The organism is Acidovorax sp. Root402 (assembly GCF_001425125.1).
GTDB classification, from domain to species: Bacteria; Pseudomonadota; Gammaproteobacteria; order Burkholderiales; family Burkholderiaceae_C; genus Acidovorax; species Acidovorax delafieldii.
Window position 1 is genome coordinate 1,064,825 of record NZ_LMDQ01000014.1, and the last position, 188,011, is coordinate 1,252,835.

General features: G+C 64.3%; 185 protein-coding genes and 1 tRNA gene (1 of these 186 only partly in view). 94 read left to right on the forward strand and 92 right to left on the reverse strand.

What is annotated here, in order from left to right:
- From ASC83_RS16035 to ASC83_RS23640, 3 genes are all read left to right on the forward strand, one after another.
- Positions 1-2,025, forward strand: the 3' portion of a protein-coding gene (locus tag ASC83_RS16035; protein ID WP_056064541.1) for a Lon protease family protein. 468 nt of this gene lie to the left of the window's left edge; the window shows 2,025 of its 2,493 coding nt (coding positions 469-2,493); the start codon falls outside the window, past its left edge; it ends in the stop codon at positions 2,023-2,025.
- A gap of 65 nt (positions 2,026-2,090) precedes the next feature.
- Positions 2,091-2,714, forward strand: a complete 624-nt coding sequence (locus ASC83_RS23990; RefSeq protein WP_156379520.1) for a hypothetical protein — start codon at positions 2,091-2,093, stop codon at positions 2,712-2,714.
- On the forward strand, positions 2,711-4,204 hold the full coding sequence (locus ASC83_RS23640; RefSeq protein WP_162245498.1) for a P-loop NTPase fold protein: 1,494 nt from the start codon (positions 2,711-2,713) through the stop codon (positions 4,202-4,204). Before ASC83_RS23990 ends, ASC83_RS23640 begins: the two co-directional genes overlap by 4 nt.
- A 91-nt stretch (positions 4,205-4,295) precedes the next feature.
- Here the strand turns inward: ASC83_RS23640 and ASC83_RS16040 are convergent, their stop codons facing one another.
- From ASC83_RS16040 to ASC83_RS16055, 4 genes are all read right to left on the reverse strand, one after another.
- Positions 4,296-5,201 (reverse strand): alpha/beta hydrolase, encoded by a 906-nt coding sequence (locus ASC83_RS16040; RefSeq protein WP_056064544.1) that lies wholly within the window; start codon positions 5,199-5,201, stop codon positions 4,296-4,298.
- Between the two features lie 71 nt (positions 5,202-5,272).
- Positions 5,273-6,073: an alpha/beta fold hydrolase gene (locus ASC83_RS16045; RefSeq protein ID WP_056064547.1), complete on the reverse strand. Its 801-nt coding sequence runs from the start codon at positions 6,071-6,073 to the stop codon at positions 5,273-5,275.
- 174 nt (positions 6,074-6,247) lie between these two features.
- Complete coding sequence (locus tag ASC83_RS16050; protein WP_056064550.1) at positions 6,248-6,673, reverse strand: hypothetical protein; 426 nt, start codon at positions 6,671-6,673, stop codon at positions 6,248-6,250.
- A gap of 216 nt (positions 6,674-6,889) precedes the next feature.
- On the reverse strand, positions 6,890-7,588 hold the full coding sequence (locus tag ASC83_RS16055; RefSeq protein ID WP_056064553.1) for a class I SAM-dependent methyltransferase: 699 nt from the start codon (positions 7,586-7,588) through the stop codon (positions 6,890-6,892).
- 144 nt (positions 7,589-7,732) lie between these two features.
- Between ASC83_RS16055 and ASC83_RS16060 the strand changes: the two genes are divergently transcribed.
- The 3 genes from ASC83_RS16060 to ASC83_RS23995 all read left to right on the forward strand — a co-directional run bounded on the left by ASC83_RS16060 (position 7,733) and on the right by ASC83_RS23995 (position 9,272).
- Positions 7,733-8,614, forward strand: coding sequence for a LysR family transcriptional regulator (locus tag ASC83_RS16060; RefSeq protein WP_056064557.1), 882 nt, complete (start codon positions 7,733-7,735; stop codon positions 8,612-8,614).
- A gap of 113 nt (positions 8,615-8,727) precedes the next feature.
- Positions 8,728-8,976 carry a DUF2805 domain-containing protein gene (locus ASC83_RS23645; RefSeq protein ID WP_056747101.1) on the forward strand — a complete coding sequence of 83 codons (249 nt, stop codon included), beginning with the start codon at positions 8,728-8,730 and terminating at the stop codon, positions 8,974-8,976.
- 128 nt (positions 8,977-9,104) lie between these two features.
- Positions 9,105-9,272 carry a hypothetical protein gene (locus tag ASC83_RS23995; protein WP_156379521.1) on the forward strand — a complete coding sequence of 56 codons (168 nt, stop codon included), beginning with the start codon at positions 9,105-9,107 and terminating at the stop codon, positions 9,270-9,272.
- A gap of 43 nt (positions 9,273-9,315) precedes the next feature.
- Here the strand turns inward: ASC83_RS23995 and ASC83_RS16070 are convergent, their stop codons facing one another.
- The 8 genes from ASC83_RS16070 to ASC83_RS16100 all read right to left on the reverse strand — a co-directional run bounded on the left by ASC83_RS16070 (position 9,316) and on the right by ASC83_RS16100 (position 17,490).
- The gene (locus ASC83_RS16070; RefSeq protein ID WP_056064564.1) at positions 9,316-10,341 is read right to left on the reverse strand and encodes a phosphotransferase enzyme family protein; all 1,026 of its coding nucleotides are present in this window, start codon (positions 10,339-10,341) and stop codon (positions 9,316-9,318) included.
- A gap of 134 nt (positions 10,342-10,475) precedes the next feature.
- On the reverse strand, positions 10,476-11,213 hold the full coding sequence (locus ASC83_RS16075) for an SDR family NAD(P)-dependent oxidoreductase (protein WP_056064566.1): 738 nt from the start codon (positions 11,211-11,213) through the stop codon (positions 10,476-10,478).
- 47 nt (positions 11,214-11,260) lie between these two features.
- Positions 11,261-12,823 carry a cryptochrome/photolyase family protein gene (locus ASC83_RS16080; protein WP_056065156.1) on the reverse strand — a complete coding sequence of 521 codons (1,563 nt, stop codon included), beginning with the start codon at positions 12,821-12,823 and terminating at the stop codon, positions 11,261-11,263.
- On the reverse strand, positions 12,820-14,136 hold the full coding sequence (locus ASC83_RS16085; RefSeq protein ID WP_056064569.1) for a DASH family cryptochrome: 1,317 nt from the start codon (positions 14,134-14,136) through the stop codon (positions 12,820-12,822). Before ASC83_RS16085 ends, ASC83_RS16080 begins: the two co-directional genes overlap by 4 nt.
- Positions 14,133-14,306, reverse strand: a complete 174-nt coding sequence (locus tag ASC83_RS23650) for a DUF2256 domain-containing protein (RefSeq protein WP_082522482.1) — start codon at positions 14,304-14,306, stop codon at positions 14,133-14,135. The genes ASC83_RS16085 and ASC83_RS23650 overlap by 4 nt, the downstream gene beginning before the upstream one ends.
- A 3-nt stretch (positions 14,307-14,309) precedes the next feature.
- Complete coding sequence (locus ASC83_RS16090) at positions 14,310-15,881, reverse strand: cryptochrome/deoxyribodipyrimidine photo-lyase family protein (protein WP_056064570.1); 1,572 nt, start codon at positions 15,879-15,881, stop codon at positions 14,310-14,312.
- 23 nt (positions 15,882-15,904) lie between these two features.
- Positions 15,905-16,912 carry an NAD(P)/FAD-dependent oxidoreductase gene (locus ASC83_RS16095; protein ID WP_056064573.1) on the reverse strand — a complete coding sequence of 336 codons (1,008 nt, stop codon included), beginning with the start codon at positions 16,910-16,912 and terminating at the stop codon, positions 15,905-15,907.
- Positions 16,913-16,923: 11 nt separating this feature from the next.
- The gene (locus ASC83_RS16100) at positions 16,924-17,490 is read right to left on the reverse strand and encodes a lipocalin family protein (protein WP_082522483.1); all 567 of its coding nucleotides are present in this window, start codon (positions 17,488-17,490) and stop codon (positions 16,924-16,926) included.
- Between the two features lie 116 nt (positions 17,491-17,606).
- On the opposite strand from ASC83_RS16100, the gene ASC83_RS16105 reads away from it, so the two are divergent.
- Entirely contained in the window at positions 17,607-17,849 is a 243-nt protein-coding gene (locus ASC83_RS16105; protein ID WP_056064575.1) for a glutaredoxin, read from the forward strand.
- Between the two features lie 169 nt (positions 17,850-18,018).
- On the opposite strand, the gene ASC83_RS16110 is transcribed toward ASC83_RS16105, so the two are convergent.
- The 15 genes from ASC83_RS16110 to ASC83_RS16180 all read right to left on the reverse strand — a co-directional run bounded on the left by ASC83_RS16110 (position 18,019) and on the right by ASC83_RS16180 (position 35,348).
- Positions 18,019-18,486 carry a DM13 domain-containing protein gene (locus tag ASC83_RS16110; RefSeq protein WP_056064579.1) on the reverse strand — a complete coding sequence of 156 codons (468 nt, stop codon included), beginning with the start codon at positions 18,484-18,486 and terminating at the stop codon, positions 18,019-18,021.
- Between the two features lie 45 nt (positions 18,487-18,531).
- Positions 18,532-19,398 (reverse strand): alpha/beta fold hydrolase, encoded by an 867-nt coding sequence (locus ASC83_RS16115; RefSeq protein ID WP_056064581.1) that lies wholly within the window; start codon positions 19,396-19,398, stop codon positions 18,532-18,534.
- Between the two features lie 48 nt (positions 19,399-19,446).
- A complete protein-coding gene (locus ASC83_RS16120; protein WP_056064584.1) occupies positions 19,447-20,613 on the reverse strand; it encodes an ABC transporter substrate-binding protein in 1,167 nt (388 codons plus the stop codon).
- Between the two features lie 100 nt (positions 20,614-20,713).
- Entirely contained in the window at positions 20,714-22,870 is a 2,157-nt protein-coding gene (locus ASC83_RS16125; RefSeq protein WP_056064587.1) for a D-(-)-3-hydroxybutyrate oligomer hydrolase, read from the reverse strand.
- A 92-nt stretch (positions 22,871-22,962) separates the two neighbouring features.
- On the reverse strand, positions 22,963-24,036 hold the full coding sequence (locus tag ASC83_RS16130) for a branched-chain amino acid ABC transporter permease (protein WP_015014946.1): 1,074 nt from the start codon (positions 24,034-24,036) through the stop codon (positions 22,963-22,965).
- Between the two features lie 16 nt (positions 24,037-24,052).
- The gene (locus ASC83_RS16135; RefSeq protein ID WP_056064590.1) at positions 24,053-25,039 is read right to left on the reverse strand and encodes a branched-chain amino acid ABC transporter permease; all 987 of its coding nucleotides are present in this window, start codon (positions 25,037-25,039) and stop codon (positions 24,053-24,055) included.
- A gap of 115 nt (positions 25,040-25,154) precedes the next feature.
- Positions 25,155-25,892 carry an ABC transporter ATP-binding protein gene (locus ASC83_RS16140; RefSeq protein WP_056064594.1) on the reverse strand — a complete coding sequence of 246 codons (738 nt, stop codon included), beginning with the start codon at positions 25,890-25,892 and terminating at the stop codon, positions 25,155-25,157.
- Positions 25,889-26,671 (reverse strand): ABC transporter ATP-binding protein, encoded by a 783-nt coding sequence (locus tag ASC83_RS16145; protein WP_056064596.1) that lies wholly within the window; start codon positions 26,669-26,671, stop codon positions 25,889-25,891. Before ASC83_RS16145 ends, ASC83_RS16140 begins: the two co-directional genes overlap by 4 nt.
- Before the next feature lie 82 nt (positions 26,672-26,753).
- The gene (locus ASC83_RS16150) at positions 26,754-28,238 is read right to left on the reverse strand and encodes a PHB depolymerase family esterase (RefSeq protein ID WP_056064600.1); all 1,485 of its coding nucleotides are present in this window, start codon (positions 28,236-28,238) and stop codon (positions 26,754-26,756) included.
- Between the two features lie 193 nt (positions 28,239-28,431).
- A complete protein-coding gene (locus ASC83_RS16155; protein ID WP_056064604.1) occupies positions 28,432-29,625 on the reverse strand; it encodes a substrate-binding domain-containing protein in 1,194 nt (397 codons plus the stop codon).
- Positions 29,626-29,776: 151 nt separating this feature from the next.
- The gene (locus ASC83_RS16160) at positions 29,777-31,288 is read right to left on the reverse strand and encodes a sigma-54-dependent Fis family transcriptional regulator (protein ID WP_056064607.1); all 1,512 of its coding nucleotides are present in this window, start codon (positions 31,286-31,288) and stop codon (positions 29,777-29,779) included.
- A 118-nt stretch (positions 31,289-31,406) separates the two neighbouring features.
- On the reverse strand, positions 31,407-32,045 hold the full coding sequence (locus ASC83_RS16165; protein ID WP_056064611.1) for a DUF2325 domain-containing protein: 639 nt from the start codon (positions 32,043-32,045) through the stop codon (positions 31,407-31,409).
- 223 nt (positions 32,046-32,268) lie between these two features.
- Positions 32,269-33,774 carry a tripartite tricarboxylate transporter permease gene (locus tag ASC83_RS16170; protein ID WP_056064614.1) on the reverse strand — a complete coding sequence of 502 codons (1,506 nt, stop codon included), beginning with the start codon at positions 33,772-33,774 and terminating at the stop codon, positions 32,269-32,271.
- Positions 33,775-33,786: 12 nt separating this feature from the next.
- Positions 33,787-34,305, reverse strand: coding sequence for a tripartite tricarboxylate transporter TctB family protein (locus ASC83_RS16175; protein WP_056064616.1), 519 nt, complete (start codon positions 34,303-34,305; stop codon positions 33,787-33,789).
- A gap of 83 nt (positions 34,306-34,388) precedes the next feature.
- A complete protein-coding gene (locus tag ASC83_RS16180; RefSeq protein ID WP_056064618.1) occupies positions 34,389-35,348 on the reverse strand; it encodes a tripartite tricarboxylate transporter substrate binding protein in 960 nt (319 codons plus the stop codon).
- Positions 35,349-35,477: 129 nt separating this feature from the next.
- Here ASC83_RS16180 and ASC83_RS16185 point away from each other — a divergent pair, with 129 nt between their 5' ends.
- The 11 genes from ASC83_RS16185 (at position 35,478) to ASC83_RS16230 (ending at position 41,367) form a co-directional block, all read left to right on the forward strand.
- Complete coding sequence (locus tag ASC83_RS16185) at positions 35,478-36,161, forward strand: response regulator transcription factor (RefSeq protein ID WP_056065161.1); 684 nt, start codon at positions 35,478-35,480, stop codon at positions 36,159-36,161.
- Positions 36,158-37,597 carry a sensor histidine kinase gene (locus ASC83_RS16190; RefSeq protein ID WP_056064621.1) on the forward strand — a complete coding sequence of 480 codons (1,440 nt, stop codon included), beginning with the start codon at positions 36,158-36,160 and terminating at the stop codon, positions 37,595-37,597. Before ASC83_RS16185 ends, ASC83_RS16190 begins: the two co-directional genes overlap by 4 nt.
- Before the next feature lie 17 nt (positions 37,598-37,614).
- On the forward strand, positions 37,615-38,046 hold the full coding sequence (locus ASC83_RS16195) for an RNA-binding S4 domain-containing protein (RefSeq protein ID WP_056064624.1): 432 nt from the start codon (positions 37,615-37,617) through the stop codon (positions 38,044-38,046).
- Between the two features lie 241 nt (positions 38,047-38,287).
- Positions 38,288-38,542, forward strand: coding sequence for a hypothetical protein (locus tag ASC83_RS16200; RefSeq protein WP_156379522.1), 255 nt, complete (start codon positions 38,288-38,290; stop codon positions 38,540-38,542).
- Entirely contained in the window at positions 38,536-38,745 is a 210-nt protein-coding gene (locus ASC83_RS16205; protein ID WP_056064630.1) for a hypothetical protein, read from the forward strand. The genes ASC83_RS16200 and ASC83_RS16205 overlap by 7 nt, the downstream gene beginning before the upstream one ends.
- A gap of 239 nt (positions 38,746-38,984) precedes the next feature.
- On the forward strand, positions 38,985-39,659 hold the full coding sequence (locus ASC83_RS24000) for a hypothetical protein (protein ID WP_156379523.1): 675 nt from the start codon (positions 38,985-38,987) through the stop codon (positions 39,657-39,659).
- Positions 39,660-39,838: 179 nt separating this feature from the next.
- Positions 39,839-40,114 (forward strand): hypothetical protein, encoded by a 276-nt coding sequence (locus tag ASC83_RS24160; protein WP_200938943.1) that lies wholly within the window; start codon positions 39,839-39,841, stop codon positions 40,112-40,114.
- Positions 40,115-40,179: 65 nt separating this feature from the next.
- Positions 40,180-40,449, forward strand: a complete 270-nt coding sequence (locus ASC83_RS24165) for a hypothetical protein (RefSeq protein ID WP_200938944.1) — start codon at positions 40,180-40,182, stop codon at positions 40,447-40,449.
- Positions 40,450-40,654: 205 nt separating this feature from the next.
- Positions 40,655-40,870: a hypothetical protein gene (locus tag ASC83_RS24005; RefSeq protein ID WP_156379524.1), complete on the forward strand. Its 216-nt coding sequence runs from the start codon at positions 40,655-40,657 to the stop codon at positions 40,868-40,870.
- Between the two features lie 11 nt (positions 40,871-40,881).
- Positions 40,882-41,172 carry a DUF4406 domain-containing protein gene (locus ASC83_RS16225; RefSeq protein WP_056064642.1) on the forward strand — a complete coding sequence of 97 codons (291 nt, stop codon included), beginning with the start codon at positions 40,882-40,884 and terminating at the stop codon, positions 41,170-41,172.
- 3 nt (positions 41,173-41,175) lie between these two features.
- On the forward strand, positions 41,176-41,367 hold the full coding sequence (locus tag ASC83_RS16230; RefSeq protein WP_056064647.1) for an AlpA family transcriptional regulator: 192 nt from the start codon (positions 41,176-41,178) through the stop codon (positions 41,365-41,367).
- Between the two features lie 24 nt (positions 41,368-41,391).
- Here ASC83_RS16230 and ASC83_RS24010 read toward each other — a convergent pair whose 3' ends face one another.
- From ASC83_RS24010 to cysS, 9 genes are all read right to left on the reverse strand, one after another.
- Entirely contained in the window at positions 41,392-42,153 is a 762-nt protein-coding gene (locus ASC83_RS24010; protein WP_156379525.1) for a hypothetical protein, read from the reverse strand.
- Between the two features lie 104 nt (positions 42,154-42,257).
- Positions 42,258-42,815 (reverse strand): tyrosine-type recombinase/integrase, encoded by a 558-nt coding sequence (locus ASC83_RS24550; protein ID WP_369816982.1) that lies wholly within the window; start codon positions 42,813-42,815, stop codon positions 42,258-42,260.
- A 117-nt stretch (positions 42,816-42,932) separates the two neighbouring features.
- Positions 42,933-43,478 (reverse strand): tyrosine-type recombinase/integrase, encoded by a 546-nt coding sequence (locus ASC83_RS24555; protein WP_369816983.1) that lies wholly within the window; start codon positions 43,476-43,478, stop codon positions 42,933-42,935.
- A gap of 190 nt (positions 43,479-43,668) precedes the next feature.
- Positions 43,669-43,761: transfer RNA gene (locus ASC83_RS16240), tRNA-Ser, on the reverse strand.
- Positions 43,762-44,103: 342 nt separating this feature from the next.
- On the reverse strand, positions 44,104-45,054 hold the full coding sequence (tilS, locus tag ASC83_RS16245; protein WP_056064649.1) for a tRNA lysidine(34) synthetase TilS: 951 nt from the start codon (positions 45,052-45,054) through the stop codon (positions 44,104-44,106).
- Positions 45,055-45,219: 165 nt separating this feature from the next.
- Positions 45,220-47,070 carry a methyl-accepting chemotaxis protein gene (locus tag ASC83_RS16250; protein WP_056065163.1) on the reverse strand — a complete coding sequence of 617 codons (1,851 nt, stop codon included), beginning with the start codon at positions 47,068-47,070 and terminating at the stop codon, positions 45,220-45,222.
- A 200-nt stretch (positions 47,071-47,270) separates the two neighbouring features.
- Positions 47,271-48,248 (reverse strand): acetyl-CoA carboxylase carboxyltransferase subunit alpha, encoded by a 978-nt coding sequence (locus tag ASC83_RS16255; protein WP_056064651.1) that lies wholly within the window; start codon positions 48,246-48,248, stop codon positions 47,271-47,273.
- A 78-nt stretch (positions 48,249-48,326) separates the two neighbouring features.
- The gene (locus tag ASC83_RS16260) at positions 48,327-49,001 is read right to left on the reverse strand and encodes a DNA-3-methyladenine glycosylase (protein ID WP_056064654.1); all 675 of its coding nucleotides are present in this window, start codon (positions 48,999-49,001) and stop codon (positions 48,327-48,329) included.
- A 47-nt stretch (positions 49,002-49,048) separates the two neighbouring features.
- On the reverse strand, positions 49,049-50,434 hold the full coding sequence (cysS, locus tag ASC83_RS16265) for a cysteine--tRNA ligase (protein WP_056064657.1): 1,386 nt from the start codon (positions 50,432-50,434) through the stop codon (positions 49,049-49,051).
- Between the two features lie 218 nt (positions 50,435-50,652).
- Here cysS and ASC83_RS16270 point away from each other — a divergent pair, with 218 nt between their 5' ends.
- The 6 genes from ASC83_RS16270 (at position 50,653) to ASC83_RS16295 (ending at position 55,976) form a co-directional block, all read left to right on the forward strand.
- Positions 50,653-51,729, forward strand: a complete 1,077-nt coding sequence (locus tag ASC83_RS16270) for a tetratricopeptide repeat protein (RefSeq protein ID WP_056064660.1) — start codon at positions 50,653-50,655, stop codon at positions 51,727-51,729.
- Between the two features lie 70 nt (positions 51,730-51,799).
- Complete coding sequence (locus tag ASC83_RS16275; protein ID WP_156379526.1) at positions 51,800-53,107, forward strand: L,D-transpeptidase family protein; 1,308 nt, start codon at positions 51,800-51,802, stop codon at positions 53,105-53,107.
- On the forward strand, positions 53,104-53,685 hold the full coding sequence (locus ASC83_RS16280; RefSeq protein ID WP_056064665.1) for a peptidylprolyl isomerase: 582 nt from the start codon (positions 53,104-53,106) through the stop codon (positions 53,683-53,685). The genes ASC83_RS16275 and ASC83_RS16280 overlap by 4 nt, the downstream gene beginning before the upstream one ends.
- A gap of 30 nt (positions 53,686-53,715) precedes the next feature.
- The gene (locus tag ASC83_RS16285) at positions 53,716-54,222 is read left to right on the forward strand and encodes a peptidylprolyl isomerase (protein WP_056064668.1); all 507 of its coding nucleotides are present in this window, start codon (positions 53,716-53,718) and stop codon (positions 54,220-54,222) included.
- 82 nt (positions 54,223-54,304) lie between these two features.
- On the forward strand, positions 54,305-55,105 hold the full coding sequence (locus ASC83_RS16290) for a UDP-2,3-diacylglucosamine diphosphatase (RefSeq protein ID WP_200938945.1): 801 nt from the start codon (positions 54,305-54,307) through the stop codon (positions 55,103-55,105).
- Between the two features lie 46 nt (positions 55,106-55,151).
- The gene (locus ASC83_RS16295; protein ID WP_056064671.1) at positions 55,152-55,976 is read left to right on the forward strand and encodes a zinc-dependent peptidase; all 825 of its coding nucleotides are present in this window, start codon (positions 55,152-55,154) and stop codon (positions 55,974-55,976) included.
- Positions 55,977-56,085: 109 nt separating this feature from the next.
- Here ASC83_RS16295 and ASC83_RS16300 read toward each other — a convergent pair whose 3' ends face one another.
- Positions 56,086-56,319: a hypothetical protein gene (locus ASC83_RS16300; RefSeq protein ID WP_056064674.1), complete on the reverse strand. Its 234-nt coding sequence runs from the start codon at positions 56,317-56,319 to the stop codon at positions 56,086-56,088.
- Between the two features lie 145 nt (positions 56,320-56,464).
- Positions 56,465-59,131, reverse strand: a complete 2,667-nt coding sequence (gene mdeB / locus ASC83_RS16305; protein ID WP_056064677.1) for an alpha-ketoglutarate dehydrogenase — start codon at positions 59,129-59,131, stop codon at positions 56,465-56,467.
- A 102-nt stretch (positions 59,132-59,233) separates the two neighbouring features.
- On the opposite strand from mdeB, the gene ASC83_RS16310 reads away from it, so the two are divergent.
- Positions 59,234-59,701, forward strand: a complete 468-nt coding sequence (locus ASC83_RS16310; protein ID WP_056064679.1) for an Lrp/AsnC family transcriptional regulator — start codon at positions 59,234-59,236, stop codon at positions 59,699-59,701.
- Between the two features lie 14 nt (positions 59,702-59,715).
- Here the strand turns inward: ASC83_RS16310 and ASC83_RS16315 are convergent, their stop codons facing one another.
- From ASC83_RS16315 to ASC83_RS16340, 6 genes are all read right to left on the reverse strand, one after another.
- Positions 59,716-60,606: a DUF3014 domain-containing protein gene (locus ASC83_RS16315; protein WP_056064683.1), complete on the reverse strand. Its 891-nt coding sequence runs from the start codon at positions 60,604-60,606 to the stop codon at positions 59,716-59,718.
- Positions 60,607-60,767: 161 nt separating this feature from the next.
- Complete coding sequence (locus ASC83_RS16320; RefSeq protein ID WP_056064687.1) at positions 60,768-61,439, reverse strand: alpha/beta hydrolase; 672 nt, start codon at positions 61,437-61,439, stop codon at positions 60,768-60,770.
- Between the two features lie 58 nt (positions 61,440-61,497).
- Positions 61,498-62,328: a class III extradiol ring-cleavage dioxygenase gene (locus tag ASC83_RS16325; protein ID WP_056064692.1), complete on the reverse strand. Its 831-nt coding sequence runs from the start codon at positions 62,326-62,328 to the stop codon at positions 61,498-61,500.
- Positions 62,329-62,498: 170 nt separating this feature from the next.
- A complete protein-coding gene (gene arfB, locus ASC83_RS16330; RefSeq protein ID WP_056064695.1) occupies positions 62,499-62,912 on the reverse strand; it encodes an alternative ribosome rescue aminoacyl-tRNA hydrolase ArfB in 414 nt (137 codons plus the stop codon).
- A gap of 27 nt (positions 62,913-62,939) precedes the next feature.
- Positions 62,940-63,413: a type II 3-dehydroquinate dehydratase gene (gene aroQ / locus ASC83_RS16335; RefSeq protein WP_056064698.1), complete on the reverse strand. Its 474-nt coding sequence runs from the start codon at positions 63,411-63,413 to the stop codon at positions 62,940-62,942.
- Positions 63,414-63,604: 191 nt separating this feature from the next.
- Positions 63,605-63,940 (reverse strand): hypothetical protein, encoded by a 336-nt coding sequence (locus ASC83_RS16340; RefSeq protein WP_056064701.1) that lies wholly within the window; start codon positions 63,938-63,940, stop codon positions 63,605-63,607.
- Positions 63,941-64,111: 171 nt separating this feature from the next.
- On the opposite strand from ASC83_RS16340, the gene ASC83_RS16345 reads away from it, so the two are divergent.
- Entirely contained in the window at positions 64,112-65,947 is a 1,836-nt protein-coding gene (locus ASC83_RS16345) for a glutamine--tRNA ligase/YqeY domain fusion protein (protein ID WP_056064704.1), read from the forward strand.
- A 199-nt stretch (positions 65,948-66,146) separates the two neighbouring features.
- Here the strand turns inward: ASC83_RS16345 and ASC83_RS16350 are convergent, their stop codons facing one another.
- Both ASC83_RS16350 and ASC83_RS16355 read right to left on the reverse strand, forming a co-directional pair.
- Complete coding sequence (locus ASC83_RS16350) at positions 66,147-66,878, reverse strand: hypothetical protein (protein ID WP_156379527.1); 732 nt, start codon at positions 66,876-66,878, stop codon at positions 66,147-66,149.
- Between the two features lie 199 nt (positions 66,879-67,077).
- The gene (locus tag ASC83_RS16355; RefSeq protein WP_235509390.1) at positions 67,078-67,827 is read right to left on the reverse strand and encodes an NYN domain-containing protein; all 750 of its coding nucleotides are present in this window, start codon (positions 67,825-67,827) and stop codon (positions 67,078-67,080) included.
- A 46-nt stretch (positions 67,828-67,873) separates the two neighbouring features.
- Between ASC83_RS16355 and ASC83_RS16360 the strand changes: the two genes are divergently transcribed.
- Together ASC83_RS16360 and ASC83_RS16365 are read left to right on the forward strand one after the other, a co-directional pair.
- Positions 67,874-68,413: a DUF924 family protein gene (locus ASC83_RS16360; protein WP_056064712.1), complete on the forward strand. Its 540-nt coding sequence runs from the start codon at positions 67,874-67,876 to the stop codon at positions 68,411-68,413.
- Positions 68,414-68,528: 115 nt separating this feature from the next.
- Complete coding sequence (locus ASC83_RS16365) at positions 68,529-68,828, forward strand: hypothetical protein (RefSeq protein ID WP_056064715.1); 300 nt, start codon at positions 68,529-68,531, stop codon at positions 68,826-68,828.
- 55 nt (positions 68,829-68,883) lie between these two features.
- Here ASC83_RS16365 and ASC83_RS16370 read toward each other — a convergent pair whose 3' ends face one another.
- Positions 68,884-69,825 carry a M14 family metallocarboxypeptidase gene (locus ASC83_RS16370; protein WP_056064718.1) on the reverse strand — a complete coding sequence of 314 codons (942 nt, stop codon included), beginning with the start codon at positions 69,823-69,825 and terminating at the stop codon, positions 68,884-68,886.
- A gap of 99 nt (positions 69,826-69,924) precedes the next feature.
- Between ASC83_RS16370 and ASC83_RS16375 the strand changes: the two genes are divergently transcribed.
- From ASC83_RS16375 to ASC83_RS16395, 5 genes are all read left to right on the forward strand, one after another.
- On the forward strand, positions 69,925-71,340 hold the full coding sequence (locus tag ASC83_RS16375) for a serine protease (protein ID WP_056064721.1): 1,416 nt from the start codon (positions 69,925-69,927) through the stop codon (positions 71,338-71,340).
- Positions 71,337-72,338: an FHA domain-containing protein gene (locus tag ASC83_RS16380; protein ID WP_056064724.1), complete on the forward strand. Its 1,002-nt coding sequence runs from the start codon at positions 71,337-71,339 to the stop codon at positions 72,336-72,338. Before ASC83_RS16375 ends, ASC83_RS16380 begins: the two co-directional genes overlap by 4 nt.
- A gap of 37 nt (positions 72,339-72,375) precedes the next feature.
- Positions 72,376-72,705, forward strand: coding sequence for a hypothetical protein (locus ASC83_RS16385; RefSeq protein WP_015014990.1), 330 nt, complete (start codon positions 72,376-72,378; stop codon positions 72,703-72,705).
- Positions 72,706-72,858: 153 nt separating this feature from the next.
- Positions 72,859-73,176: a DUF2322 family protein gene (locus ASC83_RS16390; RefSeq protein WP_056064727.1), complete on the forward strand. Its 318-nt coding sequence runs from the start codon at positions 72,859-72,861 to the stop codon at positions 73,174-73,176.
- A 166-nt stretch (positions 73,177-73,342) separates the two neighbouring features.
- Positions 73,343-73,825 (forward strand): SRPBCC family protein, encoded by a 483-nt coding sequence (locus tag ASC83_RS16395; RefSeq protein WP_056064731.1) that lies wholly within the window; start codon positions 73,343-73,345, stop codon positions 73,823-73,825.
- A gap of 42 nt (positions 73,826-73,867) precedes the next feature.
- Here the strand turns inward: ASC83_RS16395 and ASC83_RS16400 are convergent, their stop codons facing one another.
- The gene (locus tag ASC83_RS16400) at positions 73,868-74,653 is read right to left on the reverse strand and encodes a transporter substrate-binding domain-containing protein (RefSeq protein WP_200938946.1); all 786 of its coding nucleotides are present in this window, start codon (positions 74,651-74,653) and stop codon (positions 73,868-73,870) included.
- Between the two features lie 353 nt (positions 74,654-75,006).
- Between ASC83_RS16400 and ASC83_RS16405 the strand changes: the two genes are divergently transcribed.
- Positions 75,007-75,255 carry a hypothetical protein gene (locus tag ASC83_RS16405; RefSeq protein WP_056064732.1) on the forward strand — a complete coding sequence of 83 codons (249 nt, stop codon included), beginning with the start codon at positions 75,007-75,009 and terminating at the stop codon, positions 75,253-75,255.
- A 151-nt stretch (positions 75,256-75,406) separates the two neighbouring features.
- On the opposite strand, the gene ASC83_RS16410 is transcribed toward ASC83_RS16405, so the two are convergent.
- Positions 75,407-76,669 carry a phosphatidylserine/phosphatidylglycerophosphate/cardiolipin synthase family protein gene (locus ASC83_RS16410; RefSeq protein ID WP_056064737.1) on the reverse strand — a complete coding sequence of 421 codons (1,263 nt, stop codon included), beginning with the start codon at positions 76,667-76,669 and terminating at the stop codon, positions 75,407-75,409.
- Between the two features lie 174 nt (positions 76,670-76,843).
- On the opposite strand from ASC83_RS16410, the gene ASC83_RS16415 reads away from it, so the two are divergent.
- Together ASC83_RS16415 and ASC83_RS16420 are read left to right on the forward strand one after the other, a co-directional pair.
- Positions 76,844-77,785 carry a M23 family metallopeptidase gene (locus ASC83_RS16415; RefSeq protein WP_056065170.1) on the forward strand — a complete coding sequence of 314 codons (942 nt, stop codon included), beginning with the start codon at positions 76,844-76,846 and terminating at the stop codon, positions 77,783-77,785.
- Between the two features lie 88 nt (positions 77,786-77,873).
- Complete coding sequence (locus ASC83_RS16420) at positions 77,874-78,410, forward strand: pseudouridine synthase (RefSeq protein WP_156379528.1); 537 nt, start codon at positions 77,874-77,876, stop codon at positions 78,408-78,410.
- Positions 78,411-78,429: 19 nt separating this feature from the next.
- Here ASC83_RS16420 and ASC83_RS16425 read toward each other — a convergent pair whose 3' ends face one another.
- Both ASC83_RS16425 and gstA read right to left on the reverse strand, forming a co-directional pair.
- Complete coding sequence (locus ASC83_RS16425) at positions 78,430-79,140, reverse strand: glutathione S-transferase family protein (RefSeq protein ID WP_056064743.1); 711 nt, start codon at positions 79,138-79,140, stop codon at positions 78,430-78,432.
- Complete coding sequence (gene gstA, locus ASC83_RS16430) at positions 79,140-79,748, reverse strand: glutathione transferase GstA (RefSeq protein WP_056064746.1); 609 nt, start codon at positions 79,746-79,748, stop codon at positions 79,140-79,142. Before gstA ends, ASC83_RS16425 begins: the two co-directional genes overlap by 1 nt.
- A gap of 132 nt (positions 79,749-79,880) precedes the next feature.
- On the opposite strand from gstA, the gene ASC83_RS16435 reads away from it, so the two are divergent.
- Positions 79,881-80,771 (forward strand): LysR family transcriptional regulator, encoded by an 891-nt coding sequence (locus ASC83_RS16435; RefSeq protein WP_056064749.1) that lies wholly within the window; start codon positions 79,881-79,883, stop codon positions 80,769-80,771.
- 13 nt (positions 80,772-80,784) lie between these two features.
- Here ASC83_RS16435 and ASC83_RS16440 read toward each other — a convergent pair whose 3' ends face one another.
- Positions 80,785-81,810, reverse strand: coding sequence for a trans-acting enoyl reductase family protein (locus ASC83_RS16440; RefSeq protein ID WP_156379529.1), 1,026 nt, complete (start codon positions 81,808-81,810; stop codon positions 80,785-80,787).
- Positions 81,811-81,902: 92 nt separating this feature from the next.
- Between ASC83_RS16440 and ASC83_RS16445 the strand changes: the two genes are divergently transcribed.
- Positions 81,903-82,541: a TetR/AcrR family transcriptional regulator gene (locus tag ASC83_RS16445; RefSeq protein ID WP_082522484.1), complete on the forward strand. Its 639-nt coding sequence runs from the start codon at positions 81,903-81,905 to the stop codon at positions 82,539-82,541.
- Between the two features lie 126 nt (positions 82,542-82,667).
- Positions 82,668-83,237 carry a dihydrofolate reductase family protein gene (locus tag ASC83_RS16450; RefSeq protein ID WP_056064757.1) on the forward strand — a complete coding sequence of 190 codons (570 nt, stop codon included), beginning with the start codon at positions 82,668-82,670 and terminating at the stop codon, positions 83,235-83,237.
- Positions 83,238-83,285: 48 nt separating this feature from the next.
- Here ASC83_RS16450 and ASC83_RS16455 read toward each other — a convergent pair whose 3' ends face one another.
- On the reverse strand, positions 83,286-83,723 hold the full coding sequence (locus ASC83_RS16455; protein WP_056064760.1) for an Lrp/AsnC family transcriptional regulator: 438 nt from the start codon (positions 83,721-83,723) through the stop codon (positions 83,286-83,288).
- 140 nt (positions 83,724-83,863) lie between these two features.
- Here ASC83_RS16455 and ASC83_RS16460 point away from each other — a divergent pair, with 140 nt between their 5' ends.
- Positions 83,864-84,409, forward strand: coding sequence for an alpha/beta hydrolase (locus tag ASC83_RS16460; RefSeq protein WP_056064763.1), 546 nt, complete (start codon positions 83,864-83,866; stop codon positions 84,407-84,409).
- Positions 84,410-84,471: 62 nt separating this feature from the next.
- Here the strand turns inward: ASC83_RS16460 and ASC83_RS16465 are convergent, their stop codons facing one another.
- Complete coding sequence (locus tag ASC83_RS16465) at positions 84,472-84,966, reverse strand: DUF2242 domain-containing protein (RefSeq protein ID WP_082522506.1); 495 nt, start codon at positions 84,964-84,966, stop codon at positions 84,472-84,474.
- Positions 84,967-85,455: 489 nt separating this feature from the next.
- Here ASC83_RS16465 and ASC83_RS16470 point away from each other — a divergent pair, with 489 nt between their 5' ends.
- On the forward strand, positions 85,456-85,890 hold the full coding sequence (locus ASC83_RS16470) for a thermonuclease family protein (protein WP_056064766.1): 435 nt from the start codon (positions 85,456-85,458) through the stop codon (positions 85,888-85,890).
- 57 nt (positions 85,891-85,947) lie between these two features.
- Here ASC83_RS16470 and ASC83_RS16475 read toward each other — a convergent pair whose 3' ends face one another.
- Positions 85,948-87,651 carry a flagellinolysin gene (locus ASC83_RS16475; protein ID WP_056064769.1) on the reverse strand — a complete coding sequence of 568 codons (1,704 nt, stop codon included), beginning with the start codon at positions 87,649-87,651 and terminating at the stop codon, positions 85,948-85,950.
- Between the two features lie 248 nt (positions 87,652-87,899).
- On the opposite strand from ASC83_RS16475, the gene ASC83_RS16480 reads away from it, so the two are divergent.
- From ASC83_RS16480 to ASC83_RS16490, 3 genes are all read left to right on the forward strand, one after another.
- Entirely contained in the window at positions 87,900-89,183 is a 1,284-nt protein-coding gene (locus ASC83_RS16480; protein WP_056064773.1) for an MFS transporter, read from the forward strand.
- 169 nt (positions 89,184-89,352) lie between these two features.
- Entirely contained in the window at positions 89,353-90,963 is a 1,611-nt protein-coding gene (locus tag ASC83_RS16485; protein ID WP_056064777.1) for a DUF1800 domain-containing protein, read from the forward strand.
- A gap of 200 nt (positions 90,964-91,163) precedes the next feature.
- Positions 91,164-92,390, forward strand: a complete 1,227-nt coding sequence (locus tag ASC83_RS16490) for a DUF1501 domain-containing protein (protein ID WP_056064780.1) — start codon at positions 91,164-91,166, stop codon at positions 92,388-92,390.
- Between the two features lie 98 nt (positions 92,391-92,488).
- Here ASC83_RS16490 and ASC83_RS16495 read toward each other — a convergent pair whose 3' ends face one another.
- Positions 92,489-93,406: a DHH family phosphoesterase gene (locus ASC83_RS16495; RefSeq protein ID WP_056064781.1), complete on the reverse strand. Its 918-nt coding sequence runs from the start codon at positions 93,404-93,406 to the stop codon at positions 92,489-92,491.
- A gap of 124 nt (positions 93,407-93,530) precedes the next feature.
- On the opposite strand from ASC83_RS16495, the gene ASC83_RS16500 reads away from it, so the two are divergent.
- Positions 93,531-94,010 (forward strand): TerB family tellurite resistance protein, encoded by a 480-nt coding sequence (locus tag ASC83_RS16500; RefSeq protein ID WP_056064786.1) that lies wholly within the window; start codon positions 93,531-93,533, stop codon positions 94,008-94,010.
- An 81-nt stretch (positions 94,011-94,091) separates the two neighbouring features.
- Here the strand turns inward: ASC83_RS16500 and ASC83_RS16505 are convergent, their stop codons facing one another.
- Complete coding sequence (locus ASC83_RS16505) at positions 94,092-94,427, reverse strand: ankyrin repeat domain-containing protein (protein ID WP_056064787.1); 336 nt, start codon at positions 94,425-94,427, stop codon at positions 94,092-94,094.
- 270 nt (positions 94,428-94,697) lie between these two features.
- On the opposite strand from ASC83_RS16505, the gene ASC83_RS16510 reads away from it, so the two are divergent.
- Complete coding sequence (locus ASC83_RS16510; RefSeq protein ID WP_156379531.1) at positions 94,698-95,486, forward strand: pseudouridine synthase; 789 nt, start codon at positions 94,698-94,700, stop codon at positions 95,484-95,486.
- 70 nt (positions 95,487-95,556) lie between these two features.
- A complete protein-coding gene (locus ASC83_RS16515) occupies positions 95,557-96,507 on the forward strand; it encodes a nitronate monooxygenase family protein (protein ID WP_056064793.1) in 951 nt (316 codons plus the stop codon).
- Between the two features lie 34 nt (positions 96,508-96,541).
- Here ASC83_RS16515 and ASC83_RS16520 read toward each other — a convergent pair whose 3' ends face one another.
- Complete coding sequence (locus ASC83_RS16520; protein ID WP_056064796.1) at positions 96,542-97,132, reverse strand: NAD(P)H-dependent oxidoreductase; 591 nt, start codon at positions 97,130-97,132, stop codon at positions 96,542-96,544.
- Between the two features lie 96 nt (positions 97,133-97,228).
- On the opposite strand from ASC83_RS16520, the gene ASC83_RS16525 reads away from it, so the two are divergent.
- From ASC83_RS16525 to ASC83_RS16535, 3 genes are all read left to right on the forward strand, one after another.
- The gene (locus ASC83_RS16525; RefSeq protein ID WP_156379532.1) at positions 97,229-97,852 is read left to right on the forward strand and encodes a hypothetical protein; all 624 of its coding nucleotides are present in this window, start codon (positions 97,229-97,231) and stop codon (positions 97,850-97,852) included.
- Between the two features lie 212 nt (positions 97,853-98,064).
- Positions 98,065-98,994 (forward strand): DMT family transporter, encoded by a 930-nt coding sequence (locus ASC83_RS16530; RefSeq protein ID WP_082522485.1) that lies wholly within the window; start codon positions 98,065-98,067, stop codon positions 98,992-98,994.
- Between the two features lie 128 nt (positions 98,995-99,122).
- On the forward strand, positions 99,123-99,338 hold the full coding sequence (locus ASC83_RS16535) for a hypothetical protein (protein ID WP_056064801.1): 216 nt from the start codon (positions 99,123-99,125) through the stop codon (positions 99,336-99,338).
- A 42-nt stretch (positions 99,339-99,380) separates the two neighbouring features.
- Here ASC83_RS16535 and ASC83_RS16540 read toward each other — a convergent pair whose 3' ends face one another.
- Positions 99,381-100,316 carry a succinylglutamate desuccinylase/aspartoacylase family protein gene (locus ASC83_RS16540; RefSeq protein WP_056064804.1) on the reverse strand — a complete coding sequence of 312 codons (936 nt, stop codon included), beginning with the start codon at positions 100,314-100,316 and terminating at the stop codon, positions 99,381-99,383.
- A gap of 105 nt (positions 100,317-100,421) precedes the next feature.
- On the opposite strand from ASC83_RS16540, the gene ASC83_RS16545 reads away from it, so the two are divergent.
- Positions 100,422-103,550, forward strand: a complete 3,129-nt coding sequence (locus ASC83_RS16545) for a polymer-forming cytoskeletal protein (RefSeq protein ID WP_056064806.1) — start codon at positions 100,422-100,424, stop codon at positions 103,548-103,550.
- Between the two features lie 384 nt (positions 103,551-103,934).
- Here ASC83_RS16545 and ASC83_RS16550 read toward each other — a convergent pair whose 3' ends face one another.
- Entirely contained in the window at positions 103,935-104,957 is a 1,023-nt protein-coding gene (locus ASC83_RS16550) for an OmpA family protein (RefSeq protein WP_099730758.1), read from the reverse strand.
- Between the two features lie 307 nt (positions 104,958-105,264).
- Between ASC83_RS16550 and ASC83_RS16555 the strand changes: the two genes are divergently transcribed.
- Positions 105,265-106,554 (forward strand): MFS transporter, encoded by a 1,290-nt coding sequence (locus ASC83_RS16555; protein WP_056064809.1) that lies wholly within the window; start codon positions 105,265-105,267, stop codon positions 106,552-106,554.
- Between the two features lie 80 nt (positions 106,555-106,634).
- Positions 106,635-106,778, forward strand: coding sequence for a hypothetical protein (locus ASC83_RS24170; RefSeq protein ID WP_167514358.1), 144 nt, complete (start codon positions 106,635-106,637; stop codon positions 106,776-106,778).
- A gap of 142 nt (positions 106,779-106,920) precedes the next feature.
- On the opposite strand, the gene ASC83_RS16560 is transcribed toward ASC83_RS24170, so the two are convergent.
- Entirely contained in the window at positions 106,921-109,197 is a 2,277-nt protein-coding gene (locus ASC83_RS16560) for a bifunctional diguanylate cyclase/phosphodiesterase (RefSeq protein ID WP_056064812.1), read from the reverse strand.
- Positions 109,198-109,387: 190 nt separating this feature from the next.
- Positions 109,388-110,359, reverse strand: coding sequence for a ribosome biogenesis GTPase YlqF (gene ylqF / locus ASC83_RS16565; protein WP_056064815.1), 972 nt, complete (start codon positions 110,357-110,359; stop codon positions 109,388-109,390).
- A gap of 94 nt (positions 110,360-110,453) precedes the next feature.
- On the opposite strand from ylqF, the gene ASC83_RS16570 reads away from it, so the two are divergent.
- Together ASC83_RS16570 and ASC83_RS16575 are read left to right on the forward strand one after the other, a co-directional pair.
- Complete coding sequence (locus tag ASC83_RS16570) at positions 110,454-110,705, forward strand: hypothetical protein (RefSeq protein WP_056064818.1); 252 nt, start codon at positions 110,454-110,456, stop codon at positions 110,703-110,705.
- Between the two features lie 56 nt (positions 110,706-110,761).
- The gene (locus ASC83_RS16575) at positions 110,762-110,932 is read left to right on the forward strand and encodes an oxidoreductase-like domain-containing protein (RefSeq protein ID WP_056065177.1); all 171 of its coding nucleotides are present in this window, start codon (positions 110,762-110,764) and stop codon (positions 110,930-110,932) included.
- A gap of 94 nt (positions 110,933-111,026) precedes the next feature.
- On the opposite strand, the gene gshA is transcribed toward ASC83_RS16575, so the two are convergent.
- Both gshA and ASC83_RS16585 read right to left on the reverse strand, forming a co-directional pair.
- Positions 111,027-112,553, reverse strand: a complete 1,527-nt coding sequence (gshA, locus tag ASC83_RS16580; protein ID WP_056064821.1) for a glutamate--cysteine ligase — start codon at positions 112,551-112,553, stop codon at positions 111,027-111,029.
- Positions 112,554-112,624: 71 nt separating this feature from the next.
- Positions 112,625-113,533 carry an SDR family oxidoreductase gene (locus ASC83_RS16585; protein ID WP_056064824.1) on the reverse strand — a complete coding sequence of 303 codons (909 nt, stop codon included), beginning with the start codon at positions 113,531-113,533 and terminating at the stop codon, positions 112,625-112,627.
- Positions 113,534-113,850: 317 nt separating this feature from the next.
- On the opposite strand from ASC83_RS16585, the gene ASC83_RS16590 reads away from it, so the two are divergent.
- The 11 genes from ASC83_RS16590 to tolA all read left to right on the forward strand — a co-directional run bounded on the left by ASC83_RS16590 (position 113,851) and on the right by tolA (position 121,896).
- Positions 113,851-114,132 carry a DUF427 domain-containing protein gene (locus ASC83_RS16590; RefSeq protein ID WP_056064826.1) on the forward strand — a complete coding sequence of 94 codons (282 nt, stop codon included), beginning with the start codon at positions 113,851-113,853 and terminating at the stop codon, positions 114,130-114,132.
- Positions 114,133-114,698: 566 nt separating this feature from the next.
- Positions 114,699-115,337, forward strand: coding sequence for a DUF938 domain-containing protein (locus ASC83_RS16595; RefSeq protein ID WP_056064829.1), 639 nt, complete (start codon positions 114,699-114,701; stop codon positions 115,335-115,337).
- A gap of 12 nt (positions 115,338-115,349) precedes the next feature.
- Positions 115,350-115,646: a 2Fe-2S iron-sulfur cluster-binding protein gene (locus ASC83_RS16600; protein ID WP_056064834.1), complete on the forward strand. Its 297-nt coding sequence runs from the start codon at positions 115,350-115,352 to the stop codon at positions 115,644-115,646.
- Positions 115,647-115,871: 225 nt separating this feature from the next.
- A complete protein-coding gene (gene ribBA, locus ASC83_RS16605; RefSeq protein ID WP_056064837.1) occupies positions 115,872-116,993 on the forward strand; it encodes a bifunctional 3,4-dihydroxy-2-butanone-4-phosphate synthase/GTP cyclohydrolase II in 1,122 nt (373 codons plus the stop codon).
- A gap of 19 nt (positions 116,994-117,012) precedes the next feature.
- Entirely contained in the window at positions 117,013-117,477 is a 465-nt protein-coding gene (ribH, locus tag ASC83_RS16610; RefSeq protein ID WP_056064840.1) for a 6,7-dimethyl-8-ribityllumazine synthase, read from the forward strand.
- Positions 117,474-118,013: a transcription antitermination factor NusB gene (nusB, locus tag ASC83_RS16615; RefSeq protein WP_056064843.1), complete on the forward strand. Its 540-nt coding sequence runs from the start codon at positions 117,474-117,476 to the stop codon at positions 118,011-118,013. The genes ribH and nusB overlap by 4 nt, the downstream gene beginning before the upstream one ends.
- 119 nt (positions 118,014-118,132) lie before the next feature.
- On the forward strand, positions 118,133-119,317 hold the full coding sequence (locus tag ASC83_RS16620) for a pyridoxal phosphate-dependent aminotransferase (protein WP_056064845.1): 1,185 nt from the start codon (positions 118,133-118,135) through the stop codon (positions 119,315-119,317).
- A 20-nt stretch (positions 119,318-119,337) separates the two neighbouring features.
- Positions 119,338-119,757 carry a tol-pal system-associated acyl-CoA thioesterase gene (gene ybgC, locus ASC83_RS16625; RefSeq protein WP_056065182.1) on the forward strand — a complete coding sequence of 140 codons (420 nt, stop codon included), beginning with the start codon at positions 119,338-119,340 and terminating at the stop codon, positions 119,755-119,757.
- Positions 119,754-120,467, forward strand: a complete 714-nt coding sequence (gene tolQ / locus ASC83_RS16630) for a protein TolQ (protein WP_015015035.1) — start codon at positions 119,754-119,756, stop codon at positions 120,465-120,467. The genes ybgC and tolQ overlap by 4 nt, the downstream gene beginning before the upstream one ends.
- A gap of 15 nt (positions 120,468-120,482) precedes the next feature.
- Entirely contained in the window at positions 120,483-120,905 is a 423-nt protein-coding gene (locus tag ASC83_RS16635; RefSeq protein WP_056064849.1) for an ExbD/TolR family protein, read from the forward strand.
- A gap of 31 nt (positions 120,906-120,936) precedes the next feature.
- Positions 120,937-121,896 carry a cell envelope integrity protein TolA gene (gene tolA, locus ASC83_RS16640; RefSeq protein WP_056064853.1) on the forward strand — a complete coding sequence of 320 codons (960 nt, stop codon included), beginning with the start codon at positions 120,937-120,939 and terminating at the stop codon, positions 121,894-121,896.
- Positions 121,897-122,014: 118 nt separating this feature from the next.
- Here the strand turns inward: tolA and ASC83_RS16645 are convergent, their stop codons facing one another.
- Positions 122,015-123,355, reverse strand: coding sequence for an MFS transporter (locus ASC83_RS16645; protein ID WP_056065185.1), 1,341 nt, complete (start codon positions 123,353-123,355; stop codon positions 122,015-122,017).
- A 260-nt stretch (positions 123,356-123,615) separates the two neighbouring features.
- Here ASC83_RS16645 and cyoA point away from each other — a divergent pair, with 260 nt between their 5' ends.
- The 7 genes from cyoA to ASC83_RS16680 are packed head-to-tail and all read left to right on the forward strand — an operon-like array spanning position 123,616 to position 130,426.
- Positions 123,616-124,674 carry a ubiquinol oxidase subunit II gene (gene cyoA, locus ASC83_RS16650; RefSeq protein ID WP_056064856.1) on the forward strand — a complete coding sequence of 353 codons (1,059 nt, stop codon included), beginning with the start codon at positions 123,616-123,618 and terminating at the stop codon, positions 124,672-124,674.
- Between the two features lie 8 nt (positions 124,675-124,682).
- Positions 124,683-126,686, forward strand: coding sequence for a cytochrome o ubiquinol oxidase subunit I (gene cyoB, locus ASC83_RS16655; protein WP_056064859.1), 2,004 nt, complete (start codon positions 124,683-124,685; stop codon positions 126,684-126,686).
- Positions 126,679-127,314: a cytochrome o ubiquinol oxidase subunit III gene (cyoC, locus tag ASC83_RS16660; RefSeq protein WP_015015041.1), complete on the forward strand. Its 636-nt coding sequence runs from the start codon at positions 126,679-126,681 to the stop codon at positions 127,312-127,314. The genes cyoB and cyoC overlap by 8 nt, the downstream gene beginning before the upstream one ends.
- Complete coding sequence (cyoD, locus tag ASC83_RS16665) at positions 127,315-127,737, forward strand: cytochrome o ubiquinol oxidase subunit IV (protein ID WP_056064862.1); 423 nt, start codon at positions 127,315-127,317, stop codon at positions 127,735-127,737.
- Complete coding sequence (locus ASC83_RS16670; protein ID WP_056064865.1) at positions 127,737-128,555, forward strand: SURF1 family protein; 819 nt, start codon at positions 127,737-127,739, stop codon at positions 128,553-128,555. The genes cyoD and ASC83_RS16670 overlap by 1 nt, the downstream gene beginning before the upstream one ends.
- Positions 128,530-129,861 (forward strand): ATP-binding protein, encoded by a 1,332-nt coding sequence (locus ASC83_RS16675; protein WP_056064868.1) that lies wholly within the window; start codon positions 128,530-128,532, stop codon positions 129,859-129,861. The genes ASC83_RS16670 and ASC83_RS16675 overlap by 26 nt, the downstream gene beginning before the upstream one ends.
- Positions 129,862-129,880: 19 nt before the next feature.
- Positions 129,881-130,426, forward strand: coding sequence for a response regulator transcription factor (locus ASC83_RS16680; protein WP_056064872.1), 546 nt, complete (start codon positions 129,881-129,883; stop codon positions 130,424-130,426).
- Between the two features lie 103 nt (positions 130,427-130,529).
- On the opposite strand, the gene sbmA is transcribed toward ASC83_RS16680, so the two are convergent.
- From sbmA to ASC83_RS16710, 6 genes are all read right to left on the reverse strand, one after another.
- The gene (sbmA, locus tag ASC83_RS16685; protein ID WP_056064875.1) at positions 130,530-131,519 is read right to left on the reverse strand and encodes a peptide antibiotic transporter SbmA; all 990 of its coding nucleotides are present in this window, start codon (positions 131,517-131,519) and stop codon (positions 130,530-130,532) included.
- 150 nt (positions 131,520-131,669) lie between these two features.
- Complete coding sequence (locus ASC83_RS16690) at positions 131,670-134,225, reverse strand: ankyrin repeat domain-containing protein (protein ID WP_056064878.1); 2,556 nt, start codon at positions 134,223-134,225, stop codon at positions 131,670-131,672.
- Positions 134,226-134,369: 144 nt separating this feature from the next.
- Complete coding sequence (acnB, locus tag ASC83_RS16695) at positions 134,370-136,961, reverse strand: bifunctional aconitate hydratase 2/2-methylisocitrate dehydratase (RefSeq protein WP_056064880.1); 2,592 nt, start codon at positions 136,959-136,961, stop codon at positions 134,370-134,372.
- Between the two features lie 88 nt (positions 136,962-137,049).
- On the reverse strand, positions 137,050-137,691 hold the full coding sequence (locus tag ASC83_RS16700; protein ID WP_056064883.1) for a hypothetical protein: 642 nt from the start codon (positions 137,689-137,691) through the stop codon (positions 137,050-137,052).
- 32 nt (positions 137,692-137,723) lie between these two features.
- Positions 137,724-138,791 carry a CoA ester lyase gene (locus ASC83_RS16705; protein ID WP_056064885.1) on the reverse strand — a complete coding sequence of 356 codons (1,068 nt, stop codon included), beginning with the start codon at positions 138,789-138,791 and terminating at the stop codon, positions 137,724-137,726.
- Between the two features lie 20 nt (positions 138,792-138,811).
- On the reverse strand, positions 138,812-139,798 hold the full coding sequence (locus ASC83_RS16710) for a malate dehydrogenase (RefSeq protein ID WP_056064888.1): 987 nt from the start codon (positions 139,796-139,798) through the stop codon (positions 138,812-138,814).
- 236 nt (positions 139,799-140,034) lie between these two features.
- Here ASC83_RS16710 and ASC83_RS16715 point away from each other — a divergent pair, with 236 nt between their 5' ends.
- From ASC83_RS16715 to ASC83_RS16765, 11 genes are all read left to right on the forward strand, one after another.
- Positions 140,035-140,823: a GntR family transcriptional regulator gene (locus ASC83_RS16715; RefSeq protein WP_056064891.1), complete on the forward strand. Its 789-nt coding sequence runs from the start codon at positions 140,035-140,037 to the stop codon at positions 140,821-140,823.
- 133 nt (positions 140,824-140,956) lie between these two features.
- Positions 140,957-141,391: a succinate dehydrogenase, cytochrome b556 subunit gene (gene sdhC / locus ASC83_RS16720; RefSeq protein ID WP_056064896.1), complete on the forward strand. Its 435-nt coding sequence runs from the start codon at positions 140,957-140,959 to the stop codon at positions 141,389-141,391.
- A gap of 63 nt (positions 141,392-141,454) precedes the next feature.
- Positions 141,455-141,820, forward strand: a complete 366-nt coding sequence (gene sdhD, locus ASC83_RS16725) for a succinate dehydrogenase, hydrophobic membrane anchor protein (protein ID WP_015015055.1) — start codon at positions 141,455-141,457, stop codon at positions 141,818-141,820.
- A gap of 22 nt (positions 141,821-141,842) precedes the next feature.
- Entirely contained in the window at positions 141,843-143,651 is a 1,809-nt protein-coding gene (gene sdhA, locus ASC83_RS16730; protein WP_008906046.1) for a succinate dehydrogenase flavoprotein subunit, read from the forward strand.
- A 21-nt stretch (positions 143,652-143,672) separates the two neighbouring features.
- Complete coding sequence (locus ASC83_RS16735) at positions 143,673-144,377, forward strand: succinate dehydrogenase iron-sulfur subunit (RefSeq protein ID WP_015015057.1); 705 nt, start codon at positions 143,673-143,675, stop codon at positions 144,375-144,377.
- Positions 144,378-144,410: 33 nt separating this feature from the next.
- On the forward strand, positions 144,411-144,737 hold the full coding sequence (locus tag ASC83_RS16740; protein WP_056064900.1) for a succinate dehydrogenase assembly factor 2: 327 nt from the start codon (positions 144,411-144,413) through the stop codon (positions 144,735-144,737).
- A 59-nt stretch (positions 144,738-144,796) separates the two neighbouring features.
- Positions 144,797-146,107, forward strand: coding sequence for a citrate synthase (locus ASC83_RS16745; RefSeq protein ID WP_056064903.1), 1,311 nt, complete (start codon positions 144,797-144,799; stop codon positions 146,105-146,107).
- Between the two features lie 218 nt (positions 146,108-146,325).
- Positions 146,326-146,592 (forward strand): metal/formaldehyde-sensitive transcriptional repressor, encoded by a 267-nt coding sequence (locus tag ASC83_RS16750; protein WP_056064906.1) that lies wholly within the window; start codon positions 146,326-146,328, stop codon positions 146,590-146,592.
- A 46-nt stretch (positions 146,593-146,638) separates the two neighbouring features.
- The gene (locus ASC83_RS16755) at positions 146,639-147,754 is read left to right on the forward strand and encodes an S-(hydroxymethyl)glutathione dehydrogenase/class III alcohol dehydrogenase (protein ID WP_015015063.1); all 1,116 of its coding nucleotides are present in this window, start codon (positions 146,639-146,641) and stop codon (positions 147,752-147,754) included.
- Between the two features lie 173 nt (positions 147,755-147,927).
- On the forward strand, positions 147,928-148,800 hold the full coding sequence (gene fghA / locus ASC83_RS16760) for an S-formylglutathione hydrolase (protein WP_056064910.1): 873 nt from the start codon (positions 147,928-147,930) through the stop codon (positions 148,798-148,800).
- 36 nt (positions 148,801-148,836) lie between these two features.
- Complete coding sequence (locus ASC83_RS16765; RefSeq protein WP_056064913.1) at positions 148,837-150,555, forward strand: phosphoethanolamine transferase; 1,719 nt, start codon at positions 148,837-148,839, stop codon at positions 150,553-150,555.
- 76 nt (positions 150,556-150,631) lie between these two features.
- Here the strand turns inward: ASC83_RS16765 and ASC83_RS16770 are convergent, their stop codons facing one another.
- Positions 150,632-151,666, reverse strand: coding sequence for an NAD(P)H-quinone oxidoreductase (locus ASC83_RS16770; protein WP_056064915.1), 1,035 nt, complete (start codon positions 151,664-151,666; stop codon positions 150,632-150,634).
- A gap of 137 nt (positions 151,667-151,803) precedes the next feature.
- Between ASC83_RS16770 and ASC83_RS16775 the strand changes: the two genes are divergently transcribed.
- From ASC83_RS16775 to ASC83_RS16785, 3 genes are all read left to right on the forward strand, one after another.
- A complete protein-coding gene (locus tag ASC83_RS16775) occupies positions 151,804-152,673 on the forward strand; it encodes a LysR family transcriptional regulator (protein ID WP_056064917.1) in 870 nt (289 codons plus the stop codon).
- 100 nt (positions 152,674-152,773) lie between these two features.
- Entirely contained in the window at positions 152,774-153,061 is a 288-nt protein-coding gene (locus ASC83_RS16780) for a GNAT family N-acetyltransferase (protein WP_056065186.1), read from the forward strand.
- A gap of 185 nt (positions 153,062-153,246) precedes the next feature.
- Positions 153,247-154,287 carry a DMT family transporter gene (locus ASC83_RS16785; RefSeq protein ID WP_056064918.1) on the forward strand — a complete coding sequence of 347 codons (1,041 nt, stop codon included), beginning with the start codon at positions 153,247-153,249 and terminating at the stop codon, positions 154,285-154,287.
- Positions 154,288-154,403: 116 nt separating this feature from the next.
- Here the strand turns inward: ASC83_RS16785 and ASC83_RS16790 are convergent, their stop codons facing one another.
- Complete coding sequence (locus ASC83_RS16790) at positions 154,404-155,303, reverse strand: LysR family transcriptional regulator (protein ID WP_056064920.1); 900 nt, start codon at positions 155,301-155,303, stop codon at positions 154,404-154,406.
- Between the two features lie 89 nt (positions 155,304-155,392).
- Between ASC83_RS16790 and ASC83_RS16795 the strand changes: the two genes are divergently transcribed.
- A complete protein-coding gene (locus ASC83_RS16795; RefSeq protein WP_056065187.1) occupies positions 155,393-156,475 on the forward strand; it encodes a sodium-dependent bicarbonate transport family permease in 1,083 nt (360 codons plus the stop codon).
- A gap of 61 nt (positions 156,476-156,536) precedes the next feature.
- On the opposite strand, the gene ASC83_RS16800 is transcribed toward ASC83_RS16795, so the two are convergent.
- Entirely contained in the window at positions 156,537-157,796 is a 1,260-nt protein-coding gene (locus tag ASC83_RS16800) for a PA0069 family radical SAM protein (RefSeq protein WP_056065188.1), read from the reverse strand.
- A gap of 211 nt (positions 157,797-158,007) precedes the next feature.
- Here ASC83_RS16800 and ASC83_RS16805 point away from each other — a divergent pair, with 211 nt between their 5' ends.
- Together ASC83_RS16805 and ASC83_RS16810 are read left to right on the forward strand one after the other, a co-directional pair.
- Positions 158,008-159,210: an ammonium transporter gene (locus tag ASC83_RS16805; protein WP_056064922.1), complete on the forward strand. Its 1,203-nt coding sequence runs from the start codon at positions 158,008-158,010 to the stop codon at positions 159,208-159,210.
- Between the two features lie 148 nt (positions 159,211-159,358).
- Positions 159,359-161,296, forward strand: a complete 1,938-nt coding sequence (locus ASC83_RS16810) for a phospholipase D family protein (protein WP_056064924.1) — start codon at positions 159,359-159,361, stop codon at positions 161,294-161,296.
- Between the two features lie 20 nt (positions 161,297-161,316).
- On the opposite strand, the gene ASC83_RS16815 is transcribed toward ASC83_RS16810, so the two are convergent.
- Positions 161,317-162,294, reverse strand: coding sequence for a tRNA-dihydrouridine synthase (locus tag ASC83_RS16815; protein ID WP_056064926.1), 978 nt, complete (start codon positions 162,292-162,294; stop codon positions 161,317-161,319).
- Between the two features lie 270 nt (positions 162,295-162,564).
- On the opposite strand from ASC83_RS16815, the gene ASC83_RS16820 reads away from it, so the two are divergent.
- Positions 162,565-163,098: a hypothetical protein gene (locus ASC83_RS16820; protein ID WP_056064929.1), complete on the forward strand. Its 534-nt coding sequence runs from the start codon at positions 162,565-162,567 to the stop codon at positions 163,096-163,098.
- 16 nt (positions 163,099-163,114) lie between these two features.
- Here the strand turns inward: ASC83_RS16820 and ASC83_RS16825 are convergent, their stop codons facing one another.
- The 3 genes from ASC83_RS16825 to ASC83_RS16835 all read right to left on the reverse strand — a co-directional run bounded on the left by ASC83_RS16825 (position 163,115) and on the right by ASC83_RS16835 (position 165,750).
- Entirely contained in the window at positions 163,115-164,281 is a 1,167-nt protein-coding gene (locus tag ASC83_RS16825) for a class I SAM-dependent methyltransferase (protein ID WP_056064931.1), read from the reverse strand.
- Positions 164,282-164,455: 174 nt separating this feature from the next.
- Positions 164,456-164,977: a GNAT family N-acetyltransferase gene (locus tag ASC83_RS16830; RefSeq protein ID WP_056065189.1), complete on the reverse strand. Its 522-nt coding sequence runs from the start codon at positions 164,975-164,977 to the stop codon at positions 164,456-164,458.
- Between the two features lie 167 nt (positions 164,978-165,144).
- The gene (locus ASC83_RS16835) at positions 165,145-165,750 is read right to left on the reverse strand and encodes a hypothetical protein (protein ID WP_056064932.1); all 606 of its coding nucleotides are present in this window, start codon (positions 165,748-165,750) and stop codon (positions 165,145-165,147) included.
- A gap of 163 nt (positions 165,751-165,913) precedes the next feature.
- On the opposite strand from ASC83_RS16835, the gene ASC83_RS16840 reads away from it, so the two are divergent.
- Together ASC83_RS16840 and ASC83_RS16845 are read left to right on the forward strand one after the other, a co-directional pair.
- Positions 165,914-166,549, forward strand: coding sequence for a response regulator transcription factor (locus tag ASC83_RS16840; protein ID WP_056064934.1), 636 nt, complete (start codon positions 165,914-165,916; stop codon positions 166,547-166,549).
- A complete protein-coding gene (locus ASC83_RS16845) occupies positions 166,536-168,434 on the forward strand; it encodes a hybrid sensor histidine kinase/response regulator (protein WP_056064936.1) in 1,899 nt (632 codons plus the stop codon). The genes ASC83_RS16840 and ASC83_RS16845 overlap by 14 nt, the downstream gene beginning before the upstream one ends.
- On the opposite strand, the gene ASC83_RS16850 is transcribed toward ASC83_RS16845, so the two are convergent.
- From ASC83_RS16850 to pilV, 9 genes are all read right to left on the reverse strand, one after another.
- Complete coding sequence (locus tag ASC83_RS16850; RefSeq protein WP_056064937.1) at positions 168,406-169,845, reverse strand: coniferyl aldehyde dehydrogenase; 1,440 nt, start codon at positions 169,843-169,845, stop codon at positions 168,406-168,408. The genes ASC83_RS16845 and ASC83_RS16850 overlap by 29 nt on opposite strands.
- A gap of 147 nt (positions 169,846-169,992) precedes the next feature.
- Positions 169,993-170,346 carry a hypothetical protein gene (locus ASC83_RS16855; RefSeq protein ID WP_056064939.1) on the reverse strand — a complete coding sequence of 118 codons (354 nt, stop codon included), beginning with the start codon at positions 170,344-170,346 and terminating at the stop codon, positions 169,993-169,995.
- Positions 170,347-170,421: 75 nt separating this feature from the next.
- Positions 170,422-173,028, reverse strand: coding sequence for an ATP-dependent chaperone ClpB (gene clpB / locus ASC83_RS16860; protein ID WP_056064941.1), 2,607 nt, complete (start codon positions 173,026-173,028; stop codon positions 170,422-170,424).
- A 220-nt stretch (positions 173,029-173,248) separates the two neighbouring features.
- Positions 173,249-173,827 carry a GspH/FimT family pseudopilin gene (locus tag ASC83_RS16865; protein WP_156379533.1) on the reverse strand — a complete coding sequence of 193 codons (579 nt, stop codon included), beginning with the start codon at positions 173,825-173,827 and terminating at the stop codon, positions 173,249-173,251.
- Positions 173,815-174,330: a type IV pilin protein gene (locus ASC83_RS16870; protein WP_056064943.1), complete on the reverse strand. Its 516-nt coding sequence runs from the start codon at positions 174,328-174,330 to the stop codon at positions 173,815-173,817. Before ASC83_RS16870 ends, ASC83_RS16865 begins: the two co-directional genes overlap by 13 nt.
- Positions 174,327-178,757 carry a pilus assembly protein gene (locus ASC83_RS16875; RefSeq protein ID WP_056065192.1) on the reverse strand — a complete coding sequence of 1,477 codons (4,431 nt, stop codon included), beginning with the start codon at positions 178,755-178,757 and terminating at the stop codon, positions 174,327-174,329. The genes ASC83_RS16870 and ASC83_RS16875 overlap by 4 nt, the downstream gene beginning before the upstream one ends.
- A gap of 14 nt (positions 178,758-178,771) precedes the next feature.
- Positions 178,772-179,416 carry a PilX N-terminal domain-containing pilus assembly protein gene (locus ASC83_RS16880; RefSeq protein ID WP_082522486.1) on the reverse strand — a complete coding sequence of 215 codons (645 nt, stop codon included), beginning with the start codon at positions 179,414-179,416 and terminating at the stop codon, positions 178,772-178,774.
- 1 nt (position 179,417) lies between these two features.
- Complete coding sequence (locus ASC83_RS16885) at positions 179,418-180,422, reverse strand: PilW family protein (protein WP_255356918.1); 1,005 nt, start codon at positions 180,420-180,422, stop codon at positions 179,418-179,420.
- A gap of 44 nt (positions 180,423-180,466) precedes the next feature.
- Complete coding sequence (pilV, locus tag ASC83_RS23660) at positions 180,467-181,117, reverse strand: type IV pilus modification protein PilV (protein ID WP_082522507.1); 651 nt, start codon at positions 181,115-181,117, stop codon at positions 180,467-180,469.
- Positions 181,118-181,530: 413 nt separating this feature from the next.
- Here pilV and ASC83_RS16890 point away from each other — a divergent pair, with 413 nt between their 5' ends.
- The gene (locus ASC83_RS16890; RefSeq protein ID WP_056065194.1) at positions 181,531-181,911 is read left to right on the forward strand and encodes a hypothetical protein; all 381 of its coding nucleotides are present in this window, start codon (positions 181,531-181,533) and stop codon (positions 181,909-181,911) included.
- Positions 181,912-181,989: 78 nt separating this feature from the next.
- On the opposite strand, the gene ASC83_RS16895 is transcribed toward ASC83_RS16890, so the two are convergent.
- From ASC83_RS16895 to ASC83_RS16915, 5 genes are all read right to left on the reverse strand, one after another.
- Positions 181,990-183,108: an acyltransferase gene (locus ASC83_RS16895; protein ID WP_056064949.1), complete on the reverse strand. Its 1,119-nt coding sequence runs from the start codon at positions 183,106-183,108 to the stop codon at positions 181,990-181,992.
- A 240-nt stretch (positions 183,109-183,348) separates the two neighbouring features.
- Positions 183,349-184,479 carry an ABC transporter substrate-binding protein gene (locus ASC83_RS16900; protein WP_056065196.1) on the reverse strand — a complete coding sequence of 377 codons (1,131 nt, stop codon included), beginning with the start codon at positions 184,477-184,479 and terminating at the stop codon, positions 183,349-183,351.
- 282 nt (positions 184,480-184,761) lie between these two features.
- Positions 184,762-185,715 (reverse strand): nitronate monooxygenase family protein, encoded by a 954-nt coding sequence (locus ASC83_RS16905; protein WP_056064951.1) that lies wholly within the window; start codon positions 185,713-185,715, stop codon positions 184,762-184,764.
- A gap of 134 nt (positions 185,716-185,849) precedes the next feature.
- Positions 185,850-187,640, reverse strand: a complete 1,791-nt coding sequence (locus ASC83_RS16910; RefSeq protein WP_056064952.1) for an acyl-CoA dehydrogenase — start codon at positions 187,638-187,640, stop codon at positions 185,850-185,852.
- A gap of 76 nt (positions 187,641-187,716) precedes the next feature.
- Positions 187,717-188,011 (reverse strand): electron transfer flavoprotein subunit alpha/FixB family protein (locus ASC83_RS16915; protein ID WP_056064955.1); only part of this gene is annotated, 295 nt, incomplete at its 5' end.

Genomic DNA, 188,011 nt, shown 5'->3' on the forward strand with positions numbered 1-188,011 from the left:
TTTGCAACGCTGGACGCTTTTGCCGAGGCCCGCCAGTTCCGCCTGAGCCGCGAGGCCGGGCACATGGTGTTCACCCTCACCGGCCCCAAGGGCCAGCCGCTGACCGAAGGCGAGGCGCGCGCCCTGCCCCGCGAGCGCCGCACCGAGATCGACGCCGCCGAGCAGGAGCTGCGCGCAGAGATCGCCAAGTTTCTCGAAACCACCCGCCCACTGGAACGCACGCGCGACGACACCCTGGCCGCCCTGCGCCGCCAGACCATCAAGCCCCTGGTGGAGCACGCGCTGCACGGCATCCGCCAGGGCCTGCGCAAGCAGATCAAAGACGCCGTCAAGCTCACGCAGTGGCTGGACCAGGTGGAGCGCGCCGTGCTGGACCACATCGACCTGTTCGAGCCCGGCGACACCGACCAAGGCCAGGACGCCGAAGACGACCGCAAGGACGCGCTGGACGACCTGCTGGCCCGCTGCCAGGTGAACGTGGTGGTGGACAACCACGGCCGCACCAGCGCCCCGGTGGTGGTGGAAGACAACCCCACGGCCCGCACCCTGTTCGGCAGCATCGAACACGGCGCAGATGCCGACACCGTGCAGGCCGACCACGCCAGCATCCACGCGGGCAGCCTGCTCAAGGCGCATGGCGGCTTCATCCTGCTGCACCTGCACGACCTGGCCGCCGAAGAAGGCCTGTGGCCGCGCCTGCGCCGCTTTCTGCGCTGTGGGCGCCTGCAGATCGAAGACGGCAGCGGTGGCGGCGGCCCCGCCCATGCGCCCGGCGGGGCCGTGGCACTGCAGCCCGAGCCGGTGGACGTGGATGTGAAGATTGTGCTGATCGGATCGGTGGAGGAGTACTACGCGCTGCAAGAGGCCGACCCCGACGCCGCGCGCCGCTTTCGCGTCAAGGTGGACTTCTCAGACCGGTTCATCGCCACCCCCGGCACCCACCAGTCCTCAGCCATCCTGGTCGCGCAAGTCTGCAAAAAGCGCGGCCTGCCCCACTTTGCCGCCGACGCCGTGGCCCTGCTGCTGGAGCAATCACACCGCGAGGCCGACGACCAAGGCCGCCAAAGCGCGCGCTTTGCCCACACCGAAGCACTCGCCATCGAAAGCGCCGCCCTGTGCCAGGCCCGCGCAGGTACCCTGGTACAAGCCGCCGACGTGCAAGCTGCCCTGGCCGCCCGCACCCTGCGACACAACCAGCCCGAAGAAGAACTGCACGAATCCATCACCGAGGGCGAGCGCCTGATCACCTTGCAGGGCTCCATCACCGGCCAGATCAACGCCATGACGCAGATCGACCTGGGCGACTACCGCTTCGGCTTTCCGGTGCGCATCACCGCGCGCACCTTTGCCGGGCAAGAGGGCCTGCTCAACATCGAGCGCGAGGTCGATATGTCCGGCCCCATCCACGACAAAGGCGTGCTCATCCTGCACAGCTACCTCACCGCGTTGTTCAGCCATGTAGCGCCCTTGGCGCTCAATGCATCCATCGTGTTCGAGCAGGAATACAGCGGCGTGGAAGGCGACTCGGCCTCGTGCGCCGAGCTGTACGCGCTGCTGTCCAGCCTGTCAGGCCTGCCCCTGCGCCAGGGCATCGCCGTGACCGGCGCATTGAACCAGCACGGCGAGGTGCTGCCCGTGGGCGGTATCAACGAAAAGATCGAAGGCTGGTTCCGCGCCTGCGCGACGGCCGGGCTGGACGGCACCCACGGCGTGCTGATCCCCGCCCGCAACCAGCGCCACCTGATGCTGGACCGCAGCGTGCTGGATGCCGTGGAGCGCGGGCTGTTCCATGTCTACACCATGGGGCATGTGAGCGAGGGGATTGCACTGCTGACGGGCGAGGCGTCGGGCATGAGCCCAGCGGAGTTGCTGCAGGCGCAGGCGGATGAATTGGCCGGAGGTGCTGCCACGGTGGAGGACACGGTGATGCAGCGGGCGGAAGTGACGCTGCGGGCGTATCGGAGGGCTTGTCAGGTGGCGGGGGGCGCGCGGAGGGGGAGATGGGGGCGGGGGCGGGGGCGGTAGTGATACCGATTTTGTTTCCTAACTGAAACCAAACAGGCCGCGTTATACGCGGGGGGATGCAGTCGATGAACAACTACGAAGCATTTCAGGACGGTCTGCAAAAGGGGCTTCAGTCCCTGTGGAGAACCGAGTTTATGAGTGGACTACGCAATGGAGGGTTTGAACAGACATTACGGAATGTCTGTACGCCCTACCTTGAAAAAACCACAGGCAGGATGGCTTTTACTGAGTCTAGACGCCGGGCAGACCTACTTCTTTGCGATGTTGAAAAAAACACATGCACCCGCTGCGAATTCAAAGTGAACTTCGCGCTCCAGACCTCAGAAATACGCAGGCGCAAAGGAGACGCATTAGCTCAAATTAAACATGACGCTGGATTTCAAGCCCAAGACGGCATCATCGTTTACGCAATTGTCGAACTTATCTACAAAGCTTCGCGCCCCAGTAGACTGGCCGAACTTCACAACAATCATGTAGGACGGGACTCTTACAAGCGATTTCTCGCGGATGATGTTTCGGGCAAGCGAATGAATACTGTCCGAAATTACATGGAAACATGGGGAGAACGAGACCCCGCATTCTTCGATGCCATCTTCCCCGCACAAGGTATCAGCAGCAGAGTTTGGGAAGATGACGACGCAAGCTTTGCGCGACTTCACGCATGGACTTACCACAATCGAAACAGATGAACTCATCGACTACTCAAGCTTGGCCGGATGATGTGATGGGGCGACACCTAGTGGCCGACTTCATCTACAACGTCATTCAAAAGCGCTATCTCTCCGCAAAGGCCACTGGTTCGATTTGCATGGCATTGGATGGTGATTGGGGAAGCGGTAAAAGCTTCTTCATCGAGAGATGGGTAGAAGATCTAAAGAGAGATGGTCACGCAGTCATCAGGTTTGACTCTTGGAAAAATGATCTTTCAGATGACCCGTTGGTTGGCCTTCTTGCAACTCTTCAGAGCGAAGCAAGAAAAATATTTAGCACCTTGGATGTAGAAACAAAAGTCACCCGAAAAATAGAGCAACAAGGCAACAAAGTCTTCAAAAAAGCAAAATCTGTTTTAGCCCCGGCTAGCATAGAAATTGCAAAGGGGGTAGCAGCGAAATTTATTACCCGGGCAGCCGTAGATGCTGTGGGAGAAATTCTTGCCCAAGACGAGGATAGCTCCAAAGACGAAGGCAGTTTGGTTTCAGAAAAATCCTTGGAGAAGGTTTTCGAAAAGGTACTCGACAACCATATAAAAAAGCAAAATGCAATTGCAGACTTCACCAAAGAGCTCGCTCAGCTTGCACTTGATCTTGAGACGCTCGGCAAAAAAAGAATGCCTATCTACATCTGCATTGACGAGCTGGATCGCTGTCGACCGACATATGCAATCAGCCTACTTGAAGGGGTAAAACACCTATTCAACGCAAAAGGGGTCTGCTTTGTCTTCAGCACAAACCTGGGGCAACTTTCAGAGTCAGTCAGAGCAGTCTATGGTCCAGGTTTCAATGGACACATGTACTTAAAGAGATTTTTCGAATTTGACTACCAACTGCCTCCACCAAACAACGAGGCATTTGCCAAATTACTTTTAAAAGACAGCCTTTTAGAACACAGACCTTATTACGGCGGCTTTCCTTCAGATGGTTTGCATGTGAGTCAATCCGTCGTGACACAAACAACTTGCTTTAGCAATATCTCAAAAATATTTGGACTTGATCTTAGAAGTCAACAACAAGTTTTTATCAAAAGCGAGGCAGTCGCCGGCTCGCTTCCGACACCCCATCAAATCCATCTATTATATCTCTTCGCGCTTGCAGCTATACAGCACAAAAGCCCGACAACCTACACATCAATTCAAATCGATGGGGGTAAAACATTCTCAGAGAAAATTGCGCATTTGATAACGCAAGACATCACATTCAGCTTTACATATCACGATCAGAATGGGTCTTTACAATCTGGAAACTCATCCATTCTAGCCACACTGGAAAAATATCATTCACTCAGAAAACGCACCCAACCCGAACTAAATAACTCCCTAACGAGAGCCACAGCAAATAGTCACCCAGGGCAGATCGCAGGATTTATTTTCAACTCTCTATCCCATGAAATAACAAACTTAGACTACTACAATGAACTAATTCAACTAGCAGCAAACATTAATAATTCACAGCGCACGGTCTAGCAGATCAACGGAAATAGAGGGGGCGAACGGCAAGAATGATCAATTGATAGCCGGTGCGGCGATGAGCGTCAGCAAAGCCTGCCCATTTTGGCTAACCCACTTGGAGCCTTGCCTTCATAACGCCAACACTTGCGGCCAGCCAGTTCATAACATCCCCAGTCACCTCCTCCCGATTCGTCTCATTCAAGATTTCATGCCGCGCCATCGGGTACAGCTTGACCGTGACATCGGCCACACCGGCATCGCGATACCGCTGCCCCAGTTGCTCCAACAAGACGCCGCCTGCGGCCAGCGGGTCAGCGTCGCCGGATGCGATCAGGATGGGCAGGTCGCTGCGGAGGCGTGCGAGTTGTGCGGGGTCGGCTAGCCGTTGCGCGGGAGCGAAGAGTGAGGGGATCACATCGGGTGGCACGTCCCAGCCGCACCACGGGTCGGCCACGTAGGCATCGACCTCCGTAGCGTCGCGCGACAGCCATTCGTAGCCGGTGCGGTGTTCAAAGCCTGCGTTGAACGCCGCGAGCCCTGCGGGCGCGTCAGCGGGCGCATTGGCCATGGCGGCGGCGAGCAGGTCAAGGGCGGTGGAGCCTGACAGGATGACGCCGGACCAGGTGGAGGAATGGTCCAGGATGGCCGCCTGCGCTGCGAACGAGCCCATGGAGTGGCCGAAAAGGAATACGGGCAGTTGCGGCCCGTGCTGCGCACGCAGCAGCGCGCCGAACTGGGCCACGTCGGCAATGAGGCCGCTAAAGCCTGCGCTGCCAAAGTCACCCAGCTTGCCACCTGCCGTGCGCCCGTGGCCGCGATGGTCCACGGCGTGGACGATGAAGCCTGCGGCGTTCAGGGCCCGCGCAAAGCGGTCATAGCGCTCGCCATGCTCGGCAAGGCCGTGGGAGATTTGAACGACGCCCACTGGTTGACCCGGGGTTTGGGCCCAGGTGTAGGTGGTGACCTGGGTGCCGTCTGCGTTGGACTGGAAGGAGGAGGTGGTGGTGCTCATCGTTTCATTCTGGCACGGGGTTTGGTTGCCACGCCACGATGAAATTGCCACTAGCGTGGCCGCCACCGCTTTCAGCGTGGCGCGCGGGCCGCCTGCAATGCTGCGCGAATTGCGCTGACCACGGCCTCGGGCTTCTCCAGCGGGATGCCGTGCCCGCTGTCCACCCACACCTGGGTGGAGCCGGGGTAGAGGTGGGCAAAGTCGGCGCGTTTTTGGTGCACCTCTTCGGCTAGCGCAGATGAAGCCCCGGGGGTTTGCAGTGCGCTCAGCACAAACACGGGCAGGGTTGGGTCCACCGGCAGGCTGACAACGCGCTGCCCCGTGGCATCCAGCGCTGCCAGCTCTTGTTTGACGACATCAGAGGTGCCCAGGCGGAAGGCCACTTTCAGCCATGTCGGCCACAGGTCGGGGTTGCCAGCCCCGCGCATCTGCTCGGGGTGTGTGGAGTCCACCAGCACCAGTGCCGCCACCTCTGCGGGGTATTGGCGCGCATACAGCTGCATATACAGGCCTCCCAGCGAGTGGCCGACCAGCACATAGGGGGGCGGTAGCTGGCGGGCCCTGAGCAAGGCGCGCAGCTCTTGCACCACCTGCGCCCCATCGCGCGGCTGGGGGGAAGCATCGCTGCGGCCGTAGCCCGCGCGGTTGTAGGCCAGCGCGCGGGTTTCTGCCACCGTGTCGGGCCAGACCTTGGACCACCAGTCCAGCCGGGCGCCCAGCCCGTTCTCGAACACCACCACCGGGGTGCCCTGCCCCGCCTGCACGTATTCCACCGTGCGCCCGTCCGCCGTGTCGGTGGTGGCGCCGGGCAAGCTGGCGCAACCGCTCAAGCAGACTGCCAGCAGCAGGCTGGCCCAGTGCCATCGGTTCATGGTCTCAAGTCCTTTGCATACAGGTTCATGGCCCGCAGGCCAAAGCAGCGCGGCGCCATTGAGAGCGGCTAACAGAACTCAGCGAAGCGGTTCTGGCCAGGCGCTGTGTCGCAGGCAGTACGAGCAGTACGACAAGACACAGCAACGACGCCAGAAGATTTTTGTGGGCCGCTCTTAGCAGCGGCCCGCCGTGCGCAGCAGAGCATTGCATTCCTTGGGCGCAGCGCGGCCCTGTGGCTGAGCGGCTGCTGCCGGAGCCTGGGCGCCACCATTGCCCGCGCCGCCCACCATGGCGGTGCAGACGGCGTCGGAATGGGGTGTCTGGCCGAAGCTCATGACTTTCTGAAAGCCCGTTGCGCCGTACAGGTAGCACCGGTAGCTGGCGCCGTCACGGGTGTTGACGGTGTAGTTGATGCGGCCACCGGTTTCCTCCTGCCGGTCGGTGATGGTGAACTGGCCTGCCGTGCGGCCAATGGCTTGCGCAGTGCGCTGCTCCAGCCCCGCCTGGTCGAGGGTGGACGCGCAGCCGGTGAGGAATGCCACGGCTGCGACGAGGCCAGCGACGAGCGTGAGAGACAGGGGGTGGTTGCGATGGTTCATGGTGTGAGTGGCGGTGATGAGAGGTTGTGGGTGACCGGGCGAAGCCGTGTGGGCAGAGAGGTGTGTGATGACGGCAGGGCCGCAGCAAAGCGAATGTGAGTGAGCCCTTCTGCAGTCCATGGGATGAACACAGAGGACCGGTAGCGCATGCGTGGGCAAAGCTCCGCCCGGCGGCCTTGTAAAGCCGCCAGCCTGTGTGAAGTGGGTGGGTAAAACTCAGCCCGGTTTGCGGGCCACGATGAAGGCGCGGATGTCCTTGCCGCGCGTGCCGTGCCGCTCGGTGCAGACGATTTGCAGGCCCTGCTGCACCATGGCTGAGCGGAGCCGCTGTTCGTCAAAGGACAGCACCGGCGGGGCCTTGCCGATGGCGCGCATCAGGGGCACGGCTAGGTAGGGGATCAGCGGGTTCATCTCTGCGATGCAGGCGGTCTTGGAGATCAGGAGCCCACCCGGGCGCAGCACCTTCACCAGTTGCCTGAGCGCGTCGTCCAGGTCGGTCATCAGGTGCAGCACATTGAAAGCCAGCACCGCGTCGTACACCTCAGGCCCTGGGGCCATGGCCTCTGCGTCGGCCACGGCGAAGCGTAAGGCTGCTGACGGTTGCGCGGCCAGCCGTTGGTGGGCGATGGCGATCATCTGCGACGACACATCGGTGGCCAGCAGGCTGCGGGTGAATGGCGCCAGGCGCAGCGCCGTGCTGCCGGTGCCGCAGCCAATCTCCAGCACGTCATGCTGGGGCGACAGCAGGCCCTGCACGCGCTGCAAGGTGGCTTCATACCCTGCCAGGTCGGCAATGGGGTCGGCGGCGTACTTGGGTGCAATGCGGTCCCAGAAGCGCGCTTTGGCTGACGCAGCCGGCGGGGTGGCGGCGGAGGGCAATGCGCGAGTGGCGGGAGCAATGGCAGAAGACGACATGGTGTGCAGACCGGGTGAAGTGCTGAAGCGGCGAGGTAAAGAGGCAGTTTGTGGAGGCAAGTGCAATGAGCAACACCCAGATGCTATCCATGCATTGAAGCTCAGGAAACTGCGGTAAATTGCAGTGAACATATACGTTTACGCATGGATAACCTCGACTGGAACCAACTGAAGGCGTTTTTGCAAACGGCGCAGACCGGCTCGCTGTCTGCCGCCGCGCGCAAGCTGGGCCTGACCCAGCCCACCCTGAGCCGGCAGGTGGCGGCCATTGAGCAGCAGATGGGCGTGACGCTGTTTGAGCGCGTGGGCAAATCCATGGTGCTCACGCCCACCGGGCTGGACCTGCTGGAACACGCCCGTGCCATGGGCACTGCTGCAGAGGCCCTGGGCCTGGCCGCCAGCGGGCGGTCACAGGCGGTGGGGGGCGTGGTGTCGGTGTCAGCCACCGATGTAGTAGCGACGCACTTGCTGCCCCCCATCCTGCAACGCCTGCGGGCACAGGAGCCAGGCATTGCCGTGGAAGTCATCGCCTCCAACGCGCTGAGCGACCTGCTGCGCCGCGAGGCCGACATTGCCATCCGCCATGTTCAGCCCGAGCAGCCCGAGCTGATCGCGCGCCTGGTGCGCGAGGCCCGGGCCTGCTTTTACGCGTCGGAGAGCTGGGTGCAGGCCCACGGCCACCCGCGCAGCGCGGAGGACGCTGTGAACGCGGAGTTTGTGGGGTCAGACCGCAACGGCCAGTACCTTGCGTATCTGCGTCAGTACGGTTTGAGCCTGAGCGAAGACAACTTCACCTGCTACGCCGACCACACCGCGGCCCACTGGGCGCTGGTGCGCCAGGGCATGGGCATTGGCGCCATGATGGACGAGATCGCCCGCGAAACGCCGGGCATCGTCCGCGTGCTGGACGATGTGGCGCCTGTGCGCTTTCCCGTCTGGCTGGTGTCGCACCGCGAGCTGCGCACATCACGGCGGATTCGGGTGGTGTTTGAGGCGCTGGCCGAGGGGCTGTCGTTAGATTGCTGAACGCCCGCGCCAAGGGGTCGGGGAGGGCTTGCATGGTAAGGGTGAAAGGGCCACCGCAGCGCAAGGTGAAAGCAGGCGCACTACCCTCGCGCCACCACCTGAACACTCTGACCATGACCACACCGCGCGCCGCCGACTTGCCGAGCACCCACCCGAGCGCACCGCTGGACGCCGCCACCGTGGGCGAGATCATCCAGATGGCGCTGAGCGACCACGTGAGCTTTGCGCAAATCCGCGCCGTCCATGGTCTGCACCATGATCAAGTCAAGGTGCTGATGCGTACGCACCTGGCGCCGGGCAGCTACAGGGCGTGGCGCAAGCGGGTGAGGGAGTTTGGGGAGCGCCGGGAGAACTACAAGTAGGCGGTGGGCAGGCGCTGCTCAGCACCTGTTCAGCACCCGTTCAGCCTGGTACCGGCAACATGGCGGCAAGGGTCAAGGCGGCATCTGACCCCGACCCTTCTCCACCTCTAGCCGCTGCAGGAACCACTATGAACACCGACCTCAAGAACTTTGTGCTCCCCATCGCCCGGGCCGTGTCCGCCACGCTGTTTTTTGTGTTCAGCGTGGCCTTTCTCTCGGTCCCGTACAGCCTGGAGCAAGACCCCAGCGATGCGCAGCAACTGACGCATCCAGTGGCCCCACGCCACATGACCTGAGCCTGGGTGCCAGCGCAACCCATCGGGGCTCGGCCAAGGCCCATCAAGCGGGCAAATCCAGGCGGGCCCAGGCGGCCATCACATCCGGCTGCTTCTTGATCCAGTCGGCCGACATCATGTTGGCACCCCAGTGGTGGATACGCGCCACGCCCTCCCCCATGTTCCACAGGTGCCGTAATTGCACGAAGAGCGGCAGGGCGGCGAGGTCAGCATCGGTGACATGGCCGCCGCCTGCGCGGTAGCCAGCCAGGTACTGCTGCCAACGCTTGAGCAAGGCTTCGTCGGGCTCCATGGGGGCCTTGCGCGGCAGGTTCGACCACAGCCACACACACAGGTCATAAGCCAGGAACCCCGGCCCGGCATCATCAAAGTCGAAGAAGGCGGCGTGGCGCACTCCCTCGGCATCGGTGTACACATGGTTGTTGAAGCCATGGGTGTCGCCGTGGCACATCACACGGGTCAAGGTGCTTTCAACATCCGCCAGCTCACCCAGAAGGCGGTGGATCAGTTCGCGGTAGGTATCCAGCACGGTGGGGGCCACCTCAGGATGGGCGGCAAGGTACTCCAGCGTGCGGCCCGCCAGGTGGTGGCCGTCCAGCACGTAGAGGCTTGCGGGGCCGGTGTAGCTTTGCGCGGCGCTGTGAATCTGGGCCAGCGTGGCGCCGGTCAGGTGCAGGTCTTCGGGGGTGTCGGGCACAGCGCCTTCGCAGTGACGGAAGAGGACCAGCACACGAGGGCCCTCCGGGAACGACAGGGTCACGCTGGTCGTGCCGTTCGCCGCCAACACCGGAGAGGCCACACCCACGCCCTGCGCCTCCAGGTGAGCCAACAACGCCAGCTCAAAATCCACGTTGAACGGACCGCGCGGTCGGATGGCGCAGAGCCTTGCCACGTAGCGGCTGCCGTCCGCTGTTCGCACAGCGTAGTTGTCATTGAGGTTGCGGCGGATCAGGTAGCACTGCTGCACGGGCAGGCCGTAGTGGCGCTCTACCCACTGCGCTACAGACGCGGCTGAGGCCGTGGTGTGGGAGGCAACCAGTGTTGTGTCGGGCGATGGGGTTGAATGCATGCGGCATTCTGCATGCAAGCCATACGACGGTCGCGCACGGACAGTGGCACATGGCGTGCCTTTGAGCAAATGGCCCGCCAGCGCTTACTGCTGGTACGCAAGCAGTATCAAAACCATAGCACCGCGCGCCACGCTTACCAGGGGAGTGGCGCGCCACTGTAGGCGTAGAAGCTGCCCGTCTCCTCGGGCGCGAGCCCATCCAGCACCCGCAGCATGTCGCCCGCCGCATCCGCCGCCGGGCGGCCTATTTCTGCGCCATTGAAAGGGGCCGACAACGCCGAGCTGACGGTGCCCGGGTGCAGCGCCACCAGCACGGCCTGCGGGTGGGTGCGGGCCATTTCGATGGACGCCGTTTTGACCAGCATGTTGAGCGCGGCCTTGCTGGCGCGGTAGCTGTACCAGCCGCCCAGGCGGTTGTCGCCAATGCTGCCCACCTTGGCCGAGAGCACAGCCAACAGGCCGCGCCCCTGCTTGGGCAGCAGCGGGGCGAAGTGGGCCAGCACGAGAGCGGGGCCAAAAGTGTTGGAGCGGAAGGTGGCTTCCATCTGCGCGTAGTTCATCTGGCCCAGGCGCTTTTCGGGCATGCCGTGGGGACCATGCAGCAGACCTGCGGCGTGGATGATGCAGTGCCATGGCCCCTGGGCCTTGAGCTGCTGGGCGGCGTGGGCGATGGTGGCTTCATCGTCCAAATCGACCGCCGGGTGGGTGTGGCGGCCCAGGCCCACGGCCAAGGCGCAGCGCGGATCGGCCTGCAGGTGGGCGAGGAAGGCACTGCCGATGGCACCGGTGGAGCCGATGGCCAGGGCGCGGTAGCCATCAGGCAGCGACTGCAAAGAGGTGAACGGCGTTACGGTGGGTTGTGCTTGAGACATGGCGCGGTCCTGCGGTGAGGGTGTCGTGGGGTGGTTCGGCAAGCGGGCTACAGCGCATCCAGCCGCGTGCGCAGGCTGGCCGCATGCTCGCGCAGCGCATCCAGTTGCGGGCCCTGCATCTTCTGCAACTGGCGGTACACCATGCCCAAGCGGAAGTTGTTGCCCAGCGTGCCCTCGTTGCGTGCGAAGAAGTCCCAGTACAGCGCGTTGTACGGGCAGGCCCGCTCACCCACTTTTTGCTTCTTGTCGTAGTGACAGCCGCTGCAGTAGTCGCTCATGCGATCGATGTAGGCAGCGCTGCTCACATAGGGTTTGGTAGCGAGCAGGCCGCCGTCGGCAAACTGGCTCATGCCCACGGTGTTGGGCACTTCCACCCATTCAAAGGCATCGATATACACGCCCAGGTACCAGCGGTGCACGGCAGCGGGGTCGAGCCCCGCCAGCAGCGCAAAGTTGCCAATGACCATGAGGCGCTGGATGTGGTGGGCATACGCCTGCTCCAGCGACTGGCCCACGGCGTGCTGCATGCAGCGCATGCGGGTGTTGCCCGTCCAGAACCACTCCGGCAGCGGCGTGCTGTGGCCCAGGGCGTTGCGCTCGTCGTAACCGGGCATGTGGGCCCAGTAGATGCCGCGCACATATTCGCGCCAGCCAAGAATCTGGCGGACAAAGCCCTCCACCGCAGGCAGGGGCGCAGCGCCTGCGTGGTACGCAGCAGCGGCGCGTTGCACCACCTCTTGCGGGCGCAGCATTTTGGTGTTGAGGGCAAAGGACAGCAGGGAGTGAAAGAGCCTGCTGCTCTTTGTGCTCATGGCGTCTTCATACGCGCCAAAGTGCGGCAGCGTGGTGGTGATGAAGTGCTCCAGCCACGCCAATGCCTCGGCCCTGTTGAGGGGCCAGCGCAGTGCATGGGCCTGCGGGTTGCCAAAGCTTTGCACGCCTGCGGCCTGGATGGTGGCCCACAGGGCGCTGTGGTCGTGCGTGGGGCGCGCGTCGGGCGGCAATTCGGGCGTGCCGGGCCAAGGCTTGCGGTTGTCGTGGTCGTAGTTCCATTGGCCGCCTTCAGGCTCTCCGGCTTCATCGATCAGCACGCTGTGGCGCTGGCGCATGCGGCGGTAGAAGTGCTCCATGAGCCATTGCTTACGGCCTTGGAACACCTCAGCCATTTCGGTGCGGGTGGTGTAGAAGTGCTCGCTGCTGACGGCCTGCACGGCAAAGGCTTGCTCTGCGCCCCAGGTGCGCAGCTGCTCGTCCAGCCGCCATTCGTCGGGGTGCTGGTATTGCAGCGTACGCGCGCCGTAGTGGGCCATGAGGGCGGCCAGGTTGTCGGGCATCGACTGGCGGTTGCTGGCGTCATCAATCGCCACGTAGCGCACACGGTGCCCGGCCTCGCGCAGGTGGCGGGCCAGGTCGCGCATGGCGGCAAAAATGGCGAGTATCTTTTGCGCGTGGTGCAGCACATAGTCGGTCTCTTGCCGCACTTCCATCAGCACGTAGACCACGCCGTCGTCCAGCGTGGCAAACCATGAATGCGCGGGGTTGAGCTGATCGCCCAGCAGCAGGCGCAGGGTGTGGGCACGCTGTGGGGTGGAGGGTTGTGGCGTGGTCATGCCGTGCCCCACATGCGGCGGTAGCTGCCGTCGGCGTCGTGGTCTTGCGCCTGCTTGATGGGGTTGAAGCGACGCCCCCCGCGCGGGTCGGTGCCGCGCCCCGCAATGTAGAGCCAGTTGGCCTGGTTGCTGTACACGTCGTAGTCCACCAGTTGCGATTCAAACCACGCCGCGCCCGCGCGCCAGTCGCCGCGCAGGTCGTAGATGAGGTAGCTGGCCACCACCTGGCGCAGGCGGTTGCTGAGGTAGCCGGTGGCAGCCAGCTCGCGCATGGCGGCATCGACCAGGGGCTGGCCCGTATCGCCCTGGCACCAGCGATCAAAACCGCGCGGGTTGTGTGGGGCGGGCGGCAGTTCTGACAGGCCACGCGCCCGGTACAGCGCTGCACCGTATTGCAGGTGCAGCAGCCGGAAGTAATCGCGCCACAGCAGCTCAAACCACAGCCAGTAGGTGCCGTCATTGGCGCCGTGGTCGCACTCGAAATTTTTCAGATCGGCATAGATCTGGCGCGGAGACAGCGCGCCCGTAGCCAACCAGGGAGAGAACTTGCTGGAGTAATCCAGCCCCGTGAGCCCGTTGCGCGTGGCCTTGTAGCTGTGGGGCAGCTTGCGGGCCAGGTACTGCGCCAGGTGGGCCAGTGCGGCGGCCTCGCTGCCATCACAGGCAGGCGTGCCGTAGGGGAAGGAAGAGCGGGCATCGCTGCCCTGCGGCGGCGCGGGTTGCAGGATGGCTGCGGTGCCCTGCTCTGCCCCCACGGCCTGCAGCACATGCGCGGGCAAATCGGGTGGCGGGGGCAGTTTGGTCGGTAGCGGCAATGGTGCGGCGGGGGTAATGCCCGCACGCTCTACCTTCTGGCGAAAGCTGGTGAACACGCCGGGCAACTGGTCCACCGGCCAGGGCATGCGCGCCGGAGGCAGCAAGCTGCTGTGCCACACGGTACGCACCTGCAAGCCAGCGGCGCGCAGTGCGGCCACCTCGGCCTGTTCGTAGGGGGCGGCAATGTCTTCGCACACCGCGGTGGTGGCACCCACGGCCTGGGCGAGTTGGGGCAAGGCGGTGGCAGGCGGGGCCTGGCAAATGAGCAGTGGGTTGCCCAGAGCGCTCGTTTGTTGATGCAGCCCGCGCAGCGCAGCGGCGGTGAAGGCGCGGCGGTGCGCCCCCACGCGGGCAAAGCCCCACGGCGTGGATTCATCAGGCGCAGGCAAGCACACCACGGGTAGCAGGTGCGTGGCACCGCTGGTGAGGGCTGAACGCAGCGCGGGTTGGTCGTGCAGGCGCAAGTCGTTACGAAACCAGAACAGCGCGGTGCTCATGCAGCGCCCTCCCCTGCGGCCTTGTCGGTGCGTTTGCGTTCGCTGCGGCAGCGGTCGGAGCAGTACTTCACCTCATCCCACACCTTCTCCCACTTCTTGCGCCAGGTGAAGGGCAGGCCGCAGTGTTGGCAGGTCTTTTGCGGCAGGTCGGCTTTTTTGCGCATGCGCATGGTTCAAAAGTCCAGGGTTTGCTGCTGGGGATGCTGGGCGGCGTTGAGTGCGCGAGCCCGGGCGCGTGCCTGGGGGCTGCCGCCATCGCGAAACTGGCGGGAGCCGTGCTTTTCCACAATCGCAGCCTGGGCGGCGCGCACGGCGGGCTGGGCGCGCAGGCCGTGCACGCGGGCCTTGGCGGTGCGGGTGGCGGTGTCCAACTCCACTAGCGGCACGGCAATGTCGTGGCCTACACGCACGCCGCAGCGGGCCTGCACATCGGGCGGCATGCGCCAGGGCTCCAGCAGCCAGGCATCGGGCACGCGGCGCAAGGCGGGCAGCCACTGGCGCACAAAGTGGCCGTGGGGGTCGTGGTCTTGCGCCTGCTTGATGGGGTTGTAGACGCGGGTGGTGTTGATGCCGGTGGTGCCCGCCTGCATTTGCATCTGACTCCAGTGGATGCCGGGCTCATAGTCCAGAAACTGGCGGGCCAGCCATTCGCCCACGGGCCGCCAGTGCAGCCACAGCGGGTACGAAGCCACCGACACCAGCATGGCGCGCATGCGGAAGTTGACCCATCCCGTCTCGCGCAGCATCGCCACGCAGGCATCCACCATGGGCCAGCCGGTGCGCCCGGCCACCAGGGCCTCGAAGTGAGCGGGGTTCCATTCCGCTTCGCGCAGGCCGTTATAGCCCCGGTGCAGGTTGTGGTGCTCCAGCGCGGGTTCCGATTCAAGCTTCTGGATGAAATGGCAATGCCAGTGCAGGCGGCTCATAAAGGCCGTCAAGCCTTTGCGCTGCCACGCAGCTCCAAAGTCGGTGCTGGCCTTGAGTTGCTGCTCGCGCCGCTGGGTGGCCTTCACCACCTCGCGCATGCCCAGGCAACCCAATGCCAGGTAGGGCGACAGGCGCGAGCAGGCGCTGGGCGCTGTCAGCGGCGACGAGATGCCGCCCCGGTAGCCCTGGCTGCGCTCCGCCAAAAAGTCTTGCAGCACGCGCAGGCCTTCTTTGCGCCCCCCGCGCTGGCGCTGGGCTGGGTCATGCGCGGGCAGGCCCAGTTCAGCCCCGCTGGGCCAGGGCTGTGCAGGCCACGGCAACGTACGGGCCTGCAAGAGATCAGGCCCGGGGGCGAGCACCACCGGTGCGTGCATGTGGGCCTGCCAGTGTCCCTGCCAATCATCGCGTGAGCGCAGGCGGCGCACCACGCCGTGCTGCGGCCATTCGCGCCATGCCACGCCCTGCGTGCGGCACCACCGGCCCACGGCCAAGTCGCGGGAATAGGTGTGGGCATTGCCGGTTTCTTCGTGCGCCTCAAGAGTGTGGAACGGGGCCAGTGCATGCAGGCGGGTCAGCACGTCCACCATCTCGCCCACGGCCACCTGCAGCGTGGCGCCGCGCCGTTGCAGGGCCTGGGCCAGGTCGTGCACGCTTTCTTGCAGAAAGTGGTAGTGCTGCAGGGCCGCATCAGGCTGCGCCCAGAGGCTGGGCTCGACGACATACAGACACAGCACCGGGCCCTGGGCGGCGGCGTGCTGCAGCGGGGCGTGGTCGTGCACGCGCAAGTCGCGCTTGAACCAGACCACGGTGTAGCTCATGGCACAAGCCCTGTGCGCACAGATCAGGCGGCTGCGACCTGTCGCGCCAGCGCCAGGCCGCTGAGCCAGGCGCCCTCGACCTTCCCGCCATTCAGCCAGTCACCACACAGCCCCAGGCGGGCATTGGCGTCCCACCAGCAGCCCAAGGTCAGTGCGGGTTCGGTATCCGCATAGCGCCAGCGGTGCGCCGTGGCAGCCAGGGGTGTGGGGCCGCCCAGGGCCGCAAAGGCGGCGAGCAAGGCAGCTGTGACGCCGTCCGCGCTGTCTTCAATATGCGCCTCGCTCCACTCGGCACTGGCGTGCAAAAGCCACGTTTCTGGCCCCGTACGGCCGGGCTTGCTGCTATCGCGTGCCACCCAGCGCAGCGGGCCGGTGTTGACGAAGGCGCCGTCCCACGGCAAGGCCACAGGCGAGGCATAACGCAACATGACGGCCCAGCTGCCCCGCATGCGGGCGCTGCCTGCTACCGCAGCGCCAGCGGGTGCCACCTGGGTCAACAGCGGCGCCACCTGAGGCGCGGGCACAGCCAACAGCACAGCGCGGTAGCGCGGCGCATGCAGCCCCTGCTCTGCGCAAGTGATAGTCCATCCTTCGGGGTGCCGCTCCAGCCGCTGCACGGTGGTCTGCCACTGGGTGTGGGCGCGCTCAGCGGCCTGCGCCAGGCCCTGCACCAGCCAAGCAGCGGGCGATGTCATGCGCGGTGTCCCCACAAAACGCTCAAGGGGCGTGTGCGGGGTGGTCCAGCCAGTGCCATCAAAACTTGCCAGGCGTGCACCCCATGTGGCTGCCACACCGGCCTGCTGCCACCGGGCCACTTCGGAGCGAAAAGCGGCGTCACGTGCGGTGAAATACTGCGCGCCGTGGTCGCACTGCCAGGGTCCGTTGTCGTCCTCCGCGCGCCGGGTGCTCATGCGGCCCGACGGCCCCCGACTCTTGTCGAAAACATGCACCGTGTGCCCCGCCTGCAGCAGTGCCTGTGCACACGACAGGCCCGCCAGACCTGCACCGATGACGGCGATGGGTTGTGACATCGTCAAAACACTCATGGCTGCGGGTCGGTGCGTTCTTGGGCTACCCAGATCAGCGCCTGGGTATCGATGCCCAATGCCTGTGCGCGGGCCAAAAGTTGCTCGCGCACAGCAGGCTGCAGCTGCTTCGTCCGTGACAGGATCCAGCAGTAGCTGCGGTCCGGCCCCACCACCAGCGCCCATTGGTAATCGGCATCCAGCGCGGCCACGTGGTAGCCGCCGTAGAACGGGCCAAAGAACGAGACCTTGAGCGAGGCGGTGTTGGTATCGCCGGTGAACTTGGCTCTACCTTCCGCCTGACGCCAATCGCCCTTGCCCGTATCAAAACCGCGATTGAGCACACGCACGCTGCCATCTGCCTGGCGCTGGTAGGTGGCGCTCACGTCCGTCATGCCGCGCTCGAAAGAATGGTCGAGCCGCGCCACCTCGTACCAGCGGCCTTCGTACTGGGCCAGATCGAACGGGGTGACGGGGGTGACACCGGGAGGCGGCGTGGTGGATGAGCAGCCTACCAAGGCCACAACAAAAGCCGCCGCTAAAAGCAGCACCGAACGGCGGACCCAAGGAAATAGCAGAGCCATAAATTACCAATCAGTCACAAAACGAACCGAATAGTAAACCACTCTGCCACAGCAACGGTACAAGCCTGAGGTCGGCGCGGTCTCATGACCCACTCCACGCCCCGTAAACTCACACCATGACCCTTCAAATCACCGTGTATTCCAAGTCTGCCTGCCCGCAGTGCGAGTCGGCCAAGATGCTCCTCAAATCCCGCTCCCTGCCCTACGAGGAAATCAAGATCGATGACGAAGCCGAGCGCCTGGCGTTCTATGCCAAGTGCGGGCCATCGGTGCGGCAGATGCCACAAATTTTCATCAATGACCAGCGTGTGGGCGGACTCGCCGGGTTGCAAGCCGCGCTGGCGCAGCTGGGCGCCTGAACGCCTTTTCCGACATCAGCGGGCAGTGCAATCGGGGTGCGTGGATACCTTGGACGCACAGCATGGGCTGATGCATATGCCAACAGCCGGGGCGCCCAGTCCCCCTTGGTGGCTCCACACCTTCCGGCAGAGCGCTTGCACACACCTGGCATGACCTTGAACAGTCGTTCTACCGGTACTGCGCGGCCGTGATGAACTGGCCGAAGGTCTCACACCACACGATCACGGTGTTGAACCGTGCGGGGTCCACGCCCTGCGGCACCGGAACGATGAAGTTGTTAAACGTCTTCACATCCCCCACCCGCAGCATTTGTGGCTTGAGGCGCTGAAAGTCCGCCTCTGTCTCCACAAACGCAGGCGACAGGTACAGCTTGTAGTCAGGCCCCGGTGCCAGCTTGCCTGCCAGGCTGATGGCTTGCGGGCCAATCGACACCACGCCCTCGCCCCAGTGCAGGGCGTCGCTGTCCTTCAGGTCGCGGCGAAAGGTGGTTTTCCATGCTGCCGTGGGCAGGCTTGCCTGCACCTCCTGCAGCGTAGGGGCTGCGGGCGCGATCAGGATCGGCAACCAGTACACACCTGCAGCGAACCCCACAGCCAGGGTGAGCAAATGCGAGGCGATCAACAAGAACGGTTTCATGGCGGTAGGCAACAAACAGTTGGAGCCAATGTACCGCCAGTCGCGTCACCCCGCCCGAGCCAAAAACCCGTCTACCAGTGCGAAATGCTCGGGCATGTTCAGTGCTGGCGCATGGCCGCAACCGGGCACCTCGACCACCTGGGCCAGCCCCCGGGCACCCGGGCCGCGGGTGAGCATTTCGGCGGTGACATCCGGGAGCACCAGGTCAGACTCCGCCCCGCGCAGGCACAGCACCGGAATGCTGAGCGCGTCGTAGTGGTCCCAGATCAGGTAATCATTGGCATGGTGCGTGAACTGCTGCACCATGGCGGGGTCGTAGTGCGGCGTCACACGTCCGTCGGCAAGGCGGCGCGTGCTGCTCTCGGTCAGCAGACGCCACTGCGCGTCGCTCAGCCAGCCGTAAGGCTTGTAGACCTGCCTGAAGAACGCCTCCAGCTCCATCACCGTATCGAACGCGGGTGGGTGGCCCGCATAGGCCTTGATGCGCTCCAGCGCGGCATCGGCCAGGCGCGGTGCGTTGTCGTTGAGCAGCAGGCTGGTGATGCGGCCCTTGAGCTGCGGCTCGAACAGACCCGATGCGCACACCGTGCCGATGGCTCCACCCATCGACGTGCCCACCCAGTGCGCTTTCTCGATCCCCAACTGGTCAAACAGGCCGGCCGCAATGCGCGCGTAGAACGACAGGCGGTACTCGTCCTGCGGCGCGCGCGCCCACTGGCTCAGGCCCCGGCCCAGGGTGTCGGGGCAGATCACGCGGTAGCGCGGTGCCAGGTGCGCGGCCAGCTCGTCCATGTCGCGCCCGGTGCGCGCAAGGCCATGCCATGCAATCACCACGGGCGCGTCACGCGCACCCCACTCCATGTAGTGGATTTCATAGCCAGCACAGGCGGCGTAGTGCGAGGTGGGGGACATGATGGCGACCTTGTGGAACAGAGAAGAAAAAAGTGAAGCGTCGGCGGCTCACTTCATGAGGCGGCCGTTGCTGCCGATGACGGTAACCTCGACATAGCGCGAGCCGATGCGGTTGGTGGGCGAATAGCCCAGCGTGATGCCGCCGAGGTCATAGCTTTGCAATGACTCCAGCGCCTTCACCACCTTGGCGCGTGTGGGCGCAGGCCCGGCGCGGCGCAGGGCTTCGACCAGCACCTTGGCGCCCAAAAACTGCTCGAAGCTGGTGTAGTTGACCTCGGCCTCAGGCGCGTACTTCTTCAGCAACGTCTGGTACTCGCGCACCACGGGCAGTTGCGGGCGGTAGGGGTACGGCACCACCTGACTGATGCCCAGGCCGTGGGCGTTCTTCAGGCCCGCGAGCTTCACCAGCTCCGTCGGGTCCACCACCGAGATGTTGTACAGCTGCGCGCCGCCGCCCTGCTCGCGGTAGCGCTGGATGAAGGCCGCCGCAGGCTTGTTCACCGCAATCATGATGACCGCATGCACATCGGCGGCCTTGATGGCCTTGACGGCGTCATCCACCTTGTCGGTATTGCGCTCGTAGCCTGCTGACACCACGAGCTTGAGGCCACGCTTGGCCAGTGCGGCCTCCACGCCCGCGAGGCCCGCCTTGCCGAATCCGTCATCCTGGTACATCACGGCCACGCGGTTCATGCCCAGGGTGGTGAGCTGCTGCACCATGTGCTCGGTTTCGTCCACATAACCCGCACGCACATGAAAGATCCAGGGGTTGAACGGGCTGCGCAACGACTCGCCACCGGTGTACGGCGCCACCAGCGCGGCGCCGCCCTGCTCCAGCACGCCATCGGACAGCAGCTGGGTGATGTTGGCCGTGCCTGCAAAGCCGTAGAGCGCCACCACCTCGGGCTTGGCCAGCAGCTCGCGGGTGCGGGCCACCGTGTCTGCCACCTTGTAGCCATCGTCGGCCACCGCCTGGCGAATGCTGGCGCCGTGCACGCCACCCTGTGCATTGACCCAGTCAAAATAAATCTTGCCGCCCAGCACCATCTGCGCGCCGGTGCTGGCCAGCACGCCAGACAGCGGGGCCACCTGCCCCACCACCACATCGGCAGCCCTCGCGGGCACCGAAACGCCTGCGGCCAGTGCCACCATCAGCGCGCCACTCCACCTCAGGGCGGCCGACGCGCGGCGTGCCCAACTCTTCACAGTGTTCATTGGTTCCATCCTTGTGATGACTGCGCCTTCAATGGCCCGGGCGGCATGCACCGGCAGTGCACGAGTCCCGGGCTTCCACATAGGTCGTTCAGCGTCCCGGTCAGTCGGGGATGGAAATGGCGCCCGCCGTGATGACAATGGCGTTGGCGGCAGCGGGCGTGGCGGCCAGCGGCGGCACGTTGGCGGCGGTGATGGCCGGGGCGCTGCCCGGTGTGCCGCCACGTGGCACCGTGCGCACCACCTGGCTGGCGGGCAGCGCCTTGCCGTTGGCGAGGTGGTCGTACACGGCGTCGAGCGCGTGGTTCAGGTACACGTGCAGCGGCACGTAGCGGCTGTCATAACCCGGCAGCACGGTGGGCAAGCCGATGAAGCTGTCGAAGTGCTGGGCATTGGCCACTTCCACATAGCTGAGCTTGCTGGCGGCGCCTTCGACCTTCTTGTTCAGCGCAGCGTAGGGGCGCGACGTATGGCTCACCGGCAGCAGTGCGTCGGCACGGCCATGCACGATCACAGCGGGCTTGCCGCGCAGGTTGCCGTTGCGGCGGGTTTCGTCCACACCGGCCTGCAGCTTCTTGGCAGCAGCGTCGTTGCCGGTGACGAGGTTGCGCAGGCACTGCGCACCGCTCAGGTTCCAGTCGGCCACGCCAGCGTCCGACACCGACAGGAAGTCGCGCGCCGGGCCCAGCTTGCCCAGGTTGTTGACCAGGTTGATGCCGCCCGATGGAGGCACGCCATTGCCCGTGGCAAACATGCCAGCCAGGGCTGCGGGTGCCAGTGATGTCACCGCGCCCGCAGCCGCTGTGGCCGCGTAGCTGAAGCCGCACAGGTGGTCCTTGACACTGGCACGCGACAGGCTGTTGGCGAACGTGACGGCCACCGCCGGAGCGACTTCAAAAGCAGCCAGCGATGCATGCAGGTCGTTGGACTCCGGCTCCCAGCCGTAGGCGCGCAGCTTTTGCAAAGCCTCTTCGGCCTGCGTGGCCGTGGTGGAGGCCGTGAGCAGGCCCGCTGTCTTGAGCGAAGCGCACCGATTGGGCGCAATGGGCAGGGCCGCACTGCCGAAGCCCGCTGCAAAAGCGGCTGCGTAGGGGCTGGTGCTGACCGATGGCGCGAGCGATGCGCAGGCCTGGTAGAGGTTGGCGTAGGTCGTGAAATCCACCAGCGTCTTGCCGGTGACGGCCACATCGGCGCTGCCACGGCGCACCGTGACGCCGGGGTTGGCGGGCATCTCGATGGCAGGCTCGGACACGGCCACGCCGCTGATGAGGCCCTGGGTGTCCAGCTCGGCCGCAGCAATCGCGGAGCCACCACCGTTGGAGATGCTGGATGCAATCACGATGGTGTTGGCCGGGGTCAGCGTCTTCAAGCGCTGGCCCGCCGCATCGGTGGCGCCGTAGCGCTGGTTGAGCACGTAGTAGCCAAACTCCACCGCCTGCAGGGTGGTGGTGCCCCAGTCCTTCTCGGCGTTCTGGCCCGAGTGCGCGTGTTTGAAGGCAAAGCGGTTGGGTGTGGCGGTGTTGAAGGCCGCCAGCTCGGTGGCGGTGAGCCCTGCATTAAAGGCCGCGGCCTTGCCCGCTGCCGTGGCCGTGGTGCGGGTGCCGTCGAGCAGCGGCACGGTGTCGTTCATGAGGTCGTGCGGCGCGCCGCCCGTGCCCTTGTCAGAGTACGCCACGGCGCAGCCCTTCTTCAGGCCCCACTCGCCCGTGGAGATACCGCCGTAAACACCGCGCGACCCCGAAGCCGTGGCGGTGATCATGCAGGGTTTCTTGGGGTCGAAGCTGGCAGGCACCTGCACCATGAGGGTGACGTTCTTGCGGCCCGTGCCGTCGTCGGCAAACGCGATGTATTCGGTGCCCGCCACCTTGCCCTCGCCCGTGGTGACCTTGCCCTGCGCATCCACATTGGGGCCATACAGCGTGCCGTAGCCGCCGGCCGCCGTCATGTCGAGCATGGCGCGGTAGTTGGTGTGGATGGCGGTGCGGCGCAGCTCGGCTGCGGTGGGCTTGAGCGGGTCGGCATAGGCCGGTGGCACGGCCGCCGCTAGCCCCGTGGCGCCCAGGCCAGCCGTCAGCAGGTCGTTGCTGGTGCCGTCGTACGTGATCTCGCTGATAGCGCCCAGGTAGGTGGGCTTGGTGTTGAGTGCGGCGCTGTCGCCATCACTGCCGCCGCAGGCGGCCAGCACGGCTGCAGCCAGCACGGCGGGAACGAACGGACGAGAAAAGGGACGAAAACGCGGGTTCTTCATGCTCATCTTCATGTGCTTGTCTCCTGGAGTTTTTTCTTTGCGTCTTGTTGCACAGCTCATCCACACACCCAGGCCACGCCAGTCACCCGGCGCGGCTGGGCCACTCACCCCACCTTGCGCGCAGCTGCCGCGCGCAGGCGCCCCACCACACCGGTGGGGAAGTAGTAAACGGACAGAACGAACAGCACGCCCAGCCACAGCAGCCAGCGGTCGGGCGACAGCAGCGCAGACAGCCAGGGCAGGCCTGAGGCTGCCTCGCTGCCCAGGCGCAGCAGATCCTGCAGGTAGCTTTGCGCCACCAGAAAGAGCACGGCGCCAATGGCCGAACCGTAGATCGTGCCCATGCCGCCGATCACCACGATGAGCAGGCAGTCCATCATGATTTCGAAGCTCAGGGACGTATCCGGCCCGTTGTAGCGCAGCCAGAGCGCCAACATGGCGCCCGCCATAGTGGCAAACAGCGCCGACAGCACGCTGGACGTGGTGCGATACACCACCACGCGGTAGCCAATGGCCTCGGCGCGGAACTCGTTCTCGCGGATGGCCTGCAGAACGCGGCCGAAGGGCGAGTTGACGATGCGCAGCAGCGCCAGCACCAGCGCCACGGCCGTGACGAAGAGCAGGTAGTAGCAGATCAGCCGCCCATCGATGCTCACGCCCAGGAAGGGGTCGTCAAACGGCTCGAAACTGGGCGACAGGAACTCGGGCACCTTGAAGGTCAGGCCGTCCTCGCCGCCGGTGATGTCCGACAGCTGCGAGGCCAGCGTCTGGAACGCCGCCGCCACGGCCAGCGTAATCATCGCAAAGAAGATGGCCCGCACACGCAGCGAGAAGAGCCCCACCGCCAGCGACAGCAGCAGCGAGAGCACCAGCGCCCCGGCCAGCCCCACCAGCAGCGCAGACCAGGTGGGCCCCATGCGCGTGGTGGCCACGGCGATGCCATAGGCCCCGATGCCAAAGAACATGGTGTGCGCAAAGCTCACGATGCCGGTGTAGCCCAGCAGCAGGTCAAAGCTCGCGACCAGCACCACAAAGATCAGCACCTTGGCCGCCACGGACAGCGCCTTGACCCCGGGGAAGAGGAAAGGTGCAAAAGCAAGGCCCACAAAGATGGCCACCAGAATCACCGCCAGCACCTTGCTGCGCGGGTAGTCGCCGGAGAGAAGTCGGTTCAGCATGTCAGTCGGCTCCTCATCAGCGGTTGGCCACGGGATAGACGCCCTGCGGGCGCCACAAGAGAATGGCCACCATCAACGCGATGTTGGAGAACAGCGCCACCTTGGGCACCAGGAAGCCGGTGTAGTTGGCCATCAGCCCCACCAGCAGCGCACCGATGAGCGCGCCGCCGGTGCTGCCCAGGCCGCCGATGATGATCACGATGAAGATCAGCACGTTGACCTGCGCGCCCATCTGGGGCACCACGTTCTGCTGGTACAGGCCCCACATCACGCCGCCCAGGCCCGCCAGGGCCGAGCCCACCACGAACACGCCCACAAACAGGCGGCGGATGCGGTAGCCCAGGCTTTCGACCATCTCGCGGTCCTGCACGCCGGCGCGGATCAGCAGGCCGACCTTGGTGCGCGACAGCGTCCAGGCCAGCACGCCAAACACCAGCAGGCCCACGGCCACCGCGACGAGGCGGTATTTTTCGATGGCAGCATCGCCCACCAGCAGCGAGCCGCGCATGCCCTCGGGCAATGGCAGCGGGATCTGCGCGGGGCCCCAGATGACCTTGATGAGCTCTTCACCAATGATCATGCCGCCCATGGTGATGAGAATCTGCTTCAGGTGCTGTCCATACACCGGCCGCACGATGAAGCGCTCGAACGCCAGTCCCACGGCCCCGGCCACTGCCATGGCCACCACCATGGCGGGGAGCACGGCCATCAGGTTGCGCCACAGCTCGGCACTCTGGGTGTAGTCGCCCATGGCGCCCAGCACGCTGGTGGCCACAAACGCACCCAGCGCAATGAACACGCCATGACCAAAGTTCAGCACATCCATCAGACCAAACACCAGCGTGAGGCCCGAGGCAATGATGAAGATGATCATGCCCATGGCCAGCCCCGCCACCGTGAGCGTGAGCCAGGTGCTGGGCGAGCCGATGAAGGGCAGCACCAGCAGCGCCAGCGCCGGCACCAGTGCCAGGGGCTTCCAGTCGAAATCGCGGGTGACGCTCATGCCCGACCTCCAGCGGCGGTCGCCGCACCACGTACATCAGCTACACATTTGATAGCTACCAGGGCAATAAATACCTGCGCTACCGCCCGAGAACATCTGAAATTACTCACACGACTCATAGCGCCAACCCCAGCAGCGAGCGCTGCAGTTCTTCGTCTTGCGCCAGCGCGGCCATGCTGCCCGCATGCACCACCTGGCCGTTGTCCATCACGGCCACGGTGTCACCCAGCCGCTTGGCAAAGTTGATGTTCTGCTCGACGAGCAGGATGGTCACACCGCTCTTCTTGAGCTGGTCGAACGCATCGATCATGTTGTTGATGATGGCGGGTGCGAGGCCCTTGCTGGGCTCATCCACGATGAGCAGATCGCGCGGCTCAACGATGGCGCGGCTCACGGCCACCATCTGCTTTTGGCCGCCGCTGAGCTTGCCGGCGGGGTGGTTCCAGAACTTCTCCACGGCGGGGAAGAGCTTGAAGATCCACTGCAAGCGCGCCTCATCCATCTGCGCGGCGTTGCGGGCACTGCGTGCGGCCAGCAGCATGTTTTCCTTCACCGTGAGGTCGGCAAAGATGCCCATGTTCTCGGGCACATAGGCGATGTTCAGGCCCGCGATGGCCGGCGTATTCATCGCGGTGATGTCTTTGCCACCAAAGTGGATGGAGCCCTGCGACGCATGCCACAGGCCCATGATGGTGCGCAGCGTGGTCGTCTTGCCTGCGCCGTTGCGGCCCAGCAGCATGGTGAGCTGCCCTTTGGGCACGGCGAGATGAACGCCGTGCAGGATGTGGTACGCGCCGATGTGCGTGTGCACACCCTTGAGTTCGAGCAGGTTGGTCGTTGGTGTCGTGCTCATGCGGCCTCCTTCTCTGCGTCCTTGGAGACGCCCAGGTAAGCCTCTTGCACCACGGGCGATGCGATCACCTCGGCTGGCGGTCCATCGGCCACCAGCGTGCCGTTGGTCAGCACGATGATGCGGTCGGCCAGTTCGCGCACCACGTCCATCTTGTGCTCCACCAGCAGGATGATCTTGGTCTTGTCCTTCTTCAGCTCGCGGATCAGGTTCAGGATCACGGGCGCCTCGTCGTGGCTCATGCCGGCCGTGGGCTCGTCGAACATGTAGACCTGCGGCTCCAGCGCCATGAGCAGCGCCACTTCCAGCTTGCGCTGGTCGCCGTGCGGCAGGCTGGCCACGGGCGTATCGGCCCGGTCGGTCATGGCCACGGCCTGCAGGATCACGCGGGCGCGCTGGGTCAGCGCGCTGTGGTCGCTCCAGATGCTCCACAGGTTCATGCCCCGGCGGTGCTTGCCCTCTTGCGTGGCCTGCACGGCCAGGCGCACGTTCTCCAGCACGCTGAGGTTGGGGAACAGGTTGGTGAGCTGGAACGCCCGGCCCAGGCCCGCGTGGGTGCGTGCCGAGACGGACTGGCCCGTGAGGTCCTGCCCGCCCAGCGTAACGCTGCCGCTGGTGGCCTTGAGTTGCCCCGAGATCAGGTTGAAGTAGGTGGTCTTGCCCGCGCCGTTGGGGCCCACGATGGCGGTCAGCGTGCCGGGCTCGAACGAGCAGGTCACGCCGTTGACCGCCACGTGGCCGCCAAAGCGGATGGTCAAGTCCTTGGTGGCCAAGGTGCTCATGGGTGGGTGTTCACTTTCACGGTCTGAGTCAATCGATGAAATGGGTGGGGCGCCCTGCCCTGCGGCAGCGCGCCCCGGCACTTTAGGGGCAGGTGCCGATCACGTAGTAGTTGGTGCTGGTCTGCTTCAGGGTGTTGGTGACGAACACGTTCCACAGGCCCATGCTCTGGTTGGAGCCCAGCGCATAGGTGTAGCCCCCGGCGGCGTACGCGCGCCCGGCCAGCGTGTGTGCATAGTTGCTGGCGGTGGTGCAGGTGGCCGTGCCGCCGCCCGATGCGGCCAGCGTGGTGCCCGAAGCTGCGGCCGATGTGGCGCCCTCGGCCCCATTGGCATCGGCCGCGCGCACCGTCCAGCTGTAGGTGGTGGACGCGGCCAGGCCGGTGTCGGTGTAGCTGGTGGCAGTCACAGGCAGCGCGTTGACCTTGTTGGCGTTGCGGTACACGTTGTAGCTGGCCGCGCCCGTGACGGCGGCCCAGCCGATGGCCATGCTGCTGGCCGTGGCGCCCGACGTGCTCACGCCCGTGGGGGCTGGCAGGGCCACAGGGTCGGGAGGCGTGGTGCCGCCCGTGCCGCTGGAGACGCGGTCCACCATGGCCTTGACGGCCGCCATTTGCGGGCCCGACTTCTTGGAATAGTTGGCGCTGTCATAGCCCCACCAGTCCCAGCAGCTGTTGGTGGCTGCGGTGCTGGTCTGCGGGTACAGCATCACGATGTTGTTGGTGTCAGCCCAGCGGTTGTAGCCGGTGTTGCGCACGTACTGCTGCTGCACATCGCTGATGTTCTGCTTGCAGCCATGCAGCACCACATGCAGCTTGCAGGTGGCCGTGCCGCCCGCCTGGCAAGCCTGGGGCACATAGGCCCAGCCCGTGGTGGCCATGCCATGGTTGGTGATGAATTCGCTCTGGTTGAACTCGATGTAATTGCCGGTGGGCAGGGTGGCGTTGTTGCGGGCGTTCAACGTGCCGTACAGGTGCTGCAGCATGGCACCGGCGAGGTCGAAGTTGCAGTCGCTGATGTAGGGCGCGCCCTTGGTGGAGCAGGCGTTGCCGTAGTCGTCCGTCACCATGGCGTGTTCGGCAGCAATGTCCTTCTTGTAGACCACATTGGCGGCGGGCACGAAGCTGTTGTAGTAGGTGCGCAGCGCGTCCATCACCCCGGTCTTGACCACACTGTCGAGCGAGCCCGAGAACAGGTAGACCTTGGAGTTCTGCAGGTTGGCCACGGGGTCGATCACGCCCTGGCTGGCCCAGGTGTTGGTGGTGCTGACCAGCGTGCTGGTGGGGATGCCTGCCGGGCTGGCCATGCAGCGCCCGGTGGCGTTGACGACCGATCCCTCGGCGCAATAGAACGGGCCGCCCGCCACCACGCCCGCGCCCTTGGCAAACGTTGCCGAATACGCCACGTGCAGCTGCACGGCCATGAAGCCGCCCGAGGACAGGCCCGATACCGTGGTCTGTGTCTTGTCGATCTTGAGTGCTGGCAGGTTGACGGCAGCGTGAACACTGCCCACGCCACACAGTGCCATCGCAGCCCCTGCTGCTGCCGCCCGGATGAAATTGAAAGCCATGTTGTCTTGTCTCCAAATAATTTTTGAGAAAAACCGACCCAGCCCCCGTGTAGACCCGGGGGTTCATGCATCAATTCACTGGAAAAAGAGGGGCGGCCGCCCCTGCGGGATGGACCCCGAAGGAGCAGGACGGTGGTCCTGTCCGACGGGCCTCGCTAACTCGCTAACTCGCTAACGGAACCGAAAAACCGGCTTATCGCTTGTTGCGAATCGGCACGTTCATTTCTTCAGGCTTGATCTCGCGCACCAGCTCGGGCACGCCCCAGGCAAAGGCCGGGTCCACCTTGATCTTGAAGTGGTACATGCTCTGCATGGCCTGGTGGTCTTCCTTGCGGAAGGTCATCTTGCCCTTGGGCGTCTCGAAGCTCATGCCCTCCATGGTCTTGATGAGCTTGTTGGTGTTGGTGTCGCCGTTCGTGGCCTTGAGGGCCGTGACCAGCGCCATGGCAGAGCTGAAGCCGCCGGCCGTGAAGAAGTCCGGCGGGGTCTTGAACTCCTTGTAGTGCGCAGCCACCATGGCTTCGTTCACGGGGTTCTTGGGGATGCCGAAGTAGTAGTACGTGGCGCCTTCCATGCCGGGGAAGTTCTTGTAGGCAGCCATGGCGGGCAGGATATTGCCGCCGGTGGCGATCTCGATGCCATAGCGCTTGAGGTCCATGTCAGCGATCTTGAACGGGTTGCCCGCACCGGCCCAGATGATGAAGATGACCTTGCGGCCCGGCACGTCCTTGAGCTTGTCGATCAGGCGCTGGGCACCGGCGGTGAAGTCGGTGGTGGTGGTGGGCAGGTATTCCTCGTGCACCAGCTTGGCGTTCTTCAACGCGTCCTTGAAGGCCTTCACGCCATCGCGGCCGAAGGCATAGTCCTGCGCCAGCGTCGCCACCGTCACGCCCGCCTTGTCGATGGCCACGGCGTTGGAGATGGCGTCCTGGCTGCTGTTGCGGCCGGTGCGGAAGATGTACTTGTTCCACTTGTCACCGGTGATGGCGTCGGCCACTGCGGGCTCCACCAGCAGGATCTTCTTGTATTCCTCAGCCACCGGCAGCAGGGCCAGGGCAACGCCGCTGGAGGTGGGGCCGACGGCGATGTCGGCCTTGTCGTCCGAGTAGGCCGAGGCCAGCAGGCTCTTGCCCAGGTCAGGCTTGCCCTGGTCGTCCTTCTCGATCACGACGAGCTTCTTGCCATTGACGGTCATGCTGCCGCCGGTGGCGTAGTTCAGGCCCATCATCAGGCCGGTCTGGGTCTGCTTGCCGTAGGCCTCCAGCGGACCCGTCTTGCTGTACACGTGGGCAATGCGGATTTCACCGGTCTGCGCGAACGCGGGGGCAGAAAGTGCGGCAGCGGTAACGGCTGCGGAAGCGAGGGCGACCAGAGTGCGACGGTGCATGGCGATGTCTCCTGTTGTGATGCTTCTTTATTGCACAGTCTGTGCCAGCAGCCAAGTGCTTGATTTCAAAGATACTTTTGCTGACACCCTGGCGACACTGCCTGATTTCAATACACATTGAATGTCTAATTTTTAGACATTTGCCTGATTTTTATTCAGGGTTTTCCAGACGTCCATAGAGTGTGGCGCGCGAGATGCCCAGCTGGCGAGCAGTGGCCAGCTTGTTGCCGCCATGGGCTTTGAGCGCAGCCGCGATGGCCTTGCGCTCCAGCTCCGCCACCTGCTCGGCCAGCGGGCGCAGGTATCGGCTTTCGTCCTCCGTGTCGGCGGCGTGGCCCGGGTCCTGCACCGGGGCGGGGGCGGCGGGCTCCACGCCCGCTTCGCGCAGGATGCGTTCGAGCTGCGCGGCGTCGATGGACTGCGAGTCGCTGCGCATCACCGCCTGCTCCAGCACATTGCGCAGCTCACGGATGTTGCCGCGCCAGGGCTGACCCGCCAGCAGGGCCATTGCATCGGGCAGCAACTCGGGCGGCGCGGTGCCGTTGCGCAGGGCCAGGTCTTCGCCCAAAGCTTCGACCAACGCAGGGATGTCGCTGCGCCGCACCCGCAGCGGCGGCACGCGCACGGGCAGCACATGCAGGCGGTAGAACAAGTCCTCGCGGAACTTGCCTTCGCGCACCAGCGCGGCCAAATCGCGCGACGTCGCGGCCAGGATGCGCACATTGAAGGGCACGAGCTTGTTGCTGCCCAGCGGCTCGATTTCGCCCTCTTGCAGCGCCCGCAGCAGCTTGGCCTGCAGGCTTTGGGGCATGTCGCCGATTTCGTCGAGGAACAGCGTGCCGCCATCGGCCAGCTTGAACTTGCCGTCGCGGCCCTTGCGGTCGGCGCCGGTGTAGGCGCCAGGCGCCACGCCGAAGAACTCGGCCTCGAGCAGCGTGTCGGGCACGGCGGCGATGTTGACGCTGACGAACGGGCCACTGGCGCGGCTGGACGCTGCGTGGATCGCGTGGGCCAGAAGCTCCTTGCCGGTACCCGTCTCGCCCAGCAGCAGCACGGGGCTGCTCGACTGCGCTGCACGGCGCGCCTGGCGCTTGACCTCGGCCGCCGCGGGGCTGGAACCGATGAAGCTGGCAAAGGTGTACTTGGACCGCCGCTCGCCGTCGCCCGCCACCGCCAGGCTGCGGCGGCGCTGGCTGGCCAGCTCGCGCCGGGCGTCGTCCAGGTCGCGCTGCAGCAGCGCAAACTTGCTGATGAGCGGCTGCAGCGTGGTTTCGGGATGGTCGAACAGCACGATTCCAATAGCGCCGATCACGCGGTCTGCGTCGTCGCGCAGCGGAATGCGGCTGACCACAAAGGTGCCCGCCTTGTTGGTCAGCAGGTCGATCAGCACAGGCTGGCCCGTTTCGAGCACGCGGCGCATCTGGGTGTTGGGGATGACCTCTTCCACCGTGCGGCCCACGAACTGGTCCACCGACGAAAAACCCAGGTCCGGCAGAAAGCGCTGGTAGCCCTCATTCACCCACACGATGCGCCCACTGCGATCCACCAGGAACATGCCCTGGCTGACGCTGGAGAACAGCTGGAACATGGAGCGTGCCGCCAGTTCCAGAATGCCCTGGGCATCCAGCGGCAGTGCGGGGGCGTCATCAGCGAGCAAAGGCATCTGCGGATGGTAGCGCGCTGGCGGGGCGCAGGATCTGCCCCCACAGGCAGCAGACGCCCGGCATAGAGCCATGACGCTACAAGTTGGATAGCTACCTAGGCAAATGGCACTAGCGCTGTCAGGCGTTTTTATCCAAAACAGGAGTCAAAGAGGTGTACAGGGATGCCTCACATGCTGCCAGCGGCTGGTCCACCAAGATGCAGGGCTTGCCCGTGCGACGGCACTGGTCCTGCACCCGCCAGTAGGCGTCATGGCTGATGCAGCCCGTCTGGCAAATCACCAAGTCAGCGGCGGCCAGGCTGGCGTCGAAGGCCGCACCCGCGTCTGCGCCCGGCTGGGCCTCGACCACCACAGGCACGCGCACCCTGCGGGGGTGTGCCGAAGCATCCGGGGGCGCGGCGCTGGTTGCCCCACCCTGCTCCGGGTGGCTCACTGCCCTGGTGTCTGACTGCGCCGCCAGTCGCCAGCGCAGGCATTCCCGCGACAAGGTGGCAATGCGCTCCGCCAGCACAGCGATGTGGCGTGCCATGGTCTGACGGCGGGAGAGTCCCGGCACAGCAGCCCGTAGCTGCACCAACTCGTCGTACGCCATGGCCAGCCGCGTATCGCGCACCACCAGCGCCCCACGCAGCCGCACCACCTCGGCCTGCAGCGTCTGGATCTCGGCGGCCTGCGCCGTCAGGGCCGCGCTGCAACGCCGCTGGGCTTCGCCCCACTGACGACAAAGCACCAGAAACTCCTGCGGAAATGAAGACATGCGTCATCCTGCAAATAAGAACTATTCGCATTTTATGGTACGATTCAGCCTGAGTTCACAGCAAGCCACCTGGTGGGGAGGGCTCCGGGAGCACAGCGACTGGGGGTCTGGCTTGCCAAGAAAATCGTCGGCACGGATCTGCCCGCGCCGTCTGGACGAAAAAAAAACCGCGCCCGATGGCGCGGTTTTTTTACGGGTGCGAGCCTGGGGCCTCGCCACGGCTTCAGGCCTCTGCCAGCGCCATCTTGCGGGCAGCCCAACGGCGCAGCAGGCGCGGAACGATCAGCACGGCCAGCACGATGACGATCAGGGTCACCGAACCGGGGCGCTCCAGGAAAATCGTCCACTTGCCTTCGCCAATCGACACCGCATTGCGCATCTGTGCCTCAGCCAAGGGGCCCAGGATCATGCCCACCACCACCGGCGCAGCGGGGAAGTCAAAGCGGCGCATCACCACACCCAGCAGGCCGATCGCGTACAGCAGCACCAGGTCGAATGCGCTCTGGCGCATGCCATACACACCCAGGGTGGAGAAGACCAGAATGCCCGCGTACAGGTACGACTTGGGGATGTTCAGCAGTTTCACCCACAGGCCCACCAGCGGCAGGTTCAGGATCAGCAGCATCACGTTGCCGATGTACATCGACGCGATCAGCGCCCACACCAGCGCGCCGTTGGTGTCAAACAGCTGCGGGCCGGGCTGGATGCCATAGTTCTGGAACGCACCCAGCAAAATGGCCGTGGTGTTCGACGTGGGGATGCCCAGCGTCAGCAGCGGGATCAGCGTGGCCGTGATGGCCGCGTTGTTGGCGGCCTCGGGGCCTGCCACGCCTTCGATGGCGCCCGTGGTGCCAAACTCTTCCTTGTGCTTGCTCAGTTTCTTCTCGGCGGCATAGCTCAGGAAGGTTGGAATCTCGCTGCCACCTGCAGGCACGGTGCCAAACGGAAACCCGATGGCCGTGGCGCGCAACCATGCGGGCCAGGAGCGCTTCCACTCTTCCTTGGTCATGTGGGTGCTGGTCAGGCGGTTCTGGGTTTCGTCGGACTTGCCTTCGTACATCACGTTGTACAGCGCCTCGCCCACCGCAAACAGGCCCACGGCGATCAGCACCACTTCGATGCCATCCATCAGCTCAGGCACACCCCCGGTGTAGCGCGCCTGGCCCGTGATCTGGTCAATGCCGATCAAGCCCATGGCCAGGCCCACAAACAGCGCCACCATGCCACGCAGCGTGCTCTTGCCCAGCACTGCACTCACGGTGGTGAAGGCCAGCACCATCAGCATGAAATACTCTGGCGGGCCCAGGCGGATGGCGTATTCGGCCACCAGCGGCGCGCAGAAGGTCACCAGCACCGTGGCGATGGTGCCCGCCACAAACGAACCGATGGCGGCCGTGGCCAGGGCCGCACCGGCGCGGCCATGCTTGGCCATCTTGTTGCCCTCCATGGCCGTGACCATGGACCCGGCCTCACCCGGGGTGTTGAGCAGGATGGACGTGGTGGAGCCGCCATACATGGCGCCGTAGTAGATGCCTGCAAAGAAGATCATCGAGGCCGTGGCCTCGACCTTGACGGTGATGGGCAGCAGCATGGCCACAGCCACTGCGGGGCCGATGCCTGGCAACACGCCCACGGCGGTGCCGATCATGCAGCCCACAAAGGCCCACATCAGGTTGATGGGTGTTGCCGCGGTGGCAAAACCCTGCATCAAAAGGTTTAAGGTTTCCATGGCGTGCAGGCTTTACAGCCACCCCGTGTTGGTCAGGCCGGGCAGGTTGATGGCCAGCAGTTGCGTAAACATCCAGTACACCGGGGCCGCTACCGCGATACCGATGAAGGAATCCTTGATCCAGGCCTGCAGGCGCAGGTCGAGTTCACCTTCCGAGCTCTTGAAACCCCGTACCGACAGCACGAAGCACAACGCACAACTCAGGATGAAGCCCAGCGTGGTGATGAGCAGGGCGTTGAGCAGCAGCCCTGCCGACACCCAGATGAAGCCCTTCCAGTGGGCGCGCTCGTCGCCGGAGCCCTCTTCCAGCTCCCGAAACCCCCCGCTCAGCGCATGTGCCACGCACAGCACGCCGCATATCAGGATGGCAATGCTGACCACCCAGGGAAAGAAGTTGGGGCCCACGCCACCGTAGCCCGCTTCTGAACTGACCGAGCTGGCCCCCCAGGCCAGACCCAGCGCGAGCACCACCAGCCCGACCCCGATCAGGGTCTGCAAGGGCTTGGAGCGCGATGAATGTTGTTGTGTCATGTTTTTTCCTTCGCACCAACCAATGCACGGCCAGGCCGCCTGCCCAGAGGCAGAAATGACGGCTGCCGCGCCTTGCTTCGGGATCAGATCATTCCGGACTTGGCCATCGTGGCGCGCATGCTGGCGAACTCGGCATCCACGAAATTGCCGAACTCGTCGCCGGCCATCCATGCGGGGGTCCAGCCGTTCTTTTCCATCGCGTCCTGCCAGGCCTTGTGCTTGAAGGTCTTGGCCAGCGCATCGATCAAGGCCTTGCGCTGTTCGGGCGTGATGCCAGGCGCGCCGTACACGCCGCGCCAATTGCCGATTTCCACGTTGATGCCCTGCTCCTTGAGCGTGGGCACGTTCACGCCCTTGAGGCGGGTGCCCGAGGTCACGCCCACTGCGCGCATCTTGCCGGCAGAGATGTACTCGGAGAACTCGCTGTAGCCGCTGCCGCCCACCGTCACGTTGCCACCCAGGATGGCGGCAGTGGCCTCACCGCCCCCACGGAACGCCACGTAGTTGATCTTGGCGGGGTCCACGCCCACTTCGCGGGCGATCATGGCGGCGGCAATGTGCTCGGTAGAGCCGCGCGAGCCGCCACCCCACTTCACGCTGCCGGGGTCCTTCTTGAGCTGTTCCACCACATCCTTCATGGTCTTGAAAGGCGAGTTGGCGGGCAGCACAAACACGTTGTATTCGCTGGTCAGGCGCGCCAGGGGCGTGACCTTGTCCAGGCCCACCGGTGGTTTGCCGGTGATGATGCCGCCCAGCATCACGGCGCCCATCACCATCAGCGCGTTCGGATCGCCCTTGCTGGCGTTGACGAACTGGGCCAGGCCAATCGCGCCCGCTGCGCCGCCCTTGTTGTCGTAGGACACCGACGATGCGGCGCCCGCATCCTGCATCGCCTTGCCCAGCGCGCGACCGGTGGAATCCCAACCGCCCCCAGGGTTGGCGGGAATCATCATCTTGAGGGCCGCTGCCGTCTGGGCCGACACGGGCAACGCACCCGCAGCGGCCAGAGCGGCCAGTGATTTCAGAAAGGTATCGCGACGCATGGTGTCTGTCTCCTGATAAGGTTTGCGAACCGCCCGATGATGCGCGCGCTGCCTGTCAAACGGCTGTCCTCAGACTCAGGGAAAACACTCATGCACCCGGCCCAATGAGACGGTGCTATGGTGCCGCGCATGCAATTGCTCCTTGTAGAAGACGACCCCACCATGCAGGCCACGCTGCACCGCGCACTGACCCGGCGTGGCATGGAAGTGACCGCTGTGGGCGACGGACGCGCAGCGCTGAGCCAATGGACCGCCCTGCAGCCCGACGCCGTCATCCTGGACCTCACCCTGCCGGGCCTGGACGGCTTGCAGGTGCTGCAGCAGGCGCGATCACGTGGCCTGCGCACCCCCGTACTGATCCTGACGGCACGTGGCACCGTGGGCGACCGCGTAGTGGGGCTGAACGCTGGCGCCGACGACTACCTGCCCAAACCGTTCGATCTGGACGAGCTGGAGGCACGCCTGCGCGCACTGGTGCGCCGCAGTGCAGATCCCGCCGTAGCGCCGCTGGCACCCAGCACCGTGCAGATCGGAGCCATCCGCTACGACAAGGACAGTGGCGCGCTGTATCTGAACGGCGAGGTGATGGAGCTGACCCCGCGCGAGCTGGCACTGATGCACGCCCTGCTCGCCCAGCCCGGGCATGCCGTGACCAAGGAGCGACTGTATGAGCTGGTGTTTCCGGGCCAGCTCGACGTGCAGTACGAAGCCATCGAGGTCGTGGTGTACCGGCTGCGCAAGAAGCTGGCGGGCACAGGCCTGACCCTGATGACACTGCGCGGCCTGGGCTACCTGCTGCGGGCCGACGCATGAGCGAGGATGGAGTGCGCCACCACTCGCTGCGGCGGCGCCTGCTACTGGGCATCTTGCTGCCTGTAGCCCTGTTCATCGGTTTCAACACCTGGAGCCTGTACCACCAGACGCTGGCATCGCTCAACACCGCGTATGACCGCACCCTGCTGGCATCCGCCAAAAGCATCAGCGAACAGCTCGATGTGAAAGGCTTTGACGACGCAGCGCAGCTGCGCGCCATCGTTCCTTATTCGGCCCTAGAGGCCTTTGAGGCCGACAACCAGAGCCAGATGTTCTACCGCGTTTCGACCCTTAAGGGCGAGATCGTGTCGGGCTTTGAGGAACTGCCGGTGTGGCACGGCAGCATCCCTGCCCGCCCTCCCTATGCGGCTCTGGTGGACTTTTACGATGACCGATTTCGTGACCGCGATGTGCGCGTGGCGGTGCTGCTGCAACCGGTGGCCAGCTCCGAAGGCCGGGCGATGGCCGTGATCCAGGTGGCGGAGACGCTGGAGGTGCGCGAAACCCTGGCACTGCAGATCCTGTGGAACACCCTGTTGCGACAGGCGCTGTTGATCGCCGTGGTGGCCTTTACCGTGGTGTTGGTGGTGCAGCGCGCCACCCAGCCCGTGCGGCAGCTCAGCCAGCAGCTGCAGGCCCGGCGCGAGGGCGATCTGAGCCCCATCGCGGCCCCGCTCGCCCCACGCGAGCTGCAGCCGCTGGTGGACGCCACCAATGAGGTCATGCAGCGCCTGCGTCACCTGCTGCGGCACCAAAAGCGCTTTGTGCGCGATGCCTCCCACCAGCTGCGCACACCGCTGGCCGTGCTCAAGACCCAGGTGCAATCGGCCCTGCGCGGCGACGTGGAGCCGCAACAAGCCCTGCACGAGATCAGCGACACCGTGGACCGCGCCACCCAGCTCGCCAACCAGATGCTGGCCCTGGCCAAGGTGGAGCAGCTGCGCCAACAAAGCGCTCCACCAGCCACCCGCTTTGATGACATTCTGCGTGCCGTGGCGCTGGAGATTTCGCCACTAATTGCTCAGCGCGATCTGGACTTTGGCATCCACACCGAGCCAACCCTGGTGCAATCGCATGAATGGATGCTGCGCGAACTGAGCCGCAACCTGCTGCACAACGCCGTGCGCCACGCACCGCCCGGCAGTGAGTTGACCGTGGACTTGCGCAGCGACGGGCGGCATGCGGCGCTGACGATCAGCGACCACGGCCCCGGCATTGATGACGAGCTGGCGGCACGCCTGTTCCAGCCCTTTTCTGCAGGAGACGTGCGCACCGGCAGCGGCCTGGGCCTGGCCATTTGCCATGAGATCGTGCAGGCCCTGGAAGGCAACATCACACTGACAAACCAGGTGCAAGGCCACAAGGTGACAGGGCTGGACGCCGTGGTTCGCCTGCCACTGCCTGCGCCCTTGACCGACAGCACACCCGTGGCCTAGACGGCACAATCTCGCCCATGAATACCTTGGAGACGATGCGCCTGGACAAGTGGCTCTGGTGCGCCCGCTTTTACAAGACCCGCAGCCTCGCCACCGAAGAGATCGGCAAGGGCCGGGTCACTGTCAATGGCCAGCTGGCCAAACCTGCACGCGACCTGCGCTGCGGCGACACCGTAGCGCTGCGCCAGGGCCCCGTGGCACGCACCGTGCTCGTACGGGGCCTGAGCGGTGCCCGGGGCCCCGCGCCAGTGGCCCAGCAACTGTACGAAGAAACCCCTGACAGCATCGCCGCCCGCGAAAAGGCCGCAGAACTGCGCCGCTTGGCCCCCGAGCCAGCCGCGACATTGCAAGAAGGTCGCCCAACCAAACGCGACCGCCGCGAGATCGACAAGGTGAGCAACAAGGGAAGCGATTGGGGCAGCCGGTGGAGTGCTTCGATCGACGAGTGACTGTGCGAGGAATGCTTTACGTCCCTGTGAAGCTCACCGACAGCACCGACCTCTGGAATGCATTGCTGGCGACGGTCAAGCATCAAGTTCAAGTGGTTGCCACCCTTCTGGCACGGCCCCGAGGCGTTGCCATCCATCAGCGCGAAAGCGGGCGGTGGCGGGCTTATCTTCAACGCCGCCAGCACGGGCGTTACTGCAGCCCATCGCTTTGAAACCAACCCCGACGCAGAGGAGGTGTACCTTGCCGTTTATGTACGACTCGCACGGGTGGTTTGTGGGCGGCGTGCCTGACGCCGAGCTACGCACCGTGCCCATGGCCCCGCCATCGCAGACCACCACCGAGGGCCAGCCACGCGCGAACTGGAACGGTCTGACCTGGGTGATGCGGCCCTACGCGGCCGCCGAGCCACTGCCCGAGCCAGAATCGCCCCATGTGCCCCGCGACGTGTCGCGCAAGGCCTTCCTGTCGGGCTTCACGGCCCAGAGGCGGTGCTGATTGACCTGGCATCCATCGGCCCCACGGTGGAAGCCGCGCAAGTGCGCCGTTCTCTGTCCAAGGTCAAAGCTGCCCAGCACATCGACCTGAACGCCCCGGAAACTCGCGAAGGCGTGCACGCCCTGGAATCGGTTGGCCTGATCGAGCTAGGCCGCGCGCTGGAAATTCTCGACACCCCCATCCATCCGAAGGAGCTGCCGTGAACCTGCTTTTGTGGCGGCCAATCCTTGCCTTTGCATGCGCGATCAGTTGCTCTTTCCCGGCTCGTGTCACTTCGTAAAAGAGGTATCTGCAGTCATCCGATAGCAAGAATTTCACACCTCGCGTGACATGATGTTTTGGCACCGAGAGGGGGAACCGACTCTTAGCCAAACCCGTCGCATAGCCCGAGTCTGTCTGCCAGAGCGTGCATTTCCATCAATCACTCTTTGAAGATCTTTTTATGACTATTCAACGTCGCAAGGTTCTGCAATCCGCAACTCTGCTGCCCCTGATGGCCGCAGTTCCTGGTCTAGTACAAGCCCAGAGCGCCGGGCTCGCCGTGGGAGCTCACAAGGTCATCACTGCATCCCCCACGTATGTGGGCGCACCACAGAACAAATCCTTCAACGTAGGGGTGGACTATCTCCAAACGAATGGTGCACGGGGCGTTTTCTTTGACATAGTGCCGGAGGCTACCAACGGCGGCCATGCGGGCATCTGCTTTAACGCGGCGCCAAACACTTATGGAGCTTGGCAAGAGCTAGGACAAGGCCCTAGCCACAGCTTCCCAGTGACCCAGCTGCTTTGGTTTCGAGGGGTCGGTGTGTTCTTCGAATCAAACGGCATCATCAAATCTGAGCAATGGATAGTAAATGCTGACGGCACACCAGGTGCTACCAACATCAACACCATTGGTAGCTTTCCACCCAACACCATACTGCGCGTTGCAACATCGATGGACAGTGCAACTCGCCAGATGCTGTTGATCGTCTATTCCGTGAATAGCGCAACGGGGGCGGCAGTTGCGGAACTGGGGCGCGTCACGCTGCAAGCTGAGGTGCTTACCAACCTTGCAGGGGTGTTCGTCATCGGTGGCGGCAGCGTTCAAGTTCAGCCCTACGCGCTCTACCCCTGAACATAGGCCAAGCGGCACGAGCCGCACCAATCTATACACAGCCCGCCTGGCTAAGCCTGGCGGGCTTTCTTGTCTTTGGCGCAGCCACAGCTCCACCCGCTGGCAATTGAGCATGCGGAAAAGCACCATGGGAGCTCGCGCGCGCTGCGCCGCTCCACAGCTTTCCAAAGGACTCAATCATGACAATTGCAGACTATCATCACGGCGTGCGCGTTACTGAATTGACCGAGGGCACCAACAGCATCCGCGTGGTGTCCACGGCCATCATTGGCCTGATAGCCACGGCCAGCGACGCCGACCCCGACGCCTTCCCCCTCAACAAGCCCGTGCTGTCCACCAGCATTGCTAAGGCGCAGGCCAAGGCCGGCACATTGGGCTCCCTTGCCACGGCGCTGGCCTGCATCGCAGAACAGTCGCAGCCCGTACTGGTGATCGTGCGCGTACCTGCGGCGTAGGCGACGACGATGAAGACAAGGCCACCGACGAAACCAGCAACGTGCTGGGCACCTTCCAGAATAGCGTGCGCACCGGAATTCAGGCGCTCCTGGATGCAGAAAGCGAGCTGGGCGTGAAACCCCGCATCCTGGGCGCCCCCGGCCTGGACACCCGGCCTGTGGCCGAAGCGTTGCGAGCCACGGCCTACGTGCACGCCAACGGCGCCAGCGATGTGAGCGAAGCGCTGGCATATGTCGATGGATTCGGCAAGCGTGGAACGATGGCTATCTGGCCCAACTTCAACAAATGGAGCACCACCGCCAATGCAGTGGTGCAAGTGCCCGCCGTGGCATAAGCCCTGGGCATGCGCGCGGGCATCGACCAGACAGAGGGCTGGCACAAGACCATTTCCAACGTGCCGGTGAACGGCCTCACGGGCATCAGCAAGATGCGTTTTCTTTGATCTGCAGAACCCCGCCTGCGACGCGGTGCTGCTCAACGATGGCAACGTGACCACGCCGATCCGCAAGCAGGGTTTCCGCCTCTGGGAGACCTGAACCATGGCAAAGCCGAATAACGCACCGGCACTGGCGCACCCCGTTGAGCCATCGCGCTGGGCTCGGATCAGGCAGGCGGAACGCATGGACTACAGCACCGCACAGCCCATCAGCATGAGCTGGAAGACTGGCAAGCCGTACACCTGCCCCGAACTGCAGCACCGCAGCGCGGGAAATCAACCGCCCAGCCTGGTGATGGGCCGGCGAGTGAGCCGATAAGGAGGGCCGCCATGCGTATCTACGTTGCAGGCCCGATGACGGGCTACCCCGACCTGAACTTTCCCGCCTTCCACGCAGCGGCGGCGGCGCTGCGTGCCCAGGGCCACCACATGGAGAACCCCGCCGAGATCAACGCAGACCCCAAGGCCCAGTGGCTGGACTGCATGCGCATGGACATTGCGCGGCTGGTGACTTGCGATACGGTGTACCTGCTGCCCGGCTGGGAGAAGTCGCGCGGGGCGAAGGTGGAGCACGGGCTGGCGGTTGGCCCGGGCTTTCAGATCATCAACCCGGAGGGCTGACACATGGGCCAGATCATCATGAACAAGGCCCAGCTCCTGGAAGAGCTGGGCATTGTGGAGAACACGCTGCGGGCGTTAATTGAGCAGCGCGGATTTCCGCCGCCCCGGAAGATGGGGGCGAAGCTGTTTTGGCTGGTCGCAGAAGTCTTGGCTTGGCTACAACAGTGCCCACAAGGATGGACGAGGGCTGAATAGGCCAGGACGCTATCGACCGTCAACTCATTTGGAGAAACGGATAGATGTGTACTCGTACGTTCTTGTAGAGCGTGGCGAATATTCAAACCGGAGCGGCAAGAACCGACCAGATTGGGGCAAATAAACGTGCTCAGACGCAGTTGGCCGCTGCGCCTTTCCTTGAGCGACGTGTGTGCACTTTGCGATGAGGGTGGCGCCAACTGATTTCAGGTAGCTGAGGTTCTCAGGCACAGGCTCGGTAGTGCATGTGGCTTCGTCCATGTAAGGGGCGTTGAGACGCATTGTTCCCACGAGGCCCGGCGTTACGGTTTCGGCTTGACCAGCAACCTTGTAATGAAGTTCTTTGCCCAATACAGGCGAGCAAACCTCTGGGGTGCGTGATTCAAAGGTTGTTGCCACCTTGAGCGCAGATGGAGAAGCTATCGCGTCCACATTAACGGGAACAAGTGCGCCTGCCATTGGAAAAAAGGCCATAGTTTCGGAGGTCGAAACGCGTCGAACAGCTTGTTCAAGCGTGGAGAGGCCACAAAGCGTCGAACTTTTATATTCCGTGACATGCGCCGGACCCTTGATGCCAGTCTCGGTAGCGACGTCACGGGTCAGGCCGTCTGCATCCCTGGTGGAGCTCAGCACAGATTTGAACCTCCACAAGATACCGAAATTGCCCCAATTGTCGTCTTCGGTAACGGCCTCAGCTGACATCGCTGAAAACTCAGGAGCCGTCTTACCGCCTAGTGCAGATGCGGAGGAGCGCGCCTGTTGAGTTGTGGCAGTGTCCACTGTCATAGCGGTGCAGCCTGTGAGAAAAACGGATACCAGTCCAAGGATAAAAAACAGACGCATATACCTTCGGTAGCTCAAAAAAGAAGGCACAAATGTAGCGGATTGTTTCAGTCATTCATGCGTGGTGTTACGCCTTCTGAGGTAGCAAAATCCGCCCAGTCCTGCATGATCACAAAGCGCTTTTCGAGCATGTCGGCGCGACGATAGGCAGCTTCCGTTTTGGTATCGATGGTGTGCGCCAAGCAGAGCTCCACAGCATCTCTCGGGTGATTGGTTGTCTCCCCCGCCCAGTCCCTGAAGGTGGAGCGGAATCCATGGGGCACAGCGGCCATTTGGTGACGGCGCATAAGGGCGTTGAATGCCATATCCGAGAGTGGCCCTTTGCGGTTGCTGGGAAATACGTGCTCCACCAGCTCCTCGCGCTCAGTCTCTTGAATGCGCCGCAGCGCAACTGCCTGCCGCGAAAGTGGCACGCGGTGTTCCCGATTTGCCTTCATGCGCTCAGCTGGAATGATCCATATAGCAGCTTCCAGATCGACCTCGCTCCAGACCATGCCGCGCACCTCGCCCGAGCGCACTGCGGTCAAAATCAAGAAGCTCAGCGCGCGGGCACTTTGGCCGCTCACCGCGGCAATTTGCTGGTACACGGCCGGCAGATCGGCCACGGGCACAGCTGGGCGATGTTTGACTGGCGCGACCTTTTCCGGATTGGCCAGGATGTGCTCCAGCTGCCCGCGCCAGCGCGCTGGATTGGGGCCCGCACGGTGGCCGTGGGCTGTGGCCTAATCCAGCACCTGTTCAATACGCCCTCGCACTCGCGTAGCGGTTTCAGTTTTGGTCTTCCAGATGGGTGCGAGTGCGCGCAGGACGTGTGACTGTTCAATCTCGGAGACAGACAGCCTGCCAAAGTGCGGCGATGCGTAGGTGGTGAGGGTGTTGCGCCACTGCTGCGCGTGCTTGGCGTTGCGCCAGGTACTCTCGTGTTCAGTGATGAAGGCATCGGCAGCCTTGTCGAACTCCAGCCGCTGGGCTGCTGCCAATCGGGCGGCCTCCCGCTCGTCCTGGCGCGACTTAATGGGATCGATGCCTGCAGCACGCTGCCCCAGCGCTGAGCACGCTGCCTCGCGTGCTGAAGCCAGCGTCACACCGGGATAGCTGCCCAGGCCCATGCGCCTGCGCTGGCGCATGTGCACATACCGCAGCACCCAGGCGCGCGACCCGCCTTCAATCCGCAGATACAAGCCGCTGACCCCGCCCACAGCGTGCGAGCCTTCCACGCGCAACCTGGAAACCTCCAGCGCCGTCATCTCAAGGATTCGCTTCGGCATGGCTCAATTTCTGTAGGCCATCATGTAGGCCCAAAAAATTTGAATTGAGCGCGGGAACTGGTTGATTACGCGCTGCGAAAGCACTGTATAAAACTCCATGAAATGGAGCGTACCACGTTGTTTTATATGGGGTCAACGCAGAGCACAGACGTAAAAAAACCCGCTGGTTTAGGGCGGGTTTTTTTAGCTCTGGCGGAAACGGAGGGATTCGAACCCTCGATGAGGCTCTACACCCCATACTCCCTTAGCAGGGGAGCACCTTCGGCCACTCGGTCACGTTTCCAATCCCGCTATTATGCCTCATTTCAGGGGCTGTTCCGCTGGTTGCAACAGCATAGGTGGGCTGGTCCAAAGTCCTCGTGCACGCCGGGCGCTGATAGCAGGCGTCACTTTTTTGCCGATTGCCGCCCAAGTTTTGATGTCGCATATGGAGGCCATTCGAGCGCGGATGGCTTGTGTGTTGAGCCTGTTGGACAGGGGGCAAGGACGGACTCGGGCTTTCTATTGGACGCACCAAGCTCATAGAGCTGGCAATCTTCGCGATTGGCCAACGTGCCGGATGCGGCGGTTTACTCCCGTATTTGTGGGTGTCGCCCCGTGACGCGGGCAAAAAGACACCAGAGAGCTACGGCCTGAGCCATTCCAGCGTGAGACCAGACCGCACGACAAAGCCGCTTCCTACCTTGATGCGGATGTGGTGACCCCGTGTGGTACAGGCCTGGATCTGATCCAGCAGCTCGCCCAATTGCGCGGCTCCCGGGGTGGTTTGGTGGGCATGGCGCAGCCAGTGGCGCACCACGTTGGCCTGGCGGGCGCGGGTGAGCCTCTGCAGCGCCTTGATACCGGGGGGCACGCCCACCAAGGACAGGTCCTGCTGTGCCATCTCGTGCAGCAGCTCGGCAGCCTGGGCAGCATTGGCGGCCGACCGTGCAAAGGTATCGCGAAAGGACGGGAATGCGGCATGCAGCGCAGGCAGCAGTTGCGCCCGAATGCGGTTGCGCGTGAAGCGCTCATCGGAATTGGTGGGGTCTTCCACCCACGCCTGGCCTTGTGCCTTCAACCAATCGCGTACGTCCGCCGATGACACCTGCAACAAGGGGCGGTGCCAGACCAGACCAGCACGCGTCCAATGGGCGGGCATGGCGGCCAGGCCGGCCACGCCCGCTCCGCGCGACAGGGCGAGCAAAAGGGTTTCGGCCTGATCGTCGGCGTGCTGTGCAATTGCTATGGATTGAATAGCACCCAAGGCATGATCTTCTAGCGCTACTGCCGTCAAAGCCTGGTATCTGGCTTGCCGAGCGGCATCCTCGGGGCTCTGGCCGGGCGCGGGGCGCGCGTCCAGCCGCAGCACACGCAAGGGCACGCCCAGCTTGCTACACAAGGCCACGCAATGCTGCTCAAACCCATCGGCAGCCGCCTGCAGCCCATGGTGCACATGGATGGCCAGCACCTGCCCGGGCCAGCGGCGTGCACAGCCCAACAGCAATGCGGTCGAGTCTGCGCCCCCGCTCAACGCCACGGCCATCGGCAACGCGGGCGCAAAGGCCCGCAGGGCGGCGTCCATTGATTGCGTCATCGCATCCGCCCTTCAGGCCCTGCACCTGGACCCGTCGCAACCGCCGGACGTGCCCGGAGGGCGTAGAGAACGAGGGAGAAATGGCGGCGCATGGGCGCCGATTATCACGGTGCCCTGCACTCCGGCAGTAAGGTGCATGGGGGGCGCCGCCCCGCCCCTGGCAACTTAACCGCCCGGCGATGACAGCCGCGGCGCAGCGTGGGCAGGGTCGGTGGACAGGCGGAAGGTGCCCACCACCTCCGACAGCCGCACCGACTGGTCCTTGAGGCTCTGTGCCGCAGCAGCGCTCTCCTCCACCAGCGCTGCGTTCTGCTGGGTCATCTGGTCGAGTTGGGCCACGGCCTGGCCGACCTCGTTGATGCTGGTGCTTTGCTCATTGGTGGACGCCGTGATCTCGGCCATGATGTCCGTCACACGCTGCACCGAGGTCACGATCTCGGTCATGGTAGTGCCCGCGTCGTGCACCAGCCGCGAGCCGTTTTCCACCTGCTCGACCGAGGTATTGATCAGGGTCTTGATCTCGCGTGCAGCCTCGGCGCTGCGCTGGGCGAGGCTGCGCACCTCGCCTGCCACCACCGCAAAGCCCCTGCCCTGCTCGCCCGCGCGGGCGGCTTCCACCGCAGCATTGAGCGCAAGGATGTTGGTCTGGAAGGCAATGCCGTCGATGACGCCAATGATGTCGTTGATCTTGCGCGAGGCCGCATTGATCTGGTCCATGGTGGTCACCACATTGCCCACCACCTGCCCACCATGTTGCGCCACGCTGGACGCCTGGGCTACCAGCTGGTTGGCTTGGCGTGCCGAGTCTGCGTTGTGCCGGACGGTCTCGGTCAGCTGCTGCATGGAGGCTGACGTCTGTTGCAGGCTGGATGCCGTGAGTTCGGTGCGCCCGCTCAGGTCATGGTTGCCGGTGGCAATCTCTTCGGCGGCCACGCGTACCGAGCTGCTGGCGTCACGGATCTGCGAGAGCACACCGGAGAGCTTGCCCGCAAAGCTATTGAAGCTACCAGCGATCTGGGCCAGCTCGTCCTCACCGTGGGCGTCGATGCGGCGCGACAGGTCGCCATCACCGGCGCCGATTTCATGCATCGCGTCACGCACCAGCGTGAGCTGGCGCAGGCGCCGCGTCAGAACCACGCCCAGCAGCCCTACGGCCACCACCAACACCAAAACGCTGGAGATCAGCGATGTGGCCAGCATGGCCCGGATCGGTGCCATGGCCTCGCTTTCATCCAGGGCCACCACCAGCATCCATGAGGTGCCCGCGATCGGCACCACGCTGAGTAACCGGCTGCGCGACGCAATGTCCGCCTGCAGCAAGCTTTTGTCCTTGGATGCAGCGAGCAGCTTGTCGATCACGAGGTCCTTGGACAAATCTGCGATGGGCTTGAGGGTCAGCGCCTGGTCGCGGTGGGCGATGATCTTGCCGTCGGCAGACACCAGAAACCCGAAACTCTGTGGCGTGGGCTGGATGGAAGCCACATTGGCAACCACTGACTCCATGTAAACATCACCAGCCGCCACGCCTTTGAGCGCTGCGCCGGCGCCCACCGGGGTCGCAAAAGTCACCACCAGCTTTTGGTCGGACGCCGAGATGTAGGGCGGCGTGACCACAGACCCGCCCGCTTGCGCGGCCTGCTTGTACCAGGGACGTGCGGTGGGGTCGTAGTCGGCGGGCAGGCTGCGAGTCTCTGAAAAAACGTACTTCTTGTCCGCGTAGCCAAAGTACGCCGTGCTGAACTTGCCCGCGTCGCGCAGCATGGCCAGTGACTTGGCAGGTTCGGGATCTTCAAAGGCGGCGACGGAGGCCGCAATGATCGTGGCCTTGGCCCGCGCCCACTCCTCGATGGTTTCTGCATGGCTCTTGGCGGTCGCCATGCCCTCTTCGGCCAGCGAAACCTGCGCCTGTGCACGCGCCGACAGGTAGTTGACCAACGTCAACACCATCAGGGCAGCCACCATGCAGGTGGCGGAGAGGACCAGGATCTGGCCCTTGAGCGTCTTCAGAAGCGACATGAAGCCCTCCTTGAACCGCCCGCGCAGGCGGTCTACGGGCATGTTACATCCGGTAGCAGTCCATGCGCCAGTGCGGGTTTGTGCGCCCCTGTAAGGAGTCGGCCAGAAAAACAACAACGGCCCCGAAGGGCCGTTGGAACCGCACCAAGCTGGTGCATTCATTGCCAGCAACGACAGGCCAGAACCTGCCCTCAGCGGGCTCAGCGGGCGTCCGCCTTGGTGTCGCTAAAGCGGCCGTAGCTCTGCAGACGCTCGTAGCGACGGTCCAGCAAGTCTTTGGTCTTGAGGTCTGCCACCTGGCGGAAGGCATCACCCAAAGCGCGCTTGAGGAAGGCAGCCATCTGCTTGTGGTCACGGTGAGCGCCGCCCACAGGCTCGCTCACGATCTTGTCCACCAGACCCAGGGCCTTGAGGCGATGGGCGGTGATGCCCAGGGCGTCAGCCGCCTCTTGCGCCTTCTCGCTGGTCTTCCAGAGGATGGACGCGCAGCCTTCGGGGCTGATGACCGAGTAGATGGCGTACTGCAGCATCACGACCTGATCGGCCACGCTGATGGCCAAGGCGCCGCCGGAGCCGCCTTCGCCAATGATGGTGGTGATGATGGGTACTTCGAGCTGCGCCATCTCGAAGATGTTGCGGCCAATGGCCTCGGACTGGCCGCGCTCTTCGGCGTCAATGCCCGGGTAGGCGCCGGGCGTGTCCACAAAGGTAAACACGGGCAGCTTGAATTTCTCGGCCGTCTTCATCAGGCGCAGGGCCTTGCGATAGCCCTCGGGCTTGCTCATGCCAAAGTTGCGCATGGCGCGCTCCTTCGTGTCGCGGCCCTTCTGATGGCCCAGCACCATGCAGGCGTGGCCGTTGAAGCGCGCGAGGCCGCCCACGATGGACAAGTCGTCCGCGTAGTGGCGGTCGCCGTGCAGCTCGACGAAGTCGGTGAAGATGTCGCGCACGTAGTCGAGCGTGTAGGGACGCTCAGGGTGGCGGGCGATCTTGGTGATCTGCCAGGGCGACAGTTCGCTGTAAATGTCTTTGGTGAGCTGCTGGCTCTTCTTGCTCAGCTGGTCGATCTCTTCCGAGATATCGACGGCACTCTCGGTCTGCACGTAGCGCAGTTCTTCAATTTTGGACTCCAGCTCGGCGATGGGCTGTTCGAAATCCAGAAAGGTCTTTTTCGCCAACGTTTTTCTCCTTGGGGATCGCACCCGGCGGGGTTGCCACGAATGGCACGCACTGTAACCGGCGTGCCTGCAGTGGTGTCAATAGGTTACAGGCAGGGGGTCCAGAGACCGCCAAATATACCAAGTCGCGACGCTGCACCAGGGCTTCCAGGCCTCGGCCACCTCACGGGCGTCGCTGCGGCTCACCGGGTCGCCAGAGAAGTAATTCTGGCTGATCCCGCTGATCAACCCCACGTCATCGAGGGGCAAAACATTGGGTCGCATCAAATAGAAGATCAAAAACATCTCGGCCGTCCATCGGCCGATGCCACGGATGGCCACCAGCTCGGCAATGATGGCCTCGTCATCCATGGCGGCCCAGTCCTTGACGTGCAGCTTGCCGCCCTCAAAGTGCATGGCCAGGTCCACCAGGTAGTCCACTTTGCGGGCCGAAAGGCCTGCGGCCCGCATGTCATCGATCTTGAGCTTGAGCACGCTGGCGGGCTTCATGCCGCGCGGCAGCAGCGCCACAAAACGCTCCCACACGACCTGCGCCGAAGCCACGGACACCTGCTGGCCCACGATGGAACGCGCCAGCGTGATGAAGGGGTCGCCCTTGGTCTGCAGCGCGGCGTCGCCAAACTGCGGGATCAGGCGCTTCATCACCCGGTCTTTTTTCACCAGGTGCTTGCAGGCCTCGGCCCAGTAGTCGGGCGTGGCCAGCACCAGCGACGGCGCCACAGCGTCACCCGCTATCTTTTTAGAAGCTGCCACCGCTTATTCCACCTGCACTACTGGCATATTTAGCATCAAAACAATGCTCATTGGGCAGCTTCCCATGTGGTGCCGGCGGCAGAGTCCTTGAGCACGATGCCCTGAGCCAGCAAGTGGTTGCGGATGCGGTCGGCCTCGGCAAAGTTCTTGGCCGCCTTGGCTGCGGCCCGGGCAGCAATCTGTGCCTGAATCTCAGACTCATCCACACCGGCGGCCCCGGACTGAAGAAAAGCCTTGGGGTCACCCTGCAAGATCCCCAGGCAGCCACCCAGCGCCTGGAGCAACCCCGCCAGCTCGACGGAGCGGGTCTTGTTGACCTCGCTGGCCAGGTCAAACAGCACGGCCACGGCCTCGGGAGTGCCAAAGTCCTCGTCCATTGCGGCCTTGAAGCGGGCCGCGTAAGGGTTGGTCCAGTCGATAGAAGTGGTTTCTTGTGCGGGAGTCACCAGGCTCAGCGCGGTGTACAGCCGCTTGAGCGCCTGGCGCGCGTCATCCAGGTGCGCATCGCTGTAGTTCAGCGCACTGCGGTAGTGGGCGCGGACGATGAAAAAGCGCACGGTTTCTGCGTCGTACGTCTTGAGCACGTCGCGGATGGTGAAGAAGTTGCCCAGGCTCTTGGACATCTTCTCGTTGTCCACACGCACAAAGCCGTTGTGCACCCAGAACTTGGCCAGCGGTTTGCCCGTGGCACCTTCACTCTGGGCGATTTCGTTCTCGTGGTGGGGGAACTGCAGGTCTGCGCCGCCGCCGTGGATGTCGAAGGTCTCGCCCAGCGTGGCGCAGCTCATGGCCGAGCATTCGATGTGCCAGCCGGGGCGGCCAGCACCAAAAGCGCTGTCCCACTTGGCCTCGGGCGGCTCCTCGGGCTTGGCGGACTTCCACAGCACAAAGTCGAGCGGGTCTTCCTTGCCGTCCAGCACGGCCACCCGCTCGCCGGCGCGCAGCTCGTCCAGCGACTTACCCGAGAGCTTGCCGTAGCCATCGAACTTGCGCACCGAGTAGTTCACGTCGCCGTTGCTCGCACGGTAGGCCAGGCCCTTGCCCTCCAGCTGACCGATCAGCGAGAGCATCTGCGGCACGTATTCAGTGGCACGCGGCTCCACCGACGGTTGCTCGATGCCCAGCAGGCCGATGTCCTGGTGCATCGCGGCAATCATCTCGTCGGTGAGCTGACGGATGGTGATGCCCCGCTCCAGCGCGCGCTTGATGATCTTGTCGTCGATGTCGGTGATGTTGCGCACGTAGGTCACGCGCAGGCCGCTGGCCTTGAGCCAGCGCTGTACCACGTCGAACGCCATCATCATCCGCGCGTGGCCGATATGGCACAGGTCATAAATGGTCATGCCGCACACATACATGCGCACATGGCCAGGTTCGAGCGGGGAAAAGTCTTCCAATGCACGCGACAGCGTGTTGTAGATGCGCAAACTCATGGGATTTCAGTAACGGGAGACTTGATGGGGTGGGCGAGGCAAAGAAACTCACCCGGCAGCAGCGGAACTCGGCCCTTGACAGGGGGTGGCCCGGCAAGGGGCGTCCAGCAAAATCACCAGCGGCAACAGCGTACCGTCATGACAACCCCCTCAGCTACAATCCGCCGCAGTATAAGCCCCCGCCCGGGCTGGCTGCCGCCCAACTCCTTTGTACCCCCATGAAGCAAGTCCGACGCACACTCCCACGCCTACTGCGCCTTCTGGCACTGACCGCCCTGATGGGCACGGGCGTGGTCCACGCGGACGACTATGCCGACATCACCCAGTTGCTCAAGGCTGGCAAGGCGTCCGAGGCGCTGGCCAAGGCCGACCAGCGCCTGGCCGCCAACCCACGTGACCCGCAGCTGCGCTTCTTGCGCGGCGTGGCCCAGACCGACTCGGGCAAGCAGGCCGACGCCATCGCCACCTTCACCAAGCTCACCGAAGAGTACCCAGAGCTGCCCGAGCCCTACAACAACCTGGCTGTGCTGTACGCCAACCAGAACCAGCTGGACAAGGCCCGCACGGCGCTGGAAATGGCGATCCGCACCAACCCCAGCTACGCCACCGCACAGGAAAACCTGGGCGACATCTACGCCAAGCTGGCCAGCCAGGCCTACAACAAGGCGCTGCAACTGGATGCCAACAACGCCAACTCCGTCAAGCCCAAGCTGGCGCTGATCCGCGAATTGTTCTCCAACGAACCCGGCAGCAAAACCGGTCGCCCTGCCGCCGCAGCGCCCGCGCCCGCCGTGGTGGTAACCCAGCGCCCTGCACCCGCTCCAGCGCCCGCCGCTGCGCCAGCAGCTGCAGCCCAGGCGCCAGCGCCTGCCGCCGCTCCAGCCCCAGCTCCAACTGTCAGCCCCGCTCCCGCTGCACCAGCACCTGCCCCAGCGCCTGCAGCTGCGGGCGACGCATCCACCCAGGCCGTTACCTCTGCCGTACAGGCCTGGGCTGCGGCCTGGTCGTCCAAGGACATGAAGGGGTACCTGGGCGCGTACGACAAGTCGTTCGATCCACCTGGTCGCCAAGGCCGCGCTGCCTGGGAGAAGGAACGCGAGGCGCGCATCGTCGGCAAATCCAAGATCAGCGTGAAGCTTTCTGACATCACCGTGTCCGTACAAGGTGACAAGGCCACGGCCCGGTTTCGCCAGGCATACAGTGCCGACTCGCTCAACGTGAGCAGCCGCAAGACGTTGGACCTCGTCAATAACAACGGCCGCTGGACCATCGTTCGCGAATCCACAGGCGGTTAACCATGGCCCCCGATGCGGCGCCTGCGCCTTCCGCGCGGGCTTTTTTTTTGCCCTGACAGTCAGCTGATAGATGGTTTGCATGTTTGTGCCCCTGACCAACGCAGGCCGCAGGGCAGCATCGGCGGTGCTGTTGCTGCTGGGCCTCTCGTTGGCCACGCCAGCCCTGCCGCAGGGTGCCAAGGCCCGCCGGGCGGCTGCTGCGCATGCGGCATCCACCACACCCCCGGTGGCGCCCACACCCGCTGAGCTGCGCGACGGCCAAGCGGAGACGCGCCTCATGGCGGTCTACAAGCTGGTGGCCGAAGGCCGGGGTCGCGAGGCGCTGGCCCAGGCCGAAAGCCTGGCGCGCGACTACCCCAATTTCCAGCTGGCGCAACTGGCGGTCGGTGACCTGCTCATGTCACGAACCCGGCCACTGCGGCATATGGGCGATGTGGCCCCTGAGCCGGACTCGGCCCGCAGCATCCAGGCCGCTGCGGCACTGGCCGAATTGCGCACCGAATCGCGCCAGCGGGTGGATGCACAACGCAGCCGCCCCCCGGTCAATGCCATCCCCGCACAGTTCCTGGAGCTGTCCCCTCGCTCGCGCCACGCGATTGCGGTGGACACCTCGCGCTCTCGCCTGTATCTCTTTGAAAACACCGCCCAGGGCCTGCGGCTGGTGGCCGACTACTATGCCTCCGTGGGCAAGCTCGGCATCGAAAAAGAGGTGGAGGGTGACCAGCGCACACCGCTGGGGGTGTACTTCATCACCAGCCGCCTGGACCCGGCCAAGCTCAAGGACTTCTACGGCGCGGGCGCCCTGCCCATCAACTATCCCAACCCCCTGGACCAGAGCCGGGGCAAGACGGGCAGCGGCATCTGGCTGCATGGCACGCCGCCCGACCAATTCTCGCGCGCGCCACTGGCGACCGACGGTTGCCTGGTGCTGGCCAACCCCGACCTCGAACGCATCCTGCGCACGGTGGAGCCCCGCTCCACCCCCGTGGTCATCGCCCGCCAGTTGCAATGGGTGCAGCCCCACAGCGTGGCGGCCGACCGCAAATCGTTCGAAGCGGTGCTCAACGCCTGGCGCGCCGCCAAGACCGAGGGCGACATGAAGCGCCTGCTGGGCTTTTATGCGCCCGACTTCCAGAGCTACCGCAAGAAGCCGCTGGAGGAATGGACCCAGGTGCTGCAGGCCGAGGCCCGCGCCCTCAAGGGCCGGGAACTCCAGCTCAAGGACAAGTCTTACCTGCGGTGGACAGACTCGGCCGACACCATGGTGGTAACGTTCGGCGAAGTCGCCGAAGGCGCCCGCACGGGCCCGGTCAAGCGCCAGTACTGGACGCGCCGCGGCCAACAATGGCAGATCTTTTTCGAAGGAGTGATTGGATGATTTCCAGAAGAAATTCGACGGTAGCGCTAGCAAGTATTGCCCTGGCTGCTATGTTTACAGTAGCACCCGTACAGGCGCAAGATGCCCCCAAGGTCAAGCTGGCCACTTCGATGGGCGACATCGTCGTGCAGCTTGACGCCGCCAAGGCCCCCAAGACGGTCGAGAACTTCCTGGCCTATGTGAACAACAAACACTACGACGGCACGATCTTCCACCGCGTGATCGATGGCTTCATGATCCAGGGCGGCGGCTTCACGGCTGACATGCAGCAAAAGCCCACCAAGCCCCCCATCCCGCTCGAAGCCAAAAACGGCCTCAAGAACGACACCTACACCATCGCCATGGCGCGCACTGGCAATCCCGAATCGGCCACTTCGCAGTTCTTCATCAATGTGAAGGACAACGCCATGCTCAACGCACCCAACCCCGATGGTCACGGCTACGCCGTGTTCGGCAAGGTGGTCGAAGGTACCGCCGTGGTGGACAAGATCAAGGCTGTGGCCACCGGCAACAAGGGACCCTACCAGAATGTGCCCACCACCCCCGTCACCATCAACTCCGCCACCGTGGTGAAGTGACGCGCCCATTTTTTTGAAAGAAGCAAAGCCATGAGCAACCCCCAAGTCGAACTGCACATCGCCGGCTACGGCGTCATCACCCTCGAACTCGACGCCGCCAAGGCACCCAAGTCGGTCGAGAACTTCCTGGCCTACGTGAACAAGGGCCACTACAACAACACCATCTTCCACCGCGTGATCCCCGGCTTCATGGTGCAAGGCGGCGGCTTTGAGCCCGGCATGACCCAAAAGGGCACCGACGCGCCCATCGAAAACGAAGCCAACAACGGCCTGAAGAACGCCAACTACACCGTGGCCATGGCCCGCACCAGCGACCCGCACTCGGCCACCGCCCAGTTCTTCATCAACGTGGCCGACAACGGCTTCCTGAACCACACCGCACCTTCCGCCCAGGGCTGGGGCTATGCCGTGTTCGGCAAGGTCGTGTCGGGCACCGACGTGGTGGACAAGATCAAGGCCGTGAAGACGGGCCGCAAGGGCTTCCATGACGACGTGCCGAAGGAAGACGTGATCATCGAGAAGGCCGTCGCCCTCTGAGCATGGCATCCCCCTGTGGCGCTGCGCGCCCCGCTGAGGCCACGCCAATGTCGGCCGCCCATTGCAGGCCGCAGCGCAAGGGATGAACCACCCAGCCACCCCCGTGACCCCGACCGTGCCCCGGTTCGAGGAGCTTGTCGCTCCCTCGCATTGGCGCACGGTCGATTTCATTTCAGACCTGCACCTGCAGGCCAGCGAGCCCGCCACGGTGGCCGCATTCCAGCAGTATCTCGAAGGCACGACGGCAGACGCCCTCTTTATCCTGGGCGACCTGTTCGAAGTGTGGGTGGGCGACGATGCCATGAGCGAGCCCGGCAGCTTCGAAGCCCGGGGCTGCGCCCTCCTTCGGGCCGCCGCGCAGCGCCTGCCGGTGTACTTCATGCATGGTAACCGCGACTTTCTGGCGGGCCCTGCCTTCCTGGCTGGGTGCGGCATCACCGGCCTGGCAGACCCCACAGTCCTGGTCTTTGGCGGCCAGCGGTATGTCCTGAGCCACGGCGACCTGCTGTGCCTGGACGATGTGGACTACCAGCGTTTTCGCCTGCAGGCCCGCAGCGCCGCCTGGCAGCAGCAATTTCTGACCCAGCCTCTGGCCACGCGCCGCGTGCAGGCGCGCGGCATCCGCCAGGAGAGCGAGGCGCGCAAGCAGTCTGGGGCCACGTACGCCGATGTGGACAGCCCCGCCGCCATCACCTGGATGCAGGCCGCAGGCGCCCACACCCTCATCCACGGCCACACCCACCGGCCAGCCGACCATGTGCTGGCTCCGGGTCTGCAACGCGTGGTGCTGAGCGACTGGGATGCCGCAGCATTGCCCCCCCGGCTGGAAACACTGCGTTTGTCCAGCGCGGGCTTGGAACGGCTGCCCCAGGCCCCCAAGTAACAGCGGTCATGAACTGAGCGGGCCCACCTCCCGCAGCCCGATCGCCATGCCCCCCTTGCTCAACCGCCTCTGGCGCCGCGTGCGCGCCACCGTGGCCCCCGTACCGGACATCTCTGCCACGTTGTGGCTGCAGACCATCCAGCGCTACCCATTTCTGGCCGCACTGTCGCTGCACGACCAGGCCAAACTGCGTGTGCTGAGCGCGCTCTTTTTGCATCACAAGGAATTCCACGGTGCCCACGGCCTCATGGTGACCGACGCCATGGCCATCGACATTGCCGCGCAGGCCTGCCTGCCCCTGCTGCATTGGGGCGACCCCGCCAAGGCGCTTGGCTGGTACGACGATTTTGTGGGCATCGTGCTGCACCCCGGCGAGGCCGTGGCCCGCCGCCAGACGATGGACGAAGCGGGCGTGGTGCACGAGCACACCCAGGTGCTGCTGGGCGAGGCCATGGAGCGCGGCCCCATCATGCTCAGCTGGCAGCATGTGAGCAACGCCACCGAGAACACCGCGCGCGGCCACAACGTGGTGGTGCACGAGTTCGTCCACAAGCTCGATATGAAAAACGGCCAACCCAACGGCTGCCCGCCCTTGCCTGCAGGCTTCATGGGCACACACACCGGCCGTGCGGCGTATGAGGCATGGTGGGCAGCCTGGGAGCCCGCCTACGAACAGTTTCGCGAACGCGTGATCATGGCCGAGCGCTTCGGCGCCGAACGGCCCTGGCTGGACGCGTACGGCGCCACCTCGCCCTCCGAGTTCTTTGCCGTGGCCTGCGAGGCGTACTTTGTGAACCGCGAACGGTTTGCTCTGGAGTTTCCGGGGTTGATGCCGGTGCTGGATGCGTTCTTCCAGCGCCCTGCAAGCTGAGCCTGGCGGTACGCATGGGGGGCCACCACCCCTTTTTGTACGCTGGCAGGCCACAGGCCAGCCATCCCTGCAGTCACTCAGGCTGCAGCAGCACCCCACCGCACAGCCTTCACGCGCCCAGCGCGTTTTCCACCGCCTGCTTGGCTTCTTCCAGACTGCTGAAAAACTGGGTGGGTTGCGGCATGGCCTTGGGCAAACGGGCGGGCGGCGGCCACAGGCGGTCGTCTGCCCAGGCGGCGGTCCACCCGCCAATGTCTTTGCGCTTGATGGAGCAAAGTGCTTGCCCGTCCACGTTGGCTATCCAGGTGGTCGGCGGGTTATGGTCCCAGATGACATGTGCCATGGCGCCCTCTCACGGTTGCTAAACCATTGTAGGAAGCCTGCGCGAAATTGGGCAATGGCGTTCACCCCACCCCCGCTGTCATCAGGCGACAGAGCGGAGGCACGGTAAAACGACGGCAGGCGCCTGCGCTCGCCCCCCGCACCCATCAGCCAGCGGCCAGCGCTCGCCGCGCTGCCTGGGCCACGCTGGCTGCATCCACCCCAAAGAACTGCCGGAGCGCTGCCCGCGTGTCGCTGCGTCCAAATCCATCCGTGCCCAGGGTTACATATTTGCGGCCCTCGGGGATGGAGGCGCGCACCGTCTCGGGCACGGCGCGCACGTAGTCGGTGGCGGCGATCACCGGTCCACGGGTCGTGGCCAGTTGCTGAGTCAGCCATGCGGGAGCAGGCTGGGCATCGCCCGCCAGCCAGCGCTGCTCGCAGGCCACGCCGTCGCGGGCCAGTTCGCTCCAGCTGGTGACGCTGAGCACGGTCACATCCACGCCCTCGCTGGCAAGTTGTTCTGCGGCCTTGACCACCTCGGTCAGGATGGCACCAGAGCCCATCAGGGTGACGCTTTTGGACGAAATCTCGCTGTCGCGCTGGTGCATATTGCCTGAATAGCTCCTGAAAACATAGCAACCACGCAGCACACCTTCTGCCGCACCGGCGGGCAGGTCGGGTTGGGCGTAGTTCTCGTTCATCAGCGTGACGTAGTAGAAGACGTCGCGCTGCTCGGTCACCATCTCGCGCATGCCGGCGTCGATGATGACGGCCATTTCTCCCGCGTAGGCTGGGTCGTAGGCCTTGCAGTTGGGAATGGTGGCGGCCACCAGGTGGCTGCTGCCGTCCTGGTGCTGCAGGCCCTCGCCGCCCAGTGTGGTGCGGCCCGAGGTCGCGCCCAAGAGGAAGCCGCGCGCACGCTGGTCCGCCGCAGCCCAGATGGCATCGCCCACGCGCTGGAAGCCGAACATCGAGTAATAGATATAAAACGGCAGCATGGCCAGGCCGTGCACGCTGTAGCTCGTCGCAGCAGCCGTCCAGCTGGCGATGGCGCCCGCCTCGCTGATGCCTTCTTCCAGAATCTGGCCGTCCAGCGCCTCGCGGTAGCTCAGCACCGAGCCGATGTCCTCGGGCGCATAACGCTGGCCCACGCTGCTGTAGATGCCTACCTGCTTGAATAGATTGGCCATGCCGAAGGTGCGCGCCTCGTCGGCCACGATGGGCACGATGCGCGGGCCCAGCGTGGCGTCTTTGAGCAACGTGCCCAGCATGCGCACGAAGGCCATGGTGGTGCTCATCTCCTTGCCATCGGCCTGCAGCGCGAACTGCGCGTAGCTATCGATGGACGGGACGGGCAGCGCGTCGCACCCCGTCTCGCGGCGCGGCAGGTAGCCGCCCAGTGCGTCGCGGTGGCTGCGCAGGTAGCGCATCTCCGAGCTGTCTTCGGCGGGCTTGAAGAAGGCCAGGCTGGTGGCCTGCTCGTCGCTGAGCGGCAGGTTGAAGCGATTGCGAAACTCGATGAGGTCGGTCTCATCCAGCTTCTTCTGGCTGTGCGTGGTCATCTTGCCCTGGCCGGCAGTGCCCATGCCGTAGCCCTTCTTGGTGTGGGCCAGGATCACCGTGGGCTGGCCCTTGTGCGCAGCGGCTGCGGCGTAGGCGGCGTGGATCTTCACCAGGTCGTGCCCGCCGCGCTTCAAGCGGTCGATCTGCTCGTCCGTCATGCCCTGGGCCAGGGCCGCCAGCTCAGGGTTCTGACCGAAGAAGTTGTCGCGGTTGAAGCGGCCGTCCTTGGCGGCAAAAGTCTGCATCTGGCCGTCCACCGTGCCTTCGAGCGTGCGCACCAGCGCACCGGTCAGGTCGCGGGCGAACAGGCCGTCCCAGTCGCTGCCCCACACCAGCTTGACCACGTTCCAACCCGCGCCGGCGAACAAGCGCTCCAGCTCGTCGATGATGCGGCCGTTGCCACGCACTGGGCCATCCAGGCGCTGCAGGTTGCAGTTGACGACCCAGACCAGGTTGTCCAGGCCTTCACGCGCGGCCAGGGTCAGCGCGCTCATGCTCTCGGGCTCGTCCATCTCGCCATCGCCGAACACGCCCCACACCTTGCGCCCCGCGCAGTTCAGCAGGTTGCGGTGCGTGAGGTAGCGCATGAACCGCGCGTGGTAGATGCTGCTGATAGGGCCGATGCCCATCGAGCCCGTGGGGAACTGCCAGAAGTCGGGCATCAGCCAGGGGTGCGGGTAACTCGACAGGCCCTGCGCGCCTGCACCCGGCGCCGTCAGTTCCTGGCGGTAGTGCATCAGGTCCTGCTCGGACAGGCGCCCTTCCAGGAAGGCGCGGGCATACACGCCGGGCGCGCTGTGCGGCTGGAAGAACACCAGATCGCCCCGGTGCTGCCCTTCGCCCAGGCCTTCACGGGCACGAAAGAAATGGTTGAACCCGCTTTCGAAAAGATCCGCAGCACTGGCGTAGCTGGCAATGTGCCCACCCAGCTCGCCATACGCCTGGTTCGCGCGCACCACCATGGCCAGCGCGTTCCAGCGCACGATGGAAGCCACGCGCTCCTCGATGGCCAGGTCACCCGGGAACACAGGCTGGTCCTGCACCGCCACGGTGTTCACATACGGCGTGTTCAGGTCGGGCTGCCAGCCAATGCGCTGCGCACGCGCCACCCGCACCAGTTCCTGCAGCATGTGCCGCGCTCGCTCGGGGCCTTCGGTGGCGACGAGTGCCAGGAAGGCGTCGCGCCACTCGGCGGTTTCTTCGGGGTCGGCGTCCAGGGGGGCGCCGGTGGCTTGTTGCAGCAGGGCGTGGGGTGTGAGGGCGTTCATGGAGGCCACTGTAGCGAGGCTGGCTCCAAATGAGTTGCCGTTTTGCCTTTCGCAACGCGCGTCTATAGCACTTTATGCCACCAAAGCCATAAACTGCGGCATATGAAACTGGATACCCTCGATTTGCGCATTCTGGCCGAGCTGCAGGCCGATGGATCTTTGTCCAACGTGGAACTGGCGCGGCGCGTGCACCTGTCGCCCTCGCCCTGCCTGGCGCGGGTGAAGGCGCTGGAGGCGGCAGGCGTCATCAGCCGCTATGTGGCGCTGGCCAATGCGGCGGCGCTGGGGCTGGGCCTGAATGTGTTCATCAGCATTAGCCTCAAGGCGCAAAGCAAGGAAGCCCTGGCCGACTTTGAACGCCGCATTGCCGAACACGATGAGGTGATGGAGTGCTACCTGATGAGCGGCGACAGCGACTACCTGATCCGCGTAGCGCTTGCCGACATTGGGGCGCTGGAGCGTTTCATTCTGGAGCAGCTGTCGCCCATTCCGGGCGTCGAGAAGATCCGGTCGAGCTTTGCACTCAAGCAGGTGCGCTACAAGACGGCTTTGCCACTTCCCACCCCATGACAGGCTAGAGGGCCTTACTTGCGCGCCACGTCGCTCGTCGCCACGCGCTTGCGCAGCTCGCGGATCAGCGCCTTGGCACGCGCCTCGTTGGCGGGGCCCATGCGCAGCAGGATCTTCTGACCGCTGGGCAGCGCCTCCAGCGCGGGGTCCACAAACTCGTAGCGCACCCAGGGCCGCAGGTTGGGCACTTCGGTGTTCACGGGCGTGAGCTTGACCTGCAGCGGGCCCGCAGGCTCGGGCGCCTGCAGCAGTTGGTCCAGCACCGCCACCAGGCGGTCGTTGAAGTAGCGCCGGGGGTAGCCCAGCTCTTCATACGCTTGCTGAAACAGCGGGTACAGCCGCGCGTACAGCGCCACGGCGGGCTCCATCGGTACCGCTTCAGCAAACGCCAAGAAGGCGCTGTAGCGTGCGGCATTGGCCGCTGCGATGGTGGTGGGCGCGTTGCCAGTGCCATCCACCACAAACCGCTGCGCCGTGGGCTGCACCGGCCACATGCGCGATGGCGCGTGGGCGCGGCCCAGGTTGTCCACCGTGGCCACCACACGACGCACAAAACCGTCGGTCTGCAGAAACATCGCCAGCTTGTCGCGGCCCAGCAGCTGGGCCAAAAGTTCTGCAACCCGAGGGTCAGACTCGGCCAGCGCAGGCAAGGCAGCGTCGGGCGGTGCCAGCGCATCCACCGGGTTCTGCGGCCCCGACGCCTCGGGAGCGGGCGGCGGCGCTGCCGGTGCTGGTGGAGCGGCCACCACAGGGGGTGGCGCCAATGCGAGCTCCACCGGCCGCAGCCACAACCACCATGCCGCGCCAGCCGCCACGGCGCACACCAGCGCGGCCAGCAAGACCCAGAGTGCGGCGGAGGTGCGCTCTGGCGCGGGGCGGAATTCTGCGGTGTCTTGATCGGGCATGGGCTCTCCTTCAACACGGGAACAACCCTTGTCCGAGCCTCCATGGCGTCAGTCGTTCCCTCTCAGTCCCACATGGGGCGTGCACGATTGGACAACCGCACACCCAGACCCCGGTAACGCGATGTAGCCCGCCCCGGGGCCGGCCCGGGAGAATGCCCTGCTTAAAACGCCGTCGGTGTGGTGGACAGCGACTCCAGCCAGGCCACCGTGGCGGCCAGCTCGGAGGGGCGAATCTCGTGTGCGCTGGGGAACTCGCGGTACGTCACCGTCACCGGCAGTGGCGCCATGTGGTGGGCTATGGCCTGGGCGTTGGCCAGCGGGATCACGTTGTCGTGGGTACCGTGGCTCAGCCACAGTTGCTTGCCGCGCAGCGCATCGGCAGGTGCGGTGAGCGGCACCACCTGCGGCAGCAGGCGGCTGTGCCACACCAGGCCTGCATGCATCAACGCGGGCCGGGTGAGCAACAGCGACAGCGCCATGATGCCGCCCTGGCTGAAGCCGCCCACCACCACCCGCTCGGGCGGAATGCCCAGCTGCTCGGCGGCAGACTCGACCGCCTGGGCCACCAGGGCGCGGCTTTGCGCCTCCTGCTCTTCGTTGATGGTGCGCTCGCCGCTGGGCTCGATGGAGAAATCAAACCACGCGTGTGATCCCGGCCCCATGCGAAACGGCGCACGCAGGCTCAGCACATGAAACCGGTCCGGGATCTGCGGGGCCAGGCTGAACAGGTCCTGCTCATTGCTGCCCACGCCATGCATCAGCACCAGCAGCCAGGGCCGGGGTGCGGTGGCGGCAGCGGGACGCTGCAAAAATGTGAGCGGCAAGGTAAGCATATATGTGCGCCTCGGGTGGTTTAAGGCCAAAAACGGGTGGAATGGGAGGAGTTCCGTGTCAGTGCGCCGGCTCCAGAGCAAAGGCGTCCATCGACAGCATGCTGTACATCACCTCGCGGCTCAAGTAGTTTGCGTGCAGGTCGTCGCCTGCTGCACCCAGTGCAAAGAAGATCGGCAAAAAGTGGTCTTCGGTCGGATGCGCACGGTGGGCGTGAGGCGCCTGGCTACGGTAGTTGAGCAGTGCTGCCATGTCCCCACGGGCCAGAGCGTCCTCGATCCAGCGGCTGAACTCCAGCACATAGGGCGCGGGCGCGCGCTCGCCGCCAAAAAACTCAGCCAGGTTGTGCGTCATGCTGCCCGACCCCACCACCAGCACGCCCTGGCTGCGCAGGCTGCGCAAGGCGGCTCCCAGTGCATACACATCGGCCGGGCCCGCGCCCACGGGCAGCGCCACCTGCACCACAGGCACGTCGGCCTGCGGGAACAAGTGCATCAGCGGCACCCAGGCGCCGTGGTCAAAGGGACGCGCGGCATCGCCCTGGGCCGCCACGCCAGCGGCCTGCAACAGGCCCAGAACTTCTTGCGCCAAAGCAGGTGAGCCCGGAGCAGGGTACTGCAGCTGGTACAGCGCGGGAGGGAATCCGCCAAAGTCGTGCCAGGTGGCAGGCTGCGGTCCGGTCATCACCTGCGCCGAGCGCGCCATCCAATGCGGCGACATGACCACCACGCCACGCAGGCCGGGGTATTGCGACTTCAGGCTCTCGCCCCACTGCGTGAGCGCCGGGCCGGTGGTGCCCGCATCCAGCGCAAACAAGGGCGCACCATGCGACACAAACAGCGCGGGGACTGCGGCAGAAACAGGAACGGGGGCTTGGGCAGAGGCAGACATGACAACTCCAACAAAGGACACCATGAATGTAGGACTGATAGCCCGTGATACCAAGCCCTGCAAGGCAGACAGATTGTTCTACGGATGATGCCAATCAAACATTGACAGCGCCTTGGCGCACAGCGCGCAACGCCCACCAGCCCCTACGCAGGCCTGCTCTGGCCCGCAGGTCAGGAGCCGTCGCGCACCCTGCCCCGCAGCGCCTTGGTCTCGCCCCGCTGCGTTTTGCTTTGCAAGCGCCGCTGTTTCGACCCATAGGTGGGCTTGGTGGCCCGGCGCACGCGGGGCGGCACGGCCACGCTGTTGACCAGCGCATTTATCCGCTCCAGGGCATCGGCACGGTTTTGCTCCTGGCTGCGGTACTGCTGGGCCTTGATGACCACCACACCGTCTTGCGTGATGCGGGTGTCGCGCAGGGCCAGCAAGCGCTCCTTCACACCCTCGGGCAGCGACGACGCCACCACGTCAAACCGCAGGTGGACGGCACTGGACACCTTGTTGACGTTTTGCCCGCCCGCGCCCTGCGCGCGCATGGCGGTGATTTCAACCTCGTCCTCAGAGACCTGCAGGGGCAGCGGGGCCATGGCCGTGAAATCCCCCGCGCCCAGCCATCAGGCCGCTGGCTGCTGGGCCAGCAACTGCGCCAGCCCGTCAATCGCCAGGCCATAGCCCAGCACCCCAAATCCGCACATCACAGCCTTGGCAGCGGCAGCCATGTACGAATGGTGGCGGTAGGCCTCGCGCGCGTGCACGTTGCTGATGTGCAGTTCGATCAGGGTGATGCCTGTGCCCTTGATGGCATCGTGCAGCGCAATGCTGGTGTGGGTGTAGGCCCCGGCGTTCATCACCACGCCCGCCAGTTCGCCCGCTGCGTGCAGGCGGCCAGCCTCGTGAATCCAGTCCACCAGCGCGCCTTCGTGGTTGCTTTGGTGAAAACGCAGCGCAAAACCGTGGCGGTTGCAGGCGTCGGTGCAGAGCTTTTCCACATCGGCCAGGGTGGCAGCGCCGTAAACGGCAGGCTCGCGCGTGCCCAGCAGGTTCAGATTGGGGCCATTGAGGACAAAAACGGTTTTATTGGCAGTCACAGACAAGTCTCCGGGGCAATGCGCCTGCCACGCTGGCAGGCCAGAGTGCGGGATTATGCGGCGCCCCGCGCAGGGGCCGCCCCAATAAAAAAGCGGCCCCGAAGGACCGCTGTAAAAGGCAGCCTGTGCAACGCTGCCTGTGAGCGACTCGCGCCCAAGAGGTTGGTGACAAACCAGCCGCAGGGGGCTGATCAACGGTCCCAGTGGCGACCGTGGCCGTGCCCGTGATGGCGATGGCCGTAGCCATAACCGCCGTAGTACACCGCCGGGGGTGGCGTGTAGTACACCGGGGGAGCGTTGTAGTACACCGGGCGTGGAGGGGGGGCGTAGTACACCGGTGGGGGCGGTGCCACATACACCGGGGCGGGGGCGTAGTAGCCATTGCTTGCACCCACCACCACGCCGGGCACGCCAATGCCCACAGACCAATTGACATCGCGGGCCTGGGCGGAGCCAGCACCGGCCAACAGGGCCAGCGCCACACCCGCCACAGCGGCCGCAGTAGAAACAGAACGGGTTTTCGTCATGGAAATCTCCTAGTGAATGAGGGCGGCCAGCCAAAAGGACACGCCTCACCGGTACACAACGCACCAAGTGCCTAAAAGGATGGCACAAAATCGTCTTTACGTTGTGTCTGAACGTACACGCGCTGGTTTTAATGCGTAAACCGTCACGAAACCGCCGCCTAAAATGGCTGGATGAGCACCCCCTCCCCCGCCAATACCGCCGCCACTGTCACTTCTGCGGCCCCTGAAACCGTCAAGCCCAGCAATTTTTTGCGCCAGATCATCGAACACGACCTGGACAAAGGCACCTACGCCACCCGCCGCTGGGCTGGCACCCCCGGCGACGCCGCCCACCACACGGCCGGCCAGCCCGACCCCGCCAAGATCCGCACCCGCTTCCCGCCCGAGCCCAACGGCTACCTGCACGTGGGCCACGCCAAGAGCATCTGCATCAACTTTGGCCTGGCGCGCGACTACGGCGGCGTGTGCCACCTGCGCTTTGACGACACCAACCCCGAAAAAGAAGACACCGAATACGTCAACAGCATCATCGACGCCGTGAAATGGCTCGGTTTTGACTGGACACAGATCGGCCAGGCCCCTGGCAGCGCCGCCCCCTACCAGGCCAGCGACTACTTCGGCTTCATGTACCGGGCAGCCGAATACTTGATCGAAGCCGGCCACGCCTACGTGGACGAACAGACCGCCGAACAAATGCGCGTGAACCGGGGCGACTTCAGCAAGCCCGGCGTGGACAGCCCTTTCCGCAGCCGCACCCCGGCAGAGAACCTGCGCATCTTCCGCGAGATGAAGGACGGCCAACACGAAGACGGATCGATGGTGCTGCGCGCCAAGATCGACATGGCCAGCCCCAACATCAACATGCGCGACCCGGCGATCTACCGCATCCGCCGTGCCACGCACCACAACACGGGCGACACCTGGTGCATCTACCCCATGTACACCTACGCGCACCCCATCGAGGACGCGCTGGAGCAGATCACCCACAGCCTGTGCACGCTGGAGTTTGAAGACCAGCGCCCCTTCTACGACTGGCTGCTGGAGCGCCTGACCGAAGGCGGCCTGCTGGCCAGCCCGCCCCCCCGTCAGTACGAATTTGCGCGCCTGAACCTCACCTACGTCATCACCAGCAAACGCAAGCTCGCCCAGCTGGTGTACGACCACAAGGTCAGCGGCTGGGACGACCCCCGCATGCCCACCATCGTCGGCCTGCGCCGCCGTGGCTACACCCCCGCCGCCATCCAGACCTTTGCCGAACGCATCGGCGTGACCAAGTCCGACAGCTGGATCGACTACAGCACCCTGGAAGGCTGCCTGCGCGAAGACCTGGAGCTGAAGGCCCACCGCGGCATGGCCGTGCTCAACCCCGTCAAGCTGGTGCTCACCAACTGGGACGACGTAATGGGCGCAGGCCACCTGGAGCCCTGCAGCCTGCCCGCCCTGCCCCACCCACCCGAGGGGGTTGAGAGCCCCCTGCGCCACTTCACCATCGGCAAGGAAGTCTGGATCGAACGCGAAGACTTTGAAGAAGTGCCCCCCAAGGGCTACAAGCGCCTCTTCCCCGGCAACAAGGTGCGCCTGAAGGGCGGCTACGTCATCGAATGCACCGGCGGCACCAAGGACGCTGATGGCAACATCACCGAAGTGCTGGCCACCGTGGTGCCCGACACCAAGAGCGGCACCCCCGGCGCCGACAGCGTCAAGGTCAAGGCCGCCATCACCTGGGTGGGTGTGGCCGACGGCGTGAACGCCGAAGTGCGCATGTACGACCGCCTGTTCCTGGACGCCCAGCCCGACGCGGGCGGCAAGGACTTCATCGAAAGCCTGAACCCGAACAGCCTGAAGGTGGTGACCGCCATCGTGGAGCCGTCATTGGCCAATGCCCAACCGGACGACAAGTTCCAGTTTGAGCGGCATGGGTACTTTGTGGCGGATCGTATTGACCACAAGGCGGAAAAGCCGGTGTTTAACTTGGCGGTGGGGTTAAAGGATAGTTGGGGCAAGTGACATCTCTCCCCCATTTAAGGCCAGCAAACGTAAAGGTTTGCTGGCCTTTTTTGCCATACGCTTGACGATCAACTACCACCCAGCAAATACATTTGGAATCGTCGAACCGTCCATTTTCAAGCCGACAGATGCCAAAAAAAATGTCACCTCGAGTCAACCACTGAAGCACAGGAGCGCCACGGGGTCTCAATCGCTCCCGTCAAGTACGCAGTGAACGGACTACTTCTTGTAGAAGAACGTCAAGGTCTTGCCGAAAATCGACCTGCGAAGCTGTGGGGAGGACCTCACGCTGGCGAATTTGCGCGTGCAGATGCGTATCGGCGATATTCCTCAAAGAGCTATCGAGGTGCTTAAGATTACCGCTGATGGACCTGCCAGCAATGTTGTTCGCGACCTCTGCGAAGTTCTTCTTGTCGAAGATCGGGGGTACGTGGTCGCAGATTGCGCGCAGGAGCATGGCCGTAGCCATATGCAAATCGTTGGCATGCGCCGAATTGAGTTCCTGAACCATGCGCAATAGGCGCTTTGTATCCCACAAAGGGGCTGGAATATTTTGCAGTTCCGCAATCCGTTCCTGAGCCACATAAGAAGGCTTCTGTTGGACACCAAACGGGGTTGTGGAGGTAGTCTGCTTTCTGCGATGTTGGCGGAGGCCGGCCTCGACCGCAGCAATTCCCTCGAGAAGCTTCTCGCGTGTCGGGGGGTTGTAGATCCCGAACGCTTGCTCGTTGAGGACCTCAAGTAGCGCGGAGGAGAACTCATTGAGACGTCCAAGACTTTCATCAAGCAGCGCTTTCGCCTCTCGCAGGAGACTACGAGTGGTCGCGCGGTCTTCCGCGCTCAAATGCGGAGCGGCAGCAGTCGTCGGCTCCTCAAAGCGATCCAGCATTGATTTGAGCTGATCGATCATCCCCTGCAGGTCACTTTGCATATGCATCCCCTAGTCTTACTCATGTTCAGTTGCGTTTCGAGGGTGACGACCCAGAAACCAAAGCTCTACGCATCAGTAGTTGGCGTTCTCGCGCAAGTCTTAGTCTTCGCTCTCGGAATGCGGCGAAGGACTTGCTACGTTCATCATGGCTACTTGGAAAGACTTCATGGATGCCAAGAGCTATTTCAAACATATACCGCTAGGCTTTGGAACTCGTGGCGGACTTACGTCGCACATGCAGATGCGTCTGTGCAGCATCCCCTTCACCACTTTTCACCTCCTTCAAGTCGAGGTAGGCAGCTTGTTGCCGGATGAGTTCGCCCAACTTGGCGACCCCGTAGTTGCGCGGATCGAATGATGGGTGGCTGCGGGTAATCTGGCTACCTAGCGCCGACAACGAGGCCCAGCCATCTTCGCGGGCTGTGGCGTTGAGCGCGTTCAGGAGCATGGGCTTGAGCTTGGGAAGTTCGGCAACCGGCTGGGCGCCGGGCTTGGACTCCTCGGCCTCTGTACGCAAGATTTCCGTATAGATGAACTTGTCACACGCGGCAACAAAGGGCTCTGGCGTCTTGCGCTCCCCAAAACCGTAGACCACTTTGCCTTCTTCGCGGATGCGGGTAGCAAGACGCGTGAAGTCACTGTCGCTGCTCACCAGACAAAATCCGTCCACTGTGTCGTCATGCAGCACGTCCATCGCATCGATGATGAGCGATGCATCGGTGGAGTTTTTACCGCTGGTGTAACTGAACTGCTGGATGGGCTGAATCGCCAACTTGTGCAGTACTTCTTTCCACCCCTTCAAGTTGGTCGTAGTCCAGTCGCCATAAGCCCGCTTGATGGTGGCCGTGCCATAACGAGACACTTCTGCCAGAAGCTCCTGGATGACGGACGCTTGCGCGTTGTCTGCATCAATGAGAACTGCGAGTTTTTGGTTGTTGCCGTTAGCCAATGAACTGTCCCTCCTGGACCGCATGCTACAGCGCTATCCTCGCGGAATGCACCCTCAAAGCGTCCTCGATTTCTGGTTCACCGAGCTAACCCCCCAGCAGCACTTCGCCAAAGACGCTGCCCTGGACGAAACCATCCGCACCCGCTTCGGCCCCACGCTGGATGCCGCGGCCCGCTGCGAACTGTTCACCTGGCGCGCCACCCCAGAAGGCCGGTTGGCAGAAATTCTGGTGCTGGACCAGTTCTCACGCAATGTGTACCGCGACACCGCCCGCGCCTTTGCACAAGACGCGCTGGCGCTTGCTCTGGCGCAAGAGCTGGTGGCCAGCGGGCAGGACCGCAGCCTGCCTACGGCGCAGCGCGTGTTTGCCTACATGCCGTACATGCACAGCGAATCTGCCGTGATTCATGAGCAAGCCCTCGCGCTGTTTGCGCAGCCGGGCATGGAAAACAACCTGGACTTTGAGCGCCGGCACAAGGCCATCATCGACCGCTTTGGGCGCTACCCGCATCGCAACGCGGTGCTGGGCCGCACCTCCACGGCCGAAGAGCTGGCGTTTTTGAGCGAGCCGGGGTCGTCGTTCTGACTCGGGCGCTATCTCGGCCCAAAACGCTCCTCTATTGATAGCTACTAGCGCTTATCCTTCTATCGCTACAGGCCAATTTCATCTAAAACTGCCTTCGCAGCAACAAAGCCCATCCATGAAGCCTCCGTTCACTCCCACCTTTGCCCATGTGCCGCCAGGCCCGCTGGCAGGGCCGTTGCAGCTGCTGCCCGTCAATGCCGCCGTGGTGTCCGTGCACACGGCCGATGGCGCGCATGTGGGTTCGCTGAAGCTGGTCGGCGGGGTGTGGAAGTTCAAGGCCATGGGCTACGACGCCGCAGGCCGCATGGAGCCGGGCCATGGGCCGCTGACGGAGCAGCACAACATGGCGTTCGCGGCGCTCGATGAGGCCGAGCTGAGTGCCCGGCTGCTGGGCGCGTTGGGAAGCGCTGGGTAACGAGCGCCAAGAAAGCACCAAAAATACGAAGCCGCGCCGCACAGAGCCGCAACTCTCAGAGTTGCGCGTCGGCCAGCACAAACTCCACCACCGCACAGGCCGCCGCCACCTGCGCCTCAATGCACTGCTCGGGCGTGGCGCGGGGGCTGTCGGGGTAGACCTCCGTTGTGGTGGTGTAGCGCGCGCCGCTGATGCCCGCGCACAGGCCCCACTGCTTCATCGGGTAGTGGATGACGCCCGGCGCCACCACGGGCGTGCCGATGATTTCGTTCTTCTCGTCCGCAGGCGCGATGTGGGTCACGCGACTGACGGCCTCGATGATGGCTTGCTGGAAGGCGGGCTGCGGGTTGTCGGTGTCGTCCACCAGGTAAAAGCCGTCGGGGATGCTGCCGGGCTCGAACACCTTGCCGTCGCGCGCGGCCACGGCGGGGCGGTATTCGGATTCGTCGGTGTTGGTGGTTTCGTGCAGGTCGATGTGGGCGGCAAACTGGCCGTGCAGTGGCGCCACCAGGCGCATGAGGGCCGCGGACTCCTGCGCGGGCGAGCCCTCGCGGAACGACCGGTTGGGGTCGATGGCGTCAAAGTTCCAGCGCTGAAACCGCTCGTACGCCCAGGGGCTCACGCACGGCACCACCAGCAGGTTGGCGCGGCCGGCAAAGCGCTCGGCCTGTGTGTCCACAAACCGCAGCGCGCCGTGCACGCCGCTGGTCTCGTAGCCGTGCACCCCGCCGGTCACCAGCACGGTGGGCAGGCCGGGCTGCCACTCGCGGCTGCGCAGGGCCCGCAGGGGAAAGCGCTCTGCCGGGTGCTGTGCGTCGGCATAAATCACGTCGCCATACATCTCCACGTCAAACCGGCCCCGCAGTGCCTCGATGGCCGTGAGCACGTCGTCGGCGTAGCTGCGCTGGCGCACCTGGCGTGCGCGCCACTGGTCGCGTTCTGCCGCGCCCCAGGCTTGGCCGGGCGTGCCGATGGGATAGGTGGGGGTGGGTTGCATGGGTGCGTGGGATGGAGTGGCGGGTGAATGGTTGCAAACAGGGCCGACAGAAAGAACAACATCAAACGGCTTGTCGCAGGGCGTTCATAGAATACCGCGATGCCCTTCCCTTTGATTCGGCCCTTGCGGCTGGCGACCTCGTCGCTGCTTTTGCTGCTGTGTGCGCTGGCGCACGCACAGCCCGCCCCCTCACCCGCTGCTGCCAACGCCCCGTCCACTCGCCCGGCGGGTAGTGCCCCTGTGGACGGCGCGGCGTCTACACCAGCCGCCGCACCCACAGCCGCCGATGCGGCCCTGCTGTCGCGCGATGCGCGGCGCATTTACGAGCTGTCGCGCGACAAGCTGGTGCAGATCCGCACGCTGCTGCGCAACGCCAACACGCAGGCGTCGATTGGCTCGGGCTTTTTTGTGTCGGCCGATGGGCTGATCGTCACCAACTTTCACGTGGCCAGCCAGCTGGCGCTGGAGCCCGAGCGCTACCGGGGCGTGTACGTGACGATGGAGGGGCAGGAGGGCGAGGTGGAGCTGCTGGCGTTTGACGTGCAGCGCGACCTGGCCGTGCTGCGCGCCAAAGGGCGCACGGCAGCGGCGCCGGTGCTGGGCTTTCGGCCCACCACCGACGCGCTGGCGCAAGGCGAGCGCATTTACTCGCTGGGCAACCCGCTGGACATCGGCTTTGCCGTGACCGAGGGCACCTACAACGGGCTGGTCAAGCGCAGCTTTTACCCGCGCATCTTTTTTGGCGGCGCGCTCAACCCCGGCATGAGCGGCGGCCCCGCCGTGGACGACGCAGGCCGGGTGTTGGGTGTGAACGTTGCCAAGCGGCTCGATGGTGAGCAGGTCAGCTTTTTGATCCCTGCCGAGTTTGCGCAGGCGCTGGTGCAGCGCGCAGCCAATGCCCAGCCCATCACGCAGGCCGCGCACGCCGAGATGACGCGGCAGCTGATGGAGCACCAGCAACTGCTGACGGACCGCTTTTTGAAAGCGCCGTTTCGCGAGCAGCGCCATGGCAACTACCGGCTGCCCGTGCCCGACGATGCGCTGGCGCGGTGCTGGGGATCGGGGCGTGACCCGGCCTTTCCGGGCCTGAACCTGGAGCGCACGCAGTGCCAGGCCGACAGCGATGTGGTGGCGGGCGACTTCAGCACCGGCGCGGTGCGCCTGTCCTACGAGGCCTACAACGCGCCCACGCTGGGCGCCGCCCGGTTTGCCCGCATGTACTCGCAAAGTTTTGCGAATGAGCGCCTGCCCACACGGGGCAACCGCCACCAGACGGCGGCCGAGTGCACCGAGCGGTTTGTGGACCCCGGCACCGTGCCGCTGCGTGCGGTGGTGTGCCTGTCGGCCTACCGCAAGCTGACCGGCCTGTACAACATGACGGTGCTGGCCACCTCGGTCAACCAGCCCACACGGGGCGTGCTGGGCCGCCTGGATGTGCAAGGCATTGCGTTTGACAACGGCATGAAGCTGGCCAGCCACTACCTCAAGGCCTTTCGCTGGGAGGCCGCACCATGAGCGCGATGCCAACCACTACCACCCTGGGGCTGATCGAGGCGTTTGACCGCCACGGCGCGCTGCTGGCGCGTGCGCCCATCACCCGCTGGCCCGTGACGGTGGGCCGCGCGCTGGACTGCGACCTGGTGCTGGACGACCCGTTTGTGGCGCCCCGGCACCTGCGCATTGACCGCGCGGTGGACGAGCCCCGCACCGTGCAGGTCGAGGTGCTGGAGACACGCAACGGCGCACGCCTGCAGCGCAAGCAGCATGCCCAGGGCGAACGCTTTGACTGGCCCGCGGGCATGCCCATCGACCTGGGCCACACCCACATCCACCTGCGCCTGGCCGATGCGCCCATTGCCGAGGAGCAGGCGCTGCCGCAGTTTCCGTGGCGCACCGTGGGCACCACGGCAGCGCTGGCGGTGCTGGTGCTGCTGGCCGGGCTGGGAGAGTCGTGGCTGGAGGCCCGCGACGCCGCGCAATACCTGAAGTCGCTGCCCCTGTTGCTGCTGACCACGCTGGCCGTGGTGGGGGCCTGGGCGGGTCTGTGGTCCGTGGCCAACAAGCTGTTTGGCAGCCAGCTGCGGTTCTGGCGCCACGTGCGCATCGCATGCGCCGCGGTGCTGGTGGCCGACGCGGTGCAGCTGCTGAGCTATCTGACGGCGTTCACGTTCTCGCTGGAGTCGTTATCGCGGTTTGCCCCGGTGCTGATGGTGCTGGTGCTGGCCGGCGCGCTGTACGCCCACCTGGCCACCGTGCTGCCCCGCCGCCGCGTGGGCCTGGCCTGGGCCATGGCGGCTGTGGTGCTGCTGGGCGTGCCGTCGTGGCTGGGCGCGCAGTGGCTCAACCGCATGCGGCTGGGCAACGAGCTGTACATGAGCAGCCTGTTCCCGCCCGCCCTGCGCGTGGCCCCTGCTGTGCCGGTGGACCAGTTCCTGCAAGACGCCGATGCGCTGCGCGGCAAGCTGGACCGGCGCCTGCGGGATGACGGGCTGGCGGACGAGGACGACGAGTAGGCGACCAGACGGCCTGCATCTACCCTGCCATTGCCCCATGCGCCGCCGCAAGCCCCACCACCACGTCTACGTGGTCGAGCTCTCTAAAGACGTGCTGCTGGAGCCGCGCTTTCGCAAGTGCAACCCCGGCTACATCGACGGCAAGCCCTGCGTGTACGTGGGCATGACGGGGCTGGACCCGGATGTGCGGTTTGACAAGCACAAGGCGGGCATCCAGGCCAACCGGTTTGTGACGCAGTACGGCCTGCGGCTGCTGCCGGACCTGTACGAGGGCTTCAACCCCATGACCTACGAGGAGGCCGTGGACCGGGAGATCGAGATCGGCATCGATCTGCGCTCGGCGGGGTTTGGCGTGTGGCAGGCGTGAGCGTGTGTTCAAAAGTCAGAGCCTGTTCAAAGTCTTGACTCCTTCGCGCATCCTTTAAGATTCCGCCCCGCTGTTTCAAACACTCACTTTTTTATAGCTGCTCGCGCATGATCTTCTAGCGCTTGCGGCCCATTTCACTTGAATTTGACCGCCATGAACTTCGCAGACCGCCTCAAGCAACTCCCTTCCGCCAGCCACCTCGCCGCCCTGCAACTGCTGGGCGCGGACGGCCAAGTGCAGGCCACCATCGAGAACAAGCCCGGCCAGACCGGGTCGCTGGTGGTGTATGCCGCGCTGGCGGCCCTGTATGGCGGGCAGATCACGCCTGCAGCCGCCAGCCTGGGGCTGGAGTGGTATGCGGAGCATGTGGCGGATGCGCGCGCCTTTCCGGGCAAGCACCCCAACATCGACCGGCTGCTGGCCTGGACGCAAGGCAGCGAGAGCTTTGGGGTACGCACCGTCGCAGTCTGAGCCAGCGCCGCAAAAAAAGTGGTGATGCAAAAGGCCGGTTGTCGAAAACGCACCGGCCCGTTCGTCGTAGAGGTGTGAACGCGTAAAAGCCCCAGGCCATTGACCGTCATGGTGTTGGAGCGCACGCTGTCATCCATCCACCCCGATTCCCGCAAGGAGACCCTGCATGACGAACCCCAACCCCTCCGCAGCCCCGACCGCCGCCACCGGCACCGTCACCCTGCACCGCGTGCTGCGCGCACCGGCCGAGCGCATCTACCGCGCGTTTCTGGATGCCGATGCCATGTGCAAATGGCTGCCACCCCATGGCTTTACCGGCCGGGTGCTGAGCCTGGACGCGCGCGTGGGCGGCAGCTACCGCATGCAGTTCACCAACCTGAGCAGCGGCGGCACGCACGCGTTTGGCGGCGACTATGTGGAGCTGGTGCCGGGCGAGCGCATCGTGCACACCGACCGGTTTGACGACCCGAACCTGCCCGGAGAGATGCGCACCACCATCCAGCTCAAAAAAGTGATGACGGGCACCGAGGTGTCCATCGTGCAGGCAGGCATCCCGGCGGTGATCCCGACCGAGATGTGCTACCTGGGCTGGCAGGAGTCGCTGCAGTTGCTAGCGCTGCTGGTGGAGCCGGAGATTCCTGGCGAGTAGCCCACAGGTCCACTGCGCCCGACCCAAGTCACTTCAAAGCCGTCACTTCAGCCACTTGTCTGCGGCCTGCTTGATGGTGCCCCGGCTGTCCACCAGGCCCCACACAAAGCCCATCACGCGCACGTAGTCGGCGTCGTCGGTGGGCAGCATGAAGCCCAGGTAGTTCTTGGGCGTGAGCGGCGCGTCCACAAACGCGGCGTGCAGGCGCGGGTCGGCCTTGGCGTAGTGCAGGGCTTCGTACGTTTCGGTGATCATCACGTCGCCCTTGCCCTCGGCGATCAGCGCGGGGATCTCGGCGTTCTTGTCGTGTGTTGTGACCTGGGCGGCCTTGAGGTTGGCCAGCACATAGGTTTCGTTGGTGCCGCCGGGGTTCTTGATGACGCGCACGGTGGGCTGGTTCATGGCGTCCACGCTGGTGTATTTGGCCTTGTCGGCCGCGCGCACCAGGGCCACTTTGCCGAACGGGGCGTAGCCGGGCAGCATGTCAAAAATGCGCATGCGGTTGACGTTGCGGGTGATGCCGCCCACGGCCACGTCAAACTTGTCGCCCTGCAGGTCCTTCACCAGGTTGGGCCAGGTGGTGGGCACGTATTCGATCTTCACGCCCAGCTCCTTGGCCATGGTTTCGATCACATCGATGTCGTGGCCGCTGTAGCCCGCGTCGGTCTTGATGGCAAACGGGCGGTAGTCGCCGGGCGTGCCCACGCGGATGACCTTGGCCTCCATGATCTTGTCGAGCCGGGGGCCCGCCTGCGCGGCCGGGCTGAAGGCGAGGCTGGCGACCACGGCGGCGGCTGCGGCAAGGGCCAGGGTTTTCTTGATGATCATGGGCAGGTTCTCCAGTAGGTCAGAAGATGGGACAAGAACAGGCATTTCCGTGGCCCGCAGCGAATGCGGACGCACAGGGGCTTGGGCCAGACACGTTACAACAAACGGCGCGCAGTACAAGGGCACATCGGCGGCCCACGGTCCGCATCGCGACACGTTGCGCCCTGCATGACGCAAAGCCCATGCCAGACGCGAGAGCACGGAGTTCGCCCGGCGCAGGCATGAGCGCCTGCAGCCACAAATTCTTCGGATGCTCTAATTTTTATAGCGCATTAGGCATATCCGTTCGGCGCCAGACATCCATCTGGCACCAAACTGGGTTACCCTGACCGGTTCTGCAACAAGGATTCGCCATGAAAAAACTCAACGTCACCATCCAGCTCGAAATGACCGTGCCCGACAACTGGGAGCTGGTCGATACCTCTGAGGGCACGCCGGTCATCAAGCTGCCCGATGGCAAGTTCATGGACATCGCCATCGAACCCCTGTTTGCCACAGACCCCGAAGACCTGTGGGCCAGTACCGAAGACGAAGACGTGCTGGACGACATCCTCGACATGGTGGACAGCGAAGCCGTGACCTACGAGTTCGTGACGCACTGATCCACAAGCACGGCGGAGATGCCCGCCAGGGCAAAAACTGCCCCGGTGGGGTACCGCAACGCCGCCGCGCATCCATCGCCGGAAACTACACTTTTGATAGCGCCTGGCGCATTATTCACCAGCGCCAGCGGCTGATTTCATTCAAACATCGTCATAGCTGCGACCGCATCCAGCCGGTCAAGGTCTCGTGCACTTTCTCGCGCAGCGGGCGGTCCTGCCAGGCCTCGTAGGTCACGCGGCGTGACCGCCGGATGTCGTCTTCAAACACCTGCGTCTGGCGCTGTGCAAAGGCGGCGTCGTACACGTTCAGGTTGGCCTCATCGTTCAGGCGGAACGAGCGGTTGTCAAAATTGGTGGAGCCCACGGACACCAGCAACTGGTCCACGATCATGACCTTGCAGTGGTACATGGTGGGCCCGTATTCGTAGATCTCGGCCCCGGCCTGCAGCAGCTCCCCCCAGGTGGCGCGGGACGCGGCTTTGACCGTTTCAGTGTCGGTGTGCTCGCCGGGGGTGACCAGGCGCACGCGCACGCCGCGTGCCAGGGCATCCATCAGCAGCTTGCGGGTCAGGTCGTCGGGCACAAAGTACGCCACCGACAGGTCGATGCTGCGCTCGGCCGCCGTGATGGCCAGGTGGTACATGAGCTGCATGCTCTCGCTGCCGCTTGATGGCGAGCTGGAGAACATCTGCGCCTTCTGCGCACCCGCCGGTGCAATGGCCGGAAAGTACGCCTCGCCATGCAGCACCTTGCCGGTGACCTTGAGCCAGTTGTCCAGAAACGTGGCCTGCATCTGCGCCACGGCGGGGCCGCGCACCAGGTAGTGCGAGTCGCGCCAGTGGTCGGGGTCTTGCGCGTGGCCCGTCCATGCCGGGGCAATGCCCACGCCGCCGGTAAAGCCCACCTGCCCGTCCACCACCAGCAGCTTGCGGTGGGTGCGGTTGTTCAGGCGGGCCAGGTTGTACCAGTGCGGTTTGTGGAACTTTTCAATCAACACCCCGGCCGCCTTCATCTCGGCCAGATAGCTTTCTTCCATCTTGGCACTGCCCACCCAGTCGAGCAGCACATGCACGGGCACACCGGCGCGGGCGCGCTCGCTCAGGGCGTCGGCAAACTGCTTGCCGATGTCGCCCGACCAGTAGATGTAGGTTTCGAAGGTGACGCTTTTCTGAGCGGATTTGATCGCGGCCAGCATGGGCGGAAAGATCTGGTCGCCGTTGAGCAGCTCCATCACCGCATTGCCGCCCACAATGCCCGGGCCCAGGAGACTGCCCAATGCGCGCTCGAACTGCGGGTGGGCGGCGCTGTACAGGCGCGGCAACTGTTGCTGCACTTTTTTCTCGCCCGCCGTGAAGTTGAGTGCCAACAAGACAAGGGCCCCCGTGGCCAGGGCCGTGAGCAAGACAGTGAGCATGGTGGAACGGCGGCGAGGGGCGGCGGGTGGCATGGCGCGATGGTAGGTGCCGGCATGCAGGCGCGATGTAGGCGGACGCCGCCAACACCGGGGGCACAATCGCCCTTGTCTGCCGCGACAGCGGGGCGCTTTGCATCCGTACCAGCCCCTCGCGCAGCCACTTTGTTTTTGTTCATGCCTTCCTCTGCCGTGTCTGAATCTGCCCGCCCTGCTCCCGCCCGCCCCGCCCTCTCCGTCACCCGCCGCAGCGCCTTGATCGGCGCGGCGGGCCTGCTCGTGCAGCCTGCCCTGGTGGCCCCTTTGCATGCCAAGCCTGTGCCACCCGCGCCCACGGTGTGGCCCCAGGCGCTGCAGGTGCCGGGCGGCGTGGCACGGCTGTCGCTGGGCCTGGCGGCCACGCGGCCGGTGGCGCAGGTGCGCCAGGGCGAGGTGGATGTGCCGCTGCGGGTGGTGGGCGATGCCATCGAGTGGACGGCCATCGTGGGCATACCGCTGGCGGCAGCGCCGGGCGATGCCTTCATCAGCGTGCTGCCCGAGGGCGGCGGCAGCCCGCGCCTGGTGCACTACAGCGTGGCCCCCAAGCAATACAAGGAGCAGCACCTGAAGGTGTCGCCCCGCACGGTGGACCTCTCGCCCGAGGACCAGGCCCGCTACGAGCGCGAGCGTGACCACCAGGCCCAGGTGATAGCCACCTTCACCGAGCAGCCCGCCGGCGTGGCGCTGGCATCGCTGCGCATGCGCGTGCCCGTGCCGGGGCGGCGGTCCAGCTCGTTCGGGCTGCGCCGCGTGTTCAACGGCCAGCCGCGCAATCCCCACAGCGGCATGGACATTGCCGCCACCACCGGCACACCCATCGTGGCGCCGCTGCCGGGCCGGGTGATTGACGTGGGCGACTACTTCTTCAACGGCGGCACGGTGTGGCTGGACCACGGCCAGGGCCTGCTCACCATGTACTGCCACCTGAGCAGCATGGAGGTGCGTGTGGGCGATGTGCTGCAGGCGGGCGACGCGTTCTGCAAGGTGGGCGCCACCGGCCGCGTGACCGGCCCGCACCTGCACTGGGGCGTGATGCTGAACCGCACCATGGTGGACCCGGCGCTGTTCGTGCCGGCCTGATGGCGCAGGGCTTCATTACTATGCATTTGATAGCACCCAGTGTATATTGCACTAGCGCATCCGGCCCTTTTTGCTTGAAACCGACCCCATGACCCCGCGCCTGATCCGTTTCAACAAACCGTACGGCGTGCTGAGCCAGTTCACGCCCGAGGGCAAGTGGCAGGGCCTGAAGGACTACATCGACCTGCCCGGCGTGTACGTGGCCGGGCGGCTTGACGCCGACAGCGAAGGGCTGCTGCTGCTGACCAACGACGGCAAGCAACAGGCCCGCATTGCCGACCCGCGCTTCAAAATGGAGAAGACCTACTGGGTGCAGGTGGAGGGCATCCCCAATGAGGCTGCGCTGGCCGCGCTGCGCAGCGGCGTGGTGCTGAACGACGGCCCCACCCTGCCCGCCCGCGCACGGCTGCTGGAGCCCGCCCCTGCGGTGTGGGACCGCACCCCGCCCATCCGCGAGCGCAAGGCCATCCCCACCGCGTGGATCGAACTCATCATTCGCGAAGGCCGCAACCGCCAGGTGCGCCGCATGACGGCCGCCGTGGGCTACCCCACGCTGCGGCTCATCCGGGCGGCCATCGGGCCCTACACGCTGGACGGGCTGGCGCCGGGCACCTGGGCGGATTGAGCCGGCAGGCGTGCGGGGTCTACGCAGCCACCGCCTGCATGCGCCGCGACAGGGCTGACCCACGCGCACGCAAAAAGGCCCGCAAGCCCTCGGCATAGTCCGCACCCACGGCCTGCTGCACCGAAGGGCGTGCCGCCAACGCGGCGCGCCACTGCTGCACCAGCGGCAAACCTTGCCAGAGCCCCGGGTCATCCATGCCCGGCAAGGTGTCGATGACGTCGAAGTACCGGAACACCGGGCCGAACACCGCGTCCACCATGCCAAAGTCCGGCCCGGCAAAGTACGGCCCCGGCACGCTGCGCTGGCCCAGGGCCTCTTCGATCTGCACAAAACGGCTGCGCAGGTCTTGCGCGCGGGCCTGCAGCGTGGCCTCGTCCGGCGCGGCGTAGAAGCCGCCGATGGTGTTCAGCACCGCAGAGCCAAACTCCATCCACGCGCGGTGGCGTGCGCGCTGCAGCGGATCTGGCGGATGCAGCACGGGCATGGCCACCTCGTCCAGGTATTCGCAGATCACGGCCGACTCGAACAGGCTCTGACCGCGCACCTGCAGGACCGGAGTCTTGCCCAGCGGCGAGATTGCCAGGAACCAGTCGGGCTTGCGGGCCAGGTCGATGGTGCGGCGCTCGAACGCCAGGCCCTTTTCGTGCAGCACGATGGCCACGCGCTGCACATAGGGGCATAGCGCGTGCGAGACCAGAGTGAGCGCAGCGGGCGCTGTGGTCTGGGCCATCACGACAGCAACCCCTCAGCCCGCAGCGCAGCCTGCACCTGCGGGCGGGCCGCCACGCGTGCCATCCAGGCCTGCAGGTGCGGGTAGGCAGTGAGCGGGATGCCCAGCAGGTGCGACCAGTTGACGATGGTGAAGCCATACGCGTCGGCCACGCTGTAGCCGCCTGCCAGAAAATCGCTGCGCGACAGCACGGCCTCCATCTCGGCAAAACGCACGGCCAGCTTGGCCTTGACGGCCTGGCGCGTGGAGTCGGCCGTCTCCTTGTGCCACAGCCAGGGGCTGAAGCCCTTGTGCAGTTCGGTGCTGACGAAGGTGAGCCACTCCAGCACGGCCAGCCGCTCGCTGGAGCCGGGCTGGCCGATGAGTGCGCGCGCCGGGTCCAGGTCGGCCACGTACTGCAGCAGCGCCGCTGCTTCGGTGTGGCGCGACTGGTCGGCCAGCTCCAGCAGGGGCACATAGCCGCGCGGGGAGATGTCGAGGTAGTTGGCGCCGGTCTCGGTGGTGTGGTGCACCAGGTCCACCTTGACCAGATCGAACGCAACGCCGACCTCGCGCAGGGCAATGTGGACGGCGAGCGAGCAGGCACCGGGGGCGTAGTAGAGCTTCATGGGAACGGGGCTTTCTGTAAAAACGGTTGGAATATGTCGCCCCTTGGCAGCCACAGACACCCATCGGTACACGGCAAGGCCCGGCGACAGGCAGAATCTATGCTTGCAACAACGCAAACAAAATAAGCATCCATGAAATCAACCGTTGCATCAGCGCAATACCAACTGGGCGCGGCCGAGCTGGAAGTGCTGCTGGCCATGGTGCGCACCGGCACCCTGGCGGCCGCCGGTGAGCGGCTGGGTGTGGATGCGTCCACGGTGTTCCGCGCCATCCAGCGCATCGAACGGGGGCTGGGCCAGTCGCTGTTCGACCGGTCGCGCGCCGGCTACCGCCCCTCGGAACTGGCCCAGGCATTGGCCGAACAGGCCGAGCGGGTGGAAGCCGCCCTGGAGGCCGCGCGCTCTGCCGCACAGGCGCAGCCCGAACAGGTGTCGGGCACGGTGCGCATCTCCACCACCGACACCATCCTGCACGGCCTCATCGCCCCGGCCCTGCAAATGCTGCAGCCCCGGCACCCGGCCCTGGTGTACGAGCTGCACGCCGGCAACGAGCTGGTGAGCCTGACGCGGCGCGACACCGACATCGCGGTGCGCGCGACCAAGCGCCCGCCACAGCACCTGGTGGGGCGGCAGCTGGGCATGATCCGCTCGGCCCTGTACGCAGGCACCGCCAGCACCCTGGCCCTGTCGGATGTGGAGGCGGGCCGCGCCGCCTGGATTGCGCCCGACGACGCCCTGCCCGACCACCCCTCGGTGCGCTGGCGCAAGAAGCAATACCCCAGGGCGCAGCCCACCTACCGCGTCAACAGCCTGCTCACGGTGATGGAACTGGTGGCCCTGGGCATGGGCGTGGGGGTGCTGCCCCTCTTTCTGGCCCAGGGCCGCAGCGACCTGCGCCCGCTCACGGGCGCGCTGGCCGACGGCGAAACCGAGCTGTGGCTGCTGACCCACCCGGAGTCGCGGCACCTGCGGCGCATTGCAGCGGTGTACGGGCATCTGGCGGAGACGGTGCAGCTGCCCTGAGCGCCCCTGGGCATCAGCCGGGCAAGGCGTCGCCGAACACCTCCAGCGCCGTGCCATGCAACGCGCGCAGCATGTCCACCGGGTCTACCGCCTGCGCCACGGCCAGTGCGCCGCTGTGGGCGTAGGCAGGCGCCAGCAGGCGCTGGGCCACCTCGACCACGATGGGCGCCGTCACGGCATAGATATCCTGCCCGCGCACGCCGGCGGTGCGGGTCTGGCCACCTTGCACCAGTTGCACCATGAGCTCGAAGCGCTGCGCAGAGCGTCCGCTGTCGTCCGTGGCCGTGGGCGGCGGGGTGCCGGTGTCGCGGATGTCCTGCAGCGCCGAGCGGTTGAGCAGCGAGCGGATGTGGCCCACCGGCAGGTGGTGGGCGATGGTGATGACCTCGCTGAACGGGATCTCCACCATGGCCTGGCTGCCCAGGGGCGCGGCAAACGCCCAGCCTGGCACATGCTCGGAAGGCACCAGCGGCACCAGGCGCCCTTGGGCCACCACCTGGCGCGGCACGGTGTTGCGCTCGCCTGTCTTGCGCGTGCCGGCGGTGGGCCACCAGCGGTCCAGCCCGATCGCCACAGTGATCTCGTCGATGGTGCCGGCCCTGGCCAGCGCGCTGGCCAGCAGGTCGGCCAGACCGCCATAGAAGGCGGCGGCCGGAATCACCACCTTGCCCGCAGCGCGGGCCGGAGCATCGAAATCGGCCAGGCTGGCCTGCGCACTCGCCTGCTCGGCCGTCACATCGATGTAGTGGCAGCCTGCCCGCAGCGCGGCCTGCGCCACCGGGGCAGCCGTGTCGAGAAAGGGGCCCGCGCAGTTGATGACCACGGCGCAGCCGGCAAACGCCTGTTCCAGGCTCGTGGGGTCGGCCAGATCGGCGATGCGCCGGGTCACGCCAGGGGTAAACACCTCGTCCAGCCGGGCGGCGCTGCGCCCCACGGCCACCACGGGCAGCCCGCGGCGCTGTGCTTCCTGCACGACAAATTGGCCGGTGTGGCCGGTGGCGCCGTAAACGGCGATGGGGCGGTGTTGTTGCGGGTTCATGGTCATCCTTTGCGTTGGGCGGGTGGTTGAAATTAACGATACAGACCTGTCTGTTTTTTGAAGATTACAGACAGGTCTGTATCATGTCAAGCATGCGCACCACAAATTCACGTTCCACCAGGGGCCTCTCCCCCACCGGCGGCCCGGCCGCTTTGGCCGAGCCCGCCGCCGATGTCCGCAGCCGCATCCTCGACACCGCGTCCCGGCTGTTCTATGAACGCGGCGTGCGCGCCGTGGGCGTGGACCTGGTCGTGCTGGAAGCCGCCGTGGCCAAGACCAGCCTGTACCGCTACTTCCCCACCAAGGACGACCTCATCGTGGCCTTCCTGGAGCGGGAAGACGTCGAGTTCTGGGACCAATGGGACAGCGTGGCGGCCCAGTTCGCCGACGACCCCGCCGGGGAACTGGAGGCTCACATGCGCTGGATTGGCGAGCGCCTGGCCCGCTCCAACTACCGGGGCTGCCCCCAGATCAACGTGGCCGCTGAATTTGCCGAGCAGGACCACCCTGCACGGCACGTGGCCCAGCGGCACATGCAGGCGCTGCGGGGCCGCCTGCACGAAATCGCGGTGCGGTTGAAGGCACCCCGCCCCGAGCAGCTGGCCGCCCAGCTCGCGGTGGTGGTGAACGGCGCATTCGTGAGCGCCGGACTGCTCAGCGCCGAAGAAGCCACCGGCGTGCTGGTAGCTGCCGTGCAGGCCCTGCAGGCCGGTGCCCGTAGCCCGGGCTAACCCCGGCCTGACATCTGCTGCCAGGCCGTTGTCAGCAGCCCCTCTCTACAGTGACCGTGCCCCACCGTGCCCGCTGCACCTGCACCGGGCCAGAGCACCTACCCACCCTCAGAGAGGAGCCCCACCATGCCCCCACAAGGCAACCACCCCCGCCCCGGCAAAACCCAGTTCTATGGCGCATCCAGCCTCGACGGTTTCCTCGCCACGCCTGACCATGACCTCCACTGGCTGCTGCAATTTGGCGAGATCGAGGGCTCCAGCTACCCCGCGTTCATCCGCGACGTGGGTGCGCTGGCGATGGGATCGCACACCTACGAATGGATGCTGAAACATGCCATCGATGCGGGCCAGCCCTGGCCTTACACGCCGCCGACCTGGGTGTTCAGTGCACGCACGCTGCGCGGCATTGAAGGCGCGGATGTGCGCTTTGTGCGTGGCGATGTGCGGCCCGTGCACCAGGCCATGGTGCAGGCTGCAGCAGGGCGCAATGTGTGGGTCGTAGGTGGGGGTGATCTGGTGGGGCAGTTTTACGATGCGGGCCTGCTGGACGAGCTGATCGTGCAGATCGCCCCCGTCACGCTGGGCGCAGGCACGCCGCTGTTGCCGCGCCAGATCATGCGCCCCCCGCTGCAGCTCAAGTCAGTGACCACGCTGGGCGGCATTTTTGCGGAGCTGCGGTACCTGGTCCCCCGTTGAGCAGGCTAGCCCGCGCGGGTCACCCGCAGGTTCTGCTGACCCGCCGCGTCATGCCAGCGGCACCATCTTGCTCACGGGGTGCGACAGCACCAAGGCGGTAGACACGCTGCCAAACGCCGCCAGGGCATCCACCACGCGCTCCAGGTCTGCCGGCTGTCCAAATGCGCAGCGCACCACAAAGCAGTCCTCTCCCGTCACGCGCACGGCGTCCAGCACCTCGGGCATGGTCTGAAACAGCTGCACGTAGCGCTGAATGTGTTCGTGCGTGGTGCGCACCCGCACCACGGCCTGCAAGCCCAGGCCAGCGGCAGCCAGGTCGATGCGGGCCTGGTAGCCCACGATCACACCGGCGTCTTCGAGTTTCTTGACGCGCTCGCTCATCGCAGGCTGCGACAGACCGATCTGCTTGCCCAAGGCAGACAGGCTCTGGCGAGCGTCGGCCTGCAGGGCCATGAGGATCTGTCGGTCTTTTTTGTCCAGCTCCACGGTGCAATGCTCCCTTTGCGATGACTTCAAGGTTTGGAGGGCCACTTTCCGATGATGCCCCCTGCCCATCCACAGGCGCTGCACCTATCGTTGGCAGGCAGTGACACCACTGCTTTTTTTGACCTGAAGGAATTTTGACGATGAGACCTGTTTTGCTTGTTCCCGGCATCTACAACTCCGGCCCCCGCCACTGGCAATCATTGTGGCAAACCCAGCACACGGGCGTGGTGCGGGTGGAGCAGGCCGATTGGGCACACCCGCAATGCGACGCCTGGATGCAGGCCATTGACGCGGCCATCACCGCAGCAGGCCAGCCCCCCATCGTGGTGGCCCACAGCCTGGGTTGCCTGGCACTGGCGCGGTGGGCTGCCAGCGCGTTGACCGCTGTGCATGCCCTGCTGCTGGTGGCCGTGCCAGACCCCGATGGGCCCGATTTTCCACCGGATGCCAAAGGCTTCACGCCCGTGCCTGCGGCGCTGACCGCCCCGGGTCAGCCCGCGCGGCAGACCCTGCTGGTGAGCAGCAGCGACGATCCGTATTCCACTGCATCCTTCTCGGCCCATTGCGCAGCCGCCTGGGGTGCCCAGCAGGTGGACCTGGGGGCCAAGGGGCATATCAATGCCGACAGCGGCCTGGGCGACTGGCCCGAAGGATGGGCCTGGGTACAACGCTGGCGCGCCGCCTGATAAAGCACCGGCGGGAAGTGGGCCGAGAGACGAGCGAAAAAGCCGGGTACGCCCCCGGCCGCTCAGTCCACCAGCGCCTGATCGATGACCAGGTAGCGTTTGACCAGATCAAAAAAGCTGTCGTAGAAGGTGTCCTTGGCAATGGTCTCGCTGCCCACCTTGACCAGGGACTCGCTGCTGGATGAGAACGGCAGCGACACCGAGCCGATGGCGCCCACACCCACGCTGGCCGAGTTGTTGGTCTTGCGCAATGCGTAGGTGTCCTGGGTGGCCGTCACAAAGCCCAGGCTGACCTTGCCGTCGTTGGCCTCGGGCACACACACCACGCGCACCACCATCTGCAGGTGCGACTCGGGCTCGGGCTGGAAGCTCTTCTTGCCTTCCACCAGGTCGGCCGCGCTGGACGAGATGACGTAGCCCTGGCTGAGCAGCGCGCGGCGCGAGGCTTCACACGTCTGGGCCGGCGTGGCATCGAACAGGCGCGAGTACGTGGCGACCGAGCCAAAGTTCTCCTGCACGCCAAACGTCTTGGCCCCTGTGCCGGCACAGCCTGCCATGACCAAAGTCGCGCCACAGGCCAGGGCCACTGCAGCGGTGCGCAGGGGCGATGGTTGGGGGGCATGGGATTCTGTGGACCAGGGGAAACGCAAAACCGGGACTCCTTGGGGGTGGTCGGCTATCGCCGACGATAACAAGCGCGAAGCAAACGCGACGCGAGCGCATTGGACAATGCACCCCATTGTCACAGCGCCTGGGGTGTCTGACGGCAGTAACCGCTCCCGGTTCCCCAGATTCTTCAAGCCATGCACACCACGGCGTGGTCACACCTTGAAGCAAAGCAGACCTGTGGCCCGCCAGGTGCTACGCAGGGCGGCGGCATGCGCATGCCCCCATACCAGCCCTTGTTGTGTCATCGTCATCACGCAGCACACCGCTATACTATTAATAGCTACAAAAGCATGCTGTTGTAGCGCACCCAGCCAAATCGCTCCATTTTTGCAAGAAACACTGGCGCCAGTGCCTGCAAACACACACCCAAGCTCCCTGTGCCCCTCGCTTCCCTGTTTTGCCTGGTCGTTGCCATCAGCGACGGCGACACCCTCACTGCCCGCTGCGGGCCACCTGGTGCCTACCAGCAGGTGAAGGTGCGCATCGCCGCCATCGATGCGCCCGAGTCGCGGCAGGCGTTCGGGCAGAAGTCGCGGCAGCACCTGGCACAGCTGTGCTTTCGACAACGGGCCACGCTACAACCCATGGATGAGGACAGCTACGGCCGCATGGTGGCGCAGGTGCGTTGTGGTGGCACCGATGTCGCCACGGCACAGGTGCGCGCAGGCATGGCCTGGGTGTACACGCCCTACGCCAGCCCCTACCCGCACCTGGCGCCCTTGCAGCGCTCTGCACAGGCACAGCATGCGGGCCTGTGGTCCCAGAAGCGGCCTTTGGCGCCCTGGGACTACCGGCACCGGCAGCGCCGTTGATTCGCCAGTGAAACGGCGCGCACCACCGCCTCGCTGACGATCCTGAGCGGAAGGCGATCAGTTGCGCAGCAAGGCCAGCACGCCCTGGGGCATCTGGTTGGCCTGCACTACCATGGCGTTTCCAGCCTGCTGCAGAATCTGTTGGCGCGCCAGCGAAGCGGTTTCCACTGCGAAGTCCGTGTCCACCACGCGCGCGCGACTGGCCGACAGGTTTTCGCTGCTGACCTGCAGATTGCCGATGGTGGCCTCCAGGCGCGAGGCCTGGGCGCCCAGCACGGCGCGCTGGCTGCTCACATAGTCCAGCGCGCGGTCCACCGCCACGATGGCCTGTGCGGGCGACACCGTGACGTCCAGCGTGTTGCGCAGGCCCAGCGCACCCAGGCTGATCACGCCCACCCGTGTCTCCAGCGTCTGGTTGGCGTTGGCGCCGACCTGGAACACCTTGGTGCTCACGGCCCCGGCGTTCTTGGCAATCGTTTCGTACGACTCGGTGAACCCCTCCAGCACATCCTGGCCGGAGCGGCTGCCCATGTTGGGAATGGCGGCCTTGGCATTGCGCGCGGCGCCGCCGTCCACATCCAGCCCGCCGATCGCCCCCGTGTCGTCGTTGTTCAGGTCAAAGGTGCCGATGAACGCGGCGCCGTTGGTGGCGAACTGGCTTTTGACATCGGCCGCGTTGGTAAACACGCCGTGCGAGGCATTGGCGATGGCGGTGTCGAGGGTGGCGCCCGGGTTGGCGTTCATGTAGGTCAGCACGTCCTTGACCCCTGTGCCCCCCGCCGCCTTGATGCGGTCATGCATGTAGCGCACCGCTGAATAGCTGGACGAGTAGAACTCGCTGGTGTTGGTGGGGCCATTGATGGCGGCCACCACGCCTGCCGTGGTCACTGCAGCGATGTCGTTCTTGACCCGCTCATCCGCCCCCTGGATGAACTCCGCCGTGCCTTCGATGAACCACAGGTTGCCGGCCTGCAGGTTCTGCCAGTTGGTGCTGCGGGCCATCACGGCGTGCACCATCTCGTGGCCGATGATGCGGTCGTTGTAGTACGGCGCGTTGCCGCCGTTGGGCAGGTTGGGGGGCACAAAGTCGGCCATGTCCACCTGCAACACCAGACTCAGTCCCCGGCCGTTGGCGTCATAGCCCGTGTTTTGCACATAGGCAGCCACCCCGCCGGCGCCGTCGGTGTAGCCGGTGTAGCGGATATCGAGCTTGGCACCATCGGCCTTGAGGCCGTAGTAAGTGCGGATGAGCTGTTCGCTGCTTTCCAGCCAGCTGCCCGCGCTGGTCAAGCCGTCGTACACGCCCAGCAGGTTTTCATCGCCCACCACGCTCGCGCTGGAGGTGTCGAACACGTTCATGCCATTGAACTGGGTGGTGCGGCCGGTGCGGTCAATCTCCTGCGCAAGGCGCGAGACCTCTGCCTGAATGGCCTCCCGGTCGGAGGCACTGTTGGTGTCATTGGCCGCCTGCACGGCCAGTTCGCGGATGCGCTGCAGGCTGGCAGCCACGCCCTGCAGGGCCCCCTCGGCCGTCTGCATCAGCGACAAGCCGTCGTTGGCGTTGCGCACCGCCTGGTTCATGCCCCGGACCTGGGAGGTAAAACGTTCGGAGATGGCCAGGCCCGCCGCGTCGTCCTTGGCAGTGTTGATGCGCAGGCCCGAAGACAGGCGCTGCACGGTCGTCGCCAGGTCGCCCAGTGCATTGCCGAGCCGGCGCTGCGCATTCAGCGACATCACATTGGTGTTGATCGTCAACGCCATGGCTCGACCATTGGTCTCCAGGGGGTGAATGGGCGCAGCGCACAAGCGCCACGGGCGGAGCGGGCCTGCTTTTCAGGGCCTCTGTCGTCTTTTCGGCAGGTCGGCAGAGAACCTGAGGCCCGGACCCACCGCCTGGGCGCCGGGCTTTACCCCGCCTTCACAGCGCGCCCGCGCCGAGGGCGCTAGCATCAGGGTTCTCCCCAGGTCCGCGCAGCCCTGGGCCGCCTCTCTGCTCCCACGCCTTGTCCATGCCCGTTCCCGAGCCCACTTCGCCCGTTCCCTCCGCCAGCGACGCCCAGAGCGTCTATCGCCACAACGGTTTTGTCTCCTTTCTGGTCGCCCGCGTGGTGGCCGTCATCGCCACCCAGGTACAGGCGGTGGTGGTGGCCTGGCAGGTGTACGACCTGACGCGGCAGCCGCTCGCGCTGGCCTATGTGGGGCTGGCGCAGTTTCTGCCCATGCTGGCTTTGTTGCTGCCCGCGGGCGACCTGATCGACCGCTTTGACCGCAAGCGCATCCTGGCGATCGCCTGGTCGGTGGGCGGCCTGTGCAGCGCCCTGCTCTGGTGGCTGTCTGGCCACGGCAGCAGTGGGGTGGCGGGCATTTATGCCGTGCTGGTGCTGTATGGCTGTGCCCGCGCGTTCTCGGGCCCGGCCATGCAGAGCCTGTTGCCACAGATCGTGCCCCGTGCACAACTGGCCCAGGCCATCGCCGCCAACAGCATGCTGATGCGTGTGGCCAGCATTGGCGGGCCGCTGCTGGGCGGGCTGCTGTATGCGCTGGGCGGCGGAGAGCTGACCTATGCCATCTGCTGCGCGTGTTTTGTGCTCGGGGTGGCCCTGCTGCTGCGCGTGGTGGTGGCCCATGCCACGGCACCCGGCCCCGCGCAAGGCACGATGTTCGAGCGCTTTGGCGCGGGTATCACCTTCATCCGCACGCGGCCCATCATCCTGGGCACCATCTCGCTGGACCTGTTTGCCGTGCTGCTGGGCGGCGTGGTGGCGCTGCTGCCGATCTATGCGCAAGAGGTGCTGCATGTAGGCCCGGCGGGCCTGGGTGCGCTGCGCAGTGCCATGGCTGTGGGCGAGGTCAGCGCCGGGCTGTACCTGAGCATGCGGCCCTTCAACCGCCAAGTGGGCCGCACCATGTTCATCGCGGTGGCGGTGTTTGGTGTGGCCAACCTGGTGTTTGCGCTGTCCACACTGTTCTGGCTGTCGTTTGCGGCGCTGCTGGTGGCGGGCGGGGCCGATATGGTGAGCGTTTACATCCGGGGCGCTCTGGTGCAGTTCTCCACGCCCGACACCATGCGCGGGCGGGTGAATGCGGTGAACATGCTGTTCATCGGCTCGTCCAACGAACTGGGCGAATTCCGCGCTGGCACCAGCGCCGCATGGCTGGGCGTAGTGCCCGCCGCCCTCGTGGGCGGCCTGTGCACGCTGGGGGTGGTGGGTGGCTGGATGATGGCGTTCCAGACCCTGCGCAAGGTAGACCGTTTTGAGGAGGCCGCGCAGGCCACGGGCGCAGCGCCATAGCACCGAGAACCTGTTCTCAGGCGATCATGTCTAGGGGTTTGGAGATACCCCTCGATAAATCCTCCCTGGCGTTTGTGTCGCGCAGGTAAAACCCGCCGTGCGGGCTTGCATGCGGGTGGTGGCAGCGGCACCATGCGGACAGCCATTGGCTAGCTGCCCGCGAGGCCCCATGACCCCCACTAACCCACTGCACCTCCACCGCCGCACCCTGCTGCTCGGCCTGGCGGGCTGCGCCGTCTTTGGCGCCCCCCTTGCCACACAAGCCGCGCCCCCCGCAGCCGCAGTGCCCCACACAACAGGCCCGGGCACCTGGAGCGCGGCCGACGAACCCACCCTGGCCCGCCTGCTGGACCGCGTGACCTGGGGCTGCACCGCCCAGGGCACGCAAGCGCTGGGCGGCTTGGGCATCAGCGCGTATCTGGCTGCGCAACTGCGCCCAGGTGTCCACACCGCACTGCCCCGCGAAGCCCAGGCGCAGATCGACGCCATGGCCATCTCGCGCACCCCCATCGAGGCGCTGGCGGCCGACATGGAAGCCCGCAACCGCGCCGCCAAGGCCCAACCCACCGAGGACGAGCGCAAGGCCGCGCTCAAGGCCTGGCAGCAGGACATGCGCGCCCTGCAGCAGGAGGCTGCCGCCCGGTTTGTGCTGCGCGCGCTGTATTCGCCCAGCCAGTTGCGCGAGAAGATGACCTGGTTCTGGATGAACCACTTCAACGTGTTTGCAGGCAAGGGCAACCTGCGCGCCCTGGTGGGCGACTACGAAGAGCATGCGGTGCGCCCCCACGCGCTGGGCCGCTTTCGCGACCTGCTGGGTGCCACCGTGCGCCACCCGGCCATGCTGCGCTATCTGGACAACGCGCAGAACGCCGCAGGCCGCATCAACGAAAACTACGCGCGCGAGCTGATGGAGCTGCACACGCTGGGCGTGGACGGTGGCTACAGCCAGCAGGACGTGCAGGAGCTGGCCCGCGTGCTGACCGGCGTGGGCGTGTCGCAGCGGCCGCCGGGCGACGAGCCCCCGCGCATGCGACCCGCATTGCTTCGCCACTACGTGCGCGAGGGATTGTTTGAATTCAACCCGCAGCGGCATGACTGGGACCCCAAAACACTGCTCGGCCAGCCGCTTCGCGCCCAAGGCCTGGCCGAGGTGGACGAAGCGCTGGACCGCCTGGCCCGTGCGCCTGCCACCGCGCGCTTCATCACCCGCAAGATCGCTCTCTTTCTGGTGGGCGACAACCCGCCCCCCGCACTGCTGCAGACACTGGCCCGCAGCTTTGAGCGCACGGACGGCGACATTGCGGCAGTGCTGGAAACGCTGTTCCACACACCAGAGTTCCGTGCGTCCCTGGGCCAGCGTTTTCGGGACCCGGTGCACTACGCACTGGCGGGCCTGCGCATGGCCCACGGCGATGCCGTGCTGCCCAACACCGACCCTGCGCTGGCGTGGCTGCAACGGCTGGCCGAGCCTTTGTATGGCCGTGTCACGCCCGATGGCTACCCGCTGGACTCCGCGACATGGTCAGGCTCGGGGCAGATGAGCACGCGCTTTGAGATGGCGCGGGCCTTGGGTGCAGGCGCCATGGCCGCCCCACCAGCGAGCGATGACGCGGCACCCCGCGCCGCGCCGCGCACGCCCCCGGCCCTGGCGCAGACCGCCTACGTGCGTACGCTGGAGCCCACGTGGTCCCCAGCCACGCGCGGTGCATTGGCACAGGCCACCTCACCGCGCGAATGGAACCTGCTGTTCCTCGCATCCCCTGAGTTCATGCACGGATGAGGAGAGGAGATGGAGCACATCCTCTTGAGTCGGTTCGCGCCTTCCCCCTTCTCTCGATTGGCTTCGCCCTTCGGGAAGGGGGACGCAGCCCGTGCGGCGGGGCGGCCCTTGCACGGCTGCCACGGCTTTGACCGCGACGCGCCTGCGCAGCAGCCGATGATGGGTTCGGGCGCCATTGAATAGGTTGAAAGGACAGCCCCATGCTTTGTAGACGGCACCTTCTCCAGGCCCTGGGCGCCGGCGCACTCGGCACGGGCCTGGGCGTGCACAGCGCCAGCGTGCTCGCAGCACCCCGCGCGCAGGACGCGCGCTTTCTGCTGGTGTTCTTGCGCGGTGGCTACGACTGCGCCAGCCTGCTCGTGCCCACAGCCAGCAGCTACTACTACGAGACGCGGCCCAACATCGCCATCGCCCGGCCGGGGCAGGAGGGCGGCGCCCTGCCGCTCACGCCCGACTGGGGCCTGCACCCGGCACTGGCTGAATCGATGCTGCCGCTTTACCAGCAGCGCCAGCTGGCGTTTGTACCGTTTGCAGGCACGGACGATCTCTCGCGCAGCCACTTCGACACCCAGGACAGCATTGAGCTGGGCCAGCCCCTGGGCGGGCGGCGCGACTACCGATCGGGCTTTCTGAACCGGCTGGTGGCCGAGCTGAACCCGCGCGCCGACAGTGCCCCGGTGGCGCTGCAGCCGATGGCGTTCACCAGCACCCTGCCCCTGGTGCTGCGCGGGGCGGTGGATGTGCCCAACACCGCACTGAGCGCAGGCGCGGGGCGCGGTGGTGTGGATGCGCGGCAGGCCGAACTCATCGCCTCCATGTACCGGGGCACACCGCTGGCCACGCCCGTGAACGAAGGCTTTGCCACCCGCGATGAGGTCGCCCGCACCATGCAGGGCGAGATGGAAGCCGCCAGCCGCAATGCGCTGAGTACCAAGGGCTTTGAGGGCACGGCCCGGCGCATGGCGCGGCTCATGCAGTCGCGCTACCAGCTCGGCTTTGTGGACGTGGGCGGCTGGGACACCCATGTGGGCCAGGGCGCCGCCACCGGCACGCTGGCCAACCGCCTGGAGGAACTGGGCCGGGGCCTGGCAGGCTTTGCCGACGAGATGGGCCCCGCGTGGAAGTCCACCGTGGTGGTGGTCATCAGCGAGTTTGGCCGCACCTTCCGCGAGAACGGCAACCGGGGCACGGACCATGGCCACGGCACGGTGTTCTGGGTGCTGGGCGGCGGGGTGAATGGCGGCCGCATTGCGGGCGAGCAGCAGGCGCTGACCGCCACCACGCTGTTCCAGAACCGTGACTACCCCGTGCTCAACGACTACCGCAGTGTGTTGGGGGGATTGTTCGCCCGCATGTACGGGCTGAACGCGGCGGCCGTGGCGCGGGTGTTTCCAGGGACCCAGGGGGCCGACCTGCGGCTGGTTTAGCCGCGCTGGCGCGCCATATCATTCACTATATTTTTGATAGCTACTCAGGCATGTGGATGTAGCGCTACAGGCGATTTTTCCTCAAAATCGCCCCAGCTTCACGCGTTGAAGGTACCTGTCAGCAGCTCTGGCAGGCGCTCCACCTTCATCTTGAAGCCGCAGGCCTGCGCATGGCCACCGCCGCCCATGCTTTCGGCCAGCGCGATGCAGTCAAAGTTGCGCTGTGCACGCAGCCCCACCTTCACGCCCTTGTCGCCCGCGCTCCACATCAGCGCAAAGGTGCCGGTCTTGGCCGAGAGGATGTCGCCCACCAGGCTGTGGAACATGCCAGGTGCGTTCACCATCAGCCCGGTGATACCGTTGAACACCAGCGGCTGCGCGCCTTCGGCGATGTCGGCGCAGAGCTTGCGGTACTTCTGGTCCATGGCCTCGCCGCGCACCATGAACTGTTGGAGCTGATCGGGCGTGAAGTCGGCAATCTCGCGCCAGCGCGCAAAGCCTTGCTCTTCCATGTCCAGGGCTGACAGGAAGGCAGCGCTCTCGGCAAACTCCCACTTCCAGATGTCGCGGTCTTCCACGTACTTGAACAGCGCGGGCATGGGCTCGTGCGGGTGAAAAAACTCCCACGCCAGGCGCGCACCCGACTTGTTCATGTCGAAGTGCACCACACCGCAGCGGCAGGCAAAGCCGGTGAGCTTTTCGGCCGCGCTCTTGTGGTGGTCCAGCATGACCAGCTTGGCGGCGCGCTCGTCGATGGCGGCCATCACCTCGTTGGCAAACGAGAAGTCAAGGATGTAAACCGCACGGCCTTGCAGGGGCGGCAGGTCGTCCACGGTCTTGACATCGCCGTGGTCCAGCCCCACGTATTCAGCCTGGTCGCCGTAGTACAGCCATGCCGCCAGTGCCGCGCCAAAGCCATCGGGGCAGTTGCGCCCGTGGTACAGGATCAGCGGTGCGGGGTCGTTCTTGTCGGGGGCAACCAGCAGTTGCAAGGGGAGTATGGTTTTCTTCGTCATGGCCCCCGATTGTCGCCGGGGCTTTGTGCCGCAGCGAGCGCAACGTGCGCAGCCAGCACACGTCAGCGTAACCAACCCCACCCCCAACGCCTCCACCCTACTGACGCAGCCAGCAAACCACACGATGTTCCAAGCCCTCAAAGACCTGCTTGAAAGCCTCACCCCGTTCAACCCCACGCCATCTCCCGCAGACCGTGCGCGGTCTGTGCAACTGGCAGCCGCCGTGTTGCTGGTGGAGGTGGTACGGACCGAGTCGGCGGTGGGCGATGCGGAGCGCAGCGTGATGCAAACCGCACTGCACCGGCAATTTGCACTAAGTGACGATGAACTGCAGCGCCTGCTGGAACAGGCCGCAGCCACCTCCAGAACCGCCTACGACTACCAGCGCTTCACCAGCCAGCTGAACGAGCATTTCACGCAGGACGAGAAAATCCAGCTCGTTGAAGCCATGTGGCAGGTCGCCTACGCGGACGCACGCCCGGACGAGAACGAGATGCACACCATCAGCAAGGTGGCCGGCCTGCTGCATATGACGCACGGCGAGTACATCGGCGCCAAGCTCAGGGCGAAAGAAACGGCACACGCCGGCCAGTCGCCCCATTGAGACGGACGCGGCCCCGGTGTGCGCCGCAGCGCACGGGCGGCGTCCCTTGGGGAAAGGACGCCAAGCAACCCAGGGGGGGGGCTAAATGGGTAACCAGCGCCACCAGAACGGCTTGCGCTCTTCCTTGGCGCCTTGCGCCTGTAGCAAGGCGATGAACTCGGTGCGCCGGTAGCGGCGGGCGGCCTCCAGCGGGGTCATGTCGTCGAAGTCCGACCGCAGCCCTGGGTCAGCCCCATGCGCCAGCAGGTAGTGAGCGATCTCGTGGTGGCCGTGGATCAGGCTCGCCACCAACGGCGTGCAAAGGATCTCGGGATGCTGGTAGTTGGGGTTCACGCCTGCACTGATGTGGTGGCGCACCAGCGCCAGGTCGCCCGCCACGGCGGCGGCGTACATGTCTTTCCAGTCTCCAGCGGACATACCTGGGCATCCTTTGCAAGGGTTGAACGGGGCCAGTGTAGGCAGCGGCGCGTGCGGCACAATCCGCGCCTTCCCCTAGCAATCCTCTGCACGAATCAGCGCGCCGTGTGCATCAGCGGCCTCGGGCGGTTTGCTGCGTTGCAAATACTCGCAATAGCTACGGCTATTGCTGCGTTTTGCGCCTTGCAGCCCCCCCGATCCGCTGCGCTCACTTGCCGCTTGATTCGTGCAGAGGATCCCTAGCCCGCGATGGCGCACACACATTCCTCCATGCCCCCTCCCCTGCACATCCTCTGGCGCGACGAGCACTTGGTGGCCATGTACAAGCCCGCAGGCTGGCTGGTGCACCGCACGGGGCTGGACGCGGGCGAGACGCGGTTTGTGATGCAGACCCTGCGCGACCAGCTGGGCCGGCATGTGTTCCCGGTGCACCGGCTCGACAAGGGCACCTGCGGTGTGCTGGTGATGGCGCTGCACAGCGATGCGGCGCGCTCACTGTCGCAAGCCTTCGAGCATGGCGCCACGCACAAGCGCTACCTGGCGATGGTGCGCGGCTGGGCACCTGAGGCCATCGAGGTGGACCATGCCTTGAAACCCGATGATGCGCCCGCGGACGCCGCCGTGCAGGACGCCCACACGCGCTTTCGGCGGCTGGCGCAGCTCACATTGCCCGAGGCCAGCGACGCGCGTTTTGCCACCACCCGCGCCTCGCTGGTCGAGGCCCTCCCGACCACGGGGCGGCGCCACCAGATCCGCCGCCACCTCAAGCACCTGGCGCACCCCATCATTGGCGATGCCACGCACGGCAAGGGTCCGCTCAACCGCTGGTGGGCCGAGCGGCTGGGCCAGCAGCGGCTGTGGCTGCATGCCTGGCAGCTCACGGTGCCGCACCCTGTGACGGGGGCGGCGATGACCTTCGACAGCGGGCTGCGCTGGCCGGGGCCCGCGGACTGGGACTGCGGGCACGCCCCCTCCGACGACTCCACCGTGCCATGCGCCGACTGGCAGCGCCTGTTTGCCAAGCTGCCCTGGCACGAGCCCCCCGACCCGGCCCCGTAACGCGGGCGACACGGCGACGGCATGCCCGTCGAAATAATGGGCGCTCCCAAAAAATCCGGAGACCCCGCCCATGACCTCACCCGCCACCAACCGCGTCCTTGCCCACACCGGTGCGCGCTACCCCATCATCCAGGCGCCCATGGGCTGGATTGCGCGCACGCAGCTGGCCTCGGCGGTGTCACGCGCGGGTGGGCTGGGCATTATTGAGACATCCTCCGGCGAGACGGCCAATTGCCAGGCCGAGATCACCAAGATGAGCGCGCTGGGCCTGCCGTTTGGCGTGAACCTGCCCATCCGCTTTTTGAAGGACGACGCCATGCTGCGCTTTGTGTGCGCGTCGGGCGTGAAGTTTGCGACCACCTCGGCGGGTAGCCCGGCCAAGTTCATTGCGCCGCTCAAGGACGCGGGCATCACCGTGTACCACGCGGTGCCCACGGTGGACGCCGCGCTGAAATGTGTGGATGCAGGCATTGACGGCCTGGTGGTCGAAGGCGGTGAAGGCGGCGGCTTCAAGAACCCCGAAGAGGTCTCCACCCTGGTGCTGCTGCAGGCCATCCGCGCACGGGTGGACGTGCCGCTGGTGGCGGCAGGTGGCATCTGTGACGGGCGCGGCATGGCCGCAGCCTTTGCGCTGGGGGCCGAGGCGGTGCAGATGGGCACACGGTTTGTCAGCTGCGCCGAAAGCCCCGTGCACGCCAACTACAAGAACGCGATCGTCGATGCGGGCGTCACCGGCACCTGGATGCTCAACACCAAGGCCAGCCCCTGCATCCGCGCGCTCAAGTCGCAGCGCACCCAGGCCATCCACGAGGCGGGCCTGATGCCCGCCGACAGCTTTGCAGGCATCCAGCGCGTGTACTTTGACGGTGACATGGAGGCGGCCCCTGCGCTGGCGGGGCAGACTGCGGGATTGATTGACTCCGTCAAGACCGCGCAGCAGATCATTGAAGACACCGTGGCGGAGTTTTTTGCCATCAGCCAGCGCATGGGTGCCATGGGCATGGCGCGCACGTTTGGCTGAAGAACACGGCGGTGCGGCCAGCCGCGCCTGTGGCCTACGCCGCCTTGGCCCCCAGCGCGCGCATGCGCGCCTTCCACTTGGCAACCCCACCCTCGCCCAGTTGATCCACGCTGCCCACCAGCGTCTCATGCACCGGCGCAACGCCCACAAAGCCCAGGATATTGCGCTCCAGCGACTTCACGCTGTGTGCACGGAAGTACCAGCGATAGACAAGCGCTGGCATGCCCATCGTGACCACCACCCGCGCACTGCGCCCGGTGAGCCCCTTGCGCCCAAAGGGGTTGCTGCCTTCGGGGTTGAAGGCAAAACCGGGCCTTGCCACCTGCTCCAGAAAACCCTTGAGCAAGGCTGGCATGTCGCCCAGCCACAGCGGAAAGAACAGCACGATGTGCTGCGCCCAGCCGATGTCAGCCTGCGCAGGCTTGAGAGACGCGGGCAGCAGGCCCAGCTCCCACTCGTGCTGGCTGCGCAGCAGGGCAAAATCAATGGTGGCCACATCCACCAGCCTCACCACATGGCCCGCCGCCATGGCCCCTTCGGCGTAGGCCTGGGACAAGGCGTGGCACAAGTGGGGCGCTAGGGCATCTGGGTGTCCCTGGATCAACAGAATGCGCATGGGGTCCATGTTCGTTCTCCTCATCCACATCGATGCGGAAAGCCTGCAAGCACTATCGTCTGACTCTACGCCTTCCCGCAACATTCCACGATCCTGGACCCGACCATGCGCACCATTCTCCGTTGCACCACGTTGTCCCCGCAGTTCCTGCAGTCCCGGCTGCGAATGGCTACTTCGGCAGTGGTCCTGATCGCCCTCGCGGCGTGCGGCACGGCGCCAGCCCCCATCGATCCCCCTGAGAAGGCACACCTGCCGTTGCTTCGTGGCTGGTTCGAGGGGCAAGAGGTCCTCTATGTGACCACCGATGCATCCGATGCCGACATGGCCCGCGCCAAGCATGCGAACTACGCGCCGCTGCTGGCCAACGCCCTGCCCGACCCGCAGGCATCCACATCCTCTGGCATGCGGCGCATGCAGCGCCTGGGGGCGACCGATCGCGTCTACGGCACCACCAACTTCGAGCAGGCCAGCGTGTTTGCATCCGCTCCCCGCCCTGTGGGGCCTGCAAATGCCTACACGGCTTACAGCCCGTTGTGGCAACTGGTTCAGGTCACCTGGGTCGATGCCACGCAGGCTCGCACCCTGCGGTCCGAGGAAGAAGTGCTGGACGCCCAGGACAAAGGCCAGATCACGCTGCAGATAACGCGGGTGGTGCTCAACTGCCCCATCATCCACCGTGGTCGGCTGGGGGCACTGCCGGGTGTTTCAGTCGATGGGCGCACACCCTGAAGCAGACCGCCACGCAATACAAGCGGGGCTGCGTTCCGCGGCAACTCACAGCCATCCCCTGCGCTACACTTTTTGCCCCTGCTCTGCGCGGCGGCCGCCATGGCACCGACGCACTCCCGCAATGCCTTCCCTATTCGGCAGCTGTGAGCCACCTTCCGCACCCAACGCCGTGTCGGCCGTGGCGCACGCTCTGCAAAACCTAAAGCATCCCCATGGCTGAAAACGCCCCCTCCCAGTCCTCCGCATCGCCCGCCCCGCCCATACAGGCTGCACCGTCCAGCAACCTGCGGGGCATCATCGCCATGGTGGCTGCGGTGGGTTTCTTTTCGCTGATGGATGCGCTGCTCAAGACGCTGAGCGCCCACTATCCCGCCATGCAGGTCGCGGCGCTGCGGGGCTGGGCTGCGCTGCCGCTGGTGGCGCTCTATGCGCTGTGGCGTGGCGAGGTGCCACGGTTGCTGAAGGTGCGCTGGCCCCTGCACTTGCTGCGTGGCGGACTCAATGTGGCCATGCTGGCACTGTTTGCATTTGCCATCCGTGAACTGGCACTGGCCGAGGCCTACACACTGTTCTTCATTGCGCCGCTGCTCATCACTGCGCTGTCCACCGTGGTGCTGCGCGAGAAGGTGCGCGCTGCCCACTGGGTCGCCATTGCGCTGGGCATGGTGGGCGTGCTGGTGGCTCTGCGACCCAATCAGGAGGCGTTCTTTACCCTGGGCGCACTGGCCGTGCTGGCGGCAGCCACCTGCTATGCGGTGTCGGCCATCACGGGGCGCATGCTCACCCGCACCGACTCCAGTGCCAGCCTGGTGTTCTGGACCACCACGCTGCTGGCACTGGGTGCCGGCGCGCTGGCCTGGCCGCATTGGGTGGGCGTGGCGCAGGTGCATTGGCCACTGGTGGCAGGGCTCGCCATCACAGGGTTTGCAGGCCAGCTGGCGATCACCGAAGCCTTTCGCCACGGGCAGGCTTCCGTGGTGGCGCCATTTGAATACACGGCGCTGGCCTGGGGCATGGGGCTGGATTGGGTGCTGTGGCAGACGGTCCCAGGCTACAGCACGCTGCTGGGCGGCGCCATCATCATTGGCAGCGGCCTGTACCTGGTGCGCCAGGAGCGCACGCAGGCAGTGGTGCCACCCTGACCGGCGCGAACCGGTGCGAAACCGGCCACTTACCGTCGCTCCGGCGCGGCATGCGCTGACACGGCAGTCAGGCAGTTCACCCTGTAATGAAGCGATGAACACAGCGGCACTGCCGCAAGGAAATCGCCATGACACAACACGCCACCGTCCACGGCCACGTGACCTACACCCCGGGCGACGGCGCCCCGATCGCCATCCCCGAGGGCCCGATCGAGGTGACCACCAGCGCGGACAGCACCACGCTGAGCTGGTCGGTCGAAGAAGACATCGTCGGGTCTGCGGCACTACCTCCCGACCAGTTCAACCAGTACGTCAAGGACGGCAAGATCCGTTTCAAGAAATAGCCCGGGCGCCCACGCCCGGACCTCCCTGCCGCCCGATCCGTATCAGATCGGCCGTGTGAGGTACACCGCCTCGCGGCCCACGATGGGCTCGCGGGTGGGCATGAGGATGGTGCAGTCGTCGCACAGCGCGCGGATCTCGTGCGGCCCATCGGTGGCGATGAGGTCACCCTTGGCAAACACCTCAAACCCTTGCACGGGCTTTGTGAAGCGGAAGTCCGACGTGCGCACCATGCAGGTCTCCAGCAGCTCGTAGCGGCGCTGCTCGGCTGGCGTGGGCCGGTCGGCCACCGGTGCGATGAGGCCAAAGTGCGCCAGAAAGTCCAGCGCCACCGCCGTGGCCATGTCGGCCGCCGATTGGCGGAAGTGCTGGCCACATTCCACCACCAGCGCCACCCCATCTCCCTCGGCCTGCCCGTGGCGACCGTGCTGGATGAGCGGCGTGCCCGAACCCAGGCCGCTGGGCATCACCAGGTGCACCGGCGGGCGGCCGATGGCCAGCGCCACCTCCGCATTGCGCGGGTAGGCTGGGTACACCCAGAACGGCTGCACGTCTTGGCTGGTGGAGTGGATGTCGAGGATGTGATCAGCCGCAGCCACCACGGGGCGCAGGATGCGGGCACGCTGCAGCTCGGGGCTGTCGGCCGTGCCGTCCAACTCGGCCGCCGACCAGATGCGGTTGAGGTTGTGCACCAGCTGGCGGCTCTCGAACGGGCGGCTCTGGTCAAACGATTCGTAGGCGGCCACATTCGCAAAGCTGACGGTCAGCGTGCCGATGAGGGGTCGCACACCCGTGTCCAGCAGGTGGGTGGCCGCCACCATGCCGCAGATCTCGTTGCCATGCGTGAGGGCGTTGATGAGCACGTGGGGGCCAGGCTTGCCCGACTCAAAGCGGTGCACATAGTCGATGCCGACATTGCCTTGGCGGTAGGCAGAGAGGTCGCGGGGGAGGACTTCAAAAACGGGGGGGTTCTGCGTCATGGCAATGAATTAATAAGATGACACATCATTGTCTGCGCAAAGCCGGATCATTGCTGGGCGCGGTGTACGATGCCCGCCGGTTGAGTCCCTCCTGTGTCCCTGCCCATGCCCACTGCCCGACTTTGCCCACTGGCCGATCTGGCCCACCGCATTCCCCCCGACTGCTGGATGGCAGAGCGTCTGGCGCAGGACCCTGAGGCCCTGGCCGATGAAACCGCGCTATGGATCACAGGCGACGCGCACTGGCCTGCGCTGCACCTCGACGCCCCCCTGGCCCAGGGCAGCCCGCTGCGCCAATGGCTGCAAGAGCAACCCGACGGCCCCAATGAGGCCTCCGTACCCCGTGCGCCCTTTGTGATCGTGGTGGATGGAGACCTGCGCATCGACGGCGCCTTGACCAGCGCCGACACCGATGGCACGACGCACCTGGTCGTCAACGGCAACCTGCATGTGCAGAACGCCGTGATCGGCGGACAGCTGGTGTGTTTGCAAGGTGCGCTGCAGGTGCATGACCTGCTTTGGGGCCACTACAACCATGGCGAGCTGCGCGTGCGTGGTGGGCTGCAGACCCGGGTCGCGCTGTTCACCGACGAATACCACCTGCACATCGAAGGCCCCGAGCAGGTGGAGTTTTTGCTGGACGAGGTGCGCGGTGTGACGCACCGTGCGGAGTTCTCGGCCGAGATCGTGGGTGCCGTGTTCGCCCCCGAATTCCACGAGGGCGTGGACGCCGGCGAAGACGGCCTGGCCGCCATGATCAGCCGCCGCCAGGTGCTGGCCGCCGTGCGGGCAGGCCAGAGCGCGGTGCGCAGCAGCGCAGACATCCACGCCGACCAGCCTGTGGCCGACGACCTGTGCGCCGACAACACCATCAGCATCGACAACATCCTGGCCGTGGTACACACGCCAGTGATCGCGCACAAGGAACACAAAGCCTACGGCTGGTTCCAGCAGACTGATTTTTCGCTGTGCCAACGGCATGTGGACGAAGAAGGCGACGCGCGCGACGACAACGTTTTCATCACGGTGTGGAAAACCTGGGACTTCTACCTGTCGGTGGAGCAGGTGCCCGCGCCCCGCAATTGGATGGAGCGTGTGGCCACCAAGCTGTGGCGCCATGCTGCCCCCACGGTAGCGCAGCGCACGCTGCTGTACCGCCGCTACGCACAGGGCGAGCCTGGGGACTGGCAGGTGCTGGCCCCCCCCACGGAACCCGGTCACGACCCCGACGCCTGGAAGGCCTGCGAACACGCCTGGCGCGGTGTGCTGAACTACGTGCGCAAAGCCGTGGGCCAGCACCGCGCACGCTACCCGCTCTACCAGCGCCTGCAGGCCACGTTGACGGCAGAGCACATCGAGGCCTTCACCAGCCTGCCCGTGTTCACCGAGCAGTACAACGACTGGTGGGACAGCGACCGCAACGGCTACTGGGAGGGCGAGGTCTGGGTGGGGGCGCGCCAGCCCTGCATGCACGACGGCGAACCCTGGGGCCGCGCGCTCAAGTACAGCTGGCGCAACGGTGATGACGCGCCGGGCGACGACGAAGACAACGCCCACAGCGCCTACCAGATCGACGTGGACGAGGCGCGCGAAGGGCCTGCTGCGGTCGAGTTCAGCCACACCCAGCGCCAAAGCGACAGCCGCGCCCCCCTGCCCCGCTGCGCCGCCGACCACATTGCCCGCCTGCTGCGCTTTCACGGTCTGGTGCAGGCCCGCATCCGCGCACGGCACGAAGAGGCGCAGGCCCAGCAGGCCGAGGCCCGCCGCATCGAAGCCGCCGTGCAACTGCTGGCCACCCCACCCTTGCCGCCCGACCTGCCCGATGCGGCCGTGTTTCCCGTCGAACTCATGACGCTGTCGGAGCAGTGGCAGGCCGATGGGCAAGCCTACGTGGCGGCCATCCGCGCGCACCAGCTGGCCAACGATGCCCACCGCGCCGAGGACTCGGCAACAGCCGGTGGCGGCGATGAGGACAACGGAGCAGAAAAACACGACAACGCCCTGCCCGAAGACCCGCGCAAGGCCGATGCGCCCACCGTGCTGCAACTGGCGCGCGTGGTGAGCCACTGGGCCGACGAAGAGCTTGCCACGCGGTTTCGCCAGCGCTTTGCCTTTGCCCCGGATGCCTATGTGGCGCGTGCCGCCCAGGCCGGCCAATTCGTCGGCCCCGTGTTTGTGCTGGACGATGACCGTGTGGTCGCCCGCATCGGCGCGGCCCATGACGACGACGCCCGCTGGGTGTTGCTGCATGGCACAGAGCACACGCCCCTGCCCGCCATCCAGGGCCTGGGCCGCTCGCCCGATCGCCGGTGCTTTGCCCAATGCGACGGCCTGCACATCACCACCCACCACGGATGGAATGGCCCCGTGATTGCGCAATTTGCCCTGCCGCGCGGCAACGAAGGCCTGCCCCCGCAGGTGCAGGCGTCGGCAGGCCCGCTCGGGCAGCGCTGCGATGAAATCATTCCCTTCAACGACGGCCTTCGCGTGCTGCTGCGCAACCCCACAGGGGTGTATCTTCTGCACCCCGCAAACCGAGGTGCCGACAGCCCAGTGCAACGCCTGCACCCGCAGACGTTTGAAGAAGATGGCCCCTACACCTGGCCCAAGAACCAGATGGATGAGGAGGTCGATGGTGAAACCGTCACTGTGCTGGCGCTGGACATGCTGCACATGGCCCTGTCGCCTGATGAGCGTCACATCGCCGTGGGTGACCAGGACAGCTGCCACATCCTGCTGGACGCGCACGGCGCTGTGGCGGCGGAGCACGAGCCCCTATCGTCTTACCCCCACCACGCGGTGTTCTCGCACGACGGCACACGCCTGTTTGCCAACTCATGCCATCTGTATTGGGGCAGTACCTGCTCGATCCCCATCGGGGCGGCAACGCCGGAAGGGACCGATGAGGACACCCCACCACTGGACGAACGCTGCCGCGTGTACGCCTCTGTCACCTTGCCGGGCCTGGTGATCCTGGGCGATGCGGACGGCTACCTGCATGCCATCAGCGACGAGGGACAAGCCCTGTGGCGCCACCATATCGGCAGCACGATCAGCGCTGTCGAGGCATCCCCCGATGGAGAAACCCTGTGGGCGGCCAGCTATGGCGGCTACCTGGTGCGGCTGCAGCGCAGCGAGGCGGGCATGGACCCCTACTCCATCAGCACGTCACTGTATGTGGAGACGCGGCGGTGGATATTCTGGCGGGATGAGGTGGGGCCGGTGCGGTGGTAGCAGAGCAAGTCTGCCCACGGTAGCCACACAAGACTCTCATTTTGATCTGCAGGAAAACACATACCGACCACGCGCGTGAAAGCGCTGGAACACTGCTTCCCGCCCGCGTCCACATGCTGCGTTGGCCAGATTCTTGACGTCCTCTTCTGTCGCAAAAGCGGGCCTGGCGATCTGAACGCCGAAGTCATAAGACTCCACAACTCGCGGTTGGCAGCCTGTCGATGCCACCGCAATGCCCAAGCCCAATCCGGCCACAAGAAGTCTCATGCAGATGTTCTGCCCACGCGGCGAAGGCGTGACATTGGATGAGCGGGCACCGACAAGTGCAGTGCCCAGGTTAGGTTGAAGGAGCCCAACCCAGCTGCATGCATCAGCGACAAAATCTCACTGCGGCACCAGCTCCACGCGCCGGTTCTTGGCCTTGCCCTCATCGCTGTTGTTGCTGGCTACAGGTGCGAGCGACGCGACGCCATTGCCCACCAGGCGATTGGCCGCAATGCCGTAGTCCTTGGCCAGCACGGCGGCCACTGCGTCGGCGCGGCGCTTGGACAGCGCCAGGTTGCTATCGAAACTGCCCACGCTATCGGTATGGCCCACTACATGCAGCTTGACAGTGGGCTCGGCCTTCAGGAAGGCGGCGATCTGCTCCAGCGAGGGTTTGGACTCGGGCTTCACGTCGGCCTTGCCAGTGTCGAACAGGATGCCGTAGATGGCGACCTTGCCATTGGCCGTGATGGACTTGCTGATGTCCGATGCACTGACCACCACCATGTTCTGCTCCATGGCTTTGGTTTCCAGGATGTCCACTGCGATGTAGGCGCCCTGCCTGGATTTGTACGTAGCGTCTTCCTTAGGCCAGTCGATGGAGATCAGGCGCACGGTAGTGTTGCCCTTCTGGAAGGTACCCGTGCGCACGGTGCTCGCATCGGCGCCATACATCACGTATTCGCTGCGGTTGTTCTTGATGAAGTCGCGCTGGCCACTGCTGAAGTTGGCCAAAAAGTTGGTGTAACTGCCCGCCGCACTGTCACGGGTGGAGTCATACAGCGCCGTGAAACCGCTGGCCGTAAGGTCGTTGGCATAGTTGCGAAACAGCTCCAGCGACCGCGTGGCACCGGGGGCCTCGTACCACAGGCGGGTGAGCTTGCCTTCCAGAGCAAGTGGCGGCTGCACGTAGCGCCGCTTGTAGGTCTGCAGGTCGAACTCCTTGAACGTGGAAGTCTGGAACTCCACGGCGTCGAAGTTGCGCACCTCGTAGCCCACGATGGTGCTACCACCAAAACGCTTCACGGCGGGGTGATCCTTGGCGCCGGCAAGGTCCTGTGCAAACGTTGGCCACACGCTGACCGAGGCCAGGAACCCGAGGCACAGCGATGCGCCCCACTGACGAAACAGCTTCATGCTCATGGGCAATCTCCGGTTGAAAACACGCATCGCTGACTGAGCTGCACCCGGCGTTGCGACAGGCGACGGGCTCGCATCCATCATAGGCGAGCACCTGGCTGCAGGCCACCCAGCCTTCATGCGACGCCATGGCGCAGCGCGCTGCTTTCGCGAAATGCATCACAGTTTCACACCGGCTTTGTGCTGGACATCTCGCACAAGGTTCATGTCACTCGCCAATGCCGAACCGGATCCCACAGGAAATTGAGACCCATGCACTGGCTCATGGCATGAGCGTTGCATGCGTTCCCTGCACGCACTTGCACCCTCCATGACTTCATCCCACCGCCCAGCCCGCTCCCGCGCACCCGCTCATCCAGATGCGCCGCCACCCAGCGCCTCCGGCCTGAGCACGCCGGTGCTCTTGCTCATGGCCGTGGCCTGCGGCCTGTGTGCGGGCAGCAACTACTTCAACCAGCCGCTGCTGCACTCCATTGCCACGCAGCTGCAAGTGCGGGACGCGTCGGCGGCGCTCATCGTGACGCTGGCGCAGGTGGCGTACGCGGCAGGGCTGCTGCTGTTGGTGCCGCTGGGCGACCTGCTGGAGCGGCGGCGGCTTATCACCACACTGATGCTGCTGGCCGCTCTGGGACTGTTTACCAGCGGGTTTGCGCACAACTACGCCATGCTGGCGCTGGGCACGCTGCTCACCGGCCTGTTTTCGGTGGCGGCGCAGGTGCTGGTGCCGCTGGCAGCCACCCTGGCTGCGCCGGGCCGCAGCGGCCGGGCCGTGGGGCTGGTGATGAGCGGGCTGCTGACCGGGATTCTGGCGGCGCGCAGTGTGGCAGGGCTGCTGTCGGAGGTGGGCGGCTGGACGCTGGTGTACCGGGTGGCGGGCGTCGCCATGGTGGCCGTGGCGTTGGCGCTGTGGTGGGTGATGCCGATGTCACGCAATACGACCTCAGCACCGACACAGGGGTATGGACAGGTCTTGCGGTCGCTGGGCACGCTGGCCTTGCACCACCCCCGGTTGCGCAGCCGGGCCTTGCTGGGAGGGTTGTCGTTTGCCTCCGTCAGTGTGTTGTTCTCCACCATGGCGCTGCTGCTGGCGGGGCCTGCACACCGACTGGGCGACGCCGGCATTGGGCTGGTGGGGCTGGCGGGCGTGGCCGGTGCACTCATGGCCAATGTGGCAGGCCGCATGGCTGACCGTGGGCAGGCGCAGGTGGCCACCGCCGCATCGGTAGGTTTGCTGCTGCTGGGCTGGGGCGCGCTGTGGCTGGGCGCCAGCAGCCTGGTGTGGTTTGTGGTGGGCATGCTGGTGGCCGACCTGGCGCTGCAGGGCGTGCACATCAGCAACCAGAACGTGATCTACCGGCTGGCCCCCACCGCCCGCGCGCGGCTGAACGCGGTGTACATGACCAGCTACTTTGTGGGTGCGGCCACGGGCTCGGCGATGGGGTCGGTGGCCTGGCTGTGGGGCGGATGGGGCGCCACCTGCGCGCTGGGCATTGGCATTGCCGTGCTGAACGCGCTGGCACTGGCTTACGACCAGCGGCTGGCTGTGCGGGCGCTGGGTGATGGTGTGCGGCAGGCTACAGAAGAAGGCGCGGGCGCGTAGCCCCCGGCAGCTGCCAGCGGCGTAATTTGTGACGTACCATCCTCGCACGGTCCCATCCCGAGACCTTTCAAGGAGGCCCCATGGCCAAAGGCGAACAGCGCAGCAACAAGATGGCGAAGAAACCCAAAAAGGACACCTCGCCGCCCAAGGAACACAGCGCATCGGACCGGCCCATGCCGCCGATGACCACCGTCATGCCCAAGGGCAAAGACAAAAACAAATAGGTCACACCAGCACTCCGCCTGCCCCGGCGAATACGCTACCAAAACAATAGCTTCAGGCGCATATTGCATAAGCGCCTGCAGCTATTTTTGTTTGAAATTCCGCATCAGGCAGCCCTTCATTCGGCGCTCGCCGCCGCAGGGCTCAGGCAGGCTGGGCCCACCGCGCCAGCCACTGTGCATCGGGCTCTGGCCGGCCAAACAGGTAGCCCTGGTACACGATATCCGGGGCGCGCTGGCGCAGGAAGTCGGCCTGGGCCTGGGTCTCCACCCCCTCGGCCACCACGCGCAGTCCGAAGTGCCGTGCCACCGACAAGATGCCTTCGACCAGCACGCCATCGTCGGCATTGGTGGGGGCCTCGTGCACAAACGACCGGTCGATCTTGATCTCCTGGATGGGCAGGCGCTTGAGGTAGGCCAGCGATGAGTAGCCGGTGCCAAAGTCGTCCAGCGACATGTCCACGCCCAGCGCGGCCAGGGCGCGCATCTTGGCCACCGCATCATCAAAGTCGTCGATCACCAGGCCTTCGGTCACCTCCAGCGTCAGCAGCCGGGGGTCGGCCCCCGTGGCAGCCAGCACTGCCCGCAGTTGCCCCACAAAACCCGCCTGCCGGAACTGCCGCGCGCTGAGGTTGACCGAGAGCCGCAACCGCCGCTCGCGGAACACCGGCTGCGCCAGCAGCGCACAGGCATGGGCCAGCACCCACTCGCCCAGGCTGACGATGAGGTCGGACTCCTCGGCCACCGGAATGAACACGCCCGGCGCCACCAGGCCGTCACGCGGATGCTGCCAGCGCACCAGCACCTCGGCACCCGTGACCTGGCCCGACACATCCACCTGCGACTGCAGGTGCAGCCGCAGCTCGCCTGCGCCAATGGCATGGCGCAGTTCGCGCTCCACCCGAAAGCGCTGCTCGGCGGCCTCGCCCATGCCCTGCTCAAAAAACGCAGCCCGTCCGCCCCCGGCCTGCTTGGCGCGGTGCAGGGCGGTGCCCGCGCGCCGCAGCGCATCGTGTGCACCGTCGTCCGACGTTTGGGGGTACAGGGTGATACCCACGCTGGCGCCCAGTTGGGCGTCCTGCGCATCGCCCTCCAGACGCAAGGGGCGCAGCAAGGCGGCCTGCAGTTTTTCGGCAAAGGCCAGCGCATGCCGGCCCGCCAGCGAGGCATCCACCCCCAGGCCATGCAGCACCACGGCAAACTCATCGCCCGCCACGCGCACCAGCAGGTCTTGGGGCGGCAGGATCTCGGACAGCCGCAGCGCCACGGCACAGAGCAGTCGGTCCCCCATCTCGCTGCCGCGCGCATCGTTGAAAGTGGTGAACCGGTCCAGGTCCAGCAGCAGCAAGGCATGCTGGGTGGAAGGCGGGCGACCTGCACGCCCGCGCAACACGTGCAGCCGCTCCATCAGGGTGGACCGGTTGGGCAGGCTGGTGAGGCCGTCGAAATGCGCGAGGCGGTGAATTTCATCGGCAGCGCGCTTGCGTTCGGTGATGTCCTGCTTGAGCTCCACATAGTGGCTCACGCGGCCGTCGGTCTGGCGGATGGGGGCCACCACTACAGACTCGATCAATTCCTGCCCGTCCTTGCGGTAGTTGACCTGTTCGCCTGCCCAGCTGTCACCGCGCGCCAGTGTGGTGCGCAGGCCCTCGCGCTGCGCGGGCGCCAGGCCGTTGCTGGAATAGTCTGCCGAGGCGCGGCCCACCACCTCGTCGCGCGCGTAGCCCGTGCGGCGCACAAAGGCTTCGTTGACGTACTCGATGTCCTCGCGCAGATCGGTGATGACGATGGCCTCTGGACTTTGCTCCACTGCCCGCAACAGCTTGCGCAGCGACGCCTCGCTGGCCGCGAGGTTGGCCGCAGTCTGCTGGGCCTCACGCACCCGGCTCATGTAGTTGCGGCGCGACAGCAGCGTGGCTGCAGCGGTCAGCACCAGAATGCCTGCAAGGTACACAGCACCCGCCACGCGGTTGGCCACCTGAACGGGCTTGAGCAACCCCTGAACGTCCGCCCAGATGAAACCCAGGAACAGCAGAGCCGTGAGCCCCACAAGCGTTAGCGTGGCACGCGCGCCCAGCAGCCATCCGGCCAGCACAATGATCACGGGGTAGTTCAGCAGGTTGGGGCCGTTCACGCCGCCATTGCGAGCCGCCACCAGCGACACCGATACCCACACGCCCCACACCAGCAGATAGGTGGCCAGCGTCCACCGCCGCCAGCGGGCCAGCAGAAGTGCCGTGCCGCCAATGCAGCCAGCGACAAAGTTGAGCGCCACGCGCACTGGCTGCACGGGCTGGTCCCACAGCAGCAGAAAGCCGATGACAAAACCCAGCAACATCACGGACCAACCCGCTACGCGCACCAGGTGGCGCGTTGTAGCGTCTTCGTGGTCTGGCAGCGGAACAACGGGGGCTTCGGCCATGGCGACGGGAATTACGGGGGAGGAAACCATCGTAACCGCAGGCATAGAAAACGCCTATGAACAAAACGCCGCAGGAGTGGCTGCGGCGCCCATCCATCGGCATCTGCATCGGTGTCACCAAGAACCGTCGCCAGCTTCGGCCCAAAATGGCCGCCGCAGCCTACATGCCCGCAAGCGCAGGCCTGATCAATCAGTCCGCGTCGCTGTCCGGCGCAGGCTCGCGCACGCCAGAGCCCTTGCCCTTGGCCTTGGCACGCGCGTCTTTCTTGGCCTGGCGCTTGGCGTCTTCGGCCAGGCCTGCAGCACGCCAGGCTTCAAACTCGGCAGGCGTTTCCAGCGTGATGCGGCCCAGGATGGCGGTGCGAAAGTCCGTCATCACAATCTCGGCCGTCTTTTGCAGGTTGACCTTGCCGCCACCCAGCATGGCGCCGCGCTTCTTGCCGATGGCTGCGAGCAGTTCCTCGTCGTGCATCGTGGCCACGGCACCCGCAGGCAGGCCCAGCTTGTAGCGGGACTCCAGCAAGGGGGCGTAGTGTTTTTGCAGGCGGCGCAGCAGCTCCAGCGCCACCATTTCCTCGTCGTAGGCATTGCGGCCCACGGCGCCGCTGGCGGCCAGGTTGTAGCCACTTTCGGGCACCACAATGCGCGGCCACAGCATGCCCGGCGTGTCCCACAGGTAGAAGTCGTCGGCCAGGGTGATGCGCTGCTCCAGCTTGGTGATGCCCGCCTCGTCGCCCGTCTTGGCATGGCGCTTGTTGGTCAAGGTGTTGATCAGCGTGGACTTGCCCACGTTGGGCACGCCGCAGATGAGCACCCGCATGGGCTTGGCCATGCCCCCGCGGTTGGGAGACAGCAGATGGCAGGCGTCGATGAGCTTGCGCGCAGGGGCGGGGTCAGACGCATCCAGCGGCACGGCGCGCGTGTCGCTCTGGGCGTTGTACCAGTCCACCCACAGCGCGGTGCGCTCGGGGTCGGCCACGTCCTGCTTGTTGAGCACCTTGAGCGTGGGCTTGTGGCCCGTGATCTCGGCCAGCAGCGGGTTGGCGCTGGAGCCGGGCAGGCGCGCGTCCAGCACCTCGATCACCACGTCAATGTCCTTGATGCGTTCGGTGATGGCTTTGCGGGTCAGGTGCATGTGACCGGGGAACCACTGGATGGCCATGCGGGGGTACTTTCTTCTTGATTCAACAGGTTCTGAGGGTGGCAAGGATAATCGCGGTCCCACTTGCACCACGCCACCGCGCTATTTGACCTCCATGCCAGCCCCTCTCGACAACTCGCGCAAAGCCAATGCCACCAAGGCCGACAAGGAGCTGCTGTTCAAGGGCGTGACCCTGGCCCTTATCGGCCTGGTCATCTTGCTGGCGCCCTATGTCGCCCGCTCCAGCAGCGTGCGCGACCTCATGACCCAGGCGGCGCTGGTGGGCTGGTTTGCGCTGGTGCTGGGCATAGCATTCGGCGTGCAGTACGGCCTGCGCCGCGCCAAGGCGGGGCGCCGCCAGCCGTGACCTTGCCGGAGTGGACGGCCCCGGCACCGGCGGTGGACGGCGCCACGGCGCAAGCCATGTTCGCGGCGCTGCAGCAACGCGCGGCCACTGCGGGCATCACGCTGCGCAACCCGCCGCCCGAGCCCACCACCTGCTGTGGGCGCGGCTGCAATGGCTGCGTGTGGGAAGGATTCCTGGACGCCGCCGAATACTGGCGGCAAGAGGCACTGCTGCAGCTGCAAGGCTGATTTTGAAGCCGTTTGGGCTGGTAGCGCCAGTGCGATATGCCCAGGCAGCTACCAAATTAATAGCAAACTCATGCCACTCGGCACGGTTGCACCCTCAGCCCAGCTGCTCCACCGCCATGTACTGCTCGCGCCATTCTTCAAACGGGAGCGTGTCTGCAGCTTCGATGGCCTTTTGCGCGGCAATCGACTCGTCGGCCATCGCCAGGTAGCGCGCCTGCTGCCCGGCCGTCCAGGGCAGGGCCAGCAGTGCGTCGCGGGCGGCGATGGACTGCTGCCGTGCAAAGGCTTCAAAGTGGTGCTGGTGCTCGCGCGCCATGCTGTCCAGCACGCGGGCCGATGGTGTGCGCTCGGGCGCAGCCATCAGTGCGCGGGCATCGCGCAGTGCAACGCTGTAGTCGTTGGTGCCGTGGGTGGCATCCAGCGCAGCGGCCAAGGGCTCGCAAGCGGCCAGCACTTCAGTGCCCCACTCGGTCAGCGGCACGCTCTGGCCGTTGCGCGACAGGCGCAGGCCGGGCTCGCGGCCCCGCTCGGCGGTGAGGTGCTGGTTCTGCTTGAGTTCGGCAATTTCTGCGGGCGTGTCGGGCGGGCTGTCGGACAGCAAGCAGTGCAGCAAAAAAACGTCGAGCAGGCGCATGGTGGGTGCGGTGATGCCCACGGGCACGAACGGGTCCAGGTCCATCAGGCGCACTTCGACGTATTCGACCCCGCGCTCGCGCAGGGCATGCAGCGGGCGCTCGCCCGTGCGCACCGTGCGCTTAGGGCGGATGGTGCCGTAGAACTCGTTTTCGATCTGCAGCAGGCTGGTGCCGAGCTGGTTGTAGTCACCGCCGGGGTTGCGCACGCCCACGGTTTCGTAGGCGGGGTATGGCTTGGTCAATGCCTCGTGCAGCGAGTTGGCGTAGCCCGTGAGACCGTTGTAGCTCACTGCCAGCGTGGCTTGCGCGTCGCTCTGGTAGCCCAGGCGGCCCATGCGCAGCGATGTGGCGTGGGGCAGGTACAGCGCGCTGCCGCCCTCCATGCGCTCCAGGCGGTGCTCGCGCCCCTCCACAAAACAGGGGCACAAGGCGGGTGAGGCGCCAAACAGGTACAGCAGCACAAACGCGTGGCGCCGGAAGTTGCGAATCAGCGCGAAATACTGCTCGCTGTCCACGCCCGGCAGCGACCAGTTGTAGTGAATGCCCGAAATGGTCTGCATGCGCCGGCCATAGCGGTGGCCCAGGCCCATGCGGTACACGCTCTTGGCGCGGCCCACGTTGGAGCTGCCGTAGCGGCCGATGGGAATGGTCTCGTCCGTGGGCAGGCCGCAGGGCATGCTGGAGGCCCACAGCAGCTCGCCGCCGCTGTCCTTCAGGGTGTGGTGCACGAACTGGTGCACCTCGGTCAGCTCATCCAGGCACTGCTGCACGCCCTTGTGGGCGCCAGTGATCAGCTCCAGCTGCGATTCGCTGTAGTCCGTGGTGATCAGGGGATGTGTGAGGGCCGAGCCCAACGCCAGCGGGTGGGGTGTGAGGGCCAGGCCGCCGGTGGGCAGCACGCGCAGCCCTTCCTTTTCGATGCCACGGCGAATCCCCCCCAGGGCGTCCGCCGGGTAGGCGGCCAGTCTCTCGTGCAGTTTGCTCATATGTTTATACCGATCCAACTTCTGTCGGCCCGGAACTTAGCACGTTGAGCGCTAGCCCGCCCAGAGGGGTGTCAAGCCCTTGCGGCCAAAGCGCGTCCAACCTCGTTGGTTCCCTGCGCTGCGCCACTTTGTGGTACTTGCTCGCCCGCCCGCTCCGTCACCTCGGCCAGGCGGGCGGCCAGTTGCTCGGGCACATCGGCGCCAATGCCCAGATGGATACCCTGCGTGAGGGTGATGTGGGCGGCTTCGAACGTGCCCGCACCGGCACACAGGACGGTGCGCGTGGGCGCGCTTTCGTGCGCCAGCACCAGCATGGCGGGCACCACGGCCTCAGGCTTCAAGGCGTCCAGCACTTCCTGGGGCATCAGGCCCTCGGTCATGCGCGTGGCGGCCGTGGGGGCCAGGGCGTTCACATGGATGTTGTACTTGGCGCCCTCGATGGCCAGGGTCTGCATCAGCCCCACCTGGGCCAGCTTGGCTGCGCCATAGTTGGCCTGGCCAAAGTTGCCATACAGGCCGGTGGACGAAGTGGTCATCACGATGCGGCCGTATTGCTGGGCCACCATGTGCGGCCACGCGGCCTTGCAGCAGTTGGCGGCGCCCATCAGGTGCACATCCACCACCAGGCGGAAGTCATCCATGCTCATCTTGGCGAACGACTTGTCGCGCAGGATGCCGGCGTTGTTGACCAGGATGTCCACCCGGCCCCAGGCGTCGATGGCCTGCTGCACCATGGCCTCGACCGCCGCAAAGTCGGTGACCGACGCGCCATTGGCCAGCGCCTCGCCGCCCGCAGCGCGAATCTCATCGACCACGGCCTGCGCCGCACCCACGGTACCGCCGCTGCCGTCCACCGCGCCGCCCAGGTCGTTGACCAGCACCTTGGCGCCGCGCTTGGCCAGCGCCAGAGCATGCTGGCGGCCCAGGCCGCCGCCCGCGCCCGTCACGATGGCCACGCGGCCTTGGAAATCAATACCCATGGTGAAGGTTCTCCTGTTGTCTTGGTCAATCAGTCAGTGGAATAAAAACCTCTGGCACCTGCCCGAATGGGCTGGCGCCGCGCGCTGCACTGTAAGCCACAGCGCGGCCCGTGCAGGTTGCACAGGCGACTGGCCCCTCCACTACCTCCCCCCGCGCTGGCCGAGCACCGCGCACGCCCACGCGGCACATTGGGAATAATGGGTGCCTGCGCCAGCCCCGGGGTAGCGGCCGGCGCAGCCCTCCTGCACTCATTTTTTGATAGCTATTGGCGCATGTAACACGGGCGCTATCGGCCATTTTTACCCAAGGATCTCCCATGAAAGCAATCTGGAACGGCGTGGTAGTTGCCGAGAGCGACGACACCGTGGTGGTGGAAGGCAATCACTACTTTCCCGAAAGCGCGCTGCACCGCGACTACTTCACGTTCAGCAACCACAAGACCACCTGCGCCTGGAAGGGCCAGGCCAGCTACCTGTCGCTGCTGGTCAACGGCGAGATGAACACCGACGCTGCGTGGTTCTATGCCGACCCCAAGCCCGAGGCCGCCGAGATCAAGGGCCGCGTCGCGTTCTGGAAGGGTGTGAAGGTCACGGCCTGAAGCGGCCTGCCAGCACCCTGCGCAGGTTATCCCTGCGCGCACTGGACAATCGTGTGGATAAGTTTTGGCAAGTCCTGTATGACAACGCCAAGTGCTTGATTTGCAAGGAAATGCACTGCATTGCCTTATTTTTAGGCAACCCGGTAAATCATGGCATGGGTTATCCCGGCGCACACTGGACAATGGTGTGGATAACCTTGGACAAGCCTTGTATGGCACGTTTAAGTGGTTGATTTGCAAGGAATATCCTTGCATCGCTCAAAAAACAGGCAATTGCAGAACCTCCTTTGCCACGTGCGGCCGATGCCCCTTCACAGGCATCCAACCCCCCGGTTATCCCTGCCCGCACTGGACAATCTTGTGGATAACTGTGAACAAGCCTTGTATGACAGTCTTAAGTCATTGATTTACAAGGCAACTTCTTGTGCCGCTGAAAAAACAGGCAGCACAGATGGGTAAATCGTCTGCGGTACAGTGCACGTCGGCTCTTGGTTGGCCGCTCTTTATTTCATAGCTGCCAGCGCATGATCCACTTGCGCTAGCGGCCAAAAACACTCCATCTACCAGTGTCCACCACGTACCTTCAGCACAGTCCCGCCGCAGAGCGCAACCAGGGACCCATCCTGGCGCAGCTGCTGGCGTTGCTGCCCAACACCGGCGCCGCGTTGGAGATTGCCAGTGGCACCGGCCAGCATGCCGCGCACTTTGCAGCCGCCCTGCCCGGCTGGACCTGGCAGCCCACCGACCTGCAGGACACCCATTTCGCCTCCATCACCGGCTGGGCCGCGCAGGCCGGTGCCCGCAACGTGCAGGCGCCCCGGCGGCTGGACGTGCTGCACGACCAGTGGCCCAGCGACGGCCCGGCATTCGGCGCCGCGTCGTTCGACGTGGTCTATTGCGCCAACATGCTGCACATCGCCCCCTGGGCCTGCTGCACCGGGCTGATGCAGGGCGCCGCCCGCCACCTGGCGCCTGACGGCCACCTGGTCACCTACGGCCCCTACCTGGAAGACGGCGTGCCCACTGCCCCCGGCAACCTGGCCTTTGACGCCAGCCTGCGCGCGCAGGACACCGCCTGGGGCATCCGCCGCATCGAAGACGTGATGGCGGTGGCCGCCCAGGCCGACCTGCAACTGGCAGCGCGGCACGCGATGCCCGCCAACAACCTGCTGCTGGTGTGGACCCACGCCGCCCACCAACCCTGAAGAGACACGTCCATGACGACACCCACCGCCGCTCCCTTCTTCATCGCCAAGGTCGAGCCCGATGGCACCCAGTGCGACGCCTGGCCCGAGCAGCCGCTGCTGCTGTCCATGGAGCAAGGCGGCATCGATTGGCCCAGCTCCTGCCGCAACGGCACCTGCCGCACCTGCCTGGGCCAGCTGGTCGAAGGCACGGTGCGCTACGCCATCGAATGGCCAGGCCTCACGGCGGAAGAAAAGGAAGAAGGTTGCGTGTTGCCCTGCGTGGCCTACCCCACGTCGGACGTGGTGCTGCAGGGCAGCGCCATCTGATCTGCGTCAGGCACCGCGCCATTCAAACACCAAGCAGGCCCCGGTGCACTAAAATCCAGGGCTTTGGGGGCACGATGCCCCTTTGACGTGCGGCAGCGCCGCATCGCATGTTCTTTGGGGCGGTTTCTTGGAGGCACCACAGTTGCCTTCGGCCACGGGGACCTGTGCTGCAGCACACCGCCAGCTGGCAACCGCCAGAGGCTCCACAGAAAGCCCCGACCTTCCATGAACACCCCCCTCACCCCCGTGCCGATCTCGCCCGTCGAGGACATCGTGGCCGAGATGCGCGCCGGGCGCATCGTCATCCTGGTGGATGAAGAAGACCGCGAAAACGAAGGCGACCTCGTCCTGGCCGCCGACCATGTCACGCCCGAGGCCATCAACTTCATGGCCCGCTTCGGCCGGGGCCTGATCTGCCTGACATTGAGCCGCGACCGCTGCGAGTTCCTCAAGCTGCCGCCCATGGCAGCGCGCAACGGCACGGTGTACAGCACGGCGTTCACCGTCTCCATCGAAGCCGCCGAGGGCGTGACCACCGGCATCTCGGCCGCCGACCGCGCCCGCACCGTGCAGGTGGCGGTGGACCGCAACAGCCAGCCCAGCGACCTGGTGCAGCCCGGCCACATCTTCCCGCTGCAGGCAGTGGACGGCGGCGTGCTGATGCGCGCAGGCCATACCGAAGCCGGTTGCGACCTGGCCGCCATGGCGGGCTGTAGCCCCGCATCGGTGATCTGCGAGATCATGAAGGACGACGGCACCATGGCCCGCCTGCCCGATCTGCAGCTGTTCGCGGCCGAGCATGGCCTCAAGATCGGCACCATCGCGGACCTCATCGAATACCGCAGCCGCAACGAGTCGCTGGTCGAAAAGGTCGGCACGCGCACACTGCAGACGGCGTATGGCGAGTTCACCGCCCACGCCTTCCGCGACAAGCCCAGCCAGGCCGTGCACCTGGCACTGGTCAAGGGCCAATGGAGCGCCGACGACGTGGTGCCGGTGCGTGTGCACGAGCCGCTGTCGGTGTTCGATGCGCTCGAAGTCAACCGCTCCATGCACTCCTGGGGCCTGGACACCAGCCTGCAATACCTGGCCAAACAAGGCAAGGGCGTGGCCGTGCTGCTCAATTGTGGCGAAAGCGCCTCCCAGCTGCTGGCGCAGTTTGAAGGCACCGCCCGCTCCGCCCAGGCGCCCGAGCGCGGCCGCATGGATCTGCGTACCTACGGCGTGGGCGCGCAGATCCTGCGCGAATGCGGCGTGCACAAGATGGCCCTGATGGGCCAGCCGCGCCGCATGCCCAGCATGACAGGCTACGGCCTCGAAATCACCGGCTTCATCCCCAAAGAATAAAGACAGGAACAGGATCACTATGTTTGGCGCAGACAAAGGCACCGCAGACAAACTGGACGGCAAGAAGCTGCACATCGGCATCGTGCAGGCCCGTTTCAACGAGAGCATCACCAACACCCTGGCTGCTGCCTGCCGCGCAGAGCTGCTGGCCCTGGGCGTGCAGGAAAAGCACATCAAGCATGTGCTGGTGCCCGGCGCGCTCGAAGTGCCCGTGGCCCTGCAGGCCATGGCCGAGAGCGACGAGTACGACGCGCTGATCGCACTGGGCTGCATCATCCGCGGCGAGACCTACCACTTCGAGCTGGTGGCCAACGAATCCGGCGCGGGCGTGACGCGCCTGTCGCTGGACTACCAGATCCCGATTGCCAACGCCATCATCACCACCGAGAACATGGAACAGGCCATCGCCCGCCAGACCGACAAGGGCGTGGACGCAGCCCGCGTGGCGGTGGAAATGGCCAACCTGCTGGACGAACTGTCATGAGCGAAAACACCCCTACGCCATCGTCGGCACGTCCGCCAAAGCAAACCCGCACCGGCCTCAAAAGCACGGGCACCCGCAAGGCCGCCTCCAAGTCCAACCGTAGCCGTGCACGCGAATTCGCACTGCAGGCGCTGTATCAGCACCTGGTGGGCGGCAACGACGCTACTGCCATCGATGCGTTCACGCGCGACCTGGCAGGCTTCCACAAGGCTGACTCGGCGCACTACGACGCGCTGCTGCATGGCTGCATCGAGCATGCCGCCAGCATGGACGCATTGATCACCCCGTTGCTGGACCGCAAGATGGCCGAGATCTCGCCCATCGAACACGCCACCATGTGGATCGGCGTGTACGAGTTCCAGAACTGCCTGGATGTGCCCTGGCGCGTGGTGCTCAACGAATGCATCGAACTCGCCAAGGAATTTGGCGGCACGGACGGCCACAAGTACGTGAACGCCGTGCTCAACGGCCTGGCCCCCCAACTGCGCGCCGTGGAAGTGGCGGCCGACAAGGCCGCAGGCGCGGGCGCTGCCTGACCCTGCCACCGCCCCGCTGCCGCCCTGCCCGTTGAACCGGGGCGGCTTGGTTTCTTTTCTTTCTACGCCCTCACGCCACCACGTCCGCAAGGGGCCCGGTCGGGGCAGGATGCCATTCCATGAAGTTTTCCACGCGCGCCGAGCGCATTGAACCGTTCTATGTGATGGAGGTCGCCAAGGCCGCGCAGGCCCTGGCCCGCGAGGTGGCGGGCACGCGCGAACCGATGATCTTCTTGAACATCGGCGAGCCCGACTTCACCGCCCCGCCCCTGGTGCAGGAAGCCGCAGCCCGCGCCGTGCACAACGGAGCCACGCAGTACACCAACGCGCTGGGGCTGGATGCGCTGCGCGAGCGCATCAGCGGCTGGTACCAGAGCCGCTTTGGCGTCAACGTGCCTGCGCGCCGCATTGTGGTCACCGCCGGTGCATCGGCCGCGCTGCAGTTGGCGTGCCTGGCCCTCATCGAGTCGGGCGACGAAATTTTGATGCCCGACCCGAGCTACCCCTGCAACCGCCACTTTGTGAGCGCCGCAGAAGGCAAGGCCGTGCTGCTGCCCACCACGGCGGCAGAGCGCTACCAGCTGAGTGCCGACAAGGTGCGTGCGGCATGGAATGAAAAAACGCGCGGCGTGCTGCTGGCCTCGCCGTCCAACCCCACCGGCACCTCGATAGCGCCCGACGAGCTGCGCCGCATCCATGACGTGGTGCGGTCGCACGACGGCATCACGATGATCGACGAGATCTACCTGGGCCTGTCGTACGAGGAAGAGTTTGGCCACACCGCACTCGCCATCGACGACAACATCATCAGCATCAACAGCTTCAGCAAATACTTCAACATGACCGGCTGGCGCCTTGGCTGGATGGTGGTGCCCGAGGCCATGGTGCCGGTGGTCGAGCGCCTGGCGCAGAACCTGTTCATCTGCGCCAGCACCGTGTCGCAGCATGCAGCGCTGGCCTGCTTCGAGGCCGAGAGCATTACCGAATACGAACGCCGCCGTGCCGAGTTCAAGGCGCGGCGCGACTTCTTCATCCCCGCGCTGCAGTCGCTGGGTCTGAATGTGCCCGTGATGCCTGATGGCGCCTTCTATGCCTGGGCCGACTGCACGCAGGCCGCGCGGCACCTGGGCGTGACCGGTAGCTGGGACTTTGCGTTTGAGCTCATGCGCCGCGCGCACATTGCCGTGACACCGGGGCGCGACTTTGGCACGGCCGAGCCCGAGCGGTTTATCCGCTTCTCGACCGCCAACTCCATGGCGCAACTGCAGGAGTCCGTGGAGCGGCTGCGCAAGCTGCTCGGATGACCAAGGCGAGCGACCCCACGATGGCGTTTGAATTTCCGATCCGGATTTACTGGGAAGACACCGATGCCGGTGGCATCGTGTTCTACGCCAACTACCTCAAGTTCTTCGAGCGCGCGCGCACCGAGTGGCTGCGCTCGTTGGGTGTGGGCCAACAGCAGTTGCGGGAACAAACCGGCGGCATGTTTGTCGTAACCGACGCGCAGCTGCGCTACCACCGCCCCGCACGGCTGGACGATGAACTGATTGTTACCGCCGCCCTGCAAAGCAGTGGCCGCGCATCGTTGACAATAGTGCAGCAGGCGCTCCTGAAACCAGAGCAGATGACCGACCAGCCCCCGACCTTGCTGACCGAAGGCACCATCCGCATCGGATGGGTGGATGCCGCCACCCTGCGCCCCGCCAGAATTCCAAGCACCCTCCTGGAACAACTCACACCATGAATTCCCAAAACATGTCCATCATCTCCCTGGTGCTGCACGCCAGCTGGGTGGTGCAACTCGTGATGCTGCTGCTGCTGGGCGTGTCGGTGGCCAGCTGGGCCGCCATCTTCCGCAAGCTGTTTGCCTTGAAGCGCGTGAAGACACTGAACGAGGATTTCGAGCGCGAGTTCTGGTCGGGCACCAGCCTGAACGACCTGTACGCCGCTGCCGCCCAGAACGCCAAGCAGGCAGGCCCCATGGAACGCATTTTTGCCAGCGGCATGCGTGAGTACCAGAAACTGCGCGAGCGCCGCATCACCGACCCGGGCACCTTGCTGGACGGCGCGCGCCGCGCCATGCGTGCGAGCTTCCAGCGTGAGATGGATGTGGTCGAGTCCAGCCTTTCCTTCCTGGCATCGGTCGGCTCCGTATCGCCGTATGTGGGCCTGTTCGGCACCGTGTGGGGCATCATGCACGCCTTCACCGGCTTTGCGGGCATGGAACAGGTCACGCTCGCTACCGTGGCCCCAGGCATCGCCGAGGCGCTGGTCGCCACCGCTATCGGCCTGTTCTCGGCCATCCCGGCCGTGATCGCCTACAACCGCTTTGCGCGCGACATCGACCGCGTGGCCACGCACCAGGAGACCTTCATCGAAGAGTTCTCCAACATCCTGCAGCGCAACCTGGGCGCCCAGCCCGCGTCCACAGGCCACACGGCCTCGGGCCACTGATCCGGGAGGCACCCCATGCCCGCCATGGCATCCCGCGGCCGAGGCCGCCGCACCATCAACGAGATCAACATGGTCCCGTTCATTGACGTCATGCTGGTGCTGCTCATCATCTTCATGGTGACGGCGCCCATGCTCACACCCGGCGTGGTCGATGTGCCCAGCGTGGGCAAGAGCAAGAACATGCCCAAGGTGGTGGCCCAGGTCATCGTCAACAAGGACGGCACGCTGCAGTTCAAGACCCCCGAAGCCACGCGCAGCCTGAACCAGCGGGAGATTGGCGATGCAGCCAGCCGCTGGCAAAAGGGCCAGGGGCCCGAGAGCGCCGTGGTCATCAGCGCCGACAAGGGCGTGCAGTACGAAACCGTGGTGAAGGCGATGGACGCCCTGCAAAAGGCAGGCGTCCAACGCGTAGGCCTGTCGGTCAAGCAAGGCGGTTGAACCGAACCCGCCCGGCACCGCTCAGACGCCCATGCACGCCCACACCGACCGCGACCAGTTTGCCCCGCCCCGTCCACCGGCGCGCCTGCGCGCCATCACGCTGGCGGTGCTGGTGCATGCAGTGCTGATCGGCGCGTTGACCTGGGGTGTGAACTGGAAGAACACGGCCGACCAGCCCGCCGTAGAAGCTGAGTTGTGGGCCGCCGTGCCCACCCAGGCTGCGCCGCGCGCTGTGGAGCCCCCACCGCCCCCGCCACCACCGCCTGTGCAGCAGGTCACCCCTCCCCCGCCCCCTGCCCCCCCCGTGCGTGCGGCCGAGCCGCCCGACACACGGGAGGCGGACATCGCCATCGAGCGCGAGAAGAAGCGCCTGGAGCAGGAAAAGAAAGCCCGCGAGCAACAGCAGCTGCGCGAAAAGCGCGAGCGTGAGCGCAAGGAAGAAGAACGCCGCGACCGCCTGGAGCAGGAGAAAAAAGAGCGCCTGCAAAAAGAACGCGACAAAGAAAAGGAACAGCGCGAAAAGCAGCTGGCCGAACAGAAAAAGGCCGAGCAGGACAAGCAGAAGAAGCTGGCGGAAGACAAGCGACGAAAGGCCGAGGAAGCTGCACGCGAAGCCAAGGAAGCAGATGCCCGCCACCAAGCAAATATCCGGCGTATGCAGGGCTTAGCTAATGCTACTGGTGGTGAAACGGCCACTGGGACAGCCCTAAACAGTTCGGGACCGTCTGCCAGCTACGGCGGTCGGGTTGCTGCGGCGGTCAAGCCGAACATCGTCTTCACGGAAAATGTTGCAGGCAATCCTTCAGCTGAAGTGGAAGTTCGCGCAGCCCCTGACGGTACGATAACTTCCCGGCGCTTGTTGAAATCCAGCGGAGTAAGAGCCTGGGATGAAGCTGTTCTACGTGCCCTAGACAAGACAGAGCGCCTACCAAAGGACACGGATGGTCGGGTACCACCCCAATTCCCTATGGTCTTCCGGCCCAAGGACTAAGCTCCATAAAAATAAAGCGCCCGGCAAAACCGGGCGCTTTTTTTGGTCTTTTACGCCTGTAGCGCTAGTGGAACATGCGCCGCAAGCTATACATTCAATAGCCAACCACCGTTGTGCATCAGCGGTCGCGCCGCTCCATGCGGCGGTTCAGGTTCAGCGCGCCCAGCGTGCAGGCCACACCCGACAGCAGGTACACCGTCACTGCCAGCAGACCGAACTGCGACGACAGATACAGGGCCACCAGCGGTGCGAAGGCTGCACCAATGATCCAGGCCAGGTCGGCCGACAGGGCGGCGCCGGTGTAGCGGTACTGGGGCGAGAAATTGGCCGTGACGGTGCCCGATGCCTGGCCGTACGACAGGCCGAGCAGCACAAAGCCCAGCAGCAGGAACATGGTGCTCCCCACCTCGCCGGTGTTGAGCAACACCGGCGCCATGAAGCTGAACACGCCAATCAGCACGGCCATGCCGCCAAGCAGCTTGCGGCGGCCCAGGTGGTCCGACAGCCAGCCCGACACCATGATGGCGCCCGCCGCGAGGAATGCGCCGACGATCTGCACGCCCAGGATCTGGGTGACAGGCTGGTCGGAGTACAGCGTGATCCACGACAGCGGGAAAACCGTGACGAGGTGGAACAGTGCGAAGCTGGCCAGCGCCGCAAAGGCGCCCAACAACACGTTGCTGCCTTCATCACGCATGACGCGGCTCACCGGCACGGGCTGCAACTCGCGGTCCTTGAGCAGTTCGGAGTACGACTGCCCAACCACCAGACGCAGGCGGGCAAACAGGGCCACCACGTTCACGGCAAAGGCCACAAAAAACGGATAACGCCAGCCCCAGGCCAGAAACTCTTGCACCGTGAGGCTGCTGTACAGGTAGGCAAACAGGCCCGCAGCCAGCACAAAGCCCAGCGGCGCGCCCAGCTGGCCGATCATGGCGTACCAGCCCCGGCGCTCTTTGGGGGCCGACATGGCCAACAGCGACGGCAAGCCGTCCCACGAACCGCCCAGCGCCAGGCCCTGGCCCACACGCAGGATCAGCAACGCCACGATGGCTGTAGTGCCCACATCCTTGTAGCCAGGCAAAAAGGCCATGCCCACCGTGCAGACGCCCAGCACGAACAGCGCAATGGTCAGCTTGGTGCCCCGCCCCCAGCGCCGCTGGATGGCCATGGAGATGGCGGTACCCACAGGGCGGACAACGAAGGCAACGGCCAGCAACGCAAAGGCCATCAGCGTGCCGTCCAGGCGCGACAGGAAGGGAAACAGGAAGGACGGGAAGACAAGAACGCAGGCGATCCCGAAAACGAAGAAGTCGAAATACTCGGACGAGCGTCCGATGATCACGCCCACAGCGATTTCGCTGGGGGTGACGTCTTCATGCGTATCAGCCCGCGAGAGAGAGGCGGCGCTTTCGTGAAAACCGGCCGCAGGGTAAGTGGCAGTGGCGGGGCTGCTCATGAACATGGCTCCTTGACGTTGTGTAGCTAACTCAGACCGTTCCGTTCTACACGCAACTTCTGTGGGCCACAAGTGCGGTTTCACTATGCCGGCTGCAGGAAATGTCCTTCAACGCTCCAATTGCACCAACTTGGTGCAACTACTGCCCGCGCGTTTGACCTTGGACAAAATGTCCAATCGACAAAAAAGCTAGCGCTAGTACATTCGCACACATCCCGTTATCCGCGTTTACCCTGAAACGCATTGATCGCGCTCTACACATGCTCAAACTTCCCCAACTTCGTGGGCCCACCTGGCTGCTCGCCCTGACAGCGCTGGGTAGCCTGGCAGGCTGCAGCAAGGCTGTCGTGCTCAACCCTGCCGGTGACGTCGCTGCCCAGCAGGGCCAGATGGTCATCACCGCCACGCTGCTGATGCTGATCATCATCGTGCCCGTGATCGCGCTCACCCTGCTGTTTGCCTGGAAATACCGCCAGGGCAACACCGAGGCCGAGTACGACCCGGAATGGCACCACTCCACCACGCTGGAGCTGGTGATCTGGACCGTGCCGCTGCTGATCATCATTGCGCTGGGCGCCATCACCTGGATCGGCACCCATAAGCTCGACCCCTACCGTCCCCTGGACCGCATCGACGCGCAGCGCGCCGTCTCCGCCGATGTGAAGCCGCTTGAAGTGCAGGTAGTGGCCATGGACTGGAAGTGGCTGTTCTTCTACCCCGAGCAAGGCATCGCCACCGTGAATGAAGTGGCGGCCCCGGTGGACCGCCCGATCCTGTTCAAGCTGACGGCCACGTCCACCATGAACGCGTTCTACGTGCCAGACCTGGCCGGCATGATCTACGCCATGCCAGGCATGCAGACCGAGCTGAACGCCGTGATCAACAAGCCTGGCGTGTTCAAGGGCATGTCGTCGCACTACAGCGGCGCGGGTTTCTCGGGCATGACGTTCAAGTTCCATGGCCTGAGCAACGAGGACTTTGCCCAGTGGGTGCAAAAAGCCAAGACCGAAGGCAAGCCCCTGGACAAGGGCACCTACCTGAACCTGGTCAAGCCCAGCGAACGTGATCCGGTGCAGCGCTTTGCCTCGGTGGAAGAAGGCCTGTACGACAAGGTGCTCAACCGCTGCGTCGAAGACGGAAAGATGTGCATGCACCACATGATGGCCATCGATGCCCTGGGTGGCGACGCTTACATGCGCGCTGCAGGGCTGAACCTGCCCCAGGACGTCTGCACCGTGCAAAACGCCGCCCAGGTGGTGGCCGCACTCGAAACCCGCAACGCACCGGCACCAACGACTGGCGCCAGCATCCGTCAATAAGCACTCCTATGTCCTCCGAAACCCTTTCTCCATCCCACTGGGCGCTGGGCCGCCTGAGCTGGGACGCCGTACCGATGGCGCATGAGCCCATCGTGCTGGCCACCTTCATTGCCGTGGTGTTGGGCGGTCTGGTCGTTCTGGCCGGCATCACCAAGTTCCGCCTGTGGGGCCCCCTGTGGCGCGACTGGATCTGCAGCATTGACCACAAACGCATCGGCATCATGTACATGATCCTGGGCTTGGTGATGCTGCTGCGCGGCTTTGCCGACGCCGTGATGATGCGCCTGCAGCAGGCCATGGCCTTTGGCGACAACATGGGTTACCTGCCTCCGCACCACTACGACCAGATCTTCACCGCCCACGGCGTGATCATGATCTTCTTCGTGGCGATGCCGCTGGTCACCGGCCTGATGAACTACCTGGTGCCGCTGCAGATCGGCGCGCGCGACGTGTCGTTCCCGTTCCTGAACAACTTCAGCTTCTGGATGACCACAGCCGGCGCCGTGCTGGTGATGGTGTCGCTGTTCCTGGGCGAGTTCTCCACCTCCGGCTGGCTGGCACTGTCCAACCTGGGGGCGCAGAGCCCCAGCACCGGCCTGGACTACTACATCTGGGCGCTGCAGATCGCGGGGGTGGGCACAACGCTCTCGGGCATCAACCTGATCGTGACCATCATCAAGATGCGCGCGCCGGGCATGAGCCTGATGAAGATGCCCGTGTTCACCTGGACTGCCCTTTGCACCAACGCACTGATCGTTGCGTCGTTCCCAGTGCTCACGGCCGCGCTGGTGCTGATGTCGCTGGACCGCTATGTCGGCACCAACTTCTTCACCAACGAGCTGGGCGGCAACCCCATGCTCTACGTGAACCTGATCTGGATCTGGGGCCACCCTGAGGTGTACATCCTGGTGCTGCCCGCGTTCGGTGTGTTCTCCGAAGTGGTCGCCACGTTCAGCAAAAAGCGCCTGTTCGGCTACACGTCCATGGTGTATGCCACGGTGTGTATCACCATCCTGTCGTACCTGGTGTGGCTGCACCACTTCTTCACCATGGGTTCGGGTGCCAGCGTGAACACCTTCTTCGGTATCACGACGATGATCATCTCGATCCCCACGGGCGCGAAGATCTTCAACTGGCTGTTCACCATGTACAAGGGCCGCATCCGCTTCGAGCTGCCCATGATGTGGACCGTGGCGTTCATGGTCACGTTCGCCATCGGCGGCATGACCGGCGTGCTGCTGGCCGTGCCCCCTGCCGACTTCGTGCTGCACAACAGCCTGTTCCTGATCGCCCACTTCCACAACGTGATCATCGGCGGCGTGGTGTTTGCCATGTTTGCCGGCATCAACTACTGGTACCCCAAGGCGTTTGGCTACAAGCTGGACCGCACCTGGGGCGTGCGCTCCTTCTGGCTGTGGCTGGTGGGCTTCTGGGTGGCGTTCACGCCGCTGTATGTGCTGGGCCTGATGGGTGTTACCCGTCGTGCCAACCACTTCGAAGACCAGTCGCTGCAGATCTGGTTCGTCATCGCTGCCATCGGCGCGGCCATGATTGCCGCCGGCATTGGCTGCTTCCTGATCCAGCTGGTGGTCAGCTTCCTCAAGCGCGAACAACTGCGCGACTGGACGGGCGACCCCTGGGACGGCCGCACGCTGGAATGGGCCACCTCTTCGCCTCCACCCAACTACAACTTCGCCTTCACCCCCGTGGTGCACGAGATCGACGCGTGGTGGGACATGAAGAAGCACGGATACAAGCGTCCTCTGGCGGGCTTCCAGCCCATCCACATGCCTGCCAACACTGGCGCCGGCGTGGTGATCTCAGGGCTGTCGCTGGTGTTCGGCTTTGCACTGATCTGGCACATGTGGCTGCTGGCGGGCGTCTCGTTTGCGGCCGTCGTTCTGGCCGCCATCATCCACACGTTCAACTACAAGCGTGACTTCTACATCCCGGCATCCGAAGTGATCTCCACCGAAGAAGCCCGCACACTCCAACTGGCCCGCCATGTCTGATATCCGCATCCACGCTGGCGCCGCAGCAGGCGCCCTGGCCCCGCGTGAGTACCACCTCGCGCACGAGCCCCATCCTGAAAACGGCACGGCCCTGGGTTTCTGGCTGTACCTGATGAGCGACTGTCTCATCTTTGCAGCGCTGTTCGCCACTTACGGCGTGCTGGGCCGCAGCTATGCCGCAGGCCCCACCGGCGCGCAGCTGTTCGACCTGACCCTGGTGGCCATCAATACCGCCTTTCTGCTGCTGTCGTCCATCACCTTCGGTTTTGCCATGCTGCGCAAGCAGCTGGGCGACGTGAAGGGCACGCTGCTGTGGCTGGCGGTCACGGGCGTGTTTGGCCTGTGCTTCCTGGGCCTGGAGCTGTATGAGTTCTCCCACCTGCTGCACGAGGGCGCAGGCCCGCAGCGCAGTGCCTTCCTGTCGGCGTTCTTCACGCTGGTGGGTACCCACGGCCTGCACGTCACCTTCGGCCTGATCTGGCTGGTGGTGCTGATGGTCCAGATTGGCAAGCATGGCCTGATCCCCGAGAACAACCGCCGCCTGATGTGCCTGTCCATGTTCTGGCACTTCTTGGACGTGGTCTGGATCGGCGTTTTCACCTTTGTGTACCTGATGGGGGTGCTGTAAATGAGCGCACAACACGCAACACACGCGCACGATGCGCATGGGCATGACGATCACCACCACGACGCAGGCCCCCACAGCACCTTTTCGGGCTATGTGATGGGGTTTGTGCTGTCCGTCATCCTCACGGCCATTCCCTTCTGGCTGGTGATGGCCAAGGTGATTGCGGACCGCAACACGGCTGTGCTGGTGCTGGGCGGCTTCGCCGTGATCCAGATCCTGGTGCACATGGTGTTCTTCCTGCACATGAACGGCAAGATCGAAGGCGGCTGGACGCTGCTGTCCACCATCTTCACCGTGGTGTTCGTGGCCATCGCCATCGCGGGAACCTTGTGGGTGATGTTCCACATGAACGCCAACATGATGCCCGAGCACCCCACGCCCACGCCGCCCACGCACGAGGCGCCAGGACACTCCACGCCCTGATGCCTGCAGCCCCCACCACCATGGCACTGCCGCGCCGGGGGTTGCGCCACGCAGTCCTGCTGGTGCTGGGCATGGCCCTGTTCCTGGGCTTTGTGTCGCTGGGCACCTGGCAGGTCCAGCGCCGTGCCTGGAAGCTGGACCTCATCGAAAGAGTAGACCAACGGGTGCACGCCGCACCAGCCGCACTGCCCCCTGTGGAGCAATGGTCTGACATCCGTGCCGCACAGCATGAGTACCTGCCGGTGGTCTTTCAGGGCCACTGGCTGCCCGGCAAAACGGTGCTGACGCAGGCGGTCACCGAGCTGGGCGCGGGGTTCTGGGTGATGACGGCCCTGCAACGGGATGACGGTACCCAGGTGCTGGTGAACCGGGGCTTTGTGCCCCAGGAGCAACGCGCCCAATGGCTGGAGGCCCAGCCACCCGCCGATGGTACGGCCACCGTCCAGGGGCTGTTGCGCATGCCAGAGCCGGGCGGCGGCTTTCTGCGCACCAACGACCCGGCGCAACAGCGCTGGTACTCGCGCGACGTGGCGGCCATCAGCAGCGCGCTGGGTCTGACCCGGGCGGCTCCATTTTTTGTGGACGCCGGACTTCCGGGTACCGCAGCGGCTTCTTCAGCCGCCTCCGGCTGGCCCCGCGCTGGCCTGACCGTCATCCGGTTCCACAACAGCCACCTGGTGTACGCCCTGACCTGGTATGGTCTTGCGCTCATGGTTGTCGTTGCCGGCTGGTATGTGGCACGCTATGAGCGCCGCCTGGGCGCACGGGCCACCAGCCGCCTACCGACCAACGATGAACACCCTCCCACAACGCCCTGACCCTGCGCTGGCCACTGCGCCGCGCAATGCACGTTCCGCCGACGCCGCCGCCGGGATCAAGAACCTCCAGCAACTGATCGAGCTGCGCTGGATTGCAGTGGTGGGCCAGGTGTTCACCATCGAGATGGCGCACTACAGCCTGGGCTTGAAGCTGCCGCTGCAGGAGATGCTGCTCGTGGTCGGCTGCCTGGCGGTCTTCAACGTGGTGAGCCTGCTGCGCCTGCGCACGGGCCGCGCGGTGCGCAATGTGGAGCTGTTTCTGGCGCTGCTGATCGACGTGGCGGTGCTCACGGTGCAGCTGTACCTGAGCGGTGGCACCAGCAACCCCTTCGTGTTTTTGTACCTGTTGCAGATCACGCTTGGCGCCGTGCTGCTGCGCGGTGCCTACATCTGGTCCATCGTGATCATCACCGTCCTGTGCTTTGCGGCGCTGGCAGACCACCACCTGCCACTGGCCCTGCCCCAGGATCTGCACCAGGGCCTGTCGAGCCTGTATGTGCTTGGGCTGCTGGTGTGTTTTATGCTCAACGCCACGCTGGTGATGGTGTTCATCACCCGCATCAACCGCAACCTGCGCGAGCGCGATGCCCGCCTGGCGGCCGCACGCCGGCGCCGCGTGGAAGAAGAGCACATCGTGCGCATGGGCCTGTTGGCGTCCGGCGCTGCGCACGAACTGGGCACCCCACTGTCCACCCTTGCGGTGATCCTGGGCGACTGGCAACACGACAAGCGGCTGGCCAGCAACGCCGCGCTCAAGGAAGACATTGCCGAGATGCAGACCCAGGTACAACGGTGCAAAAGCATCGTGAGCGGCATCCTGCTCTCGGCGGGTGAAACGCGCGGCGAGGCGTCGGTGCAGACCACTGTGCGCAAGTTTGTCGATGCGCTGGCACAGGAGTGGCGCAGCACCCGCACGATCCCCCAGTTTGACTACGACAACGACTTCGGCACCGACACCCCCATGGTGTCGGACACCACCCTCAAGCAAATGGTTTTCAATGTGCTGGACAATGCTCGCGACGCCTCGCCAGGCTGGGTGAGATTGGCGGTTACGCGCAATGCAGACGCCTTGTGCATGACCGTGACCGATGCCGGCCCCGGCTTTGCGCCCGACATGCTGTCCAAACTGGGTACGCCCTACCAGTCCTCCAAAAACCGCCCTGGCGGAGGGTTGGGGCTGTATCTGGTGCTGAACGTGGCCCGAACCCTGGGTGGCAGCGTGGAGGCGCGCAACCGTCCCGAAGGGGGCGCACAGGTGACCATCGAATTGCCCCTGGCCTCGATTGCGCTCCCCCCGAAGGTATGAATGAACGAAAGAACCCACCGTGGACACTGAAGAAGCGCAACGACAGCTGCTGATCGTCGAAGACGACGAAGCCTTTGCGCGCACGCTGGCCCGTTCGTTTGAACGGCGTGGCTACAGCGTGTTGCAGGCAGCGAGCCTGGCCGACGTAGAGGTGTTGCTGGAGCAGCACCAGCCCGGGTATGCGGTGGTGGACCTCAAGCTCAAGGGAGAGGCCTCAGGCCTGGCCTGTGTGCAGACACTGCACGCCGCTGACGACGAGATGCTGATCGTGGTGCTCACGGGTTTTGCCAGCATTGCCACCGCCGTGGAGGCCGTGAAACTGGGCGCGTGCCACTATCTCGCCAAGCCCTCCAACACCGACGACATTGAAGCGGCGTTTGGGCTCAAGGAAGGCAATGCCGAGGTGGAACTGACCAACCGTTCCAGTTCCATCAAGACGCTGGAATGGGAACGCATCAACGAGGTGCTGGCTGAAACAGGCTTCAACCTGTCAGAGGCCGCGCGGCGCCTGGGTATGCACCGCCGCACCCTCACACGCAAGCTCGAAAAGAAACAGGTGCGTTAGCCGCAACGGCTTTGGACTCACCCTCCCCTGTTTCGGTGCCGATCCATCTCGAGGGGCGCAATCCGCACAGCCGTCACGCGCTCCCTCGGCTCCCAAACAGCACTCAGGCAGCCTCAGGCACCGCCTTCAGCATCTGCTGCTCGAAAGCGCGCAAACGCTTGTAGATCGATATCTGTTCCACCACCGTGCTCCAGTTCAGCACCAGAAACTGGAACGACTCCAGCACCTTGTCAAAGGCCCGGGCAATCTGCTGCATCACCCCCAGGGTGATCACCCCCGCGATCAGCGTGGGGCCCAACGCCACCAGGGGCACCAGCACACTCACCTGCAGGTAGGACCACTTCACCACATCGAAGTACAGGTAGTGGAAAAACAGCCGGAAGTAATTGCGGCGCACACCCGCGAACAGCTCAGCCGCCGTGGGCGGAGAAGCCCGGTTCGGGTCGTCCTCGCCCAGCACCAGCTCCTTGCGGTACGCCGCCTCCACCCGCTGGTTGTGAAACTCCAGCCCCGGTAGCTTCACACCCACGCAGGCCAGCAGCAGCGTGCCCCCCAGTGACCAGGCCAGTGCGACCCAGACCAGGGAATGCGGAACGGCGCCGATCAAGGGCAGCGCAGTGACTTTGTCGGACAGCGTCCAGAGCACCGGCAGAAAGGCCCCGAGCGTCATGAGGCTGCGCATGAAACTCAGGCCCAGATCTTCCATCGTGCGGGCGAAACGCATGGTGTCCTCCTGCACACGCTGTGCCGCACCCTCGATGTGCCGCAGGCGTGGCCAGGCCGCCATGTAATGCTCATTCATCGCCTGCCGCCAACGAAAGATGTAGTGTTTGCTGAAAAAATCCGCCAGCACCGCCGTCGTCACATAGATCATGGCAATGCGCGCGAAGGTTGAAAGCTGTCCCCAGAACTGCTCTGCGGTGATGCTGCCAGGCTTACCCAGAGCCTCCTGTATGAGATCGTAAAAGCTGCCGAACCAGTCGTTGATCTGCACGTCCAGCTGCACACGGTAAGCCGTGGCCAGAAGAATGACGAGAGAACCCAAGATGGACCAGGCCCACCAGCGGCGGGCGAAAAAGAAGGACTTGAACATCGTAGTGCCGTGTTGGAATGGTTCTGCGAATTCTGAGTGCCACACGCAATGATCGTTCCGCAGTAAACAATGCCACTGATCGCCTGCCGCCGGGGCAGACACCGGCCAACCAGCCTTCGCACCGCGCGCAGACCCGGCGCCAGCCTCTGGCTAGCGCGGCCGGGCCCTTTGCTCCAGCCATTCCTGAGCCGCCTGCTGCCCACCCCAGCGCGACCAATCCAACGCACTCTTTCCGTGCGGGTCTTTCTGCGAAAGATCCACTCCCTGCTCATCCAGCCAACGCAGCACGGCCACCCGCCCTTTGGCTGCGGCCAGCATGGCGGGGGTCTCGCCTCGGCTGGCGGGCGCGGGTTCGGTCAGCGATTGCCCTTGCTCTTTGAGCCAATCCAGGCAAGGCACGCAGCCGCTTTGCGCGGCCATGTGCACGGGGCCCCAGTCCCAGCGGTTGCGGGCTTGCAGGCTGGCACCCGCCTGCACCAGGCGTTGCGCCACCGCCAGATGGCCGCCATAAAAGGCCCGCAGCAGGGCCGTATCGCCGCGCTCGCTGTCCTTGGCCGTCTGCCGCAGATCGGGCTCGGCCCCGGCTTGCAGCAGCGCCTCCACATGCGCCAACTGCCCCCGGTGGGCGGCCAGCATCAGCACGGAGGAGCCGGTGTCTGCCAGCAGGTTGGGGTTGGCGCCATCGCGCAGGGCCTGCGCCAGTGCGCTGGCATCGCCCGCGTTCTGAGCGTCCATCAGGCGGGCATCTGCAGGCGCCCAAATGCGCGATGAAGCCACTGCCGCAGGGGCTTGCAGTACAGCGCTGCGACCTGCCCCCCACACCGCACGCCCGCCATGGGCCCACCACACGAGCAAGCCAAAGGCCAAGAGCCATGCCCAACCACCCCAGGCTGGGCGTGAATGGGCAGCCACCTGGGGCCGCTGCGCCCCTGGCGTGAAGCGCCCCCGACGATCCAGCCACGCACGTGCCACGGCCTGGCCCACGGCCTGCGCGGCAGCCGTGCCGCTCAGCCCTGGTGTCAGCGTTTGCGAATGCCCTGATGCATCCTTGCCCAGCACCGCGTGGTAGGCCTGGGTCCCCGCCGTGAACTGCAGCTTGTGCACCAGCGACTGGCTGGACTCGCCTGGCAACGTCGCCACGCGAGACCAAACCCAAGAGCCGCGACGCACGACCAGGCCATCGTCCTGCACCCGCAGCGTCCACCGCCGGGTGGCGGCATGCAAGGCCCAGGCAGGCAGCACCAACACAGCCAACCAACCCCAAAAGCCGCTCGGCAGCACCAGGGCGCGGGGCTGGATGCGGTCGTTCACCCACCACTCCAGCGCCAGCAAAGCCAGGGCCACCGCCGCGGACCAGCGCCAAGCGGTCTGCGTGAACGCGAGGGACCAGGCATCTGGCGTCTCGGTCAAACGCACGCCAGGGGGAAGAAAGCCTGGGGATTCAGCAGACTTCCCCATGCCCGGTAGATCCAACGGCTGAGAGGCGGCATCGCGGCCCAAGACGACCTGCTCGATGGGGACTTCCTGCGTCCACTGCGCCCGCCGGTCAAAGCGGTCCGGCACCGAAGCGGCCTCAGCCCAGGACGGTGTGGCGGCCTGGACCGCCAGGTCATACGCCAGCTCCAGCGCACCATCGGCGCGCACCAGTTCCAGTCGCCAGTCCACCCGCTCGCCACCGCGCCGCGAACCATGGGTGGGGGAGTCATCAGGCAGTTCAAAACGCGCTACCAGTCGCATGCCGCCATCGCCCGTCGACTGGTGCCGCGCCGTGGCGTTCAGTACCTCCACCTGGCGCTCGGGCGAACCGGAGCTGGATTCGTCCACACGGTATTGCGCCAGCTGCATGCGCAGGTTTTCGGACCCCGCTTGCTGCACAGCCCGCGCAGGCAACACCAGCGTGATTTCGACCGATCGCCCCGCCGTGGGCCGCGATGGCAGGGCCGTCATACCAACCCCCTGGTAGCGCCAGGCCTTGCGGCTGTTCTGCCAGGCGGCAGCGACCAGGCCCACGCCGATCACCACAAAGACGCCCATGAAACCCTTGGCCCACCAGGGCCCTTTGCCGTCCGACCAGAACAAGGCGGCCACAGGGAAAGCGATGCCACACCAGAATACCGCGAAGAACCACAGCGCCCCCTGCCCCTTGGCCAGGGAATGCGTTGGCTCCAGGTCTGGCACATCGTCCTGGGGGCGCCTCAAGATGCGCAGAAACATCCATGCAGCAGCCCCCCCGACGCCGGTGAACACCAGGGCAAACGGCAGCCGAAAAATTTGCAGCCGCCAGCGGATGCTGCGGTCCAGCAGGGCTTGGGCCGGGGCCTTGGGGTTGACCCAGGCGGTGATGGATTCGCCCCGCTCCTGCGCTTGGCGCAGGGCGCGGTGCCATTGCGCCTGCCAGTCGCCGACGTTGTCGGCACTGGAGTTCGGGTCCAGCCCCACGCGCTGCGCTTCGTACGTTTGGCCCGCCACGGTGTAGCGGTACCGGGCCAGCACCTGGTAGGTGGTGCCACCCTCGCTGCCCGCGTGCTGCTTCAGTTGCACATCCAGTACCTGGGCCGGCACAGGCTGCCATGAGCGCACGGTCCAGGCTGCCAGCGCCGTTTCAGCCAAGGGCCGCAAACCTGCCCAATACCCGCCGGCACCGAACACCACCGCAAAGATGGCGCAGAAAACCAGCAAAACCCCTCGTCCCATCGTGTTGCCCATGGCTCCCTCCTTTTGTTGTTGTTATGGATGTCTTGTTATGGGCTCCAGCATAGTGACGAATGAATGACGTTTGTGTGACACCCAAGGTGGGCCAAAAAAAAGCGGCCCCTGAGGGCCGCTTCTGTTGCGCAAAAAACGCGAGGATCAGGCGGTGACGCCCTTGGCGGTTTCTGCGTACTCTTCGATCTGGTCGAAGTTCAGGTACTTGTAGATCGAAGCGCCGTCCTTGTTCACGATACCCATGGCTTCGTGGTATTCAGCCACCGTCGGGATCTTGCCCAGCTTGGACGCGATGGCGGCCAGCTCGGCGGAGGCTAGGAACACGTTGGTGTTCTTGCCCAGGCGGTTGGGGAAGTTGCGGGTGGAGGTGGACACCACCGTAGCGCCTTCGCGCACCTGCGCCTGGTTGCCCATGCACAGCGAGCAGCCGGGCATTTCGGTACGGGCGCCGGCAGCACCAAAGTTGGCGTAATGGCCTTCCTTGATCAGTTCGCTCTCGTCCATCTTGGTGGGCGGTGCCACCCACAGCTTGACGGGGATGTCAAGGCTACCGCCGAGCAGCTTGGCGGCCGCGCGGAAGTGGCCGATGTTGGTCATGCAAGAGCCGATGAAGGCTTCATCGATCTTGGTGCCGGCCACTTCCGACAGGGTTTTGGCGTCGTCCGGATCGTTGGGGCAGCACAGGATGGGTTCCTTGATGTCGGCCAGATCGATCTCGATGACGGCTGCGTATTCGGCATCCTTGTCGGCTTCGAGCAGGTTGGGGTTGGCCAGCCAGGCTTCGACCTTCTCTATGCGGCGCTGCAGCGTGCGGGCATCGGCATAGCCGTCAGCGATCATGTTCTTCATCAGCACCACGTTGCTGGTGAGGTATTCCTTGACCGGCTCAGGGTTGAGCTTGATGGTGCAACCGGCGGCGGAACGCTCTGCCGAAGCGTCCGACAGCTCAAACGCTTGCTCGACCTTCAGGTTGGGCAGGCCTTCGATTTCCAAAATGCGGCCCGAGAAGATGTTCTTTTTGCCCGCCTTGGCCACCGTCAGCAGACCAGCCTTGATCGCGTACAGCGGAATCGCGTGCACCAGGTCGCGCAGCGTCACGCCCGGCTGCATTTCGCCCTTGAAGCGCACCAGCACCGACTCGGGCATGTCCAGAGGCATCACGCCCGTAGCAGCGCCGAAAGCCACCAGGCCAGAGCCTGCGGGGAACGAAATACCGATGGGGAAACGCGTGTGTGAATCGCCGCCCGTACCCACGGTGTCAGGCAGCAGCAGGCGGTTGAGCCAGCTGTGGATCACGCCGTCGCCAGGACGCAGGGCCACGCCACCACGGTTGCTGATGAACGCAGGCAGTTCGCGGTGGGTCTTCACGTCCACGGGCTTGGGGTAGGCCGCCGTGTGGCAGAACGACTGCATGACCAGGTCGGCAGAGAAGCCCAGGCAAGCCAGGTCTTTCAGCTCGTCGCGGGTCATCGGACCGGTGGTGTCTTGCGAGCCTACGGTCGTCATCTTGGGTTCGCAGTAAGTACCGGGGCGCACGCCCTGGCCTTCTGGCAGACCCACGGCGCGGCCAACCATCTTCTGAGCGAGGGTGAAGCCGGCCTTCGATGCGGCAGGTGCTTGGGGCAGGCGGAACAGCGTGGAGGCTGGCAGGCCCAGGAACTCGCGCGCCTTGGCCGTCAGCGAACGGCCAATGATGAGGTTGATACGGCCGCCCGCACGCACTTCGTCAAACAGCACATCGCTCTTGAGCTTGAACTCGGCCACGGTGGCGCCGTTCTTCACGATCCTGCCGTCGTAGGGCAGGATGTCGACCACGTCGCCCATTTCGAGCTTGGACACATCGACTTCGATCGGCAGCGAGCCCGAGTCCTCCTGCGTGTTGAAGAAGATGGGAGCGATCTTGCCGCCCAGGGTCACGCCGCCAAAACGCTTGTTAGGCACAAATGGGATGTCCTGGCCCGTGGCCCAGATCACGCTGTTGGTGGCAGACTTGCGGCTGGAACCGGTGCCCACCACGTCGCCCACGTAGGCCACGAGGTTGCCCTTCTTCTTGAGGTCTTCGATGAACTGCATCGGACCACGCTTGCCGTCTTCTTCGGGCTTGAACGCCGCATCAGGGCGGGTGTTCTTCAGCATGGCCAGGTAGTGCAGCGGGATGTCTGGGCGGCTCCAGGCATCCGGTGCGGGCGACAGGTCGTCAGTGTTGGTCTCACCGGGCACCTTGAACACCGTGACGGTAATCTTCTTCTCGACCTCAGGACGGGTGGTGAACCACTCGGCATCGGCCCAGCTCTTGATGACTTCCTGCGCCTTGGCGTTGCCTGCCTTGGCTTTCACAGCGACGTCATTGAAGAAGTCGAACATCAGCAGCGTCTTCTTCAGACCCTCTGCGGCCACACCTGCCACTTCGGCATCGTCCAGCAACTCGATCAGCGGGTGCACGTTGTAGCCACCCACCATGGTGCCCAGCAGTTCCGTGGCCTTGGCCTTGGAGATCAGACCCACGGTGATGTCGCCGTGCGCCACGGCAGCCAGGAAGCTGGCCTTGACCTTGGCAGCGTCGTCCACGCCAGGCGGCACGCGATGGGTGAGCAGGTCCAGCAAAAAGGCCTCTTCACCAGCGGGTGGGTTCTTGATCAATTCGATCAGCTCAGCCACCTGCTTGGCGTCCAGGGGCAGAGGGGGGATACCCAGTGCGGCGCGTTCGGCAGCATGGTCTCGGTAGGCTTTCAACATTGTTTTCTCCAGTTGCGTTCTAAAGTGGGGCGTAGCGTGTAGCGTTCGGCTCGGCACACACCAGTCGTTGATGGGTGCGCGCGGTTTTTTATTTGGTGGCGGGCAGCGGGTCCAGCACGCTCACAGGCGGGTTCTTCTTGATGGCTTCTGCCACCACCACCTGCTCAGGGCTCATGCACTCGTCAGCCAGACGCTGACCAGCGCGCTGGTTCATCAGCATGGATTTGTTAGCGATCTGCAGCCACACGGCACCACCCTTGGCGTCCTCCAGGCGCACCGTGCCCGTGGTCGTCGCGACCGGCGACATGTAGTACTTGAAACCCTTGCCTTCCACATGGAAGTGGCCTGGGGTGGCGGGATCGGCTGTCACAGTGACAAAAGCACCGAGCTCACAGGGCATGCGCCCAACGTGCACGCGCTCTGCAATCGCCAGTTCGGCGGGCGACAGGGCTGCTTCAGCGGCGATGATGCCGGCCGCCACCTGGTTGGTGGCGCTCTTGAGCTGGGTACGGCTGCTGGTGGGTTCGGCCTTGGCAGTGGCATGGCTCTTGGCGGGAGCCTTGGCTGCGGTCTTGCCCTCTGCTGGCTTGGCGGCCGTCTTAGCGGTTGGCTTGGCAGCGGGTTTGGCTGCAGCCTTGGTGTCGGACTTGGCCGCTGGCTGGGCTGTTGTTTGTGCCAAGGCAAAGGCCGGAGCCAGCAACATGAGAGCGGAGGCAATGACGAATTTCATGGGAAGTCCTGCGTGGAAATGTCCAGGGGTGTTCACGATGGAACGAGAGTCGATGCGTCAAACCAGTGACGCACCGCCAAGGGTAGTGCGCGCCCAGTGCTGTGGGCGCGCTCCAGAATCTGCCAATAAAAGCGGTAGCTGGCACGGTCATGCAATACCCCATCCACACTGATGGGTGCCCAGTCCTCCAAGGCTGCCGCCGAAATGATCCGGGCTGCGGTGTCGATATCGTCCTGCAGGGGCGCAAAGGCCTGCAGGATGGTGCGGATCTGCGCCGGATGGATGCTCCACATCCGTGTGTAGCCCAGCTCGCGCGATGCGCGGCCGGCAGCACCTTGTAGGGCTGCCATGTCCGAAAACTCAGTCACCACGCAATGGGAAGGCACCTTGCCATGCGCGTGGCACGCCGAGGCGATTTCGAGCTTGGCACGCACCACCAGCGGGTGCGTGAACTGCCCGGCAGAGGTCATGGCCTGTGCGGGAATGGCGCCTCCATGGGCGGACACAAAATCCATGAGGCCAAAACTCAGGCTCTGGACGCGGGGATGGGAAGCGATTTCAAAAGCGCGCTGCACGGCAGCGGGGGACTCGATCAACACATGCAGAGGCACATGAGCCGCCGACGCGCGCTCCAACGCACGTTCAGCCAACAGCACATCATCCACCGACTCGACCTTGGGCACCATGAGATGGCACAGCCTGTGTCCTGCCTCGCCCGCAATCGTGGCGACATCATTGACAAAAGCGGGGTGATCCACCGCATGAACACGAGCCGCTACCCGAGCCCCTGGAGCCGCAGCGGCTGCCATACGTGCCACCAGCGACGCATGCTGGGACTCCAGCCCGACAGGCGCACCATCTTCACAATCGAGAGTGACATCAAAGACGCAGGTGCCAAATTCCTGCGTCATCTCTGCCTGCAATTGCAGGCTTTTGCGCATGCGCACTTCCACGCCGCTGTAGTGGTCGCAGACTGGCAGAAAACCAGTCTGCGCCTGGGCGCCGAGCAACACATCGCGCGGATGGACGGACGCAGCGCCCGGCCCCGATACAGAGGCTTGGACGGCCCGAAGGCCCGATGCCAAAGGCGTCGGCTGCATCGCGTCGTTTACCAGCTTGATTACAGCAGGTGCTTGACGCCGTCTTGCTCGCCTTGCAGTTCGGCCAGCGTGATGTTGATACGCTCTTGCGAGAACGCGTCGATGTCCAGACCTTCAACGATCTTGTACTCGCCGTTTTCGCAGGTCACGGGGAAACCAAACATCGTGTCCTTGGGAATGCCGTATTCGCCGTTGGATGGAACACCCATCGTGACCCACTTGCCGTTGGTGCCCAGGGCCCAGTCGCGCATGTGGTCAATGGCAGCATTGGCTGCAGACGCTGCCGACGACAGGCCACGGGCTTCGATGATGGCTGCGCCACGCTTGCCCACCGTGGGCAAGAACGTGTTGGCGTTCCATTCCTGGTCGTTGATCATCTTGGCCACACTTTCGCCCTTGATGGTGGCAAAACGGTAGTCGGCGTACATCGTGGGCGAGTGGTTACCCCACACGGTCAGCTTCTCGATGTCAGCCACGGCCTTGCCGGTCTTGGCAGCGATCTGGCTGGCAGCACGGTTGTGGTCCAGGCGCAGCATGGCGGTGAAGTTCTTGCGTGGCAGGTCGGGGGCCGACTTCATGGCGATGTAGGCGTTGGTGTTGGCAGGGTTGCCCACCACCAGCACCTTCACGTCACGCGAAGCCACGGCATTCAGGGCCTTGCCTTGTGCCGTGAAGATGGCGCCGTTGACGGCCAGCAGCTCGGCACGCTCCATGCCAGGGCCACGTGGGCGCGAGCCGACCAGCAGTGCGTAGTCGGCATCCTTGAAGGCCGTCATGGGATCGCTGTGGGCGGTCATTTCGACGAGCAGCGGGAAGGCGCAGTCGTCCAGCTCCATCATCACGCCCTTGAGCGCCTTTTGAGGGCCTTCGACAGGGACTTCGAGCAATTGCAGAATGACCGGCTGGTCCTTGCCCAGCATTTCGCCGGAGGCGATACGGAACAGCAGTGCGTAACCGATTTGACCGGCGGCGCCGGTGACAGCAACGCGAACGGGCTTCTTGCTCATGGTGAAAACTCCAGGAAGTGAGGAAAACAGGTGTGAGTGCAACGCAAGCACCAGCGCCTGTCACCAGTAGCCCGTGCCCCGCAAAACAGCATTGGAGTTTACCCCTGATTGGACACCCCGGTCAATTTGTCTTATGTCTTATATAAGATATGATTGCACCCCGTTTGTCGTTCGATTGTCATGTGGCAACCGCACTGCCGCACCACAACACACGCACAACTTACAGATCCCACACCATGTCATCGCTTCCGTTCGCAGCAGACAGCCCCGCGCCCCCGCAGAGCGCAGCGGGAGCCGCCACGCCAGCGTTCAGCCCGCTGTACCAACAGATCAAGGGGCTGATCCTGCAAAGCCTGCAGCAGGGCGAATGGAAGCCTGGCGAGGCCATTCCGAGCGAAATGGAGCTGGCTGCACGTTTTCGCGTCAGCCAGGGCACCGTACGCAAGGCGATTGACGAACTGGCCGCAGAGAACCTGGTGATGCGCCGGCAGGGCAAAGGCACTTTTGTCGCCACCCACGCCGAGCAGCATGTGCAGTACCGATTTCTCAAGCTACTGCCCGACACCGGAGACGCCCGCGTGGAAGGCCCTGCGCAGCGCCGCGTGATCGATTGCCGCCGCGTGCGGGCCAACGCCGATGTGGCCCGCGCACTGGCGCTGCGCAGCGGCGATGCCGTCATGCAGGCAAGGCGCATCCTGTCGTTTGCAGGAGTGCCCACCATTTTGGAAGACATCTGGCTGCCCGGACAAGCATTCAAAGGCCTCACCGCCGAGCAGCTCGCCAACTACCAGGGACCGACCTACGCCATGTTCGAACTCGACTTTGGCGTGCGCATGGTGCGTGCCGAAGAAAAAATCCGCGCCGTGCTGCCCGACGAGGAACAAGCCCAACTGCTGCAAATCACACCCGTGACACCGCTGCTGAGCGTCGAGCGCATTGCCTACACCTACAACGATGTTCCCATGGAGTTACGCCGCGGGCTGTATCGCACCGATACCCACCACTACCGTAATGAATTGAGCTGACAGCAGGCTGGCACCCGAGCATTAACGTCGAAAATTTCAAGCCCGGCTAAACCCTTGTGTTGCGTTGCAATAGAATTTTGCGTTCTTTGCATCTTCAAATTACAAAGCAGTTACATCCACGAAAGCACCAGAAATGACAGAACTAGCCAAAAAACGGCCTGAATTCCGCAACATCAATGCCTTCAAGGACTTGACGACCTACCGCATGACACCTGCCGCGTGGGTTTCGATCTTGCACCGCGCCAGCGGACTGATCATGTTCCTGCTGCTGCCTTTCATCATCTGGATGTTCGACACCTCGGTGTCTTCCGAAATCTCGTTCGCCAAATTCTCGGCGGCCTTCAATATCGGCATCGGTTTTGTGCCTGGCTGGTTCATCAAGCTGGTCGCTCTGGCCCTGATCTGGGCCTACCTGCACCACTTCACTGCCGGCCTGCGCCACCTGTGGATGGACGTGAGCCACAGCGCCGTGAACAAGCAATTTGGCAAGAGCTCTGCTCTGACCGTTCTGGTCATCAGCATTGGGCTGGCCCTGGTGCTGGGCGCCAAGCTTTTCGGCCTGTACTGATCAACCCACAAAAACGGCGGTCGCTGCCAGCCAGCGCCTGTTGAAGAACGAGAGGAAATTTCCATGTCCGTCAATTACGGTTCCAAGCGCGTCGTCGTCGGCGCCCACTATGGCCTGCGCGACTGGCTCAGCCAGCGTGTCACGGCAGTCCTGATGGCGCTGTTCACCCTGGCCCTGCTGGCCCAGGTCATCTTCTCCAAAGGCCCCATCGGCTACGACAAATGGGCGGGCATTTTCTCGGCCCAATGGATGAAGGTGCTGACCTTCTCCGTGATCGTCGCGATTGCCTGGCATGCGTGGGTCGGCCTGCGCGAAGTCCTGATGGACTACATCAAGCCCGTGGGCCTGCGTCTGGCACTGCAAGTGTTCAGCATTGTCTGGCTGGTCAGCTGCGCCGGCTGGGGCATCCAGGTTCTGTGGCGTCTCTGATTCCCGCGATTGAAGGTACACAATGAGCTACACACAAGCCAACATCACCAAGCGCAAGTTCGACGTCATCATCATCGGAGCCGGCGGCTCCGGCATGCGGGCATCCCTGCAACTGGCCCGCGCGGGCCTGAACGTTGCGGTTCTCTCCAAGGTATTCCCCACCCGTTCGCACACCGTCGCTGCCCAAGGCGGCATCGGCGCTTCGCTGGGCAACATGTCCGAGGACAACTGGCATTACCACTTCTACGACACCATCAAGGGCTCCGACTGGCTCGGCGACCAGGATGCGATCGAGTTCATGTGCCGCGAAGCCCCCAAGGTCGTGTACGACCTGGAACACATGGGCATGCCCTTTGACCGCAACACCGACGGCACGATCTACCAGCGCCCCTTCGGCGGCCACACCGCCAACTACGGTGAAAAGCCCGTGCAACGCGCTTGCGCTGCAGCCGACCGCACCGGTCACGCCATGCTGCACACGCTGTATCAGCAAAACGTCAAGGCCCGCACCAACTTCTTCGTGGAGTGGATGGCCCTGGACCTGATCCGCGACGCCGACGGCGACGTGGTGGGCGTGACCGCGCTGGAGATGGAAACCGGCGATCTGCACATTCTTGAAGCCAAGACCACGCTGCTGGCCACCGGTGGCGCAGGCCGCATTTTTGCCGCCTCGACCAACGCCTTCATCAACACCGGTGACGGCCTGGGCATGGCTGCACGCGCCGGCATTCCGCTGGAAGACATGGAGTTCTGGCAGTTCCACCCCACCGGCGTGGCCGGCGCGGGCGTGCTGTTGACCGAAGGCTGCCGCGGTGAAGGCGCAATTTTGCTCAATAGCAATGGCGAGCGCTTCATGGAGCGCTATGCGCCCACCTTGAAGGACCTGGCACCGCGCGACTTCGTGTCCCGCTCGATGGACCAGGAAATCAAGGAAGGCCGTGGCTGTGGTCCCAACAAGGACTACGTGCTGCTCAAGCTGGACCACCTGGGCGCAGAAACCATCCACAAGCGCCTGCCCTCGGTGTACGAAATCGGCGTCAACTTCGCCAACGTGGACATCACCAAGGAGCCGATCCCTGTGGTGCCCACCATCCACTACCAGATGGGCGGCATCCCCACCAACATCAATGGTCAGGTGGTGGTGCAGCAAGGCGGCAATGACAACCTCGTGGTCAACGGCCTGTACGCGGTGGGCGAATGCTCTTGCGTATCGGTGCACGGCGCCAACCGCCTGGGCACCAACTCGCTGCTGGACTTGCTGGTGTTCGGCCGCGCAGCTGGCAACCACATTGTCGAGTTCAACGACAAGAACAAGAACCACAAGCCCCTGCCCAAGGATGCGGCCGACCGCACCCTGGAGCGCCTCAACCGCCTGCAAGGCGCCAGCAGCGGCGAATATGCCCAGGACGTGGCCAACGACATCCGCGCCAGCATGCAACTGCACGCCGGTGTGTTCCGCACGCAAGCGAGCATGGACGAAGGCGTCAAGAAGATCGCCGAGCTGCGCAACCGTGTGAATAGCGTGGGCCTGAAGGACCACTCCAAGGTGTTCAACACCGCGCGCATCGAAGCGCTGGAAGTCGAGAACCTGATCGAAGCTGCGCAAGCCACGATGGTGTCTGCTGCTGCCCGCAAGGAATGCCGTGGTGCCCACACCGTGAGCGACTACGAGCGCCCCGCAGACGACCCAGTGGCACCACTGGGCCGCGACGATGCCAACTGGATGAAACACACCCTGTGGCACAGCGAGAGCAACAGCCTGACCTACAAGCCCGTCAAACTCAAACCCCTGACCGTGGACTCAGTTCCGCCCAAGGTTCGCACGTTCTAAACGGATACAGGAGCACCCACCATGGCAAAACGCACCTTCCAAATCTACCGCTACGATCCTGACAAGGACGCCAAGCCCTACATGCAGACCGTCGAAGTCGAACTCGACGGCAGCGAACGCATGCTGCTGGACGCCCTGATGAAGCTCAAGGCGCAAGACCCCACCCTGTCGTTCCGTCGCTCCTGCCGCGAAGGTGTTTGTGGCTCGGACGCCATGAACATCAACGGCAAGAACGGCCTGGCCTGCCTGACCAACATGAACACGCTGCCCGGCACCGTGGTACTGAAGCCCCTGCCCGGCCTGCCAGTCATCCGCGACCTGATCGTGGACATGACGCAGTTCTTCAAGCAGTACAACTCCATCAAGCCGTACCTCGTCAACGACAACGTGCCGCCCGAAACCGAGCGCCTCCAGTCGCCTGAAGAGCGCGAAGAGCTGAACGGCCTGTACGAGTGCATTTTGTGCGCCAGCTGCTCCACCAGCTGCCCCAGTTTCTGGTGGAACCCCGACAAGTTCGTGGGCCCCGCTGGCCTGCTGCAGGCCTACCGCTTCATCGCCGACAGCCGCGACGAAGCCACCACGGAGCGCCTGGACAACCTGGAAGACCCGTACCGCCTGTTCCGCTGCCACACCATCATGAACTGCGTGGACGTGTGCCCCAAGGGTCTGAACCCCACCCGGGCCATCGGCAAGATCAAGGAATTGATGGTGCGCCGCGCCATCTGAGCGCGGCCCGTTCATCGTCCTACACACCGGTCCATGCAAACGCTGTCCACCCCATCCATCGCGCCAGAGGCGGCTTCGCCGCTGCTGGACGAACGCGAGCTGAGCAAGCTGCACTGGCGCTGCCGGCGCGGCTTGCTGGAGAACGACTTGTTCATCGAGAAGTTCTTCCACCGCTTCGAATCGACGCTGACGAGGCGCCACGCCCAGGGCCTCAACGCGCTGATGGATCTGGCGGACAACGACCTGCTGGACCTGCTGCTGCGGCGGCGAGAGCCCTCGGGCGAACAAGACACACAAGAAGCGCGTGAAGTGCTCGGCATGCTGAGACAAAGCGGTGGCGCCACGGCAGTGCATGCCTGACACCCAGCCCTCGCACCAAGACCGGATTCGTATCGGCAACCTACCCAAGGAAAGTAACAATGAAGCTAGCTGACAACAAAGCCACCCTGTCGTTCAGTAACGGCAGCCCCAGCGTGGACCTGCCGGTCTATCAGGGCAGCATCGGCCCGGACGTCATCGACATCCGCAAGCTGTATGCGCAGACGGGCATGTTTACCTATGACCCGGGCTTCCTGTCCACAGCAGCCACCCAGTCGGCCATCACCTACATCGATGGCGACAAGGGCGAGTTGCTGTACCGCGGCTACCCCATTGAGCAGTTGGCCGAAAACTGCGACTTCCTGGAAACCTGCCACCTGCTGCTGTACGGCGATCTGCCCAACGCAGCACAAAAGACCGACTTCACCAGCCGCGTGACCAACCACACCATGGTCAACGAGCAGATGCAGTTCTTCCTGCGTGGCTTCCGCCGCGACGCGCACCCCATGGCTGTGCTGACCGGTCTGGTGGGTGCCCTGTCGGCCTTCTACCACGACAGCACGGACATCAACAATCCGCAGCACCGCGAGATCGCCGCGATCCGCCTGATCGCCAAGATGCCCACGCTGGTCGCAATGGCCTACAAGTACGGCATGGGCCAGCCCTACATGTACCCGCAGAACCACCTGAGCTACGCAGGCAACTTCCTGCGCATGATGTTCGGCACCCCCTGCGAAGAGTACAAGGTCAACCCCGTGCTGGAACGCGCGCTGGACCGCATCTTCATCCTGCACGCTGACCACGAGCAGAACGCCTCGACCTCCACCGTGCGCCTGTGCGGCTCGTCGGGCACCAACCCGTTCGCCGCCATCGCCGCGGGCGTGGCCTGCCTCTGGGGCCCTGCCCACGGCGGCGCCAACGAAGCTGCACTGAACATGCTGTACGACATCCAGGCCCAAGGCGGCGTGGAAAAGATCGGCGACTTCATCAAGCAGGTCAAGGACAAGAACTCCGGCGTCAAGCTGATGGGCTTTGGCCACCGCGTGTACAAGAACTACGACCCCCGCGCCAAGCTCATGCAAGAGACTTGCAATGAAGTGCTGGCCGAGCTGGGCCTGGAAAACGACCCGCTGTTCAAGCTGGCCAAGGAACTGGAAAAGATCGCCCTGGAAGACGACTACTTCGTGCAGCGCAAGCTCTACCCGAACGTGGACTTCTACTCCGGCATCGTGCAGCGCGCCATCGGCATCCCAGTGAACCTGTTCACCGGCATCTTCAGCCTGGCCCGCACCGTGGGCTGGATTGCCCAGCTGAACGAAATGATCGGCGACCCCGAGTACAAGATCGGCCGCCCCCGCCAGCTGTTCACCGGCTCCGTGCGCCGCGACGTGCCTCCCCTGGCCAGCCGCTGATCGGTGCGGCGCACTGCGCCGCTCCCGCACCCCACAAAGCCCGCAGGCAGTGCCTGCGGGCTTTTTTCATGGCTCATCGAGAGGGGTTCACTGCCAATTTTCGAATACTCCCCCTGAGTAATAGCACTTTTAATGCCCGTAGCGCAATCAGCATATGTGCTTGTCTTTTATACTGCCACCCAGTACACCCCAGTGAACGACCAGCCAGCCGCCTGACCATGCCCCACACTGCCGAAGACAAACAACGCGCCATCACCCGGCTGCGCCGCATCAAGGGCCAGGCCGAGGCGCTGGAGCGCGCGGTGGAAGCGGGCAGTGACTGCGCCCCCATCCTGCAGCAGCTGGCGGCCATGCGTGGCGCCGTGCACGGACTGATGGCCGACCTGCTCGACAGCCACGTGCGCGAGACGCTGGCGGAAAAACCGGCCCCGTCCCAGCAAGCCATTGACGAAACGCTGGCGTTGCTTCGCTCCTACCTCAAATAGACCGCTCACCCGCATTCCCTACCCGATTGACCGAAAGGACCACCCCATGAAATCCCGTGCCGCCGTAGCCTTCAAAGCTGGAGAACCCCTGCAGATCGTCGAGATCGACGTCGCCCCGCCCAAAAAGGGCGAAGTGCTCATCAAGATCACCGACACCGGCGTGTGCCACACCGACGCCTTCACCCTGAGCGGTGATGACCCCGAAGGCCTGTTCCCCGTGGTGCTGGGCCACGAAGGCGCGGGCATCGTGGTGGAAGTGGGCGAAGGCGTGACCAGCGTGAAGCCGGGCGACCACGTCATCCCGCTGTACACCGCCGAATGCGGCGAGTGCCTGTTCTGCAAGAGCGGCAAGACCAATCTGTGCGTGAGCGTGCGCGCCACTCAGGGCAAGGGTGTGATGCCCGATGGCACCACGCGCTTCAGCTACAACGGCCAGCCCATCTACCACTACATGGGCTGCAGCACGTTCAGCGAATACACCGTGGTGGCCGAGGTCTCGCTGGCCAAGGTCAACCCCAACGCCAACCCCGAGCAGGTCTGCCTGCTGGGCTGCGGCGTGACCACGGGCCTGGGCGCCGTGAAGAACACCGCCAAGGTGCAGGAAGGCGACACCGTGGCCGTGTTCGGCCTGGGCGGCATTGGCCTGGCCGTGATTCAGGGCGCCAAGCTGGCCAAGGCCGGGCGCATCATCGCCATCGATACTAATCCCTCCAAGTTCGACCTGGCCCGCACCTTTGGCGCCACCGACTGCGTGAATCCCAAGGACTTCGACAAGCCGATCCAGCAGGTCATCGTGGAGATGACGACCTGGGGCGTGGACCACAGCTTTGAGTGCATCGGCAACGTGAACGTGATGCGCGCGGCACTGGAATGCGCGCACCGGGGCTGGGGCCAGAGCGTGATCATCGGCGTGGCCGGTGCCGGGCAGGAGATCAGCACCCGCCCCTTCCAGCTCGTCACCGGCCGCAAGTGGCTGGGCACGGCGTTTGGCGGCGTCAAGGGCCGCAGCGAGCTGCCCGGCATGGTCGAAGACGCGATGGCAGGCAAGATCCAGCTCGCGCCCTTTGTGACCCACACCATGGGCCTGAAGGACATCAACGAGGCGTTTGACCTGATGCACGAAGGCAAGTCGATCCGCTCGGTCGTCAAATACGCCGCGTAACTCGGCTACTCGCCAGCGCCCACAGCCCCAGAGACAACCGGGCACTCTGGGTGCTGGCCCTGGCGGGCCATGAAAAACGGCCTGGAGCCGTCTTTTAGGGTCCCTACAAGCGAAAACTGTCTCAAGCGCTACGAAATATTGCCTGAGCAGCTATCAATTCAAGAGCAAACACCATGACCACTCCCCTGGATCTGCTCAGCAGACACGCCTGTTTTGGCGGCGAGCAGCGCTTTTACCAACACACCTCCACCACCATCGGCCTGCCGATGAAGTTCTCGGTGTACCTGCCACCCCAGGCACAACAGGGCCCTGTGCCCGCCGTGTTGTACCTGGCCGGGCTGACCTGCACCGAGGAGACCTTTGCCATCAAGGCCGGAGCCCAGCGCCTGGCCGCCGAACTGGGCCTGGCCCTGATCGCGCCCGACACCAGCCCGCGCGGCGAGGCCGTGTTGGCCCTGCCCGGCGCCACGGCCAGCTGGGACTTTGGCGTGGGCGCGGGCTTCTACCTCGACGCTACGCAGAGCCCCTGGAACACCCACTGGCGCATGGAGAGCTACCTGCTGCAAGAGCTGCTGCCCCTGGTGGGCCAGCACCTGCCCATCGACGGGCAGCGCCTGGGCATCTTCGGCCACAGCATGGGCGGGCACGGCGCGCTCACACTCGCCCTGCGCCACCCAGGCCGCTTCAAGACGGTGTCGGCCTTTGCGCCCATCTGCGCGCCCACCCAGTGCCCCTGGGGCGAAAAGGCCTTCACCGGTTACCTGGGCCCCGACCGCACCACCTGGCTGGAGCACGATGCCACGGTGCTGATGCAGCACCAGCCCATCGCGCCCTACCCGGCGGGCATCCTCATCGACCAGGGGCTGGACGACAAATTCCTGGCCGACCAGCTGCACCCCCACCTGTTCGAGGCCGCGTGCCAGGCCATCGGCCAGCCGCTCACGCTGCGTCGGCATGCGGGTTACGACCACGGCTACTACTTTGTGCAGAGCTTTGTGGGCGACCATTTGGCCCACCATGCGCGGGGTCTTGGCGCCGGACATTAATGCGCACTTAAGCAACTGGCAGCACACTAGCGGGCTATGCTTTTGTCCCTGCGGCGCCTGCTGCCCTTTGCCTCGGCTTCACGCTCGGAGCCTCCCTCCGCCTCCCCTGCACCCCGCCCCCTGCACCCCGCATGGGTGGTGGTGCTGGTCAGCACCTGGCTGGCCACGGCCTGCAACGTCCCGCTGTGGCAAGAGGTGGCCCAGCTGCCCGGCCAGGGCAGCCTGCGTGGCTGGGGCTTTGCGCTGGCATTTGCGCTCATCGTCGCGGCGGGCAACGCCGCGCTGCTGAGCCTGCTGGCCTGGCGCTGGACGCTCAAGCCCGCCGTGCTGGTGCTGGTGCTGATGGCCGCGTTTGGCGCGTACTTCATGCTGGCCTACGGCATCGCCATCGACGCCAGCATGCTGGTCAACGTGATGCAGACCGACGTGAAGGAAGCAGGCGACCTGCTCAACCTGCGCATGCTGGGCACCGTGCTCATCCTGGCCGTGCCGCCCCTGTTGTGGCTGTACCGCCGCCCCGTGCAGCGCCTGACCGCGCTGCGCCATGTGGCGCACAACGGCCTGCTGCTGGCAGGCTCCATCGCCGTCATCGTGGTGTGCCTGCTGCTGGTGTTCCAGGACTTTGCATCGACCATGCGCAACCACACCAAGCTGCGCTACCTGATCAACCCGCTCAACAGCGTGTACGCGCTGGGCAACATTGCCACCAAGCCCCTGCGCATGGACACCAGCAAGATCCTGCCCCTGGGCCGTGACGCCCAGCTGGGCGCCAGCTACGCCAGCCAGGCCAAGCCCCCGCTGCTGGTGCTGGTGCTGGGCGAGACGGGCCGCAGCGGCAACTTTGGCCTGAACGGCTATGAGCGCAACACCACCCCCCGACTGTCGGCCCGCAAAGACCTGGTGAGTGCCCGCAACGCCTGGTCCTGCGGCACCAGCACCGCTGCGTCGGTGCCCTGCATGTATTCGCACCTGGGCCGCACAGGCTACGAAGGCCGCTCGGCCAACTACGAAAGCCTGATCGACGTGCTGCACCACGCCGGCCTGGCGGTGCTGTGGGTGGACAACCAGTCGGGCTGCAAGGGCGTGTGCGACCGCGTGGGCGAGACCATCACCAGCACCCAGAAAGACCCAGCGCTGTGCGCTGGCGGCGAGTGCCTGGACCGCGTGATGCTCAAGGACCTGGACGCCCAGATCGCCGCCCTGCCTGCCGAGCAGCGCCAGCGTGGCACGGTGGTGGTGATGCACCAGATGGGCAGCCACGGCCCCGCGTACTACAAGCGTTCCGCGCCCGAGAACAAGAAGTTTGGCCCCGAATGCACCTCCACTGCCTTGCAGGAATGCCAGCGCGAGCAGGTGGTCAACGCCTACGACAACAGCATCGTCGAGACCGATCATTTCCTCGATTCAGTGCTCCAGTGGCTGGGAGCGCAGGAAAAACATGCCCAGACAGCTATGATTTACGTAGCAGACCATGGCGAATCGCTGGGCGAGAACAACATTTACCTGCACGGTCTGCCCTACTCCATTGCCCCCGACGTGCAAAAACACGTGCCCTGGATCACCTGGCTGTCACCCACCATGCAGGCGCGCACCCACCTCGCCACGGGCTGCCTGCAGCAAGACCTGGGCGAGCGACGCATTACGCACGACCACTACTTCCACTCGGTACTGGGCCTGATGGATGTGAAGACCGAGGCGTACAACACCGAGCTGGACATGTTTGCCGCGTGCCGCAAGCCCGCCGCGGCGGGCTGAGGCGGACCGAGGCGGGGCCAGTCGGACGGCCCCGGCAGCCCTGTGCCACAAAGGTGTGGCGCAGGGCGCAGCCAGCTCAGCTCCCTTGGGGCAACAACAGAATCTTGCCGATGCTGGCGCCAGACTCCATGCGCCGATGGGCCTGTGCAGCATCGGCCAGTGCAAACGTGCTGTCGATCACCGGCCGGATCACTCCAGCGGCCAGGGCTGGCAGCCACTGCTGGGCAAACCGCTGCACCATGGCCTGCTTGACCTCGGGCGGGCGGGACTTCATCACGGTGCCAAAAATCTGCAGGTGTCGGTACAGCAGCACATCCATGGGCAGCTCCGCACCCTGCGCACCGCCCAGCAGCCCCACCGACACCAGGCGTCCGCCGTCGGCCAGAGACCGCACGTTGCGCTGCAGGTACGGAGCCCCGATGAAGTCGATCACCACATCCACGCCCCGGCCCTGCGTGGCCTGGTCCACCACCGCCTGAAAGTCTTCGCTGCGGTAGTCGATGAACACATCGGCCCCGCAACCCAGCACGGCGCCGCGCTTGTCGCCCCCCGCCGTGGCAAACACGCGCGCACCCGCCGCATGGGCCAGCTGCACGGCGGCTGACCCCACGCCGCCCGCCGCCGCATGGATCAGCACGGACTCGCCCGCGTGCAAGCGCGCCAGGTGGAACAACGCCTCGTGCGCGGTCACGAACACCTCGGCCACGGCGCCAGCGGCTACCAAGTCCATGCCCGCAGGCACCGGCATGGCCATGCGGTGGTCGATGCGCGACAGCTCGGCGTAGGCCCCGCCGCCCACGATGCCCATCACGCGGTCGCCCACGGCAAAGCCTTGCACTTCGGGCCCCATGGCGACCACCGTGCCCGCAATCTCCAGCCCCATGGTGTCGGCATCGCCAAAGTAGGCGCGGCCATAGGCCCCTTTGCGGTGCAGCAGGTCGGCCCGGTTGACGCCGATGGCGGCGTTGCGCACCAGCAGGTCGTGCGGGCGCACCTCGGGGACAGGGATCTCGCGCGCCACCAGCACTTCCGGGCCGCCGAAGTCATCGAACACGACGGCTCGCATGGTGCGTTGGGGGTTTGCAGGTTGTTCGGCCGCTGGTGTGGACATGGGTGTTGCTCCTCAAGCAATGGTTTCAGTGCCTTGAAGGATAGGGCGCCACACAGTGATTTAAACGCAGCAATTTCGCTCTACAGCAATGCAAATTTGCATCACACTCACCCCTCATCCGCAACCTCCATACGGCCATGAACTGGGACGACACCCGCATCTTTCTTGCCCTGACCCGCGCGCCCTCCTTGCGCGCCGCCGCGCGCAGCCTGGGCGTGGACCAGGCCACCGTCGGGCGGCGGCTGAACGCGCTGGAGGCCGAACTGGGCGCCAAGCTGTTTCTGCGTGCCAAGGACGGCTACCTGCTCACCGCTGCAGGCGAGACAGCGCTTGCCGCGGCCCGCCGCATGGAAAGCGCGGCCCTGGACCTGCGCACCCGCATCGAGGGCCAGGACACCAGCCCCGGCGGCCTGGTGCGCGTGACCAGCACTGACTCGATCGCCATCGACCTGCTCATGCCCGCCATTGAGCGCCTGCAGCAGCACTGGCCGCACATTCGCGTGGACCTGGAGGTGTCCACCCAGTTGCTCAGCCTCAGCCGCCGCCAGGTGGACATCGCTTTCCGCAACGTCCGGCCCGAGACGCCCGACCTCGTGGTGCGCCGCGTGGTGTCGTGGCCTGTGGGCCTGTTCGCCAGTGCGGGCTATGTCGAGCGTTTTGGCATGCCGGTGCCAGAGGACGAACTGCGCGGCCACCACCTGGTGGCCTACGCGCCTTACCTGGAGCAAAGCCCGTTTCTGACCATGGCGGGCGTGCCTGCGCGCCAGGCCCGGATTGCGCTGGCCGTGCGCTCCAGCCTGTTGGTGCGCAAGGGCGTGGCGGCGGGCATTGGCCTGGGTGAAATGCCGGTGTGGATGGGGGCGCGCGAAGGCCTGGTGCGCATCTGGCCCGAGCGCCGCCGGGCGACCGACTACGAGGTCTGGCAAGTCATGCACCCCGACCTGCAACGCACGGCCCGGGTGCGCGCCACGGCAGAGTTTTTGTCCGAGGCATTCCAAGTCCAGTAGGCGCCGCAAGCCGATGGAGCCCGCCCCGCCGGGCCGGGCCGCCACTGCAGCACCGGATGCACCATACTCTGACGCAGACCCATACCCCTTGCGCCCCAACATGCCACACACCATTCACCACCAGGAACAGGACGCCAAAGGTGCGTTCTACATCGAGCGCAACGGCCAGCGCCTGGCCGAGATGACCTACAGCCGCACCAACGCCACGATGATCATCGTGGACCACACCGAGGTGGACCCATCGCTCAGCGGCCAGGGTGTGGGGCGCGCGCTGCTCGACGCACTGGTCCAATGGGCCAGGGCCACAGGCACCAAGGTGGTCCCGCTGTGCCCGTTTGCCAAGGCGCAGTTCGACAAGGACGCGTCTTTGCGGGACGTGCTGGTGTAAACAGGCCTGCCGACAGCGGTGCCCGCCCGAGGAGGTCCATTGCGGGTCACTGCGGGTCATGGCAAAGAACGCCGTTGCCCCTGGATGGGCGGCGCCCCCCGCGCGCACCGGTGGTGGAGTGACTCCAGCCCGGTCGGCCCACAGCCGCTGAAGACGCCAGGCGCCTTCAAGTAGAAGATTCCGCCATGAATCAAAGCGTCATTTACGCCCTGGGCGCAGCGGTGCTGTTCGGCGCCAGCACCCCTTTTGCCAAGCTGCTGACGGGCGACCTGCCACCGGTGCTGCTGGCAGGCCTTCTGTATCTGGGCAGCGGCCTGGGACTGGCCCTGGTGCTTGTGGTCCGCGATGGCGGGCTCAAGCCCTCTGGCATTCCCTTGAATGAATGGCCCTGGCTCCTGGTCGCCGTGCTGTTTGGAGGCGTGGTGGGGCCGGTGGCGCTGATGCTGGGACTGCACTCCACCAGCGGCGCCACGGCTTCGCTGCTGTTGAATCTGGAAGCGGTGCTGACCGCAGTCATTGCCTGGTGGGTGTTCAAAGAAAACGCCGACCGGCGCATCGTGGGGGGCATGCTTGCCATCGTGGCGGGAGGCATTGCCCTGGGCTGGCAGACCGGCTCTCCGTGGCAACCCGGCGGCACGGGCTCCTGGCTGGTGGGCCTGGCCTGCTTGTGCTGGGCCATCGACAACAACCTCACACGCAAGGTTTCTGCCTCCGACGCGCTCTTCGTTGCCAGCATCAAGGGCCTGATCGCGGGGTCGGTCAACACCACGCTGGCCATCAGCATGGGCGCCGCCTGGCCTTCGTGGGCCACACTGTCTGCAACGATGGCTGTCGGCCTTTTGGGATACGGACTGAGCCTTGTGCTGTTTGTGCTGGCATTGCGCGGGCTCGGCACAGCCCGCACGGGAGCCTACTTCTCCACCGCGCCCTTCATGGGGGTGGTTGTGTCCTTGTTGGTGTTCTCGGAACCAACGTCATGGGTGTTCTGGATGGCCGCTGCGCTGATGGGCCTGGGGGTGTGGTTGCACCTCACGGAACACCACAGCCATGAGCACCAACACGAAGCGCTGGAACACGAGCACGAACACGAACATGACGAGCACCACCAGCACGCGCATGGCGTAGAGCATTGCGGCAGCGGCAAACACAGCCATCGACACACGCACCTGCCACTGAAGCACACGCACCCGCACTACCCTGACATCCACCATCGGCATGTCCATTGAGACCGAACACCCGCTTGTGGCGGGGCCGTCCCTTTGCAGGCAGCACAGCATTCGGCGTTAAGCGCCCCCAGTCATCACCAAGGCCGCCGCCTTCGGCGAGCCCGCTGGGTGCGCAATCACCGCAGTGCCATCCAGCCCTCCACCTCCCCCACCAAATGCGCCCGGAACACCTCGGCAATCGGTGACAGCTGCTTGCCCTTGGGCCAGACTAGGTGCCACTGCGACTGGATGGGAAAGCCCTGCACGTTGAGCACGGCAAGCCCCTCGTGGTGCGGGCCCAGGGCGTGGTGAGAGACGATGGAAACGCCCAGCTGGCCCTCCACCGACTCCTTGATGGCTTCGTTGCTGCCCAGCTCCAGCAATGCGCTGGGCGCAAAACCCAGTTGGCGCAGGTGGGCGTCGGTGGCCATGCGGGTGCCGGAGCCTTTTTCGCGCAGGATGAAACGCTCCGTCTGCAATTGCGCGAGCTTGATGCGCTTTTTGGCGGCCAGGGGGTGGCCTGCGGGGGCGATGACAACCAGCGGGTTCGGCATGAGGATCTGGTCCTCCAGTGGCAAATCCGCAGGCGGCATGGACATGACGTAGAGGTCGTCCAGATTGCTGCGCAGGCGGGTGATGACGTGGTCGCGGTTGAGTACCTCCAGCGAGATATCGATCTGCGGGTGCAGCTTGCAGAAGCTGCCCAGCAGGCGGGGCACAAAGTATTTGGCGGTGCTGACCACGGCGACCTTGAGGCGCCCGCTGGTGAGGCCCTTGGCGCCCGACACGCGCTGCTCGAACGCATCCCACTCGCCCGCAATGGCACGCGCAGTGCGGGCCAGGGCGTGTCCCGCCTCGGTCAGGTGTACACGGCGTGAGACCACCTCGTACAGCGGCAGGCCCACGGCCTGGGTCACCTCACGCAACTGCATGGAGGCCGTGGGCTGCGTGACATGCATGACCTTGGCGGCGGCGCTGACGCTGCCCGTCTCGGCCAGCGCCAGGAACAGCCGCAGCTGGCGAAAGGTGATGTTCATAGATTTTTATCTATAGATAACCGCGTTCGAATCGATTTTACTTTGCAGCCACACATCCCTAGCATCGGCCCCCAACAAGGAGTTGAATGATGCAAAGCTTGCTGGACCCCGCGATTTTGTTTTTTGCCCTGGGAGTGTTTGCGGGCCTGGTCCGATCCAACCTGGAGATGCCGGCGGCGATCTCGAAGTTCTTGTCCATCTACCTGCTGATGGCGCTGGGCCTCAAGGGCGGGTTTGCCTTGGCAGCTTCAGGCCTGACACCCAGTGTGGCCAGCAGTCTGGGGCTGGCGGTGCTGCTGGCCGTGGTGGTGCCGCTGGTGGGCTATGCGCTGCTGCGGCGGGTGCTGTCGGGCTTCAACGCGGCGGCGGTCGCAGCCACCTACGGATCGGTCAGCGCCGTGACCTTTGTGACGGCCACGCAGTACCTGGAGTCACAGCACATTGCCTACGGCGGCTACATGGCGGCAGCCATGGCGCTGATGGAGTCGCCCGCCATCATCCTGGCGGTGATGCTGGCCAATGCGATGCGGCAGCGGCAGTCTGTGGCTCAGTCGTTGGCAGTCACCCCCTCAAGCCCCCTCCTGCGCGTGCCACCGGTGGTCGCCATGGCGTCGGCAGGGGGCCCCGCACTGGGTGGCGCAAGCGCAGGCGGCGCGCCAGGCAAACCAGGGCCTCACCTGTCGGTGGGCAAGATCCTGCACGAGTCGTTCACCGACGGCACCCAGTTGCTGCTGCTGGGCGCCATGGTGATCGGCATGGTGACTGGCGATGCCGGCAAGGCGGCCATGCAGCCGTTCTCGGGCGATCTGTTCAAGGGCATGCTGTGCCTGTTCTTGCTGGACATGGGCCTGTCCACGGCTCGCAACCTGCCTGCGGTGCGCAAGCAGTCGCCATGGCTGCTGGCTTACGCGGTGCTGGGGCCGCTGACGCACGCCAGCCTGGCCCTGGCGCTGGCCTGGCTGCTGCAGGTGCCCACGGGGGATGCCGTGCTGCTCATGGTGCTGGCCGCCAGCGCGTCTTATATCGCGGTGCCTGCCGTGGTGCGCTATGCCATCCCAGAAGCCGACCCGTCGCTGTACGTGAGCCTCTCGCTGGGGGTGACGTTTCCGCTGAACATCCTGGTGGGTATTCCGCTGTACACCCAGATAGTGCAGCGGGTGTGGGGGGGCTGACGAGGCAACGCATTGCGGCCTGCGGCGCGCAGTGCAAAGTGCACGGAGGTGGGCACGGGATCTAGAAGAGGCTCCCCTGCCCTTTCAGCAGTCCCGGCCTGAACTGCCCCAGGTCCAGCCCCTCGCGCTCCCGGTTGAGCCCCAAGCGGCGGCAGGTGTTGGCAAACCGCTGGCGCAGCAGGTCGGCCCAGAGCCCGCTCCCTTTCATGCGGGTGGCAAAGTCACTGTCATAGGTCTTGCCGGCTGCGCGCTGGGCCCCGGTCAGGGGGTGCAGGTCTTGCACCCGGGCCATGACGCGCGCTGCACGCTGCGGGTAGTGCACGGCGAGCCACTCTCGAAACAACGCATCCAGCTCCCACGGTAGCCGCAGCACCGTGTAGAACGCGGTGCGCGCACCGGCGTCGCGTGCAGCCTCCAGTACCTGCTCCATGTCTTCGGTGATGAACGGGATCTGGGGAGCCACGCTCACGCCCACCGGCACACCCGCCTCGGCCAATGCACGGATGGTGCGAAGCCGCCGGTGGGGCGCGGCGGCGCGGGGTTCCATGCGGCGAGCCAGCGCAGCGTCGAGTGTGGTGATGGTGATGTACACCGCCGCCAAGCGCTGCGCTGCCAGCGGGGCGAGCAGGTCCAGGTCGCGCTCCACGCCGCTGGATTTGGTGATCAGCGAAAACGGGTGGCGCGCCTCGCGCATCACTTCGATCACGCTGCGCGTGAGCTTCAGGTCACGCTCCACGGGCTGGTAGCAGTCGGTGGCGGAGCCGATGTTGAGCAAACGCGGCACGTAACGCGGCTGTGCAAGCTCTTGACGCAACACCTGCGCCACGTTGTGCTTGGCCACGATCTGCGTCTCAAAGTCGAGCCCGGGCGAAAAATTGAGGTAGCTGTGCGTGGGCCGGGCGTAGCAGTAGATGCAGCCGTGCTCGCAGCCCCGGTAGGGGTTCACCGAGAGTTCAAAAAAGATATCGGGCGAGTCGTTGGCACACAGGGCACTGCGTGCCGTTTCGAAATGCACGCGGGTGGCGGGTGAGGGGCTGGCGCAGGCTCCCTCGTCGCCCCCGCCCCATGCATCACCCTCTTCAGCACCCCCGCCGTTCGGGTTGCCATCCTGAGCCGTACCCGTGCCACCCTGCTCCACGCCCTCGGCCCTGCCAAGGGCGCGCGGATGGTTCCACCCATCATCCGCACGTTCGCGCTGGTCTTTGGCAAAGCGGTGGGCCATGGCCGTGGCGGCACCGCGCCCGCGGATGGCCTGCAGCGGAATGCAGATGTCCTGCGGCTGTGCAGGCAGGTCGTCGTCGGGAGGGTCAAGTGAACTCATGGCGATCGAGTGGTGGAGCAGCATGCACGATAAAACTGTTTATTTATACAGCATTTATCCACCACCTACAAATCTACCCCTCTGGCAAAGCCCCAATTCGGTGCAAAGCCTTGCACCAACTCTTGGCGCACTTCTTGCTTCAACTTGGTGCAAATCTGTGGCGTCGGATGAAAACGCACCAGAGTCGATCAATCACTATCGCGAGGACGTTATGGAAGCACTCAAACAGGGCACAGATGCCTTGTTCATCTTGCTCGGGGCGATCATGGTGTTGGCCATGCACGCCGGGTTTGCTTTTCTGGAACTGGGCACAGTCCGCAAAAAGAATCAGGTGAATGCGCTGGTCAAGATCCTGGTGGACTTTTCGGTGTCCACGGTGGTCTATTTTGTGGTCGGCTACACAGTGGCCTACGGCACGCATTTCTTCATCGGTGCCGAATCGCTGGTGCAGCAAAGCGGCTATGCGCTGGTCAAGTTCTTCTTCTTGCTCACGTTTGCGGCAGCCATTCCAGCCATTGTGTCGGGCGGCATCGCGGAGCGCGCTAAGTTTTGGCCGCAACTGCTGGCAACAGCAGTCATCGTGGGCTTTGTGTACCCGTTTTTTGAGGGTATTGCCTGGAACCAGCATTTTGGTGTGCAGGGCTGGATCAAGGCGCTGACGGGCGAAGAGTTTCACGACTTTGCGGGCTCGGTGGTGGTGCACGCCATGGGCGGCTGGATTGCGTTGCCGGCGGTGATCCTGCTGGGCTCTCGCGCCAACCGCTACCGCAAGGACGGTGCGATCTCGGCCCACCCGCCGTCCAACATCCCGTTCCTGGCGCTGGGCGCCTGGGTGCTGGTGGTGGGCTGGTTCGGCTTCAATGTGATGAGCGCGCAGACCGTGGACAAGCTTTCGGGCCTCGTCGCTGTGAACTCGCTGATGGCCATGGTGGGCGGCACGCTGGCCGCCCTGGTGCTGGGCAAGAACGACCCCGGCTTTGTGCACAACGGCCCGCTGGCGGGTCTGGTGGCCGTGTGTGCGGGCTCGGACCTCATGCACCCGCTGGGTGCGCTGGTGGTCGGCGCGGTGGCCGGAGCCATTTTTGTGCTGATGTTCACCCTGACGCAAAACAAATGGAAGATTGACGACGTGCTGGGCGTATGGCCGCTGCACGGGCTGTGCGGCACCTGGGGCGGACTGGCTGCGGGTATCTTTGGCAGCAAGGCGTTGGGCGGGCTGGGCGGGGTCAGCCTGTCGGCCCAGCTCATCGGTACCGGCCTGGGCGTGCTCTGGGCCCTGGTTGGCGGCGTGGTGGTGTACGGCATCCTCAAGCAGACGGTGGGTATCCGCCTGACACAGGAAGAAGAGTTTGACGGCGCCGACCTGAGCATCCACAAGATCAGCGCCACGCCCGACCGCGAAGTGAGCTGGTAGTCAGCCCGACCGGCGGCGGCCTGGACCCGGCGCCACGCCTGGTGCAGGGCCCAGCCGTCGCCTTGGCGCCCCGTCTGACATCGCCTGGGCCGGCGCACGGCTATACCTGAGCCCTGCGCCCCAGCGGCTCCACGGTCACAATCGCGCCATGTTGTCTTTGCCCTCCTTGTCCTTGACCCTGCCCCTGCGGGCCCGCCCCGGCTGGCTGGGCATGGCGCTGGTGGTGGTTGCCGTGGCCCTCGCCGGTTGCGCGGGTCTGCCCAAGGATGTGGACCGCCCGGTGTCGGCAGCCTGGGCGGCCCCTGGCGATACCCCCCTGGGCCAGCTGGTAGCAGCACGCAGGGTCGCCGAAGGGGCGCGGCACGCTTCGGGGTTTGCGCTGCTCAGCGGCCCGCAAGCCGCCTACAGCAGCCGCCTGGCTCTGGTGGACGCCGCACAGAAAACCCTGGACCTGCAGTACTACGCGATCCACGCAGACGCCAGCAGCGAACGCCTGCTGCTCAGCGTGATGGCAGCAGCCCAGCGCGGCGTGCGGGTGCGCGTGCTGCTGGACGACTTCCACAGCACCGGGCGTGATGCGCAGGTGATGCGGCTGGCGTTTGTGCCCAACATCGAGATGCGCATGTTCAACCCCCTCACGGGCGCAAGGGGGTCTCCCATTGGCCGCATGCTGGGCCTGCTGGGCGACTTCTCGCGCGTGCAGCAGCGCATGCACAACAAGCTGTTCATTGCCGACAACGCCATGGCTGTGACCGGGGGCCGCAACCTGGGTGACGCCTATTTCGGCAATGCCGACTCGGGTAACTTTGTGGACCTGGACGTACTGGCTGCAGGCCCCATCGTGCGGGACCTGTCGCGCAGCTTTGACAGCTACTGGAACAACGAACGCGCCTACCCGGTGCAGTCGCTCATCACACAGGGCGAGCTTGACCACCTGCGCGACAGCATCCGTGTGGCCGACGAAGGGCGAAGACGCCGTGTCGCAGGCCAGGGTGGCACCACCGCCCCAGACCGCCTGCCGCCCGACATGGGGCCAGGCACCACTGCTGCGCAGCGTGCACGCATCTGGAACTACGAGCCCATGGACCTGGAGCGCACGCCCTTCGTCTGGGCTGCGGCGGCCGTGCTGGTGGACCAGCCTGCCAAGATCCCGGCCGACAGCGCAGGGATGGGCAATGGGGCTGCTCTGGCGTTGGCAGCGCCGCCGCCGGGCCCAGGCGCAAGCGCCGCCGCAGGGGCTACCCATAGCCCCAAGGCCGCTGCTGCCGCCTTGGTCTCGGGCTCCCGCACGATACCGGCGGCCGACAGCGCGGCCGCCTCCCCACCCCGCGTGCTGCCGGCGGCCGATAGCGCCACCGCATCTGCCAACGGCGCGCCACCCGACAGCCCCCGCGCAAGCCCCGAAGCCACCGAGGCCCAAACCGACACTGTGGTGGACGGGCTGTTGCAGCTCATGGGCCAAGCGCGGCGCGACCTGCTCATCATCTCGCCCTACTTTGTGCCGGGGCCGGACATGGAGGCCGCCTTTGCGGCGGCGAGGGCGCGCGGCGTGCGGGTGCGGGTGCTGACCAATTCGCTGGCCTCCAACGACGCGCCCATTGCGCATGCCGGCTATGCCCGCCACCGGCCGCAGCTGCTTGCCATGGGGGTGGAGCTGTACGAGATGCACAGCGAACTGCCAGGGGTGCTGCGGGGAGCGCTGGGCGTATCGGGCAGCATGGGCGGCGGCGCGGGTGCCGTGGGTTCGCAAGGCAGCTCGCGCGCCATGCTGCACTCCAAGCTGATGATCGTGGACGGCCGACTGCTGGCAGTGGGGTCGATGAACCTGGACATGCGCTCGCAGCGGCAGAACACCGAGGTGGCGCTGCTGATCCGCAGCACGGAGCTGTCTCGCCGCGCCCTCACTCAGATCGACACGGCGCTGAAAGAATCCGCGTGGCAGGTGCAGGCCACCGACCAGGGCCTGCGCTGGCGCGCCCCCGAGGGCAGCGGGCTGCCAGACGCCACGACCGAGCCCGACGCCAGTGCCCCGCTGCGGCTGATGCTGCAGCTGCTGGGCCCCCTGGCGCCCGACCACCTGCTGTAGCAGCGGCCTGAGACCCTGTCCTAAGCGCCGTGGGCGCTCTGTGCTTGCGCCTGCAAGTCCGCCACCCACACGGTGATCGCCCGCTGGTCCGTCATGGTGCGCACATGCTGGTACGCCACCTCGGCCTCGGCAAACCGGCGGCGCAACAGGTTAAGCCATTGCTTGAGGCGCCCCGCGCGCTGGCGCGGCTCCAGGTCGTCGCACACCAGCTGCCAGAAGGCGGCCAGGTGTGGCACCAGATCGGCCCAAACCACGGTGTCCGTGTCCGGACGTCCTGCATCGGCAGCGCGAATGGCGCGTGCCAGGCCGGGGTCCGCCACGATGCCGCGCCCCAGCATTAGCGCGTCGCAGCCCGACACTTCACGGCAGCGCTGCGCGTCGGCCACCGTCCAGATCTCGCCATTGGCCACCACCGGGATGGTGACCGCCGCGCGGATGGTGGGGATGTGCTCCCAGTAGGCCGGTGGGCGGTAGCCATCGGCCTTGGTGCGCGCGTGCACCACCAGCTCAGCAGCGCCCCCTGCCTGCATGGCCTGGGCACATTCACGCATCAGGTGGGTGTCGTTGAACCCCAGGCGCATCTTGGCCGACACCGGCAGGTGCGCCGGCACGGCGCGGCGCACCGCAGCCACCACCGCCGCAATGCGCTCAGGCTCCTGCAGCAGCGCCGCGCCACCGCCGTGGCGGTTGACCACCTTGGCGGGGCAACCGAAGTTCAGGTCGATCCCCTCGGGGCCCAGCGCCGCCAGGCGCGCCGCGTTCTCGGCCATGCTGACCGGGTCGGAGCCCAGCAACTGGGCCCGCACGGGCACCCCGGCCAAGGTACGGCTGCCGTTGCGCAACTCGGGCACGTAGCGCAGGAACACCTTGTCGGGCAGCAGGGTGCCGGTGATGCGGATGAACTCCGACACGCAGCGGTCCACGCCGCCCACGCGGGTCAGCACATCGCGCAGCACAAAATCCAGAAGCCCCTCCATCGGGGCGAGCAGCAAGGTCATGTCACGGGCTCTGCTGGCTCGATGAGCCCTCTCCGAAAAAAGAGCCTCCACAGGCACTCAGCAGCAAAATTCAAACAAAAACAGCACCAAGCGCTAGTGCAATATGCCCAAGCAGCTATCAAATAAGGAGCAATTGCGCAGGCATGCGGCGCTTGAGGCAGCGCCAGCCAGCACACGATTGTGATGCAGGACATCCCAAGGGGTCATCACGGCGTCACGCCCGGCTGGTGGAATCGTCGCTCCAGAGACCGACCGCCACGGAGACACCCCATGCTGCTGCAAAAAACCGACAAAGCCCGCCTGGAACTCTCCCCTGGCGTGCGCACCCTGAGCCTGCGCGAACGCTCCCTGCTCCTGCTGGCCGACGGCAAACCGCTGTCAGACCTGCAAGCCATGTACAACGGCATTGGCGCGCAGATTGTCGAGAACCTGATGCGCCAGGGCTACCTGACCGGTCCGGCAGACCTGCCACCCACGCCGGAGCCCACAGCACCGTCGATCGAGCGCCCGGCACCGGGTGAGTCCCTGCGGTCGCTGGCCGGTGCGCGCATGTACCTGTTTGACACCTGCGAGCGCCTGTTTGCGCGCCGCGACCCTGTGCTGGCACAGCATTTCCGCGAGGCGCTGCGCGCCGCCAAGGACCGCACCAGCATGCTGGACGTGGGCGAAGCCATGTTTGAAGAAGTGGCACTCGCTGCAGGCGCCGAGCGTGCCGCCAGCCTGCGTGAGCGGCTGGACCAGTTGCTGCCCGCAAGCCCGGTGGCTGAAAACTTTGCCACTACGCAGCCTGCGCTGCTGGATTGAGCCGGTCTGTGCGGGTTCAGGCCGCAGCAAGCCGCCACAGAGACGTGACCTCGGCCGCACGCGCAGCGTGCAGCGCATCCTGCGCGTCGGCAGCCTTGGCATGCACCGGCTTCACATCATGGCGGCCACGCACCACCAGGCCCGCCTCGGCAATCCAGGCCAGCAGATGTTCGCGCGGGCGCAGGCCCAGGTGTTCGGCCAGGTCCGACAGGATCAGCCAGCCCTCGCCGCCGGGCTCCAGGTGTGCCGCCAAACCTGCCAGAAAGCCCTTGAGCATGCGGCTGCCTTCGTCGTACACGGCGTGTTCGATGGGCGAGTTGGCGCGCGCCGGCACCCAAGGGGGATTGCACACCACCAGCGGCGCCCGGCCCGGTGGAAACAGGTCCGCTTGCTGCAACTCGACACGGTCGAGCAGCTGCAGGCGCTGCAGGTTCTCGCGCGCACAGGCCAGTGCCCGGGGATCCTGGTCGGTGGCCACCACGCGCTGCACGCCACGGCGCGCCAGCACAGCCGACAACACCCCCGTGCCCACGCCAATATCAAACGCCAGGGCCTTGCTGGGCAAAGGTGCTGCTGCCACCAACCCCACGTATTCGCCACGCACCGGCGAGAACACACCATAGTGCGGGTGAATGCGGTTGAGCGGCGGGGCACCCAGCGCAGGGATTTCGACCCCTTTCTTGCGCCATTCATGCGCGCCCACCAGTCCCAGCAGCTCGCGCAGCGTGGCCACCGAGCGCTCGCCGGTCGCAGGCCCCCAGGCCTCTGTGCAGGCCTGGCGCCAGTCGGGCGCGCGACGCAGCGCAATGCTGTAGTCCCCCTCCAGCGGAATCAGCACCGACGCCAGCACCCGCGCGCGCTGCGCTTGTGCCTGGCGGTGCAGGTGAAACGCTTCGGCCGCCGTGGCCGCCGCCAGTTTCTGGGACGCCTTTGCAGCCGCCTTGCGGGGCTTCTTGTCGGCCCGGCGCATCAGCGCTTGCAGCAGGTGCCGCGCGTTCTGGAAATCACCCTGCCACAGCAACCCCGTCCCCTCACAGGCCATGCGGTAAGCCGTGTCGGCGGCCAGCGTGTCGTCAGCCCCCTCTACCCGGCGCGGCGTTGAGGCGCCACTCTCGGAGCGCCACAGGGCTTGCTGAGGCTGACCCTGGTGGGTCCAGTGGATGGTGGAAGGATTTGTTGGCATCAGAGTCTGACAGTGCCGCGCACAGTCCGTAGTATGGGAAACAGGCGCGCGGCAGGCCGGGGATGCCGAGCAAGGGCCGCCCTGCAGCGAAGGCATCGTCCCCCTGTCCGCGCAGCGCAGCGAAGCCAGAGCGGAGGGAACGAGCGCAGCGACGCAGGGGGGTGTCGTCGCACTTTAAGCGTTGATCGGGCGCTTCAGGCGCACTTCTTCGATCTTCACGCCGCCGATCACGGCGGTCTTGGCAGTGGACAGCTCGCGCTTGAAGCCGGCCAGCTCATGAAAGCGCAGCGCGCGCTCATTGCGCAGCGGCACCCAGGCGGTGACGTTGGTGCAGCCTTCTTCTTGCAGGCCGTCACGGGCGGCGTCCCACAGGGCCAGGCCTACGCCCTGGTTCCAATGGGTGGGGGCCGCGTAGATGGCCCAGATTTCACCAGTGGTGGGGCGGGACTTTTCATCGCGCGAGCGGTCGTAGCCGACAAAACCGACGATCTTCTCGCCATCGACCGCCACCTGGACCTGGGGCTCGCAATATTCAATGGCCTCGCGCCAGTAGGCCTGGCGCTTTTCGACCGACATGGATTTCAACTGCTCGTCTGGCACCAGTCCTTTGTAAGCCTCTTGGGCAGAGACAGTGTGGATCTGGGCGATGGCTTTGGCATCGCGAAGCGTAGCGGGACGAACCTGGATACTTGACATGAAAAAACCGAACGAAAACGGGGAATGAAAAAACAAAAGGACCGGCATTGTCGCCGCAAACGGTTTTTCCACCCTGACAGGCGGGTAGCGCAGCCCTGTCGGTCACGCCTCCCTGCCTCGCTTTTTGCCCCCCACGCCCCGCATTCGCAGGGGCCCGCAGCCGACCCTCAGGCCATGACCATGGCGCCCGACAAGGCGCTGCCCGCAGCCGCAGTGGCCGCTGCTGCTGCGCGCTGCACCATCGCGCGCTTGTTGCGGGGGCGGGGCACATGCACTGCCGGTGGGGCGCCGTTGATGGCCGCGAGGCTGAGCACCAGGGTGACGGTGCGCGAACCGCCATCGCGGTCTTCGCTGGCATACGCACGGTAGCTGCCGTTGCCCTGGCCATGGCTGCGCTGCACCGTATGGAACGCCACCCGCGCCCCCGTCACCCGGTGGCCGCCAAAGGGCAGCACCCGCAGGCGCGCGTCGCGGTCCAGCGCCAGGCCAAGGTTGCCCGGCCGGTTGATCAGGTCGGTGCGGATGCCACGCCAGGTCTGCCCAGCGTCGGCAGAGAACTGCCAGGTGCCAGCCTGGGCGTCCAGGTGCTCGATCACCACGCCGGCTGCCGCCAGCATGTCGGGGCAGTGCTCCTGCACGATGAGCGCCACGCTGTTGCCCCCCAGGCCGGTGCCCGCATGGGCTGCGCCGGGGCTGGCCGCGGGTCGTCGTTCGCTGTGGTGCAGGCCTGCTTCGGAGGTGCTGGCGCCATGGGTGTGTGCATTGATCGTCATGGGAACCCTTTGAAAACGGAGTGTGGTTACGAAGGTTTGCGCATTGGTGCGCACCCAAAGTGCTTTTCAATGCTTGACGGAAAGTCTAGAAAGTGCACATCCGTGCGTCCATCGCACAAATGGACTAGCCCGCAACACCCGGTTGTGCGCAATACTTGCCTGTATGACTGCCTGTCTTTTGCTTGTGGATGACCACACCCTGTTCCGCACGGGGCTACGCCTGATCGTGCAGGACCACCCCAGCGTGGGCAGCATTGCCGAGGCCGGATCGATCGCCGATGCCTGCGCACTGCAGCAGGCGGAGATCGACCTGGTCCTGCTGGACATCCAGTTGCCCGGCATGAGCGGGCTGGACGGCCTGCGACTGTTGCGACAGGCGTGCCCCCGGGCGCGCATCGTTCTGGTGTCGGCCAGCGTGGCACCCGATGCCATCCACGAAGCGCGCGCGCGCGGGGCCGATGGCTTTTTGCCCAAGTCCGCCAGCGCCGAGGACATCCTAGAGGCCATCAGCTGCGCACTGTCAGGCCAGCCGTGTTTTCCGATCAACAGCGGCAACAGCGCCACCGTGCGGGGGCCCGACACGCCATCCCTCACGGCACGGCAGCTGGATGTGCTGTCGCTGCTGTGCACGGGCAGGCCCAACAAGGTGATCGCCCGCGACCTGGGGCTGAGCGAGAACACGGTGCGTGTGCATGTGGCGGCCATCTTTGCGCAGCTGGGCGTCAACAGCCGCAGCGCTGCGCTGCTGGCGGCCCAGCGCCTGGGCCTGTCCACCCCGCAGCTTCATGACCCCCTCTGAAACCAGTCCGCTGCCCCTCGAACCGGTGATACCACCCACACGCTGGGGCTGGCCGGTGTGGGAGCGCGACGAGGTCCTGCGCGCACAGGTAGCCCTGCTGCGACAGAACTTTCCGATGACGCTGCTGGCATCGCTGGCCACGGCCCTGGGCACGCTCTGGGTCATGGCCCGCGTGGCAGACACGCAGGCCATTACGGTATGGCTGGTCTCGCACACGCTGGTGGTGGCCGGGGTGTACCTCACGCTGCGCAGCATTGCACCGTTTGTGGATCCTGCGCCGCAGGCCGCGCGCAAGCTCATCGCCTGCATGGCGGCCATGGGCCTGAGCTGGGGCAGCCTGGGCTATGTGGTGCTGTACTGGGGCAACTCCGACAGCGTCATCTACGCCATCGGCATCATCAGCACCGTCTCGTCGGGAGCGCTCGGGCTCGGCGCGCCGCTGTACCGGGCCTACGTCACCTACCTCACCAGCGCCATCGGCGGCGTGATGCTGTCAGTGGCGTTGGCGGGTGGGCCCGTGATGTGGCCTGCGCTGTTCCTGACCGGGGTGTACTACGCGCTGACCTGCCTGCAGGCACGCACGGCCGACCGTGCCACAAGGCGCAGCATTGCGCTCAAGCTGGAAAACGAACGCCTGGTCAGCCAGCTGCGGGCCGAATCGCAGCGGGCCCTGGCGGCACAGGAGGCCGCCGAGCAGGCCGACCGCGACAAATCCCGCTTTCTGGCGGCTGCCAGCCATGACCTGCGCCAGCCCTTGCATGCCATGGGCCTGTTTCTGGAATCGCTGCACCGCAGCCCGCTCAATGACCACCAGCGCACCGTGCTGAAACATGCACATGCCGCATCTGGCGCTGCGGCCGAGATGCTCACCACCTTGCTCGACTACTCCCGGCTGGAGGCCGGCGTGGTCAAGGTGCGGCCAGCCGCGTTTGCGGTGCAGCCCCTGCTCACCGCGCTGGAGCAGGAGTTTGGCGTGCAGGCCGACACGGCCGGCCTGGTGTACCGCACCCGCGAGACCTCTGCCGCCGCGTTTGCCGACCGCTCCCTGGTCGGCCTGGTGATGCACAACTTCATCTCCAACGCCCTGCGCTACACCGCTCAGGGCGGTGTACTGATTGCCTGCCGCACGCGTGGAAAACGGCTGGCGCTGGAGGTGTGGGACACCGGGGCGGGTATCCCCGAGCACCAGTGGGAACACATCTTCAAGGAGTTCCACCAGCTGGGCAACCCGGAGCGTGACCGCCGCAAAGGCCTGGGCCTGGGCCTGGCCATCGTGCAGCGCCTGGCGCGTGAAATGCGGACCTCCGTGGAGTTGCGCTCGCAGCCTGGCAAGGGGTCTGTCTTCAGGCTGTGGCTTGACCGCTGGCAGGGAGCGCTGGAGGACGATGCCACCACACCCCAGGACGGCCGCAGCCTGGTAGGCCTGAAGGTGCTGGCCATCGACGATGACGAGGCCGTGCGCCTGGGCATGCAGTCATTGCTGCAAAGCTGGGGCTGCCAGTGCATGACGGCAGAATCCAGCGCAGACGCCCTGGAAGTCCTGGAGGACGTGACGCCCGACATCATCATCACCGACTTCCGTCTGCGCCATGAAGAAACCGGCAAACAGGTACTGCAGGCGCTGCGAGCCTACCTGGGAACCAACGTGCCCGCGATCATCATGACGGGTGACACCTCGCCCCAGCGCCTGCGCGACGCGCAGTCCACCTCCGCGTTGCTACTGCACAAGCCGGTGTCCACCGGCCAGCTGCGCGATGCGATGGTGCAGCTCATCACCCAACCGCCGCTGCCTGCTGCCATGGTGGACGACGAACCGGAAGACGGTCAGACAGCACCCGGGCAACTCACACAAAGCATTACAACCAGCGGCGCAGCAGCCCCATGACTTGGTCGAACTTGGCCCCATAGGGCGGATAGAACAGCGAGCCCATGGCCCAGCGCGACTGCACCAGCACCGACTTCTGGTGGCAGAAGCGCAGAAATCCCTGCTCGCCGTGGTAAGCGCCCCAGCCACTGTCGCCCACGCCGCCAAACGGCAGGTTGTCGTGCGCAATGTGCATCAGCGTGTCATTCACCGTCACCCCGCCGCTGACGGTGCGGCGCAACACGTCGTCGCGCACGGCTTCGCTCTGGCCAAACCAATAAAGCGCCAACGGGCGGGGCCCGCTGTTGATGTGGGCAATGGCATCGTCCAGCCGCTCGTACGAGATCACGGGCAGTATGGGACCAAAAATTTCCTCCTGCATGAGCTGCATTTGCGAGGTGGCACCAAACACCAGCGTGGGCAGCATCTGGCGGCTTGCACCGTCGCCCAGCGTTCCCACGGTGGACACCATGGGTTTGCCGTCGGTAGGGTCGATCGTGTGCACCTCTGCCCCTTGTGTTTGCGCCTGCTGCAGCATCGTGCGCAAACGGGCATGGTGGCGGGGCGTGATGATGGAGGCGTAGTCGGCGTTGCCCTCGATGGTGGGGAACAGGCGCGCCACTGCGGCCCGGTAAGCCTGCGCAAATTCGCCCTCACGGCCACGCGGCAGCAGCACATAGTCGGGGGCAATACAGGTTTGCCCCGCATTGAGCAGTTTGCCGTGCGCAATCTTGACGGCCGCGTCCGCCATGTCGCAATGGCCGTCGATGATGCAGGGCGACTTGCCGCCCAGCTCCAGCGTGGTCGGTGTCAGGTTCTGCGCTGCCGCCTGCGCCACCTTGCGGCCCACCGCCGTGGAGCCTGTGAACACCAGATGATCGAAAGGCAACGAGGCAAACAAGGCGGACAGGTTGGCGTCTCCCTGCACCACACAGAATTCGTCGGGGGCAAAGAACTGCGCCACCAGTAGCGCCAATTGGGCCGAGGTATGGGGCGTCAACTCGCTGGGCTTGAGCATCACGCGGTTGCCCGCAGCCAGCGCGGTGATGGCGGGTGCCAGGGCCAGTTGCACCGGGTAATTCCACGGTGCAATCACCCCCACCACCCCCATGGGCTGACGCTGGATGAAGGCGTGGGCCGGCTGAAGGTGAATCGGCGTATGCACCTTTCGGGGCTTGACCCACTTTGCCAAGTGGCGCAGCGTGTGCGACAGCAAGGTGCGCAGCACCAAGAAGTCTGCCACCTCCGTGAGGCGGGGTGACCGCATGCCAAAGTCGGCCTGCACGGCCGCCGCCAGCACAGGCCCATTCTCATCGAGCAACTTGCGCAAGCGCAGCAAACGCTCTCGCCGCACGAGCAGCGGCACGTCCACGTGCGCACGGCTGGCCTGGAACTGAAGATCGAAATGTGCGCGGATATCGGCTGGTGTCATGGACGGATGATAGGAGACACCCCCGATGGGCGCGTCACAAAAAGGCAGGCGCCCTAGGGTTGACGCCCGTAGGCTTACGCTCGTACCACGGGGCTCTCATGCAATGGGGTTGGTGGCAGCCAAAGTGCAGCGGCCGCCACTGCCACGTCAACGCACTTCGCGTGCTTCTACGTCAGTGACCTGTGCCGCCCCCGGCAGGATGCCGCCACGGCGCGATGCGGCGGCGTCTTCACTGGCGCCTTCAGGCGCACTATTGCCTCGGCGGCCAGCAGACCACCGCTGCGTAGACCGAAAGACCGTGCTGAAGCCTGTGCGTGGGTCCACACCCATCACCCACGGCGTCACCGGTCGTCCTGTCAGGCGCGCCCAGCCTGCACGCAGCACCCACACCAGCGCAAACAACATGGCTGCGACCAAAAGGCTGGCAAACAGGACCAAGCCCATGGCAATTACGACCAGACGCAACAGAAAGCTCACGACACCCGCAACAAAATCATTCAAACGACACCTCTCCTTCACAACTTGGGATGCAGATTGCGGTGCTGAATCACACCGCAACCGCTTCCCGAGCCCACATCACTCTTGCGGGGCGACTCCGAACTGGAACACGCCAGGCTCCAGAACAGGGTTGACGGTGACCGGAATCACACTCTTGGGTGGGAATCGCCCTTCCAGCAACAGCTTGGACAGCGGATTCTCTATGCGCTGCTGAATCGCCCGCTTGAGCGGCCGTGCGCCAAACACGGGGTCGAACCCCACCTTGGCCAATTCTGCCAAGGCAGCGTCGGACACCTGCAACTCCAAATCCATCTTCGCCAACCGGGATTGCAACAGCTGCAGCTGGATCTTGGCGATCGAGGCAATGTGCTGGGCATCCAGCGCATGGAACACCACGGTCTCATCAATGCGATTCAGGAACTCAGGCCGGAAGTGGTTCTTGAGTTCACCCCAGACGGCTTCCTTGATGTCTTCCGAATCCTGCCCCACCATGGCCTGGATCAGATGCGAGCCGATGTTGCTCGTCATCACGATCACCGTGTTCTTAAAGTCCACGGTGCGGCCCTGGCCGTCGGTTAGGCGGCCGTCGTCCAGCACCTGCAGCAACACGTTGAAGACGTCGGGGTGGGCCTTCTCCACCTCGTCGAGCAGCAGCACGCTGTAGGGCTTGCGGCGCACGGCCTCGGTCAGGTAGCCACCCTCCTCGTAGCCCACATAGCCGGGCGGCGCACCGATCAGACGGGCCACCGAGTGTTTCTCCATGAACTCGCTCATGTCGACGCGGATCAGGTGGTCTTCGCTATCAAACAGGAAGCCCGCGAGCGCCTTGCACAGCTCGGTCTTGCCCACGCCCGTGGGGCCGAGGAACAGGAACGATCCAGTGGGCCGATTGGGGTCACTCAGCCCCGAGCGCGAACGACGAATCGCATTGGCCACTGCGGCAATCGCCTCTTGCTGGCCCACCACACGCTCGTGCAGCTTGGACTCCATCTGCAGGAGCTTGTCTTTTTCGCCCTGCATCATCTTGGCCACGGGAATGCCCGTAGCGCGGCTCACCACTTCAGCGATTTCCTCAGCGCCCACCTGCGTGCGCAGCAGGCGGCGCGTGGCGGGCGCGCCGTCCTTGCCAGCCTCTTGCGCTTGGGCTTCCTTCAGCTGCTTTTCCAACTCAGGCAGCTTGCCGTACTGCAACTCGGCCACCTTGTTGAAGTCGCCTTTGCGAGTGAATTCCTCGATCTGAAACTTGAGCTTGTCGATGGCCTCGCGCACATGAGCGCTACCTTGCGCCTGGGCCTTTTCAGACTGCCAGATCTCGTCGTAGTCGGCGATTTCCTTTTGCAGCTTGGTGATCTCTTCCTCGATGAGCGCAAAGCGCTTTTGTGAGGACTCGTCCTTCTCGCGGCGCACCGCTTCGCGCTCGATCTGCAGCTGAATCAGGCGGCGGTCGAGCTTATCCATCACCTCAGGCTTGGAGTCCATCTCGATCTTGATCTTGGACGCGGCCTCATCGATCAAGTCGATCGCCTTGTCAGGCAGGAAGCGGTCCGTGATGTAGCGATTGCTCAGCTCGGCCGCAGCGACGATCGCTGGGTCGGTAATGTCCACGCCGTGATGGACCTCATACTTCTCCTGTAAGCCGCGGAGGATAGCAATGGTCGCCTCCACGGTGGGCTCGCCGACCAGGATCTTCTGGAAGCGCCGCTCCAGTGCTGCATCCTTTTCGATGTACTTGCGGTATTCGTCGAGTGTGGTGGCCCCCACGCAGTGCAGCTCGCCACGCGCCAGCGCGGGCTTGAGCATGTTGCCCGCGTCCATCGCGCCCTCGCCCTTGCCCGCGCCTACCATGGTGTGCAGCTCGTCGATAAAGACGATGGTCTGGCCTTCGTCCTTGGCCAGTTCGTTGAGCACGCTTTTCAGGCGCTCTTCAAACTCGCCCCGGAACTTGGCACCCGCAAGCAGCGCGGCCATGTCGAGGCTGAGCACGCGCTTGCCCTTGAGGCTCTCGGGTACTTCGCCCGCCACAATGCGCTGGGCCAGGCCTTCTACGATGGCGGTCTTGCCCACGCCGGGCTCGCCGATCAGCACAGGGTTGTTTTTGGTGCGGCGCTGCAGCACCTGGATGGCACGGCGGATTTCGTCGTCGCGGCCAATCACGGGGTCCAGCTTGCCAAGGCGAGCGCGCTCGGTGAGATCCAGGCAGTACTTGGCCAGAGCACCACGCTGGCCTTCGGCCTCTGCGCTGTCCATCTTCTGACCGCCGCGCACGGCCTCGATGGCGGCCTCCAGGCTCTTGCGCGTGAGGCCGTTGTCCTTGGCGATCTTGGCGGCTTCGCCCTTGCTGTCGATCACGGCTAGCAAAAACAGCTCGCTGGCGATGAACTGGTCACCGCGCTTGATGGCCTCTTTCTCGGTGGCCTGGAGCACACGCCCCAGCTCGGGGCCGCCTTGTACCTGGTCGTTGCCTTGCACCTGGGGCAGGCGCTTAACCGCCACCTCGGCCCCCGCCAACAGGCCGGGTACGTTGGCGCCCGCACGCTGCAGCAGCGCCTTCGGGCCATCGTCCTGTTGCAGCATGGCCTGCAGCACATGTACCGGCTCGATGTAAGCGTGGTCATTGCCTAGTGCAATGCTCTGTGCATCGCTCAGGGCTTCCTGGAATTTGGTGGTGAATTTGTCGAGACGCATGGTCTATGTCCTCCGAATTGCACTGAACTTGAGGCAGGGGGTGCCTGATTTCAAGACAGTTTTTCGTTTGGATATTGACCTGCATCAGCTGCGAGTTGCGGTTGAAGCTGCAGCTCAAGGCGCACCGCTCAAACAATTTAAAAACACTCAACATTGAACGTATCGCCCAAAATTTCAGGGAACGCGATAGCCTAAATACGTGCGGTGCTCCTCGGATTGTTTATTGCGTCGCTGAACTGGTGCAGCTTGTATCGGCACTCGGTTTGCACGCCCTCACCCGGCCCGTACGGGCCACTACCACACGCCGGGTTTCCTCCAGCGCACTGGTACTAGGTGCGTCCGTCCTAGCGATGGTCAAACTAAGTGCCACAGGGGCAGCGCTGTTGTCCACGGAATAGCCCGAGTTATCAAATTTAATATAAGGGGTCGAACCTGCGGCAATATTGTTACCGGTGATGCTGAAATAACTCTTGAGCGCGTCTTGAGTTTGAACGGCTATGTCAGTCCCCTCAGTGTAAGCATTATCACGATTCGTATCCACGTAAACGATCCAACCACTATTCCAGCCAGTTCCCTTGGGAACAACAAACGCATTCCTACCTGTCTTCATGGCCTCACCTTTCGCGGCATTCACCGCGGCCAATAACGAATTGGTTAGCGAGGTAAGCTCTGAATTACGCTGATATTGAACAAAACTAGGCACAGCAAGCGCTGCCAAAACTGCTGCGATAGCTATTGTGACAATAAGTTCAATAAGGGTAAAACCAGCATTACGATTTTTCATAATCATGGCCAACATAGTTTCGGGTCCGTTGCTGCAGCCGTACCCGTGCACGATTTCGTACCGGTAGTCGTCATCTGCAACGCCCCCACCTGGGGATCGGCCTTCACTGGTGTCGCTATCACTCTAACGCAATCGCCAATGGAAAGGGTACTAGAACCGGCAGGACAAGTATCTGAACTTAATATGTAATGAGAATTTGCCAACGTATCACCCGAAAAGGTCTTAAACGGCACAGACGTTGCGGTAACTCCCCCACAAGCTGAGCCGGGGGAGGTGGCAGTCGCGGCGCCCGTCGAAGAATTCGTGGTGAACCCGAGGTAGCAATTCTGCTGAGTGGCGTAGCGCTCTTGTTGCTGAATTAACTGCGCCACGGCAGTCCTGCCCTGTGCTCTACGGCCCTTGAGGACAGAGTCAGTGTAAGCAGGATAAGCAACAGCAGCTAGTATGCCAATGATTGCTACAACAATCATGAGTTCAATTAACGTGAACCCTGCGGAATATTTTTTTACTCTATTCATGGCGCATTCTTCATATCTTGATAATTAAAAATTTGCCGCCAATTTAATCGTCCAATAGTTTCTTTTGTCGTAACTGGAGGCGCGCTCGTATCAATGCCGCTCTGCGCTTGAGTAAAGCGACGCAATGTTGTCGTGCGAACGCGTCGCCCGGTGCTATCGGAAGGAGTAACCACCGTCTCTGAATCGCTCGATAGAAGCACTGGGGGGCCAAGTAAACCGAGGCTAGAGGGAACATAGGACCCCGACCCACTGTTGATACTCAAGAAATATTGGTTGCCACTACCCAGAGTGTTAGAGCAAGAACCCGCCCCCGAAGTAGTAGAGCCGGGGATCTTAGAGTTGACAGCAGCCGACAATGTTCCTAGATCAAGTGCAGCTTGATCGATTCTTTCTCCAGACACTGGCAAATCAAAATACCAACCAGCTCGGCTAGTTGTATCGGCATTGGTCGCCGGGCGCCCCCACTTGAAGGCGCTTACCGCAATGGCCTTGGTGGTCGTGTTTACTGTACCTGCTTGCAGGCGCCCTCGGCCGGTAATAACACTCGCCCCTGCCGGTGAATCATCGGCAGTAGTAGTGCCATTGTCATAGACAGCATATAAAGACTGGGTTGTTGTGGAAATATTATCACCTGACTCCAAATATTTACCAGTTCCGAAAACCACATAAAAAGACTCCAGCCCACCGACAATTGGACCGGCAAAAGGAGTTGGAGCTGCAAAAATAGGCTGCACCTTAGGACTCGCGTCTCCGGTACGGGCGATGTACAACGGATAAGGAACAGGGCTGCCGGCGCTCCCCTTATCAAAGAACGACAATTTATCCATATTCCAATCTGAAGGCGCCTTGCCTGCAAATTTGAGTCTCCAAAGAGCGCCATGAAGGTCACCCATGTAGATATCGGTCATCTCGCCTTGGGTACCATATAGAGCGCTAAAGTTGGCTAGTCCAGTGGCATTGCTTGAAATCAAACTGGAATCCGTAGGGACGGAAACCTTGTAGTAGTTATTACCCAATGACCACGCTGCGCCAGAAGGCTTATCTAGCGCAAGCAGAAAGAGTGCAGGCTTGCCAGTAGCGCTAAATCTACCATCCGCATCAGGAACATAGTTATTCACCCCGCTACCAACTACAGCAAACCAGCGATATGTAACTGTTGAGCTAGTGCCACTGGTCTTTATTTTTAGTATCTTTGGCTCGCCTACAACCTGACCCATATCTTCATCGTCGGCGCGAGTGAACTCCCACATTACACTGGATGCACTAAAATTGGAAGGATTGGATACGTCCAATGCGAAAACTCCGGAGCCCCCTCCTCCAGTACCAGATACGAGAACCGTCTTCCAATCAGTACTTGCCCCTGTATTCGCGACTTGAGCTTCTGAAACTACCGATGGGGCATCAACATAGTTTTGGTGATTATTAGCAAAAGAAGGATCAGTTAAGGCTGATAAATTACGTCCAAGCCAACTGGGAATGTAAGAGAACAACTCATCGCCTGTCGTGGCGTTAAATGCATGCAGCATCCCGTCGTTTGCCCCTGCAAAAACGGCTGGCGTACGCGAATCGTAGGCGGCCCGGAATGCGGTGTACCCGGTTCCGGTGAACGCCTTTGACGGCGCACCAGAATATGAAATATTGGAATTTACGATATCCCCTAACAAAGAGCTACGGACTCTGAAGGGAGCCCCTTCTTTGGTTCTGTCACCACGGAGATAGGCAAGCCTGTCAGCCCCAAGACCATCTGAAGCAGCAGCAGGGCTTGACTTATTCAACTGATCTTGCAGCGCCGTATCAATAGCTGTCCAAGTAAATGCGGTGGCAGTAGTGGTGGATGTAGCCCCCACACGGCCCACGAAGATCTTGCGATTGGTGGCCGGCGAAATCATATTATCCAACCGCTGAGCGGCACTCCAAAGCTGAGTGCCGACAACAAGATTATTGCTGGCGTCCTGCGTAACAGGCTCGGCAACCACATCGCCGCTCCAGTTACTAGTATCGAATTTCGCAGAGTAAGAAACAGAGTTACTAGTAACCTTGCTTCCAGTACTCAACCCCCCGCCCGCAACGCTTCGGGCACTTGTAGAAGCTCTACTGAAGATCTCATCGAAAGCGGTGAGCACTTCCCGAGCCGGAGAAGTTTTCGACGTGTTATAAACATAATAAGTATTAGCCTCACCCGCCTCGTTGGCTTTCTGCCAGACATTATTATTATTTACATTGTTTTGATCTTTGAATGGATTACCTTTGACATTGTATGGTTTTTGACCGGGATTGGTAGGATCTGTTTCAAATCCACCATATTTAGCAGCCATAAAGAATTGATTGGCTGTGCGGCGAGTATTGTCGTCGTTCTGAGCACCATATTCATTCACGTCAAACACGAAAGTTTTGACACGTAGCCCAGGACGCTGTTTAGCTGAATCAGCTGTCCACCCTGTACCTCGGATGTCATGCGTCCTTGCCCAATACGCCGAGCCCATAATTTGACTACGATCAGTCCCAGTAGGCACACTGTTATTTGCCGTATTTGGATTTGAGATAGACTGCGTATTCCCCTGCCCATCCAAATAGGTACCAGTGGTATTTTTTTCGAACTTCTGAACAATACCCCGCCAATAATTTATGTCAGGAATATTATTGGCAGCACTGGCAGTAGGAAGACGATTGCCATCGTGGGTGTTTATATCACCCACAACCACAATATTACTCTTTACGCAAGAGTAGTCGCTAGCATTGCTACGACCATCTCCGTATGGGTCAGTCCAGGATGTAAAGTAGGGGAAGCCATCTGCCATCGTTGCTGTAATGGTGCCGCTGATAGAGTCGGCGCTCGGCTGCAGGCCTTGCAAATAACGAAGTGTCTCGTAGTGCAACTCACCAACGGGGTCATATTTCTTGTATACCCCGGGTGTAGGCCCAGTGCGACCGAATTTATTCAAATAATTGATAACCCCGCTGATGGCGGGCGAAGAATTAGAGTCCGGATTATCGTAAAAAACCCCCGTATTCGCATTCCACTCAGCTTTTGGATTTCCACCCGACGGAGTATTATCCTGCCCAGTAATACTATAAGTCTTCGTCCCGACATATTTCATGGGTGCGCGAAGAACTCCACCATAGCGCCCACCAGAGTTATAACTGGCTGTTTGATCCAGCAAATAACCAAATGCTGCGAGCCGCATTTGATCACTGTATTTTTGAATTACACCGGTAGGCTTGTAGTTACCGCTTGGGTATTGCTTGCAAAAATTATAGTTACGAGAATCCTGCAAAGTGCCAGATACAGCATTACATACTTGTACCCGAGCATAGAAAAATCCATCAGAATTTAGCGCTGCTGTGGATGTTGGCGGTGTCCAAGACCCGGAGTAGTCAGCAATATAGCAACTCTTGGATTGACCCGACCAAGGATCTCCAAAAACCGCATTGGTGCATGAAACACCATTGTATGCGGGCGCTACTTTCCACTTATTGGTTCCACCAGATTTTGCACCATACCAGACCTCTTTCACGCCTGTGAAACTGCATGTTGCATTTTCAGCAGCACATAGTGTGGAGCTGCTGGGCCGATTGGACGTGCTGTTTGTAATCGGACCAATGGCCGTGGAACTGGTACTTGCACTCAATGTATATGCTGAAGTGTTGCCACAACCTCCCGTTTGGGAAGTTCCAAAATAAATACGATTCAGAGTGTTGGCAACGTAGATGTCACTGCCGTTAGCGGCAGTGATCATGGCAGTGGGAACGGCCCCCCAGTAAGTCCCAGCGCCACCACCATCTTTTGACAATTGCTTCGCTGGAAAGTTGGTGCTGTTCCACATACAAGTGGGATCACCATTAGGAATAACGGCACGCTGCAAAATTGTCAGAGATGCCGTATCGATATACCGATCCCCGCCGGACAGAGCGAGGCGAAGCATGTCAATCGCTGAACTCGACGCCCAATTCAAAAAATTACCACTGAATGCATTCGAACATTTACGAGCCGCAGCCGCGCCGATACGGTCAAAGCGCTTGTAGTCGGCAACAGTTTGTGTACCAGTAGGCGTCTCTAAAGGGGCATCATTATAAGAATAGCAACTTTCAGCATCATAATAACCCAGATACTCCTTTGCAGAGTTGTAGGTATTATCCGTACTGCCACCAGGAGTGTATTGGGCTCCAACAGTTGGAAATTCGACAGACAACGCAAGCGCCAAAGCTGGCTTATCGACGACGACAGCCGCATACAAAGGCTCTGTGGCAAGCGCCACAGCCGGAATCGCAGGGGGAGTTCCGCTTCCAACTGCGACAAAAGAAACAGCGATAACAAGTGGCGCCAACCCCCACGCAAGATATGCGGCTCGCGTGCCGGGCAATACATCTTGAAATTTCCGACGCATGTTTGCGCCGACAATCACCAGATTTTCAGACAATTTTGACATATTCGTTTCACCACTCAATTTCTATAAATCATCTGAACCACACCTTGCGTCTCTCCATTAGGACCAAACCCCATCGATGTGACTCTATAGATATAGGAGGGACCAGACCCTGCCGTGGGATCGGTGGTTCTATAAGATTTCACGCCGTATCGGTCAAGAATGGGTTCTATGACATAGCGAGGTGGCTTTGCTGGCTGTATACCCTTGACTCCCGACGGAAAATCCCGTCCTGTGTATGTGCCCAACTGTACCGACTTCGCACCAGTGCTCGAATCCGTGAAATCAACAGTCAACCATGCAGGTTTACCAGCTTCTTTCAGCGCACATAGACCAACACTTTGTCCCGAGTCGCCACAGTTGTCTATGAACTTAGCGAGATCTACATCACCTCGCTTGAATATAGTATTGCGCTTGTTTGGAGAGGCTGCAGGGAGGCCTTCAATATCAAACTCTGCATCTATCAAGCCTGCTTCAGCCCCCTGCCAAGCGATCTGCATATCTCTTTCATTTCGAGTCCCACGCTCGCCCATCATGGATATCTGTATGCCCCCCACACCAAGCACCGAAACCACGATAAGAATTAGCATCACAACGATCAGCGAGAGCCCGTGCTGATTCATTGATATTTGATTTATTTTCTGCGAATATGCTTTTTTCATATCAGTACTCGCCCTGAAAATTGCGCAGATGTACCGTAAACGTAACGACTTGCCTCAAACGATTATCCGTTGTAGGCGTGTAAACAGTACCTGGGTCTGTCGTGTTGTTGGCAAAACCGGATCCTTTGGTGCCACTCGCAGATCCTTTAGAAATTCCCAGGGGATAAAAAGTTTGGCTGCTGCTATCGATAGCAGAGCCAGGTGGTCCACGCAGTACGACGCCAATTCTTATACTTCTGACACGCTGCCAATTAGCATATGTAGCAGCATCATTGCCAGCGACCGTAAGCTGATCTGCCCGTAAATATCGCTCGGGAATCGAGTCAGCTGAAGTGGATGGAATAGGTACAGTTGTGTTCCCTGGCGCAATACCATCGACACCATAAAGAACCTGAAAATTCTCGACTCCAGAAATAATAGGCTGCACGTCATAAGGCGCTGCACCAGTATCCGATCGCGAGCACAAAAGAGAAGGCTCGCCGTCTAATCCGACGCCCACATGGAGAATACTGACCAGTTTATCATCCAGTCCTGTAGGGATCGCCGTAGATGCAACACCCGCGCAGTCAATCATGGTACTGTCTGAGGCTGTAGCATCCGGAGTTGACGAGCTAGTTTGATGCCTCAGTACCAGAATATCACTTCCATAGCCAACCTGTCCGGATGTGCGTGTAGTACCTGAATCCCAAGTCGCAGTAGATGTACGGGAGGCATTATTCAATCCAAAAACGTTTGGCGGGGGAGTGCCCGCTCCGTACGATTGATTTGTTTTGGCAGTTGTATCGGTTGCAAACCTGATATCTCTATAACCAGCCTGCACGCCGAGGCGCTGGGTAAGGCTTTGCAAATACCGCCCGTTATCACGCAACTGCGAGGCTGCATCAACTGCAGTAAACCCTTGGCGAGAAATCAACAAAGAAGCAGCGGCCGCAAGAGCAATCAACAAGCCTAGAGCCATAGCCACCATCAGTTCAATGAGAGTGACCCCTTTTTGGAGGCTAGTCACTCGGTGGCGCCTCCCAAATCCATCACGGAAAGTTGAGCGCTTAATCATGTCACGTTCCCACTGGTCACAGGAACCACTACGTAGGGTCGGCTCGCGCTGTCGCTTGCCCTTTCGAGTGCTGCGCTGCCGGTTTGGCTTTTGTCCGTCACAGTCCGCGTCCAACCGATTTTGATGAACACGATTTCATCAGCCCCCGTTGCGTTGCAGGTCCATTGAGGAAGGCCACTGGAGTCGTATGGAGTGCCGTCAAAACACACAGTGACGCGAGCGTCGGGCAGATCAGCCGCTACGCGAGCCAGCCAATCCGTCATTTCTGCAGTGGCAACATCCAGCGTGGATGTGCAACCGGTAGATGCATTACCGACAGCCATGCAATAGCTAGGCGATGAAATAGTCATTGACGTCACCAAGTAGGGATTAGCAGCCGCAGTGGTTTTTACGGCAATTTCTTTGTTGCCACGCATCATTTCAGCTAACTCGCGGGCATAAACCACTGCCTGAGCTTGAAGACGGGCATCACGATTAGCCTGAAGTGCAAATGCTTGCATGCCCACGGTCCCCAACATGCCGAAGGCCAAAATTACGATGGCTACCAAGATCTCCACCAAAGTGAAGCCGCCTTCGTTTCGGTGAATATCCACATTTTGAGTGGATGGTTGGTAGCGGATTGCGCCACATGAAGATCGAGATTTCATGCACATATCTTACGAAGCGACTGGTATTTAGGGTAGGCGCAGCCGAACCGCTTGTGCGCTCGGATTGACCGTCGAGCGCCAAAGAGAAGTTCAACAGCCTCGAGCATGCAGTTGCGTCCTCACACTGCGCTGACAAGTTCCATCAAAGACAAGTACGCGGGCGGGTGCCCAGTGCCCCTGTCTGAACTCCATGCGCTCAGGGCCGCGCTAACCACTGGTTGACTAATGTTTGTGGCGATGCCAGCGCATTCGGTTTTTGCTTCACGCAAGCGATCATGACTTGAGGCCGTCTACGGACCCCTCGAGCATGTTTACAACCAAACCGTCAGCAAAGGTCCATTTGCGCAGTTGAAGTATGTTTCAGCAATGTCCATTTGTTGTTACCTGCATCCCCAGAGACAATGCTGCATAACATGACTTCTTCGCAACGCCCCCAAAGCCAGCAAAGTTCCGACGCATTCGACCCGGATTCAACCCTGGCATTCCAGCGCCGCATGGAGCGCGCGCCGGAGTGGTTTTGTTCTTTTCTCGCGGGCAACAGCCGGGAAAAGAGCCGCTTGCGCCGGGAGATGGCCACCATGAAGGGCTCGGTGGTCTGGCTGGTGCAGCAGCGCCGCCAGGGCACCTGGAGTGCCGAGGAACGAGCCCACCTGCGGGATGTGATGCGGTCCGCGTCTTCGGTCAGCCCTTATCTTTTTATTTGGGTGATCCCCGGCTCGATGCTCCTGCTGCCCTTCATGGCGTGGTTTCTGGACAAGCAGCGCAAGCGCCGGGAACGCAAGCTTTTGCAGTAGCACGGCACTGGGCTGAAGGACATGGCGCGCTTAAAAAGACAGCCCAGTCGGCCTGCCCCTGCGGTCTCAGCTTAGGGGCTATGCCCAGTTGCTAGAGATAACAACCAACATGCCAGCCCCCACCAGCCCCAGTTGCCAGCGCAGGGCCGTGGACCACGATGGCACATGACGCTCCACTTGCAGATACAACAGACGCCCAGCTGCCAGCGACAGCCCAAACGCCAGGAGCATGCCCACGGCGTTCAGCGCTGGTGATGTAGGCCAGAGGTGGCTGACCACCGCGTTCACAAGCAAGCACACGGCAAAGTGCACCAGAAACACCGAGTACGACATCTGGCCGAGCTTTACGAGCGGCGACACACCGGAAAAGCTGCGCATGCGCGCAGAGCGCATGGCCACCACCAGGCACAAGGCCGTGACCGCAGCCACGGCAATGCGTGCCCGGAAATCCACCGCCAGCGCTGCTCCCACCAGCAGCACCATGAGGCAGACCCATGCCTGCGCCTGCGGCGCCCGCACCGCCCAGTAGGCCAACATGCCCAGGCCGTAGGCACCAAAAAAGTACAGCGCCCACATGTCCAAACCCGCGATGCGGTTGAAAACCCATAGCGAGGCAGCAGTCACCAACAGCACCAGCCCCTGCGACAAGGCCGCTGCATGGTGCTGTACCCAGCGCACAGGCAGCGCACGTACACCGGCCAGCATCAGCACGGTCAGCGCAAAGAGTTGAAAGTCGATGGCCACGTACCACACGCCAGCCGACAAAGCGCCTTCACCCACGATATCCTGCAGCAGCAAGGCGTTCGCCAACAGTTGGGACAAGGTGGGTTGGTCGGGCACAGAGTGGTGCTCCATCCAAGGTCGCACGAGGGCGGCGACCACCACCGCCAGCATCAACGCCACGGCATAAGGCACCACCAGCCGCACGAAGCGTTTGGCAATGGCGGTGCCCGCATGATCGAAACGCGCAAAGCCCTGGGGCGCAAGGCTCGCAGCAGCCAGGTACCCACCCAACACCAGAAACACCTGCACCGCCATGCGCCCATAGTCATATAGCCACGCTATGAGTGATGGAGCCAAGGGATGGGCGATGTCGGACATCGGGCCATAGAAGGCCAAGTGGTGCCACACGATGGTGGCGCAAGCCATGCCCTTGATCATGTCGATCAAGGGTGTGCGGGATGTGGACGAAGACATAGGGTGAGGTGTTGAATCCCCGCGGACAGCGCGCCGCTGGATATCCGGATTCCCTCCGCGCTGATTCGCCTGCTGCGCAAATCAGCAAAACGAACTGAACCGAGGATGGAACAACAAAACCCGCTATTGTCCTCCGTCAGAGGATTTTTTGCACAGCTGCACTGTCTCCCGCTGGTCTGCCATCACCTGCAGCGGGCTCGATGAACAAGAGTCCGCCCACCGCGCGAAGCGTGGAGACCCTTAGTAACGCAGACTGCCTTCCGCGTCCACGATAGCCAGCTCCACATAGGTCGACCCATTGTGGTTGCGCGGCGAATACTTCACGCTGAAACGACCAAAAGCAATTTCACCCGCGTCCTCCATCGTTTTGGAGAACGACTCGGTAGTCAGGTTGCGCCCCGTGCGGCGTAGCCCTTCCACCAGCAAGCGTGCGTGGACAAAACCTTCAAACTGCGAAGCCGAGGGTTGAGCGCCGGGCGACTTGGCACGCAGCAGGCTCAGATATTCGGCCACCACTGGGATAGTGGTGTTGCGCAGCGAAGGCATGATCTGCGCCAGGATGATGCCCCGCGCCTTGTCCCTGAGTTCGCGCTGGATCACGTCCATGCTGGCCACGGAGAACCCGTAGTAGGCAGGACGCACCGCCGTGGCCTGCACCGCCTTGATGTAGCTCGTGAAAGTGGTGCCGCCGGTCGCCACGATCACAGCCTGGGGTTGGGCTTTTTCGGTCGCCTGTGCGGCGGCAGCAAAGTCGGGCTGTTTAGGGTCCACCTTGATCTCGGCCACAAAGGGCAGCTTCTCCTCGTCCGAAGCCTTCTTGAGCTCACCTGCCAGTGTCTTGCCCAGGCCGTCGTCCTGAAAGAACACCGCCACACGGGTTATGCCTTGCTGGCGCAGCTGCGACACGATCTTGCTGGCCTCATTCGCATAACCCGCACGCACATGGAACACATAGGGATTGAACGCCTCCCGGAACACCGAGGCACCTGTGACGGGGCCAAACAGCACAGTGCGCTGCTCCTTGATCAGCGGCAGGATGGCCGCTGTCTGCGCCGTACCGGTGCTATGGAAAATCATGAACACCTTGTCGTTCTCCAGCAGCTGGCGCGTGTTTTCCACGGCCTTTTGCGGGTCGAAAGCATCATCGAGTGTGGTGTACCGGATCATGCGGCCATGTACCCCGCCCTGCGCGTTCACCGCGTCGAACAGCAGTCGCGAGCCCTCGCCGTACTGTGCCGTCTGCGGCCCGAGCGGTCCCGACAGCACGACCGAGGCACCCAGCCGGATTTCATCGGCGGTCACGCCTTCATTGCGGGCATGAACCAGGGTGGTGGCGCACACGGCCAGCAGGCACACAAAAGCACGGAACATCAGGCATCTCCCTCGCAACATGGTGACAAGGCCGGCGAACGTGGCACCGGCATTCATTGATTATTTTTCATCACCATTATCTGTAGGGGACTTCTCCTCCTCACGCGGGTTTCCCCTCGGGTGCGTCACCGCAAAGACACCGCTCGAACACCTCCCACAAAGACATTCGCCCGCCTTGTGGGATACACATGGCGGGCGAAACAAATGACGGGGTGAAGTAAGAAAGATGGCCGAATGCCCCCCAGAGGCACAAAGCCACCGCCGCTCACACAGAGCGCAGATTCACAGCTTGAGACGGGCGCGGGCTGCCTCGTACTCACTGCGCAATTTGGCGACCAGTTCGGCGGTGCTGGTCACGGCGCTGATGGAGCCGATGCCCTGGCCGCAGCCCCAAATGTCCTTCCAGGCCTTCTTGGCGTCGCCGCCAAAGTTCATCTTGCTGGGATCCGACTCTGGCAGGTTGTCCGGGTCCATGCCGGCCGCGCGGATCGAGGGCGCCAGGTAGTTGCCATGCACGCCCGTGAACAGGTTGCTGTAGACGATATCGTCCGAGTTGCCGTCCACGATGGCTTGTTTGTAGGCCTCGCTGGCGCGGGCCTCATGGGTGGCGATGAAGGCCGAACCGATGTAGCCAAAGTCTGCCCCCATGGCCTGTGCAGCCAGCACCGCGCCGCCACTGGCAATAGAGCCGCTGAGTGCCAGCGGGCCGTCGAACCACTGGCGGATTTCCTGGATCAGCGCAAACGGGCTCTTGGTGCCAGCGTGGCCACCGGCACCGGCCGCCACGGCGATCAGGCCGTCAGCGCCCTTCTCAATCGCCTTGTGCGCGAACTTGTTGTTGATGATGTCGTGCAGCACCACGCCGCCCCAGGCATGCACGGCCTGGTTCACGTCCTCGCGCGCACCCAGGCTGGTGATGATGATCGGCACCTTGTACTTGGCGCACACCTGCATGTCGTGCTCCAGCCGGTCGTTGCTCTTGTGCACGATCTGGTTGATGGCAAACGGCGCAGCAGGCTTGTCAGGGTTCGCCTTGTTGTAGGCCGCCAAGGTCTCGGTGATCTCGGCCAGCCACTCGTCCAGCAGTTCGGCAGGGCGGGCATTGAGCGCGGGCATGGAGCCCACCACACCGGCCTTGCACTGCTCGATCACGAGCTTGGGGTTGCTGATGATGAACAGCGGCGAACCGATGACGGGCAGCGACAGGTTTTGCAACACGGGAGGCAGTTTGGACATGGCAACAACTTCCAGAACAAGAATAGGGATGGAATAGGCCGGATGCGCTAGTGAATCATGCGTCCGTAGCTATCATTTTTATATCAAGCCCCCTGCCCCGCAGGTGGCCTGTCTCCTCACGGCACGCCAGTCCTTCAGAAGGCTTCCAGCGCCAGCTCGGTCACGCTGGCCGCGCCTTCCACAATGCTGTCGCGCAGGCCCGGAGCCTTCACCAGGATGTGGTCGGCATAGAACTGGGCCGTGGTTATTTTTGCGCGCATGAAGGCTTCGTCCTGTCCCTTGTGCAACAGGTCTTGGGCCACCAGCAGGCTGCGTGCCAGCTGCCAGCCCGCCACCACATTGCCCGCCAGCATCAGGTAGGGCACGCTGCCCGCAAACACGGCGTTGGGCTGGGCCTTGGTGCCACCGGCTACAAAGTCGATCACGTCGAGCAGCGCCTTGCGCGCCACCGTCAGGCGTTTGGCCACGGCCAGCGCAGCAGGCGTGCCGCTGGCCAGCAGGTCGGCCTCGGTCTTCTCGATCTGCGCGGCGATGCCCTTGGCCACCTGGCCGCCATCGCGCGCCGTCTTGCGGCCCACCAAATCATTGGCCTGGATGGCGGTGGTGCCTTCGTAGATGGTCAGGATCTTGGCGTCGCGGTAGTACTGGGCCGCGCCGGTTTCTTCGATGAAGCCCATGCCACCATGCACCTGCACGCCCAGGCTGGTCACTTCCAGGCTCGTCTCGGTGCTGTAGCCCTTGACCAGGGGCACCATGAATTCATAGAACGCCTGGTTCTGCTTGCGCGTGTCGGCATCGGGGTGGTGGTGTGCGGCATCAAACGCCGCAGCCGCCACCGTGGCCATGGCGCGGCAACCCTCGACGGTGGCGCGCATGGTCATGAGCATGCGCTTGACGTCAGGGTGGTGAATGATGGCTGCGCTGGCGTTGATGCTACCGTCCACGGGGCGGCTCTGCACGCGGTCTTTCGCGTACTGCACAGCCTTTTGGTAGGCGCGCTCGGAGATCGCGATGCCCTGCATGCCCACGGCGTAGCGGGCCGCATTCATCATGATGAACATGTACTCCAGGCCCCGGTTCTCCTGGCCCACCAGGTAGCCCACCGCGCCGCCGTGGTCGCCAAACTGCAGCACGGCTGTGGGCGATGCCTTGATGCCCAGCTTGTGCTCGATGCTCACGCAATGCGCGTCATTCCGCGCGCCCAGGCTTCCATCCTTATTGACCATGAACTTGGGCACCACGAACAGGCTGATGCCCTTGACGCCCTCCGGCGCGCCCTGCACGCGGGCCAGCACCAGGTGGATGATGTTTTCGGCCATGTCGTGCTCACCGTAGGTGATGAAGATCTTGGTGCCGAAAATCTTGTAGGTGCCGTCGGGCTGGGGTTCTGCACGCGTGCGCACCAGGGCCAGGTCCGAGCCCGCCTGGGGTTCGGTCAGGTTCATGGTGCCAGTCCACTCGCCGGTCACCAGCTTTTCGAGGTAGGTGGCCTTGAGTTCATCGCTGCCTGCTGTCAGCAGCGCCTCGATGGCGCCGTCGGTCAGCAGCGGGCACAGCGCAAAGCTCATGTTGGCGCTGTTGGTCATCTCGATGCAGGCCGCGCCGATGGTCTTGGGTAGGCCCTGGCCGCCAAAGTCGGCGGGGTGCTGCAGGCCTTGCCAGCCGCCTTCGCCATATTGGCGGAAGGCTTCCTTGAAGCCGGGGGTGGTGGTGACCACACCGTCTTTCCAGCTCGACGGGTTCTTGTCGCCTTCCCAGTTGAGCGGCGACAGCACCCCTTCATTGAACTTGGCGCACTCTTCCAGCACGGCGGCGGCCGTGTCCAGCCCGGCATCTTCAAAACCAGGGATTTGCGCGATCTGTTCAATGTTGGCCAGGTGCTCGATGGCGAACAGCATGTCCTTGACGGGGGCGGTGTAGCTCATGGGTGTCTCCGGGAAAGCGAAATTTCGTCAAAAAAAAGGCATCGCGAGCGATGCCTTTGTGTGCACAGGGGCGTTCTTACAGGGCCTTGACCAGTTCAGGCACAGCCGTGAACAGATCCGCTTCCAGCCCGTAGTCGGCCACGCTGAAGATCGGTGCCTCAGGGTCCTTGTTGATCGCCACGATCACCTTGGAGTCCTTCATGCCCGCCAAATGCTGGATGGCACCCGAGATACCGGCGGCCACATACAGCTGCGGTGCCACGATCTTGCCCGTCTGGCCCACTTGCCAGTCGTTGGGCGCGTAGCCTGCGTCCACCGCCGCGCGGCTGGCACCCAGGGCGGCGCCCAGCTTGTCGGCTAGGGGCGTCATG

Excerpts from the sequence above, each read along its gene's own strand:
- ASC83_RS16280 (WP_056064665.1), top strand. The coding sequence starts at position 53,104 with ATGATTTCCAGAAGAAATTCGACGGTAGCGCTAGCAAGTATTGCCCTG.
- ASC83_RS16290 (WP_200938945.1), top strand. The coding sequence starts at position 54,305 with ATGAACCACCCAGCCACCCCCGTGACCCCGACCGTGCCCCGGTTCGAG.
- ASC83_RS16250 (WP_056065163.1), bottom strand. The coding sequence starts at position 47,070 with ATGTCGCTTCTGAAGACGCTCAAGGGCCAGATCCTGGTCCTCTCCGCC.
- cyoD (WP_056064862.1), top strand. The coding sequence starts at position 127,315 with ATGAGCGCACAACACGCAACACACGCGCACGATGCGCATGGGCATGAC.
- ASC83_RS16075 (WP_056064566.1), bottom strand. The coding sequence starts at position 11,213 with ATGTCTCAAGCACAACCCACCGTAACGCCGTTCACCTCTTTGCAGTCG.
- ASC83_RS16165 (WP_056064611.1), bottom strand. The coding sequence starts at position 32,045 with ATGTCTTCATTTCCGCAGGAGTTTCTGGTGCTTTGTCGTCAGTGGGGC.
- ASC83_RS16765 (WP_056064913.1), top strand. The coding sequence starts at position 148,837 with ATGCTTTTGTCCCTGCGGCGCCTGCTGCCCTTTGCCTCGGCTTCACGC.
- gshA (WP_056064821.1), bottom strand. The coding sequence starts at position 112,553 with ATGAGCAAACTGCACGAGAGACTGGCCGCCTACCCGGCGGACGCCCTG.
- ASC83_RS16375 (WP_056064721.1), top strand. The coding sequence starts at position 69,925 with ATGCCCTTCCCTTTGATTCGGCCCTTGCGGCTGGCGACCTCGTCGCTG.
- ASC83_RS16865 (WP_156379533.1), bottom strand. The coding sequence starts at position 173,827 with ATGTTGGCCATGATTATGAAAAATCGTAATGCTGGTTTTACCCTTATT.
- ASC83_RS24555 (WP_369816983.1), bottom strand. The coding sequence starts at position 43,478 with ATGCCGAAGCGAATCCTTGAGATGACGGCGCTGGAGGTTTCCAGGTTG.
- ASC83_RS16875 (WP_056065192.1), bottom strand. The coding sequence starts at position 178,757 with ATGTCAAAATTGTCTGAAAATCTGGTGATTGTCGGCGCAAACATGCGT.
- ASC83_RS16775 (WP_056064917.1), top strand. The coding sequence starts at position 151,804 with ATGAACTGGGACGACACCCGCATCTTTCTTGCCCTGACCCGCGCGCCC.
- ASC83_RS16620 (WP_056064845.1), top strand. The coding sequence starts at position 118,133 with ATGAAGTTTTCCACGCGCGCCGAGCGCATTGAACCGTTCTATGTGATG.
- ASC83_RS16475 (WP_056064769.1), bottom strand. The coding sequence starts at position 87,651 with ATGGCGTTGACGATCAACACCAATGTGATGTCGCTGAATGCGCAGCGC.
- ASC83_RS16870 (WP_056064943.1), bottom strand. The coding sequence starts at position 174,330 with ATGAATAGAGTAAAAAAATATTCCGCAGGGTTCACGTTAATTGAACTC.
- ASC83_RS16770 (WP_056064915.1), bottom strand. The coding sequence starts at position 151,666 with ATGTCCACACCAGCGGCCGAACAACCTGCAAACCCCCAACGCACCATG.
- ASC83_RS16120 (WP_056064584.1), bottom strand. The coding sequence starts at position 20,613 with ATGAACACTGTGAAGAGTTGGGCACGCCGCGCGTCGGCCGCCCTGAGG.
- pilV (WP_082522507.1), bottom strand. The coding sequence starts at position 181,117 with ATGAAATCTCGATCTTCATGTGGCGCAATCCGCTACCAACCATCCACT.
- ASC83_RS16750 (WP_056064906.1), top strand. The coding sequence starts at position 146,326 with ATGCCCCACACTGCCGAAGACAAACAACGCGCCATCACCCGGCTGCGC.
- ASC83_RS16310 (WP_056064679.1), top strand. The coding sequence starts at position 59,234 with ATGAAACTGGATACCCTCGATTTGCGCATTCTGGCCGAGCTGCAGGCC.
- ASC83_RS16125 (WP_056064587.1), bottom strand. The coding sequence starts at position 22,870 with ATGAAGATGAGCATGAAGAACCCGCGTTTTCGTCCCTTTTCTCGTCCG.
- ASC83_RS16645 (WP_056065185.1), bottom strand. The coding sequence starts at position 123,355 with ATGAGCAGCCCCGCCACTGCCACTTACCCTGCGGCCGGTTTTCACGAA.
- ASC83_RS16670 (WP_056064865.1), top strand. The coding sequence starts at position 127,737 with ATGCCTGCAGCCCCCACCACCATGGCACTGCCGCGCCGGGGGTTGCGC.
- ASC83_RS16805 (WP_056064922.1), top strand. The coding sequence starts at position 158,008 with ATGGAAGCACTCAAACAGGGCACAGATGCCTTGTTCATCTTGCTCGGG.
- ASC83_RS16830 (WP_056065189.1), bottom strand. The coding sequence starts at position 164,977 with ATGTCAAGTATCCAGGTTCGTCCCGCTACGCTTCGCGATGCCAAAGCC.
- ASC83_RS16395 (WP_056064731.1), top strand. The coding sequence starts at position 73,343 with ATGACGAACCCCAACCCCTCCGCAGCCCCGACCGCCGCCACCGGCACC.
- ASC83_RS16370 (WP_056064718.1), bottom strand. The coding sequence starts at position 69,825 with ATGCAACCCACCCCCACCTATCCCATCGGCACGCCCGGCCAAGCCTGG.
- ASC83_RS23640 (WP_162245498.1), top strand. The coding sequence starts at position 2,711 with ATGAACTCATCGACTACTCAAGCTTGGCCGGATGATGTGATGGGGCGA.
- ASC83_RS23645 (WP_056747101.1), top strand. The coding sequence starts at position 8,728 with ATGACCACACCGCGCGCCGCCGACTTGCCGAGCACCCACCCGAGCGCA.
- ASC83_RS23650 (WP_082522482.1), bottom strand. The coding sequence starts at position 14,306 with ATGCGCATGCGCAAAAAAGCCGACCTGCCGCAAAAGACCTGCCAACAC.
- ASC83_RS16160 (WP_056064607.1), bottom strand. The coding sequence starts at position 31,288 with ATGCCTTTGCTCGCTGATGACGCCCCCGCACTGCCGCTGGATGCCCAG.
- ASC83_RS16495 (WP_056064781.1), bottom strand. The coding sequence starts at position 93,406 with ATGACGAAGAAAACCATACTCCCCTTGCAACTGCTGGTTGCCCCCGAC.
- ASC83_RS23990 (WP_156379520.1), top strand. The coding sequence starts at position 2,091 with ATGAACAACTACGAAGCATTTCAGGACGGTCTGCAAAAGGGGCTTCAG.
- ASC83_RS16170 (WP_056064614.1), bottom strand. The coding sequence starts at position 33,774 with ATGGAAACCTTAAACCTTTTGATGCAGGGTTTTGCCACCGCGGCAACA.
- ASC83_RS16185 (WP_056065161.1), top strand. The coding sequence starts at position 35,478 with ATGCAATTGCTCCTTGTAGAAGACGACCCCACCATGCAGGCCACGCTG.
- ASC83_RS16135 (WP_056064590.1), bottom strand. The coding sequence starts at position 25,039 with ATGAGCGTCACCCGCGATTTCGACTGGAAGCCCCTGGCACTGGTGCCG.
- sbmA (WP_056064875.1), bottom strand. The coding sequence starts at position 131,519 with ATGTTCAAGTCCTTCTTTTTCGCCCGCCGCTGGTGGGCCTGGTCCATC.
- ASC83_RS16635 (WP_056064849.1), top strand. The coding sequence starts at position 120,483 with ATGCCCGCCATGGCATCCCGCGGCCGAGGCCGCCGCACCATCAACGAG.
- ASC83_RS16100 (WP_082522483.1), bottom strand. The coding sequence starts at position 17,490 with ATGGCTCTGCTATTTCCTTGGGTCCGCCGTTCGGTGCTGCTTTTAGCG.
- ASC83_RS16575 (WP_056065177.1), top strand. The coding sequence starts at position 110,762 with ATGTTCGCGGCGCTGCAGCAACGCGCGGCCACTGCGGGCATCACGCTG.
- clpB (WP_056064941.1), bottom strand. The coding sequence starts at position 173,028 with ATGCGTCTCGACAAATTCACCACCAAATTCCAGGAAGCCCTGAGCGAT.
- ribBA (WP_056064837.1), top strand. The coding sequence starts at position 115,872 with ATGAACACCCCCCTCACCCCCGTGCCGATCTCGCCCGTCGAGGACATC.
- ASC83_RS16545 (WP_056064806.1), top strand. The coding sequence starts at position 100,422 with ATGCCCACTGCCCGACTTTGCCCACTGGCCGATCTGGCCCACCGCATT.
- ASC83_RS16225 (WP_056064642.1), top strand. The coding sequence starts at position 40,882 with ATGCGTATCTACGTTGCAGGCCCGATGACGGGCTACCCCGACCTGAAC.
- ASC83_RS16740 (WP_056064900.1), top strand. The coding sequence starts at position 144,411 with ATGCAAACGCTGTCCACCCCATCCATCGCGCCAGAGGCGGCTTCGCCG.
- ASC83_RS24010 (WP_156379525.1), bottom strand. The coding sequence starts at position 42,153 with ATGACAGTGGACACTGCCACAACTCAACAGGCGCGCTCCTCCGCATCT.
- ASC83_RS16420 (WP_156379528.1), top strand. The coding sequence starts at position 77,874 with ATGACCCCGCGCCTGATCCGTTTCAACAAACCGTACGGCGTGCTGAGC.
- ASC83_RS16780 (WP_056065186.1), top strand. The coding sequence starts at position 152,774 with ATGCCACACACCATTCACCACCAGGAACAGGACGCCAAAGGTGCGTTC.
- ASC83_RS16895 (WP_056064949.1), bottom strand. The coding sequence starts at position 183,108 with ATGTCTTCGTCCACATCCCGCACACCCTTGATCGACATGATCAAGGGC.
- ASC83_RS16450 (WP_056064757.1), top strand. The coding sequence starts at position 82,668 with ATGCCCCCACAAGGCAACCACCCCCGCCCCGGCAAAACCCAGTTCTAT.
- ASC83_RS16510 (WP_156379531.1), top strand. The coding sequence starts at position 94,698 with ATGCCCCCTCCCCTGCACATCCTCTGGCGCGACGAGCACTTGGTGGCC.
- ASC83_RS16050 (WP_056064550.1), bottom strand. The coding sequence starts at position 6,673 with ATGAACCATCGCAACCACCCCCTGTCTCTCACGCTCGTCGCTGGCCTC.
- sdhA (WP_008906046.1), top strand. The coding sequence starts at position 141,843 with ATGAGCTACACACAAGCCAACATCACCAAGCGCAAGTTCGACGTCATC.
- ASC83_RS16180 (WP_056064618.1), bottom strand. The coding sequence starts at position 35,348 with ATGCGTCGCGATACCTTTCTGAAATCACTGGCCGCTCTGGCCGCTGCG.
- ASC83_RS16155 (WP_056064604.1), bottom strand. The coding sequence starts at position 29,625 with ATGCACCGTCGCACTCTGGTCGCCCTCGCTTCCGCAGCCGTTACCGCT.
- ASC83_RS16600 (WP_056064834.1), top strand. The coding sequence starts at position 115,350 with ATGACGACACCCACCGCCGCTCCCTTCTTCATCGCCAAGGTCGAGCCC.
- ylqF (WP_056064815.1), bottom strand. The coding sequence starts at position 110,359 with ATGGCCATCCAGTGGTTCCCCGGTCACATGCACCTGACCCGCAAAGCC.
- ASC83_RS16675 (WP_056064868.1), top strand. The coding sequence starts at position 128,530 with ATGAACACCCTCCCACAACGCCCTGACCCTGCGCTGGCCACTGCGCCG.
- ASC83_RS16505 (WP_056064787.1), bottom strand. The coding sequence starts at position 94,427 with ATGTCCGCTGGAGACTGGAAAGACATGTACGCCGCCGCCGTGGCGGGC.
- ASC83_RS16150 (WP_056064600.1), bottom strand. The coding sequence starts at position 28,238 with ATGGCTTTCAATTTCATCCGGGCGGCAGCAGCAGGGGCTGCGATGGCA.
- ASC83_RS16340 (WP_056064701.1), bottom strand. The coding sequence starts at position 63,940 with ATGACGAAAACCCGTTCTGTTTCTACTGCGGCCGCTGTGGCGGGTGTG.
- ASC83_RS16910 (WP_056064952.1), bottom strand. The coding sequence starts at position 187,640 with ATGAGCTACACCGCCCCCGTCAAGGACATGCTGTTCGCCATCGAGCAC.
- ASC83_RS16845 (WP_056064936.1), top strand. The coding sequence starts at position 166,536 with ATGACCCCCTCTGAAACCAGTCCGCTGCCCCTCGAACCGGTGATACCA.
- ASC83_RS16560 (WP_056064812.1), bottom strand. The coding sequence starts at position 109,197 with ATGGCCGAAGCCCCCGTTGTTCCGCTGCCAGACCACGAAGACGCTACA.
- ASC83_RS16060 (WP_056064557.1), top strand. The coding sequence starts at position 7,733 with ATGGATAACCTCGACTGGAACCAACTGAAGGCGTTTTTGCAAACGGCG.
- mdeB (WP_056064677.1), bottom strand. The coding sequence starts at position 59,131 with ATGAACGCCCTCACACCCCACGCCCTGCTGCAACAAGCCACCGGCGCC.
- arfB (WP_056064695.1), bottom strand. The coding sequence starts at position 62,912 with ATGGCCCCGCTGCCCCTGCAGGTCTCTGAGGACGAGGTTGAAATCACC.
- ASC83_RS16735 (WP_015015057.1), top strand. The coding sequence starts at position 143,673 with ATGGCAAAACGCACCTTCCAAATCTACCGCTACGATCCTGACAAGGAC.
- ASC83_RS16530 (WP_082522485.1), top strand. The coding sequence starts at position 98,065 with ATGGCTGAAAACGCCCCCTCCCAGTCCTCCGCATCGCCCGCCCCGCCC.
- ASC83_RS16385 (WP_015014990.1), top strand. The coding sequence starts at position 72,376 with ATGCGCCGCCGCAAGCCCCACCACCACGTCTACGTGGTCGAGCTCTCT.
- sdhC (WP_056064896.1), top strand. The coding sequence starts at position 140,957 with ATGACAGAACTAGCCAAAAAACGGCCTGAATTCCGCAACATCAATGCC.
- acnB (WP_056064880.1), bottom strand. The coding sequence starts at position 136,961 with ATGTTGAAAGCCTACCGAGACCATGCTGCCGAACGCGCCGCACTGGGT.
- sdhD (WP_015015055.1), top strand. The coding sequence starts at position 141,455 with ATGTCCGTCAATTACGGTTCCAAGCGCGTCGTCGTCGGCGCCCACTAT.
- ASC83_RS16410 (WP_056064737.1), bottom strand. The coding sequence starts at position 76,669 with ATGCTCACTGTCTTGCTCACGGCCCTGGCCACGGGGGCCCTTGTCTTG.
- ASC83_RS16115 (WP_056064581.1), bottom strand. The coding sequence starts at position 19,398 with ATGTCCCCCACCTCGCACTACGCCGCCTGTGCTGGCTATGAAATCCAC.
- ASC83_RS16520 (WP_056064796.1), bottom strand. The coding sequence starts at position 97,132 with ATGGACCCCATGCGCATTCTGTTGATCCAGGGACACCCAGATGCCCTA.
- nusB (WP_056064843.1), top strand. The coding sequence starts at position 117,474 with ATGAGCGAAAACACCCCTACGCCATCGTCGGCACGTCCGCCAAAGCAA.
- ASC83_RS16700 (WP_056064883.1), bottom strand. The coding sequence starts at position 137,691 with ATGAAATTCGTCATTGCCTCCGCTCTCATGTTGCTGGCTCCGGCCTTT.
- ASC83_RS16835 (WP_056064932.1), bottom strand. The coding sequence starts at position 165,750 with ATGACGATCAATGCACACACCCATGGCGCCAGCACCTCCGAAGCAGGC.
- ASC83_RS16045 (WP_056064547.1), bottom strand. The coding sequence starts at position 6,073 with ATGAACCGATGGCACTGGGCCAGCCTGCTGCTGGCAGTCTGCTTGAGC.
- tolA (WP_056064853.1), top strand. The coding sequence starts at position 120,937 with ATGCACGCCCACACCGACCGCGACCAGTTTGCCCCGCCCCGTCCACCG.
- ASC83_RS16350 (WP_156379527.1), bottom strand. The coding sequence starts at position 66,878 with ATGCAAAGTGACCTGCAGGGGATGATCGATCAGCTCAAATCAATGCTG.
- ASC83_RS16110 (WP_056064579.1), bottom strand. The coding sequence starts at position 18,486 with ATGAAACCGTTCTTGTTGATCGCCTCGCATTTGCTCACCCTGGCTGTG.
- ASC83_RS16080 (WP_056065156.1), bottom strand. The coding sequence starts at position 12,823 with ATGACCACGCCACAACCCTCCACCCCACAGCGTGCCCACACCCTGCGC.
- ASC83_RS16790 (WP_056064920.1), bottom strand. The coding sequence starts at position 155,303 with ATGAACATCACCTTTCGCCAGCTGCGGCTGTTCCTGGCGCTGGCCGAG.
- ASC83_RS16315 (WP_056064683.1), bottom strand. The coding sequence starts at position 60,606 with ATGCCCGATCAAGACACCGCAGAATTCCGCCCCGCGCCAGAGCGCACC.
- ASC83_RS16400 (WP_200938946.1), bottom strand. The coding sequence starts at position 74,653 with ATGATCATCAAGAAAACCCTGGCCCTTGCCGCAGCCGCCGCCGTGGTC.
- ybgC (WP_056065182.1), top strand. The coding sequence starts at position 119,338 with ATGGCGTTTGAATTTCCGATCCGGATTTACTGGGAAGACACCGATGCC.
- cyoB (WP_056064859.1), top strand. The coding sequence starts at position 124,683 with ATGTCCTCCGAAACCCTTTCTCCATCCCACTGGGCGCTGGGCCGCCTG.
- ASC83_RS16815 (WP_056064926.1), bottom strand. The coding sequence starts at position 162,294 with ATGACCTTGCTGCTCGCCCCGATGGAGGGGCTTCTGGATTTTGTGCTG.
- ASC83_RS16785 (WP_056064918.1), top strand. The coding sequence starts at position 153,247 with ATGAATCAAAGCGTCATTTACGCCCTGGGCGCAGCGGTGCTGTTCGGC.
- ASC83_RS16415 (WP_056065170.1), top strand. The coding sequence starts at position 76,844 with ATGCCTTCCTCTGCCGTGTCTGAATCTGCCCGCCCTGCTCCCGCCCGC.
- ASC83_RS16070 (WP_056064564.1), bottom strand. The coding sequence starts at position 10,341 with ATGCATTCAACCCCATCGCCCGACACAACACTGGTTGCCTCCCACACC.
- fghA (WP_056064910.1), top strand. The coding sequence starts at position 147,928 with ATGACCACTCCCCTGGATCTGCTCAGCAGACACGCCTGTTTTGGCGGC.
- ASC83_RS16425 (WP_056064743.1), bottom strand. The coding sequence starts at position 79,140 with ATGGCCCAGACCACAGCGCCCGCTGCGCTCACTCTGGTCTCGCACGCG.
- ASC83_RS16500 (WP_056064786.1), top strand. The coding sequence starts at position 93,531 with ATGTTCCAAGCCCTCAAAGACCTGCTTGAAAGCCTCACCCCGTTCAAC.
- ribH (WP_056064840.1), top strand. The coding sequence starts at position 117,013 with ATGTTTGGCGCAGACAAAGGCACCGCAGACAAACTGGACGGCAAGAAG.
- cyoA (WP_056064856.1), top strand. The coding sequence starts at position 123,616 with ATGCTCAAACTTCCCCAACTTCGTGGGCCCACCTGGCTGCTCGCCCTG.
- ASC83_RS16900 (WP_056065196.1), bottom strand. The coding sequence starts at position 184,479 with ATGTTCCGTGCTTTTGTGTGCCTGCTGGCCGTGTGCGCCACCACCCTG.
- ASC83_RS16440 (WP_156379529.1), bottom strand. The coding sequence starts at position 81,810 with ATGAACCCGCAACAACACCGCCCCATCGCCGTTTACGGCGCCACCGGC.
- ASC83_RS16230 (WP_056064647.1), top strand. The coding sequence starts at position 41,176 with ATGGGCCAGATCATCATGAACAAGGCCCAGCTCCTGGAAGAGCTGGGC.
- ASC83_RS16705 (WP_056064885.1), bottom strand. The coding sequence starts at position 138,791 with ATGCAGCCGACGCCTTTGGCATCGGGCCTTCGGGCCGTCCAAGCCTCT.
- ASC83_RS16590 (WP_056064826.1), top strand. The coding sequence starts at position 113,851 with ATGAAAGCAATCTGGAACGGCGTGGTAGTTGCCGAGAGCGACGACACC.
- ASC83_RS23995 (WP_156379521.1), top strand. The coding sequence starts at position 9,105 with ATGAACACCGACCTCAAGAACTTTGTGCTCCCCATCGCCCGGGCCGTG.
- ASC83_RS24160 (WP_200938943.1), top strand. The coding sequence starts at position 39,839 with ATGACAATTGCAGACTATCATCACGGCGTGCGCGTTACTGAATTGACC.
- ASC83_RS16800 (WP_056065188.1), bottom strand. The coding sequence starts at position 157,796 with ATGAGTTCACTTGACCCTCCCGACGACGACCTGCCTGCACAGCCGCAG.
- ASC83_RS16490 (WP_056064780.1), top strand. The coding sequence starts at position 91,164 with ATGCTTTGTAGACGGCACCTTCTCCAGGCCCTGGGCGCCGGCGCACTC.
- ASC83_RS16690 (WP_056064878.1), bottom strand. The coding sequence starts at position 134,225 with ATGGGCAACACGATGGGACGAGGGGTTTTGCTGGTTTTCTGCGCCATC.
- ASC83_RS16480 (WP_056064773.1), top strand. The coding sequence starts at position 87,900 with ATGCCCGTTCCCGAGCCCACTTCGCCCGTTCCCTCCGCCAGCGACGCC.
- ASC83_RS16710 (WP_056064888.1), bottom strand. The coding sequence starts at position 139,798 with ATGAGCAAGAAGCCCGTTCGCGTTGCTGTCACCGGCGCCGCCGGTCAA.
- ASC83_RS16130 (WP_015014946.1), bottom strand. The coding sequence starts at position 24,036 with ATGCTGAACCGACTTCTCTCCGGCGACTACCCGCGCAGCAAGGTGCTG.
- ASC83_RS16095 (WP_056064573.1), bottom strand. The coding sequence starts at position 16,912 with ATGTCACAACCCATCGCCGTCATCGGTGCAGGTCTGGCGGGCCTGTCG.
- ASC83_RS16585 (WP_056064824.1), bottom strand. The coding sequence starts at position 113,533 with ATGGGTATTGATTTCCAAGGCCGCGTGGCCATCGTGACGGGCGCGGGC.
- tilS (WP_056064649.1), bottom strand. The coding sequence starts at position 45,054 with ATGACGCAATCAATGGACGCCGCCCTGCGGGCCTTTGCGCCCGCGTTG.
- ASC83_RS16360 (WP_056064712.1), top strand. The coding sequence starts at position 67,874 with ATGCACCCTCAAAGCGTCCTCGATTTCTGGTTCACCGAGCTAACCCCC.
- ASC83_RS16275 (WP_156379526.1), top strand. The coding sequence starts at position 51,800 with ATGGTTTGCATGTTTGTGCCCCTGACCAACGCAGGCCGCAGGGCAGCA.
- ASC83_RS16195 (WP_056064624.1), top strand. The coding sequence starts at position 37,615 with ATGAATACCTTGGAGACGATGCGCCTGGACAAGTGGCTCTGGTGCGCC.
- ASC83_RS16270 (WP_056064660.1), top strand. The coding sequence starts at position 50,653 with ATGAAGCAAGTCCGACGCACACTCCCACGCCTACTGCGCCTTCTGGCA.
- ASC83_RS16890 (WP_056065194.1), top strand. The coding sequence starts at position 181,531 with ATGACTTCTTCGCAACGCCCCCAAAGCCAGCAAAGTTCCGACGCATTC.
- ASC83_RS16880 (WP_082522486.1), bottom strand. The coding sequence starts at position 179,416 with ATGAAAAAAGCATATTCGCAGAAAATAAATCAAATATCAATGAATCAG.
- ASC83_RS16390 (WP_056064727.1), top strand. The coding sequence starts at position 72,859 with ATGAACTTCGCAGACCGCCTCAAGCAACTCCCTTCCGCCAGCCACCTC.
- ASC83_RS16715 (WP_056064891.1), top strand. The coding sequence starts at position 140,035 with ATGTCATCGCTTCCGTTCGCAGCAGACAGCCCCGCGCCCCCGCAGAGC.
- ASC83_RS16345 (WP_056064704.1), top strand. The coding sequence starts at position 64,112 with ATGAGCACCCCCTCCCCCGCCAATACCGCCGCCACTGTCACTTCTGCG.
- ASC83_RS16550 (WP_099730758.1), bottom strand. The coding sequence starts at position 104,957 with ATGAGCATGAAGCTGTTTCGTCAGTGGGGCGCATCGCTGTGCCTCGGG.
- ASC83_RS16535 (WP_056064801.1), top strand. The coding sequence starts at position 99,123 with ATGACACAACACGCCACCGTCCACGGCCACGTGACCTACACCCCGGGC.
- ASC83_RS16295 (WP_056064671.1), top strand. The coding sequence starts at position 55,152 with ATGCCCCCCTTGCTCAACCGCCTCTGGCGCCGCGTGCGCGCCACCGTG.
- ASC83_RS16145 (WP_056064596.1), bottom strand. The coding sequence starts at position 26,671 with ATGAGCACCTTGGCCACCAAGGACTTGACCATCCGCTTTGGCGGCCAC.
- ASC83_RS16435 (WP_056064749.1), top strand. The coding sequence starts at position 79,881 with ATGAAATCAACCGTTGCATCAGCGCAATACCAACTGGGCGCGGCCGAG.
- ASC83_RS16850 (WP_056064937.1), bottom strand. The coding sequence starts at position 169,845 with ATGACACCAGCCGATATCCGCGCACATTTCGATCTTCAGTTCCAGGCC.
- gstA (WP_056064746.1), bottom strand. The coding sequence starts at position 79,748 with ATGAAGCTCTACTACGCCCCCGGTGCCTGCTCGCTCGCCGTCCACATT.
- ASC83_RS16285 (WP_056064668.1), top strand. The coding sequence starts at position 53,716 with ATGAGCAACCCCCAAGTCGAACTGCACATCGCCGGCTACGGCGTCATC.
- ASC83_RS16905 (WP_056064951.1), bottom strand. The coding sequence starts at position 185,715 with ATGTCCAAACTGCCTCCCGTGTTGCAAAACCTGTCGCTGCCCGTCATC.
- ASC83_RS16465 (WP_082522506.1), bottom strand. The coding sequence starts at position 84,966 with ATGGCAGGCTGTGCCGGCACAGGGGCCAAGACGTTTGGCGTGCAGGAG.
- ASC83_RS24005 (WP_156379524.1), top strand. The coding sequence starts at position 40,655 with ATGGCAAAGCCGAATAACGCACCGGCACTGGCGCACCCCGTTGAGCCA.
- ASC83_RS16515 (WP_056064793.1), top strand. The coding sequence starts at position 95,557 with ATGACCTCACCCGCCACCAACCGCGTCCTTGCCCACACCGGTGCGCGC.
- ASC83_RS16795 (WP_056065187.1), top strand. The coding sequence starts at position 155,393 with ATGCAAAGCTTGCTGGACCCCGCGATTTTGTTTTTTGCCCTGGGAGTG.
- cysS (WP_056064657.1), bottom strand. The coding sequence starts at position 50,434 with ATGAGTTTGCGCATCTACAACACGCTGTCGCGTGCATTGGAAGACTTT.
- ASC83_RS16085 (WP_056064569.1), bottom strand. The coding sequence starts at position 14,136 with ATGAGCACCGCGCTGTTCTGGTTTCGTAACGACTTGCGCCTGCACGAC.
- ASC83_RS16840 (WP_056064934.1), top strand. The coding sequence starts at position 165,914 with ATGACTGCCTGTCTTTTGCTTGTGGATGACCACACCCTGTTCCGCACG.
- ASC83_RS16755 (WP_015015063.1), top strand. The coding sequence starts at position 146,639 with ATGAAATCCCGTGCCGCCGTAGCCTTCAAAGCTGGAGAACCCCTGCAG.
- ASC83_RS16140 (WP_056064594.1), bottom strand. The coding sequence starts at position 25,892 with ATGAGCACGACACCAACGACCAACCTGCTCGAACTCAAGGGTGTGCAC.
- tolQ (WP_015015035.1), top strand. The coding sequence starts at position 119,754 with ATGAATTCCCAAAACATGTCCATCATCTCCCTGGTGCTGCACGCCAGC.
- ASC83_RS16810 (WP_056064924.1), top strand. The coding sequence starts at position 159,359 with ATGTTGTCTTTGCCCTCCTTGTCCTTGACCCTGCCCCTGCGGGCCCGC.
- ASC83_RS24170 (WP_167514358.1), top strand. The coding sequence starts at position 106,635 with ATGGCCAAAGGCGAACAGCGCAGCAACAAGATGGCGAAGAAACCCAAA.
- ASC83_RS16460 (WP_056064763.1), top strand. The coding sequence starts at position 83,864 with ATGAGACCTGTTTTGCTTGTTCCCGGCATCTACAACTCCGGCCCCCGC.
- ASC83_RS16380 (WP_056064724.1), top strand. The coding sequence starts at position 71,337 with ATGAGCGCGATGCCAACCACTACCACCCTGGGGCTGATCGAGGCGTTT.
- ASC83_RS16300 (WP_056064674.1), bottom strand. The coding sequence starts at position 56,319 with ATGGCACATGTCATCTGGGACCATAACCCGCCGACCACCTGGATAGCC.
- ASC83_RS16745 (WP_056064903.1), top strand. The coding sequence starts at position 144,797 with ATGAAGCTAGCTGACAACAAAGCCACCCTGTCGTTCAGTAACGGCAGC.
- ASC83_RS16825 (WP_056064931.1), bottom strand. The coding sequence starts at position 164,281 with ATGCCAACAAATCCTTCCACCATCCACTGGACCCACCAGGGTCAGCCT.
- ASC83_RS16555 (WP_056064809.1), top strand. The coding sequence starts at position 105,265 with ATGACTTCATCCCACCGCCCAGCCCGCTCCCGCGCACCCGCTCATCCA.
- ASC83_RS16325 (WP_056064692.1), bottom strand. The coding sequence starts at position 62,328 with ATGTCTGCCTCTGCCCAAGCCCCCGTTCCTGTTTCTGCCGCAGTCCCC.
- ASC83_RS16570 (WP_056064818.1), top strand. The coding sequence starts at position 110,454 with ATGCCAGCCCCTCTCGACAACTCGCGCAAAGCCAATGCCACCAAGGCC.
- ASC83_RS16190 (WP_056064621.1), top strand. The coding sequence starts at position 36,158 with ATGAGCGAGGATGGAGTGCGCCACCACTCGCTGCGGCGGCGCCTGCTA.
- ASC83_RS16090 (WP_056064570.1), bottom strand. The coding sequence starts at position 15,881 with ATGAGCTACACCGTGGTCTGGTTCAAGCGCGACTTGCGCGTGCACGAC.
- ASC83_RS16365 (WP_056064715.1), top strand. The coding sequence starts at position 68,529 with ATGAAGCCTCCGTTCACTCCCACCTTTGCCCATGTGCCGCCAGGCCCG.
- cyoC (WP_015015041.1), top strand. The coding sequence starts at position 126,679 with ATGTCTGATATCCGCATCCACGCTGGCGCCGCAGCAGGCGCCCTGGCC.
- ASC83_RS16405 (WP_056064732.1), top strand. The coding sequence starts at position 75,007 with ATGAAAAAACTCAACGTCACCATCCAGCTCGAAATGACCGTGCCCGAC.
- ASC83_RS16820 (WP_056064929.1), top strand. The coding sequence starts at position 162,565 with ATGCTGCTGCAAAAAACCGACAAAGCCCGCCTGGAACTCTCCCCTGGC.
- ASC83_RS16055 (WP_056064553.1), bottom strand. The coding sequence starts at position 7,588 with ATGTCGTCTTCTGCCATTGCTCCCGCCACTCGCGCATTGCCCTCCGCC.
- ASC83_RS16040 (WP_056064544.1), bottom strand. The coding sequence starts at position 5,201 with ATGAGCACCACCACCTCCTCCTTCCAGTCCAACGCAGACGGCACCCAG.
- ASC83_RS16485 (WP_056064777.1), top strand. The coding sequence starts at position 89,353 with ATGACCCCCACTAACCCACTGCACCTCCACCGCCGCACCCTGCTGCTC.
- ASC83_RS16105 (WP_056064575.1), top strand. The coding sequence starts at position 17,607 with ATGACCCTTCAAATCACCGTGTATTCCAAGTCTGCCTGCCCGCAGTGC.
- ASC83_RS16175 (WP_056064616.1), bottom strand. The coding sequence starts at position 34,305 with ATGACACAACAACATTCATCGCGCTCCAAGCCCTTGCAGACCCTGATC.
- ASC83_RS16320 (WP_056064687.1), bottom strand. The coding sequence starts at position 61,439 with ATGCTTACCTTGCCGCTCACATTTTTGCAGCGTCCCGCTGCCGCCACC.
- ASC83_RS24000 (WP_156379523.1), top strand. The coding sequence starts at position 38,985 with ATGACTATTCAACGTCGCAAGGTTCTGCAATCCGCAACTCTGCTGCCC.
- ASC83_RS16445 (WP_082522484.1), top strand. The coding sequence starts at position 81,903 with ATGCGCACCACAAATTCACGTTCCACCAGGGGCCTCTCCCCCACCGGC.
- ASC83_RS16525 (WP_156379532.1), top strand. The coding sequence starts at position 97,229 with ATGCGCACCATTCTCCGTTGCACCACGTTGTCCCCGCAGTTCCTGCAG.
- ASC83_RS16540 (WP_056064804.1), bottom strand. The coding sequence starts at position 100,316 with ATGACGCAGAACCCCCCCGTTTTTGAAGTCCTCCCCCGCGACCTCTCT.